At 69.6% G+C, this 230686-nt stretch carries 204 protein-coding genes, 4 pseudogenes and 1 riboswitch (1 of these 209 cut by a window edge); of the genes and pseudogenes, 115 read left to right on the top strand and 93 right to left on the bottom strand.

Annotation, left to right across the window (positions count from 1 at the left end):
• From OG214_RS06875 to OG214_RS06850, 6 genes are all read left to right on the top strand, one after another.
• A protein-coding gene (locus tag OG214_RS06875) for a non-ribosomal peptide synthase/polyketide synthase (protein ID WP_405984171.1) crosses the window boundary here: on the top strand, positions 1-10469 show its end. It extends 13489 nt beyond the left edge of the window; only the last 10469 of its 23958 coding nucleotides appear in the window; the start codon falls outside the window, past its left edge; it ends in the stop codon at positions 10467-10469.
• Between the two features lie 3 nt (positions 10470-10472).
• Positions 10473-10688 carry an MbtH family protein gene (locus OG214_RS06870; RefSeq protein WP_363083690.1) on the top strand — a complete coding sequence of 72 codons (216 nt, stop codon included), beginning with the start codon at positions 10473-10475 and terminating at the stop codon, positions 10686-10688.
• A gap of 9 nt (positions 10689-10697) precedes the next feature.
• Positions 10698-11945: a cytochrome P450 gene (locus OG214_RS06865; RefSeq protein WP_405984170.1), complete on the top strand. Its 1248-nt coding sequence runs from the start codon at positions 10698-10700 to the stop codon at positions 11943-11945.
• A gap of 30 nt (positions 11946-11975) precedes the next feature.
• The gene (locus tag OG214_RS06860) at positions 11976-12740 is read left to right on the top strand and encodes an SRPBCC domain-containing protein (RefSeq protein ID WP_405984169.1); all 765 of its coding nucleotides are present in this window, start codon (positions 11976-11978) and stop codon (positions 12738-12740) included.
• Positions 12740-12937: a hypothetical protein gene (locus OG214_RS06855; RefSeq protein WP_363083687.1), complete on the top strand. Its 198-nt coding sequence runs from the start codon at positions 12740-12742 to the stop codon at positions 12935-12937. The genes OG214_RS06860 and OG214_RS06855 overlap by 1 nt, the downstream gene beginning before the upstream one ends.
• A 566-nt stretch (positions 12938-13503) precedes the next feature.
• Positions 13504-13977 (top strand): carboxymuconolactone decarboxylase family protein, encoded by a 474-nt coding sequence (locus OG214_RS06850; protein WP_363083686.1) that lies wholly within the window; start codon positions 13504-13506, stop codon positions 13975-13977.
• A gap of 70 nt (positions 13978-14047) precedes the next feature.
• Here the strand turns inward: OG214_RS06850 and OG214_RS06845 are convergent, their stop codons facing one another.
• Positions 14048-14773, bottom strand: a complete 726-nt coding sequence (locus tag OG214_RS06845) for an alpha/beta fold hydrolase (RefSeq protein ID WP_405984168.1) — start codon at positions 14771-14773, stop codon at positions 14048-14050.
• 600 nt (positions 14774-15373) lie between these two features.
• Here OG214_RS06845 and OG214_RS06840 point away from each other — a divergent pair.
• From OG214_RS06840 to OG214_RS06825, 4 genes are all read left to right on the top strand, one after another.
• Positions 15374-16210: an alpha/beta fold hydrolase gene (locus OG214_RS06840; RefSeq protein WP_405984167.1), complete on the top strand. Its 837-nt coding sequence runs from the start codon at positions 15374-15376 to the stop codon at positions 16208-16210.
• A gap of 235 nt (positions 16211-16445) precedes the next feature.
• Positions 16446-17426: a helix-turn-helix domain-containing protein gene (locus OG214_RS06835; RefSeq protein ID WP_405984166.1), complete on the top strand. Its 981-nt coding sequence runs from the start codon at positions 16446-16448 to the stop codon at positions 17424-17426.
• Positions 17427-17731: 305 nt separating this feature from the next.
• Complete coding sequence (locus OG214_RS06830; protein ID WP_405984165.1) at positions 17732-18703, top strand: alpha/beta hydrolase; 972 nt, start codon at positions 17732-17734, stop codon at positions 18701-18703.
• Between the two features lie 39 nt (positions 18704-18742).
• The gene (locus OG214_RS06825) at positions 18743-19465 is read left to right on the top strand and encodes an alpha/beta fold hydrolase (RefSeq protein WP_383035197.1); all 723 of its coding nucleotides are present in this window, start codon (positions 18743-18745) and stop codon (positions 19463-19465) included.
• 50 nt (positions 19466-19515) lie between these two features.
• Here OG214_RS06825 and OG214_RS06820 read toward each other — a convergent pair whose 3' ends face one another.
• Positions 19516-19767, bottom strand: coding sequence for a hypothetical protein (locus OG214_RS06820; RefSeq protein ID WP_405984164.1), 252 nt, complete (start codon positions 19765-19767; stop codon positions 19516-19518).
• A 14-nt stretch (positions 19768-19781) separates the two neighbouring features.
• On the opposite strand from OG214_RS06820, the gene OG214_RS06815 reads away from it, so the two are divergent.
• From OG214_RS06815 to OG214_RS06790, 6 genes are all read left to right on the top strand, one after another.
• Positions 19782-20900, top strand: coding sequence for an LLM class flavin-dependent oxidoreductase (locus OG214_RS06815; RefSeq protein WP_405987444.1), 1119 nt, complete (start codon positions 19782-19784; stop codon positions 20898-20900).
• On the top strand, positions 20897-21493 hold the full coding sequence (locus OG214_RS06810; RefSeq protein ID WP_405984163.1) for an FMN reductase: 597 nt from the start codon (positions 20897-20899) through the stop codon (positions 21491-21493). Before OG214_RS06815 ends, OG214_RS06810 begins: the two co-directional genes overlap by 4 nt.
• A 192-nt stretch (positions 21494-21685) precedes the next feature.
• A complete protein-coding gene (locus tag OG214_RS06805) occupies positions 21686-22828 on the top strand; it encodes a hypothetical protein (protein ID WP_405984162.1) in 1143 nt (380 codons plus the stop codon).
• Positions 22819-23487 (top strand): hypothetical protein, encoded by a 669-nt coding sequence (locus tag OG214_RS06800; protein WP_405984161.1) that lies wholly within the window; start codon positions 22819-22821, stop codon positions 23485-23487. Before OG214_RS06805 ends, OG214_RS06800 begins: the two co-directional genes overlap by 10 nt.
• 2 nt (positions 23488-23489) lie before the next feature.
• Complete coding sequence (locus OG214_RS06795) at positions 23490-24164, top strand: RES family NAD+ phosphorylase (protein ID WP_405984160.1); 675 nt, start codon at positions 23490-23492, stop codon at positions 24162-24164.
• Position 24165: 1 nt separating this feature from the next.
• Positions 24166-27057, top strand: coding sequence for a CHAT domain-containing protein (locus OG214_RS06790; protein ID WP_405984159.1), 2892 nt, complete (start codon positions 24166-24168; stop codon positions 27055-27057).
• A gap of 68 nt (positions 27058-27125) precedes the next feature.
• Here the strand turns inward: OG214_RS06790 and OG214_RS06785 are convergent, their stop codons facing one another.
• Positions 27126-29021, bottom strand: coding sequence for a caspase domain-containing protein (locus tag OG214_RS06785; RefSeq protein ID WP_405984158.1), 1896 nt, complete (start codon positions 29019-29021; stop codon positions 27126-27128).
• Between the two features lie 154 nt (positions 29022-29175).
• Between OG214_RS06785 and OG214_RS06780 the strand changes: the two genes are divergently transcribed.
• Positions 29176-30189, top strand: coding sequence for a hypothetical protein (locus OG214_RS06780; protein WP_405984157.1), 1014 nt, complete (start codon positions 29176-29178; stop codon positions 30187-30189).
• 163 nt (positions 30190-30352) lie between these two features.
• Here the strand turns inward: OG214_RS06780 and OG214_RS06775 are convergent, their stop codons facing one another.
• Positions 30353-30898 (bottom strand): RICIN domain-containing protein, encoded by a 546-nt coding sequence (locus tag OG214_RS06775; protein WP_363083704.1) that lies wholly within the window; start codon positions 30896-30898, stop codon positions 30353-30355.
• A gap of 316 nt (positions 30899-31214) precedes the next feature.
• Here OG214_RS06775 and OG214_RS06770 point away from each other — a divergent pair, with 316 nt between their 5' ends.
• Positions 31215-31988: a response regulator transcription factor gene (locus tag OG214_RS06770; protein ID WP_405984156.1), complete on the top strand. Its 774-nt coding sequence runs from the start codon at positions 31215-31217 to the stop codon at positions 31986-31988.
• 75 nt (positions 31989-32063) lie between these two features.
• On the opposite strand, the gene OG214_RS06765 is transcribed toward OG214_RS06770, so the two are convergent.
• The 3 genes from OG214_RS06765 to OG214_RS06755 form a co-directional block, all read right to left on the bottom strand.
• Positions 32064-34979 carry an ABC transporter substrate-binding protein gene (locus OG214_RS06765; RefSeq protein ID WP_405984155.1) on the bottom strand — a complete coding sequence of 972 codons (2916 nt, stop codon included), beginning with the start codon at positions 34977-34979 and terminating at the stop codon, positions 32064-32066.
• Between the two features lie 444 nt (positions 34980-35423).
• Positions 35424-36872 (bottom strand): lamin tail domain-containing protein, encoded by a 1449-nt coding sequence (locus OG214_RS06760; protein WP_405984154.1) that lies wholly within the window; start codon positions 36870-36872, stop codon positions 35424-35426.
• A gap of 129 nt (positions 36873-37001) precedes the next feature.
• Positions 37002-38414, bottom strand: coding sequence for an MDR family MFS transporter (locus OG214_RS06755; RefSeq protein WP_405987443.1), 1413 nt, complete (start codon positions 38412-38414; stop codon positions 37002-37004).
• Positions 38415-38573: 159 nt separating this feature from the next.
• On the opposite strand from OG214_RS06755, the gene OG214_RS06750 reads away from it, so the two are divergent.
• Positions 38574-39143 (top strand): TetR/AcrR family transcriptional regulator, encoded by a 570-nt coding sequence (locus OG214_RS06750; protein WP_405984153.1) that lies wholly within the window; start codon positions 38574-38576, stop codon positions 39141-39143.
• Positions 39094-39486 (top strand): hypothetical protein, encoded by a 393-nt coding sequence (locus tag OG214_RS06745; RefSeq protein WP_405987717.1) that lies wholly within the window; start codon positions 39094-39096, stop codon positions 39484-39486. Before OG214_RS06750 ends, OG214_RS06745 begins: the two co-directional genes overlap by 50 nt.
• A 134-nt stretch (positions 39487-39620) precedes the next feature.
• Here the strand turns inward: OG214_RS06745 and OG214_RS06740 are convergent, their stop codons facing one another.
• Positions 39621-41192 (bottom strand): hypothetical protein, encoded by a 1572-nt coding sequence (locus OG214_RS06740; RefSeq protein ID WP_405984152.1) that lies wholly within the window; start codon positions 41190-41192, stop codon positions 39621-39623.
• A 658-nt stretch (positions 41193-41850) separates the two neighbouring features.
• Here OG214_RS06740 and OG214_RS06735 point away from each other — a divergent pair.
• The 5 genes from OG214_RS06735 to OG214_RS06715 all read left to right on the top strand — a co-directional run bounded on the left by OG214_RS06735 (position 41851) and on the right by OG214_RS06715 (position 47222).
• Positions 41851-42654, top strand: a complete 804-nt coding sequence (locus OG214_RS06735) for a HEAT repeat domain-containing protein (RefSeq protein ID WP_405984151.1) — start codon at positions 41851-41853, stop codon at positions 42652-42654.
• 501 nt (positions 42655-43155) lie between these two features.
• Positions 43156-44133 (top strand): tetratricopeptide repeat protein, encoded by a 978-nt coding sequence (locus OG214_RS06730; RefSeq protein ID WP_405984150.1) that lies wholly within the window; start codon positions 43156-43158, stop codon positions 44131-44133.
• 858 nt (positions 44134-44991) lie between these two features.
• A complete protein-coding gene (locus tag OG214_RS06725) occupies positions 44992-45201 on the top strand; it encodes a hypothetical protein (protein ID WP_405984149.1) in 210 nt (69 codons plus the stop codon).
• Complete coding sequence (locus OG214_RS06720; protein ID WP_405984148.1) at positions 45198-45926, top strand: restriction endonuclease; 729 nt, start codon at positions 45198-45200, stop codon at positions 45924-45926. The genes OG214_RS06725 and OG214_RS06720 overlap by 4 nt, the downstream gene beginning before the upstream one ends.
• A gap of 402 nt (positions 45927-46328) precedes the next feature.
• Positions 46329-47222, top strand: a complete 894-nt coding sequence (locus OG214_RS06715) for a LysR family transcriptional regulator (RefSeq protein ID WP_363083284.1) — start codon at positions 46329-46331, stop codon at positions 47220-47222.
• Positions 47223-47317: 95 nt separating this feature from the next.
• Here the strand turns inward: OG214_RS06715 and OG214_RS06710 are convergent, their stop codons facing one another.
• Entirely contained in the window at positions 47318-48193 is an 876-nt protein-coding gene (locus OG214_RS06710) for a ketopantoate reductase family protein (protein WP_405984147.1), read from the bottom strand.
• Between the two features lie 71 nt (positions 48194-48264).
• On the opposite strand from OG214_RS06710, the gene OG214_RS06705 reads away from it, so the two are divergent.
• The 5 genes from OG214_RS06705 (at position 48265) to OG214_RS06685 (ending at position 55375) form a co-directional block, all read left to right on the top strand.
• The gene (locus tag OG214_RS06705; RefSeq protein ID WP_405984146.1) at positions 48265-48894 is read left to right on the top strand and encodes a TetR/AcrR family transcriptional regulator; all 630 of its coding nucleotides are present in this window, start codon (positions 48265-48267) and stop codon (positions 48892-48894) included.
• A 385-nt stretch (positions 48895-49279) separates the two neighbouring features.
• Positions 49280-51556, top strand: coding sequence for an MMPL family transporter (locus OG214_RS06700; protein ID WP_405984145.1), 2277 nt, complete (start codon positions 49280-49282; stop codon positions 51554-51556).
• A 35-nt stretch (positions 51557-51591) separates the two neighbouring features.
• Positions 51592-52896: a sensor histidine kinase gene (locus tag OG214_RS06695; protein WP_405984144.1), complete on the top strand. Its 1305-nt coding sequence runs from the start codon at positions 51592-51594 to the stop codon at positions 52894-52896.
• A complete protein-coding gene (locus tag OG214_RS06690; RefSeq protein WP_405984143.1) occupies positions 52893-53555 on the top strand; it encodes a response regulator in 663 nt (220 codons plus the stop codon). The genes OG214_RS06695 and OG214_RS06690 overlap by 4 nt, the downstream gene beginning before the upstream one ends.
• Positions 53556-53740: 185 nt before the next feature.
• Positions 53741-55375, top strand: coding sequence for a bifunctional 3-(3-hydroxy-phenyl)propionate/3-hydroxycinnamic acid hydroxylase (locus OG214_RS06685; protein ID WP_405984142.1), 1635 nt, complete (start codon positions 53741-53743; stop codon positions 55373-55375).
• A 63-nt stretch (positions 55376-55438) separates the two neighbouring features.
• On the opposite strand, the pseudogene cofC reads toward OG214_RS06685, so the two are convergent.
• From cofC to OG214_RS06660, 5 genes and pseudogenes are all read right to left on the bottom strand, one after another.
• Positions 55439-55972 (bottom strand): annotated as a pseudogene (gene cofC / locus OG214_RS06680) (2-phospho-L-lactate guanylyltransferase); the annotation flags it as partial.
• 747 nt (positions 55973-56719) lie between these two features.
• Positions 56720-57820, bottom strand: coding sequence for a pyridoxamine 5'-phosphate oxidase family protein (locus OG214_RS06675; RefSeq protein ID WP_363086207.1), 1101 nt, complete (start codon positions 57818-57820; stop codon positions 56720-56722).
• A gap of 369 nt (positions 57821-58189) precedes the next feature.
• Positions 58190-58636, bottom strand: a complete 447-nt coding sequence (locus tag OG214_RS06670) for a MarR family transcriptional regulator (RefSeq protein WP_363086208.1) — start codon at positions 58634-58636, stop codon at positions 58190-58192.
• 47 nt (positions 58637-58683) lie between these two features.
• Positions 58684-59055, bottom strand: coding sequence for an antibiotic biosynthesis monooxygenase family protein (locus OG214_RS06665; RefSeq protein ID WP_363086209.1), 372 nt, complete (start codon positions 59053-59055; stop codon positions 58684-58686).
• Positions 59056-59332: 277 nt separating this feature from the next.
• On the bottom strand, positions 59333-60199 hold the full coding sequence (locus tag OG214_RS06660) for a fumarylacetoacetate hydrolase family protein (RefSeq protein WP_363083635.1): 867 nt from the start codon (positions 60197-60199) through the stop codon (positions 59333-59335).
• Positions 60200-60308: 109 nt separating this feature from the next.
• Between OG214_RS06660 and OG214_RS06655 the strand changes: the two genes are divergently transcribed.
• Positions 60309-60803 (top strand): VOC family protein, encoded by a 495-nt coding sequence (locus OG214_RS06655; RefSeq protein WP_405984141.1) that lies wholly within the window; start codon positions 60309-60311, stop codon positions 60801-60803.
• 99 nt (positions 60804-60902) lie between these two features.
• Positions 60903-61706, top strand: coding sequence for an IclR family transcriptional regulator (locus OG214_RS06650; RefSeq protein WP_405984140.1), 804 nt, complete (start codon positions 60903-60905; stop codon positions 61704-61706).
• A gap of 151 nt (positions 61707-61857) precedes the next feature.
• On the opposite strand, the gene OG214_RS06645 is transcribed toward OG214_RS06650, so the two are convergent.
• The 3 genes from OG214_RS06645 to OG214_RS06635 are packed head-to-tail and all read right to left on the bottom strand — an operon-like array spanning position 61858 to position 64902.
• Positions 61858-62778, bottom strand: a complete 921-nt coding sequence (locus OG214_RS06645; RefSeq protein ID WP_405984139.1) for a VOC family protein — start codon at positions 62776-62778, stop codon at positions 61858-61860.
• Between the two features lie 15 nt (positions 62779-62793).
• Positions 62794-63651, bottom strand: coding sequence for a fumarylacetoacetate hydrolase family protein (locus tag OG214_RS06640; RefSeq protein ID WP_405984138.1), 858 nt, complete (start codon positions 63649-63651; stop codon positions 62794-62796).
• A gap of 33 nt (positions 63652-63684) precedes the next feature.
• Entirely contained in the window at positions 63685-64902 is a 1218-nt protein-coding gene (locus OG214_RS06635) for an acyl-CoA dehydrogenase family protein (protein WP_405984137.1), read from the bottom strand.
• A gap of 213 nt (positions 64903-65115) precedes the next feature.
• Here OG214_RS06635 and OG214_RS06630 point away from each other — a divergent pair, with 213 nt between their 5' ends.
• The 8 genes from OG214_RS06630 to OG214_RS06595 all read left to right on the top strand — a co-directional run bounded on the left by OG214_RS06630 (position 65116) and on the right by OG214_RS06595 (position 72919).
• Complete coding sequence (locus tag OG214_RS06630) at positions 65116-65802, top strand: FadR/GntR family transcriptional regulator (RefSeq protein ID WP_382866828.1); 687 nt, start codon at positions 65116-65118, stop codon at positions 65800-65802.
• A gap of 358 nt (positions 65803-66160) precedes the next feature.
• Positions 66161-67141 carry a TAXI family TRAP transporter solute-binding subunit gene (locus OG214_RS06625; RefSeq protein ID WP_405984136.1) on the top strand — a complete coding sequence of 327 codons (981 nt, stop codon included), beginning with the start codon at positions 66161-66163 and terminating at the stop codon, positions 67139-67141.
• Positions 67138-67854: a class II aldolase/adducin family protein gene (locus OG214_RS06620; protein WP_405984135.1), complete on the top strand. Its 717-nt coding sequence runs from the start codon at positions 67138-67140 to the stop codon at positions 67852-67854. The genes OG214_RS06625 and OG214_RS06620 overlap by 4 nt, the downstream gene beginning before the upstream one ends.
• A gap of 12 nt (positions 67855-67866) precedes the next feature.
• The gene (locus tag OG214_RS06615; RefSeq protein ID WP_363083626.1) at positions 67867-68637 is read left to right on the top strand and encodes a dienelactone hydrolase family protein; all 771 of its coding nucleotides are present in this window, start codon (positions 67867-67869) and stop codon (positions 68635-68637) included.
• A gap of 8 nt (positions 68638-68645) precedes the next feature.
• The gene (locus tag OG214_RS06610) at positions 68646-69632 is read left to right on the top strand and encodes a hypothetical protein (protein WP_405984134.1); all 987 of its coding nucleotides are present in this window, start codon (positions 68646-68648) and stop codon (positions 69630-69632) included.
• A gap of 22 nt (positions 69633-69654) precedes the next feature.
• The gene (locus OG214_RS06605; RefSeq protein ID WP_363083624.1) at positions 69655-70755 is read left to right on the top strand and encodes an alcohol dehydrogenase catalytic domain-containing protein; all 1101 of its coding nucleotides are present in this window, start codon (positions 69655-69657) and stop codon (positions 70753-70755) included.
• Positions 70752-72404 carry an FAD-dependent monooxygenase gene (locus OG214_RS06600; protein WP_405984133.1) on the top strand — a complete coding sequence of 551 codons (1653 nt, stop codon included), beginning with the start codon at positions 70752-70754 and terminating at the stop codon, positions 72402-72404. The genes OG214_RS06605 and OG214_RS06600 overlap by 4 nt, the downstream gene beginning before the upstream one ends.
• Positions 72405-72475: 71 nt before the next feature.
• Positions 72476-72919 (top strand): TIGR03618 family F420-dependent PPOX class oxidoreductase, encoded by a 444-nt coding sequence (locus OG214_RS06595; RefSeq protein ID WP_405984132.1) that lies wholly within the window; start codon positions 72476-72478, stop codon positions 72917-72919.
• Between the two features lie 203 nt (positions 72920-73122).
• On the opposite strand, the gene npdG is transcribed toward OG214_RS06595, so the two are convergent.
• The 3 genes from npdG to OG214_RS06580 all read right to left on the bottom strand — a co-directional run bounded on the left by npdG (position 73123) and on the right by OG214_RS06580 (position 75960).
• On the bottom strand, positions 73123-73842 hold the full coding sequence (npdG, locus tag OG214_RS06590) for an NADPH-dependent F420 reductase (RefSeq protein WP_405984131.1): 720 nt from the start codon (positions 73840-73842) through the stop codon (positions 73123-73125).
• Positions 73843-73919: 77 nt separating this feature from the next.
• On the bottom strand, positions 73920-75368 hold the full coding sequence (locus OG214_RS06585; RefSeq protein WP_405984130.1) for an MFS transporter: 1449 nt from the start codon (positions 75366-75368) through the stop codon (positions 73920-73922).
• Positions 75369-75819: 451 nt separating this feature from the next.
• Entirely contained in the window at positions 75820-75960 is a 141-nt protein-coding gene (locus tag OG214_RS06580; RefSeq protein WP_405984129.1) for a hypothetical protein, read from the bottom strand.
• On the opposite strand from OG214_RS06580, the pseudogene OG214_RS06575 reads away from it, so the two are divergent.
• Positions 75946-76419: pseudogene (locus OG214_RS06575) on the top strand (hypothetical protein); the annotation flags it as partial. The gene OG214_RS06580 and the pseudogene OG214_RS06575 sit on opposite strands and share 15 nt — an antisense overlap.
• 222 nt (positions 76420-76641) lie before the next feature.
• Here the strand turns inward: OG214_RS06575 and OG214_RS06570 are convergent.
• Positions 76642-77958, bottom strand: a complete 1317-nt coding sequence (locus OG214_RS06570; RefSeq protein WP_405984128.1) for an ice-binding family protein — start codon at positions 77956-77958, stop codon at positions 76642-76644.
• Between the two features lie 326 nt (positions 77959-78284).
• Between OG214_RS06570 and OG214_RS06565 the strand changes: the two genes are divergently transcribed.
• Positions 78285-78965 (top strand): helix-turn-helix domain-containing protein, encoded by a 681-nt coding sequence (locus OG214_RS06565; protein WP_363081525.1) that lies wholly within the window; start codon positions 78285-78287, stop codon positions 78963-78965.
• A 124-nt stretch (positions 78966-79089) separates the two neighbouring features.
• Here OG214_RS06565 and OG214_RS06560 read toward each other — a convergent pair whose 3' ends face one another.
• Entirely contained in the window at positions 79090-79470 is a 381-nt protein-coding gene (locus tag OG214_RS06560) for a hypothetical protein (RefSeq protein ID WP_405984127.1), read from the bottom strand.
• 92 nt (positions 79471-79562) lie between these two features.
• Here OG214_RS06560 and OG214_RS06555 point away from each other — a divergent pair, with 92 nt between their 5' ends.
• The 4 genes from OG214_RS06555 to OG214_RS06540 all read left to right on the top strand — a co-directional run bounded on the left by OG214_RS06555 (position 79563) and on the right by OG214_RS06540 (position 83730).
• The gene (locus OG214_RS06555; RefSeq protein ID WP_405984126.1) at positions 79563-80360 is read left to right on the top strand and encodes an SDR family NAD(P)-dependent oxidoreductase; all 798 of its coding nucleotides are present in this window, start codon (positions 79563-79565) and stop codon (positions 80358-80360) included.
• Between the two features lie 167 nt (positions 80361-80527).
• Positions 80528-82045: an MFS transporter gene (locus OG214_RS06550; RefSeq protein ID WP_405984125.1), complete on the top strand. Its 1518-nt coding sequence runs from the start codon at positions 80528-80530 to the stop codon at positions 82043-82045.
• Positions 82046-82209: 164 nt separating this feature from the next.
• Positions 82210-82758 carry a YceI family protein gene (locus OG214_RS06545; RefSeq protein ID WP_405984124.1) on the top strand — a complete coding sequence of 183 codons (549 nt, stop codon included), beginning with the start codon at positions 82210-82212 and terminating at the stop codon, positions 82756-82758.
• 483 nt (positions 82759-83241) lie between these two features.
• Complete coding sequence (locus OG214_RS06540) at positions 83242-83730, top strand: hypothetical protein (protein ID WP_363081520.1); 489 nt, start codon at positions 83242-83244, stop codon at positions 83728-83730.
• A 57-nt stretch (positions 83731-83787) separates the two neighbouring features.
• Here OG214_RS06540 and OG214_RS06535 read toward each other — a convergent pair whose 3' ends face one another.
• The 3 genes from OG214_RS06535 to OG214_RS06525 form a co-directional block, all read right to left on the bottom strand.
• Positions 83788-84624, bottom strand: a complete 837-nt coding sequence (locus tag OG214_RS06535; protein ID WP_405984123.1) for a dienelactone hydrolase family protein — start codon at positions 84622-84624, stop codon at positions 83788-83790.
• Between the two features lie 42 nt (positions 84625-84666).
• Positions 84667-85437 carry a hypothetical protein gene (locus OG214_RS06530; protein ID WP_405984122.1) on the bottom strand — a complete coding sequence of 257 codons (771 nt, stop codon included), beginning with the start codon at positions 85435-85437 and terminating at the stop codon, positions 84667-84669.
• Positions 85438-85812: 375 nt separating this feature from the next.
• On the bottom strand, positions 85813-86895 hold the full coding sequence (locus OG214_RS06525; protein WP_405984121.1) for an Lrp/AsnC family transcriptional regulator: 1083 nt from the start codon (positions 86893-86895) through the stop codon (positions 85813-85815).
• A gap of 268 nt (positions 86896-87163) precedes the next feature.
• Between OG214_RS06525 and OG214_RS06520 the strand changes: the two genes are divergently transcribed.
• From OG214_RS06520 to OG214_RS06510, 3 genes are read left to right on the top strand one after another with little or no spacing between them, the layout of a single operon-like run.
• A complete protein-coding gene (locus OG214_RS06520) occupies positions 87164-87628 on the top strand; it encodes an amidohydrolase family protein (RefSeq protein WP_405984120.1) in 465 nt (154 codons plus the stop codon).
• Complete coding sequence (locus OG214_RS06515; protein WP_405984119.1) at positions 87598-88791, top strand: amidohydrolase family protein; 1194 nt, start codon at positions 87598-87600, stop codon at positions 88789-88791. The genes OG214_RS06520 and OG214_RS06515 overlap by 31 nt, the downstream gene beginning before the upstream one ends.
• Before the next feature lie 59 nt (positions 88792-88850).
• Complete coding sequence (locus tag OG214_RS06510; RefSeq protein WP_405984118.1) at positions 88851-89987, top strand: alanine racemase; 1137 nt, start codon at positions 88851-88853, stop codon at positions 89985-89987.
• Positions 89988-90023: 36 nt separating this feature from the next.
• Here OG214_RS06510 and OG214_RS06505 read toward each other — a convergent pair whose 3' ends face one another.
• Complete coding sequence (locus tag OG214_RS06505; RefSeq protein ID WP_405984117.1) at positions 90024-91190, bottom strand: NAD-dependent formate dehydrogenase; 1167 nt, start codon at positions 91188-91190, stop codon at positions 90024-90026.
• Between the two features lie 209 nt (positions 91191-91399).
• On the opposite strand from OG214_RS06505, the gene OG214_RS06500 reads away from it, so the two are divergent.
• Entirely contained in the window at positions 91400-92089 is a 690-nt protein-coding gene (locus tag OG214_RS06500; RefSeq protein WP_405984116.1) for a DUF421 domain-containing protein, read from the top strand.
• 73 nt (positions 92090-92162) lie between these two features.
• Here OG214_RS06500 and OG214_RS06495 read toward each other — a convergent pair whose 3' ends face one another.
• The 3 genes from OG214_RS06495 to OG214_RS06485 all read right to left on the bottom strand — a co-directional run bounded on the left by OG214_RS06495 (position 92163) and on the right by OG214_RS06485 (position 95419).
• A complete protein-coding gene (locus OG214_RS06495; protein WP_405984115.1) occupies positions 92163-93275 on the bottom strand; it encodes an SMP-30/gluconolactonase/LRE family protein in 1113 nt (370 codons plus the stop codon).
• A 271-nt stretch (positions 93276-93546) separates the two neighbouring features.
• Positions 93547-94323, bottom strand: a complete 777-nt coding sequence (locus OG214_RS06490; protein WP_405984114.1) for a helix-turn-helix domain-containing protein — start codon at positions 94321-94323, stop codon at positions 93547-93549.
• 163 nt (positions 94324-94486) lie between these two features.
• On the bottom strand, positions 94487-95419 hold the full coding sequence (locus OG214_RS06485; protein WP_405987442.1) for an oxidoreductase: 933 nt from the start codon (positions 95417-95419) through the stop codon (positions 94487-94489).
• Between the two features lie 78 nt (positions 95420-95497).
• Here OG214_RS06485 and OG214_RS06480 point away from each other — a divergent pair, with 78 nt between their 5' ends.
• The 3 genes from OG214_RS06480 (at position 95498) to OG214_RS06470 (ending at position 98882) form a co-directional block, all read left to right on the top strand.
• Positions 95498-96076 carry a TetR/AcrR family transcriptional regulator gene (locus OG214_RS06480; protein ID WP_405984113.1) on the top strand — a complete coding sequence of 193 codons (579 nt, stop codon included), beginning with the start codon at positions 95498-95500 and terminating at the stop codon, positions 96074-96076.
• 177 nt (positions 96077-96253) lie between these two features.
• On the top strand, positions 96254-97849 hold the full coding sequence (locus OG214_RS06475; RefSeq protein ID WP_405984112.1) for a phytoene desaturase family protein: 1596 nt from the start codon (positions 96254-96256) through the stop codon (positions 97847-97849).
• 79 nt (positions 97850-97928) lie between these two features.
• Complete coding sequence (locus tag OG214_RS06470; protein WP_405984111.1) at positions 97929-98882, top strand: cyclase family protein; 954 nt, start codon at positions 97929-97931, stop codon at positions 98880-98882.
• Positions 98883-99161: 279 nt separating this feature from the next.
• On the opposite strand, the gene OG214_RS06465 is transcribed toward OG214_RS06470, so the two are convergent.
• Positions 99162-100037, bottom strand: a complete 876-nt coding sequence (locus OG214_RS06465) for an IclR family transcriptional regulator (RefSeq protein WP_405984110.1) — start codon at positions 100035-100037, stop codon at positions 99162-99164.
• Between the two features lie 401 nt (positions 100038-100438).
• Between OG214_RS06465 and OG214_RS06460 the strand changes: the two genes are divergently transcribed.
• The 3 genes from OG214_RS06460 to OG214_RS06450 are packed head-to-tail and all read left to right on the top strand — an operon-like array spanning position 100439 to position 103069.
• Positions 100439-101632, top strand: a complete 1194-nt coding sequence (locus OG214_RS06460; RefSeq protein ID WP_405984109.1) for a cytochrome P450 — start codon at positions 100439-100441, stop codon at positions 101630-101632.
• Between the two features lie 40 nt (positions 101633-101672).
• Positions 101673-101870: a ferredoxin gene (locus OG214_RS06455; protein ID WP_363081502.1), complete on the top strand. Its 198-nt coding sequence runs from the start codon at positions 101673-101675 to the stop codon at positions 101868-101870.
• Positions 101867-103069 (top strand): NAD(P)/FAD-dependent oxidoreductase, encoded by a 1203-nt coding sequence (locus OG214_RS06450; protein WP_405984108.1) that lies wholly within the window; start codon positions 101867-101869, stop codon positions 103067-103069. The genes OG214_RS06455 and OG214_RS06450 overlap by 4 nt, the downstream gene beginning before the upstream one ends.
• Positions 103070-103199: 130 nt before the next feature.
• Here the strand turns inward: OG214_RS06450 and OG214_RS06445 are convergent, their stop codons facing one another.
• The gene (locus OG214_RS06445; protein WP_363085980.1) at positions 103200-103775 is read right to left on the bottom strand and encodes a MarR family transcriptional regulator; all 576 of its coding nucleotides are present in this window, start codon (positions 103773-103775) and stop codon (positions 103200-103202) included.
• An 81-nt stretch (positions 103776-103856) separates the two neighbouring features.
• Here OG214_RS06445 and OG214_RS06440 point away from each other — a divergent pair, with 81 nt between their 5' ends.
• On the top strand, positions 103857-104807 hold the full coding sequence (locus OG214_RS06440) for an SDR family NAD(P)-dependent oxidoreductase (RefSeq protein WP_405984107.1): 951 nt from the start codon (positions 103857-103859) through the stop codon (positions 104805-104807).
• 167 nt (positions 104808-104974) lie between these two features.
• Positions 104975-105382, top strand: a complete 408-nt coding sequence (locus OG214_RS06435) for a PPOX class F420-dependent oxidoreductase (protein WP_405984106.1) — start codon at positions 104975-104977, stop codon at positions 105380-105382.
• A 108-nt stretch (positions 105383-105490) separates the two neighbouring features.
• Here OG214_RS06435 and OG214_RS06430 read toward each other — a convergent pair whose 3' ends face one another.
• A complete protein-coding gene (locus OG214_RS06430) occupies positions 105491-106999 on the bottom strand; it encodes a DHA2 family efflux MFS transporter permease subunit (protein WP_363080228.1) in 1509 nt (502 codons plus the stop codon).
• Positions 107000-107134: 135 nt separating this feature from the next.
• Between OG214_RS06430 and OG214_RS06425 the strand changes: the two genes are divergently transcribed.
• From OG214_RS06425 to OG214_RS06410, 4 genes are all read left to right on the top strand, one after another.
• Positions 107135-107743 (top strand): TetR/AcrR family transcriptional regulator, encoded by a 609-nt coding sequence (locus OG214_RS06425; protein ID WP_363080227.1) that lies wholly within the window; start codon positions 107135-107137, stop codon positions 107741-107743.
• A 477-nt stretch (positions 107744-108220) separates the two neighbouring features.
• Positions 108221-109180 (top strand): alpha/beta hydrolase, encoded by a 960-nt coding sequence (locus OG214_RS06420; protein ID WP_405984105.1) that lies wholly within the window; start codon positions 108221-108223, stop codon positions 109178-109180.
• Positions 109181-109353: 173 nt separating this feature from the next.
• A complete protein-coding gene (locus tag OG214_RS06415; protein ID WP_405984104.1) occupies positions 109354-110361 on the top strand; it encodes a zinc-binding alcohol dehydrogenase family protein in 1008 nt (335 codons plus the stop codon).
• 365 nt (positions 110362-110726) lie between these two features.
• Positions 110727-111938, top strand: coding sequence for an L-dopachrome tautomerase-related protein (locus tag OG214_RS06410; RefSeq protein ID WP_405984103.1), 1212 nt, complete (start codon positions 110727-110729; stop codon positions 111936-111938).
• A 154-nt stretch (positions 111939-112092) separates the two neighbouring features.
• Here OG214_RS06410 and OG214_RS06405 read toward each other — a convergent pair whose 3' ends face one another.
• Positions 112093-112833 carry an SDR family oxidoreductase gene (locus OG214_RS06405; protein WP_405984102.1) on the bottom strand — a complete coding sequence of 247 codons (741 nt, stop codon included), beginning with the start codon at positions 112831-112833 and terminating at the stop codon, positions 112093-112095.
• 141 nt (positions 112834-112974) lie between these two features.
• Here OG214_RS06405 and OG214_RS06400 point away from each other — a divergent pair, with 141 nt between their 5' ends.
• The 12 genes from OG214_RS06400 to OG214_RS06345 all read left to right on the top strand — a co-directional run bounded on the left by OG214_RS06400 (position 112975) and on the right by OG214_RS06345 (position 125982).
• On the top strand, positions 112975-113808 hold the full coding sequence (locus OG214_RS06400; RefSeq protein WP_405984101.1) for a helix-turn-helix domain-containing protein: 834 nt from the start codon (positions 112975-112977) through the stop codon (positions 113806-113808).
• 234 nt (positions 113809-114042) lie between these two features.
• Positions 114043-115104, top strand: a complete 1062-nt coding sequence (locus tag OG214_RS06395; RefSeq protein WP_363080230.1) for a LacI family DNA-binding transcriptional regulator — start codon at positions 114043-114045, stop codon at positions 115102-115104.
• 14 nt (positions 115105-115118) lie between these two features.
• Positions 115119-116438 (top strand): ADP-ribosylglycohydrolase family protein, encoded by a 1320-nt coding sequence (locus tag OG214_RS06390; RefSeq protein WP_405984100.1) that lies wholly within the window; start codon positions 115119-115121, stop codon positions 116436-116438.
• Entirely contained in the window at positions 116435-117457 is a 1023-nt protein-coding gene (locus OG214_RS06385; protein ID WP_405984099.1) for a nucleoside hydrolase, read from the top strand. Before OG214_RS06390 ends, OG214_RS06385 begins: the two co-directional genes overlap by 4 nt.
• An 18-nt stretch (positions 117458-117475) precedes the next feature.
• Positions 117476-118840: an ABC transporter substrate-binding protein gene (locus OG214_RS06380; RefSeq protein WP_405984098.1), complete on the top strand. Its 1365-nt coding sequence runs from the start codon at positions 117476-117478 to the stop codon at positions 118838-118840.
• 63 nt (positions 118841-118903) lie between these two features.
• A complete protein-coding gene (locus OG214_RS06375) occupies positions 118904-119851 on the top strand; it encodes a carbohydrate ABC transporter permease (RefSeq protein WP_405984097.1) in 948 nt (315 codons plus the stop codon).
• A 2-nt stretch (positions 119852-119853) separates the two neighbouring features.
• Positions 119854-120732: a carbohydrate ABC transporter permease gene (locus OG214_RS06370; protein ID WP_405984096.1), complete on the top strand. Its 879-nt coding sequence runs from the start codon at positions 119854-119856 to the stop codon at positions 120730-120732.
• Positions 120729-121574, top strand: coding sequence for a ribokinase (locus tag OG214_RS06365; protein WP_363080216.1), 846 nt, complete (start codon positions 120729-120731; stop codon positions 121572-121574). The genes OG214_RS06370 and OG214_RS06365 overlap by 4 nt, the downstream gene beginning before the upstream one ends.
• Positions 121575-121760: 186 nt before the next feature.
• A complete protein-coding gene (locus tag OG214_RS06360) occupies positions 121761-122735 on the top strand; it encodes a zinc-binding alcohol dehydrogenase family protein (protein ID WP_405984095.1) in 975 nt (324 codons plus the stop codon).
• 136 nt (positions 122736-122871) lie between these two features.
• Positions 122872-123969, top strand: coding sequence for a cupin domain-containing protein (locus OG214_RS06355; RefSeq protein WP_405984094.1), 1098 nt, complete (start codon positions 122872-122874; stop codon positions 123967-123969).
• Positions 123970-124016: 47 nt separating this feature from the next.
• Positions 124017-124973 (top strand): hypothetical protein, encoded by a 957-nt coding sequence (locus tag OG214_RS06350; protein ID WP_405984093.1) that lies wholly within the window; start codon positions 124017-124019, stop codon positions 124971-124973.
• A 10-nt stretch (positions 124974-124983) separates the two neighbouring features.
• Positions 124984-125982, top strand: a complete 999-nt coding sequence (locus OG214_RS06345; RefSeq protein ID WP_405984092.1) for an alpha/beta fold hydrolase — start codon at positions 124984-124986, stop codon at positions 125980-125982.
• Between the two features lie 27 nt (positions 125983-126009).
• Here the strand turns inward: OG214_RS06345 and poxB are convergent, their stop codons facing one another.
• Positions 126010-127746, bottom strand: a complete 1737-nt coding sequence (gene poxB, locus OG214_RS06340) for a ubiquinone-dependent pyruvate dehydrogenase (RefSeq protein ID WP_405984091.1) — start codon at positions 127744-127746, stop codon at positions 126010-126012.
• Between the two features lie 659 nt (positions 127747-128405).
• On the opposite strand from poxB, the gene OG214_RS06335 reads away from it, so the two are divergent.
• On the top strand, positions 128406-128990 hold the full coding sequence (locus OG214_RS06335; protein ID WP_405984090.1) for a DoxX family protein: 585 nt from the start codon (positions 128406-128408) through the stop codon (positions 128988-128990).
• Positions 128991-129023: 33 nt separating this feature from the next.
• Here OG214_RS06335 and OG214_RS06330 read toward each other — a convergent pair whose 3' ends face one another.
• A complete protein-coding gene (locus OG214_RS06330; RefSeq protein WP_363080208.1) occupies positions 129024-129404 on the bottom strand; it encodes a YciI family protein in 381 nt (126 codons plus the stop codon).
• Positions 129405-129875: 471 nt separating this feature from the next.
• Between OG214_RS06330 and OG214_RS06325 the strand changes: the two genes are divergently transcribed.
• Complete coding sequence (locus tag OG214_RS06325) at positions 129876-130607, top strand: YoaK family protein (RefSeq protein WP_405984089.1); 732 nt, start codon at positions 129876-129878, stop codon at positions 130605-130607.
• A gap of 131 nt (positions 130608-130738) precedes the next feature.
• Here OG214_RS06325 and OG214_RS06320 read toward each other — a convergent pair whose 3' ends face one another.
• A complete protein-coding gene (locus tag OG214_RS06320) occupies positions 130739-131260 on the bottom strand; it encodes a hypothetical protein (RefSeq protein ID WP_405984088.1) in 522 nt (173 codons plus the stop codon).
• A gap of 350 nt (positions 131261-131610) precedes the next feature.
• Between OG214_RS06320 and OG214_RS06315 the strand changes: the two genes are divergently transcribed.
• Positions 131611-132435 (top strand): NPP1 family protein, encoded by an 825-nt coding sequence (locus OG214_RS06315; protein WP_363080204.1) that lies wholly within the window; start codon positions 131611-131613, stop codon positions 132433-132435.
• Positions 132436-132797: 362 nt separating this feature from the next.
• On the opposite strand, the gene OG214_RS06310 is transcribed toward OG214_RS06315, so the two are convergent.
• A complete protein-coding gene (locus OG214_RS06310; RefSeq protein WP_405984087.1) occupies positions 132798-133232 on the bottom strand; it encodes an ester cyclase in 435 nt (144 codons plus the stop codon).
• A gap of 27 nt (positions 133233-133259) precedes the next feature.
• Here OG214_RS06310 and OG214_RS06305 point away from each other — a divergent pair, with 27 nt between their 5' ends.
• The 3 genes from OG214_RS06305 (at position 133260) to OG214_RS06295 (ending at position 135592) form a co-directional block, all read left to right on the top strand.
• Positions 133260-133592 (top strand): helix-turn-helix domain-containing protein, encoded by a 333-nt coding sequence (locus tag OG214_RS06305; protein ID WP_363080202.1) that lies wholly within the window; start codon positions 133260-133262, stop codon positions 133590-133592.
• Positions 133593-133931: 339 nt separating this feature from the next.
• Positions 133932-134726: an SDR family oxidoreductase gene (locus tag OG214_RS06300; protein ID WP_405984086.1), complete on the top strand. Its 795-nt coding sequence runs from the start codon at positions 133932-133934 to the stop codon at positions 134724-134726.
• Positions 134723-135592, top strand: a complete 870-nt coding sequence (locus tag OG214_RS06295) for an NAD(P)H-binding protein (protein WP_405984085.1) — start codon at positions 134723-134725, stop codon at positions 135590-135592. Before OG214_RS06300 ends, OG214_RS06295 begins: the two co-directional genes overlap by 4 nt.
• A 135-nt stretch (positions 135593-135727) precedes the next feature.
• Here OG214_RS06295 and OG214_RS06290 read toward each other — a convergent pair whose 3' ends face one another.
• Positions 135728-136615 (bottom strand): helix-turn-helix domain-containing protein, encoded by an 888-nt coding sequence (locus tag OG214_RS06290; RefSeq protein ID WP_405984084.1) that lies wholly within the window; start codon positions 136613-136615, stop codon positions 135728-135730.
• Between the two features lie 322 nt (positions 136616-136937).
• Here OG214_RS06290 and OG214_RS06285 point away from each other — a divergent pair, with 322 nt between their 5' ends.
• The 3 genes from OG214_RS06285 to OG214_RS06275 all read left to right on the top strand — a co-directional run bounded on the left by OG214_RS06285 (position 136938) and on the right by OG214_RS06275 (position 139138).
• Positions 136938-137870 carry an oxidoreductase gene (locus OG214_RS06285; RefSeq protein WP_405984083.1) on the top strand — a complete coding sequence of 311 codons (933 nt, stop codon included), beginning with the start codon at positions 136938-136940 and terminating at the stop codon, positions 137868-137870.
• Positions 137863-138453, top strand: a complete 591-nt coding sequence (locus OG214_RS06280) for a TetR/AcrR family transcriptional regulator (protein ID WP_405984082.1) — start codon at positions 137863-137865, stop codon at positions 138451-138453. Before OG214_RS06285 ends, OG214_RS06280 begins: the two co-directional genes overlap by 8 nt.
• A 415-nt stretch (positions 138454-138868) precedes the next feature.
• Positions 138869-139138 (top strand): SRPBCC family protein, encoded by a 270-nt coding sequence (locus tag OG214_RS06275; RefSeq protein ID WP_405987441.1) that lies wholly within the window; start codon positions 138869-138871, stop codon positions 139136-139138.
• A gap of 150 nt (positions 139139-139288) precedes the next feature.
• Here the strand turns inward: OG214_RS06275 and OG214_RS06270 are convergent, their stop codons facing one another.
• On the bottom strand, positions 139289-140002 hold the full coding sequence (locus tag OG214_RS06270) for an SDR family oxidoreductase (protein ID WP_405984081.1): 714 nt from the start codon (positions 140000-140002) through the stop codon (positions 139289-139291).
• 120 nt (positions 140003-140122) lie between these two features.
• Between OG214_RS06270 and OG214_RS06265 the strand changes: the two genes are divergently transcribed.
• Positions 140123-140524: a MerR family transcriptional regulator gene (locus OG214_RS06265; RefSeq protein ID WP_405984080.1), complete on the top strand. Its 402-nt coding sequence runs from the start codon at positions 140123-140125 to the stop codon at positions 140522-140524.
• Between the two features lie 104 nt (positions 140525-140628).
• Here the strand turns inward: OG214_RS06265 and OG214_RS06260 are convergent, their stop codons facing one another.
• Positions 140629-141957 carry an aminotransferase gene (locus OG214_RS06260; RefSeq protein WP_405984079.1) on the bottom strand — a complete coding sequence of 443 codons (1329 nt, stop codon included), beginning with the start codon at positions 141955-141957 and terminating at the stop codon, positions 140629-140631.
• 366 nt (positions 141958-142323) lie between these two features.
• On the opposite strand from OG214_RS06260, the gene OG214_RS06255 reads away from it, so the two are divergent.
• The 3 genes from OG214_RS06255 (at position 142324) to OG214_RS06245 (ending at position 144865) form a co-directional block, all read left to right on the top strand.
• Positions 142324-142764, top strand: coding sequence for a MarR family winged helix-turn-helix transcriptional regulator (locus tag OG214_RS06255; protein ID WP_382857002.1), 441 nt, complete (start codon positions 142324-142326; stop codon positions 142762-142764).
• Positions 142765-142832: 68 nt separating this feature from the next.
• Entirely contained in the window at positions 142833-143696 is an 864-nt protein-coding gene (locus OG214_RS06250; protein ID WP_405984078.1) for an SDR family NAD(P)-dependent oxidoreductase, read from the top strand.
• 260 nt (positions 143697-143956) lie between these two features.
• Positions 143957-144865, top strand: a complete 909-nt coding sequence (locus tag OG214_RS06245) for an NmrA family NAD(P)-binding protein (RefSeq protein ID WP_405984077.1) — start codon at positions 143957-143959, stop codon at positions 144863-144865.
• A gap of 84 nt (positions 144866-144949) precedes the next feature.
• Here OG214_RS06245 and OG214_RS06240 read toward each other — a convergent pair whose 3' ends face one another.
• Positions 144950-146401, bottom strand: a complete 1452-nt coding sequence (locus tag OG214_RS06240; protein WP_405984076.1) for an amidase — start codon at positions 146399-146401, stop codon at positions 144950-144952.
• A 130-nt stretch (positions 146402-146531) separates the two neighbouring features.
• Between OG214_RS06240 and OG214_RS06235 the strand changes: the two genes are divergently transcribed.
• Positions 146532-147158, top strand: a complete 627-nt coding sequence (locus OG214_RS06235) for a TetR/AcrR family transcriptional regulator (protein WP_405984075.1) — start codon at positions 146532-146534, stop codon at positions 147156-147158.
• Positions 147159-147198: 40 nt separating this feature from the next.
• On the opposite strand, the gene OG214_RS06230 is transcribed toward OG214_RS06235, so the two are convergent.
• Positions 147199-147573, bottom strand: coding sequence for a hypothetical protein (locus tag OG214_RS06230; protein ID WP_363080186.1), 375 nt, complete (start codon positions 147571-147573; stop codon positions 147199-147201).
• Between the two features lie 415 nt (positions 147574-147988).
• A complete protein-coding gene (locus OG214_RS06225; protein ID WP_405984074.1) occupies positions 147989-148573 on the bottom strand; it encodes a hypothetical protein in 585 nt (194 codons plus the stop codon).
• A gap of 292 nt (positions 148574-148865) precedes the next feature.
• Between OG214_RS06225 and OG214_RS06220 the strand changes: the two genes are divergently transcribed.
• The 6 genes from OG214_RS06220 to OG214_RS06195 all read left to right on the top strand — a co-directional run bounded on the left by OG214_RS06220 (position 148866) and on the right by OG214_RS06195 (position 155364).
• Entirely contained in the window at positions 148866-149525 is a 660-nt protein-coding gene (locus OG214_RS06220; protein ID WP_405984073.1) for a hypothetical protein, read from the top strand.
• A 333-nt stretch (positions 149526-149858) separates the two neighbouring features.
• Entirely contained in the window at positions 149859-151685 is a 1827-nt protein-coding gene (locus OG214_RS06215; protein WP_405984072.1) for a BTAD domain-containing putative transcriptional regulator, read from the top strand.
• Between the two features lie 13 nt (positions 151686-151698).
• Positions 151699-152199 (top strand): S26 family signal peptidase, encoded by a 501-nt coding sequence (locus tag OG214_RS06210; protein WP_405984071.1) that lies wholly within the window; start codon positions 151699-151701, stop codon positions 152197-152199.
• Between the two features lie 92 nt (positions 152200-152291).
• Entirely contained in the window at positions 152292-152915 is a 624-nt protein-coding gene (locus OG214_RS06205; RefSeq protein ID WP_405984070.1) for a MauE/DoxX family redox-associated membrane protein, read from the top strand.
• A gap of 23 nt (positions 152916-152938) precedes the next feature.
• Positions 152939-153493 carry a TlpA family protein disulfide reductase gene (locus tag OG214_RS06200; RefSeq protein ID WP_405984069.1) on the top strand — a complete coding sequence of 185 codons (555 nt, stop codon included), beginning with the start codon at positions 152939-152941 and terminating at the stop codon, positions 153491-153493.
• A gap of 125 nt (positions 153494-153618) precedes the next feature.
• Entirely contained in the window at positions 153619-155364 is a 1746-nt protein-coding gene (locus OG214_RS06195) for an ABC transporter ATP-binding protein (RefSeq protein WP_405984068.1), read from the top strand.
• Between the two features lie 127 nt (positions 155365-155491).
• Here OG214_RS06195 and OG214_RS06190 read toward each other — a convergent pair whose 3' ends face one another.
• The 4 genes from OG214_RS06190 to OG214_RS06175 all read right to left on the bottom strand — a co-directional run bounded on the left by OG214_RS06190 (position 155492) and on the right by OG214_RS06175 (position 158171).
• The gene (locus OG214_RS06190; protein WP_363084982.1) at positions 155492-155704 is read right to left on the bottom strand and encodes a hypothetical protein; all 213 of its coding nucleotides are present in this window, start codon (positions 155702-155704) and stop codon (positions 155492-155494) included.
• A gap of 143 nt (positions 155705-155847) precedes the next feature.
• Positions 155848-156630: a type I methionyl aminopeptidase gene (gene map, locus OG214_RS06185; protein WP_405984067.1), complete on the bottom strand. Its 783-nt coding sequence runs from the start codon at positions 156628-156630 to the stop codon at positions 155848-155850.
• A gap of 108 nt (positions 156631-156738) precedes the next feature.
• Positions 156739-157860, bottom strand: a complete 1122-nt coding sequence (gene arsB, locus OG214_RS06180; protein WP_405984066.1) for an ACR3 family arsenite efflux transporter — start codon at positions 157858-157860, stop codon at positions 156739-156741.
• On the bottom strand, positions 157857-158171 hold the full coding sequence (locus OG214_RS06175; protein ID WP_405984065.1) for an ArsR/SmtB family transcription factor: 315 nt from the start codon (positions 158169-158171) through the stop codon (positions 157857-157859). Before OG214_RS06175 ends, arsB begins: the two co-directional genes overlap by 4 nt.
• A gap of 144 nt (positions 158172-158315) precedes the next feature.
• Here OG214_RS06175 and OG214_RS06170 point away from each other — a divergent pair, with 144 nt between their 5' ends.
• A complete protein-coding gene (locus tag OG214_RS06170; protein WP_363081771.1) occupies positions 158316-158735 on the top strand; it encodes an arsenate reductase ArsC in 420 nt (139 codons plus the stop codon).
• A 109-nt stretch (positions 158736-158844) separates the two neighbouring features.
• On the opposite strand, the gene OG214_RS06165 is transcribed toward OG214_RS06170, so the two are convergent.
• A complete protein-coding gene (locus tag OG214_RS06165; RefSeq protein ID WP_405984064.1) occupies positions 158845-159837 on the bottom strand; it encodes a cation diffusion facilitator family transporter in 993 nt (330 codons plus the stop codon).
• Between the two features lie 185 nt (positions 159838-160022).
• A complete protein-coding gene (locus OG214_RS06160) occupies positions 160023-160415 on the bottom strand; it encodes an ArsR/SmtB family transcription factor (protein ID WP_405987440.1) in 393 nt (130 codons plus the stop codon).
• Between the two features lie 94 nt (positions 160416-160509).
• Here OG214_RS06160 and OG214_RS06155 point away from each other — a divergent pair, with 94 nt between their 5' ends.
• The gene (locus OG214_RS06155; RefSeq protein ID WP_405984063.1) at positions 160510-162579 is read left to right on the top strand and encodes a heavy metal translocating P-type ATPase; all 2070 of its coding nucleotides are present in this window, start codon (positions 160510-160512) and stop codon (positions 162577-162579) included.
• 100 nt (positions 162580-162679) lie between these two features.
• On the opposite strand, the gene OG214_RS06150 is transcribed toward OG214_RS06155, so the two are convergent.
• Together OG214_RS06150 and OG214_RS06145 are read right to left on the bottom strand one after the other, a co-directional pair.
• The gene (locus OG214_RS06150; protein WP_405984062.1) at positions 162680-163954 is read right to left on the bottom strand and encodes an MFS transporter; all 1275 of its coding nucleotides are present in this window, start codon (positions 163952-163954) and stop codon (positions 162680-162682) included.
• On the bottom strand, positions 163951-165054 hold the full coding sequence (locus OG214_RS06145; protein WP_405984061.1) for a PLP-dependent cysteine synthase family protein: 1104 nt from the start codon (positions 165052-165054) through the stop codon (positions 163951-163953). Before OG214_RS06145 ends, OG214_RS06150 begins: the two co-directional genes overlap by 4 nt.
• Positions 165055-165868: 814 nt before the next feature.
• Here OG214_RS06145 and OG214_RS06140 point away from each other — a divergent pair.
• A complete protein-coding gene (locus OG214_RS06140; RefSeq protein ID WP_363081765.1) occupies positions 165869-166909 on the top strand; it encodes an NlpC/P60 family protein in 1041 nt (346 codons plus the stop codon).
• 72 nt (positions 166910-166981) lie between these two features.
• Here OG214_RS06140 and OG214_RS06135 read toward each other — a convergent pair whose 3' ends face one another.
• Positions 166982-167893 (bottom strand): M56 family metallopeptidase, encoded by a 912-nt coding sequence (locus OG214_RS06135; RefSeq protein ID WP_405984060.1) that lies wholly within the window; start codon positions 167891-167893, stop codon positions 166982-166984.
• On the bottom strand, positions 167890-168258 hold the full coding sequence (locus OG214_RS06130) for a BlaI/MecI/CopY family transcriptional regulator (RefSeq protein ID WP_405984059.1): 369 nt from the start codon (positions 168256-168258) through the stop codon (positions 167890-167892). The genes OG214_RS06135 and OG214_RS06130 overlap by 4 nt, the downstream gene beginning before the upstream one ends.
• Before the next feature lie 128 nt (positions 168259-168386).
• Positions 168387-168453: riboswitch (guanidine-III (ykkC-III) riboswitch) on the top strand.
• An 11-nt stretch (positions 168454-168464) separates the two neighbouring features.
• Between OG214_RS06130 and OG214_RS06125 the strand changes: the two genes are divergently transcribed.
• Positions 168465-168779: a multidrug efflux SMR transporter gene (locus tag OG214_RS06125; RefSeq protein WP_363081762.1), complete on the top strand. Its 315-nt coding sequence runs from the start codon at positions 168465-168467 to the stop codon at positions 168777-168779.
• A 71-nt stretch (positions 168780-168850) separates the two neighbouring features.
• On the opposite strand, the gene OG214_RS06120 is transcribed toward OG214_RS06125, so the two are convergent.
• Both OG214_RS06120 and OG214_RS06115 read right to left on the bottom strand, forming a co-directional pair.
• Complete coding sequence (locus OG214_RS06120) at positions 168851-169111, bottom strand: hypothetical protein (protein ID WP_363081761.1); 261 nt, start codon at positions 169109-169111, stop codon at positions 168851-168853.
• A 353-nt stretch (positions 169112-169464) separates the two neighbouring features.
• Positions 169465-170124: a TetR/AcrR family transcriptional regulator gene (locus OG214_RS06115; RefSeq protein ID WP_363081760.1), complete on the bottom strand. Its 660-nt coding sequence runs from the start codon at positions 170122-170124 to the stop codon at positions 169465-169467.
• Positions 170125-170233: 109 nt separating this feature from the next.
• On the opposite strand from OG214_RS06115, the gene OG214_RS06110 reads away from it, so the two are divergent.
• Genes OG214_RS06110 through OG214_RS06100 form a run of 3 tightly spaced genes read left to right on the top strand, consistent with a single transcriptional unit; the run spans position 170234 to position 172667 of the window.
• On the top strand, positions 170234-171277 hold the full coding sequence (locus tag OG214_RS06110) for a medium chain dehydrogenase/reductase family protein (protein WP_405984058.1): 1044 nt from the start codon (positions 170234-170236) through the stop codon (positions 171275-171277).
• A gap of 4 nt (positions 171278-171281) precedes the next feature.
• Positions 171282-171986 carry a TetR/AcrR family transcriptional regulator gene (locus OG214_RS06105; protein ID WP_405984057.1) on the top strand — a complete coding sequence of 235 codons (705 nt, stop codon included), beginning with the start codon at positions 171282-171284 and terminating at the stop codon, positions 171984-171986.
• A 57-nt stretch (positions 171987-172043) separates the two neighbouring features.
• Entirely contained in the window at positions 172044-172667 is a 624-nt protein-coding gene (locus OG214_RS06100; protein ID WP_405984056.1) for an ABC transporter permease, read from the top strand.
• A gap of 147 nt (positions 172668-172814) precedes the next feature.
• Here the strand turns inward: OG214_RS06100 and OG214_RS06095 are convergent, their stop codons facing one another.
• The 3 genes from OG214_RS06095 to OG214_RS06085 all read right to left on the bottom strand — a co-directional run bounded on the left by OG214_RS06095 (position 172815) and on the right by OG214_RS06085 (position 175627).
• Positions 172815-174095 (bottom strand): CehA/McbA family metallohydrolase, encoded by a 1281-nt coding sequence (locus tag OG214_RS06095; RefSeq protein WP_405984055.1) that lies wholly within the window; start codon positions 174093-174095, stop codon positions 172815-172817.
• Between the two features lie 499 nt (positions 174096-174594).
• Positions 174595-175131, bottom strand: a complete 537-nt coding sequence (locus tag OG214_RS06090) for a TetR/AcrR family transcriptional regulator (RefSeq protein ID WP_363081755.1) — start codon at positions 175129-175131, stop codon at positions 174595-174597.
• Positions 175132-175156: 25 nt separating this feature from the next.
• Positions 175157-175627, bottom strand: a complete 471-nt coding sequence (locus OG214_RS06085) for a nuclear transport factor 2 family protein (protein ID WP_405984054.1) — start codon at positions 175625-175627, stop codon at positions 175157-175159.
• A gap of 369 nt (positions 175628-175996) precedes the next feature.
• Between OG214_RS06085 and OG214_RS06080 the strand changes: the two genes are divergently transcribed.
• Positions 175997-176122, top strand: a complete 126-nt coding sequence (locus OG214_RS06080) for a hypothetical protein (RefSeq protein ID WP_363082504.1) — start codon at positions 175997-175999, stop codon at positions 176120-176122.
• A gap of 214 nt (positions 176123-176336) precedes the next feature.
• Here the strand turns inward: OG214_RS06080 and OG214_RS06075 are convergent, their stop codons facing one another.
• Positions 176337-177218, bottom strand: coding sequence for an aldo/keto reductase (locus tag OG214_RS06075; protein WP_405984053.1), 882 nt, complete (start codon positions 177216-177218; stop codon positions 176337-176339).
• Between the two features lie 181 nt (positions 177219-177399).
• Here OG214_RS06075 and OG214_RS06070 point away from each other — a divergent pair, with 181 nt between their 5' ends.
• Complete coding sequence (locus OG214_RS06070; RefSeq protein ID WP_363081750.1) at positions 177400-178311, top strand: helix-turn-helix transcriptional regulator; 912 nt, start codon at positions 177400-177402, stop codon at positions 178309-178311.
• A gap of 165 nt (positions 178312-178476) precedes the next feature.
• On the opposite strand, the gene OG214_RS06065 is transcribed toward OG214_RS06070, so the two are convergent.
• The 3 genes from OG214_RS06065 to OG214_RS06055 form a co-directional block, all read right to left on the bottom strand.
• A complete protein-coding gene (locus OG214_RS06065) occupies positions 178477-179541 on the bottom strand; it encodes an acyltransferase (RefSeq protein WP_363081749.1) in 1065 nt (354 codons plus the stop codon).
• 525 nt (positions 179542-180066) lie between these two features.
• Positions 180067-180672, bottom strand: coding sequence for a TetR family transcriptional regulator (locus tag OG214_RS06060; protein ID WP_405984052.1), 606 nt, complete (start codon positions 180670-180672; stop codon positions 180067-180069).
• A gap of 97 nt (positions 180673-180769) precedes the next feature.
• Positions 180770-181336 carry a TetR/AcrR family transcriptional regulator gene (locus OG214_RS06055; RefSeq protein ID WP_405984051.1) on the bottom strand — a complete coding sequence of 189 codons (567 nt, stop codon included), beginning with the start codon at positions 181334-181336 and terminating at the stop codon, positions 180770-180772.
• A 112-nt stretch (positions 181337-181448) separates the two neighbouring features.
• On the opposite strand from OG214_RS06055, the gene OG214_RS06050 reads away from it, so the two are divergent.
• A complete protein-coding gene (locus tag OG214_RS06050) occupies positions 181449-182372 on the top strand; it encodes an NmrA family NAD(P)-binding protein (protein WP_405984050.1) in 924 nt (307 codons plus the stop codon).
• Between the two features lie 258 nt (positions 182373-182630).
• Here the strand turns inward: OG214_RS06050 and OG214_RS06045 are convergent, their stop codons facing one another.
• The 6 genes from OG214_RS06045 to OG214_RS06020 all read right to left on the bottom strand — a co-directional run bounded on the left by OG214_RS06045 (position 182631) and on the right by OG214_RS06020 (position 190661).
• The gene (locus OG214_RS06045; protein ID WP_405984049.1) at positions 182631-184031 is read right to left on the bottom strand and encodes a nucleobase:cation symporter-2 family protein; all 1401 of its coding nucleotides are present in this window, start codon (positions 184029-184031) and stop codon (positions 182631-182633) included.
• 609 nt (positions 184032-184640) lie between these two features.
• The gene (locus tag OG214_RS06040; RefSeq protein ID WP_405984048.1) at positions 184641-185219 is read right to left on the bottom strand and encodes a VCBS repeat-containing protein; all 579 of its coding nucleotides are present in this window, start codon (positions 185217-185219) and stop codon (positions 184641-184643) included.
• Between the two features lie 378 nt (positions 185220-185597).
• The gene (locus OG214_RS06035; RefSeq protein ID WP_405984047.1) at positions 185598-186632 is read right to left on the bottom strand and encodes a DUF4331 family protein; all 1035 of its coding nucleotides are present in this window, start codon (positions 186630-186632) and stop codon (positions 185598-185600) included.
• A gap of 319 nt (positions 186633-186951) precedes the next feature.
• Entirely contained in the window at positions 186952-189042 is a 2091-nt protein-coding gene (locus OG214_RS06030; RefSeq protein WP_405984046.1) for a CASTOR/POLLUX-related putative ion channel, read from the bottom strand.
• Between the two features lie 271 nt (positions 189043-189313).
• The gene (locus OG214_RS06025; protein WP_405987439.1) at positions 189314-189790 is read right to left on the bottom strand and encodes an alpha/beta fold hydrolase; all 477 of its coding nucleotides are present in this window, start codon (positions 189788-189790) and stop codon (positions 189314-189316) included.
• Between the two features lie 262 nt (positions 189791-190052).
• The gene (locus OG214_RS06020; protein WP_405984045.1) at positions 190053-190661 is read right to left on the bottom strand and encodes a hypothetical protein; all 609 of its coding nucleotides are present in this window, start codon (positions 190659-190661) and stop codon (positions 190053-190055) included.
• A 604-nt stretch (positions 190662-191265) separates the two neighbouring features.
• On the opposite strand from OG214_RS06020, the gene OG214_RS06015 reads away from it, so the two are divergent.
• Entirely contained in the window at positions 191266-193128 is a 1863-nt protein-coding gene (locus OG214_RS06015; RefSeq protein ID WP_405984044.1) for an N-acetylmuramoyl-L-alanine amidase, read from the top strand.
• 145 nt (positions 193129-193273) lie between these two features.
• On the opposite strand, the gene OG214_RS06010 is transcribed toward OG214_RS06015, so the two are convergent.
• The 6 genes and pseudogenes from OG214_RS06010 to OG214_RS05985 form a co-directional block, all read right to left on the bottom strand.
• A complete protein-coding gene (locus OG214_RS06010) occupies positions 193274-194038 on the bottom strand; it encodes an RNA polymerase subunit sigma (protein ID WP_405984043.1) in 765 nt (254 codons plus the stop codon).
• Between the two features lie 241 nt (positions 194039-194279).
• Entirely contained in the window at positions 194280-195005 is a 726-nt protein-coding gene (locus tag OG214_RS06005; RefSeq protein WP_405984042.1) for a hypothetical protein, read from the bottom strand.
• Between the two features lie 169 nt (positions 195006-195174).
• Positions 195175-195354, bottom strand: coding sequence for a hypothetical protein (locus OG214_RS06000; RefSeq protein WP_405984041.1), 180 nt, complete (start codon positions 195352-195354; stop codon positions 195175-195177).
• A 208-nt stretch (positions 195355-195562) separates the two neighbouring features.
• Entirely contained in the window at positions 195563-196309 is a 747-nt protein-coding gene (locus OG214_RS05995; protein ID WP_405987438.1) for an SDR family oxidoreductase, read from the bottom strand.
• A gap of 101 nt (positions 196310-196410) precedes the next feature.
• A pseudogene (locus OG214_RS05990) lies at positions 196411-197384 on the bottom strand (FAD-dependent oxidoreductase); the annotation flags it as partial.
• A 220-nt stretch (positions 197385-197604) separates the two neighbouring features.
• Complete coding sequence (locus OG214_RS05985) at positions 197605-198501, bottom strand: RNA polymerase sigma-70 factor (RefSeq protein ID WP_405984040.1); 897 nt, start codon at positions 198499-198501, stop codon at positions 197605-197607.
• Between the two features lie 210 nt (positions 198502-198711).
• On the opposite strand from OG214_RS05985, the gene OG214_RS05980 reads away from it, so the two are divergent.
• Positions 198712-199296, top strand: coding sequence for a PP2C family protein-serine/threonine phosphatase (locus OG214_RS05980; protein WP_405984039.1), 585 nt, complete (start codon positions 198712-198714; stop codon positions 199294-199296).
• 218 nt (positions 199297-199514) lie between these two features.
• Positions 199515-200369 (top strand): alpha/beta fold hydrolase, encoded by an 855-nt coding sequence (locus OG214_RS05975; protein WP_405984038.1) that lies wholly within the window; start codon positions 199515-199517, stop codon positions 200367-200369.
• Between the two features lie 97 nt (positions 200370-200466).
• On the opposite strand, the gene OG214_RS05970 is transcribed toward OG214_RS05975, so the two are convergent.
• The 4 genes from OG214_RS05970 to OG214_RS05955 all read right to left on the bottom strand — a co-directional run bounded on the left by OG214_RS05970 (position 200467) and on the right by OG214_RS05955 (position 203593).
• On the bottom strand, positions 200467-200949 hold the full coding sequence (locus OG214_RS05970; RefSeq protein WP_405984037.1) for a cupin domain-containing protein: 483 nt from the start codon (positions 200947-200949) through the stop codon (positions 200467-200469).
• 119 nt (positions 200950-201068) lie between these two features.
• Positions 201069-201542, bottom strand: a complete 474-nt coding sequence (locus OG214_RS05965) for a carboxymuconolactone decarboxylase family protein (RefSeq protein WP_363085101.1) — start codon at positions 201540-201542, stop codon at positions 201069-201071.
• Positions 201543-201707: 165 nt separating this feature from the next.
• Positions 201708-202532, bottom strand: coding sequence for a helix-turn-helix transcriptional regulator (locus tag OG214_RS05960; RefSeq protein ID WP_405984036.1), 825 nt, complete (start codon positions 202530-202532; stop codon positions 201708-201710).
• A 128-nt stretch (positions 202533-202660) separates the two neighbouring features.
• Positions 202661-203593, bottom strand: coding sequence for an SDR family oxidoreductase (locus OG214_RS05955; RefSeq protein ID WP_405984035.1), 933 nt, complete (start codon positions 203591-203593; stop codon positions 202661-202663).
• Between the two features lie 375 nt (positions 203594-203968).
• On the opposite strand from OG214_RS05955, the pseudogene OG214_RS05950 reads away from it, so the two are divergent.
• Both OG214_RS05950 and OG214_RS05945 read left to right on the top strand, forming a co-directional pair.
• Positions 203969-204466 (top strand): annotated as a pseudogene (locus tag OG214_RS05950) (alpha/beta fold hydrolase); the annotation flags it as partial.
• Between the two features lie 85 nt (positions 204467-204551).
• On the top strand, positions 204552-204812 hold the full coding sequence (locus OG214_RS05945; RefSeq protein WP_405984034.1) for a hypothetical protein: 261 nt from the start codon (positions 204552-204554) through the stop codon (positions 204810-204812).
• A 43-nt stretch (positions 204813-204855) separates the two neighbouring features.
• On the opposite strand, the gene OG214_RS05940 is transcribed toward OG214_RS05945, so the two are convergent.
• The 8 genes from OG214_RS05940 to OG214_RS05905 all read right to left on the bottom strand — a co-directional run bounded on the left by OG214_RS05940 (position 204856) and on the right by OG214_RS05905 (position 213597).
• Complete coding sequence (locus OG214_RS05940) at positions 204856-206325, bottom strand: phytoene desaturase family protein (protein WP_405984033.1); 1470 nt, start codon at positions 206323-206325, stop codon at positions 204856-204858.
• Complete coding sequence (locus OG214_RS05935; RefSeq protein WP_405984032.1) at positions 206322-208112, bottom strand: ABC transporter ATP-binding protein; 1791 nt, start codon at positions 208110-208112, stop codon at positions 206322-206324. The genes OG214_RS05940 and OG214_RS05935 overlap by 4 nt, the downstream gene beginning before the upstream one ends.
• Entirely contained in the window at positions 208109-208864 is a 756-nt protein-coding gene (locus OG214_RS05930; RefSeq protein WP_405984031.1) for a class I SAM-dependent methyltransferase, read from the bottom strand. The genes OG214_RS05935 and OG214_RS05930 overlap by 4 nt, the downstream gene beginning before the upstream one ends.
• 118 nt (positions 208865-208982) lie before the next feature.
• Positions 208983-209873 (bottom strand): hypothetical protein, encoded by an 891-nt coding sequence (locus OG214_RS05925; protein WP_405984030.1) that lies wholly within the window; start codon positions 209871-209873, stop codon positions 208983-208985.
• A 223-nt stretch (positions 209874-210096) separates the two neighbouring features.
• Positions 210097-210306 (bottom strand): linaridin-like RiPP, encoded by a 210-nt coding sequence (locus OG214_RS05920; protein WP_405984029.1) that lies wholly within the window; start codon positions 210304-210306, stop codon positions 210097-210099.
• 215 nt (positions 210307-210521) lie between these two features.
• Positions 210522-211142 carry a hypothetical protein gene (locus OG214_RS05915; RefSeq protein ID WP_405984028.1) on the bottom strand — a complete coding sequence of 207 codons (621 nt, stop codon included), beginning with the start codon at positions 211140-211142 and terminating at the stop codon, positions 210522-210524.
• Positions 211139-212065 (bottom strand): alpha/beta hydrolase, encoded by a 927-nt coding sequence (locus OG214_RS05910; protein ID WP_405984027.1) that lies wholly within the window; start codon positions 212063-212065, stop codon positions 211139-211141. The genes OG214_RS05915 and OG214_RS05910 overlap by 4 nt, the downstream gene beginning before the upstream one ends.
• 197 nt (positions 212066-212262) lie before the next feature.
• Positions 212263-213597 carry an MFS transporter gene (locus tag OG214_RS05905; RefSeq protein ID WP_405984026.1) on the bottom strand — a complete coding sequence of 445 codons (1335 nt, stop codon included), beginning with the start codon at positions 213595-213597 and terminating at the stop codon, positions 212263-212265.
• 432 nt (positions 213598-214029) lie between these two features.
• On the opposite strand from OG214_RS05905, the gene OG214_RS05900 reads away from it, so the two are divergent.
• Positions 214030-215610, top strand: coding sequence for a S8 family peptidase (locus OG214_RS05900; RefSeq protein ID WP_405984025.1), 1581 nt, complete (start codon positions 214030-214032; stop codon positions 215608-215610).
• Positions 215611-215675: 65 nt separating this feature from the next.
• Here OG214_RS05900 and OG214_RS05895 read toward each other — a convergent pair whose 3' ends face one another.
• The 3 genes from OG214_RS05895 to OG214_RS05885 all read right to left on the bottom strand — a co-directional run bounded on the left by OG214_RS05895 (position 215676) and on the right by OG214_RS05885 (position 218128).
• Positions 215676-217049, bottom strand: a complete 1374-nt coding sequence (locus OG214_RS05895) for an MFS transporter (protein ID WP_405987437.1) — start codon at positions 217047-217049, stop codon at positions 215676-215678.
• A gap of 64 nt (positions 217050-217113) precedes the next feature.
• A complete protein-coding gene (locus OG214_RS05890) occupies positions 217114-217572 on the bottom strand; it encodes a MarR family winged helix-turn-helix transcriptional regulator (RefSeq protein ID WP_405984024.1) in 459 nt (152 codons plus the stop codon).
• Positions 217573-217663: 91 nt separating this feature from the next.
• Entirely contained in the window at positions 217664-218128 is a 465-nt protein-coding gene (locus OG214_RS05885) for a nuclear transport factor 2 family protein (RefSeq protein WP_405984023.1), read from the bottom strand.
• Between the two features lie 254 nt (positions 218129-218382).
• On the opposite strand from OG214_RS05885, the gene OG214_RS05880 reads away from it, so the two are divergent.
• Positions 218383-218946, top strand: a complete 564-nt coding sequence (locus tag OG214_RS05880) for a TetR/AcrR family transcriptional regulator (RefSeq protein ID WP_363084355.1) — start codon at positions 218383-218385, stop codon at positions 218944-218946.
• Between the two features lie 36 nt (positions 218947-218982).
• Here the strand turns inward: OG214_RS05880 and OG214_RS05875 are convergent, their stop codons facing one another.
• A complete protein-coding gene (locus OG214_RS05875) occupies positions 218983-219702 on the bottom strand; it encodes a MerR family transcriptional regulator (RefSeq protein WP_405984022.1) in 720 nt (239 codons plus the stop codon).
• Between the two features lie 102 nt (positions 219703-219804).
• On the opposite strand from OG214_RS05875, the gene OG214_RS05870 reads away from it, so the two are divergent.
• Positions 219805-220281 (top strand): DUF6194 family protein, encoded by a 477-nt coding sequence (locus tag OG214_RS05870; protein ID WP_363084357.1) that lies wholly within the window; start codon positions 219805-219807, stop codon positions 220279-220281.
• Between the two features lie 212 nt (positions 220282-220493).
• On the top strand, positions 220494-222299 hold the full coding sequence (locus OG214_RS05865; protein WP_405984021.1) for an MOSC domain-containing protein: 1806 nt from the start codon (positions 220494-220496) through the stop codon (positions 222297-222299).
• Between the two features lie 50 nt (positions 222300-222349).
• On the opposite strand, the gene OG214_RS05860 is transcribed toward OG214_RS05865, so the two are convergent.
• Positions 222350-223081 carry an SDR family oxidoreductase gene (locus OG214_RS05860; RefSeq protein WP_363084359.1) on the bottom strand — a complete coding sequence of 244 codons (732 nt, stop codon included), beginning with the start codon at positions 223079-223081 and terminating at the stop codon, positions 222350-222352.
• Positions 223082-223279: 198 nt separating this feature from the next.
• On the opposite strand from OG214_RS05860, the gene OG214_RS05855 reads away from it, so the two are divergent.
• Positions 223280-223924 carry a TetR/AcrR family transcriptional regulator gene (locus OG214_RS05855; protein ID WP_363084360.1) on the top strand — a complete coding sequence of 215 codons (645 nt, stop codon included), beginning with the start codon at positions 223280-223282 and terminating at the stop codon, positions 223922-223924.
• 96 nt (positions 223925-224020) lie between these two features.
• Here the strand turns inward: OG214_RS05855 and OG214_RS05850 are convergent, their stop codons facing one another.
• On the bottom strand, positions 224021-228721 hold the full coding sequence (locus OG214_RS05850) for an HAD-IC family P-type ATPase (protein ID WP_405984020.1): 4701 nt from the start codon (positions 228719-228721) through the stop codon (positions 224021-224023).
• Between the two features lie 160 nt (positions 228722-228881).
• Here OG214_RS05850 and OG214_RS05845 point away from each other — a divergent pair, with 160 nt between their 5' ends.
• Positions 228882-229331, top strand: a complete 450-nt coding sequence (locus OG214_RS05845; RefSeq protein WP_363082673.1) for a hypothetical protein — start codon at positions 228882-228884, stop codon at positions 229329-229331.
• Between the two features lie 223 nt (positions 229332-229554).
• On the opposite strand, the gene OG214_RS05840 is transcribed toward OG214_RS05845, so the two are convergent.
• Positions 229555-230571, bottom strand: a complete 1017-nt coding sequence (locus OG214_RS05840) for an iron-containing redox enzyme family protein (RefSeq protein WP_405987436.1) — start codon at positions 230569-230571, stop codon at positions 229555-229557.
• Between the last annotated feature and the right edge of the window lie 115 nt (positions 230572-230686).

Raw genomic sequence — 230686 nt, 5'->3', positions numbered from 1 at the left:
GTCCTATCGCGGGGCGTACGGATGAGGCGTTGGACGATCTGGTCGGGTTCTTCGTCAATACGCTGGTGCTGCGTACCGATACGAGTGGTGATCCGAGTTTTGTCGAGTTGCTGGGCCGGGTGCGGGAGACTGCGCTGTCGGCGTACGCGCACCAGGATGTGCCGTTCGAGCATCTTGTGGAGGCGCTGAACCCGTCCCGCTCGCTGTCCCACCACCCGCTGTTCCAGACCGGTCTGGTCGTGCAGAACGCGCCGGGCGGCGCCTTCGAACTGCCGGGACTCCAGGTCTCAGGGGTGGCCGTGCTCACCGGGACCGCGCGGCTCGACCTGACCTTCGGGTTCGCGGAGGAGTACGGTCCCGACGGCGAGCCGGCCGGACTCAGCGGTGCGGTCGAGTACAGCACCGACCTGTTCGACCGTGCGACGGTCGAAATCCTGGCCGCCAGGTGGACCAGGCTGCTGGCCGCGGTCGCCGCCGCACCCGACCGGCTGATCGGCGGGATCGATCTGCTGTCCGCCGAGGAGCGCGGCGAGTTGCTGCCCGCGGTCGAAGAGGGAGCGGCCGAGGAGAGCCTGCCTGAGATGTTCGTGGCGCGGGTGGCGGCGGCGCCGGATGCGATCGCGCTGGTCTGTGGTGAGGTCGAGCTGACGTACCGGCAACTCGATGCGCGGGCGAATCGGTTCGCGCGTGCGCTGATCGCCGGGGGTGTCGGTCCGGAGCAGGTGGTGGCGGTTTCCCTGCCGCGTTCTGTGGAGTCGGTGGTGGCGGTCCTGGGTGTGCTGAAGGCGGGGGCCGCGTATCTGCCGGTGGACCCGGCCTATCCGCGGTCGCGGATCGCGTTCATGCTGGATGATGCCCGTCCCGCCGTGGTGGTCGACGACGCCGCCATGGTGGTCGAGGGTGACTGGCCGGACACCGATCCGGAGGTCGCGCTCGATGTCCGGCACCCGGCCTATGTGATCTACACCTCGGGCTCGACCGGCCGCCCCAAGGGCGTCGTGGTGAGCCACTCCGGTGTGTCGGGCCTGGTGGCGGCGCAGGTCGACCGGCTCGCCGTGGCGCCGGGCAGTCGGGTGCTCCAGTTCGCCTCGCCCAGCTTCGACGCGTCCTTCTGGGACCTGTGCAGTGCGCTGCTCACCGGCGCTTCCCTCGTACTGGCCCCTGCCGAGGCTCCGCTGGAGGCCCTGACAGACCGCCGGTTCGCGGTCACCCATGTGACGCTGCCGCCCTCCGCCCTGGCCGCACTGGACGGCGCCGAACTCACGGCGACCACCCTGGTGGTGGCGGGTGAGGCGTGCCCGCCGGAGCTGGTGGAGCGCTGGGCGCCCGGCCGCCGGATGATCAACGCGTACGGTCCGACCGAGACCACGGTGTGCGCGACCATGAGCGACCCGCTGTCCCCGGGGTCCGGCGTGCCACCGATCGGCCGATCGGTCGCGGGCTTCCGGACGTACGTACTGGACGAGCGCCTGCGTGTCGTACCGCCGGGCGTGCCCGGAGAGCTGTACGTCGCCGGGCCCGGTCTGGCGCGCGGCTACCTGGACCGGCCGGGCCTGACTGCGGGACGGTTCACGGCCTGCCCGTTCGGGCCGGCGGGCACCCGGATGTACCGCACCGGCGACCTGGTGCGCCGGCTGGGCGACGGCCAGCTGGAATACGCCGGTCGCGCCGACGACCAGGTGAAGGTCCGCGGCTTCCGCGTCGAACTCGGCGAGGTCGAGACCGCACTGGCCGAACACCCCGCCGTCGCCCAGGCCGCCGTCGCGGCCCAGGGCGACCGGCTCGTCGGCTACGTGGTGGCCCGGCACGGCCTGGCCGCCCGTCCCGCGGAGCTGGCGGCGCACCTGCGCGAGCGGCTGCCGGACTACCTTGTGCCGGCCGTCTTCATGGTGCTGGACGCGTTGCCGCTGACGCCCAACGGCAAGCTGGACCGGGCGGCGCTGCCCGTGCCCGAAGCCGCTCCGGCGGGGAGCGGGCGGCTGCCGCGCACGCCGCAGGAGCAGATCCTCGCCGAGCTGTTCGCGGAGGTGCTCGGCGTGCAGCGGGTCTCGGTCGACGACGGCTTCTTCGAGTTGGGCGGGCATTCCCTGCTCGCCACCCGGCTGGTCGCCCGGGTGCGCTCGGTGCTCGGCGTGGAACTCGGGCTGCGCGCACTCTTCCAGGCGCCCACCGTGGCGGGCCTGGCCGAGGCGCTGGCCGAGGCCGGCCGTGCCCGCCCGGCGCTGACCCCGTACGAGCGGCCCGAGGCAGTGCCGCTCTCCTTCGCCCAGCGCCGGCTCTGGTTCCTGCACCGTATGGACGCCGCCGGCGCGACGTACCACATCCCGCTGGCGCTGCGGCTGACCGGAACACTCGACCGCCCCGCACTGGATCAAGCGCTGGCCGACGTGGTGGCCCGGCACGAGAGCCTGCGGACGGTGTTCCCGGAGATCGGCGGCGTACCCTGCCAGCGCGTGCTGGACCCGGCCGCGGTCCGCCTCCGGGACCGGCCGGCCCAGGTGACACAGGGCGAACTGCCCGAGCAGCTCGCCGAGTCCGCCCGGCAGCCCTTCGAGCTCGCGACGGAGCCGCCGCTGCGGGCGGAGCTGTTCGCTCTCGCGCCGGACGAACACGTGCTGCTGCTGGTCATGCACCACATCGCCGCTGACGGCTGGTCCACCGGGCCACTGGCCCGCGACCTGGCCGAGGCCTACGCGGCCCGTTGCGAGGGCCGGACGGACAGCCGGCCGGCCTTGCCCGTGCAGTACGCCGACTACACACTGTGGCAGCGCGAACTGCTCGGCGACGCCGCCGACCCGCAGAGCCGGTTCGCCGAGCAGCTCGGCTACTGGAAGCGGCAGCTGTCCGACCTGCCGGAGCTGCTCGCGCTGCCCGCCGACCGCCCCCGCCCGGCTGTCGCAGGCCGGCACGGGGACCACATCGACCTGGAACTCGACCCCGAACTGCATGCCACGCTGACGGAGTTGGCGCGGAGTACCGGGACGAGTCTGTTCATGGTGCTGCAGGCGGCGTTGGCGGCGTTGTACACGCGGTTGGGTGCGGGTACGGACATTGCGATCGGGAGTCCGATCGCGGGGCGTACGGATGAGGCGTTGGACGATCTGGTCGGGTTCTTCGTCAATACGCTGGTGCTGCGTACCGACACGAGTGGTGATCCGAGTTTTGTCGAGTTGCTGGGCCGGGTGCGGGAGACTGCGCTGTCGGCGTACGCGCACCAGGATGTGCCGTTCGAGCATCTCGTGGAGGCGCTGAACCCGTCCCGCTCACTCTCCCACCACCCGCTGTTCCAGACCATCCTCGCCGTACAGAACGCGCCGATGGGCCGGTTCTCGCTGCCCGGCCTGGACGTCGCCACCTACGCGGTCGCGACCCGGACCGCCAAGTTCGACCTCGGCGTGAGCATGGTCGAAAAGTTCGGTCCCGACGGGAGCCCGGCCGGAATCGCCGGCGCGGTCGAGTACGCCACCGACCTGTTCGACCGCTCGACGGTGGCCGCCCTGGTCCGGCGCTGGACGCTCCTGCTGGAGGCCGTCACCGCTGACCCCGAGCTGCCGATCGGAGAAATCGACCTCCTCGGCGCCGAGGAACGGCACCGGCTGCTGGAACGCGACAACGCCACCGCCCGGGACGTGGGCGCCGTCCCGCTGCCGCAGGCCTTCGTGGCGCGGGTGGCGGCGGCGCCGGATGCGATCGCGCTGGTCTGTGGTGAGGTCGAGCTGACGTACCGGCAACTCGATGCGCGGGCGAATCGGTTCGCGCGTGCGCTGATCGCCGGGGGTGTCGGTCCGGAGCAGGTGGTGGCGGTTTCCCTGCCGCGTTCTGTGGAATGGGTGGTGGCGGTCCTGGGTGTGCTGAAGGCGGGGGCCGCGTATCTGCCGGTGGACCCGGCCTATCCGCGGTCGCGGATCGCGTTCATGCTGGACGACGCCTGTCCCGCCGTGGTGGTCGATGACGCCGCCATGGTGGTCGAGGGTGACTGGCCGGACACCGATCCGGAGGTCTCGCTCGATGTCCGGCACCCGGCCTATGTGATCTACACCTCGGGCTCGACCGGCCGCCCCAAGGGCGTCGTGGTCGGCCACGGGGGTGTCGCGAGTCTGGTCGCAGGACAGATCGAGCGCTTCGCGATCGAACCCGGCAGCCGGGTGCTCCAGTTCGCCTCCCCCAGCTTCGACGCCTCGGTGTCGGAGATCTTCACCGCCCTGCTGGGCGGCGCCACCCTGATGCTGCCCCCCGCCGCCGATCCGGTCGCCGCTCTGACCGATCCGGGCCTCGGCGCCACCCACGTGACGGTGCCCCCGTCCGTCCTCGCCGCTGTGCCGGACGGCACGGTGACCGTGTCGACGCTGGTGGTGGCGGGTGAGGCGTGCCCGCCGGAGCTGGTGGAGCGCTGGGCGCCGGGCCGCCGGATGATCAACGCGTACGGTCCGACCGAGACCACGGTGTGCGCGACCATGAGCGACCCGCTGTCCCCGGGGTCCGGCCTGCCGCCCATCGGCCGGCCGATCGCCAACGCCCGTGTGTACGTGCTGGACGACCGTCTGCGACCGGTGCCGCCGGGCGTGACGGGGGAGCTGTACGTCGCGGGCGCGGGCCTGGCGCGCGGATACCTTCACCGGCCGGGCCTGACGGCGGGGAGGTTCGTCGCCTGCCCGTTCGGACCCGGTGAGCGTATGTACCGCACCGGCGACCTGGTGCGCCGGCTGGGCGACGGCCAGCTGGAATACGCCGGTCGCGCCGACGACCAGGTGAAGGTCCGCGGCTTCCGCGTCGAACTCGGCGAGGTCGAGACCGCACTGGCCGAACACCCCGCCGTCGCCCAGGCCGCCGTCGCGGCCCAGGACGACCGGCTCGTCGGCTACGTCGTCCCGCGCCAGGACACGGCCCGGGACAGCGCCCTGGAAGCGGACCACGTGGGCGAGTGGCAGGACGTCTACGACGCCCTGCCCATCGCCCCCGGCGAAGCGGCCTTCGGCCACAACTTCATCGGCTGGAAGAGCAGTTACGACGCCGGCCCGATCCCTGCCGAGCAGATGCGGGAATGGCGGGACGCGACGGTGACCCGCATCCTGGCCCTGAACCCGCGCCGGGTGCTGGAAGTCGGCGTCGGCACCGGTCTGCTGCTCTCGCAGATCGCGCCCCGCTGCGAGACCTACTGGGCGACCGACTTCTCCGCCACCGCGATCGACGCCCTGACCGCCCAGGTCGCGGGGGAGGAGCGGCTGGCCGGGCGCGTGGTGCTGGAGACCCGTCCGGCGCACGACACCGACGGGCTGCCGGCCGGGGAGTTCGACACCATCGTGATCAACTCGGTGGTGCAGTACTTCCCGTCCGCCGACTACCTCGCGGACGTGATCGGGAAGCTGATGAGGCTGCTCGCCCCCGGCGGCGCGCTCTTCGTCGGCGACGTCCGCAATCTGCGGCTGCTGCGCCCGCTGGCCACCGCTGTCGAGTTGCACCGGGCCGGCGACGGCGCCGACCGCGCGGCCGTGCGCCGCGCGGTGGAGCGGGCTCTCAGGGTGGAGAAAGAACTGCTGGTCGACCCGGACTTCTTCACCGTCCTGCGCCAGAACGGCACGGACATCGGCGCGATGGCCGTGGAGGTCAAGCGCGGCCGCCACCACAACGAACTGACCCGGTACCGCTACGACGTGACGCTGCACAAGCCACCCGTCACCCCGGAGACCCCCACCGGGTCCGTCGAGCTGGCGTGGGGGCGGCAGATCACCGGACCGGCCGAGCTGCGTGAGTTGCTCGCCCAGCCGCCCGCCGGGGTGCTGCGGATCACCGGGGTGCCGAACCGCCGTGTGGTGGGGGAAGCCGCCCTTGTCCGGGCGCTGCAGGACGAGGACGGACCGCTCGCGGAACTGCTGGAGCGGTTGCACGCCCCGGAGGGAAGCGACGTCCCCGACCCGGAGGACTTCCATGCCCTCGGCAGGGAGTTCGACCGCACGGTCGCCGTCACCTGGTCGGCCACCGCTGCCGACGCCGTGGACGTCGTCCTCGCCGGTCCGCGGGCGCTCCACGGTCCGTCGGCCGAGCCGAGCCGCCCGGCCGGGGCCTCAGGCCGGGCGCTGTCCTCGCTGACCAACCGGCCGGCCGGCAGCCGTGGCACCGGCGCCCTCCTCGGCGAACTCCGGGACTGGCTGCGCGAGCGGCTGCCGGACTACCTGGTTCCGTCGGCGTTCGTCGCGATGGACGCGCTGCCGCTGACGGCCAGCGGCAAGCGCGACCGCCGCGCACTGCCCGCCCCCGACCTCGGTCCGGCCGCTGCCGGACGGGCGCCTCGCACTCCGCAGGAGCAGGTCCTCGCGGAGCTGTTCGCCGAAGTGCTCGGGCTGGCACAGGTCGGGGTCGACGACAGTTTCTTCGACCTCGGCGGACACTCGCTGCTGGCGACCCGCCTGGCCTCCAGGGTCCGGGCGGCCCTCGGCGCGGAGCTGGAGGTCCGGACCCTGTTCGAGAGCCCGACGGTGGCCGGGCTGGCGGCCCACCTGGACGGTTCCGGAGCGGCGCGGCCCGCGCTGACCGCCCGGCCCCGCCCGGACCGCCTGGAACTGTCCTTCGCCCAGAGCCGCTTGTGGTTCCTGCACCGGATGGACGGACCGAGCGCCACCTACAACATGCCGCTCGCGCTGAGCCTGACCGGCAGCCTCGAACGGTCGTCCTTGCACGCCGCGCTCGCGGACGTGATCGCCCGGCACGAGAGCCTGCGGACGGTCTTCCGCGAGACCGACGGCGTCCCGTACCAGGTCGTGCTGAGCACCGCGCAGGCACACCCGGCGCTGCCGGTGGTCGAACTCGACGAGAGCCGGCTGGCCGAGCGCCTGGCGAACACGGCCCGGCGCGGCTTCGACCTGGCCGCGGAGCCGCCGATCCGGGCCGAGCTCTACGCGCTCGCCCCCGACCGGCACGTGCTGCTGGTCGTGGTGCACCACATCGCCGCCGACGGCTGGTCGATGGGGCCGCTCTCCGGCGACCTCGCGACGGCCTACGCGGCGCGCTGCCGGGGCGAGGAGCCGCAGTGGTCCCCGTTGCCGGTGCAGTACGCCGATTACACCCGCTGGCAACGCGACCTGCTCGGCGACGCCGCCGATCCCGCCAGTCTGTTCGCCCGTCAACTGGCCTACTGGAAGGACGAGCTGACGGGAATTCCGCAGCAGGTGCGGCTGCCCGCCGACCGGCCCCGGCCGCCGGTGGCCTCCCAGCAGGGCGACCGGGTCGTGGTCCGGCTGGACCCCGAACTGCACCAGGCACTGCGCGACCTGGCCACCGCGCGCGGGGCCAGCATGTTCATGGTGCTCCAGGCCGGTCTCGCCGCTCTCCTCAACCGGCTCGGTGCCGGTACGGACATCCCGATCGGCAGCCCGATCGCCGGCCGTACCGACCAGGCACTGGACGAGCTCGTCGGGTTCTTCGTCAACACCCTGGTGCTGCGCACCGACACCAGCGGCGACCCCGGCTTCAGCGAACTGCTCGGCCGGGTGCGGCAGAAGGCGCTCACGGCGTACGACCACCAGGACGTGCCCTTCGAGTACTTGGTCGAGGTGGCCAACCCGGTGCGGTCGCTGGCCCACCACCCGCTGTTCCAGGTCATGCTGGCCCTGCAGAACGCGCCGCTCGGCGAGTTCGCCCTGCCAGGACTGGAGACGGGCCATCTGGAGGCGCCGACCGGCACGTCCCGGGTCGATCTGACGTTCAGCCTGGCCGAGCGGTTCCGCCCGGACGGCGGCGCCGACGGTCTGGTCGGCGCGGTGGAGTACGCCACCGACCTGTTCGACGCGTCCACGGTGGAGCTGCTGTTCGAGCGCTGGGCCCGCCTGCTGCGCGCGGCGGTCGCCGACCCCGACCGGCCGATCAGCCGGATCGACCTCATGTCCGACGCCGAACGCCACAGGCTGCTGTACGGCTTCAACGACACGGCCGTGGAGCTGCCGTCGGCCTCGGTGCCGAAGCTGTTCGCCCGTCAGGTGCGGGCCGACCCGGACGCGGTCGCGGTCGTGGCGGGCGGCACCGAGCTGACCTACGCGGAGCTCGACCTGCGGGCCGACCGCCTGGCAAGGGCGCTGATCCACCAGGGCGTACGGGCGGAGACGCCGGTCGCGGTCCTGATGGACCGCTCGGCAGAGCTGGTCGTGGCCATCCTGGCGATCGTCAAGGCGGGTGGCGCCTACGTACCGCTGGACTCCCGCTTCCCGTCCTCCCGGATCGACCTGATCATGCGGGAGAGCGGGGCCGCCCTGGTGCTCACCCCGGAGGTGTTCGCCGCACTCACGCGGTCTGCGGCCGCCGACGCGTCCGGCGTCGACGTCTCCTGCGAACCGGGGCAGGTGGCGTACATCATGTACACCTCCGGCTCGACCGGCCGGCCGAAGGGCGTGGCCGTCACCCACCGGGACGTGGTGGGCCTGGCGCTGACCCCCGAATGGCGCGGCGGCGGACATGAGCGGGTGCTGATGCACTCCCCGACGGCCTTCGACCTCTCGACCTACGAGTTGTGGGTTCCGCTGCTCAACGGGGGCCGGATCGTGATCGCACCGCCCGAGCAGCTCGACCTCGACCTGCTGCAGCACACGATCGCCACGCACGGGGTGACCGGACTGTGGCTGACCGCCGGACTGTTCCGTCTGGTCGCCGAGGAGCGACCGGGCCTGCTCGCCGGGGTGCGGGAAATGTGGACCGGCGGCGACGTGGTCTCCCCGGCCGCTGCCGCCCGGGTGCTCGCGGCCTGTCCGGGCATCGAGGTGGTCAACGGCTACGGGCCCACCGAGGCAACCACCCTGGCCACCTGTCACCCGGTGCACAGCCTCCCCGAGAACGCCGCGACCGTGCCGATCGGCGGACCGATGGCGAACATGCGTGCCTACGTGCTTGATGACCGGCTGCGGCCGGTGCCGACCGGCATGGTCGGTGAGCTGTACCTCGCGGGAACGGGTGTGGCCCGCGGCTACTTCGGCCGGCCCGGCCTGACGGCGGAGCGCTTCACCGCCGACCCGTACGGGCCGGCCGGGAGCCGTATGTACCGCACCGGTGACCTTTCCTGGTGGCTCCCCGACGGCACGCTGGAGTTCGCCGGACGCGTCGATCACCAGGTCAAGCTGCGCGGTCTGCGGATCGAGCCCGGAGAGGTCGAGGCCGTCCTGGCCGGCTGCCCGGGTGTCGCCCAGGCTGCCGTGGTCGCCCGTGAGGACCGGCCGGGAGAAAAGCGGCTGGTCGCCTACCTGGTGCCCGCGCCCGAGGGCGCACCCGGGACGACCGAGCTGTCCGGCCGGCTGCGCCGAGAACTGCCCGACTACATGGTGCCGGCGGCGTTCGTCACCGTGGACACGCTGCCGCTGACCGCCAACGGCAAACTGGACCGAGCCGCCCTGCCCGCCCCCGACTACGGGGCGTCGGACACCGGGCGCGGCCCTCGGACGCCGCAGGAGCAACTGCTGTGCGGCCTGTTCGCCGAGGTCCTCGGCCGGGACCAGGTGAGCATCGACGACGGCTTCTTCGACCTGGGCGGGCACTCGCTGCTGGCCGCCCGGCTGGCCTCCCGGGTCCGCGAGATCCTCGGCCTGGAGCTGGGACTGCGCATGCTGTTCGAGGCGCCGACCGTGGCCGGACTCACCGAACGCCTGGCCATGAACGATCCGGACGACGCGTTGGATGTGCTGCTGCCACTGCGTTCTACCGGGGTGGACACACCACTGTTCTGCGTCCATCCCGGCGGCGGCATCAGCTGGTCCTACAGCGGGCTGCTGAACCACCTCGGTCCGCGGCACCCGGTCTACGCGATCCAGGCACGCGGCCTCGGCCGGCCCGAGCCGCTGCCGACGTCCTACGAGGAGATGGCGGCGGACTACGCCGACCACGTCCAGAAGATCCAGCCGGAGGGCCCGTACCTGCTGCTCGGCTGGTCTGCGGGCGGGCTGATCGCCCACGCGCTGGCCTGCGAACTGCAGGCGCGCGGCGAGCGGACCGCGCTGCTGGCGATCCTCGACGCCTATCCGGTGAAGGACGTGCGGTTCGAGGAGGAGCCGGTGCCCACCGTGCGGGACGTGCTCGTCGGGGTGCTCGACGTCGACCCGGACGAGCTGGGTGACCAGGAGATCACCTACGCCGAGGTCGCCGAGGTGCTGAACCGGCGGGGCAGCGCGCTGGCCGGCCTGAACGAGCGGCAGGTCGAGGTGATCGTCCAGATCATGATCAACAACGCGAAGCTGGCGGTCGACTTCGTCCCCGGCAGGTACGAGGGGGACCTGTTGCTGTTCAACTCCACGATCGACCGGGGCCACGACGACGCCGGTCCAGAGGTCTGGCGCCCGTACATCACGGGCCGGATCGAATCCCACGAGATCACCACCCGGCACGACCAGATGACCCAAGCGGGATCACTGGCCCAGATCGGACCGATCCTGGCCGCCAGGATCGCCGAGGCCTCCGGCGACGCCGGTGGCACCACCCTTTCCCACCAGGAGGACTGACCCATGACCAACCCCTTCGACGACGAGGACGGCACCTTCCTCGTCCTCGTCAACGACGAGAACCAGCACTCGCTCTGGCCGCAGTTCGCGGACGTCCCGGCCGGCTGGACCGTCGTCCACGGCCCGGACTCCCACGCCGCCTGCCTGGAACACGTCGAGCAGTCCTGGACCGACATGCGGCCCAAGAGCCTCGCCGACGCCATGAACGCCCAGCGGTAGCGCGCCGACGTGACCTCCACCGAAACGCTGGACGGGGCCCGCGACACCGCGGGCCCCGCCCGGCCCGACGGCCTCGCCGCGGCCCTGCTCACCCCCGGGGCCCGGCGGGACCCGTACCCGTTCTACGCCCGCATGCGACGCGAGGACCCGGTCCACCGCAGTCCCCAGGGCATCTGGTACCTCACCCGGTACGCCGATGTCGAGGCGGCGCTGGGCGACCTGCGGCTGTCCAACGACCGGGACCGGATGACCCGCGCCTACAGCGCGCTCGGCGGCGACCTCAAAGCCCTCAGCCGGCTCACCGAGCGACTCGGCCGGGTGATGACCAACACCGACCCGCCGGACCACGCCCGGCTGCGCAAACTGGCCAACAGAGCCTTCACCGCCCGGCGGGTGGAGGCCCTGCGCGACGGCGTCCAGCGGATCGTCGACCAGCTCATCGACGAGGCGGTCGCCGCCGGAACGGCCATGGACCTGATCGAGGCGGTCGCCTCTCCGCTGCCGATGTCCGTCGTCTGCGAGCTCTTCGGCATTCCGGACGAGGACCGACCGCAGGTCAAGAGCTGGTTCCGCCGCTTCGGCCGGCTCAGCGAGGACATCGACAGGTCCGTGGCGGCGATCGACCAGTACGAGGAGTACCTCTCCGGGCTCATCCGGCAGCGCAGGCGTGAACCGGGCGACGACCTGATCAGCGCCCTGGTCGCCACCCAGGCACAGGACGACCGGCTCACCGACTCCGAACTGCTGTCCACCTGCTTCGTCCTGATCACCGCCGGCGACGAGACCACCACCCACCTGATCGGCAACGGCATGCTGGCCCTGCTGCGCCACCCGGACCAACTGGCCCGGCTGCGCGCGGACCCGGGCCTGATCCGCGGCGCCGTCGAGGAACTGGCCCGCTACGACACGGTGACCCAGGCGATCGTCCGGGTCGTCGCGCAGGACCTGGAGATCGGCGGACGGACGCTGCGGGAGGGCGAGCTGGTGTACCTGTTCCTCGGCGCGACCAACCGCGATCCCGAACGCTTCGAGGACCCCGACCGGCTCGTCCTGTCCCGCCCCGGCAACCGGCACCTGAGCTTCGGTCACGGACCGCACTTCTGCCTCGGCGGCCCGCTGGCCAGGCTCCAGGCGGAGGTGGCCGTCGCCACGCTGGTGCGCAGGCTCCCCGAGCTGCGGCTGGCCGACGGGGCAGCGCTGGACTGGCGGGACAACCCGCTGCAGCGGCGGCTGACCGCCCTCCCGCTCGCCTACTGACACCTGAACGACGACGAAGGAGAACCGACCATGGCCCGAGAGTTCGAGGTCTGCCGGGAGCAGGACCTGCCCGTCCCACCCGACCAGGTCTGGGACGCGGTCGCCACCGGCCCCGGCAACCTCGGCTGGCTCTATCCGATGGAGATCGAACCGCGCGTCGGCGGAAAGGTCACCCGGGGAGACGCCACCGTCGTGGCGTGGGAGCCGCCGTACCGTCTCGCCGTCCGGGCGACTCAGGAGGGCGGGTTCTCCAACACGCTCAGCTACCGCGTCGAGCCGGCCGGCGGCGACACGAGCCACCTGCGGATGGGAATCCACTGGGTGCACACGGGGATCGTCGACGACGCCTGGAACTGGGACGGCAAGACGGACGTGGCCGAGAAGTACGTCGACTTCCACCAGCACGCCCTCGCCGAGTACCTCCGGCACTTCGCCGGCCGCCCTGCCGTCTACGTCAGGTCCCAGCACCCCGAACCCACCGCCGACCCGGCAGACTTCGCCGCCCTGCGCCGACGCCTCGGTCTCGCCGACGACGCGGCCGTCGGCGACCGGTTCACGCTCCTCGCCCCCGGCCCGGACCCTGACCCTGACCCCGTGGAGGTGGTCGTCGACTGGCTCAGCGCCGACTTCGTCGGCCTGCGAGGCCCGGACGCCCTGTACCGGTTCTTCAACGGCAGCACCTGGAACGTGCCGATCTGGCTCGGCCACCACCTCTTCGCCGAGGACGCCGACGAGGCGCGGGCCACCAAGGCGTGGACCGCCTGGCTCGACGACACCCATGCCCAGGAGCTCTGATGGAAACCTCCACGCAGACCCTGCTCTTCGCCGCCGAACTCGTCGAGGAGAACGGCACCTACGCCCTCGTCGTCCACGACGTGAGGCGGGATACCGTCCAGTCCACCCCGGTCCCCAAAGCCATGGTCGACAAGCTCCCGGCCTTCCTCTCGGCGCTCACCGCCAAGCTCCACCCGGTACCGCCGCGCCGCCGCTGACAACCCGTCCGGGAAGCCGGTCCGGGCGCGGGAGCGCCGGGGCCGGCCCGCCGGCGACAGGGGCAGCACGGCCGCACCGGACGACAGTCTCACCTCGACGGCTCGAGCCGTCGGCGTCAGCCCGAAGCAATACCGCAAGGCAGAGGCCGAGGGAGCCGCTGCTCCCGCTCGTCGGAGCGCTTGTTGCCGGCGGCGGTCGGCATGCCGAAGGCCGGAGACCGTCGCTGCGGCCAGGCCGGGCGCAGCCGTCACGCCCGGTAGAACTCAGCCGTCGTGGTGCCCGTACATCGCCAGGATCTGCTCGTCGGATTCCCCACGCCACACGGCCGCCGGGACACCGCGGCCATGAGCTGACGACGCGTCACGAAAGTCGGCATCGGGTCAGCACGAGGTCCCCGGCACCGCTGCGCGGTGTGCCGGGATCCGCTTCGACGTCACTCATCGCTCGCCCTTTCCCATCCGAGAATGATTTCATATTCAATGATCGTGCTTGACAGTAAGGTCCCTGCCTCCCGCACACGCGCGGCAGAGAGCGACGGCCGGGAGCGGCCCCGAAGGAGTCCACGTTGGGTGACACCGCAGCAGATCCCGCGAGCCGCCGGGTCTTCATCGACAAGCAGAGCCCCAAGGCGTACCACGCACTGGTCGAGACGGCCGACGCGGTCCGTGCGGTCGCCGCCGAGGCGGGGCTGGACCGTATCCTGGTGGAGCTGATCAACCTCCGGGTGTCACAGATCAACGGCTGCGCCTACTGCCTCAACGTGCACACCAGGGCCGCCCTGCGCGCCGGCGAGACCTCCCAGCGGCTGGGCGTGCTCGCCGCCTGGCGTGACACCGAACTCTTCACGGCACGGGAGCGCGCGGCGCTCGCCCTGGCGGAGGCGACCACCGAACCCGCGAACGCGCTCGCGCAGGAGAACGCCTACGAAACGGCTCGCCAGGTCCTCGACGACGACGAGATCTCCGCCACGATCTGGGTGGCGATCACCATCAACGCGTTCAACCGGGTTTCCGTCCTGAGCAAGCACCGCGTCCCCTGACGCCCGGTTCCCCGGGCGGGGGCCGCCCACCTCGGTCCGCTCACCGGGCAGCGCGCGGACCGGGGCCAGGTCAGTGGACGGTGGCCCGGACAGCTTCCTCGATCAGCTCGACGACGCGCTCGGGATGGGCGAGCATCACCAGGTGCGAGGAGTCGATCTCGACGCTGGTCATGCCGGCCCGCTGGTAGCCGTAACGCTCCACATCGGGGTTGATGGTGTGATCGGCCGCGGCGACCAGACCCCAGGAGGGCTTGGTCTTCCACGCGGCCGCCGGTGCCTTCTCGGCGAAGGCCTGCGCGGCGAGCGGACGCTGGGAGACGGCGAGGACGGCGGTGAGGCCGGGGTCGACGTCGGCGGCGAAGACGGACGGGAACTTGTCGATCCGGACGGACACGTCGGTACCGGGAGCGGTGGAGCCCTCGATCGGGAAGGGGGTGTAGACCAGCGCGGCGGCGAGGTCGGAGTCGGGGAAGCCGCCCTGCAGCTCGCCCAGGCTCTCGCCCTCCTCCAAGGCGTAGCCGGCCAGGTAGACCAGCGCTCTGACGTTGTCCTCCACGCCGGCGACGGTGATGACGGCGCCGCCGTAGGAGTGTCCGACCAGAATGACCGGTCCGGGTATCCCACGGACGACCGAGGCGATGTAGGCGGAGTCGCCGACCAGGCTGCGGTTGGGCACCGCCGGTGCCACCACGTCCAGGCCGCGGGCGATCAGCTCGGGGATGACAAGGGCGAAGCTGGACGCGTCGGCGAAGGCGCCGTGGACCAGGACGACGGTAGGACTCTCGGAACGGGACAAGGCACAACTCCCTGTTGATGTCGATGTTGAAGTGGTGGTGATCGGACGGTGCGCGGCCGGTGGCCGGGAAGGCCCGCTGCCCGTGTCGGGAGCGAGCGGCGCCAGGAGACAGGGCGGCTGCCTCGATCGAGCACGCTCCGCCGGGCCGGACCGGCGCGGGCGGTGTCCGAGCCGGGCGATCGGCCGCAGGCCTGAACAGCACAGCCGCAGGCCTGAACAGCACATTAGGGGCGGCCCGCGAAGGCGTCTTGCCTGCCGGCGCACCGCATGTGGTCCGTCAGCGCCTCCGAGGGGTGAGGGGGTGGACGTCCCCGAAGGCCATCGCGTAGCGGCGGGCCGGGACACGTCCCTCTCCGGTCCCTCTCCGGTCCCTCTCTGGTCCCTCTCCGGTCCCTCTCTGGCACTTCCAGACAAGAAGCAATGCGTTCGAAGACAACAGGCGGCGAGAGGTCCGCCCTAGCGTGATGACATCCCGTGCCGCGAACGCCCAGGGCGTCGGAAGCCAGTGGGCCGATGCCGTCCCCGCAACGAACGCCCTGCCTCATCGAGACGGAGCATCGTCTCGCGCGCGCCAGTCACTCCGGACGAAGGAACGAGACCTTGCCGTACATCACCGTGGGCCAGGAGAACACCACCAGCATCGACCTCTACTACGAGGACCACGGCACCGGGCAGCCGGTCGTGCTCATCCACGGCTTCCCGCTCGACGGCCACTCCTGGGAGCGGCAGAGCGCCGCGCTGCTCGACGCCGGCTACCGCGTGGTCACCTACGACCGCCGCGGCTTCGGACAGTCCAGCCGGCCGACGACCGGCTACGACTACGACACCTTCGCGGCCGATCTGAGCACCGTGATGGAGGCCCTCGACCTGAAGGACGCCGTCCTGGTCGGCTTCTCGATGGGCACCGGTGAGATCGCCCGGTACGTATCCGCGTACGGCTCCTCCCGGGTCTCCAAGGTCGCCTTCCTGGCCTCGCTGGAACCCTGCCTGCTCAAGACCGACGACAATCCGGACGGGGTCGCCCCGAAGGAGTTCTTCGACGGTGTGGTCGCGGCCGTCAAGGCGGACCGCTACGCGTACTACACCGCCTTCTACAAGGACTTCTACAACCTGGACGAGAACCTGGGCACCCGGATCAGCGAGGAAGCGGTCCGTAACAGCTGGAACGTCGCCGCGAGCGGCGGCTTCTTCGCCGCCGCCGCCGCGCCGTCGACCTGGTCCACCGACTTCCGGGCCGATATCCCGGCCATCGACGTCCCGGCCCTGATTCTGCACGGCACGCACGACCGGATCCTTCCCGTCGAGGGAACCGCGCGGCACTTCCACAAGACGCTCCCGTCCGCCGACTACGCGGAGATCGAGGGCGCCCCGCACGGACTGCTGTGGACCCACGCGGAGGAGGTCAACACCGCGCTCCTCGCTTTCCTGCGGAAGTGAGCCCCCGCCGCGGCTCCGCCCCGCTGCCAACCGGCTGTCCTGCTCACGAGCTGAATGCGTAATGCGGCCTTGGCGCTTGGCGGCCCACAGTCCCTCGCACTCGCGATCTTTCAGCGGAAAATTCTATGTGAGATTGTTCCTCCAATTCCTTCTGGACTGTTCGGTCTTGAAACTGTGTCATTATCAGTACCGGCTCCGGTAGCCGGTCGACCACGAAGTCCGTGGAGGGAGACCGATGTCCATTGTCCTGTCCACCGAGCCGCTGTCCGCCTCCGACCGGGCGGAACGCTGGCACGAAGCCGTCCTTCGCACCTTTGTGCCACTGGATGTGACTCTCCTCGAAAAGGAGCCGTCACCTGGAACGATTGTCAGCAATCAGCTCGGTCCGCTGAGGATCTCCAGCGTCCGGGCGGGGCCGCAGATGGCGACGCGCAACGGGCGTATGATTTCCAGGGATGATCAGGAATCGCTTATCCTCAGCCTTCAGCACGAGGGCACCGCGATAAAGGAGCAGGACGGGCGGGAATCGCTGATAAAGCCGGGTGAATTCTCCATCAGCGACTCGTCCCGCCCGTTGAGGAAGAAGCTCGAAGGCGAATTCAGCTTCACCTCGTTCCAGTTCCATCGCCGAGAGCTTCATGTGCGGGACGAAGATCTCCGGGCACTGACCGCGACGGCCTTCACCAGTGATGAGGGCAGCGCCGCACTGGTGGCGACCTATCTGGCCCGCATGGCGCGCGAGGCGGCGAGTTTCGATGACGCCGTCGGCCGTCGGGTCGCTGCCACCGCGCTCGGTCTGGTGGAGCTGCTCATCGAAGAGCGGTGCGGTCGCTTCGCTTCCGCGGCTCCGCAGACCGGCGCGGCCATGCTCGTACGCGTGAAGGACCACATCATGCGGAACCTCTCCGACCCCGACTTGTCACCGTCCCGAATCGCCAAGGCGCACTTCGTGTCGGTTCGCTACGTGCACAAGTTGTTCCAGATGGAGGGCGTTACGTTGGGCGGATGGATTCGGACGCAGCGGCTGGAGCGCTGCCGCCGGGAGCTTCTCCGTCCCATGGCCAGGGAGTTGGGGGTGGCGGCCATTGCCCGGGACTGGGGTTTCGCGAGTCCCAGCCATTTCAGCCGTGCCTTCCGCGCGGCCTACGGGATGACGCCTCGCGACTGGCAGGTCGAGGGCCTGTCCGGTGAACGGCGCACCGCTGAGAACGGTTGAATGTCGCTGTTCTTCTTCGGAGCCGAACGTAAATCCGTCAGCGCCTGTCACTCGGAACGGGTCGGCGGCGGCGACGGGCGGCCGACGGTAAGGGCGTCAGGGCTTGCGCGGGCGCACTGAATTCGTGCCGACAACGCACCGCACTTCACGTGCGCTGCGAGACCAGGGCCGGTGCGCTGGTGGGCAATTCCGCTCCGCCTGGTGGGTTTAGCCTGGTCAGCGGCCTCCGTGCAGTTCTACTGAGTCTGCTTCGGAGTCCGTTTGCCGGATGGACCGGCATTTACAGGAAACGCCAGGAGTCTGTTATGCAGGATGTTGTGGAGCCGGTGCGGCCGGTGCTGGAGCCGGCGGCGGCCTCGTTCGCGGAGGCGACCGCGAATCCGCCCTACCTGTTCGATCTGCCGCCGGCCGAGGGCCGCAAGGCGGTGGACGAGGTGCAGTCCGGTGAGATCGACAAGCCGGCCGTGGACGAGGAGTGGATCACCGTTCCGGGTGGTCCGACGGGCAGCGTACGGGCCCGTATCGTCAGGCCCGCCGGCGCCGCCGGCACTCTTCCGGTGATCCTCTACATCCACGGTGCCGGCTGGGTGTTCGGCAACGCCCACACCCACGACCGTCTGGTGCGCGAGCTGGCCGTCGGGGTCGGCGCGGCGGTGGTCTTCCCCGAGTACGACCTCTCCCCGGAGGCCCGCTACCCGGTCGCCATCGAGCAGAACTACACGGTCGCGCAGTGGGTCGTCCAGCAGGGCGCGACCAAGGACCTGGACGCCACGCGCATCGCTGTGGCCGGTGACTCGGTCGGCGGCAACATGAGCGCCGCGCTGACCCTGATGGCCAAGGAACGCGGCGACGTCCCGCTCGTACAGCAGGTGCTCTTCTACCCGGTCACCGACGCGGCCTTCGACACCGGGTCCTATCACCAGTTCGCCACCGGCTACTTCCTGCGCCGTGACGGCATGCAGTGGTTCTGGGACCAGTACACCACCGACGAGGCCGAACGCGCCCAGATCACCGCCTCCCCGCTGCGGGCCACCACCGAGCAGCTCACCGGGCTGCCGCCGGCCCTGGTCATCACCGGCGAGGCCGACGTCCTGCGGGACGAGGGCGAGGCGTACGCCAACAAGCTGCGCCAGGCCGGGGTCCCGGTCACCGCCGTGCGCTTCCAGGGCATCATCCACGACTTCGTCATGCTCAACGCCCTCCGCGAAACCCACGCCGCCCAGGCCGCCATCACCCTGGCCATATCCACCCTGCGCACCGCGCTGAACGCCGGCTGATCCAGAGCCCACAGCCACCAGCACCAAGGAGAAGTCAACATGGCCACCAAACCCACCCCGACGGTTGTTCTGGTGCACGGCGCCTTCGCCGACGCCGGCAGTTGGACAGGGGTCGTCGCGGAGCTCCAGAACCACGGCATCCCGGTGGTGGCGCCGGCCAACCCGCTGCGCGGCCTGGCCTCCGACGCCGCGTACATCGCCTCGGTGGCGTCCCAGATCGACGGTCCCGTCGTTCTGGTGGGCCACTCCTACGGCGGTGCGCTCATCACGGTGGCGGGCACCACGGAGAACGTCGTCGGACTCGTCTACGTCGCGGCCTACGCGCTCGAAGAGGGCGAGAGCCTCGGCGAGCTCCAGGGCCGCTTCCCCCTCTCGGCGCTCGTGAGCAACCTCAAGCAGGCGACCTACCCTGTCGAGGGTGCGGAGCCCGCGGTCGAGGTCACGATCGAGGCCGAGGCGTTCCCGGCCATCTTCGCCGCCGATGTCCCGGCCTCCGTCACCAAGGTCCTCGCGGTGACACAGCGCGCGCTGGCCGCCGGGGCGTTCGAGGAAACGGCCTCGGCGGCCGCATGGAGGACCAAGCCCTCCTGGGCCCTGGTCGCCGGGGCGGACCAGGCGATCAACCCCGAGGTGGAACGCTTCGGCGCGACGCGGGCCGGGGCGACGATCGTCGAGATCGAAGGCGCCTCACACGCGATCGCCGTCTCTCAGCCCAAGGCCGTGGCCGAGCTGATCCTCGACGCGGTACGCGCGACGAGTTGACGAGTCGACCCGGCCACGCGGACCGACCCCGGACGGTCCGCGTGGCCGGGTCAGACGTCCCCTCGCCATGGGCGCGGGGACGATGCCGACAGCCACAGCCACAGCCACAGCCACAGCCACAGCGACAGCGACAGCGACAGCGACAGCGGCAGCGGCAGCGGCAGCGGCAGCGGCAGCGGCAGCGGCGATCCCGGGCTCAGCGGCGTGCGGCGAATGTCTTCATGCCGCGGCCATGACGGATCAAGAACGACGGGGACCCGCCCCGACCAGCCTTCCGGAGGAAGTCCGAGTGACAGAGCCAAGCGCTTCAGCATCGATACAGTTCGGGATCTTCAGCGTCGGTGACGTCACCACGGACCCGACCACGGGACGGACGCCGACCGAGCGCGAGCGGATCAAGGCCATGGTCGCCATCGCGCTCAAGGCCGAGGAGGTCGGCCTTGACGTCTTCGCGACCGGCGAGCACCACAACCCGCCGTTCGTACCGTCCTCGCCGACGACGATGCTCGGCTACATAGCGGCCAGGACGGAGAAGCTGATCCTGTCCACGTCCACCACACTCATCACCACCAACGACCCGGTGAAGATCGCCGAGGACTACGCGATGCTCCAGCAGCTCGCGGACGGCCGGGTGGACCTGATGATGGGGCGCGGCAACACCGGCCCGGTCTACCCCTGGTTCGGGCAGGACATCCGGCAGGGCATCAACCTCGCCATCGAGAACTACGCGCTGCTGCACCGGCTGTGGCGCGAGGACGTGGTGAACTGGGAGGGGCGCTTCCGCGGTCCGCTACAGGCTTTCACCTCCACCCCGCGTCCGCTGGACGGCGTACCGCCGTTCGTCTGGCACGGCTCCATCCGCTCCCTGGAGATCGCCGAGCAGGCCGCTTACTACGGCGACGGCTTCTTCCACAACAACATCTTCTGGCCGGCCGATCACGCCAAGCGCATGGTCGGGCTGTACCGGGAGCGCTACGCCCACTACGGCCACGGCACGGCCGAGCAGGCCGTCGTAGGCCTGGGCGGACAGGCGTTCATGCGTAAGAACTCGCAGGACGCGGTACGCGAGTTCCGGCCCTACTTCGACAACGCGCCGGTCTACGGGCACGGACCGTCCCTGGAAGACTTCACCGATCAGACCCCGCTGACCGTCGGCTCGCCGCAGCAGGTGATCGAGAAGACGCTGTCCTTCCGCGAGTACGCCGGTGACTACCAGCGCCAGCTGTTCCTGATGGACCACGCGGGCCTGCCGCTGAAGACCGTGCTGGAACAGCTCGACCTGCTGGGCGAGGAGGTCGTGCCCGTACTGCGCGAGGAGTTCGCGAAGGGCCGCCCGGCGGACACGCCCGCTGCCCCGACGCACCAGTCGCCGCGCGCCGCGAAGGACGCCCGGGGGAGCGCGGAGGAGGTTTCCCAGGAGGTGACCGGCGTATGAGACTCGTCGTCGTCGCGGCGGGACTGAGTGTCCCGTCCTCCACGAGGCTGCTCGCCGACCGGCTGGCCGCCGCCGTGGAGCGGCGCACCCCCGTGGACATCCGGGTCGTCGAACTGCGCGGCCTCGCCGTGGAGATCGCGCACAACTTCACCAGCGGCTTCCCCGGGCGCGCGCTCGGCGAGGCTCTGGACGCGGTGACGGAGGCCGACGGGCTGGTCGTCGTCACACCTGTGTTCTCGGCGTCGTACAGCGGACTGTTCAAGTCGTTCTTCGATGTGCTCGCCAAGGACACGCTCGCCGGAAAGCCGGTCCTGATCGCCGCGACCGGCGGCAGCGCCCGGCACTCGCTGGTCCTGGATCACGCTCTGCGTCCGCTCTTCTCCTACCTGCGGGCCGTGATCGTCCCGACCGGTGTGTACGCGGCCTCCGAGGACTGGGGCGCCGAAGGGCTGCAGGAGCGCGTTGAGCGGGCGGCCGGAGAGCTGGCCTCGCTGATGGCGGGGACACCCACGGCCCCTGAGCCGGCCAAGAAGGACGACACCGAGATAGTGCCCTTCGCCCAGCAGCTCGCCGCCCTGCGCTCCACGAAGTGAGCGGACACGGGCCGGGGTGGTGTCCGCGAGGCGGCGGGTGACGAGGCGGGAGCCGGAACACGGGCGTACGGAAGGCGCCGTGACCTGAAGTCGACCCGGCGGCGACCCGCCGCGGACCCGGACAGGACCTAGTGTGGGGCGGTGGTTCCGCGTGACCTTGTGATCCCGCAGCCCGCGCACAATCATGGGCTCATGTCACCTCGCGCTGGACAGTTCGACGTCGCGTCGGTTCTGCGGGAGGTGAAGATGGTCCGCCTGGAGGGGCTGGTCCGTATCCGCGACCTCCAGCTTCCCCTGCTGAGGCTCGCGGCCGTTTCGGTCCCCGGCGCCGTCACGGACGCCTGGCCCGTAGAGGTGGAGAACCTGCTGCGTACGGCCGTTTCCCGGCTCGGCGGGGGCGATCTTCAGCAGGCGGCCGAACTCACCCTCGGGCTGGCCCCGGGCATGCGCGACCGGGCGGCGGCGGACCGGCGCAGACTCGCGGCCGGGGTCTACAGCCTCAGCGTGGAGCGGTTCCGCAAGAGCCAGGAGGAGATGGTCCTCGGGCAGATCGCCGAACAGCTGTGCTGGCTCGCGGGCACCGGGATACGGGGCACACCACCGGCGGGGATCGCGCTGCTGGCACCCCATCTCCAGCACCGGGTGCTGGATTTATCGCGGACCCGACAGCCGCTGCGGGTCACGCTGCATGTCCATCCCGTCGAGCTGCTGCGCGGTGTGGACGTCGTCGTCTCCCCGAGCAACACCCATCTCGGCCTGCCGGAGATGTACAAGGCGTCCGTGTCGGCGTCGCTCCGCCGGGCCGCGGCGGTGCGCGACACCGCGGGCGATGTGATCGCCGACCCCGTCAACGAGGACCTGATGCGCTGGCGCGAGGAACACGGTGTACTGCACCGCCCGGCCCAGGCCGGCACGGTCGCGCCGACCGGGCCCGGTGCGCTGGCCCAGCGCGGCATCCGCCGTATCTACCACGCGGCGGTGGCCGTCCCCCGGCCCGGAACGAACGACTACGACGTCACCCCGCAGTACGTGGCCGGGGCGGCCGCCCAGGTACTGGGGCTGATGACACGGGAACGCGACGCGTACGCACCGCCGCTGCGGTCCGTCTGCTTCCCGCTTCTCGGCGCGGGCCGTGGCGGCCTGCCCCCCGAGACCAGTGTCAGTGCCCTCTGGACGGCGATGGCAGCGAACACCGCACCGGACCACGAGCTGCATCTGATCGTACGAAGGCCGCTCGTGGCCGACCTCGTGGTGGACGTCCTCGGCGCGCGACCGCTTCCGCCGGAGGCGGCCGGCTCGCACCCCGGTGAGGAGAAAGGGCAGATGTGCGGGTGAACCCCTTCATGATGCTGGCCGCCTTCGCGGCCGACTGGCCCCGGATATCGGCGTTGCTCGACACCGGAGCGCGCCGGACGCTGACCGTACGGCTGGCCGGTCTGCGGACGGCCCCTGCCGGCAGCGCCGAGGAACGGTCGGCCGCCGACGCGGCGGTACGGGCCGTGCTGGACGCGCTGCCCGCCGACGACGCGGTCCGGCTGTGGCGCGAGGGCGACACAAAACGCTTCGCGGGCACGTCACCGGCCGCTCTCCACCAGGGGTACGCCGCCGCCGATCTCTGCCTGCTCGTCATCGACGGCAACCCGATGGTCGGCCCGTTCCTCGGGCCGCTGCGCGAACGGCTGCTGGCGGTGACGACGTTGAGCCCGGACGACATCGGTACGGCCATGGACCCCCGCCTGATCGTGCTGTCGCACCACAACGGCGAACGCCGGCTGCCCGCCTTTCAGTTCGAGGCCGGGGCCATGCCCTGGAGGGTGGTCCTGGAGGTCAACGAGGAGCTGGGCGCGGACACGGACCCGTGGGGCGCGGCCGACTGGTGGCTGGGCGCCAACGCCTGGACGGGGACCGCGCCGGCCGGCCTCCTCGGCCGGGACCGCGACCAGGAGTTACTGGGCGCGGCACGTGCCCTGGCCGTCCCGGACGGGGAGGAGTAGCCGTGCCCAAGTACCCGCCCCCCGATGTCCTGCCCGGCAAGCCGAACCGCGCGACGCTGCCCGCGGGCACCCCCGTCTTCCGGGTGCACACCACCCATCGTGAGGCGACAGGCTTCAACTCCCGGGCCGCGCACCCCTTCTACTACGGCGGCCGGTTCGACAGCACCACGTACGAGAAGTACGGCTTCCTCTACCTGGGCTTCAGCGTCGGCGCCGCCGTGTGCGAGGTGCTGCTGCGCTCGATGCCCTTCGACAGCGACGGCTCACCGCGGCTGCTGCCCCGAGTCGCCTTCGAGCGGCGCAGCCTGTCGTTCCTGCGGCTGACCACCGACATCGAGGTCGTGTCCCTGATGTCCGGTACGGACCTGGCGGCGGTGGCGCAGGACACCTGGCTGGTGCACACCGAGGGCGCGGACTATCCGCAGACCCGTGACTGGGGCCACTGGATCCGGCGGCGCACGGGACCCTGGGCCCAGGGATTCGTCTGGCCCTCCAAGCGCGAGCCCGCCGACCGGGTCGCGGTCCTGTTCCAGGACCGGTGCGGGACCGCGCCTCTGGAATCCGCCGGACCCGACCCCGTCGACTTCGGTACCCGGCGGGGCGAGGAGTGGCTCAACGGCGTGCTCGCCCCGTATCGCGCGCACACCGCGCCGCGGCAGCGAGGACGGATGCTCTGACATGGCGGACAAGCCGTACGACCTCAGCACCCTGGTGTACGAAATCCAGCAGGCGTCGAACGAGGGCGTGACCGACGGGCGCGACATGGGCCGCATGGCCGACGTGGTGCTCGGCCATCTCGGCTGCGCCACGGCGGCCGAGGCGTACGAGAGGCTCTACAACGACTGGCGCGCCCTGCCCCGGGGCACCCTGGTGTCCGGCATGCGGGCGGGGCACGTGCTCAGCGTCGTGACCATGCTGATATTCCACGATCCGCTCCCCGGCCGGTACCGGGCGGAGCTCCTCCGTGAGGCGCGGGACCACGGGCCGGCGGACCCGCGGTGGCAGGCGCGGATCATAACCCTGGGCAATCTGTCCGCGGCCCAGGGTTCCACGAGTGACCCCGCGGAGTTGGAGGCCGCCCTGGCGCAACTCGAAGAAGCGCGGGCCATGCTGCCGCCCGGCAGTCCGGAAGCGGACAACATCACTGCGATACATGCCGGCATCCGGGCCAACCTCGCCCAACTCGGTGGCGGGGAGGACGACTTCGATTCCGCCGTCGCCGATCTCGAACGGCTGCGCGACTCACCCGCCTTCGACGAGGCCGATCGGCTGCACATGGCCGCCCAGCTCACCGGCTTCCGTATGCATCAGGCCACCCGGCGCGAGGACGAACACGCGCTCGCCGGGAACATCCGCGAACTGGAATCCATCCTGGCCCGGTTGTCGCCCGATCACATGGACCGCATCGCGCTGGAGGGGAACCTCGAAACCGCCAGGGGTCACCTGCGGATGCTGCGGGAGCGGAGCACCGGACGGTCCGGGCCGGACGCCATTCCGATCCTGCCCCCTTTGCGTGAGGTGCGCCGGCAGATCTCGGTGCTGCCGCGCGACGCGCGGGCCGACCGGCTTCGGGAGATGGGGCTCGGCAGGACTACCCATTACCTGGCGGCCCGCGACCACCAGGGCGTCATCGAGTCGATGGAGCTGCTTGAGGAGGCCCTGGACCTGCTCGAACCCGACGACGACGGCTGGATCCGCTGCACGTCGATCCTGGGCACCGTCCATCACGCTCTCGCCTCGCTGGCGGAGGTGCCCCGTACGGACCGCTCCCACCACCTCGACCAGGGCATCTCCTGGCTGAAGCACAGCCTGCGACTGGCCGGCGGCCCGGAACACCCGCTCCGGGGGTCCATCGGCATGTCCCTGGCCTTCGCCTACCGTGCCCGCGGCGATGCCCAGGTGCTGGACAGACGGGTCGCACGCCTCAATCACGCCGAGTCCCGCCGCGTGGGCCTCGACACGGTGGCGGCCGGCGCCTGGAGCGTGCTGCTCCAGTCCGGTACGGCGCACGCGGCGGAGACCGGCCGCGGCGCGGGAGAGCAGGCGCTCGACGTGGCCCGCTGGTGCATCGCCGACGGCGCCTACGACGAGGCCGTCCGCGCTCTGGACGCCGGGCGCGGGCTCGTCCTGCACGCGGCCACCGTGGCGGCGACGGTGCCCGAGATGCTGACCGCCCTCGGGCAGTCCGCCCTCGCGGACGAGTGGCGTGCGGCGGGAGCCGTCGTACCGGAAGTGGGGCAGGCGACGGCGCTGACCGGCGGGGTCACATTCTCGGGACCGTCGAGCCGGCTGCGACGGCGTGTGCTTCAGGCACTCACCGCGTCCCCGCACCGGCAGCGGCTGCTGGACGTGCCCTCGCCCGGCGAGATCGGCGAGGCCCTGCGCGCCATGGGCCGTACCGCCCTGGTGTATCTGGTGCCCGGCGGCGACGGTGTCCCGGGAACGGCGCTCGTCGTCACCGCCGACGGCGCCGTCACACCGGTCCGGCTCACCGGACTGACCCTCGAAGCATCCCCGTTGGCGGAGTACCGGGCCACCGGCGCCCCGGGCCGTACGCCCGGCCGCGCCCAGGGCGGTACGCCTGGCCGTACCGCGGGCCGTACCGCGGGCCGTACCGCGGGGGGACCGCCCACGGCGAGCCCGCCTCCCCCGCAGCAGTCGCCGCCGGACGGCGGCCGGGCCGCGCTGGAGCGGCTCTGCGACTGGGCGGGATCCGCGGTGATGGGCCCTCTGCTCAAGGAACTGCCCCGCGGCTGGGGCCGGGCGCCCTCCGTCGTCCTGGTCCCGATGGCCGAACTGGGGGTGGTGCCCTGGCATGCCGCGCGGCTCCCCGGCCGGCGCGGCGCGCGGCGCCACGCCTGTCAGGAGGCCGAGATCTCCTATCTCCCCTCCGCCCGCCTGCTGTGCGAGGTCGCCGCCAGGACCGAGGTCGGCGCACGGCAGGCTCTGGTCGTCGGCAACCCGACCCGGGACCTGCACCACGCGGGTGAGGAGGCCGCGGCCATCCACCGTACGTTCTACCCGGACGGCACCCTGCTCGGCCCCGGCGACGCCACCCCCGCCGCCCTGACCGACCGGCTGCGGCGGCAGCGCGGCGGGGTTCTGCACCTGGCCTGCCACGGGGTGGTGGAGCGGGGCGGGCGGCGCAGCGCGTACCTCCTGCTGTCCGGGGGGCGGCTGGCCGCCGAAGAGCTGACCGAGGGGGTGGCCAGATACCGGCATCTGGAGCTGGTGGTGCTCGCGGCGTGCAGCACCAGTGTGTCCGGCCACGGCCATGACGAGGCGTACAGCCTGTCCACCGCGTTCCTGGTCGCGGGGGCCCGCTCCGTGCTGGGTTCCCTGTGGCCGGTGCCCGACGAGGCGACCTCCCTGCTGATGTACATGACCCATCACTACATGCGCCGCGAGGGGCAGCCGCCCGGCCGGGCCCTGCGCAGCGCCCAGTTGTGGATGCTGAACGGCGGACGGCAGGCGCCACCGGGGATGCCGGCGGACATGGTGGCACGCGTCCCGCTCATCGACGCCGACGATCTGGCGGGCTGGGCCGGGTTCACCCACCTGGGCTGGTGAACCCGCCCGCCGGATCGGGGCACCCCGCTGGGTCGGGGCACCCCGCCGGATCGGGGCGCCTCGACGGATCAGGGCACCTCGGTGCGTACCAGTACCGAGGCGGTGCCCCACCGGCCCACCTCGTGCGCCGGACCGCCCGCGAGGCGCCCGCCGCGCGGCGGTACGAACCGCAGCAGCCCGCCCCCGCCCGCCGGTACGATGCCACCGCGCGCGGCGCCGGATGTGCCCGGGGACCAGGCGGGCAGCCGGAACGGGGCGATGTTCAGCTCGTTCTCGGTGACGATCGCCTTCAGCCAGTCCCGGGCGAACGCGTCCCGCACCACGGGACGGCCCGGCGGCAGCCGCAGCCACACCGGCTCGCCCCGCCGCGCCATGCCCGCGTTTCCCCCCGCGACGAACTCACCCTCGTACAGCTCCGGGGACGACTCGTAGTTGTCCGCCAGATCGAGCAGAACACACCACAGAGGGTTCACCCAGTCGTTGTGGATCCGCACCCGTACCTGCGGCTCCCGGCCGTCACGGGTGTACGAGCAGACGGCCTCGCCGGTCACGGTGTACCGGAAGTCGCCGACCAGCGGCTCGACCGTCACACGCACCAGCGACGACAGCCATGGATCGGGATTGGCGAGGTCCCGTAGCTGGTGCCAGCGGGCGATGTGCGTAAGACAGTCCGCGACCCGGTCGGCGTCGGCGGACGACCGCAGCGGCAGCGGGTCCAGACGGTGCCCGCCGCCCCCGGACACCCGGGCCCGGCCGCCGCCCGCCTCGACCAGCAGTGCCGGCGCGTCCCCGGTCCACTCCCCGGTCCACTCCCCGGTCCTGTCCCCGGCCAGGGACAGCATGGGCGCGCTCGCGACGGCGGCCGAGACCGCGCGTACGGCGTCGGGCTGTCCCACGACCGTCACGACGGCCGGCGGGAATGCCAGCGCGGACGGCGTCACGCCGTGCACCGTCTCCCGCTCGTCCGCGCCGGGCCGCCAGTCCGCCGGCTCCACCAGAGAGGACTCCGCGCGGACCTCGCGCACCACGACCCTGCGGGCCCCGCCCGCCCGCCGGACGTCCTCCTGGCCGATGGTTCCAACGGCGCCGATGACGGTGAACTCGGCTCCGGGTGCCCGCAGTCCATGCGTGTAGCCGCAGTTGACCTCCCAGCCCGCCGTTGTGTGGCGCAGCAGGAACGGTGAGCCGGCCGCGGCGTCGCCGTACAGGAAGAGGCGGTCCTCGGGCCCGCGCAGTTCGGGGTGCTGGGCGTGGTGCGCGCTGCGGACGCGTTCCTCGACGAGGGAGTGCAGCGCGCCATACGTGGCCGCGGGGCCGAGCCGGTCCAGAGCCAGCAGCAGCGCGTGGCTGAAGTATCCGCGGCTGAGACCGTCGATCAGCGCCTCGTGGGCCTTCTCCTGCGGGCGGCACGCGGCGAGCAGGACATGCTCGCGCGGTACCGGGCCCGGTGCGCCGGCGGACCGTGACACGCCGGGATCCGCCGTACGCCACCAGGGCCGCCACGCGACTCCCCGCGCGGTGGCCTCGCGGGTGGCGCCGCCCGAGTGGCAGCAGTCGAGGACCGCGATCACATGGGTGCCGTCCTGTGCGATCTCGTCGAGAAGCGCGCCCAGTTCGGTGTCCTGAAGGAGTGGCTGCCCGCCCTCGTCGAGGCTGTCGTGGCACACCAGCGCCTGGCAGGTGCCGGTGGCCGAACGAGGGTCGTCGGTCGTCTCCTCGCTGCCGTGACCGCTGAACCACAGCAGGGCCGTGTCGCCGGGGCCGCTCCGCCCGAGGTGGTGTCTGATGCCCTCGGTCACCGCCGCCTTCGTGGCCCGCTCGTCGCGCAGCCGCAGGATCTCCGGCACGAATCCGGTCTGCCGCCGCAACCAGTGCTCCGCCGCCTCCACATCGTTCACACAGCCGTTCAGCGGGTGCCTCGGATAGTCGTCGATGCCCACCAGAAGGGCGTACACGGTCCGCATGCGGTGATACTGCCAGGTCGTCCGGGGCGCGGGCGGGGCGTTCCCGGGTCGGTTGCCGGGCGGGTGCCGTCGTCGGCATGCCGGAGCGCGCCCAAGGCAGTTGAATGTTCCGTCTGGAGAGTTGGAACCGTTCAGGACCAGGAAGGAAACCAGCGTGACTTTCGGGGGACAGAACCCGTACGGGCCGTGGCGGCCGGACGGGACACCGGCGCCAGGTGTGCCGCCACAGGGCGGGACGAATCCCTATGCGGGGCCGAATCTCTATGCCGGACCGCATCCTTATGCCGGGTCGCCGCCGTACCGGCCGTATGTCCGGCCCCGTTCGCTGTGGCGGGAACTGCGCGAGGACGAGTGGCCGCCGCTGCGCGAACTGCTGCGCCGCCTGCCCGTCCACGGCTGTATATGGGCCGTTCTCTTCTGCTTCTCGCCCGCGTTCCTGCTGCTGCTGGCCTACCCGGTGGCGCGCTCGGCCCGTCGGCAGGCACGCCGGAAATTCTCGCCGTACAGCCACCGCCGTATCCAGGACCCGGAAATGATGCGCGTGCAGAAGGTCAGGGCCTGGCTCGCGCTGGCGGCGTCCTTCCTGATCCTCGTGGTCTACGGCAGCGGGGAGGACTGGGCGGAGATCCAGGCGCAGTTCATGCTCCGGCTGACGATCACGCCCTGGCTGCTGCTCCTCAGCGCGCCCGTGGTGATCGCTGTCCTCTTCCGGCTGGCGCCTCCGGCCGCGCGGCCGGAGATGCGCGCCCGGCTGCGCCCCGCCTTGCGGTCGGTGCTCTGGTACTTCGGTGCCTTCACGGCCGTACCGCTGATGTGCGCGGGCGTGATACTCCTCGGCCGGACGTATCAGAACGCCACGTTCGCTCCGTTCATCGTGATCGCGCTGATGTATCCGGTGCTGTGGGTCGTGTTCTTCGTCGTCTTCGCCTCGCCGACAGTGGTCCGTTCCGTGTTCGGTGTCTCCGAGGTGCACGCGGCGCTTCCGGCGCTGCTCACCGGGGTTCTGGTGTGGGAACTCGCGGCCATCAACCTGACGGCGGGGATGCCGCCGGGCCCGCTGTTCATCCAGATCGGCGCGGTCCTCGGCGGACCGGCGTCGGTAACGGCGGTGGCATGGTGGGAGGTCGAGCGGTTGCGGAGGCGGTTCGGGGTGAGGCTGCGGGGCTAGAGGGTGTCTCGTTGACGGGCTGGTCAGTTGATCAAATATGTCCGCCCGCCAACATCCGGGATGCTCCCGCAGACAGGACCTACCTGCTGGGCCTCGCTCCTGCCGTTTATGGGGGAGCGGGGGTGGCCACGCGCCGGCGGGAGGGCGGATGAGTGCCGGGCACTTACACCCAGCGCCACACCTGGTTCGCGCGGTTCCATTCCGTGCCCGAGGTGATGCAGTTCCACACCTGCAGAGGCGACTGCTCACCCGGCTGGCCGGAGGGGGAGTTGACTTCCATGCAGCGTCCGCTCAAGCGGTTCCTGATGATCATGTAAGTAATGGGGAAGCACATGCACGGCTCTTGCGGCGGACGGATCTCCTGTGTGTACCACTCGTTCGAACTGCCGCCGCGGTCGCAGTACGGGTCCTGAATGATCGGCAGACCATTCGCGGGGTTGCCACCGGGGACGGCCAGGCACAGGCCGGAGTGACGTGCCTTGAGGCGGAAGAATCCATTTCCGCTGTCGAGCCGTTCGAACTCCTGCGACCAGCTCGTATTGTTGGGCCAGAGGAAGACCCCAGTGCCCGGGTTGGGGGAGGCCCACATGACGTCCGCGTGGAGCCCGGTCCACTGATTCACGATCTCCACGTACGGGGGATCCGCGGCAGCCGCGGCTTCCCGGGCAGTGGCTGACGGGATGGCCACGAGGCCCGCCAGTGTGATCATCGCCGCTACCAGCGTCGTTTGCCTCAGTCTTCTTTTCCGTAAGAAATGCAACCCATTCCCTTTCCCTGGCGTTCACGGAATCCAGTGCACGAACAATCGCTCTGTTACGCAGGGTCGGGGAGAATGGGGCGCTGGCAAACGCCGCGCCGTCACCCGTCCCCGAATGTCAGACATTTCTCGCCCCCGCGTCCATCGTGAAGGGGGCGGCTTGCGGGCGACAGGTGCCTGTTCCGCCACCTTGACCCCTCGGGTGACCTGTGCATGACACGTCCTGCGGCCTATCCTCGCTACGGGGAGCCGACAGGGGGGGACCGCTGTGAACGAGGCAAGTCTGTTACGGCACGCGTTACGCGCTGCCCACCGCATCGTCAACAACGAGCCCTATGTGGAGGACTTGGCGGAAGGGCTGCTCCGCGCCGTTGGCGCAGACTGTGTATGTATCGACATATGCCCTTCCTGGCGGACGCGGACGCCATCGGTGACGATGGCCGGAGAACCCAACGCCCTGTCCGCAGACGAGATCGACCAGTGGATGGCACTGTCCGCTGACGACCCGTACATCGGGAACCTTCTCGGCACCAGCGATCCACGCCCGTACCGCATAAGTGACTTCATGACCTTCAACCGTTTCCGGCGGACTCTCGTCTACCAGGAAGTGTTCGCACGGTACGGCATGCGCCACCTTCTGGTGATGGCACCACGTATCACCGACGAGAACCTGGTCCTCATCGGCTTGACGCGCAGGCTCCACGACTTCTCCGACCGTGAGACCCAAGCTCTCCACCCCATTCGCGACCTGATCGCCACAGCGCTGGACTACCAAGCCCAGATCACTGCGATCCAAGCCAAGATCGATGCCGGCCCGCCCGGCCCCCCACCGCACCGGCGCACCCTCACCGAACGCGAAACACAGGTGCTCGCACTTATCGCCACCGGCCACACCAACGACCAAGCCGCCCGAAAACTCGGTATCAGCCCACGAACGATCCGCAAACACCTCGAAGGCGTCTTCACCAAAGCCGACGTCCCCAGCCGCGCCGCCGCCGTCGCCTGGTGGCTCCGCCAACCAGAAAATCACGCCCGGCGATGACCTGGCACTCGCGGGTAGAGGCCCTGTTGTCGAAGTGTCGCGTGGTCGTGGTCGCCGGGTCCGGTTGGTCCACGCTCAATCCGGGGTGTCGGGCGTGGTGATGTCGCAGTCCTTCCGCGTGAGGGGACGGGGGTCGCCCGCCGGTCTGCCGCACAGCTTCGTGGACACGACAGCGCCGTCGTCGCCCTTGCGTACACGGACCAGCGCGATGCCGTGGCCCTCGCGGTCGCCGTACACGGGGGCATTGGTGAAGTCGATCGTGCCGGTGGCCATGTTCTTGAGCCTGACCGTTCTGAGGTTCACCCACGTGGTGGCGCGGTTCTGCGGTTCCCGGCTCGGGCCGCGGCTCGCGCCCTCGGTCACGGGCCGCTGCGGCTTCTGGCTGCGGCTGCGGCTCGCGGCCTCGTACAGAGCCTGAGTGGCGTCGTGCGAGAGCGCGGTCTGGCCGTTGCGGAGGAAGGGGCTCGTGTGCGACGCGTCCTTGCCGCCGAGGCCGGGAAGGAATTTCTTGGCGTTCGCATAGAAGAGCGTACCGGCGGCGGGTGTTTCGAGGTCGGACAGAGAGGCGTGGTAAAGCGTCACCTTCTGGGCCACGGGTTCACCCCGTTCGAAATCCGCCTTGGACAAGTCGTCGCCCGTGATGACGGCGATCCTCCGGTCGCCGCACCTCGAAGTCAGCTCCGACATCAGCGGGCCGACGTCCTCGGTCCTGCCCGCGAAGTAGATGACGGAAGGGGGCTCGCCCTGTTCGCAGAGCTTCTCGACCTGGTTCTCCAGTGACGCCGTGCCGACGCTCACCTGGTAACGCAGCTCCTTCGTGAGGAAACCCTCCCTCTTCAGCATCCGCCCGCCGTAGTACGCCTGCTCGTCGGTGTAAAGATCGTCGCTGCCGCGGGTGTTCCGGGCGAGGACGGCGGCATACTGCGGCTTTCCCGGAGTACGAAGCTGGCGGACGAGAATTCCCAACTGGTCGGCCTGCCAGTCGTCGGGTGCGGCAAGGCTGAACCAGTTGGGCATCTGGCGCGGCAGATAGGCGGCCGAGTTGGTACCCGACACCACGGGCAGGCCCGCCTCCACCAGCCGCTCCGCGGTGGCCAGGCTGGTCTCCAGGTCGCGCCCCAGCCCGATCACACCCACCACGGTGGGATCCTTCTCCGCGTACGTGGCGATCCGGTCGGCCATCGTCTTCTGCCGGCTCATGTCGATCCCGCCGTTGGCGGGCAGGACACGGAGTTTGACCTTGTTCCTTCTGTTGATCACCACCTGGGCCAGATAGACCCCGGCCAGTTCCTCGGACCCCTTCACCGGGGGGCGCCCGCCGTCCTCCGGGGAACTGCTCAGCGGTCCGGCGTACACCACGGTGACATAGGAGTCCTGGTGGCCCCGCTCGATCCTCGCGTTCTCGGCGTGGATCCGGTCCTCCAACTGCCCGAGAGTCCATGGCACGGCGTTGCCGGCGGTTCCGGCGTCGGCGGTTCCGGTGTCGCCGGTCTTCCCCTCGTCGGCGAACCGTACGCCGCCGGTGGCGATTCCGATGCACTCGTCCGTGCCGCCCACGCCCTCGACCAGCTGGGTGTCGTGGTTCGCGGTCAGTACTCCGGCGGAGCAGTAGTGGCTCCGAAGATCCCACCACGAGTAGCCGAGCGAGCCCACGATCAGCAGTCCGGCGAGGGAGAAGACGGGCAGCGACCAGACGAGACGGGCGAGGGCCGGGCGCGACGGAGCACGGGTGCACCAGCGTCGCTGCTCCTCCAGCCGCCGCAGGCCCTCGGTGGGCAGCGCGATCCGCAGTTCCCACGGCACCTCTCCCGACCGGCTGGGTGACTGGCCGGCCCGCAGCCCGTGCTCCCACTCCTGGTGGGCCCGCCGGATGCCGTCCCGCAGCCCGTCGGAGAGCTGGGCGGCCTGCTGGACCGGGTGGGCGGAATGGTGCTGGTCGAGCAGGCGCACCTGGTCCTTGGCCACGGAGGCCACCAGCAGGAGCGGGTCGAGTTCGCTGCGGACACTGCGTACGTCACTGACCGCCTTGATCAGCGCGAAACCGCCGCCCTGTTCATCGGCGCCGGGCAGGAAAAGCATCGGGGGCCGGGTGCGTTTGAGACCGCGCAGGTCCCAGCTGCGGCGGCGGTGGTTGTCCCGCAGATCTTCGAGGAGCGCCAGGACATGGAGCTGGAGCTGTGCCTGCCCGCCCTCGCGCACACTGTCCGCCACATCGTTGGCGCGAGCGGCGATGGCCCTCCAGGAACGGAACGGATGCAGCAGCCGCACTTCGGCGGGCTGCTGACCGGAGACAGGCAGGAGAAAGGTCGTGGTCAGGAACCAGCGGCTCTCGCGGCGCAGCCACAGGAAGATCGGGGCGCGCCCCGGCAGCCAGTAGTTGAGGGCCGTGAGCAGCGTCAGGATGCCGAGTACCGCGGCCAGTGCCACCCACAGATCAACACTGGCCAGCAGCACCGCGAGGCCGGCGACCACACTGGCCGGGAGCACATGGGCGGTGTCGAAGAGGGAGGGGCCGGCCCGCCAGCGGGACCCCGCTCCGGGCCGCCAGCGCTGCTTTGCGAGCTGGTCGAGCAGCCGCTGCTCCCGCTCGCGTTCCGCGTCGGGGGTGGTGGGCGAGGGCGGCGGACCGTCGCGGTCCAGTTCCCGTACGGCCTCCTCTATGGCGCGCACCAGCCGCAGCCGGGGGAAGGCGTAGCGCCGGTACAGCGCGCCCGGGGAGTCCCAGCGCCCCGGCTCCCCCAGTTTCCGTACGAGATGGGCGGCCCGTACGGGCTCGGCCGCCTCCCGCGGCGCCTTGGGCGGAACGGCGAGACGGCTGCCGTGTGCCTCCTGCCCGGCGCGTAATTCCTCGACGAGCTTGCCGACCCGTTCGTCCTGGGCGGACTCCTCGGCGTGCAGGACGATCACGGGCATCAAAGGATCGCTGGTGCGGAATTCGTGGATCAGTGTCTCGATATGGGCCTGGACGTCGATCCCCGCTTGGGAAGACATCCGCAGGTGTTCCTGCCCGCACTCCGCAGGGCCACGCCGGCTCCGCTTTATCAAGGCAACCCCCCTTCACCAATGGTGAGTTGCGAGAATAACCGTTACCGGAAGGGCTGGAGAGGTACCGAGCGGCGACGATGCACAACCGGTAGACAGGGAAAATGCGGCACACCGCGGAGGGTGGGACTCCGCCTTTCGGACGTGCTCTTCACGCACGATCGGGCGCGCTTCGGCAATCGGCGGGCGGGTTTCCGGGACGCGCGAGATCTTGTCGTAGACCACGAGACGTCGGTCGGCTTCGACGTCCAGATCGAGGTGAGACAGGTTGAGGTACGACAGGTCGATGCGCCGGCGCCGACGCGATCGGCGTCGGCATGCCGCTCCGGCGCCCGGGGCACCCGGGCACCGGGGCGGGACGGCGGTCGGCCGGCCCGCCCCGTCCCGCTGGTGTCAGGGAGTGCAGTTCAGGGTGCCGGCGCGCAGGGCGTGGCCGCCGTCATTGGCGTCGTCGGACCACACGACCGGCTTCTTGCCGTTGGCGCAGGTGGACTGCGGGGCGATGGCGAAGCCCTCGTTGTTGTAGTTGGACATCCCCGAGGGGCGGTCGTGCACGGCGACGGGCGTGAACCGGCCCTGGGCGTCGATCTCCAGGGTGGAGGTACGGCCCTGGCAGGTGTCGTCGCAGGCCGCCCACAGCAGGCCGGTCGCGGGCTCGAACTCCAGGTCCATCACACCGGGGAAGCCGCTGGAAATGGTGGCGACGCGGGTGTATCCGGTACCGGACAGGTCGAGGGCGTAGGCGTAGATGGTGCCGTTGGCCTCCAGGCCGACGAAGTACAGGCCGGTGCCGTGGCCCGGGTACGAGGCCGGGTCGTAGGCGGCGCCGGTGTGCTCGTCGCGGAAGCCGTGCGCGGTCAGAAGGGAGTCGGGGACCCAGGAGATGCCCTCGGGACCGGAGTTGGCGTCGACGGCGGGCAGGTCGGAGGTGAGGTTCCAGCTGCCGGTCGCGTTGAGCGACGAGGCGCTGGAGGTGACGTCGAAGCGCAGGATCTCCGGCACGCTCTTGTCGTCGTTGTCGTTGTCCCGTTCGGAGACGGCGAACATCCCGTCGGGGGTGACGACCACACCTTCCGTATCCGGTTCGCCGCTACCGCCCGTGTAGTGCAGGGACTTGCCCGACGACCAGCCGGAGGCCGAGTCGCGCTTCCACGTCGTGCCGCTGGGCACCAGCCGGTAGAGCTTGCTCGGACCGTTGTCCACCGCCCACAGCACACCGGGACTTTCGAAGGACAGACCGCTGAGGTTCTCCCCGAACAGGTTCGAGGCGTCCGCGACGGTCACCGCGGATCCCCCCGGCCAGGGCCCCTGGACCGGAGTGCCGCCTCCGCCACCGCCGGTGCCGCACGCGTTGGCCGCGCCCTCGGTCGCCGCGGTCGTCGTGGTGAACGCACCCGTGCCATCAGGGCAGCGCCCATACGTGGTGTCGGCGTGGTCGGTCCAGGAGTAGGAGTCCACCAGCGCGCCTGTCGCGTCGTACAGCCGCGCGGAGTCCTTGTCGCCCAGCCCGAACGACGACTCGACGTCCAGCGCGAGGAACGCGCCCGCGGCGAGCGATGTGTTCTTGGCTATCTTGTAGGAGTGGTCGTCGTCGTTGTCCTTCACGACCCACTTGGACACGTCGACCGCGGCCGGGCCGGTGTTCACCAACTCGACCCAGTCGCCCGAGCCGCCGCTGGACTCGACCTCATTGATCCGCACCGTGCTCTGCGCCGCTTGGGCCTGCGTGTGCGCGGATGCCGGGGAGCCGGCCAGGCCGAGGGCGAAGACGGACAGTGCGGCTGCGGTGAGTCGGGCTCTTCTGCGCCAGTGCGTACGCAAGATGGCCAGTCCTCTTTTCATGGGGGGAGGAGGAGGGCAAGCAAGGAGCGCACCAACGCTCCCGGCGAAGCTTCCGCCACACCGGCGACGGCCAGCTGAACTCCCCGCGAACAGCCGGGAGTCGGCGCGGACACACCGCACCGCCCTCGCTCAGACTTCGGTGGGCTCTTCGGTGGGCTTGTCGGCGGTCATGGCTTTCTGATCCTGCGGCTCCGGGCCGGGCCGGCCCGGCAGCAGGAGGGAGAGCGGAACAGCCGCGGCCGTGAACGCGGCCGCCCACCAGAAGGCGTCACCGAATCCCGAGGCCAGGGCGGCGGGCGTGTGGGCACCGGCGGAGGTGCGCTGCACGATCATGGTGAGGACCGCGGTGCCCGCGGAGCCACCGACCTGCTGGGCGACGCGGCTGATACCGGAGCCCTGCGGGATCTCCTCGGGCTTCAGCCCGACATACGCGGCGCCCATGATCGTGATCATGGCCGCGCCCAGTCCGATGCCGCGCATGAACAGCACACCCATCAGTGCGATGTCGCTCGTGGAGGCGGTGACGAAACCGAACGGCACGGTGGCCGCGAAGGTGAGGGTGAAGGCGGCGACGGCGACCGGACGGGGTCCGAAGCGGTCCATGTACCGGCCGGCGAGCGAGCGGGAGACGAGGGTGCCGACGCCCTGCGGGATGAGCAGCAGCGCGGCGCCGAGGGCGTCCTGGCCGCGCACCTGCTGCCAGTACAGCGGCAGCAGCAGCATGGTCCCGTAGAGGGCGGCGCCGGACAGGAACACCAGCGCCGACGACGAGGCGAGGGCGCGGTGACGGAACAGCCTTACGTCGATCAGGGCGTCCGGCCCGCGCCGCAGCGCCCAGCCGGCGTACCCGGCCAGGAGGGCGAGCCCGGCGGTCAGGGGCGGTCCCACGGTGAGGCCGGCCGGCCCGTCGGATCCGCCGAGCCGGGTCAGGCCGTAGATGACGGCGGCGACGCCGGGCAGGAGCAGCAGCATGCCGACGACGTCGAGGCGGGGGCGGGGACCAGGCTGCCCCTCGGGCAGGTCGCGGGCGGCGAGGTAGCCACCGACGGCGCAGAAGGGCACGTTGAACAGGAAGATCCAGCGCCAGTCGCCCAGGTGCAGGATGATGCCGCCGATCACCGGACCGATGACCGGGCCGAGGGCGGTGGGCACGGTGATCAAAGACATGACCCTGCCGATGTCGCGACCCTTGGCCGCCTGCATGATCAGCGTGGTCATCAGCACCATCATGATGCCGCCGCCGAAGCCCTGGACCACCCGGAAGGCGATCAGGCTGGGGGCGTTCCACGCCGCGGCGCACAGCAGCGACCCGGTGAGGAACACGCCCAGCGCCATGATCCACAGGCGCTTGCCGCCCAGGGCCGCCTGGAGCCATCCGACCGCCGGCATCACGGTGGCCAGGGCCAGCAGATACGCGGTGCTCACCCACTGGATGGTGGCGAGCGGGGCGTGCAGCTGCCCGGCGAGGTTGTCGATGGCGACGCTCATGATCGTGCTGTCGAAGATGACGGCGAGCGCGCCGATGACCAAGGTGAAGGTCATGCGCCGCAGGGCCGGGTCGAGACGGCCGGAGTCCGCGACGGCGGATGGCGGAGAACCGTTGGTGTTCACACACACCCCTTAAGATAGAGAGTTCTTTCTTATCTCCGGGAGAGTAGTGCGCTAAAATAAGATAGGCAAATCTATCTAAGGGGTTGCGGGATGGCCGAGCGGCGCCGCGGGGCGGCACTGGAGAAGGCGCTCCTCGACGCGGCCTGGGAAGAGCTGGCGGACAACGGCTACGCCAGATTCACCATGGACGCCGTCGTTCGGCGCGCGGGCACCAGCCCGCCCGTCCTCTACCGCCGCTGGTCCGACCGCGACGAACTCGTCCGGGCGGCCGTCGCCCACATCCTGCGGGAGTCCCGCCTCGGCGTCCCCGATACGGGAAGCCTCCGGGAGGACATCCTCACCCTCATGCGGGAGATCAACGCCACCCGCGTCCGGCTCGTCACCGTCATGAGCGTGCGACTGGCCGCCTACTACCAGGAGACCGGAACCAGCCCCGGTGACCTGATCGAACCCCCGGCGGCGGGACGCAGGAAAGCCGTAGACGTGCTCTTCGACCGCGCCGTCGAACGCGGCGAGATCACACCGGAACGCCTCACCGAACGCGTCAAGTCCCTCCCCTTCGACCTGCTGCGCCACGAATTCCTCACGACCTTCACGGCCGTGCCCGACCATGTCCTGGAAGAGATCGTCGACACGATCTTCCTTCCCCTGGTGCGCTGACCGCGGCGGCACCGTCAAGGTGCTGCGTGCCGCCAAGCTGACCGCCAACGCGGCCCCGGAGCCGGTGAAGAAGGGGAAAACCATCACGGTCACCGGCAGCCTGACCCGGGCGGACTGGGAGAGCCATAAGGACATCGGCTACGGCAGCCAGTCCGTTGTCCTCCAGTTCCGCAGGGCCGGGACCACCAACTACGTGAACGTCAAGGGCATCAAGTCCACCGGCACGGGCTCCCTGAAGACCACCGTCACCGCCGCCATCGACGGCTACTACCGCTTCACCTACGCGGGCTCGGCGACCGCCGGCGCGGTCAGCGCGACCGGCGACTCCATCGACGTCCGATAGGCATCGCACTCGCGGACACACACCACACACCACACGCGGCGCCGGACCGTCCCCAGGGGCGAACCGGCGCCGCTTTCGGCCGTCCAGCACCACCACTGCGCCCCCGGCGGGCCGCAGTGGTGGGGTGACGGCGGTCAGGCGCGGGCCTTGCGGCTGCGGGCGAAGGCGAAGGCCGCGCCGCCGAGCGCCAGGGCGGCGGCTCCGGTGCAGGCGATGGTCATCGCGCCGTTGCCGCCGGTCGAGGCGAGCGAGCCGGTGGCGGCCGGGGCGTTGCCGCCCGTGGTGCCGGAGGCCCCCGGGGTGGCGCTGGCCTGAGTGCCGGTCTGGGGGGAGGGCTGGTTGCCACCGCCGGTGCTGCCCGAGCCGCCGGTGGTGCTGGTGGCGGCGCCGCCCGGCACGGTCACGGTGAAGGTGCCGGTGTTGTTGGCCTTGTCGGTGTCGTACGGCAGCGCGCCTCCGTAGGCGAGCTGCGCCGTCACGGAACTGCTGGTGGTGGCGGGGGCGTCGGCGTCGACCTTCACGGTGAAGGTCAGCCGCTGCGTGTGGCCGCTGTCGAAGCGGGAGTCGAGGTCGCACATGTACTGCGGTGCGCCGAGCGCGGGCTCGCCGCTGCCGCCTTCGGTCCACGGGTCGCACGCGGCGGGCACCTGCGTCGTGGTGGTGCCCTCGGGGATGCCGACCAGCAGGCCGAGGTGGTCGTCGTACGTGGCGCGGTTGACCGAGGCGGGACCGAGGTTGCCGACCGTCGCGGTCAGCGTGGCCGTGGCGCCGGGCTTGGCGGTGGCGGTGTCACCGGTGACGGCGAGGTCAGCGGTGTTGGCCGCGTGGATGGCCCACTGGGAGTGCTGAGGGCCGCCGGCGGCCGGTGGCGCGCTGCCGTCGGGCACGAGCGACAGGTCGGCGGCGCTGGTGGTCCTGGGCGTCGCCGGCACGGTGGTGGAGGTGGCCGTCGGGGCGTAGTTGAGGATTTCGTGGAGCGCGGACTTCTTCACCTTGAGCTCCAGCGGAGTGGACAGCTTGTACTTCTTGCCGGGCTCGATCGGGGTGGTGAAGTGGCACGTCGCGATCGTCTGCTCCCAGCCGTCGGTGATTTTCCCGGTGTCGTAGTCGCAGTTCGGGAAGCGCTTCGCGAAGGAGAGGCCGGGGGAGATCGCGAACCGGTAGTCCGTGGTCGCGGCGGTCAGCGAGCCGGTGTTGGCCACGGTGATCGGCGTGGTCAGGGTGCTGCCGGGCTCGGCGTCGTCGATCTGCTCGATGGTGTTGACGACCAGGCCGACCGCGCCGACGGTGACCTTGACGGTGAAGGGGGCGAGCGTCTTGCCGGAAGCGGTACCGGTGATGACGGCCGTGCCGCTGGTGCCGAGCTCGGCCGTCGGCTTGGCCTTGATGTCGACTACGCCGCCGGTGCCGTACTCGTCGACGTCACCGCGGTCGAAGACGCACAGGCCGTTGACGCAGTAGTCGTCCGAGGTGCCGGCAAAGGAGCTGATGCCGGTGATGTCGACGGTGACGTGGACGTCTTGGAGGGTGCTGCCCTTCGAGTCCAGCCCCCAGCTGACCTGGCCCTCGCCGTCGTCCGGCACCGCGAGCCCGACCTCGGGGGCAGCGAACAGGTACGGTGCGGACCCGCCGTCCGCGTGTGCCGAGCCGGTGGTCAGAGCCCCTCCGAGCAGGGTGACCGCCGCCGCGGCCAGAGTGGCTGCCAATCGGCGCCAGGTACGTATCGACATCGTACGGTTACCCCCATGGTCCTCGGAGTACAGGTTCAGGACACCCAATGCGACCCCCGAGCGGCCCGGATGGTTGCCCCGAGCGCCCGTCGGCCTTGACGGAAAGCTGAGAACGGCGAAGTACCCTCCCTCCTCGGCACCCGCGGGAAGTGCGGTCGTCCCTGTTCTGGGTGCTCCCGTTGTGCTTCTCCATTTGCCCTGGTCGGCGTGCCTGCTTCGAGTCCGGTGAGCTGACGCTGCATCAGGGTGATGGTGCTTCGTGACCCGCCCGATCGAGGTGTGTTGAACCTGCCATGGAGCCGGAGCCGGAGCCGAGCCGGAGCCGGAGCCGGATATGGCCGTGCTGCGGGTGGAGCCGAACGTCCTCGGGCCGGTGGCCTCCGCCCCGACCGTCTCCCGTCTGACCGACACCCTCGCCAAGGCCGGGCCGGGGGCACTGTCCGTGATCCGCTCGGCCCGCGCCGAAGTACGGGGGCGCGTATGGCGGTTGGCGGGATCAGACAGCCCGGCACCGCGGCACGGACATGGAGCGCGGCCGCCGGCACCTCCGACTCCGCCTTCGCACAGCGACGTCGGCCACCCTCCGCCCGTGCGCGCAGCCGACCGTGGAATCGATCACCTAGCATTTCGGGGCATGGCGATGTTCGTGCACTTGACCTCGGCGGCGAACGCGCCGCGCATCCGGCGGTCCGGGATCCGGGCTGCCGGCCATGGGCAGGGCGGCGTGCGCGGGGTCTACTGTTTCCCGGTGCTGCCGTCGCACACCCTCACCCACCAATGGCTGCGCGAGCTGGCCCGTTTCGGCAGCCGAGGTGGGCTCGTGGCCGTTCACGTACGCCTGGACGACGCCCAGCACGTGCTGGTCGGACGCTATACCGACCGGGCGCGGGACGGTCAGGCCACCGTTTCCGCGTCAGAGGCGGTGCGGCGGATCTCGGCTCTGGAGGATCCGCGCGGGTGGGAAGTGTTCGTACCCCGGGCGATCCGGCCGCGTGAAGTGCACCGGGTCCGCGCCGCGCCGCAAGTGGCGGGCTGGCGGTACCTGCCGGACGCGCACGGGGTGCGCCCCTGCACCTGTTTCGGGTGCCGGGTGCGCGGCGGGTTCGGGGCGCGGCGCCTGCGTGAGCGGCTGCCGCATCCGCTCGACGGTCCACCGCCACCCGCCAGGGTGCTGCTCGCCCGTGTCGCAGCGGCCGGTGACCCCGGGGACCCGGTCGCGCTGAGGGAGGCACTGCACTGGTTCGGAATGCGTCGACGGGGCCCGCTCGCCCAGGTGGGCCGCCTCGCCGCCCACCCCGACCCCGGGGTGCGGGAGGAACTGGTGTGGGCGGTCGCCCGCTGGTCCACCCCGGGGGTCACCGAGCTGCTGGACGCCCTCGCCGGTGACCCGCACCCTGACGTCCGGGAGGCGGTGGAGGCGGCCCGCGCATCGCGGTGACCACCGACCCCTCACCGGGGCACGGCCATTGCGTGACCGACTGCCTTCGGCAGTTGGTATGAAGGTGCCCCATGTCAAGAAGACACGAGGACAGACCTGTTCCGGCTCGCCGGGGCGGCTGCGCCGTACCGCTCGGACCCGGGCGCGCCCGGTGGCCGTCTACTCACGTGCCGGGCGCGGTGCGATGCCGGCCCGGGGTGTGCGGCCGGGGCGTGTCGGGTGCCATGGCCGCCGGGACTGGGGGAGGCCGAGTGCATGCGGTGGTTCGGCAGACGGCGGGAACGTGACGGCAAGGGCACCGGCGGTACGGAGCGGTCCGGCGCCCCTGAGCCCGGCGCCCCTGAGCCCGGCGCCCCTGAGCCCGGCGCCCCTGAGCCCGGCGCCCCTGAGTCCGGCGTCCCTGAGTCCGGCGTCCCTGAGTCCGGCGTCCCTGAGTCCGGCGTCCCTGAGTCCGGCGTCCCTGAGTCCGGCGTCCCTGAGTCCGGCGTCCCTGAGTCCGGCGTGCGCGAGAGCGGGCGGACCGGCGGGGAAGAGACTCCGCCGCTGCCCGGCGAGTACGCGGACGACACGGACGGTCCGGCGTCGATGACCCCGCTCCAGATCGCGGCCTGCGCGCTCCGGGCCTTTGTCCAGGGCGACGAGGAGCGGGCGGTGTCCCTGTGCGAAACGGCCGTACTCGTCGGTGCGGACACGGAGCTGTTCGCCATGGCCGAGTACCGTCTCGGCATCGGCGTGGCGGACCATCAGGCCGTACGGCATCTCCTGGACGCGGCCGGCGTAGGCGGCATGGCCCCCGCCCACCCCTTCCCGCGCGCGCAGGCCCTGAACAACCTGCGCGCCAGGGACGCGCAGTGGACGGAGCTGTGCCACAGGGCCCGGTCCGGGGACGGTCCGTCATGTTCCGACCTGGGCGTCCTGCTGCGCGGCTGGGGTGACGAGACCGGCGCCGAGCACTGGTACCGCAAGGCGATCGACGCGGGCGACCCCACGGCCGGCGGTGCCAATAACCTCGGCAACCTGCCGCGCGACCAGGGCCGGCCCGACGACGCCGTTCCCTGGTGGACCCGCGCGGCGGAACAGGGCGCCGTCGCCTCCATGGTCAGCCTGGGCGCCCTCGCGTACGAGCGCGGGGACACCGCTCTGGCGGAACGCTGGTTCCGCGCGGCGATCACGGCCGGGGACCCGGACGGCGTGGCCGCCACCAACATGGGCGGCATCGCCCATGATCAGGGCCGCGCCGGGAAGGCCGCCCAGTGGTGGACCCAGGCCGTGGACAAGGGGCACGCACCGGCCCTGACCCAGCTCGCCGGCCTGGCAATGGAACGGGGGGACCTGGAATCCGCCGAACGGCTTCTGCGCCAGGCCCTTGAGCAGGGCGACCCCCACGCCCTCAACGCGCTGGCCATCCTCCTCGAACGCACCGGCCGCACCGAGGACGGCGGCCCGACGACGGGTCCACCGGCCCCCACCACCGATTGAGACCGACGACGGTCATTGAGACCAACAACGGCCTTGGGGTGTCAGCCACCTGACACACGGTGAGGACCACGGTGCCACCAGCCCCGGCCGGGCTGCCGGGCCTTCACCGGGCGGTGACGTACGGGGCGCACCGCCGTACGAGCCGGCCCCCGGACGAGCCGGCCCTCGTACGATCTCGGTACGCGAAGCGAGTGACGTCACCAGCACCGCCGCGATCTCCGGAACCGGAGACCCGAACCACCCCGCCGGCCTGGGGTCATCCATTGGGCACAGCACTACGTCAGTCCCAGCGGCTTTTCGACTACTCCAAGCTCGCCTTCCCCCGAACGCAGTTCGATCCTGAAGCGGTCTATGCGACATTGACGTCCGTCACCGCCGGAGAGGCCGACAGATTCCGCAATCTGCAGCACGGCGCCGCACGCTCCCATGCCTCCGGCGCCGGCTACCGCGGCCGCCAGCGACGGGGGACAGGCTCCCGCCATCGGCGCCTGAAGGACAGGCACGGTGACCCCGAAGCCATCACAGAAAGTCCGTACTCGTCGGCAGACGTCATCCATGGGGCAACCCTTAGACGGCTTCGCACACTTCCCGGGAGCCGGGTTCCCAGCGTATGGCGGGCGGGCCGACGGCGCGCGGGGCGACGGCGCGCGGGGCGGTCCTTCGGGACCGGCCAAGGGGTGACGGCCGATCCGGGCCGTCGTGGGCGAACTGCTCCCGGGGCCTGAAGGATCCCGCCAGGAGATCACTTTGCGTCAATCATCGGTAACTGAGACGTATGACTGAGGTGTTCGGGCTACACAGGGATGTCTGTCCTCGTGTCGGGCGGGGACGGCTGGTGCCGACTGGGGGTCCGGGCAAGTGCTGACGATCAACGTGGCCGTACTGCTCGCTGTCATCGTGGTCCTGCGGCTGCGCCGACGTACGGAGGCCAGGAGCAGGCGTGACGAGCGGATGACCGTGGTGATCGTGCTGGCCCTGGGTGTCCTGCTCGCCCCGACACCGGTCGGCGAGGGAATCACCGACATCATGGGGCAGGTCGCGGGCAGCGTCACGCAGGCCGGCCGATGAGTCCCTACACGCGCAGGCGCCGGACGGCGACGACCAAGCGCGCGCCAGCACGGCGGCGTACCCGCGGGCGCGGCAGGCGGCGGAGTGCGGGTGACCGGCTGATCGGTCTCCTCGTGACGGTGGTCCTGGCTGTTGTCCTGGTGGTGGCGGCCGTCGAGTGGCTGCTGGTCCACTGGTGGGTCCTGGTCGTCGTCGGCGTGCTCGCGTTGCTGGCCGGCGGCGGCCGGCTCTACCAGAAGCGGCAGAGCGCGCGGTGGGAGGCGGTGCGTGCGCAGGGACTGCGTTACGGGCTGTCCGAGCTGGACGGCCTGCACCATTCCCGGTTCGAGGACGCGGTGCGAGAGCTGATGAACCGTGACGGCTGCCGGAACGCGGTCCGTGTGGGGGGCGGCGGCGACCTCGGAGCCGACGTGAAAGCCACCGATCCCTACGGACGGCGCTGGGTGATCCAGTGCAAACATCGCCGCGACGGTCTGGCCGGCGCCGCGGTGGGCACGCCGGACCTCCAGGTCCTCAACGGCACCGCCCGCCAGGTCCACGGTGCCGACATCGCGGTGATCGTGACGAACGCCCGGGTGACCGCACCGGCCGTGGCTTTCGCCGAGCAGCAACGACTGCACGTGGTCGACCGCCACATCCTCGGGGTATGGGCCTCCGGCTCACGCCCCCTGTGGGAGCTGCTCCGGGCCGTCCCGCCGCCTCGCAGACCGACCGGCCCGTCCTGAAAGGGTGTCCTGAAAGGGTGAGTCCGCTCGGGAAAGGGTGAGTCCGCTCGCGCCGCTGCCGAATGGCGATCAGGCCGTGCTCCGTCTCTTCCGGAGTGCGTTCACCGCCGGCATCGCGGCGACCGTCGGGCGGTTGCCGAGAGGGGAGGGGACGGCCATGGTGGCTTTCGTCTCGATGGACGACGGGGCAGGGAGGGCGGCGGGCCCCGGGAACCGGCGGGGCGGCCGATGTCCAGGGGCCCGATCGCGCACGGCGGGCCACTCGCTCTCGCCTGTGCCCCGTCGAGCGGTGCGCCCCGTCGGGCGGCGTACCAAGCGTCCGCCTCGCCCTCTCATCATGTCCAACGATCACAAGTGCTGGATCCCATCGATCTGATCGATGGCTCTCCCTAGACTCAGGCCATGGAGATTCGTGAGCTGGAGTACTTTCTCGCCTGCTGCGAGACCGGGAGCTTCACCGCCGCGGCCCGGAAGGCGCACATCGTGCAGTCCGCGATGTCCAGCGCGATCGCCCGGCTGGAGCGGGACTTGGGCGTAGCGCTGTTCGACCGGTCGGTCACGCCCGTCGCCGTGACCGAGCACGGGGACGCCCTCCGTACCGCCGCCCAGCGTGTGCTGGACGCCGTGCGGAGCGCGCGGGACGAGGTCCACGCCGTCTCGGGCCGGGTGCGGGGGACGGTCGTGCTCGGCAGTACGTTCAGCACGGGACCGCTCGACCTCGCCATGGTGCTCACCGGCCTACGGACGCGCCATCCGGAGGTCGTCGTCCAGTTGCGCCAGTCGTCGGCCGGCTCCACCGGCAACCTGCGGGCGATCCTGGACGGTTCGCTGGACGTCGCGCTGACGGCCAGCGGCGAGCGGCCGCCCGACGGGATCGTGCTCAGACCCCTGATCGAGGAGCCGTTGGTGTTCGCCTGCCGTGCGGACCACCCACTGGCCGGGCGGGCCACGATCACACCGTCCGACCTGTCGGCCGAGCCGATCCTGCGTTTTCCGCCGGGCTGGGGAATGCGGCAGACCGTGGACCGGGTGCTCGGCCCGGCGCGGGTGGCGACCGAGGTCGCCGACTACGGGCTCATGGCCAAGCTCGTCGGCGCCGGTTTCGGCACGACCCTGATGCCCGCCTCGGCGGTGGGCACCGGCGACGGCCTGTGCGTGATTCCTCTCCAGGCGCCGGATCTGACGTGGCAGCTGTCCGCGGCCGTCAGCGCCCGCCGCCGCCCCGCGGCGGCCACTGAAGCTCTCCTCGACGCGCTTGCCGCCGCTGCGAACCACGCCGCCAACTCCCGTAAGTGAACGGCTGTTCCGCGATCCGTGGCCGACCGCGCCCGGCGTCGACTCCGCTGCCCGATTCCCGGGCCAGGCTGTGAGGAGTCCGGTCCGCCTATCGCCTACCGGACCTTCGCGTGGGCACGCATCTGTTCGGCCAGTCGGTCGAGTTCGGCCTTCTCCGCGGGTGAGGTGTTGTTGAGTGCGCTGTGTGCGGCCGTCGGGCTCCGCAGGAAGCGCCGCAGCAGGGCCACCAGCAGCCCTTCCGGCAGAGTCCGCAGCGCGGCGAATCCGCGAGGGACCGGTGGCGTCGGCATGGTGGCCAGGTTCTGCCGTATGAGGTGGAGCATGCCGCGGACCGCGTCCGGATCGTCGGCCAGCGCTGCCGGGCCGCCCGCCGCGTGCACCGCCTGCCCGAGTGGCACCTCGAACGCGGCGTGCGTCTTGAGCCAGGCATCCATCCGCGGCTCGGGCCTGGCGTTGATCCCGGTGGTGCGGAACGCCTCCACGATCCGTTCCAGTCGCGGGGTGGTGCGGCCGGCGGGTTCGCCGATCGGCATCACGACCCGGCGGGTCAGGAAGTTGGCCGCGCGGTAGCGGACCACGTCGCCGTCCATCGTGCCGGCGGCCGTGGGGAAGCCGAGCAGCACCCGCTCGTGGCCGATCACCGCGCCCAGCGGCTCCGCGCCGGCCGCCCAGTTGAGCAGGAACAGCACATCGCCTTCGGAACCGGCGAGTGACTCCAGCACCGCGTCCGTCTGATGGGTGCGGACGAGGACGGCGATCAGGTCGTAGCCGCCGGCCGGGTGCTCGACCACCGGTACCGGTACCAGCCTGACGACCGGGCTGTTCTCCTCGGCGAGCCGCACGCCGCCGTGCCGGCGCAGGGCGGCCAGCCGCTCGCCCCGGGCGAGGAGCGAGACATCGTGCCCGGCCTCGTGCAGGCGGGCGGAGAACAGGCTGCCGAGAACCCCGGCGCCGTACACGAGCAGTTTCATGGCAATCCTCTGACGTCTGTTCGGTTCAGTCATACGTTCGTTTGATTCGAACGTCTGTATAGTATGCACACATGGCGCCAACCGACACCCGCACCAAGATCCTCGACGCGGCCGAGCACCTCTTCGCCGAGCGCGGATACCGCGGCACCTCGGTCCGCGCGATCACCGACCTCGCCGGAGCGAACCTGGCCGCCGTCGGATACCACTTCGGCTCGAAGGCGGAACTCCTGGCCGCGGTCGTCCGCCGCGTGATCGGGCCCATCACCGCCGCCCAGCGCGTAGCGCTCGACAAACTGCTCGCCCGGACCCCGGACCCGCTGGTCACCGAACTGGTGGAAGCGTTCGCGGGGCCGCTGTTCGACGTGATGCCGGCCGGCGACGAGGGCGGCGCCCGGACGTCCCGGCTGATCGTGACGATCCTCAACGACCCGGCCGAGGAGGCGCGCAGCTGGACCGGTCCGGACGAGGACACGGTCCGCGAGCGCTACCTGGCGGCCTTCGCGCGCGCACTGCCCGGCCTTGCCCCGGAAGAGCTGTTGTTCCGGATGCGGGGGATCTTCGCCGTGACGGCCGCGGACCGCGTCGAGGTCTACAACCAGCCCTCCCCGGCCTGCCCGACCCCGGTGGCGGGCGAGGCGTCCCGGCGCTGGGTGATCACGTTCCTGACGGCGGCGATGAGCGCCCCGCCGACCGCGACCTGACGACTGGCCGCCGGCCGCGTCCCCCGCCGATGACGCGTCGGGCCTTCTGCCGTCCAGGCTGTGAAGGCGACCACTGGGCACTGTGAGGCGGCCACTGCGCACTGTGAAGGGGGCCACTGGGCAACTCGGTCCGGAGGGGCGGGACCGGCTCGCCCGCCTGTGGGACCGGCTCTCCCACCTGGGCTTCCCCTACCTGCGGACCACGCCTGCCGCGGCTTCCTACTGCCGCCGCAGTACACCGCGGAGCCTGTCGGCGGACGACGACGATGACCTGTCGGGAGACGAACAATCGGGGCATTGGCAGGGGCCGGTCGTAGTACCGGCGGGTCAGCCCCGAGGGGGCATCGCCCTGTCGTCTCGAAATACTGACAGGAGAGCTTCTTTCGTGGCTACCTTCCTCTACCGACTGGGTCACCTGGCGTTCCGGAAACGGCGGTGGGTCGCCTTGATGTGGGTGGCGATCCTCGCCGCCACCGCCTTCGCCGCGGTCAGGGCCCCCGCGGCGCCCGACGACGGGTTCGCGATGCCGGGCACGGAGTCGCAGAAGGCATTCGACCTGCTGGACCAGCGCTTCCCCTCGGGCAACTCCGAGGGTGCGGACGCCCGCCTCGTCTTCGTCGCGCCGGACGGCCAGAAGATCACCGCGACGCGGTACAAGGAAGCCATCGACGAGGCCGTCACCGCGGTGGCCGGCGGCGGGCAGGTCGCGACCGCCCTCGACCCGTTCGACGTCCACGCGGTGAGCAAGGACGACTCGACGGCGTATTCGAGCATTTCGTACGCCGAGAAGGCCGAGGATCTCACCGACGCCACGAAGAAGACACTCACCGACGCGGCCGACGACGCACGTGAGGCGGGTCTGACCGTCGAGATCGGTGGTTCCGCGCTGGGGGTCGCGCCCGAGTTCGGCGGGACCACCGAGATCATCGGCGTGGCCATCGCCGCGGTGGTGCTGGTCATCACCTTCGGGTCGCTCGTGGCGGCGGGTCTGCCGCTGCTCACGGCGCTGCTGAGCATCGGTGTCGGTGTGGCCGGGATTGTCGCCGTGGGTCTCTCCACGACGACCACCACCCTCGCCCTGATGCTGGGGCTGGCGGTGGGCATCGACTACGCCCTGTTCATCGTCTCGCGCTACAGCGCCGAACGGGCCGTGGGCCACAGTCCCGCGGAGGCGGCGGCCCGCGCCGCGGGAACGGCCGGCTCCGCCGTGGTGTTCGCGGGTCTCACCGTGGTCATCGCGCTCGCCGGACTGTCCGTGGTGGGCGTTCCCACGCTCACGAAGATGGGCCTGGCCGCGGCCGCGACGGTGGTCATCGCCGTCCTGATCGCGGTGACCTTGGTGCCCGCGGTCCTGGGCTTCGCGCCGAAGGCCGTCCTCTCCCGCAAGGTCCGCACAGCTCTACGGGGCGGCGACGGGCACGGCGCCGGAGCGTCGGGCCCGCGGCGACCCCGGGGTACGGAGCCGACTCCCACGACCAAGCCCAACGCGACCAAGCCCAATATGGGCACTCGCTGGGCCCGTTTCGTGGTGGGCCGGCCCCTGCCGGTACTTCTGCTGGGCATCGTGGGTCTGGGGATACTCGCGGTACCGACCCTCGACCTGCGGCTGGGCCTGCCCGGTGACGAGGCGCAGCCCACGTCGACCACCCAGCGCCGTGCCTATGACAACCTGGCGGAAGGCTTCGGGCCCGGCTTCAACGGTCCCCTGACCGTGGTCGTCGACGCGAAGGGCGCGCAGGACCCGAAGGCGGCGGTGGCGACGGTCGCCGAGAAGCTGGCCGCGACCGACGGTGTCGTCTCCGTGTCGCCCGCCATGTTCAACAAGTCCGGCGACACCGCGATCATCAGTGCCACACCCTCCACCGGTCCCAGCGAAGAGGGGACCAAGGATCTCGTTCACACCCTGCGTGAGGAGAGGGCCGGCCTCAAGGCCGACACCGGGGCGACCATGCTCGTCACCGGCACCACCGCGGTCAACATCGATGTGTCGCAGAAACTCACCGACGCGCTGGTGCCGTATCTGGCGGTGGTGGTGAGCCTGGCCTTCCTGCTCCTGATGATCGTCTTCCGGTCCGTCCTCGTACCGCTCAAGGCCGCCCTGGGCTTCCTGCTCTCCGTGGCCGCGTCCTTCGGAGTGATCGTCGCGATCTTCCAGTGGGGCTGGCTGGCCGGCCTCGTCGGTGTCGAACAGACCGGTCCCGTGATGAGCATGATGCCGATCTTCCTGATCGGCGTGGTCTTCGGACTCGCCATGGACTACGAGGTCTTCCTCGTCACCCGGATGCGTGAGGCGTACATTCACGGCGAGAGCACCGGGCAGGCGGTCGTCACCGGATTCCGGCACAGCGCACGCGTCGTCGTCGCGGCGGCCGTCATCATGATCGCCGTCTTCGCCGGATTCATCGGATCCGGCGAATCCCTGATCAAGATGATGGGTGTGGGGCTGTCCACCGCCGTCTTCTTCGACGCGTTCGTCGTTCGCATGACCATCGTTCCCGCCGTCCTGGCCCTGCTGGGCGACAAGGCGTGGTGGATGCCGCGCCGGCTGGCCAAGATCGTGCCCAACGTGGATGTGGAGGGTGAGGCGCTGGGCCAGGGACAGCCCGGCCAGGCCCTTCCGGGACACCTGGACGAGCAGGGCCGCGAAGCGGTCCACGTCTGAGGGTGAGAGTCCGTACGCGAGCGGGAGGGCCGCACGTGGCGACACGTGTGGCCCTCCTCCGTGACGGGAAGGGCCGCCTCTCCATCGCGGACGACGGCGGGACCGAGAAGGAAGAGTCCAGCATGACCACCGACCGGCACCATCCGGACAGACGGCACCATCCGGACAGACGCCTGCCGACCAGGGGCGACTGGCTTCTCGCCCCTGGTCTGTTCGGTGTCTCGATCGCCGGGCTCTCCATGACCGGCGATCTGGGTCCGTCCGGCCGTGCGCTCATGGCGGCCGCGTGCGGCGTACTGGTGTGGTGCCGGGCCCGCCCCCGGACGGTGGTGGTGCTGGTCACCCTGTGCACCATCGCCATGGGAGTCACGGGTTCCGAATTCAGCCCGCTGCTGATGGCCCCGGTACTCGCCGCCGTCTACCTGCTGCCCCAGCGGGTCGAGCGCCGCACGGCCCAGGTCTTCACGGTCACCGCTGTGGGCCTGCTGCTGATCACCTCGCTGGTGTCCGGGACGGGAGGGATCCTGGGGCACGAACGGCTCGGCTTCATCCCCTGGGTCCTGCTCGCCGGCGCCATCGGCGACGCGGTCCGCAACCGGCGCGACTATGTGAGCGCCGTGGAGGCCCGTGCGGAACTGGCCGAGCGCACCCGCGAAGAAGAGGCGCGCCAGCGTGTCGGCGAGGAACGTATGCGGATCGCCCGAGATCTGCACGATGTCATCGCCCACCACATGGCGCTCGCCCATGTGCAGGCCGGCGCCGCCGCGCATCTCCTGCCCACCGACCCCCGTCAGGCCCAGCAGTTGCTCGGCCATCTCACCGACACCACATCCTCCGTCCTGCACGAACTCAGGGCGACCCTCGGCCTGCTGCGCCGGACCGACCGCCCCGACGCCCCGCTCGAACCCGCTCCCGGCCTCGCCCAACTCCCCGATCTCATCGCGGCGTTCGAGGCGGCGGGCCTGGCCGTCACCGTCTCGCCCCAGGGGGTCGTACGGCCGCTGTCTCCCGGCGTCGATCTCACGGCATACCGTGTGGTCCAGGAAGCGCTGACCAATGTCGTCAAGCACGCGGAAACCGGCGAGGCCACCGTGCGGCTGGCCTACTCCCGCCGGGGTCTCACGATCACCGTGTCCGACAACGGGCAGTCCCGCGACCCGGGCACCCGGCCCGCGGGTTACGGCCTCATCGGGATGCGCGAACGGGTGCGGTCGGTCGGCGGTGAGCTCTTCACGGGCCGTCGCCCGCAGGGCGGATTCGAAGTGACCACAGAGCTCCCCCTCCAGAGCGACAACCCGAGCCGGCCCGGCGGACCCGATGAGAAGGACGTGCCCTCGTGACCATCCGGGTATTGCTCGCGGACGACCAGGCCCTGCTCCGGGGGACGTTCCAGCTGCTCATCGATTCCTGCGACGACATGGAAGTGGTCGCGGTCGCCGGCGACGGGGAGGAAGCCGTCGCCGCGGCACGCACCACGCGTCCGGACGTGATCGTCATGGACATCCGCATGCCCGGCGTCAACGGCCTCGCCGCGACCGCCGAGATCTGCCGGGACGAAAGTCTGCGCGACACCAAGGTCTTGATCCTGACGACCTTCGAGATCGACGAGTACGTCGCCCAGGCCCTGCGCGCGGGTGCCAGCGGGTTCCTCGGCAAGAACATCGGCTCCGGCGAGTTCCTGGACGCCATCCGTACGGTGGCAGCGGGGGACGCGTTGCTGTCGCCCGCCGCCACCCGGTCTCTGATCGGTGAATTCCTGACCCGCCCGGCGCGAGGCCGGATGTCGTCTGCCGCGGCCCTGGACACCCTCACCTCACGCGAACGGGAGATCGTGGCACACGTCGCCGCCGGACTGTCCAACGACGAGATCGCCGCGGACCTCTGTCTGAGCCCCCTGACGGTGAAGAGCCATGTCCAACGTGCCATAGCGAAACTGGACGCCCGGGACCGGGCCCGGCTGGTCGTCATCGCGTACCAGTCGGGGCTGGTCCGGCCGTGACCCCGGTTTCCTCGCTCGGATTCACCGTATTCATCATGATCTTTTGGCGCACACCTCTTGACGCTCCGGCCCATGCGAATGCAGCATCAGGCTAATCATCATGATGAAATATTGATGACCGGACAAGGGTGCCGCCGTCGACGATGGTCGCCGGATGACGGACCCACAGCGAGTCGAGGAGAGCCGTGAGTAGAAGTCCCTCGAAGGTGCACGACGTCGCGATCGTCGGCTTCGGTCCCGTCGGCCAGATGCTGGCCCTGCTGCTCGGCCGGGCCGGTCATGACGTCATCGCACTCGAACGCTGGCCGGGTTCCTACGACTTGCCCCGAGCGGTGCACTTCGACCACGAGATCGGCCGCGTTTTCCAGGCCGCGGGAGTGGGGGAGGAGGTGCGTGCGATCACCGACCCGGTGCCCGACAACTACGAGTGGCGCAACGCGGCCGGTGAGTCGCTGGTGCGCATCGACTGGTCCGGCGACGGTCCGTCCGGCTGGCCCACCGCCAGCTTCTTCTGCCAGCCCCAGCTGGAAGCCGTCCTCGCCGAGGCCGCCGGGAGACAGCCCACGGTCACCGTGCGCCGCGGCTGCGAGGTCACCGACCTGCGACTCGACGAGGAATCCGTCCGTCTCACCACCGGTGGGGACGACGGCGCGGGGGAGGTACGGGCCCGCTATGTGATCGGCGCCGACGGGGCCAACAGCTTCGTCCGCGACAGGATGGACACCTCCATCACCGACCTCGGCTTCTTCTACGACTGGCTGATCGTCGACACACTGCCGCACGAGCGGGCCGAGTGGTCACCGATGAACTGGCAGCTGTGCGACCCCGAGCGCCCCACCACGATCGTCTCCGGCGGTCCAGGCCGGCGCCGTTGGGAATTTCTGCGACTGCCGCACGAGAGCGTCGAGGAACTCGACACCCGGGAGACGACGTGGCGCCTGCTGGAGCCGTGGGGACGCACACCGGAGAACACCACGATCGAGCGGCACACCGTCTACACCTTCCAGGCCCGTTGGGTGGACCGCTGGCGCGACGGACGGCTCATCCTCGCCGGTGACGCCGCCCACCAGATGCCGCCGTTCGCGGGACAGGGCATGTGCTCGGGGATGCGGGACGCGATCAACCTGGCCTGGAAACTGGACCTGGTCCTGACGGAGCGGGCGGACCCGTCACTGCTGGACACCTACACCTCCGAGCGCAGCAACCACGTCCAGCACGCCATCGGCATGTCGATGGCCCTGGGGCAGGTCATCTGCGTACTCGATCACGACACCGCCGCGGCGCGTGACGCCCGCATGATCGCCGCCGGTGCCGACCCGCGGCACGCGCTCCCGGCCGCCCCGCCGCCCGTCCTCGGCGACGGTGTCCTCCAGTCGGCGCCCGACGGCACCCGCGCCCCGAACGTCGGCCACCTCACCCCGCAGTACGAGGTCACCCATCAGGGCCGCACCGCTCTGTCGGACGACCACACCGGCGGCGGCTTCACGGTCCTCACCGACGGACCCGCCCCGCTCGCCGCCCTGGACGCCGCCGACCGCGACTTCCTCTCGGACATCGGCGCGACCGTCGTCCCGCTGTATGCCGACAACGCCCCGCCCGAGGGCTACCTCGACGGACCCGACGGCTACCTTCCCCACATGCGCGAGCACGGTCATGCCGCCGCGGTCATCCGGCCGGACTTCTACCTGTTCGGTGCCGCCGTCGACGGGCCGGAACTGAAGGACCTGGTCGTCCAGTTGCGGCGGCAGTTGCGGCGGCCCACCCCGGTCGCCCACCGCACACCGGCAGCCGCACCACTCACAGCCGTCACCGAGGAGTAGGCGTCGTCCCGCGGACCGCGCCTCCCCCGCCGAGTGCTTCGGGATCAGGGGGCGCGTGTGCCGGCCCGTGCCGAGGGCGTGGGCGGCCCTGAGGTCGTCGAGGGTGTCCACGTCCAGCCGGACGCTGGGCGCCGCCGGATCGGTCAGCTCGTACGCGCCGCTCCGCCGGTGCCGCGCACGTGAGGCGTCCTCGAAGGACGGGGCGAGATCCTGCGCGCGCCCCGCGGTGAGCAGCGTCGTGCCCCGGCGCCCCTGATCGGCGAGGAAGGCCCGCGGATGCCGGGCGGCGGCGGCCAGCACTTCGCCCAGCTCCGCGCTGCGCAGTGCGGGCAGATCGGCGGTCAGCACCGCCACAGGGCCAGACACCCCCGCCGCGAGCACCTCGGCCGCGGCGGTACTGATCGCCGCGTTCAGTCCGGCGGAGAGCCGGTCCGGCACGGTTCCCGCCCCTGCCGCCCGCGCGTCGGCCGCCGCTTCCCGGTCGCTCGTCACCACGAGGACCGCGCCGACCCCGGGGGCGTCGAGGACGGCGTCGAGGGTGTCCCGGAAGAAGGCACGGGCAAGTGCCGCGCGGACGCCCGGATCCGGACACCGCAGACGGGACTTAGGGCCTCTCGTTTGGATCTTGCTGGGCTCGCGTGCCCTGGCACCGCGCCTCGCCGCGTTGTCGTCGGTCGCCTACGCTCCGCGTGGGCTCCCTCCTCCGCCTTGCGATCCACGGCACCACGCGTACACCAGCCGCTGCCGCGGCGGGCGCTCCCTGATCCAGCCAGACCCAAACGAAAGACCCTAGCCCGGTGGAAGGGCTTGACCGGCAGCAGCACGGTCCAGTCGGCCGGCACCGTCTCACTCCGGCCCGGCGACGGACTTCGCGATGGCCTCCAGGCCGCTCACCGACCGGTACGAGCCGTGCCGCGAGCCCGCGATGCGCGAGATGGTCTCCTCCACCAGCGTGCCGCCCATTTCCGGGAGTACGCGATGACACCGGGGCGGCCCGTGGCCGGCAGACCGGCGTCTCCGGTGCGGGATGCCGGGCCGGTGAGCGCGGTCAGGTCGGGACCGCGAGCCCGGAGCGGTACGGCGGCGTCTGTCACGTCGAGCGACACCCCGTTGGCCGCCCGCTTCAAGGCCCGGCGCAGGGCGGTGGCCGTCGGCCTGCCGGCCGCCGGGGTGTCGTCGTGACCGTTCATGCCGCTCCTTGACATGCCGGAGGTCGGGAGGTGGAGGCGCCGGGGACGGGGCCCGGTGGTGCTCTGTCACCGGCACCGCCTGCCCCGCCCGGCGGCCGGGCGAGGCAGGCGGGCGAGGTGACGGTCCGTCCGGGCGAGGCGGCGGGGCCGGGCGTCAGGGACGGCCGGGTCCACCGGGGCGGCCCGGTCCGCCGGGTCCACCAGGTCCGCCGGGTCCGCCCGGTCCGCCGCCCAGTTCGGGGCGGGCCTTCGCGTACTCGCCGATCGTCGACTGCATACGGCCGGACTTCGACACGACGCTGACCTCGGGCCACGGGGGCGCGGGCAGTTCGCTGTCCGGCGTGGTGATCGCCAGGTCCAGATGGTCCAGGTGGATGTGCAAGGAGGCCATCATCGGCAGTACGGCGTCGTCCTTGCCGAAGGGGCCGTAGGAGACCTTGAGCACGCCGTCTGTGAGGACGTAGGAGAGCGTGACGTCCGGCGACAGGGCCGGGTGCGTCGTCGTCCACCGGAAGGCCAGGGCGTGCGGGGGCTCGACCCGGGTCACCTTGCCCAGGGCGAACGCCTTGGCCTGCGGGTTGAGATGGGCGTAGACCGTGGCGCCCTCGCGCAGCTCGGGAAGGAACTCGACCGGGTGCTGCCACAGCACCAGCCGGGCCGGCTCGGCGAGCGCGGCCCAGACCGCCTCGGGCGAATGGGACACCGGGCGCTCGAACTCGATCCACCGCCCCGCCTCGTCCTCCCGGACGACGCCGTCCGGGGCGGTGCGCGGGACCTCGTCACCGGCCGGGGCGCCGCCGCCGGTGGCCGGCCGGCCACCCGGCCGCTGACGGGCGGCCGGACCGAGCTGACGCGGGTCGAAGCTGTGGTACGTGACCTTGGACGGCGTCACACGGATCTGGAGGACGGTGACGGCGGCCTGCTCCTGGTCGGTGGGCGCGGACGTGCCGCCCTCCCGCGCGTGCCCCTGGAGAAGCCGGGACTTCTGCTCCTGCTGGAGTTCGTGGATGGTCGCCGTCCCCCGTACCTCCACGTACCGCATGGGGGAGGCGGGGTCGATGATCAGGACGTTGACCCGGGGGTCCGCCCGGAGGTTGTTCAGCCGCTTCGCGGACGGAGCCGTGTTCGTCACCAACTGGTCACCCTCCAGCACGACTCCGGAGACCACGGAGTGCGGACTGCCGTCGGGGAGCAGGGTGGTGAAGGTGGCCGGAGTCTTCGTACTGAGGAGAGCCGCGGCTTCTGGAGGAAACATGATTACTCCCTGGGTGCGTGCCCGGCGCGTCGACTGGGGGAGCGCCTGGCAGTCCGTGTTCATGAGGCGTGGAATGTGGTCGGGGCCCGGGGATACGTGATGCCCGCGGGGCCCGGGGGATCCGCGGGGCCCGCGGGATCCTCGGGTCGTTCGGTGAGCCGGCCGGGGAAAGGGGAACAGGGCCGCTGATGACGGGGGAGTCCCGCTGCTTCGGCCGGCCGAGCCCCTTATTCGACCGAGCCTTTTGTGTGACCGGGTCCTTTATGCCGGACACCTTGTCCCGCGAAGTGGGAAAGGAAAGGTGTGCCGCGGTGACCGCGTGCCCGGGGGACGCGCGTGCCCGAGGGACGTCAGGGCCGCTGCGGGCCCTCAGGGAGCCTGGTGGGCGGCCTCGGCGAGATCGTGCAGGTCCGGCAGGGCGGCGGCGATCCGTTCGACGGCGGCGGGGCTGAGCGTGCTCAGGGCGGCCTCGACATTGCGGTAGATGCCGGCGTTGACCTCCCGGCCCTCCGCGAGCATGCGGGGGGTGGGCCGCAACTGGGCCTGACGCCGGTCGTCGGGATGGGGGGACCGCTCCAGCAGCCCGTCCTTCACCAGCTGGGTCACCAGGGTGCTCACATTGTTCGGCTGCATGCGGAGCATCCGCGCGGCCTCCCTGACACTGACCCCGGGCCTGTCGGTCACGAGCTGGAGAAGCTCCACCTGAGCCGGGGGGCGCACGTGTTCGCCGACCGGAGTCCGGGTCGCCTGCAGCAGCGTCCGGTGCAGGGTCCACACCAAGCGGGCGAGGTCGGTGGGGAGGTCCTGGTGCGGCATGACCGGACTGTACCTCCTGCCCCGCGAGAGACCACATGGGTGCCTGGTCAGGCTACGCAGATGCCGGGCATGGCCATCTTCTGGTAGAGGACCGGATAGGCGACCGAGCCCTCCGGCGGGAGGATCAGGGAGTCCGCGAAGTCCTTGCGGGCGAAGACCGCTTTGAGCGCGGTCCCCGACTCCCACACCGCGACGTTGGTGAGGACCCTGCTGTCGCCGACACCGCGGTAGAGCTGCGCCGAGATGAAGCCGGGCTGGGCCGTCATCACCTCGCACTCCTTGGCCCACGCCTCCAGACACGCCTCGATTCCCCCCTCGGGGGCGACGAAGGTGTTGATGACGGTGACGGGGCTGTCGTCCGACTGCTCGACCTGGGTGAAGAAGGGGCAGCTCTCGTCGATGTTCCTGAGTTCCATCATGGTGTGCTCTCCGTTCCGGGTGCTGGATGGGTACGCAGGGCGCGGGTACTGCGGAAAGGACCGGCCGGAGGTGCCCGGCGGGAGTTCTCCGGAGTGAGGCGTCCGCGCCGTCGCGCCCACCCGTCGCCCGGTGGCCGGGCGCGTTCCGCGCCCACCGCCACGAGGGGCCGCGCGGCCGTACGGGCCGCGAGCCGGCGGGCCGCTCGTGCGGGTCGCCTTCGACCACCTCGAATTTGACTCTACTACTAGAGGTTATGAAGCGCATCCCTGCCGCGGGTCAAGAGTTTCCCGGATGTCCGCCGAGGCTGTACGGCTCCTCCTGAACGCACTCGTTGCGTGTCTCGCCCAGCCCTTCGATGACCGTGCGGAGCACCTGTCCCTTCTGGAGGTAGACCTGGGGGCTGCGGCCGTCCCCCACACCGCCCGGCGTGCCGGTGCAGACCACGTCGCCCGGCAGGAGCGTGATGATCTCGCTGACGTACGCCACGATGTCCGCGATCCCGAAGAGCAGATCGGAGGTGCGGGATCGCTGCATCACGACGCCGTCGACCTCGCAGCTGATCTCCAGGTCGGGCTCCCGGCCCCCGAACTCGTCGGCCGTGACCAGCTCCGGGCCGATCGGAGTGGTCGCCTCGAACGTCTTGCCCGCGAGGAACTCGCGTGTGCGGCGCTGGTAGTCGCGGACCGTCACGTCGTTGACCACCGTGTAGCCCGCGATGTGCTCCAGGGCCCGCTCGCGCGGCACATGGCGGCCGGGCCGGCCGATCACGAAGCCCAGCTCCGCCTCCCAGTCGACGCGGTCGCTCACCCGCGGCAGCACGATCGCGTCGCGGGCGCCGATCAGGGAGCCGTCGTACTTCGCGAAGAGCGTCGGGTACTTGGGGGTGTCGCGCCCCATCTCCTCGATGTGGGAGGCGTAGTTCAGGCCCAGGCAGATGATCTTGTTCGGGTGGGGGACGAGGGGCGCGTAGTTGGCCTCCTCCACGGCCACCCGCCCCCACTGGCCGGTGGCTGCCGTCTGCCGGGGGTCGGCACCCAGGGAGAGCAGGGTGCCCACGTCGGGGTGGGGGAGCAGGGCGTACGAATCCCCGTCCAGGCGGGCCGCAAAGGTCTGTTCCCGTACACGCAGGGTGGCGAGTCGCACGGTGCACCTCATCTTTCGTCGTTGACCTACCGCAGGGGCGATCGTACGCTAGTAGCGATTTGCAGGATATATGTCCTGCAAAACGAGACATGAAGAGGTGGGGTGGATCGTGGCGATCACCGGGCTGGGTCACACGGGGCTCTGGGTGTACGACCTGGAGAAGATGCGCGACTTCTACGAGAGGGTGCTGGGGCTGACGGTCACCGACGCCGACGACGGGCTGGCGATCGTCTTCTTCAGCGCCCGGCCCGAGGAGGAGCACCACGAGTTCGTCCTCCAGCGCGGCCGGACCGCCGCGATCGGCGACAAGCAGCAGCACCAGATCTCCTGGCGGGTGGAATCGCTGGAGGATCTGCGCGCCTTCCACACGCGGTTCGCCGCGGAGGGCGTCGACGTCCAGCAGGAGGTGACCCACGGCAACGCCTTCGGCATCTACTTCTTCGACCCGGAAGGGAACCGCAACGAGGTCTATCTCCGCGTCGAGCGGGACGTCCGCCAGCCGTTCCGCAAGTCGATCGACTTCGGACTCCCGGCGGCGGAGATCCATGCCGAGGCCGACCGGCTGCTCGCCGACGGGGAGAACCCCTACCAGCCGGTGCGGTAGTCCGCGCCGACCGCTGCGCAGGCCGGCCGCTGCGCAGGCCGGCCGGCGCCGGCGGAACCGGCCAGGTTCCCGCCGGGCGCCCCCTGGTACGTTTCCTGTATGTCAGGAATCAAGCCGCGTGAGACAGGTAGCGGCCAGGGGTATCGCGGACGCAACTCCACGGCGGACCGGGCCCTGGACATCCTGCTCATGTTCACGGACGACCGGCTCGACCTCTCCGCCGCGGAGGTCGCCGCGCGTCTGGACGTCGCACGCTCCACCGCCTACCGGTACCTCCAGAGCCTCACCTCCAACGGATTTCTGGAGGAGAACGACGGCTCCGGCTTCCGGCTCGGCCCCCGTGTCCTCGATCTCGCCCGCCTGGCCCGCAAGAGCGTCGGACTCTCCGACCTGGCCCGGCCCGTCATGCGCGAACTGGTGGAGCGCACCGGTATGTCCGTCCTGCTCACCCGGCGCTCCGGCGCGGCCGTGGTCTGCCTGGAGCGGGAGGAGACGGGCTCGGCCCTGCGCCTGTCCTACGAGCGCGGCCAGGTGCTGTCGATCAACGCCGGCGCCTCCGCGCTCGCCCTGACCGCCTGGGCCCCGGAGGCGGAACTCGACGAACTGCTGGCCCTTCCGCTGCCGCGCTACACCGACGCGACCCACACCGACCCCGGCCGTCTGCGCGCCTATCTCGCGGAGATCCGCGAACAGGGGTACGTCGTCGGCCGCGGTGAGCTGGACCCCGACGTCCTGGGGGTCGGCGCGCCCGTCACGGGGGAGCAGGACCGGGTGGTGGCGGCGCTCAGCGTCGCCGCGCTCTCGCACCGCGTCCCCGACCGCGAGGTCCCGCGCTACGTCAAGGCCGTACGGGAGGCCGCGGCCGAATTGTCGGATCAGGTCCGCCGCATGGGCATCGGCTGACGACCGCCGCGCTCGGTACGACCGCCTTGCTCGGCGCAGGCGCCCCGCTCGATACGACCGCCTTGCTCGGCACAGACGCTTCGTTCGGCAACCCACCGCGCCCGCGCCCCCGTTCGGGGACGCGGGCACACCCGCCGCGGCGTCGCTGGATCTACCCGCTGTGGGAACCCGTCATCAGGCCCGCCAGGTCGTCCGGCCGGATGAACGAGGGCGGCGGGGGCGGACCCCAGCTGAACAGTCCCTTGGCGCCGTCGAACACCTCCGGCTTCCACAACTGGTCGTCGACCACGCAGTCCATGTCGGAGTAGTACTCGGAGAAGTTGCCGGCCGGGTCCTTCAGGTACCAGAAGAAGTTCGAGCCGGCGTGGTGGCGGCCCAGCCCCCACACATGCCGTTCGGGGTGGTCCTCCAGCATCGCCATCGCGCCCCGCCCGACGTCGTCCACGTCGTCCACCTGCCAGGACGTGTGGTGCAGGAAGGCCACGGGCGCGGAGAGCACCAGGACGTTGTGGTGGTCGGTCGAGCAGCGCAGGAAGGCGCCGAAATCGCCCATCAGGTCCGAGACCTTCAGACCGAGCCCGTCCCGGAAGAATCCGGTGGTCGCGGCGAAGTCGGTGGTGCCCAGGACAGCGTGCCCCAGCTTGCGCGGCCGGATGCGCCCGTCCCGCAGCAGACCGGGCGCGCGCACGTCGACACGCTCGGTGCGGCCGGGCCCGTTGTAGGGCGTGGCGGCGGTCTCCGGCTGGCTCACCCGTGGCTCGACCCGCAGAACGGCGCGCAGCCCGGTGGTCTTCTCGATCGCGGTCAGGGTGGAGCCGTCCCGGCGGGCGTGGACGCCGAGCCGGGTCAGCCGCGCGGCGGCCCGTTCGAGGTCGTCGGGGCTGTCCACGCCGATGGACAGTTCCACCAGGCGCCGGGTGGGCGCGTGGACGACATGGAGCTGGCGTCCGCCGTCGCGGGTGCTCAGCCAGCCTCCGTCCTCGGGGGTGAGGCCGAACTCGGTGTAGTAGGAGATCGTCCGGGCGGGATCGGGAACGCCCATGACGACGGAGGACAGACGGTGCAGGGACATGTGGGACTCCCGGGCTCAGAGACTCGGTCGGTCACGGAAGGTCTGGCGCAGTTCCCCGATGCCTTCGATCCAGCTGACCAGCGTGTCACCGGCGGAGATCCAGCGCTGCGGACTCCGGCCCAGGCCGACGCCGGCGGGGGTGCCGGTGAAGACGACGTCACCGGGGAGCAGCGGCAGGATCGCGGACAGCTGGGCGATCAGCGCGGGGACGGAGAAGATGAGATCGTCGGTGCGGCCCTTCTGGACCTCCTCGCCGTTCAGGGAACAGCCGAGCGCGAGATTGTCGGGATCTTCGATCGCGTCCGGGGTGACCAGGAACGGGCCGGTCGGGGAGAAGCCGGGGAAGGACTTGCCGAGGCCGAACTGCGCTGCGGGCCCGGACAGCTGGGTGATGCGCTCGGAGAGGTCCTGTCCGGCGGTGAGGCCGGCCACGTGCAGCCACGCGTCGTCCTCCGAGACGTGATGGGCCCGTTCGCCGATGACGGCCACCAGTTCCACCTCCCAGTCGGTGTGGCCGTCCGGCGGGAGGTCCACCTCGGTGACGGGACCGGTGATGCTGGAGACGTACTTGGGGAAGACCGGCGGTAGCGTGGTCGGGGCCTCGAAGCCGGACTCGGCCGCGTGGGCCCGGTAGTTGAGCCCGACGGCGAAGACCTGGCGGGGCCGCGGCGCGGGCGCGCCCAGCTCCTCGGGGGTGAAGGGACGCCCTCGCGGGAGGTCGGCGATGGTCTGCCAGCCGCGGAAGTTCCACCAGTCCTGGTAGATGTCCTGCGGATCGGGTCCGAACCGGCCGTCGCTGGCCTGTTCGACGTCTACGGCCAGACCGTCGTCGGTGACGAGGACGAGACGGCCGGAGAGATTGGCGGTGCGCACGTAATGCTCCTGTTCGCCAGGGGGCAGGGATCCTCAGACGAGGGGGGTGATCGTTTCGTCGACGCCGAGCAGGGCCTTGCCGTAGACCTCCAGGGCCACGGCCGGGGCGGCCATGGCGTGCCGGCCGGCGGTGTTGGCGTCCCGCCAGATCCGCTGGAGGGGGTTGGCCTCGGCGAAGGAGGCGGCGCCGTGCACGTTCAGCAGGATGTCGATCGCCTCCAGCACGTTCTGGATGGCCCAGCCGGTGTACGCGCGTACGCGGGCCCGCCGGGTGAAGTCCGGGTAGGTGCCGCGCCGTGCCGCCTCGTCGATGTCGGCGGCGGCCCGTCCGGCGAGGAGAGCGGCGGTGTCGATCCGCAGCGCCGCCTCGGCGATCCGCAACTGCACGGCGACCGAATCGGCCTGGGTCTCGTAGAAGGTGTACGAGATGGGCTTCTGGCCGGCCTTCTCGGTCACATACTTCAACGCGGCCCGGCCCAGGCCCAGTTGGGGACCGGCGAGTACCAGCGTCAGGATCGGCACGAACGCCGAGCGGGGGAGGACCTCGTCCTCGTGCTCCGTGGCGTAATGCCCCCCGATCGCGGCGGGCACCGAGATGACGCGGTACTCGGGGACGAAGAAGTCCTCCCCGGTCAGGCAGTTGGAGGCGGTGCCCTTCATCCCCGCCACGAACCAGGTGTCCTCCAGGGACAGGTCCGTACGCGGTACGAGGGCCAGCCCCTGGTCGACCACCGCGCCGTCGGCGTCGGTCACCGGGATGCCCAGGACGGCCCAGCCGGAGTGCGCGGAACCGGAGTTGTAGTACCAGCGGCCCGTCACCAGCCAGCCGCCCTCGACCCGGACGGTCGTGGAGGTGGGGGTGAGGACGCCGGTGACCCGGGCGTCCGGGTCGGCGCCGAACACGTCGTCCTGCGCCTTGGTGGGGAAGAGGCTGGTCAGCCAGTTGCACACATTGACGAGGGCGACCACCCAGGAGGCGGATCCGTCGCCCTCGGCGAGCGCGGCCGACACGTCCAGCATGGTCCGCGTGGACGACTGGTGGCCGCCGTAGCGCGTCGGGGTGGCGAGTTTGAACAGGCCCGCTTCGGCGATGGCGTCGATCACCTCGTCCGGCACCTGACGGTTCGCCTCGGCGGTGGCGGCGTGCTCGCGCAGCAGGGGTTGCAGGGCCACGGCACGGGCCACGAGTTCGTCGTGTGTCGAGCGGGACTCCTGCTCACCGAGGTCGACGGCCATCAGGACTCCATTCATCATCATGATTATAGTGATGCTGCCGGGTGATTTTGCCGGGCGTCAAGAGGTGCGACGCTGTCCGCCACAATGAACGGACGGTTGTGTGGACTGCGGGCGGGAGCGGTTGTGGCGGCGCGAGGCGGAGCGGACGGTCGGAGCGGACGGGCGCAGGGAGCGGGCGGATATCTCGATCCTCCGGCGCTGCGGCGGACGGAGTGGGGGCAGGCGCCCGTGAAGTCTCGGGCGGAGGGGGCCGCCGAGTTCGTGGCGCACCTCGCGGCGAGCGTCGAACGCGGCTCCCGGCTGGGTACCAAGGACGAACTGCGCGTGCGGTGCGGGGTGTCGGTGGGCACGTTCAACGAGGCGCTCCGGCTGCTGCTGGTGCGCGGGGTCGTCACGGTCCGGCCGGGGTCCGGCGGCGGCCTGTTCGCCGCCGAGCAGAACCCCATGGTCCGTCTCGGCAACTCGGTCCTGGCCCTGGACGCCTCCGAGGCGGACGTGACCGAGGCTCTACGTATCCGCGGCGCGCTGGAGCCGCTGCTGTGGCAGGACGCGCTCTGGCACGCCTCCCCGGCGGATGTCCGTGACCTGCGCGTCATCCTGAAGGAGATGCGCGAGGCCGCCGAGGCGGGCGACGCGGACACGTTCGTACGGGCCAACTGGAATCTGCACAGACGGGTCGCGGACGTCGCGCCCAACGCGCTCCTGCGGTCGCTGTACACGAACCTCCTCGATCTCGTGGCGAGTCATACGGTGGGCGTCCAGCCCGGTGCGGGCCTGTCGCTCGACGAGTACGTCCTGGACCGCTATCGGCAGCACGCGGCGATGGTGGACGCGCTCGACAAGCGGGACGAGGCCGCCCTGATGCGCCATGTCGCCGACCACGACTCGGTGGCCGGCGGGGTGATCAAGGGGTGACCGTTGGCTGGGTGACCGCTGGCTGGATCGGTGGCTGACCGGGGGGTGGTCGGGGGCTGAGGTGTCCGGTCGGCGTCGGCCGCCCGGTGAAGGACTTCGCGGTGCTCCGGTCGGGGCGCGGGTCGCGCCCGCCGTGGAAGGACCGCTCATGCGACCGCGGGCCGGGGCCCGGTCGCCCGTAGAGATTGTTCCGTCCGTCCTGTGGTGACTTCCGGTCGGTTGAGTCTACCATTATAGGTCTAGTTGTAGAGGTCTAGTAGTAGAGTCAAAATCGGAATCGACTCCCGACCTTCCTGCCGTTGGCCTCCCGTGGCGACCGATGAGCAGGACATGCCTCCTCATATTCAGGACAGAGGTAATGATGGATCCGACTCACCCCGGACAAGAACGCCCCGCCGAACCCCGTATCGGCCGTTCCCTCACACTGCATCTGCGCGGTGACTGGGGGACCGCGAACCTGCACCGGGTCTGCGGCTGGATCGCCCAGGAACTCGCCGACCGCTGCGGCCCGCACACCCGGATCGCCACCTGGAACAGCCGCGGCTTCAGCGACGCCGTCCACGCCGTCGGCCGCGGCGAGGTGCAGGTCGCGCTCACCACCCCGGCCGCTTTCGCCGTCGCCGCCCTCGACGGCCGGGGCGTCTTCACCGACGAGCACCACCCCGGTCTGCGTGCCCTCGGCGTGGTCCCCCAGCGCGACCGCCTGGTCGTCGCCGTCCACAAGGACCTGGAGATCACCAGCTTCGCCCAGCTGCGGGCCGGCAAGCCCGTCCTGCGGCTGGCCACGTCCGTCCACGACGGCGTCAACTACGTAGGACTCGCCGCGCACGAGGTCCTCACCCGCTCGGGCGTCGACGTGACCGGCTGGGGAGGCCGGCTGCTGGAGGACGAGCGGCCCTTCGAGTCCCTCGACCATGCCAGGGACGGCCGGGCCAACGCCATCGTCCACGAAGCGGTCATGCTGCCCGCCTGGCAGGACATCGGCCGCGCGTTCAACTTCCTGGCCGTCGAGGACGAGGTGCTGGACGGACTGCGGGCCGACTTCGGCTGGCCCGACGCGTACGTCGACGACGGCTGGTTCGCCGGCCAGGACGGCTTCCGCACCCTCGACTTCTCCGACTTCCTGGTCCTCACCCGGGACGATCTCCCCGAGGACGTCGCCTACGCCATCGCCTGGGTGCTGGGAGAGACCCGGCACCTCATCGAGGGGCAGTACCGCCATCTGCCGCCCGAGCGCAGCCCCATCACCTACCCGCTGGACCCCGTGACCATGGGCCGGTCACCCGTGCCCCTGCACCCCGGGGCGGCCCGCTACTACGACGCCCTGCCCCGGCCATGACACCCGATCAGGCCCAGCGGCTCGCCGTCGAGGCCTCCCACGCCCTCGCCGCCGCCGGACAGGGCGACATGGTCTGGGGCCATGCCGCCGTACGCGATCCGCAGGGACGAGGCATCTGGATCAAGGCCCCGGGCTGGGGTCTGGAAGAGGTGCGGGAGGACCGCCTCCAGCTCGTCTCCTGGGACGCCACGGTCCTGCACGGCACCGGCACCCCGCACAAGGAGTGCCACATCCATCTGGGACTCCTCGCGGCGTCACCCGACCTGGTCTGTACGGTGCACACCCACGCGTCGGCCGCCGTCGCGTTCGCCGCTCTCGGGACCCCGCTGCTCCCGCTGTCCCACGAGGGCGCCCTCTTCGGCGGCGAGGACGTACCCCGCTTCCGGGCCACCGGCGCCCTCGTCAGCACCCCTCGGCTGGGCAAGGCGCTCGCCGTCGACCTGGGCACCGCGCCCGCCGCGCTGCTTCCCAAGCACGGCCTGGTCGGCGCGGGCCGCACCGTCCCGTCCGCCGTGATGCACGCCGTCCTGCTGGAGCGCGCCTGTGCCACGCAGATCCGGGCCGCGGCGGCGGGCCCGATCCGTGTCCGCTCCGACCGGACCGAGGCCCGCGCCAAACGCGCCGAGTGCTGGCCCGACAGCCAGCTGGAGGCCGGCTGGCACTACCTCCTGCGCCGAGCCGCCGACACCCTTCCACCCGCCCGTCTCCCGTGAGGACCCCGCACCATGACCGACAGGAACAGCGCCACCCCGCGCAACGACGACTGGTTCACCGTGGCCACCGCCGACGGACCCATGCGCGTCTACGCGGCCCGCCCGGCGGCCCCGGCGGACCGGGCCGTGATCGTGCTCCAAGAGGCGTTCGGGGTCAACGAGCACATCCAGGACATCACTCGCCGCTACGCCGCGCGGGGCTTTCTGGCCGTGGCCCCCGACCTCTTCCACCGCAACGGTGTCGGCACGCTCGACTACCGGCAGCACGCCGAGGCCATGCCCCTGATCGGGGCGATCGGACCGGACGACATCGTCACCGACATCCGGGCCGTCCTCCATCACCTGGAGTCGGCGGAGGGCATCGCCGTCGGCCGGACCGCCGTCAACGGCTTCTGCTTCGGGGGCCGGGCCGCCTTCACCGCCGCCACCGGCATCACCGGACTCGGCGCCGTCGTCGTGTTCTACGGCCCCGGCATCGCATCCGGACCGCACGCGGTCGTGGACCGCGCCGACCGGATCGACGCCCCCGTCCTGCTGCACGTCGGCTCGGCGGACCCCACCATCCCCGCCGACCAGGTCACCGCAGTCGACCGGGCGCTCACCGCCGCGGGAGCCGACTTCGAGAGCCATGTCTACCCGGGCGCCGGCCACGCGTTCGCCTGCGACGCCCGGCCGCACATGTACGTCGAGGACAGCGCCCGTACCGCCTGGCAGTACACCCACGCCTTCCTCGACCGGCACCTGCCCGACGGCGTCCGGCCCTCCCGCTCCGACAACCGCTAGGACCTGTCATGCCGAACGTCACCGAAGTACTCACGACCGTGTTCGCCGAACAGGCGGACGTGCACGTCGAACGCGACGAACGACTGCTGCTCTCCCCTGCGCACCCCAACCCGTTCCCGGTGAAGTTGTGGCGCGACCACGAGCCGCTGAGCGTCGTGCACTTCCCGCAGGAGTACGAGGCCGTGCCGTTCGCCCCGCCGCGCGGCGTGTACGAGAGCGCCCAGGTCCGGGTCGAGTGGCAGACCATGGACAACCGCCAGCCCTTCTACCACCGCAACTGCGATGTCGACGAGATCTCGTACCAGATCGCGGGCGACCGCACACTCATGACCGAACTCGGCGCGGTGGAGCACCGGCCCGGTGAGTTCTCGCGCATCCCCCGGGGCGTCGCCCACGACAACTACGGCCGTCGCGAGAGCCATCTGCTGTTCTACTCGCCCGCCCCGGTCACCGAGGAGACGGGCCCCTCGCGCCGGTCCGAGGCCGCGCTGCCGCCCTTCCCCGGCTGGGAACCAGGCGACCGCAACGAAGCGATCACCCAGTGCATGGGCACCCCCGGCCACGACATCACCGTGGCGCCCGTCGACGAACGGCAGCTCCTCGACCATGTCCACCGGGACAAGCGGCGGCTGAGCGTGCTCGCGCTCCCGGACGCGCCCGGCACGACCTGGCTCTACCGCTCCGGCACCTTCCGGCTCGGCACCGTACGGCAGCTGCCCGACACCCCGCGGATCTACCGCCGCACCCTCGACGCGGACGAGATCCAGTACCAGATCAGCGGCCGGCGCACCCTCGTCAGCCAGCGCGGGACCGTCGAGCTGGGCCCCGGCGATTTCGTGCGCATCCCGCTCGGCGTCGCGCACACCAGTCTGTGCGCCGCCGGGGAGAGCCGCCATCTCGCCCTCCACTCCGACCGTGACCTGCCGCAGATCGCCCGGACCACCAGGACCGCCGCGTATCTGGCGCCCGGTGACCTGACAGACCTGCTCGCCTGACCCCCTCGACCAGGAGCCCCACATGACCGCCATGCTCGCCGCGCGCGCCCAGCAGGGTTCCGACGCGCTGCACCTGCGCAAGATAGCCGTCCCCCAGCCGGGCCCCTCGGACGTCCTGGTCCGGGTCGCCTCCGCCGGACTCGCCCCCGGCATGATGACCCTGCTGGCCCAGGGCGCCTTCGGACACCTGCCCACCACCCTGGGGCACGAGGCCGCGGGCACTATCGCCGCCGTCGGCGACGACGTCACCACGGTCGCCCCCGGCGCTCGTGTCCGGGTCCACCCCAACCTCAACTGCCGTGTGTGCGGCCACTGCCGGTCCGGCCGCGACATGATGTGCCCGCAGCAGGCCATGATCGGACACGCCGCCTTCGGCGACGTCCCCATGCCGCTCTACGACCGCTACCACGACGGCGGCCTCGCGGAGTATCTGCGCGTGCCGCACTGGCTGGTCGACCCGCTTCCCGACCACGTCTCCTTCGACGTCGGAGCGAAGGTCCACGACCTGGCCAACGCCGTCCGCGCGCTGAAATGCGCCGACCTGCCCCTGGGGGCCACCCTCGTGGTCACCGCGGCCACCGGCACCATGGGTACCGCCACCATCAGACTCGCCCGCCACTTCGGCGTCTCCCGCCTGATCCTCGTCGGCCGCAGCGCCGAACGCCTCGCGGCCGTGAGCCATCTCTCGGACGGCGTCGAGACGCACACCGTCTCGCTGGAGGAACTGCCGGGGAACTGGTCCGCCGACCGCGGACTGACCCGGGCGATCCGCGCTCTCGCCCCCCAAGGGGCCGACGCGGTCGTCGACTACATCCCGGACGGGCCGGCGACCGTGCAGGCACTGACCTCGCTCGCCACCGGCGGCACCCTCGTCCACATGGGCGCCAACAGGACCCTGCTGACGGTGCCGCTCGCCGCGGTCATGGTGAATTGCTGGCGCATTGTGGGGACCCGCTCCTGTACCCGTACCGACGCCGAAGAGGTCCTCGCCCTGCTCGGACGCGGCAGCCTGCGCGCCGAGGACCTCATCACCCACCGCTACCCGCTGGCACAGGCCCACGAGGCGGTCGCCGCGCTCCAGAGCCGTACCGATCCGATCTGGATGGCGGTGGTCAACCCGTGACGGCGGCCCGCCGCACACCTGCACCCGTCCCCGTCCCCGTCCCCGCACCCGTCCTCGTCGTCGGCGGCGGCCCGGTCGGCCTCACCGCCGCCAACCTCCTGGTGGCCCGGGGCGTGCCCGTGGTCCTGGTCGAACGCAACGCCGCCACCAGCGACGAGGCCAAGGCCATCAGCCTGGACGACGAGTCCCTGCGCGCCCTCCAGCCGGACGGCCTCGCCCAGCGGGTGCTCGACATCGTCGTCCCCGGCACGGGTACCCGCTACTACGACCGCCGCGGGCGCCCCCTCTTCCACGCCCGGGGACCGCGGCCGTACCGCCTCGGCCACCCGTTCAAGAACCAGTTCGCCCAGCCCGAGCTGGAGAAGATCCTCCTCGACGAGCTGACGTCGCATCCGCTGGCCGACGTCCGGTTCGCCACCGAACTGCGCACCGTGCGGGAGCGGGACGACGGCGGCGGAGTCACCGCCGGACTCGCGGCGACCGGCGGCGGCGAAGGCACCGAACTCCTCGACGCCTCCTGGCTCCTGGCGTGCGACGGCGCCCGGTCCTCCGTTCGCGAGCTGTGCGGTATCGGGATGACCGGGACCAGCCACCAGCAGGTCTGGCTGGTGGCGGACCTGACGGGGGACCGGCACGACGAGCGCTACGGCATGCACCGGGGCACTCCGGACCGGCCCACCGTGATCGTGCCCGGCCGGGGCGGACGCTGCCGCTACGAGTTCCTCCTGCACCCCGGCGAGGGGGAGAAGGGGACCACTCCCGGGTTCGAGACGCTGCGCCGGCTCGTCGCCCCCTACCGGACGCTCGACGAGGACCAGGTCGAGCGCTGCACCGCCTACACCTTCAACGCCGTCGTCGCCGACCGCTGGCGCCGGGGACATGTGCTGCTGCTGGGCGACGCCGCGCACATGATGCCGCCGTTCGCCGGGCAGGGCCTGAACTCGGGGATCCGGGACGCCGCGAACCTGGTGTGGAAGGTCGAGCAGGTCTGGCGCGGGACCGCCGCGGCGAGCCTCCTCGACACCTACGAGGCGGAGCGGCGGCCGCACGCCACGGCGGTGGTGCACTACTCCGAGCGGCTCGGCGAGGTCGTCATGACCACTTCGCGGGCCCGCGCCCTCGTACGGGACCTGACGGTCCGTGCGCTGCTGCGGGTGCCGGCCGGGCGGGACTATCTCACCGAGATGCGGTTCCGGCCCGTCGCCCGGCACCGGGCGGGGCTCGTCGTCGGGGACCATCCGCTGACCGGCACCCAGCTGCCGCAGCCCTTGGTCCTCGTCCCGCCGGGTCTGCGTCCGTGCCCCCTGGACGACGCGCTGGGCGAGTCGTACGCCCTGCTGGGCGTCGATGTGACGGAGGCGGCCTGGGCGCGCTTCGACACCGGCGACTGGCCCGACAGCGCGTTGGACATACGGCGCGTGGACGTCCTCCTCGGCGACCGGCTGCCGTCGGCCGGGGGCCGGCGGGCCGCCGTCGCGGACGCCGACCGCGGCCTGGAGGAGGCCCTCGGCGCCGCGCGCGACCGCTTCGTCCTGGTCAAGCCCGACCGCTATATCGCCGCGGTCATGGGTCCGGACGACATCCCCGCGGTCGCGGCGGTCCTCCGGCGAGGCCTGCGAACGGCCGGCGGTGAGGATCCGCCGGACTGATTCCGCGGATTCCGCGGGCACCCCGTTTTCTCGCGCACGCCGTGCGCGTCGCCATCCCGAGGAGATCCGCCATGTTCTCTGAAGAAGTTGTGGCCCTGCTCAGCAAGCGAGTCACCGGAGTCATCACCACGCTGCTCCCCGACGGCAGCCCGCACTCCGTCATCGCCGGTGTCGTCATCGAGGGCGACGAACTCGTCTCCCACACGGGCCCCGGCGCCCGCCGTCTGGACAACCTCCGCGCCGACCCGCGCATCAACATCATCGCGATCGACCCCGAGACCCCCATGCGGTATCTGGAGGTGCGCGGGACCGCGGTCATCGAGGAGACCAGGGGAGCCGAGCTCGTCCAGACGTTCAAGGACCATGCCGAGAAGTACGACCTGCCGGAGGAGGCGGGCAGGGTCGCCCCCGAGGCGACGGTCGTCAAGATCCGGGTCACGCCGAAGAAGATCGGCTACCACGACCTGGACCCCAGCCGTATGGGCCCCGAGCGGCTCCAGAACCGCCGCTCCTAGGCCTTTCCGGTCGATCTTCGAAGTCCAGGCGCTCCCATGCCATGTGGCCGAGCGCCACCGGTTCGCCGTCCGCCGCCTCGAAAGGCGACGGACGGCCAGGCCGTGTTTTAAGGCGGGCGGGGCAGTTGCCGGCCGGCCTGGCGCTTCCGCTTCCGCTTCCGATGGTGCGGGGCCCAGCCGGCGGGACCCGCGTCGGGCCGGTGTCAGACGTCGGTGACGCGGAGACCGGCGTGAGCCTTGTAGCGGTGGTTGACGGAGATCAGGTTGGCGACGAGGGACTCGACCTGGTGAGTGTTGCGCAGCCGTCCGGCGTGGACGCCCCGTATGCCCGGGATCCGTCCGGCCAGGGCCCGCACGGTCTCCACGTCGGCGCGGTCCTCGCCCAAGACCATGACGTCGGTGTCGATCCGGTCGATGGCGGGGTCCTGGAGCAGTACGGCGGAGAGGTGGTGGAAGGCGGCGGTGACACGGGAGCCGGGCAGCAGGGCGGCGGCCTGTTCGGCGGCGCTGCCCTCCTCCGGCTTCAGCGCGTAGGCGCCCTTCTTGTCGAAGCCGAGGGGATTGACGCAGTCGACGACGAGCTTGCCGGCCAGCTCCTCCCGCAGTGCCTCCAGGGTGGCGCGGTGGCCGTCCCAGGGCACGGCGACGATCACGACATCACTCCGGCGGGCGGTCCCGGAGTTGTCCGCGCCCTCGATCCCGAGGCCCAGCGACTTGGCGACGGCCTCGGCGCGATCGGCCGCACGTGAACCGATGATCACCTTCTGGCCGGCCTTCGCCAGGCGGTATGCCAGGCCCTTGCCCTGGGGGCCGGTCCCGCCGAGCACGCCGACGACCAGACCGGAGACGTCGGGCAGCTCCCACGGATCCTTCGCGGCGGCCTCGGAACGGGTGTCGTGAGCGGGGTGGTGCGTGGTGGACATGGACAACCTTGCGGTGAGGGGGGCGCGGGTGCGCCCCGAGCGGGGAGGAGGCGAGGGGGCTTACTTGGGAGGGGGGCTTAGTCGGCGAGTGCGTCGGCCGGACGCTCCACGCGGGGCATGAGCGCGGAGACGAGGACGCCGACGGCCGCCATGGCGGTGAGGAGGTAGTAGCCGTTGGTGAACGCCGCGTCCTGGTAGAAGGCGATCCCGTTCACGACGCTGGACTGGTTCGACATCACGACGAACACCAACTGGAGCCCCAGGATGGCGATGACGGCGCCGAGCATGCCGCTCAGTCCGTTGGCGGGGGCCTGGTCGTCGGGCCCGACCACCGACACGATCATGGCGTTCGAGGTGCCCTGGATGACACCGGTGCCGACGGCGAGCACGATGCCGGTGAGGATGATCTCGGTGGCGGTGCGGTGGTACAGCGCGCACAGGAGGAGCCCGGCGGTCATCGTCAGACTGCCCGCGAGCCACACCGTGCGCGGCGGTACGGTGCGCAGCACGTACCCGGTCAGCAGACCCGCCACGACCCACGCCAGCGCGGCCGGGATGCCGATCAGGGCCAGATGGGTGAGGCTCCAGCCGAGGCTGGCGGACACGTGCGGGATCGCGGGGAACAGCGCCAGGAACGTCAGGACCGTGGGCGCGATGTTGGAGGTGCCGACGATGAGCGCCGGCCCGGTCAGTACGGTGGACACCGACCGGCGGCCCAGGATCCGGACGTCGAAGATGGGCCGCGGCGCGCGCAGTTCGACCACCACGAAGAGGGCGAACAGCGCGCAGCCTCCGATCAGGCAGCTCAGTATGCTCGCGCTGGTCCAGCCCCAGTCCCCGCCCATGCCGACGCCGACGGCCACGACGGACGTACCCGCGCCCATGAGGATTCCGCCCAGCCAGTCCAGGCCCGCCAGACCGCCGCGGACCGGCGTCTCGGGGATCAGGGCGATGCACACGACGGAGAGCACGGTCACTCCGGCCATCGTCCACAGCACGCTGCGCCAGCCGTGGTGCTCCATCAGCAGGCCCGCCACGAGCGGGGACGCGAGGGAGGCGCCGCCCATGACGGCACCGATGACGGTGTAGACGTTCGCCACGCGCTCACGCGGGAAGAGGTCGCGCACGGAGGCGAAGACCAGCGCGGCGACCGGACCGTAGAAACCCGCCAGGGCACGGCCGGCGAGCATGACCGCGTAGTTCGGTGACAGCGCGACGACCACGTCACCGGCCAGGCCGATGCCGATCAGCACGAGCATGACCTTGCGCTTGCCGTAGATCTGGCCGAACCGCATGGCGAACGGCGTGATCGCCAGGGTCACGATGAACAGCGTCACGCTGAACCAGGCGATGTGTGTCGTACGGAAGTGCTGGGCCACGGCCGCCTGTGCGTTGCCGCTCATGGTGCCCACGATCGCGATGACCTGGGCGGGCCAGGTCACGGCGGCGAGGAGGTACAGATAGCGCCCGCGGGACATCGGCAGCGGTTTCCCGGCGACGGCTTCGGGCGAGGTGACTGCGGTCATGGTGCGGCTCCTGTTGTCTGCGGGAAGTCGGCGAGCCGTGACGTGCCGGGGTGGTGGGCGCGCGGGTCGGACGATCGCGTGCCGGGCGTGCTGGGCGTACGGGAAGGCCTGTCAGGCCCGCGTCGGCGGAACGACCCTTCGGAACGAGGCGGCTATTCATCATGATGATTACAGCGAGATTGCCTGCTGTCCTTGCAGCCGGTCAAGAGGCGTGCAGTCAATCAATATGATGTTTGCCTGACGGCGACCTCGAACGCCGGGCTCTCCCAGCCGGGGGCGGGTCCGCGTCGGCGGCGTCCCCGGCCCGGTGCTGTGGCCCAGGGCGGCTGTCGGAGAAGCCGGTGAGACCCCCGACGCCGGGCGCCTGGCCGCGTTCGAGGGTCTTATCCACCGACGCCGCGTGGGACTTCACACGCGGAATGTCACACGCGGGACGTCATATGTCGGCTTCCTACCGTGAACTGTCCAGGGGCCGCTGTTCGATGCCCGGGACGGCACCGAGGAGACGCCGCGTATAGGCGTGTTGAGGAGCGTCGAGTACGGCGGCGGTATCGCCCACCTCGACGATGTCCCCGCGATGGAGCACGAGCACGCGGTCCTCCCGGCCGCACCGGCGGTACCGAAGGGCTGTGCTCCACCGTGTCCGGCTCGCCGGTCAGCGCGTGCCGGATCTCGGGCAGCCGGACACAGGCCGAAGAACGGTCACCGTCGAGAGCCACCAGCGCGGGGCGCGAGCCGACGCACACCGGCGTACTCCAGCCGCACCGGTCGGCGAACCACGTCCCACGCGCCGTACGGCCAGTCTCATCGGGGGCTCTCACCCAGACATCTGGCTGCCGTCAAACGTCGCCGCCCGCCGACGCGACGGACGTCGGAGGCGCCGGGGGTTGGCGTCGACATCAAAGGGCACTTCGTGATGGTCGCGCTGACGACCACACCGATGGCGCAGCTCGAATTGTCCGCACTCGTCAAGATCGATGAATCGGTCATCACGGCGACCCTCGATTCCCTTGAGGTGAAAGGGCTGGTCGTCCGGGTACGAGATCTGCAAGACCGAAGGGTTCGCAGGCCGACACCTACCCCCCGCGGCCGTGAGATCTGCCTCCGTGCGAGCGAGGCGACGGAGAAGGCCGAGCGGGAGCTGCTTGAGCGCCTCGATCCGGGTCGCGCGATGTCTTCCTTGAGGTCCTCCGCAATTACGCGTTCGGCCTTTTTCTGGCGCGCGTGGCGGGCGTGGCGGGCGTGCGTCCCGGTTGCGTGGCGTGTGGCTCCTTCACCAAGGGCGAGTGATCGTGTTGGTGTCCAGGGTTACGGAGCCGTCGATGGCCAGGACCTGGCCGTTGACCGTCACACCGGCGTTCACGGTGATCGAAATCTGAGCCAGGACCCTTCCCGCGAAGTCGCTGTCAGTGCCCAGAGTGGCTGAACTACCGACCTGCCAGATGACGTTCCTGGCCGTGGCGCCGTTGACGAGGAGCACGTTGCTCGCGGTCGCCGTCGTCAGGGGCGATCCGATCTGGAAGACCCAGACGGCGTTGCGGTCGCCCTGGGCATCCAGTGTGAGTGTGCCGGTGAGCCCGATGGAAGAGGTGGCGTTGTAGACGCCGGGGAGCAGTGTGAGGCCGCCGAGGTCTCCGCTGATGCCGGCGTCAGGGATCCGGCCGACGGCGTCGTTGTACGTCGTGATCAGGTCGGCATGGCCCGCGGCGGCGACGGTGTCCGAGTTGTGGATACTCCCGTCGACTTGGCCGGGCGGGAATCCGGTGATGGACGCTCCCGGGCTCACTCCGAGATCTCCGGTGACGTTCGAGAGGCCGGTGTTGCTGACCGACGCTCCGCCCAGGACTGCGAAGAGTCCCAGATACGTATAGGCGTCCGTGGCGGTGGTGGTGCCACCGAGGGTGGTGACGGAGACATCGGCCGGGCCGAGCGCTCCGGCGGGCACCACGGCGTCGATCTCGGTGTCGGAGGCGACCCGGAAGGAGACGGCGGGTGTGCCGTCGAAGGTGACGCCGGTGGTGTAGGAGAACGCGGTCCCGGTGATGACGACGAGATCGCCGCCGTCCACCGATCCCGAGTCGAGGATGACGCCGGTGACGGAAGGCGAGTCGAGATAGGTATAGGTGACTCCGCCGGCGACTCCGCCCCTGGTGGTCACGGTGACCCCCACCGGACCCGAGGAGGCCGCCGCCGGGACGGTGACGGTGAGCCGGCCGTCCGAGTCGACGGTGAACACGGCGCTCTGCGTACCGAATCTGATCTCGCTCGTGGTGGAGAGGCCGAGACCGGTGAAGACCACCGTGTTGCCGCCTCCCAGAGGGCCCGCGGGAGGCGGGTCGATACGGAAGGAGGGCGGCGGCAGGTAGAAGAAGGTGCCCACGGTCCCCGTTCCGCCGGCGGTTGTGACGGAGACGGGAACGGCGCTGTGACCGGAAGGGGTGATGGTGTCAGTCGTGGTGTCGCTGATGACCGTGAAGCTCGTGGCCTGGCGGGTGCCGTAGCGCACCGCGGTGGTGCCCGTGAAGTGGCTCCCGGTGACGGTCACCGCATCGCCGCCACCGGTGGATCCCTGGTTCGGTGAGACCGGCATAGGGCGCTCCCTTGATGATCGCCGACGGACGGGGGGCGCGTCTCCAGGCAGCCCTTCCTTCGACGAAAGCGGTTCGACTACATTAAGTAGTCCACCGGTGGCACTCCGCGTCAATAGTCAAGGGGCTCATTCCGCCCGCGATGGAGTCGCGTTCGGTGCGAGCGTTCGGCGCATGGTCCTCGGGGCGCTGCGCCTTTGCCGCGAGTCATCTTGACGGTGGGGTCGGCTTGGCGTCGGTCGCAACGCGTACCTTGACCTCGGGGTCAAATTACGTTCGGTGGGTAGGTGCGACCATGGATGCCGACATATGACCAGGAGGACACCGGATGCGGGCCGACGCGCAACGCAATGCGGAGAAGCTGCGGAGAGCGGCTGCCGAGCTCTTCCAGGAGCGCGGTCTCCAGGCGCCCTTGAAGGAGATCGCCCGGCGGGCCGGGGTGAGCCACGGCACCCTGTACAACCTCTTCGGCACTCGTGAGGCACTGATCGACGACGTCGTCGCCGACCTCGCCGCGGAGCGGCTGGAGGAGGTGGCCCGCGAGGCCCTGGTCCGGGAGGACGCCTGGGACGGGTTCGCGTACTACATCGAGAGGATCTGCGAGCTGCAGGTCAGCGACCCGGCGATGCGCGACGTCATCACCGGGCGCTACCCGGACGCCGAGCGGCTGATGGCCGTGTGCGAGAGCGCCCGCGTCGACAGCGTGCGGATCATCGAGCGCGCCCAGCGGGCCGGCGGTCTGCGCCCGGACTTCACCAGCGGGGACATGGTGTTCGTCTTCGGCACCAACGCGCTGATCGCCCAGGCCGCGAAGGACACCGCCCCCGACGCCTGGCGCCGGGGCATCGCCTTCTTTCTCGACGGCCTGCGCAGCGAGGCCGCCCACCCACTGCCCACCGCCCCGCTGACCCCGCGGCAGCTCCACGAGGTGATGGCCAACGTCACCGGCACCCCTGCGCGGGGCCGGCGTGTGACGGCCGACGCGGCAGCCGGTGACGGGACGCCGTAGCCCGGCACCCGGCGTCCGCCCGGACTGGTGACCGGACCGCCCCCGTCGTAGACGCGGGCGAACTGGGCGTGGCTCGCCTCCTGCGGTGGGCGCCGGGTGCCGGTCCCGGTGTCGGCCGACGGTGTCAGCCGAGGCCGTCGGCGCCCACCTGGATCGCGGACTCGTCCAGAAGCGCCTCGCTGACGGGGCGCGGTGAGCCGTCGAGGTCAAGGACGGGTGTGGCCTCCTCGTGCCAGGACTCGATGACCGCGTTGCCCCAGAAGCCGCGGCGGCGGTCGTCGTGGACGTCCCAGGTCCAGGCATGGGTGGCCAGACCGTACCGGGTGGCGTTGGGCGGCTCGGGAGTGCGCCACCAGTCTGCTCGGGTGCGTCGTCGGCGACGTCGGCGACGTCGACGGCCGGCGGCGGTTGCCCCGGCCTCGTTGGCTCTCGCGAGGCTGACGACGCCAACTCCCTGAGCCCTGAGCCACGGGCGGATCCGGCTACCACTACGCCCACCCGTCAAACGCAACTTGACCCCAGGGTCAAGATATGTGTTACGGTCGACCGTAAGTCGACCCACGGGTCAAGATATCTCTCCGGTAAAGGTGACGCCATATGCCGAAAGTGATCGCCGTCTTCGGTGCCGGTAGCGGCCTGGGAGTGTCCCTGGCCCGCCGATTCGGCCGTGAGGGGTTCCGGGTCGCCCTGGTCGCCCGCCGCAAGGACCGGCTGGACGCCCTTGTCGAGCAGCTTGCCGGGGAAGGCATCGAAGCCGCGGCGTTCCCCGGCGACCTGTCCCTTCCCGCGGTGGCCCCGGTCCTCGTCGACGCCATCCGCGCGCACTTCGGGCGGATCGATGTCGTCGAGTACGGACCGATCGCCGGTGACATGACCTTCACCCCGGCCACCCGGGCGGACGCCGCCACACTGGAAGAGTTCTCACGGCTGCTGCTGCTCACGCCCGTGGAGGTCTTCCGTGCCGTGCTGCCGGAGATGACCGGGCGCGGCGACGGCGCGCTCCTGATGACCACCGGCTACACCGCCGTACAGCCGATGCCGTTCATGAGCGGTCCCGGCCCCCTCGCCGCCGCCGCGCGGAATTACGTCTACTCCCTCAGCGGTGAACTCAACGACACGGGCGTCTACGCCGGCACCCTCACCGTCGCCCACATCGTCACCGGGAGCGAAGCCGCCCAACGCGCCCGGACCGGTGATACCAAGGGCATTGGCGGCGAACTCCCCATCGGCGGCGAGCTCCCCACCGTCCACCCCGACGAACTCGCCCAGCACTACTGGGACATGTACACCAAACGCGACCGCGTCGAACAGGCCCACCCCGCGGAACTGACCCCGTCCAACAACACCACCACCACATGGTCCCCCACGACCAACACCAGTGACCGACACCACTGACTGACACCTCCACACCGCACAGCCCACCTGGACCGGCCCGGCGAACGCTCCACCCGGCAAGGGGTTTCACGGCCCGACGCGGTCGGCAGTGGGGCAAGACCTCCCCGGTGGTGAGAGCCGTCGGTTCTCACAGGGCTCCGGCCCGTCCCTGACTGGAGTACGTTTCAATGGCTCATACGGATACGGCGCCGGATGCGGGGTCGTTGCGGAAGAACGGTTCCCGGGCCGCCGGTGTGGCGGCCGGGCCGAGGCATCGCTGGTGGATTCTCGCCATGGTGGCCATGGCGCAGTTGATGGTCACGCTGGACGCGACGATCGTGAACATCGCTCTGCCGTCCGCCCAGGCGGATCTCGGTTTCTCGGACGGCAACCGGACCTGGATCGTCACCGCCTACTCGCTGGCTTTCGGGAGCCTGCTGCTGCTCGGCGGGCGGATCGCCGATCTCTTCGGCCGCAAGCCGGCCTTTCTGGTGGGGGTGGCCGGCTTCGCCGGTGCCTCCGCTCTGGCGGGTGCCGCGACCAGCTTCGAGATGCTGGTCGCCGGACGCGCGCTGCAGGGTGTGTTCGGCGCGCTGCTGGCACCCACCGCGCTGTCCCTGCTGACGACGACCTTCACCGACGCCAAGGAGCGGGCCAAGGCGTTCGGGATCTACGGCGCGGTCGCCGGCTCCGGGGCGGCCGTGGGCCTGCTGCTCGGCGGTGTACTCACCGAGTACCTGGACTGGCGCTGGACGCTGTACGTCAACCTCCTCCTCGCCGCGGTCCCGCTCATCGGCGGCTGGATACTCCTGAAGCGCACGGGCCGTGACCGCGGCGCCAAGCTCGACGTCCTGGGCACCCTCCTGGTGACCGGCGGCCTGTTCGGCATCGTCTACGGCTTCGCCAACGCCGAGCACGACGGCTGGAGCGCTGCCAACTCCTGGGGCTTTCTCACCGTCGGCACACTCCTGCTGGCCGTCTTTACCTGGTGGCAGACCAAGGCCGCGCACCCTCTGCTGCCTCTGCGCGTCCTGCTGGACCGCACCCGTGGCGCCTCGTTCATCTCGATGCTGATCACCAGCGCCGGCATGTTCGGTGTGTTCCTCTTTCTGACCTACTACCTCCAGCTGACCCTCGGCTTCTCCGCCGTGGAGACAGGCCTGGCCTTCCTGCCGATGGTCGGCTCGCTGATGATCGCCGCCACTCTGGCCACCAGCGTCCTGCTGCTCCGCGTCGGCCCCAAGATCGTGGTCACACTCGGCATGGGCCTGAGTGTCATCGGCCTGATCTGGCTGATCCGCCTCGACCTGAACAGCGCCTACGCCGGTGACGTCCTGCCCGGCCTGGTCCTTCTCGGCATCGGCATGGGCTTGGTCCTCGCGCCCGCGATGGCCCTCGCCACCAACGCGATCGCACCCCAGGACGCGGGCGTCGCCTCCGCCGCCGTCAACACCATGCAGCAGATCGGCGGTTCCATCGGCACCGCACTGCTCAACACCCTCGCCGCGGACGCCGCCGCCACCTATCTGACCGGCCGCGACCCCGCCGACCCGGTCGTCCAGGCGCAGGCCGCCCTGGAGTCCTATTCCACCGCCTACTGGTGGTCGGCCGCCTTCTTCGCGGCCGGTGTCCTGATCGCCCTGGTCGTCTACCGACGCGGCACTCCCAAGATGGGCGGCGACACCGCCCCCACCGTCCACATGTGAGCGGCATACGGACAGCCGCGCCCGCGCAGGGGACAGGGCCGGACCCGGCCCAGTACCCAGTACCCGCCCATCGCGGAACACCGCATCGCCGGAAGTCTCCGGAGCGCCCGCATGGATCGCGGCCCTCGCACGGCGTACGAACCAACCCAAGCAAAGGATCAGACATGACTCTCTCGGAACGACGGGACCAGGACCCACAGGCGCTGCTGCGTGATGTGGCGGCCCTGGCAGGGGAGTGGACCCTGGATTCCCCGCGATCCGCGGTCAAGCTCCGCACCTGGCACGCATGGGGCAGGAAACCGGTGGACGGTGTCTTCCGGACCGTGGCCGGACAGGGCACGGTCACCCCGGACGGGAAGATCAGCGGCACACTGTCCGTGGGGGCGGCCTCCATCGACACCGATCACGCGAAGCGTGACAAACATCTGCTCGGCCGCCACTTCCTGGCCGTCGAGCAGTACCCGGACATCGTCTTCGAACTCGACGCGATCACCCCCGACGCCGATCGCGTGAACGTCGCGGGAACCCTCACCGTGCGCGACCGGACCCTGCCGATCTCGTTCCCGGCGCAGGTCTCGGTGAGCGCCGGGGAGGTCACACTCGACGGCGTAGTGCTGATCGACCGAGGAGACTTCGGCATCACCCACAACATCCTCGGCATATCCGGGATGGAGAACACACTCACCCTCCACGCCGTCTTCACCAAGCGCTGATCACACGCCCGACGAAGCCGCCCGGCGACCCCACCCATCGGCCCCGTGGAAGTGATCTGGTCGACGACCAGTTGGGTCTCACCGGCGCTGCCAACCCCCGAGGACGTCCGGACCCGCCGCCTTGTGCCTCGGACCAACACTCCGGGGCCGGAGGGCCCGCGACAACAGGTCAACCCCTTTGGCACTGGGCACCTGGGGTCATCGTGGACCGTTTGAAGTCCTGTGCAGCCGCCGGGAGTTCGCCGGCTGGAGGAGCAGCTCGTACGCCGACGGCCCCCATCCCGATCATCGTCCGTTGACGGCGACGTCGACGGCAGCCGCACGGGCGGGAAACGGGTGGGCGGCACGCGGTTGTCGGAAGGACGAGCGCCGTTCGATTTGGCGGGGCCGCTGATCCAACGGTTCGGGCCGGCCGGGAAGCGATGTCAGACCCGGCTGGTAGAAGTGCTCCGTAGTGGAGTTCCCCGGCCGAGGAGTTGCCGTATGAGCGAGCTGTTCGTAAGCAAAACGCACATCGACGCGCTGCTGACAGCAGCTCTCAGGTGGAGCGAGTCGTATGAGTCCTGGCATCAACTGACCGTCCACGGGGAGACGTCCGCGCTCGGCGCTCCTGACAGCCGGACCACGATCGTGGTGAACGCGGAGAGCGCCGATGAACTGGGGCGGATCATCTGGGTGTATCACGTCGAGTACTGCGAATGGGAGGAGGACGCCCTAGAGGAGGCCCGTGCCTACGTTTTCGACCCACTGCCCGGGGAGCCCGACCCGGTGGTGATCCTGCGCGCCATCGCCTTCTACATGTACCAGACCCAGGCCGAGACACCCGAAGGTTGGTCGGACACCATTCCCTACGAGTTCATGATGAAGCTGCGGGACATGGCCATTTCCCAGCTTCCTGACATCAACAGGGTTCCCTGGGGGCTGGAAGACCGTGACATCTTCCTGAAGTGGGCGGCCCGCACGCCCAGCTGACATACGCGGCGAGGTTACGGAAGAGGATCGGGCGCTCGCGGTGCCGGCCGCACGGGGTCACACTCCGTGGCGACGGAGCCAGCCGAGCGCCCGCTGCCATCCGTCGGGTGCCGCGACGGGGCTGTAGTCGTCGCGGTAGTCGGCGTGGAAGCCATGGACGGCTCCGGGGTACACGGTGAACTCCACCTCGGGAGCGTCTGCCGGACGGGCCTCCAGCGCGGCCTTCATGCCGGTGACACCGGCGACAGGGATGACCGCGTCCTTCTCGGCGTAGAGGCCGAGGACCGGCGTCTTGAGCTCGGCGGCCAGGTCGATCGGATGCCTCGGGAACAGTTCCCTGCCGGGATACAGTCCGCTCGATGCGTCGTCGAGCACGCCGTACCAGGACACCGCGGCGTTCAGGCGGGCGTGCGCCGCGTGGAGCCAGGCCCACCGGCCGCCCCAGGAGAAGCCGTTGACACCGACGCGCGTACTGTCCCCGCCGTTGGCGACCGCCCACTTCACCGCCGCGTCGATGTCAGCCATCACCTGCTCGTCAGGGATGTGCTGGAGCAGTTCGGACACCAGACGGTCGACGTCGTCGACGAAAGCGGCGGCGTCTCCCTGACGAGCCATCAGGTCGGGAGTCACCGCGAGGTAGCCCTCGTGGGCGAAGCGCCGGGTGACGTCCTCGATGTAGGGGTGCATCCCGAAGGCCTCGGTCAGGACGATGACGACGGGCAGGTTCGTGCCGCCCGCCGGGCGGGCGGTGTACAGGATCACCTCGTCACCGGCCACGGTGATCGGGACGCGTGCTATGTCCAGGCCTTCACCGCCGGTGTGCACGACCGTCTTCTCCGCCGCGGGGCTCGCCGCCCGGACGACACGCTCCAGTGCCAGGTTCCGCGTTGACATGGTGCTCGTACTCCCTCTGCGCCTGCTGACGGACGGACGCCGTCAGAACTTTCCGTTGTCGTTCTGCCACTGGTCGCGCGGCGGGATGGGCTCGACGACTTCCCAGTGCTCGACCACCTTGTCCTCGCTGAGGCGGAACAGGTCGAACAGGGCGCTGTGGACGCCGCCGACGGTCCCCTCGCTCATCGTCAGCACGAAGTCGCCTTCACCCAGGACCCGGTGCAGTGTGTGATGCACGGTGGCGTCCTCGCCGTCGTTCGTGGTGAGCAGCCGCTCCAGCTCCTCGATGCCGTCGCCCCAGCGGTGGCTGTGCTGCACGAACTCCCCGCCTGCCAGGAACTCGGGAAGGGCCTCGACGGTCCGCGTGACGAGCACCTCGCGGACGAACCTCTCGGCGAGCTGCTTGTTGGACACCGTCTTGTGGAGGTCGGTCGGCTCGGTGGGCCCGTCGAACACGGTCCTGCCGCCGGATCCGGCCCCTTCGGGCACAGGCTCCAGGTTGTCCCAGTGCTCGACGATCCGCTCGTCCTCCCAGCGGTGGATCTCGAATCCGGCGACGTGGCCGTAGCCGTGAAGGTGGTACTCGATGTGGGCGAAGGAGATGTCGCCGTCCTCGAAGGCCCGGATCGGGTTGACCTTGCTGCTTCCCTCCGGCAGCTCGTCGAAGAACCGCAGGAGGGGACCGAGGCCGTCGCCGAGGTTGACGTTGTGCTGCACGTACCGGCGGGAGTCGATGTAGTGCAGCGGATGGCGCTTGCCGGTCTCGATGCTCTTGGAGATCGCGGTGGTCCTGTCCTTCTTGCTGATGGGCACTCTCGATCGCTCCGTTCCGCGTTGGTCGGTCTGTCGGTCTGTCCGTCTGTGTGACGCCCGCCTGCGGCCCAGGGCGACCGGACACGGCCTAGGCGCGTTCGCGACGTGAATCGATGTTCACGCCGGTACGGCGAAGACCACCTGAGATGGAGGAAAGAGACGCGATCAGGAGCGATGGTGAACGATCCGTCGTCCGGGGAACGCTGAGGGACGCATCGCGACACCTCACCCCGGCGGGACGTACCGCGACACCGCACCCCGGTGGGACGCGGCCGGATCGGCGGCCGGATCGGGGGCCGGGGCCAGGTCAGGTGTCAGGACCGGGGCCGGGTCAGGCGTCAGGACCCCGAGCCGAGTCCAGGACCCCGAGCCGAGTCAGGGCCGGGCCGGTCCCGGCCCGTCCGGCCCCTCGGCCTGGCCGGCCCAGGGATCGACCGGGACGACCCGCCGGGACCGGCCCTCGGAGTCGAGGAGATGCCCGTGCACCTTCTCCAGGTGCAGCACCAGCCGCCGGTCCGCGATCTCCACGCCACCGTGCGTGGAGAAGAGCTTTCCGACGAAGGAGTCCAGGTGCTCGGGAGAGCGCAGATTGACGATGAGTACGAGATTCGCCGCCGAGACGACCGGAGCGCAGAAGCGGACCTCCGCCCACCGGCCGAGGTCGCGCCCCACGGACTCCACGTCGGCGTCCGGAACCTTGAGCCACAGCAGGGCGGCGAGCGGAAACCCGGCGAGCGGGCGTGCCATGTCGGCGCGGAAGGCGATCTGGTCACGCCGGCGCATCCGGTCCATCCGGCGGCGGACTGCCTGCGGGGTGCTCCCGAGCTCTTCGGCGAGTTCCGGGTACGGACGCCGCGCGTCGGCGCCGAGCGCGAGGAAGAGCCGACGGTCCTGTGGGTCGACCGCGGTGTGAGGCAGTTGCCGGGGGGACTCCTCCCGTACCCGCGCGGCCGTCGTACGGTTCAGGACGCGCAGCCGCCATGCGGGGCCGCCGAAGATCTGCGAGTAGACGTGCGAGCGCACGCGCCTGACGTCCAGCTTCGCGATCGTCTCGAAGAGGAAGGTCCGCAGCGCCTGGACCGTGGGGGACACCGATATGACGTAGAGGTCGAAGTCACCGGTGGTGCGCCCCACCGTGAGGACCTCCGGGATCTCGCACAGCAGGCGGACGATCTCGTCCGTCCCGCCGTGGGGACACGCCAGCTCGACGAACGCGCCGCGCGCCCAGTCGGACCCCATCGTGGCGCAGGTCCACGCCGCTCCCGAGGCGGTCAGGGACTTCCAGTGCCGCGCGGCCGTCACCGGCGAGAGGCCGAGCGCCGAGCCGATGGCGGCCCAGCTGGCCCGGGGGTTGATCTGGACGGCGTCGACGAGTTCGAGGTCGGTTTCCGTCAGGACGTCCATGGCACTGCCCTCGCGGGTGTCGGGATCGGTCGCACCGCGGTCCTCTCGTGTCACATTCCTTCGCCATCGCCTGATACTCCCACCCGCTTGCCAGCATTCTGCGTGCGCCGCCAATGCCCGGTGCGTGCGCCGCCAACGTCCGTGCGTACGTCGCCAACGTCCGGTGCGTGGGCCGCCGACGTCCGTCCGTGCGTGCGCTGCCGCTGCCCGGTGCGTACATCGCCGATGTCCGGTGTGTACGTCGCCCGCGTCCGCTGCGTACGCGATGACCGGCGACGAGCGGCACCGCCGAGAACCCCTGCCCCCTCCGGAAAGGCCACCCGTGACCAGTCTCCTCATCAGAGGTTCCCGCCTGTTCGACGGCACGGGAGCCGCCGAACGTCGCGCGGACGTGCTGCTCGTGGAAGGGGCGATCGCCGCCGTCGCCGCCCCCGGAACCCTGTCCCGCGTGGCGGCGGACCGGGTCGTCGACGCCGACGGGCTGGCGCTGGCGCCGGGATTCATCGACGCGCATTCGCACGCGGACTCCGTCCCGTTCCTGCCCGGGATCGACGCCAGCAAGATCAGCCAGGGCGTCACCACCGAGGTCGTGGGGAACTGCGGCTTCTCCCTGGCACCCCACCCCGCCGACAGGTCCTCGGAGATCCAGGAGATGTGCGGCCGGCTCTTCCCGAGCCTGCCCTACGACTGGAGCACGACTGCGGAGCTGTACGAGCGTACCGACCATGCGGGCTATACCGTCACACCGTTCCGCTCGTGGGGCACCACACTCTCCGCGCTGCCGTGATGGGGATCGACGACCGGGCCCCGTACCCGGCGGAGACGGCGGAGATGAGCGCCCACCTCCGCGCCGCGATCTCCGCCGGCGCCTTCGGGCTCTCCTCGGGGCTGATCTACGCACCCGGCGTCTTCGCGACGGTGGACGAGCTGGCCGCGCTCGCGGCCGGGCTTCCGGTCGACGGCGTCTACGCGACCCATCTGCGCGGTGAGGGGCCGCGGCTGCTCGACGGCGTCGCGGAGGCGATCACCGTCGCCGAGCGCGTGGGCTGCCGCCTCCAGGTCTCCCACCTGAAGGCCGCCGGGAAGGACGCGTGGGGCAGCGTCGTGCCGGCGATGGAGCTGATGGATCTCGCGTGGAAGCGGGGCGTGGACGTCCACCACGACGTCTACCCGTACGAGGCCAACAGCACCATGCTGATGAGCTGCCTCCCGCCGTGGTTCCAGGACGGCGGTCACGAGGCGACGGTACGGCGCCTGCGCGACCCTTCCGCGCTGGCCCGAGCCGAAGATGAACTCGCACGCGATGACGGCACCTGGGAGAACTGGGTGGGCGGTTCCGGATGGCCGAACGTGATGATCGCGTCCACCGCGAACCACGAGTTCGAGGGCCTCACACTGGACCGGGTCGCGGAACTGCGCGGAACCACACCGTTCCAGGCCCTGGTCGATGTCCTCGTGTCGAACGGCCTCAGAGCGACGATGTCCGTGTTCGCCATGTGCGAGGAGGACGTCGAGGCCGTTCTGCGGCACCCCCGCGCGCTCGTGGGCTCCGACGGCCTGCCGCCGGGCCAGGGCGGCAAGCCGCACCCCAGGCTCTACGGGACGTTCACCCGGGTCCTCGCACGCCATGTCCGGGAGAAACAAACGCTCAGCCTTCCGGAGGCCATCGCGAAGATGACGTCCCGCACCGCGAAGGTCTTCGGTATCGAGGAGCGTGGTGTCGTCCGGCCGGGCGCGGCGGCCGACGTCGTCCTGTTCGACCCCGACCGTGTCCAGGACAAGGCCACCTTCCTCGAACCCACCCGGGTCTCGGAGGGCATCGAGATGGTGCTGGTGGGCGGGGTCGTCGGATGGGAACGGGGCGAGGCGACGGGAGTGCGCGGGGGGCGGCGGCTACGGCCCGGTGCGGAACCGGCCGGAACCGGAGGGAGAACCCCCACCGGGGGATGACGGAGTCCGAAACCGATTCGAGCGGAGCCCACCGCCCCACAGATGTCCCGGAGGTGCGCGTGACCCGGTGGAACTACCCCCAGCTGCGTCTGGACGTGACGGCGCTGGACGACAACATCGCCACCATGGCGGCCTGGTGTGCCCAGCGCGACGTGCGACTGGCCCCGCATGTGAAGACGACCATGTCGGCACCCATCATCGAACGTCAACTCGCGGCGGGAGCGGTCGCGTTGACGGTCGCGACCTACAGCCAGGCCGCGACGCTCGCCTCGTGGGGGCACCCGCGGATCCTGATCGCGAACGAGGTCGTGGAGGCGGCGGTGCTCAGGCGTATGAGTGCCGACCTCGACCGTGATCCGGACCTGGAGATCCGGTTCCTGGTGGACTCGCCCGCAGGTGTCCGCGCCGCCCACGACGCGTTCGGTCCGGGCCGGCGTCCTGCCGAGGTCCTGCTCGACGTCGGCGCGGCCGGCGGACGCACGGGGGTACGCGGCCGGCAGGACGCGCGGAGCCTGGCCGAGGCGGTCGCCGCGAGCCCGCACCTGAGGCTCGTGGGGGTGGCCGGATACGAGGGTGTCGTGCCCAACGAACGCACCGACGACGTCATCGCCCGGGTCGACGAGCACTGCGCCAGGACCAGGGATGTCTTCCTCGACGTCACGGACCTCTTCGCGACCGACGCCCCGGTCTTCACGATGGGCGGATCCGCCTTCCCCGACCGCGTGGTGCGGTACCTGCCGGACACGGCGGCGGTACCCGGTACCGTACGGCTGCTGCGCCCAGGCTGCTACGTCACCCACGATCACGGCACATACGCCCACGTCAACCCCGTTCCCGGCCTCACACCGGCGCTGTCCGTCCACGCCCTGGTCCTCTCCACACCCGAACCGGGGATCGCCGTGATCAACGCGGGGAAACGCGAACTCCCGCACGACGCCGGTCTCCCGATCGTCCTGGCGGTACGTGACGCGCACGGTACGCCGAGACCGGCCACGGCGAACGTCGCGCGGCTCTTCGACCACCACGCCGTCCTCCACCACCACGTGGACGGGCTCCGCGTCACCGATCGCGTCGAACTCGGCATCTCCCACCCCTGCTCCGCCTTCTCCCGCTGGAGCAGCTACCTGGCCGTCGCGGCGGACGGCGACCTCGACGTATGGACCACGGACTTCACCGGCGGCACTCCCCACCCGTAACGGTTCATGTCCTGAACCCGTAGCCCGCGAGGGCTGTCACTTCTTGTTGTTCTCGGTGCTGTAGGAGCGGGCTCCCGTGCCGACGAGCTTGCCGTCCTGGACGATGAGGTACTCGTCTCGGATCGGGCGGCCCTCCAGCCAGGACTCCAGGATCTCCCTGGTTCCGGCGGCGTATCGGGCCTGTGCCGGGAGCGACGAGCCCGACATGTGCGGTGTCATTCCGTGGTGGGGCATGGTGCGCCAGGGGTGGTCGGCCGGCGGGGGCTGGGGGAACCACACGTCGCCCGCGTATCCGGCGAGTTGACCGCTCTTGAGGGCGCGGACTATCGCGTCGCGGTCGACGATCTCCGCACGGGCCGGGTTGACGATGTAGGAGCCCCTCTTCATCGAGCCGATGAGCTCGTCGTCGAACAGTTCCTCGGTGGCGGGTACGAGCGGCGCGTGGATGGAGACGACATCGCACACCTGCACCATCGAGCGGATGTCCTGGTGATAGGTGAGGTCCAGTTCCTCCTCCAGTTCCGTACGGCGGTGGCGGGAGCTGTAGTGGAGTTTCACACCGAACGGCTTGAGGCGGCGCATGACGGCCCGGCCGATCCGTCCGGCCGCGAAGATTCCCACATTCATGGCTTCGAGGTCGTAGGAGCGTTCGACGCAGTCGGCGATGTTCCAGCCGCCCTTGAGTACCCACTGATAGGAGGGGAGGTAGTTGCGTACCAACGCGAGGATCTGCATCACCGTGTGCTCCGCGACGCTGATGCTGTTGCTGTAGGTGATCTCGGCGACGGTGACACCGTGTTCCATGGCCGCGTCGAGGTCGACATGGTCGGATCCGATGCCTGCCGTGATCGCCAGCTTGAGCCGGGGGGCCCTCGCCATGCGCTCAGCCGTCAGGTAAGCGGGCCAGAAGGGCTGGGAGATCACGACGTCCGCGTCGGGCAGTTCGCGGTCGAGGACCGAGTCGGGCTCTTCCTTGTCGCTGGTGACCACCAGGGTGTGGCCCTCTTTTTCGAGGAAGGGGCGCAGACCCAGCTCACCCGAGACGCTGCCCAGGAGATGACCCGGCACGAAGTCGATGTCGTGCGGTGTCGGGACTGTCTGCCCGCCCGGATATCTTTCGATTTCGGGGATCGAATTCCGGGCGTACGTCGGGGGATATCCGTCGACGGGGTCGTCGTACAGAACACATACGATCTTGGACATGCTGGTCTCCTTGATCGTTCAGTCTGCCACTGCCTTGTCACGTTGCGCAACGGAGCGCTGCCGAAGCTGAGCTTCCCAGGAAGAAATGCCGTGAGCCGCATGGCGTGTTGACCCTTCAACCACTTTGTGCCGGGTAACTGGCCTTTGGGTCCCATCTATCCATCTAAAGAGACGTGTGCCACGCACGCAAACGGGCGAGTGGGCTCGCCATGAGCGCGTGGCCGGAGCGGCATGGTGCACTGTGGTGCGGTGCATTCCTGTCCGAGCAATGGCCGCCCCGCACGCTGTGTGCGCAGCCGATCGAAGTGAGCAGAGAGGCGTCAGAAATGTGGAATGATATTTTTGAACTACACATCACGGTCGCCGAAAAAGTAACTCGGACACTGCTGGTGTATGTCCTCATTCTGATCCTTTTCCGCTTCGCGGGAAAGCGTGACCTTGCGAACCTCAACGCATTCGACTTCGTCGTCATCTTCCTTCTGTCGAATGTCGTCCAGAACGCGATCATTGGGGACGACCAAAGCGTGACAGGTGGCGTGATCGGTGCTACCACATTGGTCGCGGCCAACGCTGCCATCAACCGCTGGCTGGCGGTCGACGAGCGGGCCGCTCACATCATCGAAGGGACACCGACCACGGTTATCGAGGAGGGGAAGCCCGTGCAGAAGGCGATCAAACGTCTCGGATTGCGTTCTGATGAACTGGGCGACGCCGTACGCAAACAGACCGGCAGTGAGATCAGCGGTGTCGCCCACTCCCGCCTGGAGCCCGACGGACGACTTGTCGTCGTGCTTCGGAGGGAGGAGAGGAACGCGACTCGGAGCGACATCGACGAATTGAAACGCCGGCTCATCACCATCGAAGAGCTTCTGCGTCCCCGCACCGAACAAGCCGATTGAAGAGGGTCGTATGGCGTTTTGATCGCACTCGTTCCTACCGTCGGGTGAGCGGCGATGCCGTCGTCGGCGGAAATCAGCTGTTTCCGCTGCCTCGGGTCAGACGTACGGGGCGCGCGCCGACGTGGACACGGATGATCTGGTACGGGGGTACGCGGTCGTCGACGTCGTCGTTGAACAGCGGTGTTCTGGGCAGTTGGTTCACGCTGACGTAGAGGTAGCCGTCCGAGGCCAGGGCCAGCGTGTCCGGCCACAGCAGAGCGGGGCCGTGCAGAAGCGTCGACCAGCCACCGTCCGGGGCGCGCTTGAGGACGGCACTGTGTTCGTAGGCTGTCGCGTAGACGTTGCCGGCGGTGTCCGACTCCAGCCCGTCGGAGGCGCCCTTGTCACCCAGGTCCACGACGGCCGCTGCTACTTGCTCGTCGCCGAGTGACCGGTCGATCAGGGCGCTGGTCGGCACGCTGTAGAGACGCCGGCCGGAAAGCGGGCAGTAGTACAGAAGGGAGCCGTCCGCACTGATCGCGATGCCGTCGGCGCCGACTGTGTAATTCTCACGCACCGTACCTTGAACGATCGCGCGGAACCCGTCCGTCGCCTTGGCGGACGCGTTCCCCCGCAGCCGACTCCAACTCCGCTCCGATCCGAGGTCGACCACGATGAGTGCGCCCTCGGGCTGGGAATCGGTGACGTACGCGTATCCACCCGATCCACGGGAGAAATCGAAACGCACATCATTGAGGTAGGTCGTCGAGTTCAGTGCCTCGGCGTCGAGGCGCACGATGCGAACGACCTGATCGTCAGCCGGATCGACCTCGACGAGTTTCGGCCCGTTCTCGACCCACGGTGCGAAGGATTGGCTCCCCGTGTCAAGCAGCCAGACATGTCCCGCAGGATCGGTGATCACGCTCTGCACGGAGACAAGGCTGTCAGCACTGCTCGCCGGTGCCCATTTATTGATCTCGGTACTCGGATAGGCCACAGCCTGGCCCTTCACCACTTCGGCGACGGTGTACGGGACGTCATCGCCCCATCGCGGGAACGATACGAAGATTCGTCCCTCATCGGTCACGGTGACACCCGTCGGCATCAGGTCGGTGAACTCCGCGACTACCTCGTAGTCCGGTGCGACCCAACTCCCCAGAGGAGGGGCTTCGTGTGCCGGGGCGGGAGCGGTTGATCGGGTGGACATGGATCTCTCCTTCCATGGGATTCACCGGGCGATGCCAGGACATGCCCACGGACATAGCGTTGAATTGCCCGCCAAGTTCGCGAGTCCGTTAGTCCGTGAGCCGGTAAGCCATCGGTACGCCGAAGGACTCGGTGAAAAGCATTCCTGACGGCCGACTCGGAGCCCCAAGCTCTTACGTGTCGGCAACAGCGTCCAGGCGAACAAGAATACGCGGCCACGGGCGAAGTCGCAGGTTCGCAGGCTCTGATGCGATCTGCGTGGCGGCCTGGGTTTACCGCTGTGGCCCTGTCGCTCGTCCGTCCCTCGGATCCCGGTCCTTCTGCGCGCGTCCGCGTGGCCGGGGCCCGGCCGACAGCCCCGTCGTGATCAGGCCCGCCGTGCGGCGGGTCGCCGCGACCACATGGTCCGAGACGCCGTCGCCGCCCGGCACCATCACCCACACCGCACCGGTGTCGCGCGGTGAGAGCCGCAGTGGGGCGGCGACACAGCTGACACACGGATCCGCCTCACCCGCGTCCAGCACGGGGCGCATGTCCCCCAGATGGGCTGCTTCCTGGGCACGGATAAGGGCCAGCCGTCCAGTCCTGAGCCCGGTGGCGGTCGGCAGGTCGTCGCGCACCGCCATCCCGGGGGCCGGCTCGACGGCCAGTGGCCGTACGCCCGGCAGGACCTCGACGATCAGCCCGCCGCGCGGCACTTCGACGCTGAGCGCGACCAGCCCACCGGTCACCTTCGCGAGTTCCATGAGCGGCCGCCGGGCCACCGCACGCAGCCGGGGCTCGCCCGGGGCGGCTGAACCGAGCTGGACGAGGGTGGCACCGATGCGCCACCAGGCACCGTTGCGTTCGACCGCGCCGACGTCCGCCAGCTGGCCGAGGAGCCGGGCCACGGTCGTGCGTGGCAGGCCGCAGGCTCGCTGAAGGTCGCTGGTGCGGGCGACTCCGAGCTCGCGCAACGCGGTGAGCAGGTCGAAGGCACTGCCTATGACGGCGCGCGCCGACCCGCTACCGGGCGTGTCTGCCGACGCGTTCGGGAACACTCCGTGCATAGACGAAGCCTCTCATGCGGCCGGTGCGCAGGGGGTGTGACCTTGTTCCGCTTTGACGGACGGCAGGCACCGTCGCAGTGGTGCGACCAGCACCGTCGCAGTGGTGCGACGGCGGGGACGGTGCTGGTGTGAGCCGCGTATCGGCAGCGGTCGAGGCGCACTGTCACACCGGAAACTTCACCTGGGTGAGTTCCTCGGAGAGTTCCCACAGGCGGGCCTGCATCTCCGTGTCATGGGATTCTTTGCTCGACCGCACGGCCTTCGGGTGTCCCTTGCTTTCCAGGAAGCCGCCCGGACCGTAGTACTGGCCCCCCACGGCGTCAGGGTCGGTGGCCGCGCGAAGGGTGGGCCACGCGCCCTGTTCGGAGGACTGGAACAGGAGCGGCCGGATGACCACGGCGAACGCCGCGCGCACAGCAGGGCTGAAACTGCCAACCGTTCTGCGGGCTCCTTCCGTGTCCGAGCCGCCGGGGTGTGCGGCGAGCGCCACGGGTCCGCTCCGGCCGGAGAGGCGCCGCTGCAGTTCGTACGTGAACATGATGTTCGCCAACTTCGACTGCGCGTACGCACCCGTCGTGCTGTATTGCCGAGCTGTCCAGTGAACGTCCTCCGCCACCATGCCGTCGGTCCTGCGCTCATCAGCGCTGCTGACCGTGACGACACGCGAACCCGCTACGTCGAGCATCTGCTCGATCAGCAGGCCTGTGAGGGCGAAGTGTCCCAGGTGGTTGGTGCCGAAATGCAGCTCGAATCCATCGACCGTGGTCTGATGCGGGACGCGCATGACCCCGGCGTTGTTGATGAGCAGGTCGAGGCGTGGATGCGCGGCTCGCAACTCCTCCGCTGCCGCCCTCACGGAAGCCAGCGACGACAGGTCCAGTCGCTGCACCTCCACCCGCGCCTGAGGCGCTTCGCCGGTGATCCTCGCGCGTGCGCGGTTGCCCTTCTCCGGGTCGCGCACCGCCAGTACGACAGTCGCCCCGCGAACAGCCAGCGCTCGGGCCGCTTCGAAACCTATCCCCGAGCCGGCGCCTGTGATGACAGCGGTTCTGCCGCGCTGGTCAGGTATGCGGGCCGCGGTCCAACGCTGACTCATATATCCTCCACTAGAATCGGAATGTGCGTTCCGTTTGGCACCGTACCGGAACGGACGCTCCGCATACAAGGAGGGGATTTGAACCACGCCGTCAAGCCGCTGAGAGCGGACGCCGCTCGCAACCGGGCCCGACTGATCGAGGTCGCCACCCGGACATTCGCCCAGGAGGGCGGTCAAGTGCCGATCCAGGAGATCGCGCGGCGAGCGGGCGTCGGAGCAGGGACGCTTTACCGGCACTTCCCCACGAAGGAGGCGCTTTTCGAGGCGATCATCGCCGACCGGTTGCAGCAGGTCATCGACCGCATACAGAGCCGGGCTGCCGCGGACCCTGCCGAGGGGCTGTTCATCTTCCTCGCCCACATGACCCAGCAGGGCGCCTTGGACCTGGGACTGCAGGAGGCGCTCTCCGGCAGCGGCTTCGATCTCGAGACCGCCCTGCCCGAAGTGGAACGGACCTTCACGGCCACCATCGCCGAGCTTCTCGCCGCAGCCCAGGAAGCCGGAACCGTACGCGGCGACCTGGAGGTGGTCGACGTGAAGACCCTCATCGTCGGCCTTCAGGCGATGTGCCGTTTCCGTGGCGCCAGCGAGGTGGCGGAGCGCATCGCTCCCGCCATACGCAGATGCCTGTCACCCGCGGACACGCCTCTCGCATGAACCCTCGGGTGGCGATGGGCGGCCACCGGCGACAGCCGCCCATCGCCGGTACCGACAGCCGCCCACCGTCACCCACCGCCCCGCGTTCGTCACCCACCGCCCCGCGTTCGCCGCGGGTGACCACTGAGCGGTCACCGACCAGCCGCCCGGTCCCCGCCCCGCCTAACGTGCGCCGCTATGAACGATTTCTGCACGACAGCCGACGTCGTACTCGTCGGGGCGGGACACAACGCACTGGTGGCCGCTGCCTATCTGCTCCGGGCCGGCCGGAGCGTGTGCCTGATCGACCGCATGGAACAGCCCGGCGGTTGGGTGCGGACGGACGAACTGGGCGCGCCCGGCTACCTGCACGACCGGTGGTCCGCCCTGCACCCGGCTCTCGTCGGCGGCCCGGTCTGGGCGGAGCTGGGCCCGGATCTGCGCCGGCACGGTCTGGACTATGTGGTGGCGCCGCTGGCCACCGGGTCCTCGCTCCCGGACGGCCGGACGGCGATCGCGCCCGTCGCCCCGGAGGCGCTCGCCGCGGAGCTCGACCGGCTCGGGGAGTCCTCCGGCTGGGGTGCTCTCTTCTCCGGCGTCGGGCCGTACCTCCCCACCCTGTTCGGCCTGCTCGGTGACGGCTTGGACGGTCCCGTCGCGCAAGCCGCGTTCGCGGAGCTGAGCAGTGGAAGCCGGGAGAGCGCGATACCGTTCGAGCGCCTCCTCACAGGCGACGCGCTGGAGCTGGTGAACGAGCACTTCCGGACCGAGGAAATGCGTTCTCTGGTGGCGCCGTGGCCGTTGCACCTTGGCGCGGGCCCCGAGGCGCCCGGCAGCGCTCTGTGGGCGGCTGTGGCCCTGGCCACCCTCACGGTCGGCAATCCCACGCCGGTGGGCGGGTCCGGCCGGCTCGCCGAGGCACTGGCCGACCTGGTCACCGAGCGTGGTGGCGACATCCACGTCGGGGTGGACGTGGACGAGATCCTTGTACGGGACGGCCGCGCCGTCGGCGTGCGGACCACCGACGGGGCGACGGTCAGGGCGAGTGAGGCGGTCGTCGTTTCGACGCCCCCGGACCTCCTGTACGGCCGACTGCTGCGGAACGCACCCGGCATCCCGGCAGGAATACGCGGCCAGGCCGGGGCCTACCGATACCGGCGCGGCTGCTTTCAGATCAACCTCGCCCTGTCCGCCCGGCCCCGGTTCACCGACAGCCGGCTCGACCAGGGCGGTGCCATCAACCTCGGACGCGGTGTGAACGCGCTTGTGACGTCCGTCCGGCAGGCGGAGGCCGGCGTGCTGCCGGAGCATCCGTCCGTCTCCTGGCACGAGCCGACCGCCGTCGATCCTTCTCGCGCCCCCGCGGGGCACGCCGTGGTGCGGCTCCAGGTGCTCGACGTACCGCACAGTCCGTCCGGGGACGCCGCGGGAACGTCCTACGGGGCCGGCGGATGGGACGTGGCGACGGCGGAGGCTTTCGCGGACCGGGTCGTCGCCGAGGCCGAGTCGCACGCGCCGGGCTTCGCCGACCTCGTGGTGGAACGCCACATCACAACACCCGCCGACCTCGCACTGCACAACCCCAACGCCGGGCCCGGTGATCACGCGCAGGGAGACAACTCACTGGCCCAGGCGTTCACACGGCGCCCCATGGCGGCTCACCGCGGTGGCTACCGCACCGCTGTCCCCGGCTTGTGGCAGATCGGCGCCGCGACCTGGCCGGGCCCCGGTGTCAGCGGTGGCTCCGGCCGGAACATCGCCCACGTCCTCACACGTGACAACTTCGCGTCGTGACCCGGGCCGCTCACACCTTCGGGTGCGCCGCGGGGTACGGGCCGGCGATCAGACCACAGCGGAACTCAGGGAAGTGCACATGACCGCAAACGCCGACACGGGCAACGGTATGACGCTGGGCGAGACCACGATTGCCCGCGCCGTGGCTCAGATGCAGCGGGGCGGAAGGCTTCGTCCCGTCTACGAACTGTCGCACGTCTACTCCGACAGGATGCCGCTGTCCCCGTTCGCGGAGCCGATCGGCATCACGTACAAACCGACCGAGTACCTCGCCTCCCATGCCGGGAACGGCGAAGTGCTGACGGGCCAACTGGGCAGCCAGGGAACCAAGATGGATGCCTTGGGTCATTTCGGATATATGGCTGCGGACGGGCGGACTCTCTATTACGGAGGACTTGAGCAGGCCGAGGTGAAACCCACCGACGACTCCCCACTGCTGCGTCTCGGAATCGACGAGGTGCCTCCCGTCATCACCAGCGGAGTACTGCTGGACGCCACCCTTCTGAAGGGCGGCAGTCTGTCCGCCGGGGAACAGCTCACCGAGCGGGACATCCGGGCGATGCTGGAGAACCAACGGCTCAGGGACCTCGCACCGGGCGATGCCCTGCTCATCCGCACCGGCTGGGAGGACAAGTGGTCGGACGGCAATCCCGATCCGGCGGACACCGCTTACTACCGGGCGGGGCCCGGTCTCTCCCGTGACGCCGCGCTGTTCATCGCCTCCAAGGAAGTGGCCTGTGTGGGAATGGACGTTCCGTTCCTGGACGCCGTGAGTGAGGGATATCTGCAGGGCGCCGCCGAGGCGCCGGCTGACGCGCCTGCCGATCTGCCCTTCGTCGTTCATCACCAGAACCTGACGCAGGCCGGCATCTACCAGATCCACAACCTGCGGCTCGCCGAACTCGCGGCAGACCGGGTGTATCTCTCGGCGACGATTATTCTGCCGCTTCGGATCAAGGGGGCCGCCCACTCGGCAGTCCGCCCGGTGGCCATCGGCGGGCCCTACGACGCCGCAATCGGCGACCCGGCCTGAGCGACGGCGCCGGCCGTGAGGCCGAGGTCGCCGTCGACCGACCTCGACAGGACGAGCCGTCGCCGCCGGCGACGGCTCGTCCGCCGCAGTGCCGGTCAGGGCGAACAGCGGTCGAAGGACTGAACGGGCCCCGGAACCTGTCGGGGTATGTGGGCCCGGTGGGTCGGCACCCGTCGGAGTGTGTGGGCCGTCGGAGCATGTGGGCCGGTCGGTCGGCCGCGATGCCGAGCGCGGGCCGCGATGCCGGACCCGTCCGCGGTGATCACGCGAACAGCCTGGTCAGCCGCTTGCGCCGTCCATCCGTCGGAATGGACGGCCAGGACCGTCCTCCGCGGGACGTCGGCCGAGATGAGATCGCAGCCGCTGCATCTCCTCGACCAGAGTGGCGCCGGCCGTCTCTACTTCCTTCGGGCCGAACCGGGACTGCGGAGCCGTGATGCTGCAGACCGCCAGTCCCTGCTGCAACCAGGGGATCGGCGCGGCGATCGACACGGCACCCGCGACGGTTTCCGCCACGCTGACGGTGTAGCCGCGCCTTCGGCTCGTCTCCAGCTCGGTCAGCAGCGCATCGACCCCTCTGAGCGGGTCGGGGACCTCCGGGTCGGCGACGAGCTCGCGGATCGCCGAGTCGTGCAGTGTGATGAGCAGGGCCTTGCCGGCCGCACCCCGTGTAAGGGGATAGTCCTCGCCGACACCGGCCTCGATGCGGTCCGGATGCGGGCTGACCATCTCATGGGTGCAGGTGCGCTGATTTCCCAGACGCCAGAAGACGCCGACCGTCTCCCCGGTCAGCGCACGCAGCCGGATCAGGGTCGACTGGGTCTGTGCCACGACACCGTCGCGCTGCAGCATGACACCGGACAGCCTGAGGATTTCCGGCCCAGGGCTGTAGGTCCGGGTGGACTTGTCGAATACCAGGAAATGCTCTGCCTCAAGGGCGCGCAGCAGACGATACGCCGTCGGTAATGAGTAGCCGAACTTCTCAGCGACTTCCCGTCCACTCAGATTGGGCTGGCGGGCCGAGAACGCGTGCAGGATCGACAGGGCGCGGAAAACGCTTCGAGTTCCTGTGACAGCAGGCTCAACCGTGTCCTTCAGGGCTTCAGCCGATCTGCTCGTGCTTGTCGGAAATCGACGTGACGGCACCGTATCCACAGGGTTCTTCCCTCCTGTCAGGTCAGCGGCGGGGAAGTGTCGCCCTGCAGGTCCGGGCGATCCGGGCTTTCCTGCTTCCCATCATACAGTTCGAGACCCGAAGCGTATGGGGCACGTACTGTGGGCAAACGGGACACCTGCCCAGGTTCGGGTCGCCGGACGAGCACGTCGTTCGCCGCGGCCCTGGAGGCGCCGACGAGCTGCGGCCGCATGGGGTTTGTGTGTCACATGGTGATTTCCGGGTCTCGGATCCGATTACGCGGTGATCGAGTTTCGGAACGCGAGTCATGTATTGGTGCTGTTTGCATTTCTCTCGCGAAGGTGAATATTCTCGTGTTACTTTTTCGAAGTATCCCTTCATGCGGACTTACATTTCTTGCTTTTAGGAGGCCCTTGTGGATATGTCTGCCGCGAGTATTCCTGTACTGACTCTGGCACGCGACAAGAATTCCCCGCTCGACCCGCCGCCCCGCTACCGCGAACTGCGGCACGAGGCACCCATCTCCCGTGTGCGCCTCGACGACGAAGCGCCGCCCACGTGGCTGGTGACCCGGTGGGAAGACGCGCGGACGGTGCTGGGCAGCACCGCGGCCAGTTCCGACACGACCCGGCCGGGATACCCTTCGCGGACGCCCCTGGCCATGCCGCGGGGTTTCTTCAACTTCCATGACGACCCGGTCCATGCCGTCTTCCGCGGTGTGCTGACCCGGGAGTTCATGGTCAAGCGCATCGACGCGCTGCGCGCTCCGACGTCCAAGATCTTCGACCAGCTCATGAGCGGGATGATCGAGCAGGGTCCTCCGGTGGACTTCGTCGGGACAATCGCGCTGCCGTTGCCCTCCTTGGTCATCTGCGAACTGCTCGGTGTCCCGTACGAGGACCATTCCTTCTTCCAGGAGCACTCGAAGGTCCTCATCGACACCGCGGTTTCGGGCGAAGCGAAGACCACGGCGCAGGTGGCACTGGCCGACTACCTTGAGGGGCTTGTCGAGCAACGGCGCCGCGAGCCGAGAGAGGACTTGATCAGCAGGCTGGGCGCACAGGTCGACGCGGGAACCTTCTCGGTACGGGATGCGGCCGATGCGGGTGCGTTCCTGCTCTTCGCGGGCCACGAGACCACGGCCAATATGATCGGCCTGGGAGTGCTGGCGCTGCTGGATCACCCCGGCCAACTGCCCCGTCTTCACGCGGGCGGTGCCGAACTGGCGAACGCGGTCGAGGAGTTGCTCCGTTACCTGACGATCGCGCAGTCGGGACTCAGCCGGGTGGCGACCGAGGACATCGCTGTCGGCGATGTCACGGTCAAGGCCGGTGAGGGTGTGATCATCATGCTCAATTCGGCCAACCGCGACGAGGCCGTATTCTCCGCGTCCGACCGTCTCGACCTGTCCCGGAGCAACGCACGGCAGCACCTCGCTTTCGGCTACGGCATCCACCAGTGCCTCGGGCAGCCGCTGGCCCGTATGGAGCTTCAGATCGTGCTGCCGGAGATCTTCCGGCGACTGCCCGATCTGCGCGTCGACCCCGACCAGGAGGTCACGTTCAAGAGCACCGCGGCTGCCTACGGCCCCAGCTTCATGCCCGTTCTCTGGTGACCTCCCAGAACAGCACCGAGTGAGGAAGGAAAGAGAACCCATGAATGTCGAAGCGGACGTACCCCGGTGCGTGGCCTCCGGCCAGTGTGTTCTGATCGCTCCGGATGTCTTCGACCAGCGGGACGAGGACGGCATGGTCGTCCTGCTCGACGAGTCGCCTCCGCCGGCTCGGCACGCGGCAGTCCGGGAAGCGGCGCTGGTGTGCCCGGCTGCGGCCATCAAGGTGACAGAACTGTGAAGCGTGTCGTCGTGGTCGGTGCCTCGGCCGGTGGGCTGGCCACCGCCGAGGCGCTGCGCGGGCTCGGGTACGGGGGCGGGATCACGCTGATCGGCAGCGAGTCCTGCCTTCCGTACGACCGGCCGCCCCTGTCGAAGCAGATCCTCGCGGGGGAGCTGGAGCCGAACCAGATCCTGCTGCGCCGCCCGGAGGACCTCGACGCCCTGGACCTGGATCTGAGGCTCGGGGAGACGGCCGAGGCCGCTGACACCATCGCGCGGAAGGTCGTCGTCGGCGGCGGCCTGATCGAGTACGACGCCCTGGTGGTGGCCACGGGGGCGCGTCCGCGGCGGCTGCCGGGCAGTGAGGGTGTGCGGGGAGTGCACCACCTCAGAACGCTCGAGGACGCGCTCGCCCTCAAGGCGCACCTCGCGCCGGGTCGTCGTCTGATCGTTGTCGGGGCCGGATTCATCGGTGCCGAAGCCGCTTCCACCGCTCGCGGCCTGGGCGTGGAGGTCACCATGATCGAGCCCGGACCCGTCCCCCTGGCCGGGGCTCTCGGCCCCCTCGTCGGGAGAATGCTCGCCGACGTGCACCGCGATCACGGTGTGGCCCTCCGGACCGGTACAGCGGTGGACAGCGTTCTGAGCGGCGGTGGGCGGGCGACCGGCGTCCGGCTGGCCGACGGCACCGAGGTGAACGGGGACGCGGTGGTGGTCGGTATCGGCGCGCGCCCCAACACGGAATGGCTGAGAGGCAGCGGGCTGCCCCTCTCCGACGGTCTCGTCTGTGACGAGTACTGCCGGGCCGCGCCGTCGGTCTACGGCGTGGGAGACGTGGCACGTTGGCACAATGCGCTGTTCGGCGGCTTGATGCGGGTGGAACACCGCACGAACGCGGCGGAAGCGGGTCTTGCCGTCGCCCGTAATCTTCTCCGGCCTGCCGAGCCGCGCCCCTTCACGCCGGTCCCGTACTTCTGGTCCGACCAGTACGACCTGAAGATCCAGGCATACGGACATCTGCGGGGCCACGAAGAGGTGGCCATTGTCGACGGCGGTCTCGATCGGCGCCGATTCATCGCGGCCTACCGCAAGGAAGACCGGCTGGTCGGCGTTGTGGCGGTCAACTCCCGTCCCAAGGAGCTGCGCACGTGGCGCGCTGCGATTGCCGACCGGCGGCCATGGAGCACTCTCGCAGGTGATGCCTTGGCCCCGGTGTAGGTGAGCACCGCAGGCGAGCACTGCAGAGGTGACAGGTGGCTGGACGCCGCGGGATGTCTGGCCTCGTGCGGCTGCCGGTCCGCGCGGCGCCCGGCGGAGGGGGCCTGTGTTCGACGCCGCCGACCGGGCGCTATCCGTCGTTCGTCGCGCTCGCCCGGGTACGCGGTCGCCTCCGGGCCGGTGTGCTCGCCACGGCTTCGCCTGTGCCACGGCGCGGAACGCCCGCCGTACCGGCCCCTTCACCATCCGTACGGTCCGAGCCGCCGTCCGAGCCGCCGTCCGGTGCGCGGTCGGGATCGATGAGGGTCCGGGCGAGCAGATGCAGCACGTCGTCCTGCTCCACACGGGTCAGGCGGATCAGGGGGCACGATTCCTCCAGAGCCGTCAGTGCCTTGTCCCGTGCGGCGCGGCCGGTCCCGGTGAGGGCGAGCACGCGAAAACGCCGGTTGGCGGGGTCCTCGGTCCGGGTGATGTATCCCAGCTTCACCAGCCGGTCGGAGATGAAGGTGAGGCTGGACGCATTGCATCTCAGGCGCTGCGCCATCACCTTCATCGTGGGCGCCGGCTCTTCGGGGTCCATCGCCCACAGCGCGTAGGCCGTCGACATCGTCAGGCCGAGGGCGGAGAGCTCCGGTTCCGCCCGGTGGGTCGTGGCCATGACGATCTCGTAGACCGCTTCCAGCGCTGACTTCGGCGAAGGCCTCACGTCTTCATGGTATGTGACTCGCATCATACGACCAATGTACGGTGCGCCATTCGAAAACTTCGACTCTCGAAAGGTGATGCGGTGACCTCGAACCCACTGACGCCCCCGAACCCACTGACGCTCTCGAAACTGCGTGGCCGGACGTATGCGGTGACCGGTGGCAACGCCGGTATCGGCTACTTCATCTCCGAACAGCTCGCGGCGGCCGGCGCACACGTCGTCGTCCTCGGCAGGAACCCGGAACGGCTCGCGGCCGCTCTCGACTCGATCAAAACCCGACAGGACTCGGCCCGCGTGACATCGGTGCCGCTGGACCTGGCCGATCTCGACTCCGTGGCCGCGGCCGCCGAGACACTGCGCGGCTTGGACCGGCTGGACGGACTCATCGCGAACGCCGGGATCAGCGACCCCGGGCGGGAGCGCCGCACCACGCAGCAAGGCTTCGAACTGGCCGTGGGCACCAACCACCTCGGCCACTTCGCGCTGACGGCCCTCGTCATGCCGCGCCTCGCGGCCACCCCGGGGAGCCGGGTCGTCGCCATCGGCAGCATCATGGCCAAGACGACCAAGTTCGACCCCGACGACCTGCAAAGTGAGCGGTCCTACCGTCCCCAGCACGCCTATACCCAGTCCAAGCACGCCGTGCTGCTCACCGCCTTCGAACTCGATCGCCGGCTGCGAGCGGCGGGTGTGGACGTCGAGTCCCTCGCGGCTCACCCGGGCCTGAGCGTGGACGCGTTCAGCCCCGCTCGCGACGGCATTGTCCGGTCCTCGGCTTTCGGCCGCGCTCTGGGACGACTGCCGCTGCCCGTGCAGGGCAAGGACCGCGGCGCGTGGTCCGCCGTACACGCCGCGACCGATCCCGGCGCCCGGGGAGGCCAGTACTACGGTCCACGGCGCGGCAGTTCCGGGCGACCGGCCCTGACCCGCCCGCCGCGGATCGGCCTGGACGCCGCGGTGGCGTCGCGTCTGTGGAGCCGGTCCGAGGAGCTGACCGGCATCACCTTCGACCCGGGGGCCGGCCGGGCGTGAGCTTTCCGCGGGGTGTTCGGACCCGCAATGCCCGCTTGTGCCCCACCGTGACGGCGGGCGGGGCGCTGCCGGGTGCGCTCTCACGGATCGACTGGCGTCGCCACAGTCCCTTGGTGAATACTGTTCACCAAAGGTGAATTCAGTTCACCACGACTAGTGGAGTCCCTATGTCACTCGACACAACCCCCGACTTCGAAGCCGCTCTGAAACGCATCGGCAGAGGCTTGTACGTCAGCCTGACCACGTTCCGCAAGGACGGCCGCGCCGTCGTCACGCCGGTCGGGTGCGTGATCGAAGGCAACACACTGTACGTGCTGACGCCACCCGGCACCGGAAAGGTCAAACGCATCCGCAACAGTGGGCGCGTGGTGATCGCGCCCTGCAACGGGCGGGGGACCGTGCCGGCCGGCGCTCCCGAAGTCGAGGGTGTGGCGCGTCTCCTGGACGAGCGGGAGATCGCTCGGGTTCAGCACTACATGGCCGAACGAACCTTCCTGTACCGCCTGGTGCGTATCGCCGACCGTGTGCTGAGGCGTAAGCGCCCGCTCGTCGCCATCGCGGTGACGGAGTCCTGAGCGACGGGCCGCCCTCGCGGGCGTGCCCGTGCTGCTCCACCGGCGTGCGTACCCGCTGGACGTAGTCGGTGCGGCCGTCGACCAGCACTGAGGCGTACGTCCCCGGGGTCACATGTGGACGACCGTGGCGCCCTCGGGAGCGGAGTCGGGGCGACCGCGCCGGAACAGGAGGGCGGCGATGACGGCGCCCACCGCGAAGAGTCCCGCGGACCACCAGTAGGCGGCGGAGTAGCTCTCCAACTGGGCCTGGGCCAGATGCGCGGGCGTGCGGCCGTGGTCGGCGAGGTAAGCGCCGGCGGCGCTGGCGGCCAGGGTGTTGAGCAGTGCGGTGCCGACGGCTCCGCCAACCTGCTGCATGGTGTTGACGGCGGCACTGGCGGCACCGGCGTCGTGCGTGGTGACCCCGGTGATTCCCAGGCTCATGGCAGGCGGCATGACCAGGCCGAGACCGGCGCCGAGGATGAGGAGCGGGGGCAGGATGTGGGCGGCGTAGCCGCTGTCCAGATCCAGGCCGGTCAGCATCGACAAGCCGACCGCGGCCATCAGCATGCCGACGGGAACGACGGTCTTCGGTCCGAAGCGCGGGATGAGGACGCTGATGGACATCTGCGCCACGACCATGAGGATGCCGATCATCGGCAGGAACGCGATGCCGGTCCTGACCGGTGTGAAGCCCAGCAGCGACTGCATGTAGTACGTCAGGAAAAGGAAGACGCCGAACATTCCGGCACTGGAGAGGGCGACCATCAGGAAGGCCGCGCCACGGGTGCGGTCGGCGAGGATGCGCAGAGGCAGCAGGGGATGGCGCGCGCGAGTCTGCCACCAGGCGAAGGCTGCCAGGACCAGACCGGCCGCGGTGAGGAAGCCCCACGTCTGCGGCGAGGACCAGCCGTATCGCTCGGCACGGGAGAAGCCGAACACCAGGCCGAACAGGCCGGTCGAGGCGAGCAGTGTGCCGGGCAGGTCGAGCTTGGGTCGCTGCGCGGGTGCGCCGCTTCGCATCAGAAGCATGCCGCCGGCGAAGGCGAGAGCCGCGAAGGCGAGGTTGACGTAGAGGGTCCAGCGCCAGTTCAGATGCTCGGTGAGGAGGCCGCCCAGGAGCAGGCCCAGTCCGCCGCCGGCACCGCCGATGGCACCGAAGACACCGAAGGCCCGCGCGCGTTCCCTGGCCTCGGTGAAGGTGTCGTTGAGCAGGGCGAGGGCGGCCGGTGCCAGAAGGGCGCCGAAGAGGCCTTGCAGTGCGCGGCCGGTGACCAGGACCTCGAAGTTCTGGGCGGCACCGGCCAGGGCCGACGCCCCCGCGAAGCCGACGGTCCCCGCCAGAAAGACGATCTTGCGCCCGAACAGATCGGCGAGCCGGCCGCCCAGCAGCAGGAGACTGCCGAACACCAGGGCGTACGCGGTGACGATCCACTGCCGGTTGCCGTCGCTGAATCCCAAGTCGGACTGGGCGGATGGCAGCGCTATGTTCACGATGGTCGCATCGAGGACGACCATGAGTTGGGCGAGCGCGATGACGATCAGCACCCACCAGCGTCGTGCGTGTGCTGTGGATGCCTGTGGGGAGGGCCCGGTGTCCGTGTGAGGGGGGCCCGGTTCGGCGGTTGTGGTTTCCATCACGGTCGAGTACTCCAGCAAGTGGGAGGGGAAAAATGGAGGGGAAAGGTGTGACGGGACAGAGGCGGCAGGTGTCTCAGGGCTTATGGTGAATGACATTCACCAGGCACGGTGAAGAGTGTTAACCTCGTCCTCATGGATGTCAAACGACGTCGGCCGGGGCAGCATCACGGCGACCTTCGCAACGCACTGGAGCAGGCCGCCCTGGAACTCGTGGCGGAGCGGGGACCGCACGGGTTCACCCTGGCGGAGGCCTGTCGCCGGGCGGGGGTGAGTGTGTCGGCCCCTTACAAGCACTTCGCGGACCGTGACGCACTGCTGGCCGCACTGGCGGCGCGCTCCTACCGGGAGCAGCACGCGCGGTTCAGCGAGGCGATCGCCTCCGTCGAGGACGCCGAGGGGCAGTTGGCGGCTTTCGCCGTCGCCTACGTACGCTTCGCCGCCGATGAGCAGGCACTCTTCGACATCGCTTTCGGGGCGGGACTGGGCAAGGAGGAGCATCCGGACCTGGCGGAGGCGGGAAGCGCCCTGCGTGATCTGCTGATGCCCGTGGCGCGCCGGATCGTTCCCGACGATGCCGTCGCCTTCGACCTCATCGTGTCGGTGTCCGCGTCCGCCCACGGTCTGGCGGTCTATCTGCAGCAGGGCCTGCTCAGTACGGAGAGCGAACCGCTGGTCGCGGCCGAACGGCGAGCCGGGTACATGGTGCACGCGATCATCGCCCAGGCGCGCGCCGACCGATGAGTGCCTGCGGCGCTTACGGGTCCGATCTCGTCCAGCGGGCCCATCTGGCCCTTCTGGCTCAGTAGGCACAGCGGGTGGTGGGGCTGTTCGACGCCCTGCTCGCCGCCTCCTTTTGCCCGGAAGTGTGCTCACCGTTCCACCCGTGTGCTGATCGCCACGGCATGGCTTCGTGTTCCCGCACCATGACCGCCTCCTCGGCCAACCCCACCGCGCGCGAGATCCGAGTCCGAGGCGACCGGAACCGCACGGCATCTGCGCGGCATTGCGCGGGAAGTGCGTGGGAAGTGCGCGAAATTCGAGCCCCCGAGCTTCCCCTCAGATTCCACTGGGCGAGAGGCTTTCCCGGACATGGTGAATGGTGTTAACCTCGCGAGTGTGTAGCTGATCCACGGCGGTGTGACCAACGGCCTCTTGCCGTTTGCGGGTGCCGTCCGGACGGAAGGTCCACCTTCCGACGCAGAACAGCAAGGAGCGACGATGGAATCCTCGAAGAAGGCTCAGGCGGTAACGGAACCGGGGATACGGTCCGACCGTTTCCGTACGGAACGGGTGAGTTTTGAGTCACACAATGCGACGCTGGTGGGGAATCTCTATCTTCCATCGGCGGCCGGAGTGTCCGAGCTGCTCCCGGCAGTGATCGTCACCGGTGCGTGGGGCACGGTCAAGGAGCAAATGCCCGTCGGCTACGCACGAGAAATGGCGGCCCGCGGTTTTATCGCCCTCGCATTCGATTTCCGCGGTTGGGGTGAGAGTGGCGGACGGCCCAGGTCGATGGAGGACCCTTTCGCGAAGGCGGCTGACATCGTGGCCGCCGCCGAGTATCTGAGGGCGCGTTCCGATGTCGAGGCGAGCGCGATCGGCGGGCTCGGCATCTGCGCCAGCAGCGCCTACCTGGCCACAGCCGCGACACAGAGCGACCTCATCAAGTCGCTCGCCCTTGTCGCGCCTGCCGTCCCGAGCCGAGCCACCGTCGCCGCGCACCTCGGCGGGGATCAGGGTCTCGCCGTACTTCGGGACGCGGCCCGCGAGGCCCTGGAGGAATACGACAGGACCGGTGAGGAGCGCCTTGTCGCCGCGGTCGATCAGACCGCGGAAGACACTGCGGCAGGCGCCGACTATTACACCAATCCTGACCGGGGAATGGTCCCGGAGTGGGAAAACACTTTCAACCCGGCGTCCTGGGACAAGTGGCTGAAGTACGACGCGCAGGCCGCCGCGGCTTTCCTCAAGCAGCCGCTCCTTACCGTGCACAGCGATGCGGCGGCAAGTCCGGAGAGTGTCCGGGAGTTCGCCGCGCAGGTTCCGCACGAGGTCGACCAGTTGTGGATCGAGGAGGTTTCCCAGTTCGACTTCTATGATCAGCCCGGCCCGATGAATACCGCTTGCGATGCCGCGGCACACCATTTCGTGCGCACTATGGGCGCGAAGGTCGCGTAGGAGCACCGACGTACTCACCTGCGTCCTGCCGGCCCACAGGAGCGACGGTCGGCGTACTTCTCTTTCACTGTCCCCTGTTCGGAAGGCGCGTCAGGCGGGCTGAAGCCCGGCACCGACGGCAACGTGTACGTCAAGGAATGCCGACCGGACAGCCGCGTACAGAGGAGCACACCATGACGACGACCACGATGCGGGCGATCGCCTCCTACAGAGGACTGCCGGTGGACAACCCGGAGAGCCTCCAGGACGTCGAGGTTCCCAGGCCGACGCTACGGCCCCGCGACATCCTGGTCCGGGTCCAGGCGGTGTCGGTGAACCCGGCGGACGTCAAGAGCCGCATCGCACTCGAACCGAGCGCCGACCCGCGGATCCTGGGGTTCGACGCGGCAGGCGTGGTGGAGGCCGTCGGCCCGGAGGTGACCACACTGTCGGTCGGGGACGAGGTCTGGTACGCGGGTGACGCCACCCGCGCGGGGGCCAACGCGGACCTGCACGCCGTGGACGAGCGGATCACCGCCCGTAAGCCCGCTTCTCTGAGCTTCGCCGAGGCGGCTGCCATGCCGCTGACCACGATCACCGCGTGGGAAACACTCTTCGAGCGTTTCGGGCTGACCGCCGGCTCCACCGGGACCCTGCTGGCGCTGGGCGGGGCCGGCGGCGTCGGGTCGATCATGATCCAGCTCGCCAAGGAACTCACCGCGCTCCGTGTGCTGGCGTCCGCCACCCGGCCGGAGTCACAGAAGTGGGTGAGGCAGCTCGGCGCCGACGGGATCGTCGACCACCACCGTCTCGCGGAGTCCGCCGGCGAGGTGGCCCCCGAAGGGCTCGACTACCTCTTCAGCCCGCACTCACACGGGAACATCGAGGCGTTCGCGCGGATCGTACGGCCCTTCGGCCACATCACCGCCATCGACGAGCCCGCGGGACTCGACCTGCTCCCGCTCAAGCCCAAGAGCATCGCCTGGCACTGGGAGCTGATGTTCACCCGGACCATGTACCGGACCGACGACATGAGCGAGCAGGGAAAGCTCCTAGAGACCGTCGCCGGACTGGTCGACGGCAAGCGGATCCGTACGACCCTCACCACGACCGTCGACGACTTCTCCGCCACCGGCATGCGCGAGGCCCACCGACTGGTCGAATCCGGCCGCACCACCGGCAAGGTCGTCGTCGCCCGCTGAACCGGCTCGGACGCCGGTCCTGGCCGGCGGTGGATTCCGGTCCGCAGCCCCCAGCCGGCGGTCACCCGGGGCTGTCGACCGGTGGCTGAGCGTTTGCCGTCGGGAAGGCGGTGGCTTATCGTCGGAGCCAATCGGCGGTGGCACGAAGGCCGGAGAAGCGCGGCTGACGTCCGGCTTCCCGACACACCGGCCAGTGGCAGACCGCCGTTCACACCGGATGACGGCAGGGCCGCAGGTGTCACTCCCATCCGTAAGGGGCGCTCACCCGAGGACCGCTCGGAGAAGCCCACCGAAGAGCGCACGGCCGACGCGTTTCCGGTAGCGGAACAAGCATCCTGATCGCCTTCTCACCGAAGGGCGGAGACATGCTTCTACGACGTCGCACCCTTGTCGCACGCCGTGCCCTCGTCTCGGCGGCGGCCCCCGTGGCTCTGACACTGCTGCTGTCCGGCTGCACCCTCGACGCGACCGACGCGCCCCGGGCCGTCCCCAAGGCGTTCGGTGGCGGCGCGGCCGGTGAGCGGCTGGAGCCCGTCGCCTCGTTCTACGGCGCCATGCCGACCGGGGTGACCGTCTCCCGTACCGGCAGGATCTTCGTGAACTTTCCGCACTGGGGGGACAAGGTCCCCTACTCGGTCGCCGAGATCCGCGACGGGAAGCCTGTCGCCTACCCGGACCAGGCGATCAACGTCGCCGACACCGGCGACCCCGCCCGGCATTTCCTCGGCGTCCAGAGCGTCGTGGTCGACGCCTCCGACCGGCTGTGGGTCCTGGACACGGGACGTATCGAATGGGCGGACGCCCCCGTCGGGGGCCCGAAGCTGGTCGCGGTGGATCTGCGGACGAACAAGGTGGTCCGCACCATCGTCTTCCCCGCCGGGGTGGCGGGGCCCCGCAGCTTCATCAACGACGTGCGCTTCGACCTCACCCGGGGGAAGGCCGGCACCGCGTACCTCACGGACGCGTCTACGGACGGTCCGAACGCTCTCGTCGTCGTGGACCTCGCCACCGGTGAATCCCGGCGCCGGCTGAACAACGACCCCTCCACCCGCCCCGTTCCCGACTTCGTGCCCACGGTCGAGGGACAACCCCTGCTCAACCGGCCGGCGAACGGGCCCACCAGCCCCATCAACGTCGGGGCCGACGGCATCGCGCTGAGCCCCGACGGAAAGTGGCTGTACTACTGCCCGCTCTCCAGCCGCACCCTGTACGCCGTGAGCACGGATGCGCTGACCGACTTCCGCCGGACCGACGCGCAGGTCGCGTCGACCATCCGCAATCTCGGCACGAAGGGCATGTCCGACGGTCTGGAGACGGACAGCGCGGGGCGTGTCTACGGGGGTGACATCGAGCGAAACGCGCTCGTCCGCCGCGAAACCGACGGGCAGTACCGCGTCCTCGTCCGCGACGACCGGCTGATCTGGCCGGACACCCTGTCGGTCGCCTACGACCACTACCTGTACGTGATGGCCAACCAGCTCAACCGTCAGGCGGTCTACCACGAAGGCGTCGATCTCCGGCGCAAGCCGTACACGCTCTTCCGCATTCCGATCGACAGCGGTCCCGCCCGACGCTGAACCGGCCGCGCCCCTTCGATGGAGGGGGTTGCCGTAGGCCTGGGGCCGAAGCCGGAATCCGGCAGGCCCCAGGCCGGGTCCGAGAGGGACTACCGTCGCGGCCGGCTTCCTGTGACGCGAACCGTGTGGCTCACCCTTGGACAAACCGTATGGCTCACCCTTGGACAGTGGGGCGGACGACGAGTTCGTTCACGTCGACGTCGGAGGGCTGGGTGATGGCGTAGTGGACTGCCTCGCCGATCGCGGCGGCGGGAATCGCGATGCTCATCTGGCCCGTGACCGCGTCCTTGGTGTCCTGGTCGCCGATGGTGTCGATCAGCTCGCTTCGGGTCAGGCCGGGGCTGATCACGGTGACCCGCAGCTCCCTGCTCTCCTGGCGCAGGCCCTCCGACAGCGCGCGGACCGCGTGCTTGGTGGCGCTGTAGACGGCGGCGGTCGGGTCGACCCGCAGTCCTGACACGGAGGCGATGTTCACGATGTGTCCGGCGCCTTGGGCACTCATGATCGGCAGGACGGCGGCGATGCCGTGCAGGACTCCGCGCAGATTGACGTCGATCATGCGGTCCCACTCGTCCGTGCGCAGCGCGTCCAGCCGTGACAGGGGCATCACTCCGGCGTTGTTGACCAGGACGTCGACGCGGCCGTAGCGGTCGTGGGCGGCCGCGACGAAGGAGCGCACGCTGAGCGGATCGGTCACGTCCAGGGTGTGCGGCAGAGCGCTGCCGCCATCGGCTTCGATCTCCTTGGCGAGGGCGGCCAGGCGCTCGGCGCGTCGGGCGCCGAGAACGACGAGGTGCCCGGCGGCGGCCAGCCGTCTGGCGGTGGCTTCGCCGATGCCGCTGCTGGCCCCGGTGATCAGCACCACCTTGGAGGCGGCGGTGGTGGGGAGAGTCATGCGTAGCCCTTCGGGATACGGGGTCGGCCGCGTGGTGTGTGCCAACCTGGGTTTTCAGGGTGTGCCCGATCCGGCCGCGGCGGCAGGACGGGCCTTCCTGGGTGCGGCACTCCCAGGAAGCGGCGGCGTACGATTCGGGACATGAGCGGCAACGAACTGGGTGACTTCCTACAGGTGCGTCGCTCGCGTGTCAGCCCGGCCGACGTGGGGTTTCCCGCTTCCGCGGGACGCCGTGTCAGCGGACTGCGGCGCGAGGAGGTCGCCGTTCTGGCCGGGGTCAGCGCCGACTACTACGCCCGCCTGGAACAGGGCCGCGAACGCCATCCCTCCGGCCAGGTCGTCGACGCCCTCGCGCGGGCGCTGCGCCTGGACTCCGATGCCTGCTGGCACGCCTACCGCCTGGCCGGGCTCGTGCCGAGGCCCGATCACCCTGCCCCGGACGAGGAGAAGGTCGCCGGGAGTCTGCTGCGGCTGATGGACGCCTTTCCCACCGCGGTCGCCTATGTTCTCAACCGACGCATGGACGTGCTGGCCTCGAACGCCCTTGCCGACGCGCTGCTCTTGCCCTTGACGGATCCGCGTGCGATGGTGCGTTCGCTGTTCCGCGACCCCGCGGCCCGGGAACTGTTCGCCGACTGGCCCGCCGTGGCCCGCGACGCCGTCTCCGCCCTGCGGCTGGCCTCAGGACACGAGCGACACGAGCGACACGACGCCGGAACGACCGCCCTCATCGCTGAACTTCTGCGCGACAGCGAGGAGTTCGCGACACTGTGGGGATCCCACGACGTGGGGCGCCTCGGCAGCAAGACCAAGACGTTCCACCACCCGGTGGCAGGCCGCTTCACCCTCACCTACCAGACCTTCGAGGTGCAGGACGCCCCCACCCAGTCCCTCTTCGTCGGCACGGCCGAGCCCGGCAGTCGCGACGCCGAGGCCCTGGCGAGCCTGCGCCCGATCGCCCGACACGGCTCGTAAGCCCCCTGCGCGTCCCTACGGCCCCTGCGCGTCCGTACCCGGAACGCTGGCACGGGAGCCGCGGCTGCTTCGGCCCGCCGCGCACACACCGGGCGCCGTGCTCGGCGCTCGCTCCCTCGCGGAGGGTAATCATCGTGGCTGTCGAATTCCAGACAGCGAACCTCTTGACTTCATGGCTTGATTTGGCTGACTGTTGCTCTCGAACGCAAACCGGTTTGTAAGCGAGGAGCGCAGATGGAGGAGATGGGTGATGCGCCTACGGCGACGTCCAGGCAAACCGGTTTGGATGTCGGTGGGTCGAAAGGGCCCGCGACCATTTCAGATGTTGCCGCGCGGGCCGGAGTGAGCAAGACGACCGTCTCGCATGTGCTGTCAGGACGGCGGCCCGTTTCCGAGGCTACGCGCCGCAAGGTGATGCGTGTGGTCGAGGAGATGGGGTTCCAGCAGAACTTCTTCGCACTCGGCCTGTCCGGTCGCCGTAGCCAGACCGTCGCACTGGTCGTCCAGGACCTGACCAACCCGTTCTATCCCGCTCTCGCACGTGGACTTCAGCAAGCGGTCGGCAAGCGCGAGTACGTCGTCCTGCTGGCGGACGTCGGAGCCGGCACACCACCGATCGAGGCTTTCCTCAATGAGGCCGTCCAGCGCCGTGTGGACGGGGTGGTCGTGGCCGCCGTCGACGTACCGGACCGAATGCTGGAGCCTCTGCTCGCCTCGGGGGCCCGTGTGGTGACCGTCGGCTCACCCCGCCACGGGACATCGACCGATGTGGTGTCCTCCGACGACGAGAGGATCGCCGCCGACGCGGTCGCCCACCTGTACGGTCAAGGCCATCGAACGATGGGCATCATCTCCGGACCCATCCGCGTCGCTCCCGGTTCGGCACGCCTCGACGGCTACCGGCAGGCTCTGCGCGATCACGGTCTGCGGCCCCTGCGGGCGGCCGAAGCGGTGGGGGACTGGACGAGGGAGTCCGGGGCCAAGGCGATGAACTTGCTGATGGACCTGGAGCGGCGGCCCACGGCGGTGTTCTGCGCCAACGACCTCATGGCGATCGGCGCCCTCGATTCGGCCCGTTCGCTCGGTCTGTCCGTTCCCTCGGATGTCGCCGTCCTGGGTGTGGACGACATCGACGCGGCCAGCCTTGTCAGTCCTTCCCTGACCACGGTGCGGGTCCCGGCCCAGGAGATCGGGCGGGTGGCGGGAGAGCTGCTGCTCGCCCGCATAGACGATCCCTCCGGAACGCCGCGCCGCGTCCTGGTCCAGCACCATCTCGTTCACCGTGAATCTGCCTGAGGAGCTCACAGCTCGTGCACGACGTACTTGACCCACGTGATCTCGTCCCCGACGAAGCCGAACAGCTTCTGTCATCGGGCTACGCCGCCGGAGAACTGCTGGACGCGGCTCGTCGGGCCGCCGCGGTCGACGACCTCGCGGAACTGGCCTCCATAGCGGAGGCACTGGCCGCTCTGCGGCGCTCCACCAGCTGGGACTACGACGAACCGTCCGACGCGGAGGAGATATGGGCGGCCCTCGCCCCGCCGTCACCCGCCCGGCCTGTCCTCGCGGAACAGCTTCCGCGCCGACTCGCGGGTGCCTGGCTGGGACGGTGTGTGGCCAACACGATGGGCAAGCCCGTCGAGGGACTGACGCGGGACGAGGTCGCCGTCTACCTCCGGGCCGTCGGCCAATGGCCACAGACCGGATTCATCCCTCTGCTGGACGAACTGCCCGCCGGGGTCAGCCACCTGCATGAATCGGCCCCGTACGCGGCGGCCGGCCGCTTCGACGCCATCCCGCGGGACGACGACCTGGACTGGACGATCCTCGGCCTGCACCTGCTGGAGACGTACGGGCGCGGCCTGACGACAGAGGACATAGCCCACGAGTGGCTCGACCGCATACCCTTCACCCAGACGTTCACGGCCGAGCGGGCCGCGTACCGCAACCTCGTCCGGGGCCTGCGGCCGCCGCACACGGCCACCCATGACAACCCGTACCGCGAGTGGATCGGCGCGCTGATCCGGACCGATGTCTACGGCTACGTTCAGCCGGGCAAGCCACGTACCGCGGCGAGGATGGCGCTGACCGACGCGGTTCTGTCGCACACCGCCAACGGGATCTACGGTGCGATGTGGTCGGCCGCACTGGTCGCCGAGGCGCTCGTGTCCACCGAGCCGATCGACGCCCTGCGGGGCGCGCTCTCCGTCGTCCCACCGCGCTCGCGGCTCTACAGAAGCCAGGCCGAACTGCTGCGCATGGCCGAGCGAGGGGCCGGCGGAGAAACGGCGCAGCACTGGATCGACAGCGAACTGGGCGGCTACAACTGGGTACACACCGTCAACAACGCCGCCATCATCGCCGCCGCCCTCCTCTGGGGCGAGGGGGACTTCGTCCGCAGTGTCGGCCTCGCCGTCGGCGCCGGCCGTGACACCGACTCGACGGCGGCCACGGTCGGCAGTGTCTTCGGCGCCTTGCACGGTCCGGACGCCATACCCGGCCGACTGGTGGAACCGACCGGGGGAGTGGTCCGCAGCGCGGTACGCGGCTTCGACCGGATCACCGTCACCGAACTCGCCGCACGGACGGAAGCCGTGCGTATCGCCCTCGAACAGGATGTGCCCGCATGACCGCCGCACGCAGAATCGTGATCGACACCGACCCCGGTCTGGGCGAACCCGGATCCGACATCGACGACGGCCTGGCCATCGCGCTGGCCCTGCGCTCGCCCGAACTGACCGTCGAGGCACTGACCGTCGTCAACGGCAACGTCGACGTCGACACGGGAGTCGACGTCGCCAGGCGTCTCACCCGGCGACTGGGGCACCCGGACCTCCCCGTCCTGCGCGGTGCCGACCGGCCACTGCTGCGCGACATGGCTCCCCTGCGCGCACTGTTCGACGATGTCGTCGGTGACCGTCCCGCCGTCCCCACTGCGGCGGACGACCGGCTCGGACCGACCAGCGACCTCACAGCCGCCGCGTATCTCGTGGAACTGGCAGCCGCGAATCCGGGCGAGATCACGGTGGTCGCCATCGGCCCCATGACCAACCTCGCGCTGGCGCTGCGTCTCGACCCGGGATTCGCGCGGAACGTGGCGGAAATCGTCATGATGGCGGGATCCGCCACCGGGTACGCCCAGAACATCACAGTCGTCGGCGACTTCAACGCCTACGTCGATCCCGAAGCGCTCGCGATGGTCCTCGCCAGTGGCGCGCGGCTGCGCATGGTGGGCATCGACCAGACCTCCCGAGTGCGGCTCACCCGCGACGACGCCGCTGCTCTGTCCCGCGGTGACTCCTTCGGCCGCTGGGCCGGGGAGTGCGCGCTGGCCTGGATCGATTTCCTGGCCAGGGCCTTCCCGCTGCGCGAGGAACACCGGGACGCGTGCTTCCTGCACGACCCCCTCGTGGTGGCGGCCGTCCTCGACCCGTCCCTGTGTACGTGGGCCGAGGCCCATGTCGCCACCGACACCACCAGCGAACTGGCCCGGGGCCTGGTCGTGGCCGACCGCGGACTCGCCCTCGCCCCACCACCCGGTCCCCCCAACGCCTCGGTCGCCGTCGACACCGACGTGCCTGGCTTCGGCCATCTCTTCCTCGATCGCCTGACCGGTACTCCCGCCGGCGATCGACCGCAATCCCCATGACCGTCAGAGAGGACCGTCATGAAGCTTCCCACCCTTCCCCGCCCCGCACGGGCCGGAACACGACTCGTCGTCGGCGCGATCGCCGCGGCCCTGCTGGTCACCGGCTGCGGATCCGGGTCCGACGCGTCCGGCGGCGCACAGCAGCAGCCCGAGGGTCTCACCACCGCCGACGGCCTCAAGGACCCGGACACGCCGGTCACCATCACCTACGCCGGTGCCGCGTACTCGGCCGATGACATCAAGCCCGTACTCGCGGCCTTCCACAAGGAACACCCGAACATCACCGTCGACTACCAGGCGGTTCCGTTCGACCAGTTCAACAGCGTGCTCAGCACACGTCTGAGCCGCCGGGACTCGACCCTCGACCTCTTCGATGTCGACATGCCCCGTACCGACGCCTACCAGGCACGGGGCTGGCTCACCGATCTGTCCAAGGCGTTCCCGGACATGGCGGGCAAGGTCGACAAGACGTCACTCGACGCCGCGACCAGCGACGGAAAGCTCGTCGCGATGCCCTTCCAGACGTCGAGCCAGCTTCTCTACTACAACAAGGCGCTGCTCAAGAAGGCCGGTGTTCCCTTCCCCTCCGCGAAGCCCGCCGACCGTCTGACCTGGGAAACGGTCACCGACGAAGCCAAGAAGACCCAACAAGCGGGTGCCAAGTGGGGCCTGCTGTTCGATCAGGTCAACCGTTACTACCAGTTGCAGCCCCTCGCCGAGAGCCTCGGCGGCGGCTCGGGCGCCGGTGGTACCGGAAACCTCACGCCCACACTGGAGAACGCGGGCTGGGAAAGGGCGATGACCTGGTACGGCTCCCTGTACAAGGACAAGATCTCCCCTCGCGGGGTACCGGTGGCACAGACTCCCGACCTCTTCGCCTCCGGCCAGGTGGCCTTCTTCCCGGGCGGTCCGTGGTGGGCGACCCAGTTCACCGCCGACGCCAAGCTGGACTTCGGCGTCACCGCCTACCCGTACTTCGAGGGCGGCAAGGCCGTCACCCCCACCGGCGGGTGGTCCCTCGGACTGAATCCCGCGAGCAAGCACGCGGTCGCCTCCGAGATCTTCATGAAGTACATGGCACTCGACAACGGTGGATTCGCCCAGCACATGTCCAGCCTCGCCGTGCCGCCCTCCAGCACAGCCGGCACAGCGACCTTCTACGACCAGAAGGTGTTCAAGGACCCCCGCATGGACGGCGCCGTCGAACTGACCAAGTACGAATTGGCCAACACAGCCACACTGCGGGCCAGGACCGCCGGCTACGTCGAGTTCGAGGACACACTGTCCAAGACCTTCGACGACATCAGTAACGGCGCCTCCCCGGCCAGTGCGCTGTCCTCCGCCACCAGCACGATCAACCAGGCGTGGGCCAAGTACCGCTAGCCCACGCGAACCGACCGGCCGGGGTGAGCCGACAGACCCCGGCCGGCGGGAGGGACACCCGCAATGACACTCACAACGCACCCTCCGGAAGCCGGAGAGACAGCTCCGCCGCCACAGCGCAAGAGCAGCCTTCACCGGCGCAGGCTCGTGGGCAACCTCAGCGCGGCGGCCATCTTCCTGACGCCCGCTCTCGCGCTCATCATCGTGCTGCGGCTCGTCCCGGTCATCCAGGCCGTCAACGACGCCACCCACACGAGCCTCCCCGGCAGCACTCTGCCGCCACGCTTCGTGGGCCTGGACACCTTCACGGCGCTCTTCTCCTCCGACGCCTTCTGGTCCTCCGTCCGGCAAACCCTGATCTTCAACGTCATCGTCAACCCACTGCAGATCGCGGTGGCGCTCGCCCTCGCGGTGCTGCTCACCCAGAACCTGCCGGCCACCGGCGTCTGGCGCACACTGATCTTTCTGCCCGCCGCGGTCCCGATGACCGGTTCTGCGGTGGTATGGGGGATCGCGCTGCGCCCGGACGGCCCCGTCAACGCGGCGCTCGCCGGGGTCGGCATCCACCAACAGCCCTTCCTCACCGGGCAGGGACAGGTCGTCGCGAGCCTTATCCTCATCGCCAGCTGGATCGGCGTCGGTTACTGGATGATCTTCCTCATCGCGGGTCTCAACGACATCCCGGCCGTGTACTACGAAGCCGCCGCGATCGACGGAGCGGGGCCGCTGCGCCGCTTCTGGTCGGTGACGCTTCCCCTGCTCCGCCGGCCGCTGCTGTTCGTCCTGGTCGCCGACACCGTCTCGAACTTCGTCCTGTTCGCGCCCATGCAGATCCTCACCGACGGGGGGCCGCAGGGAAAGTCGAACTTCCTCATGTACGACATCTTCCACAACAGCTTCGAGCTCGCCGATCCGCACACCGCCGCGGCGGAACTCCTTGTGCTGCTCGCCCTGATGATCGTCATCGTCGCGGTCCAGTTCCGGCTGCTGCGCAGCGCCGAGGAGAGCTGATCATGACCCGCACCTCACTCCCGGACCCCGGCCCGTCCACAGCCTCGGCACCCAGCCGCACCGGCCGTGTCGTGCTGGCCGCCATCGCCGTCGTCGTAGGCATCGCCTTCCTTCTGCCCGTGCTCTGGCTCATCGCCAGCACGTTCCGCAGCGCCACCGAAACCTTCGCCAGCAGTTCCTCCTTGAACTGGCACATGCTGTGGCCCGAGCACTGGACCCTCGGGAACATCCACTCAGCGATCGACAACGGCTTTCTGCGCAACCTCTCCAACAGTGTGATCGTCGCCGCCCTGACCGTTGTCCTCGGCATCGTGATTTCCGCGATGGCGGCCTTCGCACTGGCGGTGGTCGACTTCCCCGGCCGTAAGTTCGTCTTCGGTATGGTCGTGCTGAGCTTCCTCGTGCCCTTCGAGGCCATCGCCATCCCCTTGGCACACACGTTCAGCGACTGGGACCTCACCAACAGCCTTCCCGCCCTGGTGCTGCCTGGACTCGGAAACGGACTGGCGATCTTCACACTCCGTCAGTTCTTCCTGGGCATCCCGTCGGAACTGGCCGAAGCCGCACGTGTGGACGGTGCCGGGTGGCCCCGTATCTTCCTCAGGATCTACCTTCCGCTGACCCGCCCGGCGCTCATCGGTACCGGTCTGATCCTCTTTCTCTTTCAGTGGCAGGCCTATCTGTGGCCCATCCTTGTCACCACCAGTGACGGCAAGGACCTCGCACCCGTCGCCATCGCCAAGACCTTCAACGCGTTCAGCAGCGACTACGGCCGCGTCTTCGCCGAGACAGCCGTGCTGGCAGTCATTCCCGCCGTGATCCTGCTCGGTCTGCAGCGCTACTTCGTCGCATCAGTCGCCACCACCGGGAGTAAGAATTGACCCGCGTAGCCGTGGTCGGATCCGCGAATCTCGACCTCGTCGCCCATACCCCTCGTCGTCCTGCCCCGGGCGAGACCGTCCTGGGCACCGCCTATCTCCAGCACCCGGGCGGAAAGGGCCTCAATCAGGCGGCCGCGGCGGCAACCGTCACCACGACGGCGTTCGTCGGCCGTCGCGGATCCGACGACGCCGGCCGGGCGCTGGAGGCCGAGCTGATACGGCGAGGGGTCGACGTCTCCCAGTTCCTTGCCCTCGAAGGACCCAGCGGTCACGCCCTCATCACGGTGACGCCCGACGGTGAGAACAGCATCACCGTGCTCCCCGAGGCGAACCGCCTGTTGCTGCCCGCCGACGCCACGCGCGCACTCGACGTCCTCGCACCCCAACTCGTGCTCACCCAGCTGGAGATCCCGCAGGCGACCACCGAGGCCGCGGCACGGTGGTCGGTCACTCATGGCGCACGGCTGATGCTCAACGCCAGCCCCAGCGCCGCCCTGCCCGAACATGTCCTCGCCGCCGCGGATCCCCTCATCGTCAACCTCACCGAAGCACACCACCTGACCTTCGCCGAGACACCGGAGGAATCCGCGAACCTCCTTGCGGAGCGGTGTGTTTCCGTCATCATCACACTCGGTTCCGACGGCTCTCTCGTCGTGGAGCAAGGGCGGACCACGCACCTTCCCGCGTCAAGACTGACACCGGTCGACACCACGGGAGCCGGTGATGTGTTCGCCGGTGTCACGGCGGCTCACCTCGCCCATGGGACCAGCCTCGTCGAAGCAGCACAACAGGCGACCCTCGCGGCAGCCCGGACCATCCGGACACCGCGGTCCAGCCGATAGGGGCACCCCCACCCATCGGCGTCCGCGCCCTGCTCCACGCCGGAAGACTTGGACAGGTCTTTCACGGTCTGTGACAGTGAAGAGAGAAGCCGGATCGAGCCCGGAGCGGCAGAAGGGAAGGAACGGTAACGGTAACGAGAACCTTGGTGGACACCCACCCTCAAGCTCGGAAAAGGCGGCCCCGTCATGCGTGCCTTGCGATTCGACCGCTTCGGCGATCCCCATGTCCTGCACCTGGACAACCTGCCCGACCCCGTGGCGCGGCACGGTAACGCTGTCATAGCCGTCAAGGCCGCCTCGGTGAATCCCTCGGATCTGAAGAACGTCGCCGGCCACATGGAGGAAACGACCCTTCCCCGTATCCCCGGCCGCGACTTTTCCGGGGTTGTCGTGGATGGACCGCATGACTGGATCGGCGCGGAGGTCTGGGGTACCGGCGGAGACATCGGCCTCTCACGCGACGGTTCGCACGCGGAGCTGCTTGCCACTCCCGCAGCGGCGCTGGCGCGCAAGCCTGAGCGGCTGAGCTTCGAGGAGGCCTCGACCGTAGGAGTCAACTTCGTCGTCGGCTGGCTCGGCGCGGTCGAAGTCGCACAGCTGACCATGGGCGAGAACATCGCCGTGTTCGGCGTTTCGGGCGGTGTGGGCGGCGCTGTCGCCCAGATCGCACGGGCCCTTGGCGCCCACGTGATCGGCGTGGACCGGACACAGCCTGCCGACGGCACCCCGGCCGCTTCGATCATCGAGGAGTTCATCGCGTTCGACGGCGGCCCGCAGGACATCGGGTCCCAAGTCAGACGGGTCACCGCCGGCAAGGGGGCGGACGTGGTCTACGACGCGGTCGGTGGCGTCACGACACAGGCAGCCCTGGCCTCGCTCACTCATGGCGGCCGGCTCGTGGTGATAAGCGCGGTCGGCACACGGACAGCAGAGATCGACCTTGTCGACCTCTACCACAACGACACCCGGATTCTGGGCTGCAACAGTCTCAGCCTTGACGTCACAGAATCCGGCGCACGACTCGATTCGCTCACGCCGTACTTCGAGTCCGGACAATTCCGTCCCCTCCCCATCAAGGACCGGTACAGCCTGGATAACGGCATGGCCGCCTATTTCGCGGTCGAGAAGGGGATTCGAGGCCGAGTGGTGATCTGTCCCTGAATCGCCGCAGGAGGCTCTCCGTGACGGCACCCTCACCGAATCAACCCAGACCACGACTGCCGTCCGCCGTTGATTCGCACGGTTTGACAAAGGACTGTGGCAGGCGAGACTTGAGTTTGTGGTGCGTTTGTGGGGAATGGCCCACTCGGTCGGACACTCACGACAGAGGGAGCCCAGACCTCGGATGGAAGGCTGCGCAATGGCCATCGCCAGAACACCTCAGAATCCGAACAGCAGCATCCAGCAAGATGAGCCACTGCTCCGGCGCGGCAAGCTGGTGAGGCCGGGCGAGGGCATCTCGATCTGGTGGATGGGTGACGACCGGATCACCTTTGGCGCCGTCAGCGAGGACACCGGGGGCGAATACGCGTTCTGGGTCGACTATCCACCGGCCGGCACCGGTCCCCCCAGACACGTCCACTCACGTGAGGAGGAGGGCTTCTTCCTGCTCCGGGGGAAACTCGAGTTGAAGGCGGGGGGACTGCACACCACGGTTGGCGACGGCGCGTTCTTCGCGGCGCCGCGCGGTGTCCCTCATGAATGGCGCAATGTCGGAGACGACCGCGCGGAGCTCCTCACATTTACCACGCCAGGCGGTAACGAGGGCTTCTTCCTGGAGATGGGTGCGCCGGGCGGCGAGCCTCCGAGCGAACATGGAACGCTGCCGATCCAGGAGATCAACGCACGGAGCCCGCGCTACGGTGTCACCTACTTGGAAAGCGGCTCCGATCCGTCCGCGGGACTTCTTCAGAGCGGTGCGGGACGAGGGCCTACCCTGCAGCTCGCGGATGAAGGCGAGCGCTGGTACGCCGCCGGAGCGACATACAACATCAAGGCGGCGGGTCTCGCGACCGCGGCCGGCTACACAGCCGTCGAGATCACGCTCGAACCGGGCGGCGGCATGCCGGCTCACCGTCATGCCCGCTATGAGGAAGCCTTCTACGTCATGGAAGGAACCGCCACCGCACTGGTTGACGGAGACGCGTACGAAGCCTCCGCCGGAACACTGTTGCTCGTGCCCTGGGGAATACACCACCGAGTGCGGAACCACACCGATCACATCGTCAGACTGTTCAACCTGACGGTGCCCGGCGGGATCGAGGAGTACTACCGCTGCGCGTGCCGTCCGCTCCCCGGTCCGGGCGGCGACCCGGACGGAGACCTGAACCGGCTGATGGTGGTCGGGAGGAAGTTCGGCATCGACGTCGACCCCGACGAGGGGCCGCCGGCCTAGAGGCTTCTGGTTCTGCGCAAATCTCTCCATGCAATCGGAAGGATGAAGTGATGGCGACGGACGCTAACTTTGTGACAGGCAGCAGTGGCCTTATCGCGGTCGACAAGGTTGGGAATCGTGTCCTGTTCCTTGACCCGGTGACGTACGAAACGGAGTTGACGCTCGAAGGCTTCGCGCCGAGGGTGCACGAGCTTCTCATCTCGCCCGATCACCGCTTCGCGTATGTCCCCATCTACGGTGACGGTATACACGGGGGTAATGCCCATCCCGGCCACCTGATCGCACGGTTCGACCTGGAGGAACGGCGGCATGCCGGCGACTTCAGCATAGATCCGTATCTGGCCCCGCACGGCCTGCGCTGGGGCGCGGACGGCAAGCTGTACTGCGTGTGCGAGAACAGCGGCGTGATGCTCGAGTTGGACCCCGAGAACGGCTCGATCGAGAATGTGACCGAAGTGGGCTCCAACAAGGCGCACCGTATCGAGGTGCTGCCGGACGACAGCAAGCTCTACACCGAGAACGAGGAGGACACCTTCGCCTCGGTCGTAGATCTCGCCAAGAGGCGTGTGGTCAAGAAGATTCCCACACCGAACGGCCTCACGGGAATCGGCATGTCACCCGACGGGGAGACGGTTGTCCTCGTCGATGCGCAGCAGCCCCAGATCTTCGTTGTCGACACGGCCTCGGACGAGATCCGTTCGACGATCGGACTCGACGGGCATGAAAAGGCCGCCCAGATCGCGTGCTACAGCCCCGACGGCAGGTACCTCGTGGTCACGAACTTCGAGACGCCGGTGGCTACGGTCTTCTCCGAAGGTCTCAAGTCACAGTCTCTTCTGCATCTCGGTCAGGGCCCCATGGATATGGCCTTCCACGAGGACGGGGAAACGGTGCTCATCGCGAATCACAACGAGGGCTCACTGGCCGTGTGCAATCTCGAACGCGGTGAGGTCCTGCGTACCGTGCAGGCAGGCGTCGGCGTCGAGACCCTCTCGTTCTTCTAGAGGTTCTGCCATGACTGACTGGAAAAGAGAAGCCGAGTCGGGCTCGCACACGATCAACGGCTTCCGATTCGATGACGGACACCGGCTCGATGTGACCATGGCGTATCACACACTCGGGTCCTTGACCGCGGATGCCGACAACGCTGTGATGCTTCTGCACGGCACGACCGGTTCCGGCCAACAGTTCCTGCAACCGTCGATCGGCGACTTTCTGTTCCGAAGCCACCAGCCCCTCGATATGGGCAGGTTCTTCGTGATAATGCCGGACGCCATCGGCCACGGGAGCTCAAGCCGGCCCAGCGGCGGACTGGGACCGGACTTCCCGCGCTATGGCTATGGCGACATCGTCGAGGGGCAATACCGTTTGCTGGTGGAGGGGCTGGGCGTCGAGCGACTGCGGCTGCTGCTCGGTACCTCGATGGGTGGGATGCAGACATGGATGTGGGGTGAGCGGTATCCCGCCATGGCGCAGGCACTGATGACGGTCGCCAGCCTTCCCGAGCGCATCACCGGACGGAACCTGCTGTGGCGAAGGATGCTCATCCATCTTATCGAGTCCGATCCCGGATACTCCGATGGCCATTACGACGAGCAGCCCGCCGGCCTCGGTCACGCGATGGCCCTGTTCCAGCTCATGACCGGAAGTTCGCGACAGATAGCGTCGGATCTGCGCTCCATCGATGCCGCCGACGCACAGATCGGTCGAACTGAGGCGCAGGCGTTGGACGGCGAAGACGCCAACGACGTCATCTGGGAGTTCGATGCGTCCCGCGACTACGACCCGGCGCCTGAACTTCATGCCATACAAGCACCACTCCTGGCAGTCAACTTCGAGGACGACGAGCTCAATCCCGTTGAACTCGGAGGTCTCGAACAGGCCATGACCAGCGTCAGTCATGGACAGGGTGTGACGCTTCCGGCCGGCCCGAAATCGCGAGGGCACCAGACGCTCCATGTCGCCGAGGTCTGGTGCGACTATCTCGCCGAGCTGCTCGCGAAGACGGGCTGATACCGGGGGCGTACGGATTCCTCAGGCCTATTCGACGCTGAGTTGGCGCAAGTTGGTCTTGGCGAGTTCGAGGATCTCGTCTCCTCGGCCGGAGAGAACGGTCCGGGTGGCGAACAGGGTGAAGCCCTTGAGTTGTTCGAGGGTGATTTTCGGCGGCAGCGACAGCTCGTGTCGTTCGGTGCGTGCATCGATCAGCGCCGGTCCGTCGTGGGTGAAGGCCGCGCGCAGGACCTCCTCCAGTTCGTCGGCGCGATCGACGCGCGCCGCGAACAGGCCGGCGGCACGGGCCTGGGCGCTGAAGTCAGGGTTCTGCAGATCTGTGCCGTAGGTGGTGATGCCCGCCGCTGTCATCTCCAGCTCGACGAAGGACAGCGCCGAGTTGTCGAAGACGACGATCTTCACCGGGAGATCCAGCTGGCGCAGTGTGATCAGCTCGCCGAGCAGCATGGCCAGCCCGCCGTCACCGGACAGGGCTACCACCTGGCGGCCCGGGTGACTGGCCTGGACGCCGATCGCGTGCGGCAACGCGTTGGCCATCGAGCCGTGGTTGAAAGAGCCGATGAGCCGCCGCTCGCCGTTCATACGCAGGTAGCGGGCCGCCCACACCGTCGGAGTCCCCACGTCGGCGGTGAAGACCGCGTCTCGCGCCGCCAGCCGGTTGATCGCGGCGGCGACATACTGCGGATGCATGGGGGAGTCGGTCGGCTTTGCCTCGGCCAGCTGGTCCAGGTGGGCCCGCACCCGCCGGTAGTGACCGGTCACCTTCTCCGCGAAGCCGTCGTCCGTCCGACGCTCCAGCAGAGGCAGCAGCGCCTGTGCGGTGTCTTTGACGGTCCCCACCAGAGGGACGTCCACCGGTGTGCGGCGGCCGATCTGCTCACCGCGTACGTCGACCTGCACGACGGGGACGTTCTCCGGGTAGAACGACCGGTAGGGGAAGTCGGTGCCGAGCATCAGCAGCGCGTCGCAGTGCTCCATCGCCCGGTAGCCGGAGCTGTAGCCGATCAACCCGGTCAGGCCGACGTCGTAGGGGTTGTCGTACTCGAGGAAGTCCTTGCCGCGCAGTGAATGGACCATCGGTGCCTTCAGCGCCTCGGCCAGGGCGACCGCCTCGTCGTGGGCGCCCGCGCAGCCCGCCCCGCCCAGGATGGTCACTCTTTCGGCGGTGTTGAGGATGTGAGCCGCCTGCGCGAGCGAACGGTCGTCCGGGCGAATGAGTGAGGCCGACTTGAACACCGGGCGCGGTCTCGGCGAGGAGGCAGCACGGTCGAGGAACAGCTCGCCGGGGATGACCACCACCCCGACGCCATCGCGCTCCAGGGCAGTGCGCATGGCCATTTCCATCAGCCGTGGCACTTGCTCGGGGACGCTCGCCATCTCGCAGTACACACTGCACTCGCGGAACAGCTCCTGCGGGTGTGTCTCCTGGAAGTAGCCCCCACCGATCTCCACGCGCGGGATATGCGCGGCGATGACGAGCACCGGTACCCGGCTGCGCTGTGCGTCGAACATGCCGTTGATGAGGTGCAGGTTTCCAGGGCCGCAGCTGCTGGCCGCGACTGCGAGCTTGCCGGTGACGCCCGCCTCGGCGGCGGCCGCGAACGCGGCGGCCTCCTCGTGCCTCACGTGCTTCCAGGCGATGTCGCCGTCGCGGCGCAGGGCGTCGGTGAACCCGTTGAGGGAGTCTCCCGGCAAGCCGTAGATCCGCCGCACACCTGAGGCCTTGAGCGTAGAGACCATGGCATCCGCGACTGTAAAGGCCATCAGTTCCCCTTGGAGTGGAGGTTCCCGGAGGGCGAGGAGAGTGTCAACGCCACCGTCGGCTTTGCCCGAACGAGGTTGCCGACTTTGCCCGTTACGTGACAGTGAAAAGCCTACGAAGGTCCCTCTCCGCCGCCACTCGGCGTATGGCGTTCGCCGAGCCGCCCGTTGTGGCACGTTGCCCCCTGCCTCCCCCTCCTTAGCCACGGCTGCCGTCGTCGGGCGCCGTCCGCGAGCCGCAGCTCCTGAGCAGTCGCCGCGCACCCGCCCGAGCTCGGGCGACTGCGGCCCAGTCGCCCGATCGGACGCGCCCTTCCGGATCGCCCGGTGCGTCCGAGACCGTCGTGCGCGACGGCGAGGTGGCGCGGACCAGGTGGGGATTGCACAGCTTGCGCACCGGACTGGAGGGAGTTGTACTGAAGGCGTCAAGTCAGACCACTCGGGCGGGCCTGTCCGACGCCCGCGACCTTCCGCTTCTCCTGCGAATGTCGGCTCTGACCACCGAAGACAGGGCAGCTCGAAGACGGGGCAGCTCGAAGACGGGGCAGCTCGAAGAGCAGGGCAGCTCACGGACGGGAACACACGGATCCGGTTGGCATCGGCATGGGCAGCGGGACACATCGAGGTGCCGGTCATGCTGCGGCGCGAGAGAAGAAGTGACCATGCGGTATCGGTATCCACGTCTCACCAGCAGACAACGTTCCCTGCGCGCGGCAGGTGACACTGTCGGCCGGGGCGCCGGCTGTACCAGCGCCGGCCTGTTCACTCTCCGCGTTGTCATCGGAGGACTGGTCGCCGCCCACGGCTTGCAGAAGACGACACACTGGCTGGGCGGAGAGGGTCTGGCAGCTGGTGCTGAGGAGTTCCGGCGCGACGGGTTCCGCGGCGGCCGACTCACCGCGGTGGCGGCCGGTGGCAGTCAGGCGGGCGGGGGCCTGCTGCTCGCGGCCGGTCTTCTGACACCGCTCGCGGTGGCGGCCGTGGCCGGCGTCATGACCGTCGCGGTCACAGTGAAGATCCCGCACGGGCTGTGGGTACAGAATGACGGATACGAGTATCCGCTGGTCCTGGTCCTGTCCATGGCCGCCATCGGGCTCACCGGGCCGGGCGCCTGGTCACTCGACGAACTGGCCGGCATCAACTGGCCCGCGTCCGCCGGGATCGTCGGCTGTGCGGCCGGCGTACTCGGGGGCCTGGCCACGCGGCGTGTGCTGTGGCGGGCGAGCCCACCGCATGAGATGCCATAGGTGACCCACAGTTCTCGGCCAGGACACAATCAATCAACGCAAGCGGAAAGAGGAGCTGGAGGCGTCGAGCGCGATCGGGATGTGTCCCTCGCGCAGCTCCCAAGGAAACGGGCCGTCGAAGGAGCGCAGTCCTCGCTGACACAGCGGTTCATCTGTGAGTAGTTCGCGGGCCTCGTCGAGACTATTGGTGTTGAGGATGGTGAGTCCGTCGCCGACCTGCACACCTGGTTCGACGAACGGACCTGATGCCCAGAGGAGCCCGCGCCTTTCCAGTTCGACCATATATCGGAGGTGGTCCGCGACGTAGGGCGTGATGTCGGCGTCTTGGGCGGTCTTGCGGTTGATCGCCACGAACAGCCGCTTCCTGGTCATGGGAGCGAGGAGTTGCTCTACGGTCTCGTCCACCGTGGACATATGGATGCTCCTTCTGGTCAGCGGCTCATGGTCACTTCAAGATCGAAGTTCGGGGCGCGGGGCGGGGTGAAGGGCAGCGTGTCGGAGCGACAGGGCTCCGGTAGGACAAGGGCTCTCATCACACCAACTCACCTTTGCCGGAGCACCGTTGCCGGTCGAGTCTGCCATGCGCGATGCCTTTCTATCCGATTTCGGGGGATTGGTGTCGGTGTTGGTGTCCGCGTTCGACGTGGGTCGGATCACTCGTGAAGTACTGGAGCATGCCTTTTTATGGCTTGATCAGGTGATCGGAAATGTCCGCGCCGGCCACTGATCGGCCGATCACGTCCTTGGGCTGCCCCCGGCCGCTGTGGGTCTCCCGCACGGCCCCTCGTGATCGGCCCGGCCAGCGGGCTGCTCACCCGAGTGGTGCTGCACCACCGAGTGACACTGCACTGCACCGCTCATCCGCTTCCGGCAGAAGGACTCCCCATGCGCAAGCTGCTGACTGACGCGGTCCGCACGCTCGTCCCGCCCAGGGGAGATCGGCACGGGCCGCTGCCGCCCCTCATGCTGACGCTGACCGCGGTGACCGGTCTCGTCGACGCGGTGAGCTATCTGGCGCTGGGGCACGTCTTCGTCGCGAATATGACCGGCAACGTGGTCTTCCTCGCGTTCGCCCTGGCGGGATCCAAGGGCCACTCCGTGGTCGCCTCCGTCGTCGCGATGGCCGCGTTCCTCGTCGGCGCGCTGGCGGGAGGACGGATCGTTACCCGGTTCGCCGCACACCGCGGGCGGCTGCTGACCATGGCCACGGCACTGCAGGCCGTGCTCTTCGCCGTGGCTGTCGTCATGACCGCGGTCACTCACGGCAGAGTGACCACCGTGGTTCAGTACACCACGATCGTGCTCCTCGCCCTCGCCATGGGACTGCAGAACGCGGTCACCCGGCGCCTCGGCGTTCCCGACCTGACCACGACCGTCCTCACCTTCACCTTGACGGGACTGGCCGCGGACTCCACCCCTGCCGGCGGGTCAGCGCCCCGGCCCGGCCGGCGGATCCTGTCCGTCCTGGCCATGTTCCTCGGAGCCCTTGCCAGTGCCGAACTCGTGCTCCACGCCGAACTCACCCTCGCCCTGTGCCTCGGGCTGGTGCTGCTCGTGGTGGCCTCGGTGACCACCCATCGGCTCTCGGCCTCCAACGCCGCCTGGACCAAGCCATAGTCGTGAACGCGGCGTCGGCCTCTCATCCGAATCGCGGATGAGAGGCCGACACCGACGTCCAGCCTTCCGCGACGCCGCCCCCCCAACAAGGACTTGTCCGGTTGTTCATTGGGACGGTCGGACGGGTGCGATCACGCGCCGAAGCCGTCGTCCGGGGCATCGGCTTCCGGCGGTGCGCACTCGTGGGTGCTGATCCAGTGGCCGGCGCTGTCGAGGAGCGGCTCGGAGCCGGCCTCGGCCCGGAAGGTGAACGTGACCCCCGTCGAATCGACCTGTAGGGCTAGGTCCTGTCCGGGTGGTTGGCGGAGCGTCAAGGAAGTGAAGGGGCAATTGATCGCGCTGAGCTCGGCCATGACCCGCGTGTGAGTGAGGGGCCCCGCGAACGTGGCGAGTCTCCCTGTCCCCGGGACGGGAAGCTCGATGGCGTCTCGCCAGGTCTGCACGCTGATCAGCGTGACGCGGCGGCAGCGACACACGCAGAACTCGGCGTCTCCGTAGGAGAACAGATGGGGCCAGCGCCGCCGCTTGCTCACCCGGCCGATGTCCCACGGCGGCCCGAGCGCCGCCGCGATGTCGTTGATGGTCGCGCCGCAGTGGAGCGGACCGATGGCCGCTGTGGAGCCGAACTCGGCCAGGGTTCGAATCGCGGTCACGCAGTGGAGCGTGGCACCTGACCTGATTGGGCGTCCACCGAGTTGATCCGTCTCGCCCCGCCTTCCAACGCCACGAGACGACGCCGCGGGCAAGGGCAAGGGCATGCCCGCGGGCGCGGGGATCAGGCCTGCCCTATGGCGTAACGCAGTTGGTTACGCACGGCCGTACCTGGACGGCATGAGGATTGGGGCTGCCGCGGGAGGGATCGATCTTGTTCAGGAGCGGTTCACCGGAGTGGTCTTCAGAAGAACCTGTCATGGACACTCCCGTAGGGGATGCTCTCGGTAGCCATCACTCGGCCGCGTCGGCACCGCGCCGGCCGCTCGCTGAGTCATCCGAGAGGACGGACATGGACAAAATGTCAACGCCCGCAGCAGGTACGGCGGCTCTGGCGTATTTCAAGCGGAAGCGGTCTTGGCTCGGGGCGCTGGTCGGCGCCACGGTCCTGAGTGTGGTGTTGCCGACGTCAGTGGCTCACGCGGACAATCTGCCGAACCTGCCCCAGAACGCCGGGGGTTACGAGGCGTCGTTCTCGCCCGCGTACGACTACGACGGCGACGGCTGCTACCCCGTTGCCGCCATCGCGCCCGACGGAGCGCTCAATCCCGGTCTGAACACCTCGGGCGCGGTCAACGGCAGCTGCCGTGATCAGTCCGACCTGGACCGGACCCAGACCTACGCCCGCTCGAAGTGCAACAACGGATGGTGCGCGGTCGTATACGCCAGCTACTTCGAGAAGGACCAGGCCCTTCCCGGCAGTGGACTCGGTGGTCACCGCCACGACTTCGAGCACGTGATCTCATGGATCAACCAGGCGTCCAACCAGGTGGAGTTCGTCACGACCACCCAGCATTCCAGCCAGGTGACCTATCCGCGTTCGCAGGTGCGCTTCGACGGTTCCCACCCCAAGGTCGTCTACCACAAGGACGGTCTGGGCACCCACTTCTTCCGGCTCGCCAACAGCAACGACGAGCCGCCGGAGAACCACTACCACAACTGGCGCCAGCCCTCCATCGTGGACTGGAACGGGTGGCCCAGCACCGCTCTGCGGGACCGCCTGATGAACGCGGACTTCGGGTCGGCCACGATCAAGACCACGGACAAGGACGACCGCTTCCGGAACCTCCTGAATGCCTCCAAGCCGTCTGGCATCCCCTTCGACCCCTGGGCCTGACAGCAGGACCGTGGAACCGCGGCGGCCGCGGAGACAGTGCGGCCCGGTGACTGTCCTCCGTGATTGCCCGAGACAGCAAGGTCGGCCTTCTGTCCGGGCAGCCGTGATGCCGTCGCGGTCCTGACCACCGCCAGCTTGACTCAGTACCCCTGTCGGACCTGCGACGCCCCGGATACTGGGGAGCAGGCGGTGGTCGGGGGAGCCAGGAGCACCTTCACCGGAACGTCCGTGCGCAGCGGGCGCTCCCGCATTACCGCGCCCTCGGACCCACCGGACCGGACCCACCGGACCGACCCACCGGACCAGTCCCTGCGTCCCGCCCCACGGCCCCGCCGTCCACATCCTGCCGCGGGCGGACACTTTCAGGCGCCGGTTTCGGCGTTCAGTTGCTGGAGAACGCCGTAGTAGTCCTCCAGGTGCCAGCTTCGGACGATGCGACCGCCCTCAACCTGGTGGTAGTCGGACGCCCAGATCTCGATCTGGCGTCCGGTGGCCGGAACGCCCAGCAACTCACCCTTGTGAGTGCCGCGCGTGACGGATCGCACCGCGACCCGGTCACCGGCGACGACGACGTCCTCGATGGTGAAAGTCAGGTCCCCGAGGACGCTGCGCAGGTACGCGACGGTCGCTTTCCACCCGTCGTGGCCAGGGCCGGCGTGCAGGGCCGGATCGGCTTCCCAATCCGTCCCCAGCACCGTGTCCACGAGGTCCGTGTCGCCGGTGCTCAACGGCTCGTAGAAGCGGCGGACGAGTGCCTCGGCATCGGTCGTGCCGCACGGTGTAGGTGCGAGAATCAAACCTAGGGGTCTGTTAACGTAGGAGGGGTGAGTCTGAAAAGCAAATCCATCGAGATCGGCGGGGGGCGCGGCTGCCCGATCGCCGCCGCGCTGGATGTTGTGGGTGACCGGTGGTCCCTGCTCGTGCTCCGCGATCTGTCTCGCGGCGTCCATCGCTTCAACGACATCCGGGCCAACACCGGTGCGCCCCGGGACAGGCTCGCGATCCGACTGCGCGAGCTGGAGGAGGCGGGGGTGATCACCCGCCGCCGCTACTGCGAGCACCCGCCGCGCGACGAGTACGTCCTCACCGATGCCGGGAGGGCCCTCGCGCCGGTGCTTCGCGAGCTGCAGACCTGGGGCGAGAATTACGCCCTTTGAGGCCGAGTGGCGTCGGCCGACGCCAGGCGATGTCCAACGCTACGTCCGCCGGTAACGGCTCGCCCACGGCCTCGGGCGCATCGATGACGCAACCGCGCCCGGACCGGCTCCCGCACTAGTCGGTTCGGTTTCCGATCCCACGTCAAGCTCACGTGTTACCGTGCCTTGGGCAGTAAGTTTGGAAGTCAAACCTGACTCGCGGCGCAAATGCCTGTGCGCAGCGGCCTTCACGAGCGGTCTGGCCGGCGGAGTCGCCCGCGCCGGGCTCGCCTCTACGGGCCGTCCGGACGGGTTCGCCGAGACCCCCGAGATATGTGAACCGAAACGACTGGAGAAGCCATGGCATCCGTACTGATCACCGGGGCGTCGAAGGGCATTGGCCGCGCGTCGGCGGCGGAGTTCGCGCGCCGGGGTCACCGAGTGGTGGCCACGGCACGCGATCCCCGGTCACTCGCAGGCCTCGATGTCGACCAGCGGCTGCCCCTCGACGTCACCGACGCCGAGAGCATCGCCGCGGCGGTCCGGAACGCCGGCGAGATCGACATCCTGGTCTCGAACGCGGGAGTGATCTTCTTCGCCGCGTTCGAGGCCACGCCTCCTGACAAGTTCGCGGAGTTGTTCGACGTGAACACGCTGGGCTCGCTTCGGGTGGCCCAGGCCGTCCTCCCCGGTATGCGGGCGCGCGGGCACGGCCGTCTGCTGTTCATGTCCAGTGTTGTCGGGCGCATCGTTCTGCCCCCGGGCGCCGCCTATCAGTCGACCAAGTGGGCACTTGAGGCGCTGGTCGAGGCACTCGCCATCGAGGTCGCCCCGTTCGGGCTCGAAGCCGCCCTGCTGGAGCCGGGAACGGTCAGCTCGGGAGCGCTGAACGACGTGACCAGCTACGCGCTTCCGGACGACCCGTACCACGCGATCGCCATGCCGGACACCAACAGCGCTGCCGCCATGGCGGAGATGATCACGCCGGAGGAGGCCGCCGCCGAGGTCGCGGATGCCGCCGAGTCGCCGCGGCTCCCCCTGCGCGTACCCATCGGAGACGCCGCTCGCGCGGTTCTCGCGGCGCGACGTGAGGCGCCCGACACCGTTCCCTTTGTGCCGGGCAGGCCGGCCGAGACCGCGGGAGCGGACGCGTGAACGGGCTCATCATGGTCACCGGCGCCAGTGGTGCGCTCGGACGCCAGGTCGTGGAGTTCCTGCTGAAGCGGGTTCCCGCCGCCCGTGTCGCGGCTCTGGCCCGCCGACCCGAGGAACTCACCGATTTCACCGAGCGCGGGGTCTCCGTGCGGCGCGGCGACTACGAGGACCCGGACGGCCTCGAACCGGCCTTGGACGGCGTGGAGAAGCTTCTTCTGATCTCCGCGAGGTCGTTCACCGACGCCAAGACGGCACACCGGAACGTGATCCACGCCGCAGAGGCGGCAGGGGTGCGCCACCTCCACTACACAGCCATCCAGCGCCGTGCCGGGTCGACCTTTGTGATCCCCCAGGCCACCGAGTGGGACGAGTACACCGAGAACGAGCTGGCGGCTTCCAGGCTCGACGTCACCGTGCTGCGCAACTCGCAGTACCTGGAGTCGTTCGACATGCTGGTCGGCGAGCTCGCTCCGGACCGCTTCATCCGGGTACCCGCCGGCCACACCCCGGCCGCTCTGGCGACACGGAGCGACATAGCCGAAGCGACCGCTGCCGTCCTCGCCACCGACGGCCACGCGGAACGCGACTACACGCTCGCGGGCTCCCACGCTTTCACCCTCGACGAAGTCGCCGCGATTCTCGGCGAGGTCACCGGTGTGCCCGTGACCTACCAGGACACTCCGGTCGAGGAATACATCGCCGCGCGCGTGCGAGCGGGGATGCCGGAACCCTGGGCACGGTTCACCGGCGCGTGGTTCCAGGCCATCGCCGCCGGCGAGTTCACTCCCACCGACGACATCGAGCGCCTGATCGGCCGACCCACGACGTCACTCCGAGCGTTCCTCACACAGCAGCGGTCCCGCTAGGGCATTTCGTTCGTCATCGCGCTGTTGGCCCAGGTCGACGCGGACGAGGACCTGAACTGGGGCGGTTTCGGTGCGCTCCACGATTGTACGCACGCACCAGAGTGCGGCCCAGGCCGAAGACACGCGTCGGATTGCCTACATGCCGATCGTCTTGCGGTAGGCCGAGGGGCGGATACCGACATCGCGCAGGAACGCCGACGACAAGGCGCTGGCTCCGGCGAAGCCGCACCGCTGGGCGATCTGCTCGATGGTGAGGCCGGTCTCCGACAGCAGTCGTTGGGCCGACTCGATGCGAAACCGGGTGAGGAACCGATGTGGTGTCTCGCCGGTGGCGTTCCGGAAGACGCGTACGAAGTGGTAGACGCTCAAGTGCACTTCAGCTGCGATGTCGGCGAGGGTGAGCGGCTCGGCCAGGCGGTCCTGCATGATGGCAATGCCTTTGCGGACAGCGGCGTTCTCATTCCCCGGCACGCGTGGTACCCCGCCCCGGGACAACAGGTGCACCGCGAGGAACGCCGCAGCTGACTCGGCATACAAGTCACCCGCCTTCCGACTGGCGGGGAGTGACCGGACGAGGTGTTCGACAACCGGGTCACCCGTGCCCAGTCCGGCGGACAGCGCCTCGAAGTCCGGGTTGTGCTGGCCCAGTTGATCGGCAGTCTGCTTGATGACGGCCTGCGGGATATGCACCTGGATGGTGGACAGGACCGATGTCGCTGCGTAGCTGCGCACGGTTGGCCGACCCGGCACCATGAGTTCCAGCCGTCCGGCCCTCCAACGGCGCTTGGCCGATGACCCTCCAGAGTTGACCCGCATCACGGTCTCTCCGGCAGTGCACAGCACGAGATGCAGGTCGGAAGTGCCGGGTAGCACCAGGTGTTCGACCTGGCGTGCGTGCACGAAACACTGCACGAGCAGTGATCGCCACTCGGCGTCGTGCCAACTGCAGTAGCCGCGACGCACGTACTGTGTCATGTCAATATCGCCGTACGGCGCCAAATCGAAGTCGGGCGAATCGAACACAGTGCGATTTTATCGCGTCTGCGGGATCAAGAACCGGTCGGGAATGAGCTGCGGTACGCCGGCCGGCCGAGCGACTGCGCACGAGCACGTCGACGCCGCACCACAGGGGAGGCCGTGTGCGGGTCGGTCTCCCGTGGTCAGGAATGTTGTCACCGTGTTGTTCGCGCAGGTGTGATTGTCGAAGGGGTACGTGCCGCGCCGCCTTGGCCGACCGTCACCATCCTGGCCCCGTCGCGTTCGCGGTCGTCCAGCACTAGACAGACTTGACGACATGTGTAAAGTTCGTCGCGATCATGAGTAGTGCGAGAGGAGTGTCATCAGGGTGTCGAAATGGAACTTGAGCAGCGTTCCCGATCAGGCGGGACGGACCGTCGTCATCACGGGCGCCAATGCGGGAATCGGCTTCGCGGCGGCGGCGATGTTCGCGGGCAAGGGGGCACATGTCGTGCTCGCCTGCCGGGATCCGCGCAAGGCCGCCGACGCCGTCGGCAAGATCCGCGCCATGCGGCCGTCGGGCTCGGTGGAGTCCGGGCCGCTCGATCTCGCGGATCTCGATTCGGTAGCGGCGTTCGCCGGCCACTTCCGGGAGGGCCATGACCGTCTCGACGTGCTGGTCAACAACGCTGGAGTCATGTGGTCTCCGCCGTCACGCACCGTACAGGGCTTCGACCTGCAATTCGGCACCAACCACCTCGGGCACTTCGCCCTCACCGGTCATCTGCTGCCCCTGCTGCTGCACACGCCGGGGGCACGTGTGACGACGATGACCAGCCTGGCCCAGAACTTCGGCCGTATCGACTTCGACGATCTGAACTGGCGGCGGCGCCCGTACTCCCGCGGTGCGGCCTACAACCAGAGCAAGCTGGCCAACATGATGTTCGTGCTGGAACTCCAGCGTCGGCTCACGGCGTCCGGCAGCGCCCTGGCCGTGACCGCGGCCCACCCGGGCTGGACCTCCTCGGAACTCACACGCCACTCACATCCCGCGATCAGACGGGTCAGCCCCCTGGTCGGCATGAAACCGGAAGTCGGGGCACTCGGACTGATGCGTGCCGCCACTGATCCGACCGCCCCGGGCGGCAGTTACTGGGGGCCGCGCTTCTTCTTCGAGACCAAAGGGCACCCGTCCGCGGCCCGGATCAGCCGCCGCGCCGAGGATACGGCCGTCGCCGCCCGGCTCTGGGAGGAGAGCGCGGTGCTCACCGGTGTCAGCTACCCGCTTCCGGGGCGGACGGAGCGGGCGACCGATGCCTGATACCGGCGAACCGGCCGCGGTATCGGCGCGGCAGGAGAGCATTGTCACCGCGGCAACCGGGGTCTTGCTGCGTTTCGGCCTGCGCAAGACAACGATGGACGATGTCGCCAGGGAAGCGGGTATCTCCCGGCAGGGGCTCTACCTGCACTTCAAGTCCAAGGACGCCGTGTTCCGGCGCGTGGTGGAACACATGTTGTCCGGCATGCGGAATTCGGTCAAGCACGCACTGGAGCGGGAAGACCTCCCCGTCGCGGGCCGCTTGGTGGAGGCCTGCGAGGCGTTCCACGGCCTGACGGTCGGCAAAGTCGAGCTGAGTCACTTCGGTGAACTCCTGGAGGCGGCGACCTCGTTCGCCGGGCCGCGCATGCGAGAGATGGAGAGGGACTTCGTCGCGGACATCGCCCGGCTGCTGGACCGGACCGGACATGCCGCTCCCTGGGCAGAAGCGGGCATCTCCGCAACAGACCTCGCTGAACACCTCTTCGCTGCCTCGGCAGGGGCAAAGTACGAATCAGTCACACTGGAGACGTATCGGACACGAGTGCATGTCGCCGCACGCATCGTCATGAGAGGAACCGACTGACGCGTGTTCGACCGCCCTCGCCGTGGACCACGCCGACGCCGCATCAACAGACCGCAATCCCGCGCATGTCTTTTGCCAATCTCACGCATTCCTGTCCGCATTTCCTGCGGATAGCGTCAGGTGCGATCGTGCGGAAAACGGATCGACAGGCCTTGCGGAAAGCGAACCCTTGCGTCGGTCCGCGCATCGGCACGTCATGGATCATCCATATGCGAGCGGTCAGGCTTTACGGAGTGATGTCAATGAAGGGTGCTTACGACGTGACGGCGATCTCGAAGGTGCCGTCGTCGAAGGTGTGGGAGCTGTTGTTGGACGCTCACAGCTGGCCCCGGTGGGGGACCGTTGATGAACTCGTCCTGGAAAGGTCGGGAAACATCTCGCTGGATCGGCGCGACACGGTCGGTGCGGTAAGGATATTCCGCACAGGACGTGTCGTCACCAGCGAGCAATCACCGAACTGCGCCCCCAGCAACTGTTCGCCTACGAGGACGCCGGCAATCCGTTCATGAGGAACTACTCCGCGCGCATACTGCTCGACGACAGGAGCGGAGGCGGCACCGAAATCCGCTGGTGTGGAGAGTACGAGGTGGCGTTCGGTACGCACTTCATTCTTCGCCCCCAACTGACGCGGACCATGCGGCGCATGGTTACGGGCCTGGCCGAAGCTGCGGAACGTTCCCTGTGACCCAGACGTGATCATCCCGCACGGGGCCTGGCGTCAGCCGCACGCTACGACGGCTTCGGCGGCGATCTTCCTCGCGGCCCTGCTCAGGCTTCTGGGCAGGGCCGGGAAGGGCAGGGCCAGGAGGAGCCGTACAGGGCAGGGAGGGAAGGGTCAGGTGCCGGACGTAGAGCTGTAGAACTGCGCAGGGTCGCCCGAGAGGGCGGCCTTGACGAAGCGGCTGGGGTCGTCGACCAGCACCTCGATGACCCCGGCCCGCACGCCGTCGAGACTGGCTCGTGCGACGTCGGCCGGGTCGATCTTGGGGGCGTCGCGTCCCGCCGTCATGTCGGTGTCCGCGGCGGCCAGGTGCACGCCTTGGACAAGGGTCTGCTGACCGGAAAGCTCAAGGCGCACGCTGTTGGTCATGTTCCACTCTGCGGCCTTGGCCACGGAATACGAACCTGTCCCTTCGGTGGCGACCCACGACAGCACGGAGAGGATGTTCACGACCGCTCCTCCGCCGTTGGCGGCGAGGATGGGAGCGAAGGCGCGGATGACCCGGAGCGTGCCGAAGAGGTGGGTTTCCAGGTCCTGCCGGATCGTGTCCAGATCGTCGGTCACGAGGTTGGCCCCAGTCGCGATGCCGGCGTTGTTGATCAGCAACGTGACGTCCTGTGCTGCCGCGGCGGCGTTCACGATCGATTTCTCGTCCAGCAGGTCCAGGTACAGCGGCGTGACCCGCGAGTCGGACGTGTCGATCAGCTCCGGGCGTCGAGCCGTGGCGTAGACCTTCCTGGCTCCCTGGGCCAGCAGCTGATCGACGAAGCGCCGACCGATCCCGCGATTGGCTCCTGTCACAAGCGCGGTGGAACCGGCAATGTCCATGTTCTTTCCTTTCGATGGGCGGTGGGAGATTCGCGTCCGCCCCGTGCCGCCTACGCTAAAACCTGACGTCGACGTGAAGGGCAAGTCGTGACAGCCGAGAGCACGAGCAGGAGGAGCCAGATGCGTATCGGCGAACTGGCCGATAGGGCCGGAGTCAGCACGCGTGCGCTGCGCTACTACGAGGAGCAGGGCCTTCTGTGTCCACGACGCACGGCCAGCGGTCAGCGCGTCTACCCGGAGTCGGCCGTGGACCGCGTGGCGCTCATCCAGCAGCTCTACACGGCCGGACTTGGCAGCCGTCTGATGGCAACCCTTCTGCCGGCCATCGACGCCCGCTACGTCGGTCCCCAGTTGCTCGACCGCGTGCACGACGAGCGCGTCCGTATCAGAGCGAAGGTCGCTGAATTGCAGGAAGCGGGCCGCCGACTCGATGTCCTGATCGATCTCGCCACACACCCGGACACGGAGGCGTGCCCGTCGTCGCTCGACCAGGCGCTCACTGGAGACTCCGCCTCAGCCTGAAGCCGATGAAACAACATCGAATCCGAGCACCGGACGGCATGCTGTCCCGAACCGCGTCAGAACGCACCCCGATTCCCTTCAGGACCTCATGGGACCTTGGGACCTCACCTGTGGATGCTGTCGAGTACGTCCTGGTACGCGGCACCGAAACAGTCGACCATTGTTTTGATCTCGGCGTCGGAACTGATCAGGGGAGGCGCGAAGGCGATGGTGTCGCCTATCGCCCGTACGAGCAGACCGTGTTCTGCGGACCTGGCCATCAGGGCCGCGCCCAGTCGGCCTTCCGCCAGACCGCCGGAGGCCGAGTCGAAGGTGACGGCGGCGAGGAACCCGTGTCCGCGGACGTCACGAACCAACTCCGCGCCGCGAAAGGCGTCAAGACCATCCGCGAGCATCGGTGCCATGGTCCGCACATAGCCCGGGATATCCCGCTCCATGAGAATGGCGAGGCTCTCGCGGGCGACGGCCGCGGCCACGGGGTGTCCCGAGTAGGTGAAGCCATGGCCGAATCCGCCGACGCCGCCGGAGCCGTTGACGAGTACGTCGACCACTCGCTCTCCCAGCATGACCGCGGAGATCGGTATGTAGGCGGAGGACAGTCCCTTGGCGAGAGTGACCATATCGGGACTGAGGTCGAATTCCGTCGTCGCGAACATGGAACCGGTACGGCCGAATCCCGTGATGACCTCATCGGCGATGAACAGGATATCGTGACGGGCCAGGACTTCTTGTACGCGCTGATAGTAGCCGTGCGGCGGGAAGATGACTCCTCCGGCGCCGAGTACGGGCTCCCCGATGAACGCGGCGATGGTGTCGGCACCTTCGTCGCTGATGAGATCCTCAAGTTGTGCGACAAGCCAGTCGACGAACTGATCAGACGTCAGGCCCTGCGCGGGCGGGGAATAGGGGTCAGGGCAGGGGATCTTCGGAAAATTCGGCAGTGGCATGCCGAATCCCTCGTGTATGTGGCTTATACCGGTGGCCGAGCCGGCCGCGACGGTGGTGCCGTGATAGCCGTTCTCATGAGAGATGATCTTCGTCCGCTCGGGGCGGCCCAGACTCCGGTGGTAGTACCAGGCGATTTTGAACGCGCTGTCGTTCGCTTCGGCCCCCGAGTTGGCGAAGAACGTACGCCCCATCGGTATCGGGGAAATCCGGGCGAGGTCATCGGCGAGTGCCAGTGAGACATCGGTGGTGCGGTGGTCGTAGGACGCGTAGAACGGCAGCCTGGCCAACTGGTCCGCGGCGGCCTTGATGAGCCGGGGCTCGCTGTAGCCGAGATTCGCGCACAGCATGCTGGACACGGCGTCGAGATAGGAACGCCCTTGGCTGTCCCAGACCTTCACGCCTTCGCCGCGCACGATCACATGCGGTTCTGTCTCCAGGTCAGGGGGTGTATGAGGTTCGAGCATCGTTGCCGCGCGTGGAGGCATGGGAACTCCTTGGGACAGGACTGGTACTTCCGTGATGTGTTCCGCTTCCGCGGTGCGTCCCGTGACGGCGAGCGCGGTGCAGTGGGGCGGCAGTGAGTCGTATGAGCGCCGTCCGCGCGGCGGGAGCGGTCAGGAATCCGGCTGCGCGGTCGCACGTTGGGCGACCGGGCCGTCATTCTCTGTCGATTCCCGGAGATTTACCTTCGGGGCATTTGTCCGTTTAGTGTACTCGGTTGAATGCTGCGCAGTGGGCGGGGAGCTGAATCACCCGAGCCTGAGCCCGGGTCCGGGCCCGAGTTGGGAGCTGGAGCTCCCGCCTGCTCGTGCGGGGTTGACTCATCTTGATGCATATACAACACTGTGGGCGTGAGTACTTCTTCCATAGACGAGATCGTTGGTGACTGTCTGGCGGTGCGCGTCCGGCTGATCGGCCGGGCTCTCACGAGCCTCTACGACGGCGCCCTCGGCGGTCATGGTGTGACCATCGCCCAGGTCAACCTGTTGGCCGCGCTGGGCAAGGTCGGCCTGTGCACGCCGTCGAAGCTCGGTGACGTGCTGCAACTGGAGAGATCCACGGTCAGCCGGAATCTGAATCTGCTGGTGAATCGCGGCTGGATAGAGGTCTTGTCGTCCGATGCGAAAGGGATACGGGAGGTTGCGCTCACTCGTGCCGGCCAGGCCAAGATCGAGTCCGTGATGCCCGAGTGGCGGGAGGCTCAGCGGCAGGCCGCGCGGCTTCTCGGGGTGACGGGCGTGAGCGCGGTCCAGGATATCGCGAGCGGTATGGGGTACGCCCCGGGCGCCTAGAAAGTCAGGGTTGGCTCTGACGTATCTCAACAGGCGAATGTTGCATATACATCAAGAAAGGGAAGGGTATGAAAGATTTCTTCGCGAACAAGGTGGTGCTGGTCACGGGTGCTTCACGAGGGATTGGCAGAGCCGTCGCGCTCGCATTCGCTGGAGAAGGGGCGCAGCTGGTTATCGCGGCCCGCTCGGCCGACCGACTTGCCCAGGTGGAGAAAGAAGTCCGCGATCTGGGTTCGGAAGTGCTGTCGGTGCCGACCGATGTGACCTCCCGTGATGCTGTGACAGCCCTGGTGGACGCTGCGATGAACCGGTTCGGAAGAATCGACGTGCTGGTGAACAACGCTGGGATCGGAAAGGTGGGCGGTATTGAATCCGCTGCGTTCGAGGACGATGTTCATCAAACACTGCAGGCGAGTCTTTTCGGGATGATCAATGTGACGCAACGTGTCCTCCCGATACTTCGGCAACAGAGGTCGGGAACGATCGTCAACATGTCGTCCGTTATGGGGCGCAAAGCGTTTTCTCGATTCGGTTCATACGCGATCGTGATGCATGCGGTCTCTGCGTTCTCGGACAGTCTTCGCCAGGAGCTGGCCGACAGCGGTATCCGGGTCTCGGTGATCCACCCGGCACTCACCGCCACCGATCTGTTGAGGGAGGCTGAGGAAGCCGAGATGCCTCCCCCGTTCCGACACATGACTCCGCTGTCATCAGAAGATGTCGCGCGGGCTGTGACGGAAGCGGTCCGGAGAGGGAAGCGACGTGTCGTGCTGCCGCGAACGGCGAATATGCTGCTGCTCGGCGAGGCTTTGTCACCTGGCATCGGCGACTTGATCGCCACCGCTCTGACGCAGCGGCCCGTCGCCAGATTGCTCGGGATGAGCCGCGGGAAGACTTATCACGAAACGATCTTGAGTAACCCAAGCCGATAAAGCGACCTTGGTGAAATCCATGGAGTGGTCGAGACTCGGCTGAGCCCGGAGTGCCTGTCAGGGGAGAAGCGAGCCGAAGGCGCCTCACACGTTGGCATACAGCTTCGAATCTGAGCGTGGAGAGGCATCTGCGTCGCTTGACTCGGCGTGAATTTCGAGCCCTTGGCATCACCGCCCCGCTGGACGCCGAGGAATTCGGCACCACCGGCGACCGAAAGGCCAGAGTCCGGTGACCTACGAAAAACTGAGAGGTGTGGGAGATGGTCCACGATGACAGGCTGTTCCTGATCACGGGCGCGACCGGCAAGACCGGGAGCGGCACGATCGAACTGCTGCTGGAGCGCGGTCACCGCGTCCGGGCGATGGTCCACCGGGAGGACGAACGCTCCCGCGCGCTGGCCGAGGCCGGCGCCGAGGTCGTCGTGGCCGACTTCCTTGACCTGGATGCCGTGACCGCGGCCGTGCAGGGCGTGGCCGGTGCCTATTTCTGCTACCCGATCCTGCCGGGCCTGGTGGAATCGACCGTCATCTTCGCCCAGGCGGCGACCGAGGCGGGTGTCCGGTCCGTGGTCAACATGTCGCAGATCTCCGCCCGCCGCGAAGCCGGCAGCAACGCCGCCCGGCAGCACTGGCTGGGCGAGCGACTGCTGGACCGGACAAGCCTGGTGACCACCCACCTGCGGCCGACGTTCTTCGCCGAGTGGCTGAAGGTGTGGTGGGAGATGCGGGACGGCGAAGGATTCCTGCGGCTCCCGTTCGGCGAAGGACGGCATGCCCCGATCGCGTCGGCCGACCAGTCCCGCGTGATCGCCGCGGTGCTCGCCGACCCCGAACCGCACGACCGCGCGGTCTACACCTTGCACGGCCCGGTCGAGCAGAACCACTACGACATCGCCGATGCCATGGCCGGCGCGCTCGGCCACCCGGTGCACTACGAGCCGATCACCGTTGAGGAGTTCGCCTCGGCCATGCTCAAGCGCGGGCTGCCCGAACATCTCGTCCAGCACCTCGGCAACGTCGCCGTCGACTACCAGAACGGCGTCTTCGCCGGTACCAACGACACCGTCAAGAACATCGGCGGACACGCCCCGCTCTCGGTCGAGCAGTTCGTTGCCCATGACCGGTCATACTTCGACACCAGCGGCCCCTATTACGTCCCCGCCCCCTGACGCGGCCGTTCTCATACGCGGCCTCCACAAGATCGCGGCATCGCGAACGTGGCGGAATGCACTGCTCGTTAGGTCTGAAGTCCTTCAGTGGCCCGTGTGGTTCCCTGCCCACACCGTGGGGGTCCGGCCCGACCACGGGCTTGCCTGTTCGAGTTGTCCGGCGAGGCGGAAGAGGCGGCCTTCGAGCCCGTATCCGGCGGCGAACTGCATTCCGATCGGGAGCCCCGTCTCCGCGTCGGCCGTCACGGGCACGGACATGGCGGGCGTGCCCGCCACATTGAACGCCGCGGTGAACGGCGAAAGATCGAAGAGGCGGCGAAGCCAGCCAAGGCCGTCCAGTGTCTCCGCACCCTCCGCATGGGTGCCCAAGGGCAGCGGAAGCTCCGGCAAGGTCGGGGTGAGCAGCATGTCGTGAGCGTCGAAGTACCGTGCCAGGCTTCGGGCGACCCGGTTGCGCATCGCGAGAGCGGTGACGAACTGGGCGCCACTGACGCGCTGTCCGTAGTGGTAGCCGGCAAGGGTGGGCGGTTCGAGGGTCGAGGAGTCGACGGGCCGGCCGAAGGCGGCGGCCAGCTCGTCGACCGAGGCCGTGAGATTCGCCGTCCACTGACGGGCGCCGGCCAGGACGAACTCCTCCCAGTCGACCCCGAGGCCGACCTCTGCCTCCTCCACCTGGTGGCCGAGGGATTCGAGCAGCCGCACGGTGCGGGAGAGGGCGTCGGCCACCGGTGCGGTGGTGCGGTGTCCGCCCCACGCCTGGGTGAGGACACCGATCCGCAGCGAGCCCGGGTGGCGGGTGACCTCCTCCGCGTACGGCCGGGACGGCTCCTGGGCGAAGTAGGGGTCACCCGGTTCCGGGCCTCGCATCTGGTCGAGCAGCGCCGCACTGTCGCGTACCGAGCGGCTGACGCTGCCCTGCACGGCCAGGCCGTTGAAGACCTCGTCGAAGTCGGGGCCCGCGGAGACCCGGCCACGGGTGGGCTTCAACCCGAAGAGGCCGTTGCAGGCGGCGGGGACGCGGATCGAACCGGCGGCGTCGGTGGCGTGCGCGATCGGGACCACGCCGGCGGCGACGGCCGCCCCCGCGCCCCCGCTGGATCCGCCCGCGCCGCGCGCCAGGTCCCACGGGTTGCGGGTCGCGCCGTACAGCACTGGTTCCGTCGTGTTGCTGTAGGCCATCTCCGGTGTCGCGGTACGCCCGAACGTCACAAGGCCGGCGCGACGGAAGCGCAGCATCAGGGAGGAGTCGGCGCCGGCGACGTTGCCGGCCGCGAGACGGCTGCCCAGCTCCATTCGCCGCCCGGCCATGGAGACTCCGATGTCCTTGATCAGGAACGGGACGCCGGCCAGCGGTGTGCTGCCGGGGACGGGCACGTCGTCGGCCGGCCATGTCTCCACGACGGCGTTGATGCGCGGATTGACCGCCCGCGCGGCCTCGCGTGCGGCTGCTTCCAGTTCGGCGGGGGTCACCTCGCCCTTGGCCACCAGCTCCGCGAGCCCGACCGCGTCGAAGCTCACGTACTCGGCAATCCTCACTGTCACTCCCAGCGGAAAGAGCGGTACCGAAGAGTACCGTGTGATACCCATCGGTATCGCATGGAACGGACTGGTACCGTAACAAGGGTTGAGTGGCCCCACAACGGGACCCTGACGTCACGGAGCAGTTATGGCAGCAAGCGCCGGCAGGCCGAGCAGGGTGGCGAAACTGCCGCCTCGTGAGCGCATCCTCGACGCCGCGGAAGAGCTCTTCCAGAGCGAGGGGATCCGGCGGGTGGGCGTCCAGACGATCGCCGAGCGGGCCGAGACCACCAAAATGGCGATCTACCGGCACTTCGAAACCAAGGACGCGCTGGTCGCGGAGTGGCTGCGGATCGTCGCCGCCGACTACCAGGCGGCCTTCGACCGGGTCGAGGCCGAACACCCCGGCCGTCCCAGGGACCAGATCCTTGGCCTCGCCCGCTTCATCGCCGAGGGATTGCCGGCGATCTCACACCGGGGCTGCCCGTTCATCAACTCCATCGCCGAGCTGCCCGACCGCTCCCATCCCGCACGGCAAGTGATCGAGAAGCACAAGGCCCACCAGACCCGCAGACTGGTGGGCATGTGTACCGAGGCCGGGCTGTCCGACCCCGAGCAGGTTGCGGCCGCGATCACCTTCGTACTGGAAGGCGCGCAGGTCAGCACACACAACGGAAGCATCGATCAAGCGGGGGACCGTCTGATGAGAACCGTCGAGGGGATCCTGGCCCAGCACCGCTCCCCCCTCGGTCCCTCCCGGGCGGCCACCGACTGACCGCCCCGCACATGGGCCGCTGTGACGGGTCGGTCTTCCGTCAGAGGCGGACCCAGGGGCTGCAGACGGTGTCGGCGCCGGCCCGTCCGGTGCAGACCTGGTAGCTGAGGGCGGGTGCGCTGCGGGCCATGTTCTGTTCGCCGCAGCCGGTTGTGACACCGTTGGCATCGCTGACGGTACGTGTGGAAGTGCCGCCCGTGGAGTTGCGGTACCTGTAGTGGGTGCGCACGCCCCAGTTGTCGGCGTTCGTGTCGCAGGCGTAGACGCGCAGGCCATCGCCGTCGGCTCCGCCGTAGCCGCGGGCCTGGCCCTCGGCCTGAATGGTGTACTCGCTCGCCGAGGCGGCGGTGGCGGTGAGCAGGAGGGTGCTGGCCACCGTGGCGGCGGTCAGCAGGGCCCGGGTCGTGTGTCGCATACTCATCTCCCCTGTGAGTGCGGAAATCCCCTGTGGGCGGGTCTTGCCGGGGCGTCCCGACATGGACGCCGGGGGTACGGGTGAGCGAAGGGATTCCGGAGAATGTGTCCGCTCGATCGCCCCCTGGACCGGCAGGCCCATCTGGGACATGGCCCTGGCAGAGCCCCAATTAAGCCTGTATAGAGGATTTATCACCCCGGAGAGTTACCGATGGGATATGAGTCCCATGCCGGGCGGGAGCCGCTCCGAAGCCGTCTGGAACCGCACCCCCCACCACCATTCACCTGTAGCTGAACGGCAACTTCACCGGCACCGGGTTCATGGGCGGCGTACCGGGGTCGCGGACGGGCTCGTGCGGGTGGGTTTGTACGGGTGGGTTTGTACGGGTGGGTTCGCGGGCGGGGCGGGGGCTCCGTCACCCGTCGATGCCAGGGCAGGTCCCTTCGCGCCACTCGGCCGAGTACAGCCTGGTCCCGCGCGGGAACGGTTCGCCGTCCTCGTCACCGGTTCCTTCCGGGCGGACCGGCTCCGTGCCGGAGGAGCTGTCCAGGTGGATACAGAAGCGCGACCCCGTGCCCTGCGCCGACACCTCGTACTCCATGTCGTTCGCCTTCGCCGTCACGGTGAGCCAGGCCGACGCGCCCCGGCCATCCGAGGCGCGGGCCAGGGCGTCGTCGATCGGGTTCTCGTCGTAGAGGCCGTAGGTGGCGCCGTCCACGTTCTCGACCGCCTCCCTCACCGCTTCCCTCAGCTCCGACTCCGACCAGGCCGCGGTCAGGTAGAGGTTGAGGCCGACAAAGCCGCAGAACGCGAAGAACAGACTCAAAACGAACCAGCGTCCCCGGTGCTGCTCCGCGAACAGGCCCCCCAGCAGGAAGCCGGCCGCCACCATGAACGCCACGATGACGACGGCGAGCGCGCCCCCGGCGTTGCCCTCCCCCTCGGCCAGGACCAGCACATCGGTCGCCGCCGTCGTCACGCGGTCTCCGGTGCGGAACATGACCCCCCTCTCACCCGCCATCCGGCCCGGTGAGGACCGACGGTCCACGACAGCATGCCGCCAGCCTACGTCGAGTCAACAAGACTGCCAACGAGGCGAGTTGGGCCCGAGGCGCGGACACTCCGACCCGGAAAGGCGCCCACGCTGGGAGCCCCGCCCCGCCTGGCCCCGCCTGCCCTGCCCCGCCCGCCCCCGGCCCTGAGGCGAGGATTCGGCGGTCGTCGCGGCCATGGCGTCCGAGGGCGTGGGCGATGTTGGCATGGCCGGTCCAGGCCGTTTAGCATCGCCGGTCATGGACATCTCGCTTGTCCGTTCGCGATGGCGGGCCGTACTCGCCGTGTTCGTCGTGCTTCCGTGGGGGCTGGGCCTGCCGTTGGCGGCCCTCACATTCGGGTTGGACGCCGTCGCGGGGCAGCCCGATGTGCTGGGCACCGCGATGGCCGTGGCAGCCGGTGCGGCGTCCTTCGCGACCGTTCCGGCTCAGGTGCAGACCGTTCGGGCTCTGCTGTCCGGACCCCGGCTGACTCTGGAGACCGACGCCCTGGTCATCCACGACCCCGTGTTCCTCCGCGAAGACGCCCGGATCGCGCGCGAGCGAATCGCGGAAGCCGATCGGCTGGACTGGAAGGACGCCGAGGCCAGCTTCCGCGTCGGCTACGACACGACCGAGCTGACTCCGTTCCGCGAACCGCTGAACGTGGAGGTACGGCTGCGCGGCGACCACGGCTTCGCCTCGGCCCGAAGGCTTCACCATGGCACCTGGATCTGGCGCTTCGCCCGCAGATGGGACCGGTCCCCGCGGTTTCCGGTGCCGGGCGACCGCTACCGAAGGATCCGGATCCGTGCCAGACACCCGGTGGACGCCCTGACCGCCCTCACCGAATGGGCCACCAGCTCAGCCGCTCCTGACGCCGCGCGCCCTCCTCACGGAACGTCAGACGAGCCCCACTAGCACGCCACCGTCTCTTCGAACGACGTGCCGGCCGGACCGTACCCGTGACGCGTTTCAGGAGATGTCACGCTCGCTGCGTCCCCACCGCCACTTCAGCCTCAGCTCTGGCCTGAGACCACTTCTGCCAGGCGGTTCAAGGTCTTCTCAAGGATCGTCCAATGCCCGCCGATCACACTCGCCCCAGTTTTCAACCAGCTCCCGTTCCCACCATCTCCCGGCATCTCCAGGACCGAGGAGCGAAACGATGCCGCGCCGGCGAACGGATCGCTCGGGACGCAACGAAAGGTGACTATGAGTTCAACAGGTGCGGCAAGTCTTCACAGCTTTCAGATCTTGGGGCCCATACGGGTCCGTCTCCATGACGAGGCCGTCTCCATCGGAAGCCCCAAGCAGCGGACACTGCTCCTGGCACTGCTCCTCAACCTCAACCGTCCGGTGTCTCTGGACTGGCTCACCGGCGCGTTGTGGGAAAGCGAGGCGCCCATCTCGGCCGTGGCGAATCTACGCAGCTACGCGAATACCCTTCGACGCGTTCTGTCCGTTCTGGACGATGTCGAAATCGTCGGCAAGGGCCGCTCCTACCAACTTCTGGCCGCCCCGCAGCGGCTCGACCTCACAAGCTTCGAGCAAACGGCACAGAGCGGGCGGGCCGCACTGGCGCGCGGCGACCTCACGGCGGCCATGACACAACTACGGGAGGCGATCGACCTCTGGCGGGGCCCCGTCGGGCAGGGCATCGACTGCGAAAAGCCGATGGCGGCCCGACTTGCCGCCCTGCGTGAGCAATACATGACCGTACTGGAGGACCACGCCGAGGCCGGTATCGCTCTCGGCGCCTGCGCCGAAGCGGCTTTCGGGCTGCGGGTCCTGCTCGGGGACGAGCCCCTGCGGGAGCGCTCCTGGGGCCTGCTCATGCGGGCGGTGTACGGCTCCGGAGACACGGCCGGCGCGCTCTCGGTCTACGCCCAGGCCCGCACCCAACTGGTGCGGGATCTGGGTATCGAGCCCAGCGAGGAACTACGGCACGTACACCAGGCCATATTGAATCGTGCCCCGCTCCCGTTACCCCGGCACAGAGAGCTCTCGTCACCCCGGCACAGGGAAGGGGGCACTCCCAGCCCGACAGCTCCGGCCGGATCCTCCCGTTCGCTCGTCGCATCGCGGCGCGGCCACACGGTGCCACGGCAACTGCCCCGTCCCATGCTCTTCACCGGACGGGAGCGAGAGACAGCGGATGTGGTGGCGGCCCTGAACCGTGACGAGGGCTTCGCGCGGATGACGGCGATCAGCGGCCCACCCGGAGTCGGCAAGTCGGCACTGGCACTCCAGGCCGCCTACGCGGTCGCCGATCGCTTCCCCGACGGACAGCTCTACACGGACCTCGGAGACGTGGAATCGCCGGAGACCCCGATGAGAACGAGGCGCCTGCTCACCGGCTTTCTCACGGCGCTCGGGGAACCAGCCCCCGCACCGACCGTGAGCACGGGCGAGACCGCGGCGCATTTCCGTTCCGTCACGGCCGGCCGCTGCCTGCTCATGGTCCTGGACAATGCCCTCGACGCCGCACAGGTGCGTCCTCTGCTTCCCACCGGGCAGCACTGCGCGGTGCTGGTCACCGGCCGGCGCAGTCTCGCCCTCGACCACGCACAGCACCTGACGCTGGATCCTCTCACCACGCAAGAGGCGCTGGCGCTGCTCGCCGAACTCATCGGTGCCCGTCATATGGCCGCCTCGCCCGAGGCGGCCGAGGAGATCGTCAAGCACTGCGCCCGTCTGCCCGGCGCCATACGAGGCGTTGGTGAACTCCTGTCAGGCCGGCCGGAGTGGGGATTGGACCACCTCGCGGAGCAGCTACGCGCCGGGACCGGCCGTATCGACGATCACTCCTCCGCCGGGCACGGACTGAGCAGTTGGCTGCGCGCGATGTACGAGTCGGTCGATCGCACCGACCCGCAGGCCGCACAGCTCATGCGGGCCCTGGCCCGTCACCGTGATTCCGAGATCACCCCAGCGATCGCCGCCGAGTTGGTGGAGACGTCCCCGGCAGCGGCGGAGCTGCTGCTGGACCGGCTGAGCGACCACCGCTTCCTCAACAGCCTGGGACCCGGCCGCTATCGCCTGCCCCATGTCTTCCACACACTGTCCGCCACCCTCGGCTGAAAGGGAGGCCGAGATGCCGAGCCTCATCGTCGTCGCTGCCGCTGTCGCCTGCGCCATCCTGCTCACCATCGCCGGCCTCTGGTGGCTGCGCCGTCAGTACGCGGTGGTCACCGTCGCGGGGACGAGCATGGAACCGACGTTCCGCTCCGGCGAACGCGTCGTCGTACGCCGTATCGCCACGCACCGCCTCACGCGAATGTCGGTAGTCGTCGTACGTGACTCGGTGCACCTTCAGGGGCGGATACCGGAGGCCGTGCGCCCGAGGCAGGACCGCCAGTCGACGACCGCGGGGTGGGCAGGCCCCTGCCTCATCAAACGGGTGGCCGCCGTCCCCGGCGACCCGGTGCCCCGGGACACCGTGCCCGCCCTGCGTGACGCGCCTGAATCAGCTGTGCCCCCGGGCCGGGTGGTTCTGCTGGGTGACAACCCGGACCAGAGCTACGACTCCCGCGTCCACGGTTACTTCTCGACCACGGAATTGCTTGGACGCGTCGTCAAACGATTCGATGGCTGACAGGCAGTCTGTATGTTGCCTGTATCAAGTTTATACAGGCCATGTCTAGCATATAGGGCAGGCTATTGTTGCGGCGACGGGGAGATTTAATCATGCGGAATCTTGCGACCGGATGCGAGTTTCTGCTGGGGGTGGTCTTTCTGGCTGCCGCACTCAGCAAGTCGCGAAATCGGTACTCGTTTCTTGAATTCGTGGGATCGATAAAAGACCTGAATATCGTTCCCCGGTCCCGTGCTCGCGCCATGGCGATGACGGCACTCGGCATCGAATTCATGGTGCCCGTACTGCTCGCCTTCTCCTTTCTCCCGGTGGGACCGCTTCGAGAGGAAGCGCCGGTACTTCGGGCCGGCGCACTGGCCCTGAGTCTCGGTCTGCTGCTCGCCTTCAGCTCCGTCATCGCGCACGCTCTCAAAAACGGTACCCAGACGCCCTGCAAGTGCTTCGGAGGCCGCGGTGCGGTGCTGGGCGTGCGCCACATCGTCCGCAATCTGCTGCTCTCCACGATCGCCGTCGTGGGAATGCTTGGCAATCTGCTGGCCGGGGAGAGCGGCGAGGCCGTTTTCGGGAAACTGCTGGCGGCCGTCACCGGAGTCGTCCTCGCGAGCTTCTTCGTTCTCTTCGACGACATCGTAGAACTCTTCATTCCCACTCGATCAACTGGCTCGCCCAAGGGCCCGCGCCTGCCCGTGCCGCAGATCCGGGACCCACGAGGCTGACATAGTTGGGAAAAGGATCAACCATGCCGTATCTCATCGTTCTGGCTGCCCTGCTTGGACTGCTGTGTATTCTCAATCTGGTCTTCACCTACGGCGTCATCATCAGACTGCGCGAGCATTCCCAGTTGCTGGCAGAGGGCCATGGACAAGACGTATCGGATCCGACCGGAAATCGCCCACGCCCCATGGGAGACGAACCGTCGGAGTTCAGCGCCATGACGCTCGACGGGGAAACGGTCTCACGCGACTCCCTCACCGGCCCGGCCGTCATAGCCTTTCTGTCGCCGGGATGTGTTCCCTGTGAGAAGGCGACGCCGGAGTTCCTCAGCTACGCAGGCACAGTGCCCGAGGGCCGAGACCGCGTCACCGTGGTCATCTCGGGCTTCCCGCCGGAAGCCACCAAATACGCCGCACAGTTCACCGGCGTCGGACGGGTCATCGTGGAGGAACCCGACGGGCCGGTACAGTCCGCTTTCGCCGTCAATGGATTCCCTGCCTTCGCCGGGCTCGACGTCGACGGTGCCATTACCGTGTCATCCCGCAGGGTCGCTGATCTTCCCACGGCGGTATCGAGGTGAGACGGCTCTCCCGGCGGCCCGAACACGACACGGGCGGCCGAGTCCGGCTGAGGGACGCGGTGGCCGCGCTTGTCTTCGCCTGCCGTGCCGCTCCCTTTGCCGTCGCCTTCCTTTTCCTGGCAGGCATGTTCCTCGGCACTCTGCCGGTGCTGTCCGCCTGGCTGACCAAACTTCTTCTCGACGGCATCACGGCGCGGCCCGCCGGTGAGCTGAACCACTTCCTCGCGCTGGCCGCCGCGCTGGCGGCCGGCGGAGTGGCCACCGTGCTCCTTCCCCATGGCGCCGTGTTCGCCGGCAACCTGCTGACACGCAGTGTGCAAATCGCCATCAGGGAACGTCTGTTCACCAAACTGGGCACCATGCACGGGCTGGCGCAACTGGAGGATCCGCCCTTCTACGACCGGCTCATGCTCGCTCAGCAGTCCGGGAGCGAGAGTCCGGGCCGGTTTCTCACCGGCCTGCTCGGCATTTTGCAGGCAGGTATCACCCTGGGCGGGTTTCTGATCACGCTCGGCCTGCTCAGCCCGGTGATGGCGGGTGTGGTGATCGCGGCGGTGATCCCCGCGCTCCTCGCCGAGAGGGCTCTCAACAAGCGCCGGGCCCGGCTACGGCGGCGGCTGGGGCCCGCCGAGCGCAGAGAGATGTTCTACACGGATCTCCTCCGCGATCTGAAAACCGCGATGGAAGTCCGCCTGTTCGGCATCTCGGATTTCCTCCGCGACAGGATGCTGGGTGAACTGCGCACCATCAACTCCGCCAGGGACCGGCTCGATCGGCGCGTGCTGCGCACACAGGGCGGATTGTCGCTGCTGTCCGCGGCCGTGGCCGGCGGCGGACTGGTCTGGGCGGCCCACGCGGCGCTGTCCGGACAATTCTCCGTCGGTGATGTCGCGATGTTCATCGCCTCGGTGGCCGGTACGCAGGGATCCCTCGCCAACCTCGTCAGAAGCCTGTCCACGATCCATGACTCGCTGCTGATGTTCCACCATTACCAGGAAGTGATGCGTACCCCGTCCGCCCTTCCCGTGCCGGAAGAACCGCGTACGGTGCCACCGTTGCGACACGGTATCGAGTTCCAGGACGTCTGGTTCCGCTACTCCGACGACCAGCCGTGGATTCTTCGGGGCGTCGACCTGTTCCTCCCGAACGGACAGGCCACAGCCCTGGTCGGCCACAACGGCGCGGGAAAGTCCACGCTCATCAAGCTGCTCTGCCGACTCTACGATCCCACTCGCGGAGCCATTCTCTGGGACGGCATCGACCTGCGCGCATTCGATCCGGCGGAGCTACGGGAACGGATGAGCGCGGTATTCCAGGACTACACCCGTTACGACCTCACCGTGAAGGAGAACATCGGACTCGGTGATCTCTCCGCCCTTGAGGACGAACCACGCCTCACGGCAGCCGCCCGGCGCGGAGGCGTCCACGAGGTCGTCACCCGGCTCCCGCACGCCTATGACACCCTTCTCAGCAGGATGTTCCAGGACTCCAACAGCGACGACCCGTCCTCAGGAGTGCTGCTGTCCGGAGGACAGTGGCAACGTCTGGCCCTGGCCCGCGCCCTTCTCCGCGGCGAACGGGATCTGCTCATACTCGACGAACCGAGTTCAGGGCTCGACGCCGAAGCCGAATACGAGATTCACCAGCATCTCAGGGATTACCGCGCAGGGCGTACCAGCCTCCTCATATCCCATCGCATGGGCTCCGTCCGGGACGCCGTCCGGATCGCCGTACTCAGTGAGGGCAGGATCGTGGAGCAGGGAAACCATATGGAACTCATCGCCCTCGGCGGAATATACGCCCGACTCTTCCGTATACAATCGCACGGGTACCGTGAGAAGCAATCCACGGAGCCAGAGCTGACCAATTGAAAACCGCGGAAAGACAGCGGAAAGGCGACGGAAAGGCGGCGGAAGGCAGCGGAGAGGAAAAAGGACGGGGTCAGCCCCGGCTTCCTGGACGGAGGCCGGGGCTGACCTGTCACTCGTCGCTCTCGGATCAGGCGGCGCAGGTTCCGCAGCCGGCGTACCAGGTGTACTCGTACACGCCGTTGCAGATCCGGTCGTACGCCAGACGGTCCTGCCAGAACGAGCAGCTGGAATCGCAGTGAGAGTACTGGTCGTAACACGCGGCCGGGGCGGCGGCTGCCGTGACCGAGGGGGCCACCATACCCACCATCCGTGTACCCATCGTCTCAATGATCTTGAGCATGAGAATTCCTCCCGTCATCGCTTCTGCAAGCGAAGGAAATTGACATTTGTAAAGCTAGCCGCAGAGGAGACGAGAAAAATACAATCTAAATACAGCGGTTCCGTCCCATGATCCGGATCCGGAGAAACACGGGGGCTCCGACCTCACGGCCGCGCTTGCTTCGGCAGGGTGAGGATTTCGGCTCCGTCGTCGGTGATGGCGATCGTGTGCTCGCTGTGTGCCGTCCGGCAGCCTGTCGCACTTCGGAGCGTCCACCCGTCGGTATCGGTGACGAGTAGGGCGGTGTCCGCCATGACCCACGGCTCCAGTGCCAGCAGCAGCCCGGGGCGCAGTTTGTATCCACGGCCAGGCCGTCCGGTGTTCGCGACGTGGGGGTCCTGGTGCATCGTTGATCCGATGCCATGACCTCCGAACTCGGTGTTGATCGGGTACCCCGCCTCGCTGAGGACCGTGCCGATGGCATGGGAGATGTCACCGATGCGGGCCCCGGGCCCGGCGGCGGCGATCCCCGCGGCCAGCGCGCGTTCGGTCGCACTGATCATCGCGACGCTCTCCGGGGGTTTCGTGTCGCCCACGATGAAGCTGATGGCGGCGTCCGCGGCGACTCCGCCTCTGGAGACGGCGAGGTCGAGTGTCAGCAGATCGCCGTCGGCGAGCTTGTAGTCGTACGGCCGTCCGTGGAGCACGGCGTCGTTGACGGCCGTGCAGATGTAGTGGCCGAACGGGCCGCGGCCGAAGGATGGCTCGTAGTCGACATAACAGGACAGCGCTCCCGCCTCGACGATCATGGCCTTGGTCCACCGGTCGATGTCCAGAAGGTTCGTGCCGATCGTGCTACGGCTCTTCAGCGTCTCCAGGATGTCGGCGACCAGGGCGCCTGTGTCTTTCGCACGGGCCAGTAGGGTGGGATTCAGGATCTCGATCATGGCGCCCTTCTTATGCAACCAATAACTATACCGGCCAAACTATACCGGTATAAGAATCGGGGTCATGGTCGAGATCGGCCGGCCCGAACGTGGCCTTGAGCCGGGTCGTCAGTGCTCACTCGCGGGCGTGGTGAGGGCCGTAGTGGCGAACTTCTTGCGCCATGCCAGTGATACGTGCACCAGCCCGATCAGCACCGGCACCTCGATGAGCGGGCCGACCACGCCGGAGAGCGCCTGGCCGCTGGTGACGCCGAAGGTGGCGATGGCGACCGCGATGGCCAGTTCGAAGTTGTTGCCCGCCGCGGTGAACGCCAGCGTGGCGGTCCGGTCGTAGGCCAGTCCGAGGGCCTTGCCGAGCAGAAACGTGCCGAAGAACATCACCGCGAAGTACACCAGCAGCGGCAGTGCGATCCGGGCGACGTCGAGCGGCCGCGAGGTGATCGTCTTTCCCTGGAGGGCGAACAGGATGACGATGGTGAAGAGCAGTCCGTACAGTGCCCAGGGGCCGATCTTCGGCAGGAGCTTCGCCTCGTAGCTCTCCCGGCCCATGGACTTCTCGCCGAAGCGGCGGGTGAGGAAGCCGGCCAGCAGTGGTACGCCGAGGAAGATGAGCACGTTCAGGGCGATTTTCCTCATGGAGATGTCGAGGCTCTCGCCGTCGCCGAGGCCGAGCCGGTTAGGCAGCAGGTCGAGGTAGAGCCAGGCGAGCAGGCCGAACGCGGCAACCTGGAATACGGAGTTGAGTGCGACGAGGACGGCGGCGGCCTCGCGGTCGCCGCAGGCCAGATCGTTCCAGATGATGACCATGGCGATGCAGCGGGCGAGACCGACGATGATCAGGCCGGTGCGGTACTCGGGCAGGTCCGGCAGGAGGATCCAGGCGAGCGCGAACATCACGGCCGGGCCGACAGCCCAGTTGATGACCAGCGAGGAGATCATCAGTTTCCGGTCGCCGGTGACGGCGTCGAGCTTGTCGTAGCGGACTTTGGCCAGGACCGGATACATCATGATGAGCAGGCCGACGGCGATGGGCAGGGAGATGCCGCCGATCTCGGCTTTCGCCAGGGTGTCGTCGAGCCCGGGGATCAGTCGGCCGAGGCCCAGGCCGAGTCCCATGGCGATCAGGATCCAGACGGCGAGGAAGCGGTCGAGGGTGGAGAGTTTCGCGACGACCGGGTCCGCGCTCGGCGGGGTGGGTGTGCTGGTGGTTGCCTGTCCGCTGCTGGTCACGGACAGGCCCTCTTCGTGTCGGCCGCTCGGGTGGCACGGGCGGCCGTGGCCAGAGCGGTGAAGGAACCCGCCACGGATTCGATGACGTCCGGTCGCAGCTTGTAGTAGGTGAAGCGCCCGCACGGCTCTGTCTCGACCACCCCGGCTTCGCGCAGGACGCGCAGGTGGTTGGAGAGGTTGGTCTGCTTGGCGCCGGTCTCCTCGACCAAGTGCGTGGTGCACAGGGTCTCGTGGGCGAGCAGGGTCACGATCTGGAGCCTGAGCGGATCGGCAAGCACTCGGATCAGCTCAGTGTCGACTGACGTCATCATGGGCTGATACTGTCACATCAGTGGCGGGTGACGCCATCGGGTGCTGATGTCATACCTCCCTGGCCTTCGTCACAAGACGCGCGAGACAAGCTCGCGAAACACGTGAGACGCGTGAGACACGCGAGAACAAGAGAGACCCGTCTGATGTCCGACAAGCCTTCTGTGCTGTTCGTCTGTGTCCACAACGCCGGCCGCTCCCAGATGGCCGCCGCCTGGCTGACCCACCTGGCCGGCGACCGTGTCGAGGTCCGCTCGGCGGGATCCGACCCGGGCGACGCCGTGAACCCGGCCGTGGTCGAGGCCATGGCGGAAGCCGGCATCGATATCTCCGCCGAGACCCCGAAGATCCTCACCGTGGACGCGGTCAAGGAGTCCGACGTCTGCGTCACCATGGGGTGCGGGGACGCCTGCCCGGTCTTCCCGGGCAAGCGTTACCTCGACTGGACCCTGGACGACCCGGCCGGACAGGGCGTCGAGGCCGTACGCCCCATCCGCGACGAGATCAGGAAGCGCGTCGAGGGACTGATCGCCCAGATCGCGCCGGAGCCGGAGACCGCGGCCTGAGCGGGATCCGGAACGTCGTCGTCATCGGCTCGGGCCCCGTCGGCTGCACCGCCGCCTTTTCGACGCCCGCGCCACCCTTTTCGACGCCCGCGCCGCCGTCCGGCCCCTGTCAGTGCGGGTGTGGTTCGTCGCGGTGGACCGGACCGTGCGGATCCTCGCAGTGCGCGTCGGACCCCGCGTTGGCGTGGGCGAGAGGACGGATCTCCTCAGGTGCGTGGTCGATCTGGAGGGTGGTGTGACTGATCTTGTGCTCTTGGCTCACGAGCTGCTCCAAGTCGCGGCGCACCGCGTGGCAGTCGCTGTCGGGGGACACCAGGACATGGGCGGACAGGGCCGGTTGTCCGGAGGTGATGGTCCATACGTGGAGGTCGTGGACTTCGACGACGGACGGACGCGCGACGAGCTGGTCGCCTATGGCGTCGGGGTCGAGGTCCACGGGGGCGGCTTCGAGGAAGATCCGGCCGGATTCGCGGACCAGTCCGTACCCCGCCTTGATCATCAGTGCGACGACGACGAGGGTGGCGATGCCGTCCGCGCGGGCGAAGCCCGTGGTCACCACGATCAGACCGGCGATCGCGGTGCCGATGAAGGCGAACAGGTCGTTGAGGATGTGCTGGTAGGCGCCTTCGACGTTCAGTGAGATGCGGTTCGCCTTGGATATGCACCACGCCGCGAGGATGTTCACCGCGATGCCGGCCAGGGCCGTCACCAGCACCAGACCTCCCTCGATCCGGGGCGGGTCGATCAGGCGGTGGACGGCTTCGTAGGCGAGCCAGGCGGCGAGCAGCAGCAGGGTGAGCCCGTTGGCTTGGGCGGAGAGGATCTCGGCGCGCTTGAGACCGTACGTGAATCCGCCGCGCGCGGGACGGCCCGAGAGCCGCATCGCGATGAGCGCCAGCACGATCGAGACGGCGTCGGTGAGCATGTGCGCGGCGTCCGAGATCAGCGCGAGGGATCCCGCGATGACGCCGATGACGACCTCGATCGCCATGAACGACGTGATGAGGATGAGCGCGATCGACAGCCACCGGCCGTCGGCGTCCGCGGCGACGCCGTGGGAGTGGCCGCCCGGTCCATGGTCGTGCTCCTGATGCCCGCTCATGTTCGTGAACCTCCCCGTTCCCGTATGCGACCCGGGCAGTGAAGCGCACTTGGAGAGAATCGGCAAAGGCTGCACCGGTGACCGTTGTCAACACCAATAACACCGCTCTGACCTGCGGTTATTGAATCGCGGGCCGCCGTCGAACCGAGCCCTCCCCACGCTTGTGGCTCGGTCCCTCCCCACGCCTATGGCTCGGTGCGGGAGAGCGGCCGAGTGACCTCGGCGGGTGCGTCGCGCAGGCCGAGTCTCAGGTGCTCGACGTGGAAGAGGGCCTGTTCCAGGAGTTCGGCGACATGGTGGTCGTAGAGGGTGTAGACGATGGAGCGGCCCCGGCGTTCTCCGGTGACGAGTCCGAGGTTGCGCAGCAGGCGCAGCTGGTGGGAGCAGGCGGAGGCCTCCATGCCGACGGCCTCGGCGAGGTCGCCGACCGAGCAGGGGCCTTCCTGGAGGCGGGCGAGGATGTACAGCCGCGAGGGGGTGGCCAACGCCTGGAGGGTGGCGGCGACGTCGGTGGCCCCCGCCGCGTCCAGGCGTTCGCGTGGGGTGGCGTGATTCTTTTCGTCGGCTCCGTGACCCATGGAGTCCATGCTATCGATCATACTTGAATACCTGTTCAGATGTTCCTGTACGGTGGATGTGTTCCCGTCCTGCGCCGCGAAGGGTTGCTTCGTCATGCCTTCTGTCCTGCTCCCGCGCCCTGAACGGGCGGCCCCGGCCGCCCCGCGTACGGCGCCCAAGCGGCGTACCCGGGTGTTCGCCCTGGCCGAGGCGCGCTGGGCCGCCACGGCGCTGGCGCTGTTCCTGATCGCGCTGCCGCTCCAGCTGACGGGCGCCCCCGCCTGGGCCTGGGGCCCGCTGTACGCGGCGGCCTATGTCACCGGCGGCTGGGAGCCGGCCCGGACGGGGCTCACGGCGCTGCGGGAGAAGACCCTGGATGTGGACCTGCTGATGATCGTGGCCGCGATCGGCGCGGCCTCGATCGGGCAGGTGATGGACGGCGCGCTGCTGATCGTCATCTTCGCCACCTCCGGCGCCCTGGAAGCCCTGGCCACCGCCCGCACCCAGGACGCGGTGCGCGGGCTGCTCGACCTCGCCCCGGCCACCGCCACCCGGCTGGGTGATGACGGGAGCGAGCCGACGGTCGCCACCGAGGACCTGGTGGTGGGGGACACCATCCTGGTTCGCCCCGGCGAACGGATCGGCGCGGACGGCCGGGTGCTGGAGGGGATCAGCGAGGTGGACCAGGCCACCATCACCGGCGAGCCCCTGCCGGTCGCGAAGGAGACCGGGGACGAGGTCTTCGCCGGAACTCTCAACGGCACCGGTGCCCTGCGGGTCAAGGTCGAGCGTGACGCCTCGGACTCGGTGATCGCCCGGATCGTCGCCATGGTCGAGGAAGCTTCCGGGACCAAGGCGCCCACCCAGCTGTTCATCGAGAAGGTCGAACAGCGGTACAGCCTGGGCATGGTCTTCGCGACCCTGGCCGTCTTCCTGATCCCCCTCGCGTTCGGCGCGGACCTCACCGGCTCGCTGCTGCGGGCGATGACCTTCATGATCGTGGCCTCGCCGTGTGCCGTGGTGCTGGCCACCATGCCGCCGCTGCTGTCGGCGATCGCCAACGCCGGACGCCACGGCGTCCTGGTGAAGTCCGCCGTCGTCATGGAGCGTCTCGGGCAGGTCGACGCGGTCGCACTCGACAAGACCGGCACCCTGACCGAGGGCACCCCTCGTGTCACCGACATCCGTCTCCTGGACGGCTCCGGCCTGGACGGCGACTCCGGCCTGGACGACGGCTCGGGCCTGGATGGCTTCGGCCTGGCCGAGAACGCCCTGCTGGCGCTGGCGGCCGCCGTCGAGCACCCCAGTGAACACCCCCTGGCCCGCGCGGTCGTCGACGCGGCCCGCACCCGCGGTCTGGCCATCGCCGGCATGCGGGACTTCACCTCCACCCCCGGCGTCGGTGTCACCGCCACCGTCGACGGACACACGGTCGCGGTCGGGGCCCCCGCCCGCCTCCTCGACGACAACGACGACACCCTCTCGGCCCGCGCCGCCGAGGTCGCGGCGGATCTGGAGGACGGAGGCCGCACCGCCGTCGTGGTCCTGCGCGACGGCGTCCCGGTCGGGGTGCTGGGCATCGCCGACCGGCTGCGCCCCGACGCCGCCGCCACGGTCGCTTCCCTGACCGAGCTGACCAGCGGCACGCCGATGCTGATCACGGGCGACAACCCCCGCGCCGCCGCCCGCCTGGCGGCCGAGGCGGGCATCACCGGAGACGACGTCCACGCCGGCCTTCTGCCGCGGGACAAGGTCGAGGCGGTACGCCGTCTGGCGGCCCGCGGGCGCAAGGTGCTGGTCATCGGTGACGGTGTCAACGACGCCCCCGCGCTGGCCGCCGCCCACACCGGCATCGCCATGGGCCGGGCCGGCTCCGACCTCGCTCTGGAAACCGCCGACGCCGTCGTCGTCCGCGACGAACTCGCCACCGTCCCCAAGGTCATCGCCCTCTCGCGAGCGGCCCGCCGCCTGGTGGTGCAGAACCTGGTGATCGCCGGTGTGTTCATCTCCGGCCTGGTCATCTGGGACCTGGTGGGCCATCTGCCGCTGCCCCTCGGTGTGCTGGGCCACGAGGGATCGACCGTCATCGTCGGCCTCAACGGCCTCCGTCTGCTGCGCGACGCCGCCTGGAACCGCGCCGCCCAGGACACGCGAACGCCCCTCGTGAGCGGGCGGCCTCGTTGAGCAGGCGGAACGTACGACGGAGGCGGAGGCGCCCGAGGTGCTGGTACGCGGCCGGATGTCGCGCACCGGCACCCTCTGCGCCGCGTCCGTACCCACTACGTCACGCCGCTACCGTGGCGGGAGTTGTCATGCCGAGGTGCCCGCCGCGGGCCAGGGCGGCGACCGCGGTCGCGCACCCCGCCCCGACCAGGGCGAGGACCAGCCACGGCAGTGCGGCGAAACCGGTGTGGCGGCCGATGTCGAGGACCGCGCCGGTGACCAGATTCCCCACCGTGATCCCGATGCCGCAGACGGTGTTGTAGAGGCCGTAGTGGGTGGCGACCCACCGCCCGCCGGACAGGGCGACGATCGTGTCCATCTCGAACGGATACAGCACCGCGGTCGCCGCCGCGAGCAGACCGGCACATGCCACCAGCGGCACCATGACCAGCACGGCTCCCCAACCACCCGGTACCGGAACGGTACTTGCGGTGAAGGCAGGGGGCAGGAAGGCCACCGCCATGAGTGTGAGCCCGGCGACCAGACAGCGATGAGGCGTCCACGTACGCCGGCACCAAGCGGTGATACGCATCTGTCCGCCGAGTGCGACCAGTCCGGAGACGACGAACAGCGCGCTGGTCGCGGCGATGCCGTACGCGCCGTCACCCACCAGACGTCTCGTCTCCAGCGGTAGCGCGAGATACATCTGGAACGACAGGACGTACGAGCCGGTCATGGCGGCGGCGAACAGCCAGAAAGGCCGGTTGCGCAGCACCGTGCCCGCCTGCTGCCGCCATGTCGCCTCTTCCCCGCCCGCGGTCCTTTCCCGCGCGGGCAGCCCCCGCGCCTGAAGCAGGGTCAGCACCGCGAAGAGCGCCGATGCCACCGCGCAGGTGACCGGGAACGACACGGCGGTCAGCGCCAGTCCGATCAGCGGACCGAGCAGGACTCCGGCCTGGTAGAAGACATTGAAGAGCGCGAACGCCTCGACCCGGCGCTCACCCGCCTCGGCGGCGAGGTAGGCGCGGACGGCGGGATTGAACAGGGCGCCGGCCAGACCGGTGGCCGCCGAAGCGGCCAGCAGACCCGGCAGGGCGTCCGCGACGGCGAGCCCGCCGAAACCGACCGTACGCAGCGCACACCCCGCGATGATCAGCCGTCGGTATCCGAGCCGGTCGGCGAGCATTCCACCGATGAGGAACATGCCCTGCTGGGAGAGGTTCCGCATTCCCAGGACGAGACCGACCGCCCAGGTGCCCAAGGCCAGCGAGCCCGACAGATGGGCGGCCAGATAGGGCATCAGCATGTAGAAGCCGAGGTTGATGGTGAGCTGATTCACCATCAGCAGGCGCACGGTGGTGTCGAACGAACGAGCCTTCCGCCAGGTCGAGTTCACCGCTGAACCGCTTCCACGGCCGTGCGGGCGGAAAGCGGATCGGTGACCGTGGTGCAGCGCGTCCACCGGAACACCTCTGCCTCGTCGGGCCGGGAGATGAGTTGCGGGCCGGCGGGTTCTTCCGCGAGGAGGAGACCGTTGGCCCGGCAGTAGTCGTCGTTGAAGACGGTGTCGAAGTAGCGGTGCGGTCCGTCGGGGAAGACAGCGGCGATACGGGTCCCTTCCGGCTGCGTACGGGCCAGCCACCCGGCGACCAGGGCGACCGCGCCCACGCTCCAGCCACCGGTGGCGAACTGCCGCGCGGCCAGGCGCCGCGCCGACCAGACGGCCTCGGCGGGCGCGACCCAGTGGACTTCGCCGAAGGCGTTGTAGTCGACGTTGCGCGGATGGATGGACGAGCCCAGCCCGCGCATCAGCCGGGTCCGGGCGGGCTGGCCGAAGATCGTCGATCCGACCGTGTCGACTCCGACCAGCCTCGGAGCGGGCATCCGCGTGCGCAGGCCACGGGCGATGCCGGCGGAGTGGCCGCCGGTGCCGACCGCGCACACCAGTACGTCGACGCGCTGCAACTGGTCGGCGAGTTCGCCGGCGAGTCCGGCGTACGCGGCCACGTTGTCGGGATTGTGGTACTGATCCGGGCACCACGCGCCGGGGCGCGCGGCCAGGAGTTCGGCGACCCTTTGACGGCGCGCTTCCTGCCAACCGCCCTCGGGATGAGGCCGGTCGACGATGTACAAGGTGGCTCCGTGGGCGGTGAGCATCCGCTCCACGATCGGTTCCATGCCCGGGTCGGTGACCAGATGCACCGGATGCCCGTACAGGACTCCGGCCAGGGCGAGGCCGAGGCCGAGAGTGCCGGAGGTCGATTCCACGATCGGGGCGCCGGAGCGCAGCTCTCCGCGCTCGCGGGCCCGGACGACCATGTACAGGGCGGCGCGGTCCTTGATACCGCCGGGGTTGAAGCCTTCGAGCTTCGCCCAGAACCCTCTGGGCGCGGTGGCGAACGGTTCGTCCACCCACAGCACAGGTGTGTTGCCGACAGCGCCCAGGACGCTGCGAGGTGAGGTGAACGGCCTTACGGGCAGGGGAAGTTCAGTCATCGTGCGGTCGGTGTCCTTCGTACGACCCAGGGCACACCGCGGTGACGCACCTGACGGCGACGCACCGCGTCACCCCAGGAGAGGAGCGATCGGGGCCGTCAGGCCGCTCGGCGGCCGGCGGTACACCGCCGTACACCGGAGCAGCCGGGCCTGATCACGTCCTGGACACACATCCCCGGCTGAGCACCTCACGCCCTCCCGCCGCGGGAGGCCCGCGCCTCGGCGTGCCGATGTGCGGGGACGGTTCGGTCACCGCCGGGCGGTCGCCCACCGCCGCGGGAGGTCCCTGAAGGGGCTGGCGTTGATCCACCTGGGCGGCAAGGTGGTGCTCCACTCCCGGAGCGCAGGAAGGATCCGGGTCGGCATACCCCGACGAGAGCTCCGAGGCCGAGACAGCCGAGCGGTCGGGACGGGAGTCGAGCAGCCGATGGTGCCCACCGCTGTCGCAGACACTGATCAGCAAGGCAGCCAGAGACGCCAGCAGCAGGGCGACCACCCAGCCGCCGTGCTCACGGAAACACCCCGTATGAATTCGCACAGTGACAGAGAAACTACCGTGCGTTGAAGGTGATGTGGGCAGCGGAGGACGCCGAACGGGTGAGGGAGGCCGCCCCGGCCCCGCCTTCCTCCGATCGTGCACCTTGGTACTAAACAACTAAGCGCTGTAGTATTCGCGGCGAACCTTCGCGCGATCGATCACTCTTCCGGGGTGGCGGCCGGCGGAGGCGACGCCGTATCCGTACCGTCCGAACGGGGCCGAAGCAGCGGAAGCGCTGTCCCGGCAGGCGGCCGAGGAAAGAAGGAGACCGCCTCAGTGGCGTCCCACCGTCGTCCCAAGCAGTCCAGTCAGGCGTATACGGCCATGGTTACGGCGACGGCCGCGGCGGCCGTCGCCGTGTCGACGCAGTCGGCTTCGGCCGATCCGCTGCCGGACCCGAACAAGAAGGGTGTCCAGGCTCAGGTCGACCGCCTGTACGAGCAGGCCACGCAGGCTGTGGAGAAGTACAACGGGGCGAAGGAGAAGGCCGGCGTCCTGCGGAAGGAGGTGGACGCTCTCCAGGACACCGCGGCCCGTAAGCAGAGCGGCCTCAACGACCTGCGAACCCGGCTCGGCTCGATAGCCGCCGCCCAGTACCGGAGTGGTGGACTCGACGCGTCGGTCCAGTTGCTGCTCACCTCGGATCCGGACGGCTACCTCGACAAGGCGTCATTCCTCGATCAGTTGAGCGCCCAGCAGGTCGACGCGCTCGAGCAGTACCAGTCGCAGCAGCGTGACCTTCAGCAGCAGCGCGGCCAGGCGTTGGAGAAGCTCAAGGATCTCCAGGACACCCGCAAGGAACTCGGGGACAAGAAGAAGGAGATCCAGGGCAAGCTCGCGGAGGCGCAGCGGCTTCTCAACACCATGACGGCGGAGGAACGGGCCGCACGGTCCGCCGAGGACGAGCGCGCGAACCGGTCCAGCGAGCGGGTCGAGCTGGGAAACGAGGGCAGCGCCTCCCAGCGGGCCGCCGCGGCTTTCGAGGCGGCGAAGAGCCGGGTCGGCATGCCGTACGTGTGGGGCGCGTCGGGCCCGAACTCCTTCGACTGCAGCGGGCTCACCTCCTGGGCGTTCAATCAGGCGGGGGTGTCCATCCCGCGTACCTCGCAGGACCAGGCCAACGCCGGTACGCGGATCAATTCGCTGAGCGCGCTCAAGCCCGGCGATCTGATCATCATGCGCACCGACTTGAGCCATGTGGGTTTCTACGCGGGGAACGGACAGATTCTCCACTCGCCGAAGCCCGGTGCCCAGGTGCGTTACGAGTCGATCGAGCGGAGCGGCATGCCGTTCATGTGGGGCGTACGAATCGGCTGACTGCCGGGCTCCCTCCGGCAACTCGTCACCACCCCCGGACGGCCGCGGACCGCGCGGGCTGCTGTTCCGAGGTCAGCCGAGAACGGGCGGGCAGGCCAGCAGAACCGGCAGGATGGGGACCACCGCCGTGACGGTGGCAGCAGTTCCTGTGACGACGGGGTGGGGTCCCCGGCGAGGGGCGAGGATCCGCTTGAGCCGGATCACGACGTTCTCGCCGCCCACCGCGAGTGTTCCCTTCGGCGCGCGCGCAGCCGCCATCTCGTACATCGCGGTGGCGAGCACCTCGTGCGAGTGGCTGCGCAAAGCCCGGTCGTCCGCGGCCATCTCCATCAGAAGCGCGGTCTGTTCCTTGGCGAGTCGAGCGAGCGGCAGCCACGGGAAGAGGGAGTGGAACGCCTCCACGGCCGCCAGGGCCAGATGATGACGGCCCGTGATATGAGCTCGCTCGTGCTCCAGCACCGCGTCGAGCTGTTCGGGCGAGAGATCACGCACGGCCGCGTCGCTGACCACGACGCGGGGGCGGCGCCCCGGCAGACAGTAGGCGGCCGGCAGGTCGTAAGGCAGTACGGTGGCACGCAACCGGGCCGAGTGACGGCCCACCAGGTCCAGGGTGTCCCTGTGCCGTTCGCGCAGTCGCCGGGCGCGCACCAGGTGGAACACGAAGCTCGCGGCCAATGCCAGGGCCATGGCGCTCGGCAGGGCGATCGCGAGCCGGTCCGCGGTACCGGGATCAGGCCGGCCAGGACCCAGGTGCAGTCCGCAGGAGTGCAGGATGCCGACGAGTCCCGCGTGAAGATGCTCGGTCGGCACGGCGAGGCTGGAGGCGGTGAGCGTCGCCGCGACCGAGAACGAGAGCGACAGCGCCTGCCACACCGCCGCACCCAGCGCGGGGGCCCGGTAGGTCCAGGTGCCGCGCAGCAACAACCTCGGCACGACCAGGCCGACAACCACCGAGTACCCGATCAGGGCGGAGGCCGCGTTCACGGCTTGTCCTGCCGTCCCACGCTCCGCAGCGCCTCACGGAGGGCGCCGATCTCCTCCTCGCTCAACTTCTCGACGAAGTGCACCAGCGCGGCCGGGCGGTCCTGACTGGCTTCCAGACCGTCCTCCATCAGCGCGGCGGCGTACGCCTCCCGGCTGCGCACCGGCGCGTACAGCCAGGCCCGGCCCCGCATGCTGCGGACCAGCCAGCCCTTGGTGAACAGGACGTTGGTGACGGTCATCACCGTGGTGTACGCCACGGGCCGGGTCTCGTTGATGTCGTCGACGACCTCGCGCACGGTGGCCGGCCGGTCCCATGTCCACAGGCGGTCCATGATCTCCGCTTCGAGGTGCCCCAGCCGCCGCATGGCCCGTCTTCCTTCCGCCACCAAGTACGCAGACCCATGGTAGAGGTGGGTGATCGTTCACGGTTCCCCGAGGGACACCGGACCTATTGGGCGACATTGCCGCCTTGCGTCGGGTGTGAGATGTTGACCCGGAGCCCGGTCACGTGGCTTCCGGACGAGGGGTGCCGTACCCGGTGTGCGACAAGACGGCCCGTCGGAGGGCTGTCATGTCGTGGCTGATTCTTGCCGTTTCGGGTGTTCTGGAAGCTGTGTGGGCGACCGCCCTGGGCAAATCCGAAGGCTTCAGTCGCGTTGTCCCGTCGCTGCTCTTCGTCACCGCCCTGGCCGCGAGCATGGCCGGACTGGCCTATGCGATGCGTGATCTGCCAGTCGGTACCGCGTACGCGGTATGGGTGGGCATCGGCGCGGTGCTCACCATCCTGTACGCGGCCTTCACCGGACAGGAATCGCTGACCGCGCTCAAGGCCTTGTTCCTGACACTGATCGTCGCAAGCGTGATCGGGCTCAAGCTCGCCCGCTGAGTGCCCTTGCGACGACTCCGCCCGTACGGTGGCCGAACGGAGTCAGGGCGGGCGGACTCTCGGTAGCGGTCTCAGGTGTGGTCGTTCCCCGCCTTCTCCAGGTCGCGGGTCAGCGTCCGTACATTGGCCAACCACTCGGGACATTCCTCACGGGTCACATTGACGCAGTTGTAGGGGCTCTCCCGTGCTGACACCTCGAACTTCTCGGTCCAGGCCTCCGACAGCTTCGCGTGAGCGGCCGTGGCCGACGGCTCAGGCTTCGGCTCGGGTTCGCCCGCGCAGCCCGTCAGCACGAGCAGAACCACGGCGAACGCCCCTGGTAAACGCTTCATCGCCTACCCCCCCTTGGATGAGGGCACCACGCTACTGGCGCAAGGATGATCGCCACGGCGAGACGCCGAGCCCGCACCGTCGGCACCGCCGTGCGCGGCGTTGCGGGCGCGGCGTTGTGGGCGCGGCGGGGCGCGTTGCGGTGTGGTGCGGCACTCGGCGGCAAGTTGGCAGGTTGGCGGGTCGGCCTACGGCCGACGGCCAATGGCCGGACAGCAGTACGCCGGTCGCACCGACATGAGTGGCCGTCCGGCCGGGCTTCCGCATCGGTGGTGATCGCCTGTGTGGCGCCAGTCGTGCGCCGGTCCGGGGACCGGTCGCCCGCGGGTGTCGCCCGCGGGCGCTGTGGCGTTGGCTAGGGGCCTTCGTTCAGGTGGGCGAGTGCGGTGATCATGCGGTCGGCGATGTCTTCCGGCCAGGGGAAGGCGCGGGTGACGGCGCGCTGGTGGGCGAGTCCGTGCAGGCCCAGCCAGAGCGCGACCGCGTCGCCGTACAGATCGGTGCTGGTGGCCTGTCCCGCGGTGACGCAGTCGCCCAGCACGTCGATGATGACCTGCATGGTTTCCGCGCCCAGCGTGGTCAGATCCCCCTCGGTCACGGAACTCTCGCCCAGGACCGGCATCCAGAGGCCGCCGAACATCGTGCGGTAGCGCTCGGGATGACTGCGGGCGAAATCGAGATAGGCGTGGCAGGCGGCGTACAGCCGCTGCCGAGGGTCGTCGCCGGCCTTTTCCACGGACGCGCGCAGACTGGTCTCCAGCTCGGCGAACTCCAGCTGTACGACGGCCAGCATGATGGCCGGCTGGTCGGGGAAGTGCGGATAGATCGAGGGGGCGGCGATCCCGACCCGGCGGGCGACCGATCGCAGCGTGATGGCGCGCTCGTCGCCGGCCTCGTCGAGCAGTTCCACCGCGGCGGCGACGATGTCCTCGCGCAGGCGGCTGCCCTCGCCGCGGCGGTTGCGCGCGCGGGCCCGTTTCGGTGCGGCGGAATCCGCCGGTCTGGTGTCTTCCACCCTGTGACCTTACACCGTGAAGTTTATGGCCGTGCCCGCTTGCCGCTCTCGGGTTACACCTGTAGCTTTACATCTGTAAGCAAACGGGTGAAGCCTTGAGGAGTACGTTATGACCAGCGCCGTTACCACCCGCGCCACCGAGATCGTTCTGCCCGGTGCGGTCGAGCCGGGCGGTCTGGAGGTCCGGACCCGCGATCTTCCGGCTCCGGCCGCGGGCCAGGTCGTCCTGCGGATGGACGCGACCGGTGTCTCGTTCGCCGAGCAGCAGATGCGCCGCGGCAAGTACTACGACCAGCCGCCGTTCCCCTTCGTGCCCGGTTACGACGTGGTGGGTACGGTCAGCGCCACCGGGCCCGGCGTGGACGCCTCGCTGACCGGACGCCGGTTCGCCGCGGTCACCAAGACCGGCGGGTGGGCCAGCCATCTGCTGATTGACGCCGCGGACCTGGTGCCCGTACCGGACGGCGTGGACGCGTCCGCCGCGGAGACCGTCGTCGTCAACGGGATCACCGCCTGGCAGATGCTGCACCGGATCGCCGAGGTCCACTCCGGCGGGACCATCGTGGTGCTGGGCGCCAACGGTGGTGTCGGCTCCACGCTCGTACAACTGGCCCGGCACGCCGGGATCACGGTGATCGGCACCGCGTCGCCGCGCCACCACGCGTACGTGCGTGAGCTGGGCGCGATCCCGGTCGACTACCGCGACCCGGGCATGTACGACCGGATCCGGGAGGCCGCGCCGGACGGCGTGGACGCGGTGTTCGACCACGTCGGCGGCGCCGGACTGGTGCGGTCGTGGGAGCTGCTGCGCCGGGGCGGAACGCTGGTCTCGTACGGATCCGCGGCGACGAAGGACGAAGAGGGCAACTCGCGGCTGCCGGTGCTGAAACTGCTCGCGCAGATCCTGGCGTGGAACTCCCTGCCCAACGGCAAGAGCGCGCACTTCTACAACTTCTGGGCAGGTCTGCGCCGCCGGGACGCCTTCCGGCGGCGGCTGAGCGAGGACCTCACCCAGGTGCTGCGGCTGCTGGCCGCCGGCGTCCTCACCCCGCAGATCGCCGCGGAGATCCCGCTGGCCGACGCCGCCTCGGCGCTGGCGCTCGCCGAGTCCCGCACGGTCGCCGGCAAGGTCATCCTCGTACCCGGAGTGTGACGCCATGGGCATCACCGCCGGTTCGTGGCCGACCGGCCGTGCCGTCCGCTCGCGGAACCGCAGAGGGGAGGGCGCCCGCCTGCGTGCCGACATTCTGGCCGCCGCGACCGACCTGCTCGACCGTGGCGACGAACGGGCCGTGACCCTGCGTGCCGTGGCCCGGAAGGCCGGGATCGCCGCCCCTTCGATCTACCCGCACTTCCCCGACCGGCCGGCCATCATGCTCGCCGTCGTCCGTGAGGCCTTCGGCGAGTTGTCAGGCCGGCTCAGGACCGCGGTGGATGCGGCCGGCGACGACCCGCAGCGACGGCTTTACGCCGCCTGCCACGCCTATCTCGACTTCGCCGCCATCCACCCCGAGCGCTACCGCGTCATGTTCGGTGGAGTGTGGAATCCCGTCGTCACCAACGATGGCGCGACGGCCATCGCCATCGCTGACGCCCCGGCCTTCCCCGGAGCGGGGGTCCTGCGGATCCTCGCGGACATCCTCGCCGACTGCGTCGCCGCCGGCTGCTCGACCAGCACCGACCCCTTCGCCGACGCGGTCGCGCTCTGGCTCGGTCTGCACGGATTCGCTCACCAGCGCGCCGTCACCCACACCTTTCCCTGGCCCGCCGACCTCGTGTGGCGCTTTGTGTCCCCGCTGTCGCGTATGGCCCCGATCCGGCCCAGGACTTTCCCGAACTCCATGGTCACGCAAGTTAGTTGACGTTCGTAAGTTTATGAGCGTGATCCGCGTACATGCCCAGAACCCGGAGGTTCCATCATGTCCACAGCCACCCCCCTCGCGTCGGTCACCACCAGCGGCGCGGTCACGACACGTCTCCCCGGCGAAGTCGACAGCTTCGCGACCTACATCAGCTTCGGACTCGCCTACGTGCTGGGACACGGCGCCGCCGCGGTCTCCCAGGGCGCCGCCCCCTTGCTCGACCTGCCAGGCTGGCTGCCCACGACGCTCCTCGGAATCGGGCTCGTGGCCGGCACCGTCCAGGCCACCCTCGCCGCCGTACGCGCCCAGCGCGGCGCCACCAAGCCCGACGTCCTCTCCGGCCAACTGCTCGGCGTCTCCTGGATCACCGCCTTCGCCGCCCTGTTCATCGCCGTCACCGGCCTGGTGTCCACCCTCGACATGCCCGACCTGCAGTCCACACTCCTGCCCACCGGCTCCGGCCTCATCGTCGGCCTGCTCTATCTCGCCGAGGGCGCCGTACGTCGCAATCTGCTGCACTACAGCCTCGGCACCTGGCTCGCCCTGACCTCCACCGCGGCACTCTTCCTCGGCACCCCGGGCCTCTACTGGGTCCTCACCATCGCCGGCGGCGGCGCCTACGCCCTCGCCGCGATCCTCGAACGCCGCCGCCTCACCCGTACGGGCCACGTCCGGACCTGAGAGCGCGAACGGGGCGGCCTGGCAGGGGCGTTGGGCCCCCGGCCAGGCCGCGGGTACGGTGGCGGTGGCGAGTTCCGGAGCCGGGTTCCGAGCCGCGATCCAGTGCTGAGTTCCGGTGCCGGGTTACGGTGCCGGGTTACGGTGCTGTCAGGGCTCCAGCCACCAGGGGCTGGAGTAGGCGACGCCCAAGTCGTTGCAGGGATGGCCCGCCGGACCCGGCTGTCCGTTCGGCTGTGAGGGGTCGGAGACCCGCAGCACGACCCACGGACCGGCCTCGACGTCGAGCGGGACGGTGAACTCGACCAGGCTGCCGGACGTGGTCTCGATGACGTCCGCCACGTTCGGCGCGCTCGCGCCGGGGCGCAGCACCTGGACGTGGAGGGGCTTGCCGGCCCACTCGGCCCCGCGGTCGAGGTCCACGGCGAACCGGACGTCGCCGGAGGCGAGCGCCAGGACGCCGCCCATCCGGACCCCGTTCGCGGTGGCGTCGAGACGCAGGCCCGAGTACCGGGTCGCGAAGAAGCGGCGGGCACGCAGGGCTTCGAGCACACCGGCGCGGGTGTTCTCGGTGACCCAGAGCCCGGCGCGGCCCACGCCCTCGACCTGGCCCCACTCGGTGCCGTGGTGGTCGCTCACGCCGGTGACACCGGTACGCCAGCCGGCGTTGAGGCAGGCGTTGAGGTGCGAGGACTGGCGGTCCGACCAGCCGTCGAAGAGATAGTCGTCGCCGCGGTTGAACATCTCGACGCTGACCATCTTGTCGCGCGCGGCGGCCACGTAGGCGAAGTTGTTGAAGCGTCCGAGCTCACGGCCCGGGTGGTTGAAGCCCGCGACGCCGTCCCGGCTGCCGAGCCAGTCGTAGAGCGAGTTCATCGAACTGGCCCCGCCCAGGTCGACGAACTGGTCCGTGAACCACACGTTGGCATGGCCCATGAGCGGGTTGGACCACTCGAAACCGCGGATCGCGGTGTACGCGCCCGGGTCGTCCGCGGCGTCCGCGAGCTGGCGGGTACGGTCCCACTCGCTCTGGGTCAGACCGTTGATGGCGAAGAGGGTCGTGTGGTCGGTGAGCGCCGCCACGTCGAGACCGGCGTCGCGCATGGAGGCGAACGCGAGCGCGGGGTCGCCGTCGCCGTCCGACATCAGGGTGTGGTTGTGCAGATCGGCGTGAACGAGTTGGGTGCCCTGGGTGACCAGGGATTCGCGGGAGGCTCCGGCCCGGGGCGTTGGCGCGGTGCCCGACGCGGTGCGGGTGGCCGCCCCGTACGCGGTGCCGGGTACGGCGGCCGCGATCAGCAGACCGCCCGCACCGGCGAGGAGGGAGCGACGGCTCGGTCCGTGTCCGTGTCCGTGTCCGTCTCCATGGGGGTGCGCGTGGGGGTGCGGGTGGGAGTGCGCGTGCGCTGTGTCAGCGTGGTGTCCACTCATGGTGACCAGTGCAGCGAATTGTCAGGAGCATGACTGGAATACCCGGTGCCCGAGAGGTGAACGTTACGCGCCCGCGGGGGTCCGGCCCGCGGCCAGGCCGGGCCGTTGTGCGGCCCTCCGGACCATCGGCTTCGCTGTCAGCTGTCAGCTGTCAGCTGTCAGCTGTCAGCTTTCCGCCTCCGGCCTTCGCCGGCGGCCGCTTACGACATCGTGCTGAAGGCATCGACTCCGGTGAGTCCGGCTGACAGCTTCCAGAGCCGTGCGGCCCGCTCCGGATCAGTGGCCCAGGAATTGGAGTCCACTTGAAGGCAGCCCCTGTCGCGCACGGGACCAGAAGGTCTCGCGCACGGAACCAGAAGGAACGGAACACGCACCCGTGTCGCGTCGGGCCGCCCCCCTGCGCCTGCCGCCCCGGCATGATCCTGGACGACGAAGCCGTGGGTGTACGTCGCCGGTGCCGAAGGCACCGCGTGGATCAGCCAGTGGATCAGCCAGTGGATCAGCTGGCGGTGAGGACGTGCGCCCACGGTTCATCGATCTCGGCCAGACCCAGCACGGCGACCACGTTGTCGAGCATTCCGGCGCCGAACCAGCGCCGTACGGCGTCGTCATCGCCCAGCAGCCGCCGAACGGTGTCAACCTGCTTGGCGTAGCACCGACGCACGGCCTGCCCTACGAGCGGCTCGCCGGCGGCACAGTTCGCGTGCATGAGGAAACGCAGGATGTTCCGGTCCGCGATGAGCGCGGCGTAGGCGCCGCGCGCCGCGTCCAACGCGGGCCCGGTCCCATCCGACTCCTGCGCGTGCGCGACCAGGGTTTCGGTCATCACGACGGACACATGGTCGACCGTCGCCGCGAACAGTGCTTCCTTGTTCGGGTACAGGCGATAGAGGTACGGCTGAGAGATGCCGACCCAATCGGCGATCTCGTGCGTCGTCGTACCGTAGAAACCTTTTTGCGCGAAGCAGTCGATCGCGGCGGCCACGATGGCCCGACGTCGTTCGTCACTCTTCGTGCTGGTGCCGGCGGCGGGCATGGGCGTCAGTTAAACACGGCTCCCCTCAGCCTCCAAAAGTCACGCCGCGGGCAGGTTCGGACGGCACCTCGTGGGGCGTGAGCGCCTCAATCGCCACCAGCGGATTCCAGTAGTCCAGGTAGTGGGTGATGAGCGCGTCGTCATCGGTCCGGATGACGGAAATGCACGTCTGCTCATACGGCTTTCCGGTCGGCCGCGCGGTGCCCGTCGACCGGAATTCGGCGATCACGAGACTCGGATCGACCGTCTCGTGGAACACCAGGTCGACGAATTCCACGTCAAAGGTCTCGGGAAAGTTACTCATGTGCGCGAGCAGTGCGTCTCGCCCCGTTACCCGACGGGGCACGCCGGCCGGCGCGAACGGGAACTCCAGCACCGCGTCCGGGGCGAACAGTGTCACCCACTCGTCGGTGCGTCCCGCGGCGGTAAGGCGCAGGTGCTCGGTCACGGCGTGCTGGGCAGCGGCGCGGCGGTTGGCGTCGTCCTCGGCTGTCATCTCTACTCCTACGTTAGTGGTCGCTCGATAACGTACCACGGTGACAGCGGCCTGCCCGCGTCGTAGCCGCGTCGCTCATCGCCTTGAACGCGTCGTCGGGCCTGCGCAGCAGGTTCGGGGCAGGCGAGGCTGCCCCGAGCAGGGGGCAGTCGGGGCTGCCCCCTGCTCGTTGGGGATCAGAAAGGTACTTACACGCGAAGACTGAGCCGGAACAGGTCTGCCGTCCTGACACCGGGGCACACGCATACCGACTGCCGGACGAGCCGGTCATGCCACGGCCCGCTCCGGTGCGGCAAGGACGCAAAGGGCGCAAAAAACACACGCGACGACCGCGGTTCCGTCTCGGGCGACCGCGCCGAAGGAGACATCATGATGACCCCGCTCACCACGACCGTAGCCGCCGACGCCACCGCCGCCCCCGCATGGTTACACGTGCTGGTCATGGCAGCGGCAGTGCTGATCCTCGTCTACAGCCTCACCCGGCACAGCAATTGACCCGTACCCGGAACCGCGCGAAGTCCACACCGTGCCCCGCCTCGGAACGCGCGGGCGAGTCCTGCCGGTCCCTCAGTCCTCCACCCACATCGAACGTGTGAAGTCGTCCTTGTCCTCCAGGAGGCCCGTCTCGCGTTCCGGAGTGCGGATGATCCGCCAGCGGTTATTGTTGCGGCTTCGCGGGCGGCACCGGAGCGAGGTGTGAGGCGGCGGCTCAGCTGAAGTCGCCGGGTCCCACCGCGTCAGGGTCGGGTCCGCCGCGCGCCCCGGTGTCGATCGCGTCGATCGCCGCGACCTCGTCGGCCGTGAGGGAGAAGCCGAAGACGTCGAAGTTCTCCGCGATGCGGTGCGGGCGGACGGACTTCGGGATCGCGGACAGGCCGTGCTCCAGATGCCAGCGCAGGACGACCTGGGCCGCCGTCCTGCCGTACCGGGCGGCGATCTCGGTGACGGTGGGGTGATCGAGCGGGTTCCTGGCCGCGTTGCGCCCGTCCTCCCAGTACATGTTCACCCCGCCCAGCGGGGACCACGCCTGGGTGACGACGCCGAGTTCGGCGTGGGCCTCGCGCAGCGCGCGCTGTGCGAAGTACGGGTGGAGTTCGACCTGGTTGACCGCCGGGACCACGCCGGTGCGGTCGATGAGACGGCGCAGGTGCTCGGGCTTGTGGTTGCTTACGCCGATGGCGCGCACACGGCCGTCGGCGAGGAGCTTCTCAGCTGCCCGGTACGAGGCCACCGTCTCGTCGAACGAGGCGGGAACCGGCCAGTGCAGCAGGTAGAGGTCCAGGTGGTCCAGGCCGAGGTTGGCCAGACTGGTGTCGAAGGCGCGCAGGGTGGTGTCGTAGCCGTAGTCGGTCAGCCACAGTTTGGTGGTGACGAAGACCTCGTCGCGGTCGATGCCGGAGCGGGTGATGCCCTCACCGACCTCCTTCTCGTTGAAGTACGCGGCGGCGGTGTCGATCAGGCGGTAGCCCTCGCGCAGCGCGGTCGCGACCGCGCCGGCGGTCTCCTGGGGGGTGCTCTGGTAGACGCCGAGGCCCAGGGCGGGCATCTGGACGCCGTTGTTCAATGTGATCGTCGGGCTCTTGCCGGTCATGGCGGTCCTTGCTCGGGAGACGGTCGGCCGGCCGGGGCGCGTACGTCCTCGCACCGGCCGGGCCCCGGGGGAACCGGGGCACGCACCATGCAACGGGAGACGGCCGTGGCGGGGGAGTCTCCGCTGTGAGGGGTACTGACAGGGGCCCCAACCCATCGCGCGCCTTGTCTACCCTGTCCTCATGGACAACCGGGACGCAGTCAGCGCATTCCTCCGCTCCCGACGCGACAAGATCAGCCCCGAGCAGGCGGGTCTGCCGACGTACGGTCAGCGGCGCGTGCCCGGACTGCGCAGGGGCGAGGTCGCGGCGCTCGCCGGGGTGAGCGTCGAGTACTACACGCGTCTGGAGCGCGGCAACCTCAGCGGTGTCTCCGACAGTGTGCTGGACGCCCTCGCCCAGGCCCTGCGGCTCGGCGACACCGAGCGCATGTACCTGTACGACCTCGCCCGCGCCGCGGGACCCGCGCCCGGGACGCGGGCACGGCGGCGGGAGGTCCGGCCGACGGCGCGGACGGCGGTGCGGCCGAGCGTGGCGCGGATCGTCGAGGGGATGCCGGAGCTGCCGGCGTACGTGATGAACAACCGCCTCGACACACTGGCCGCCAACCCGCTGGGCCGGGCCCTGTACTCGGAGATGTACGCCGACCCGACCTGCGGAGGGAACGTCGCCCGGTTCGCGTTCCTCAACGCCGCGGCCAGGCGGTTCTACGCCGACTGGGAACGCATGGCCCGCTTCGCCGTGGGCGCGCTGCGCGTCGAGGCGGGGAAGAACCCGTACGACCGGGAGCTGTCGAACCTGATCGGTGAACTGTCCACCCGCAGCGACGCCTTCCGCGTGATGTGGGGGTCCCACGACGTGCATGTCTTCCGCGACAGCACGAAACGCCTCCGCCATCCGCTCGTCGGCGACCTGGAACTCGATCAGGAGACCATGAGCCTGCCGGACGAAAGCGGCCTGAGCGTGGTCGTCTACAGCGCGCCCCCCGGAACCGCCGCCGCGGACGGTCTGAAGCTGCTCTCCAGCTGGTCCGCCCCGACCGGACAGGAACGGGACGCGGAATCCACGAGCGAACCGTCGGCCCGGCAGCCCTGACGGGCGGCACCGCCCCGGAGAACCGCTTCACCCCGCCTGCGGCTCCGCTCCGGCGTTTCGGCCGCCGCGGGGGTTGCGGCGCGCGGCGGCTGTCGCAGGGCCTTTTGCGCGCGGCGGCGGCTGTCACCCGGATTCCTTCGTCCGGGCGTCCTGGGTTTCCTGTTGTCAGGCGGTCGCCGCTGGTGGGCCTTTGCGGCGGGTGAGCGGCTTCTCGATGAGGTAGTGGGAAGCCGTCGCCGCCGCGAACGTGGCGGCGAGGGCTGCCGGTACATGCCAGGTATCCAGTCCCAGGTCGGCCATCAGGCGGCCGAGGGGGTAGTGCCACAGATAGAGGCCGTAGCTGAGGTTGCGCCCGGTCCAGGCGAGCGGGGCCACGGACAGGACACGGGAGAGCAGGCTGAACGGCTGGAGTTCCAGCGCCGCGACCACCGTGGCGGAGAGGACGGCCGCCAGCAGGAATCCCACGGTGTACCACGGCACTGTCCAGGGACCGGTGCCGGTCATCGGCACCTGCCAGACGATCAGGGCCAGCATCCCCATCGCCGGCCAGGCCAGCCGGCCCGCCCACCGGCACAGCGCGGCCAGCCGCGGGTCCTCCATGTCGAGCCGGGCCACCACCAGCGCGAGCAGTGCGCCGACCAGCAACTGGTCGGCACGGGTGTCGGTGCCGTTGTAGACGCGGTGCGCCGCGGTCGGACTCCACAGGACACAGCGCCAGAGCACCGGCAGCAGACAGAGCACCACGGCCCACAGCAGCACGGTGCGGGGCCTGAATCGGCGCAGGAGGAGCAGCAGCAACGGCGGCCAGAGCAGGTAGAACTGTTCTTCCACGCCCAGCGACCAGGTGTGCCCGAGGAGAGCGGTCTCGTCCGTGTAGAGGCCGGGCTGGGCGGCCCGGACGATATTGACCAGGAACGTGGCGGACAGAGCTATGGACGCCCAGGCGCCGTCGAAGCCCCGGAGCCGGGTGGTGGCCGCGAGGACGGCGCACACCGCGCAGACCACCAGAAGGGCGGGGACGAGCCGCTTCCAGCGCCGCCAGTAGAACGAACGCATGCCGACGGCGCCGCTGCGGGCGAACTCGGCGAGCAGCAGCCGGGTGATGACGAATCCGCTGATGGTGAAGAAGATGTCCACGCCCAGGGCGCCGCCCGGCAGCGGGCCCAGTTCGAAGTGGTAGGCCAGGACCAGTACGACGGCGAGTGTCCGCAGTCCGTCGACGCCCCGCACCCGGCGGCCCCTCGACAGCGCGGAGGGGAATCCGTGCCCGCCCCGGGCGCGCCGTCCGTCCGGCCGTGGTGGAGCGAGAGTCAGGGTGCCGCCCGGTCGGGCACCGGAACCGGCGTGGCCGGGTGGCTCGGCGGCCTGTCCGTCCGATCTGTCCGAGCCAGGGTCTGAGGTTGTCGGAGTACTGTCCACCTCGAACGCGTGCCCAGGAAGCACTCGGGGATGCGATCGTTCATTCAATTCTCAGGATTAATGAACCATTTGGTGGCATTTCGGGTAAATGCGCGGTGGGTGGAGCGGTCCCGGCGCACAGGTGAATGGCGGGCCGGCCGCGCGATGCCGGATGCGCTGTCGAGGCTCGATCGCTGCTGGATCCGAGGCGTCCGTCCGCTTCAACGCCCGTGGGCGGTCGGCGAATTGGGTACTGCGGATCCCAGGAGGGCGCGGCCTGGTGCTGTGCCGGGCGTCGCGTGGCCGTGAACCTTTCCGGTCACAGCACTTCCGGTCACAGCATTACTGGTCACGGCATCAGGGGATGGGCAGCCCGGCCGCGGTCTGTGCGAGGGCGTCCGCGAGCAGGCGTCCCACCGGCACCGGCGGATCGGTGCGGAGGTGGTGCGCCATGGCGGCATTTGTCGCTGCCATGACCGCGGACGCGACGAGGTGCGGGTACAGGTCCTGTTTGAGATCGGTGCCGGTGCGGTCGGCGACGGCCGCGGCGATCTCGGCCTCGGCGATGGCCCCGGCCCGCAGCAGCTCGCTTCGCAGCGCTGGTTCGGCGACCATCACGCGCACGCCCGCCATCCACTGCGCCGCGTCGGGAACAGGGTGCGCGGCAGCCGCGGTGTCCGGCTCGAACTGTGACAGAACCGAGTGGGTGATCGCGTCCCACAGCGGCTCCGCCGGGCGCTCGCGCAACGCCCGCGCGATACGCAGGCACCGGTCGAGGTGGCGGGAGACGATCGCCTCTCCCTTGCTGGAGAAGTAGTTGTTGAACGTGCGCGGCGAGACACCGGCGGCCTCGGCGATGTCCTCCACCTTGACGTTGTCGAGCCCGCGCTCGACGACCAGCCGGAGCGCCGCCCAACTGAGCGCCGTCCGCGTCGCGGCCTTCTTCCGCTCTCGCAGCCCCATGGAGCGAGGGTAACAAAACTTGCGTGACGCGAAAATATGCGGGTCACGCAAATTTCTGCCCGCTTCCTGGAGGCGGCGATGGCGTCGTGTGTCGGCTTCAGCTCCGCGGGCTCAGCCCCGCCACGGCCAGCCCGAGCAGCCGGTCCGCCGCTGCGGCGGGGTCCGGGTGGTGCTCCGTCGCGAGGACGATCCCCACGGCCAGCGTGATCAGGTCGGAGACGGTGACACCTTCCGCCACCGCGCCGTCCTGCGCGGCGCCGCGCACCAGAGGGTCCCCCGCCTCTTCCATCATCGCCGAGCAGCTGTTCGCGTGCACCGAGTCGGGCCCGGTTCCCTCGTAGACCAGCGCGGCTGCCAGCCCCCGGGCGGCGACGCAGTAGGTCACGACGTCACTCAGCCATTCCAGCAGCGCGCTTCGGCTGTCGCCCTTGCCGGACAGATCGCGGGCGCGGACGCACAGGGCCTCGATCCGTTTGTGGGAGACCGCCTCCAGCAGTGCGCGGCGGGTGGGGAAGTGCCGGCGCACGGTCGCCGAGCCGACCCCCGCGACGCGGGCGATCTGTTCCAGGGAGGCGCCGGCGCCGTGCGCGGCGACCTCCTCCTCGGCCACGGCGAGGATCCGTGCGTAGTTCCGCCGGGCGTCGGCGCGCTGGCGGTCGGCCATGGCTTCATCTCCAGGTTGCTAAGTGGCGGGCCCCGCCGTATCTTACCGCAGTGTAAGTGGCGGACCCCGCCGTTTAGTGTCGAGCCTGAGTGTCACGTATCCGAGGAGAACCATGTCCACAGACTCCGCTCCCGTCCTGGTCACCGGAGCCACCGGCAAGCAGGGCGGAGCCACCGCCCGCTCCCTGCTCCTGGCGGGCGTTCCCGTCCGCGCCCTGGTGCGCGACCCGGCCACCGACCGGGCCAAGGCCGTCGAGGCACTCGGCGCCGAACTGGTCACCGGCGATCTCCACGACCGCGACTCCGTGATCAGGGCCGCCGAGGGCGCCCGCGCGGTGTTCTCCGTACAGATGCCCGCCATGACCGGGGACGGCTTCGACTTCGAAGGGGAGGTGGCCCAGGGCGTCAACCTCATCGAGGGCGCGAGGGCCGCCGGAGTGCCGCAGTTCGTGCACACCTCCGTTTCCGGCGCCGGCCAGCACACCGAGGCGCCCGGCTGGGCCGAAGGCCGCTGGGCTTCGATGGAACCCACCCTGGGCGCCAAGAGCGCGATCCAGGACCGGGTCCGGGCGGCCGGCTTCCCGCACTGGACGCTCATCAAGCCGGGCTTCTTCATGGAGAACTTCCTCCCGTCCATGGCGTTCCTCTTCCCGCGTGGCATCGAGGGCGGCCTGGTGAGCGTCCTGCACCCCGGGACCCGGCTGTCCCTGGTCGCGGTGGACGACATCGGCACGGCCGCCGCCGCGGCCATCACCGCGCCGGAGCGGTTCGACGGGGTCGAGCTGGAGCTGGCGAGCGACTACCTGTCCATGACGGAGATCGCCGAGGTCCTCTCCCAGGCTCTGGGCATACGGCTGTCCGCGCCGGACATGACCGTGGACGAGGCCACCGCCGCCGGAATGCCGGGGATGGGCGCCTCGCACGAGTGGATGAACGTGGCCGGCCAGCCGGGCCGCCCGGAGTACGCGCGGGACCTCGGCATCCCGCTCACCAGCTTCCAGACATGGGCGCGCAAGCACATGCGAGCCTCGGCCTGACACAGCTCCTGGCGAGCCCCCGTCCTCCGGTCGGTCGGTGCCGGGTCCCGGTGACCCGACCCGGCGATGGGGCACCTACGCTGCACAGGGAACAGGCACCTACTCCCATCAGGAACGGGAGAGCGACGGACCGGCTCGGGAGTAGGCGTGGGGGCGCTCGCCCGCACGGGAAACACGACCGGGGCGGGAGCACTCACGCTCCCGCCCCAGTGTTCCCGCCCGGCACTCCCGCCCGGCCCCAGGGGCTGTGGACGGATGTCAGGGCGTGTTCGTGTTCGCCGTCGGTACGAGACTGTTCCCGTCCGTGACGGCGGTGGTCTTGCTGCGGCCGGGAGTGTGGTTGAACAGGAGATTCAGCAGGAACGCGGCGACGGTGGCGCTGGTGATGGCGCTGCCGCCGATGATCTGCACCCAGGCCGGGAAGGCGTGATAGATCGTCGGGGCCACGACGGGCAGCATGCCGACGCCGATGGAGACGGCCACGATCAGCAGGTTGTCGGTGCCCTCGAACTCCACCTTGCGCAGGGTATTGATGCCTACGGCCGTGACGGTGGCGAACATGACCAGACCGGCCGCGCCGATGACCGGGCCGGGCAGCGAGGCGACGATCTCGCCGAGCTTGGGTACGAGCCCGAGCAGGACGAGGAAGCCTCCCGCGACGGCGGCGACGTACCGGCTTCGGACCTTGGTCATACCGACCAGTCCGACGTTCTGTGCGAAGACGGTGTCCAGGAAGCCGTTCATGATCCCGCCGAAGATCCCGGACACACCGTCGGCGGCGAGGCCGCGGGCCAGGTCCCGGCGGGAGAGCGGGCGGCCGGTCATCTCGCCGACGGCGAGCATGTCGGCCGTGGACTCGGTGAAGGTCACCAGCATGACCACGCACATGGAGATGACGGCGGCGATGGGGAACTGCGGGGCGCCGAAGTGGAACGGCGAGGCGACGCCGAGCCAGTCGGTGTGACCGACCGAGGAGAAGTCCGTCAGGCCCATGGGGACAGCGACCAGTGTGCCGCCGACCAGGCCCAGGAGCACGCCGAGTTGGGACAGGAATCCGCTGGTGAAGCGGGTGACGAGGACGATGAGCAGCACGATGCCGCCGGCCAGGGCGAGATGGGAGGGTGTCGCGTAGTCCGTGGCGGTGGGGTCGAGCCCGACGATGAGCCCGGCGGCCACACCGATCAGTGAGAGCCCGATGACGGTGATGACCGTGCCGCTGACCAGCGGCGGGAAGAACCGCACCGCGCGGGCGAAGGGCACGGCCACCAGCAGTCCGAAGACACCGGCGGCGAGCATGGATCCGTAGACCGCCCGCATGCCGTACTCGCCCGCGATGAGGATCATCGGGGTCACGGCCGTGAAGGTGGCGCCCGCGACGACCGGCAGCCGTACGCCGAGCAGCTTGCCGACGCCGAGCGCCTGAAGCAGCGTCACCAGACCGGCCACCAGCAGATCGGCGTTGACCAGCAGACCGATGGTGGACGTGTCCAGCTTGGCGGCGGATCCGAAGACCAGGGGAACGGTGACACAGCCTGTGTACATGACCAGCACATGCTGGAGGCCGAGCAGTCCCAGCCGCGCGGGCGGCAGGACCTGATCGACCGGGTGCGGGGCGGGTATGGCGGATTCGGACGCGGGCGGAGCAGGGGCCTGGGACACGGGGCCTCCGGAACGGAGCGGGGAATGGGAAAAGGGAGGAGCGGCGGTTGGGCGCGGGGGAAACGCGGGGACGGCCGGGCGTGGTGCTCCGGGAGCCGTCCTACGGCCGCGCTCGACCCGACGGTGATACGGCTCCTCGCGGAGTGCGTACGAGGAACACGCGGCCCCGGCCGCCCCGGCGGCGTCGGCAGGGCGCGGAAGCAGTCAGGAAGCCGAACGAGGGCGGGAAGGCGAAGAGCACTACGTCGCGCGCTCAGGCGCGGAGCCCCCACGGACACGTAGGACACCGTGCGCGACACGGCCACGCGTCCACGCCGACTGATGAGCACGGGACCGGAGATCGGCGAGACGCCCGCGTACGAGACTCATCGCGCACCTCTCAAGGGTCCTGATTCCTACGTTCTTGGCAGTGACAGTGACAGTGACGGACCGTCATAACGCCGCCGTTCCACGGCCGTTAACAGCGCATTTCCCGCTGCCGCGACCGTGAACGCCCGTGGGGAGCCCGGACTGATCCAAGGGATGGCTTACCGGCAGCCGGCAGCACCGGGCAGTACGAGCGGCACCGGCATCACGAGCGGCACCGGCAGCACCGGCAGTTCCGCGCTCCTACTCTTTCCCGCACTGCGGGTAGAACGTGTTCAGACCGGATCGGGGCATGTTGGTGGGGGTGTCGTCATCGGTCCGGTCCGCGACAACCGTATAGCCGACGCGTGTGTCATCCGTGGCGTCGGCGAGTCCGCTGGTGCCGTTGCCGAGGCGGGCTTCGGTCTGGTAGACCCCGTCACCGGCGTAGGTGAAGGCCGCGAGGTCCGGGTAGGGATCGTGATCGTAGTCGGCGACAGCGAGCCCCCGTATTTCGCCCAGGTCGAGAGCGCGGGTGCGCTGGCCCTGGCCGGTGGCGGAGAAGGGCCCCAGTCTCAGCTCGGCCACGCTCGGGTCGATCGGGTCATCCCCATGCCATTTCCCCGTCGCCACGATGACCAGGTCGCTCCATCCGTCACCGTTGTAGTCGGCCACGGCGGCGAGAACGTCCTCTTCTCCGCCGTCGGAGCCGCCGACCAGCTTTCGCGGCCCGACAGGCTTCTCGTAGCCTGCCTCTTTGCCGAACTCGATGGTCAGCTCGGCGCCGATGCGGGAGGGGTCGAGGACGCGGTCGGCGTGGGTGTCACCGTCGATGTCCGCCATGAGAGCCCCTGACGAGTTCACACATGTCGTGACCGAGGGTTTGCCCGTGGGCCGTGGGGGTGCCTCCCCGGCGGACGCATCGCACGCTCCGAGCAGGACCGCGGCGGTCGTCAACATGGCGGCCCGTATCAGGGGCCGTGCTTGTCCGTTCGGGTGGCTTGGGGTCCGCATGACGGTGAGAAGTGCCTTTCAGACGGCTGGAGATGACCGGATACGCTCCGAGCGTAGGCGGCGCGAGCGCCCCGCGCGCACCCCTGCGTCCTCCCACGTACACCCCCTCGGCCTCCCACGTACACCGTGGCGTTCTCCCGCGTACACCGTGGCGTCCCGGAACGCCACGGTGTGTCACGGTGTGCTCCAGCGTCCGATGTCCAGCGGTCAGGAGGCGGACGGGACGTACGGGAAGGTCCTGGACGGTTTGGCCGTCACCGATTCCTTGGTGATTCCGAGGGTGATCGGGGTGTTGGCGGCGAAGGAGAACATCACATCCGGGGCGTTGTCGGTCAGTGTGCGGCCGTTCCAGCCGGCGAAGCCGAAGCAGGCCGAGGTGCCGACCGTGTAGGGCAGGATGTTCGGCAGGATCGCCTCGACGACTGTCTGTCCGTAGGTGTGAGGTTCCTCGGAGGTGCCGTACGCGCGCACCACGGACGCCACGGACTCGATGAGCGACTTGCTGTAGATCTGCAGGTCCTCGGAGGGCGGGTTGCCGTTGAGGTGGTTGCCGAGGTCTTCGTTGAACTGGGTGAACAGCGGGTGGATCATCGGCAGGCCGGCGCGGTTGACCGGCCGCCAGCCGCCCGCGTCGGTGGCCAGGGAGTCCAATGCCCACACACCGATCCGGTGGTCCCGTCCGGCTACGGGCACCAGTTCCTCGTCGGCGACCTCCAGGACCACCGAGTAGACGGTGTGCCCGGCGAAGAGGTTCTGCGCCTGTGCGGGGTTCCAGCCGGACAGGTCGACCGTGGTCCCGTCCTGGAAGGCGTGGCCGACGGCGGCCAGTACGTCGGGTTCGATCCAGAAGGGGTCACCGGCCTTGCCCGCCCAGACACGCCCGCCGCGCGGCAGCTCGACGGTCTCGCCGGTGCGGCCACGGGCGATCACGGTTCCCTCGGCCGCCGGGTCGCGGGCCTCGGGACCGGTCAGCCGGCGCAGTTCGTAGTTCTGCTCGCCGGCCTGGTCCCGCTCGGCGAAGGTGAAGCGGTAGGTGAGGTCCTCGATCGCGTCGCCGTTGGCGTCGATCTTGATCTCGTACCGGCCCTCGGGGTGGAATCCACGCGGGATGTCCTCACCGCCGAGCGAGTGGCTGTGGTCGGTGATGAAGACCGTGCCCTGCTCTCCGCGGAACACGAAGAGGTCGGTGATGTCCAGGCGGGGGTCTTGGCGGGCGATGGGGGAATCGAGATGGTGGGACATGGTCGGGCCCTCTTCCTTCGACTGCGGCGAGGATCGAAGGAGCCCACGTCTCGGACGGGCCGGACCGGAAGTCGCGGCGGTCGCCGGACACGAGACGTCGGCTACGGATCCCAGCCGGGGAGTGAACGCCTTTTGCGCCACTAGACATATTTTCACCCATTTTCACCGATTGTTCGTTCTCGATGCGCGGCCTGGGGGCCGGGATGTCGTCGTCCTGGGGTCCGGTACACCCGGGATGAACTGCGAAGACGGGCAGGGCGGCGGTGGGCGTGAGCGTGAGCGTGGGCATGTGCGTGTGCGTGTGCGTGGGCATGGGCGTTCACGCCCTGGTGTCCGCCCGTCCCGGTCGGTGTTCTTCCGCGTCCTGACCGGCGGCGCCGGCCGGGCCGGTCGGCTCGGTCGCCAGGACGACCACCTGGTCCTCGGCGCTCCATTCGCGTCGCTCGCCCTTGTGGGGGTTGAGCCGGACCCCGTGGTCCGGGGCCAGTGTCCGCCGGTCGTGACGGCGGTAGCCGATGGCGCATTCGCCGCGGTCACGCGCGGCGGCCACGACGGTGGCGAAGGTGGCCTCGCTGCCCGGACGGACGTAAGTACCGGCCTGCCGCAGGCAGATCGTGCTGCCGTCGGCGGAGAACAGCTCGTCGAACACGGCCGCCAGATGCCGGTTCTGTGCGATCTGCGCCATGAGCAATCCGGTCAGCTTTCCGCTGACGATGACGTCGGAGCCGGGGTTGACGGGCGCCAGGGGCCGGTTGTGGTCGTCGGTGAGCTCGGTGACCACGCGTACCTCCCGTCCGGTGCGCTCCTCCAGCAGCCGCAGGGCCAGCAGGGTGACCAGCGTCCAGTCGTCGGGGCGGTCCGGCCCGGCGCCCGGATCAGGGCCGAGGACGACCAGGCCGTCGTACGCGGCGAGGTCGAGCCCGAGCAGGGTCTCGGGCCGTGACAGGGCGGCGGACCGGAAGCGCACGGCCAGCCGCGCGGCCGGCTCCGTCCCCGCCTCCGTCCCCACGTCAGTGCCCACCTCCGTCCCCACGTCAGTGCCCGTCCGCGTCTCCGTCCCCACCACAGTCCCTGTCCCTGTCCCTGCCTCCGTCTCCGTCCGCGTCCCCGTCTCCGGTTCCCGTGGTCCGGGGACGGCTCTGTCCGTGAGCACGTCCAGGACGGAACCCGGCCGGGCCGTCTGCCGTAACTGGCTGACGACAAGAGGTGCCCGGCGATTCCAGCCGAGCAGCAGCAGACGCTCGGCGGCCTCCGGTGGTGGCTGGACGGTGGCGATCACCGACGGGTCGACGAGGTGACGGCAGTCCTCCAGCTGCGCCGTGTCGTCGTCACGGGTGAGGACGATCAGACGGCTCCCTGGTACGACGACGGTGTCGGCGGGCGGGTTCAGCAGCGTATTTCCCTGGGGGGTGAGCAGCCCGACCACACAGGAGCCGGCATGGCCCAGCAGCGTCGCGCCGAAGGGACCACCGTGGAACGCGGTCGCGTCGGCGAAGTGGAACTCGTCGCCGGCGAAATCGAGCAGATCGCGCAGGACGAGGGAGAGGCCGGGGCGGCCGACACACTGCGCGATCAGCCGGGCCGTGACCGTGTCGGTCTCCAGAACCGTGCCGTGCGGCCCGGCGGCCAGCCGGGCCGGTGCACGATAACGGTCGTCCCGCACCGCGGCCAGCACGGGCGGCCCGCCCGTCCCCTCCCCGAGGACCGCTCGCAGCGCCAGCAGGATCCGCAGTACCTCCGCGTCGGCCGTCGGTTCCCCGGACGGCAGCACCAGCACGGTGCTCGCCGTCTGCGGGCTGACCAGCGCGAGTACGCCGGGGTCGCTCGCGGGACCGCTGCGGCAGATCACCCGGGTGCGGCCGACCGGACCGCCCCGAGCGGCCAGCGCCTGCTCCATCTCGGTCTTGTCGCGGTCGGCGAGCAGGACGACGGCCCTCGGCCGGTTCGGGGCCTGGGCGGCGACCAGCTCACTCACCACCGTGGTCACCTGGTCCGACCAGCCGAGCACGACGACATGGCCCTGCTCCAGGACGGTCGACCGCCCCCGGCTCAATTCCGCCATGCGCTCGGCCAGACCTGTGGTGATCACCCCGACAAGGGTCGACACGCACAGCAGGGCGACCAGTCCGAGCAGGGCCGACAGCACCATGCGCAGCGGTGTGCCGGTCAGCGCGCCCAGCCGGAGCGTCTCGGCGCTGACCCGCCACGCCGCCGTCAGCCGACCCGACAGCGACCGCGGCGAGCCGGGGTCCGTCCACACCAGCAGCGCACTCACCGGTACGACGACGGCCAGACAGGTGATCACCAGCCAGCCCATCAGAGTGCCGGTACTACGGGCCAGCGTACGGTCGAACCGGTAACGCGCCCGGTCCCGCAACGAGACCGGCCGCCGCCCCTTCGGTCGTCCCACTCCCACTCCCACCCCACTCCGCCCCGCTCCCACCCCGCCCCTTGCCCTGGGACACGCACCCTGCGATGAGGCGGGTACGACACCGGGCGGCCGGCCACCGCACAATGCTGCCTCCGGCGCCGGGACACGCCGTATTCGAGAGCCGATTCATCCTTTCGGGCAGACGCCGCGACCGGCCGCCTGACACGGGGCGTGCCGCCTGACACGTTGTGTGCCGCCCGAGGCGGGGCGTGCCGGGTGTCCCAGGCGCGGCATGTCACGCTGCGTCAACTCACTCGGTACCCCCGTGTACCGAGGCGAGATCCCCGTGTACCGAGGCGAGGAACGTGATCACCGCCGTGGCGAAGCCGTCCGGATTCTCGACGTGTCCCAGATGGCCGGTTCCGGCCAGGATCAGGAGCTGCGCTCCGGGTATGTCGTCGTGGATCATCCGTGCCCAGCGCGGCCCGCAGATGAAGTCCGCCTCCCCGGCCAGGACCAGCGTGGGCGCGCCGATGCCGGCCAGCTCGCCCCGGACGTCGAAAGGCGGGCCTTCGCCCTGTGACGGTGCGGCATACATACGCAGCATCCGGCGTGCGGGACCGAAATCGTCCTCGCGTCCCCAGTAGTCGAAGAAGTACGCCGGAGAGATGGAGCGCAGCACCACGGTCGCGCCGTCGTCGTCGAGCTGGTCGAGCCGTGCGGTGAGTCCGGCGACATAGGGGTGACTCCCGCTCTTCGGCGGTGAGCTGACGAGGCGTTGGTACAGGGGAGACGTTCACGCTTCCAGATGGTGCGCCAACGACAGAGATCGCTCAAGACATTGTGAAACTCGTCATAACACTGTCTTCATCACGGTGACAACGTGGTTGGCGCACAGCACAGCTTTGATGGGCTGACCACAGTGTTCCGGACGCCCTGGGACCAGAGCCCGCAGGGGGTGCGGTTCCCGGGCGCCACGCGATCCCCGATGGGTGGCGCCCGGCCCCCGCCTGCCTTCCCGCGCCGACCAGGGCCGACCAGGGGAAGGTCTACGAACGCTTGGCGCGGTAGAGGCCTCGGCCGATTCGCTGGATACGGGACGCACCGACAAGACGGTCGAGTGTGCTGCGGACCCCGTTGATGCTTCCGCTGTCGGAGTCACGGCCGAGAGCCGCCGCGACATCACGCGCCCGCACGTCGGCATCGCCGACTTCGGCGAAGTACTCCATGATCTGCTCGGTGAGCTGGCCGTACTTCTTCTCCCCGTCCGAGTCGGTTCCGGCGGTGGTGGGACGCTCGGTGTCCTTGCCGGTCTCCTGCTTCTGAGCTCGTGGCGCGGACTTCGTCGTGACGTCCGCGGGCTCGGAGGAGCCACTGTCCGTACGCGGTTCGACAGGCGTCGCGACCCGGTCCCGGTCCCGTTCCCGGTCCCGTTCCCGGGCCGCGGCACCGGCCGCGCCCATCGAGGCCGCGGCGGCCGGGTCGAGCATCAGGGTCTCAAGGGCGCCGAGGGCCCGCTGCACAGAGCTGAGATGCGCCACGACCGCGGCCAGTTCCCTTTCCAGTGCCTGCTTCTGGACCTGGAGGCGAGCGAGGTCCTCCTGAAGGCTCTCGGCGGTGATCTCAATGTTATGTGCCGCTCGGGTTACAGAGACCATGTGTTCCTCTCATCCTCAACCCTTCGTGCCGCGCTCCGGCTCACCTGCGGTGCCGCTCGGCCCGGACGCGGGAACGGGTACCCCTCCGACATCATATGCAGCGGTCCATCCGGGACGTGGACGCGTCGGACGGGCCCCACGGGTTCGGCGCGATGATGAAAACACTTGCTGTCAGCGATCTGACAGCCTCCTGCGCGCTGCCCGTCTTTTCCCAGGGGGGCGGCGGATATTCATCTGAACGGGCGTCGGCCGGAAGTCCGAGCGTCTTCCGAACACGACGGCGCCGTAATTCGCTCGCTATGACACAGCCTGGTTTCCATGTGAATGTTGTGTGAGTAAGGCAGGCACCGCAGAGCCTCTTCGCGCAGCCCAGCGACGCGAGTTGAGCCGCACGGCCGGCCGGGACAGTGTGATGTATGACCCTTGGCAGGCGACGCTTCACATCATGTACAGTCCAATGCTGGCATCCAACAGAAGGGCTCTGGCGCCTTATAGTTCCCGTTGATGCCATGGCGTGTTTCATAACTGCTCAGAGCTCATCACCATCATGCGAAAGCAAGGTATCGCAGTGCACAAGCGCAAGCCGCGACAGCGGCTGCCACTTATGATCACGGCAGGTGTGCTGGCGGCAGCGAGCGTGACGGCCGTTCCGCCGCTCGCCCAGGCGTCCGCGCCGGATGAGCGAACCGCCGTCCGCCAGCAGGCGTTCGAGCGGGCCGCGGCCGAGTACGACGTTCCCCTGCCGGTCCTTCTCGGTGTGGCCTACCACGAGTCGGCCTGGGAGGCGCATTCCGGTGAACACAGCACCAGCGGCGGCTACGGTCCGATGCATCTGACGGACATGACGCCCGAGATGATGGCCGGTGGCGACGCGGGAGCGGCCGGCCGCGGAGATCTGAGGGAGATGGTCGCCGATCCCTCCCTGCACACCCTGCGGACGGCGGCGAAGCTGACCGGACTGCCCGCCGGGGAGCTGCGCGACAACGATGTCGCCAACATCCGCGGCGGCGCTGCCCTGCTGGCCTCCTACGCGAAGGCGACCACCGGACATACGCCCGCGGATCCGGGCCAGTGGTATGCCGCGGTGGCCCGTTACAGCGGTTCCGCGCAGGAGCGCGGGGCGAAGGCGTTCGCCGACCGCGTCTTCACGACGGTCAAGGAGGGCGCCGGCGGGATAACCGAGGACGGGCAGCAGGTCCGGCTGAACGCCGTCGCGGACGTCCGCCCGGCCACGGGCCAGCTGGCCGGGCTTCGTCTGAGGACGACGGCCGCCGCCGCGGAGACCGAGTGCCCGCCGACACTCGACTGCACCTTCATTCCCGCTGCCTCCGCCAACGGTCAGGTGGCCAACCGGCCCGCCGACGGCATCCGGATCGACTCCATCGTCATCCATGACACGGAGTCGTCCTACGAGTCGGCCATCAGCACCTTCCAGACACCCGGCGGTGGTTCGGCACACTATGTGATCCGCTCGTCCGACGGCGCCGTGACCCAGATGGTGCCCACCAAGGACCTGTCCTTCCAGGCGGGCAACTACTCGACCAACATGCACTCGATCGGTATCGAGCACGAGGGCTACGCCGCTTCCGGGGGCACCTGGTACACCCAGATCCAGTACGAGACCAGTGCGGAACTCGTCGCGTACCTGGCCGACCGCTTCGACATCCCGCTGGATCGACAGCACATCGTCGGGCACGACAACGTCCCTGGACCGAATTCGTCCCTTGTCTCCGGCATGCACTGGGACCCGGGCCCGTCCTGGGACTGGGAGCGCTACATGCGTCTCCTCCGTGCTCCGGGCAGTGGCGTTCACGGCGTCGCCCGGATCGGGTCGGCGGTCACCATCACCCCCGGGTTCGCCGGGAACCAGCAGACGGTGCGGATCTGCCCCTCCGACGACCCGACAGGTGCCACCCCCGAATGCACCGAACGGCGCCAGGCCTCGAACTTCGTCCATCTGCGCACGGCACCCAGCAGCACCGCCCCGCTCTTCGGTGACCAGGCCATCCACACGGACGGTGTCGGCACCGACCGGGTCAACGACTGGGGCAGCACCGCGCAGGCGGGGCAGCAGTTCGTCGTCGCGGGCCGCCAGGGCGACTGGACGGCCATTTGGTACAGCGGCACCAAGGTGTGGTTCCACAACCCGTACGGACGCAACACGACGCCCGCCCACGGCGTGACTGTGGTCAGGACCGCCGGAGCCTCGCCCGCGGCGGTGTACGGCAGCAGCTACCCGGACAGCGGCGAATACCCGGCCGGGCTCTCGCCCTCCACCCAGGCTCCGCTGAGCTTCTACACCGTCCCCGCAGGCCAGGCGTACGTCGCGACCAGCGAGCCCGCGGTCACCGACGACTACTTCCCCTCCAGCGGTACGGTCGTGACCGGCGGCAAGAAGATGTACACCATTCAGTACAACCACCGCCTCGGACTGGTCTACGAGTCCGACGTCGTGACGGCTCAGTGACCGTCCGGCCGCCGGATCCGCGAGGCGCGGTCCGGGTCGGTCGTTGACAGGCAGGAACGCGGCCCCGGTGTCACATCATGTGACACCGGGGCCGCGTCGTCCGCTCGCTGTGGCGCGCGCATGGCCCGCGATCTCCCAGAAGTGGTCAGGACCAGCCGTCACCCCGCTGTGCGGGGCCCTGGCGCGAGCTGGGGACGCCGGGGGAGGGGTGTCGGTTCCAGAGACGTAGTTTGTCGGGGTTGAGTACGGCCCGGACTCGTGTGATGTGGTGGTCGGCGATGTCGAGGCTGATGACGGCGGCGACCTGGTGGTCATAGCGGGCGACGAGCCCGGTGCGGCCGTTGACTGACTGGGCGGTCAGTGTGGTGCGCGGGCGGCGGACCAGGAGTGTCAGCAGGCTGTGTGCGACCTGTCGGCCGCCGTGTACGGGTCTGACCAGTGCCCGGACCTTCCCGCCGCCGTCGAAGAACGCCGTGGCGTCGGGGCAGAGCAGCGACGCCAGCAGTCCGGTGTCCTGTGTCAGACAGGCCTGCCGGACCTCCCGGGCGACGGCGCCGTACTGTTCCGGTGATGTGTGACGTGAGCGCCGCGCCCACAGACAGTGACACGCCGGGTCGGTGAGTTCGGCGCTCCCCGCTCCCGCTCCCGCCGCCGTACTCGGCTCGTCCGCAGTCCGGGCGGGCGGGGTGAGCCGGCCCAGCGAGATACCACCAGCGGTCCTCACAAGCCATGACCGGGGCAGCCCGATCCGCCGCCGTACCGGCCCGGACAGCCCGTACCACCGGCGGTAGGTCTCATCGACAACACCTTCCGCCTCGCCCGCACCGCCCAGCATCCAGTGCGCGACGTCCAGCAGGAACCGGCGCTCGTCGACCAGCTCCGCGATCGGCAGCGCCTCACCGGCCTCCATACCTCGTCCTCCCTCTCACACGGCACCGCACAACACAGCCGCACGCAACAACCGCGTCGCGACCCGCGAGCCGTGTGCCCGGGGAGTCGGGTGCGGTGGTCGATGGCTGGTTCCGCGCGCACGGCACACCTCTTTCATTTCTCGACTCAACTTGCTAGACCGGGCAGGCACAGATCTTGTGACATTGCTTCACGCATGATCATGAGTTGAGGAGCCCGCGCAGGGCGATTCACCGGCGGGCCTAGCACAGAACAGGGCCGTTGGCGGACGTGTATTCGTCCGCGATGCCGAAGACGCTGGCACAGCTCGGGCACTCCGCCTCGCCGAAGAGATGGGCGATTCCGTCGGCGAGCCCGTCCTCCCCGTCGCGGACAGCCGTTTCGTGCATCCACCGGCCGACGCCCGAGTACCCTCCGGCGGACGCCGGTCGCAGGTCGCGTCGGTCCACATCCCCCAGGTTCCAGTCCCGGATCGCGGAGTAACGTCCGTAACCGCCGATGGCGATCGTCACCTCCACGGCACAATGCGGACAGGCCAGATGGTAGAAGTCGTCCGTGAAGTCGCCCAGGACGGCCGCCCAGTGGTACTGCTCCTCGACGGCGAGCAGCGCGCGGAAGGTGGCGAGGTAGTCGGCCGGGCGCGACCGCAGGTGCCCGTCCAGCAGTTCACGGAACTCCGCGACGGCGTCGGCACAGTCCGCCAGCAGATCGTCGCAGCCGTGGTGACCTGCCGCGCGTTCCAGGATCCGGCCGGCCAGATGACGTGCCTCGGCGCTGTCGGAGGCCAGGCGCACCAGACGGGGCAGGGCGGCGAAGCCGGCGGGCGACACCAGGTCGTGTTCGAGGACCAGCCGGTATCCCAGCTCCTTCCACGCTTCGGTGTCGTCCTCGCGCTCCACCCGTTCCAGGAGCTGGGGTACGCGATCAGTCTCGAAGCAACAGTCGTGCGTCTGGGTCCAGTTCACCACCCAGGCATTGAACCGCCTCGGAGGCGGCAGGGGCGACTTCGACGTGGTCGCACTCGACCCGGACCCCCCAGGGCCACCCGTTCCGGGTCGCCGTGGGCACGCGGACGGCCATGCACATCGTGTGAGTCGTGTCGAGGGCCTCATCCCCGCGTACCGACCCCCGCGCTGCTTACGGCCGCTGAACGGGGGGAAGCCGGTGCAGCGCGTCCGAGACGGCTCTCATCCGCTCGTCGATGTCGACGAGCTGCCGGCGAAGCTCGTCGACACGGGTCTCCAGGTCGGTGGCTTCTGCGGCCAGCGACACGGCCGCGGCCGCGATGTCGATTCGGTTCTCAGTGGTTCGGGTCATCGTGTGTCCTTCTGCGGTGGGAACCGTCCGGCAGGCATCCCCGGTCCGGTCACCCTCCGGTTGGTCAGGCGGCTTCCGCCTGGTGCGGCTGTGCGGCTGAGATGCCGAGACGCGGCTTCACCGATTCCGGCACACCGCGGCCGTACGGCCGTACGACCGCAGCGCGGGGGTGGCCCCCGCCCGCGGGCAGGGGCCACCCCGGCAGGATCTACCGCCGCTGTGCGAGCCAGTCGACGAACCGGGTCCCGGCGATGTGCGCGTCCGGACCCGGCAGGAGCGTGGTCTCCTTCAACTCGGTACCGAAGTACGGGGCGTGCGCATCCGTGACCACCGTGCGGGGGTCGTTCTCGGCGGCGAGTCCCTCGCGGACGAGCTGGTCGAGCTGGAACTCGTCGGGGCCCGCGACCTCCACCACGCCGTTGACCGGGGCACCGACGGCCGTGCGGCCGACGGCCGCGGCCACGTCGTCGGAGCCGATGGGCCGGATCTTCACGGGGGCCAGACGCACGGTGTCGCCCTCGGTGGCCGCGGCGGCGATCGCCTTGACGAACTCGAAGAACTGGGTGGCGTGGACGATGGAGTAGGGGATGCCGGACGTTTTGATCAGCTCTTCCTGGGCCTGCTTGGCGCGGAAGTACCCGCTCCCCTGGAGGCGCTCGGTGCCGACCACGGACAGCGCCACATGATGCGTCACCCCGGCCTCGTCCTCCGCCTTCAGGAGGTTGGCCGTCGACGTGCGGAAGAACTCCATGACGGCCTCGTCCTCGAACGAGGGGGAGTTGGACACGTCGATCACGACCGACGCGCCCTTCAGGACCTCGGCCAGACCCTCGCCCGTCAGAGTGTTGACGCCGGTGTTGGGCGCGGCCGCGCCCGCCTCGTGCCCGTGCTCGCCGAGCCTGCCGACCACCTTCGAGCCGATGAGCCCGGTTCCACCGATCACTACGACCTTCATCATGGATTCCTCTCGGAGTCTTCATGGCGCGGCGCGCGTCCTGCGACGACCGCTCACCGGCACCGAACACGTTCTGTCCGTACTGGAAGAGACAAGCCAGCGGCTCTACTTGTGACAGGGGATTCGCGGGAACGTACGCCTCGGAAGACCAGCAGCTCCATGAGACTGTTCCCGCCGAGGCGATTGGCGCCGTGCAGCCCGCTCGACGCCTCACCGATCGCGTACAGGCCACGCACATCGGTGCTGTGGTCCTCGGGGCGCACCCACACCCCGCCCATGGAGTAGTGCGCGGTGGGCGCGATCTCGATCGGTTCGCGGGTGATGTCCAGCATTTGCAGGTCCAGCTGACCAGCGTGCCGGCCGCGTTCTCCGGCTCGATGATCCCGGAAGGGTGGAACTGGACCAGCTCGGGGTCGCGCAGCCGGGCTCCCGCCTCCACGGCCAGCCGGAAGGAGTCGCCCGTGTTCTCGTCTCGCCGTGAGGACGTGCGCCGCCAGATACGGGTATGGCCACCCGCGGCGAGAATGACGGCGTCGGCGTGGATCAGACAGCGCGTTCCGTCCGTGAGGTCGAAGCCGTAAGCACCGAAGACGGTGCCGTCGTGCACCAGAAGCCGGGTGATGTAGACACCGTCGAGTACGGGGACGGCGAGCTGCTCCGCGCGTCTGATGAGTGTGCGCTGGATCTCCAGCCCGGTGTAGTCGCCGGCGAAGGCGGTCCGCCGGAACTTGTGCGCGCCGAAGAAGCGCTGGGAGATCCGGCCGTCCTCCTCCCTGGCGAAGGCCATGCCGTAGCGCTCCAGGTCGTCGATGCCTCGGGCGGCGCCCTGGGTGACGATCTGAGCGGTGCGGGGGTCGGCGAGCAGATAGCTCTCCTTGAGCGTGTCGGCCGCGTGCTGCTGCCAGCTGTCCTCGGGATCCATGGTGGCCAGGGCCGCGTTGATTCCTCCGGCGGCGAGTGCCGTATGGGCGTCCTCCTTGGGACGCTTGCCGACCGCGAGTACGTCGACACCGGCCTCGGCCAGCTCGATCGCCGCTCGCAGCCCAGCACCTCCGGTGCCGATCACCAGCACCATGGTGGAAAGACGTTGTTCGGTGATAGCCACGGTCTGCTCCGATCGCCTGGGTTGTCACCCAGTACGACCGGACCGGCCCGGAATCTGTGACACTCTTCCGTGCCGTGTGCCGTGTGCCGTGTGCCGTGTGCCGGTGAATGTGGTGGACGGCACCCACTCTGACCGTGCGGGGGCGGCCCGATTCCGGGCGGTCGGTCGGGGAGCCGGTGGAAAGACCGCCTCAGTTGTCCAACGAAGCCACGTAGGGGGCCAGTTTGGCCGGGTTCATCACCCACATGACGCGTTCGATGCCGTGTGCCGACACATCGACGGACAGCAGAGCCACCGCGTTCCCATCGGCCGAGACAAGGGCGGCCGGCCTGCCGTTGGCCTCGACCCAGCGAACCTCTTTCCGAGGCCAGAAACGTGGGGCGAAGGCGGCAAGGTACTTGGAGACGTGCGGACGTCCGACGACCGGGATCTTGGACGCCCCGCGCACCCCTCCACCGTCGGAGTAGCTGACCACGTCCGCGGTGAGAACGTTTTCGAGCTCCGACAGACTGCCGGTCTGGGCAGCGGCGACGAACACCTCCATCAGCCGCCGGTGGGCGGTAGAGCTGACCGGCTCCTTGCGTTCCGCCGACAGATGCTTCCGGGCGCGGCTCACCAACTGGCGCGTATTGGCTTCGCTCGTCTCCAGGATGTCCGCGATCTGCTTGTACGGGTAGTCGAAGGCCTCTCTCAGCACGTAAGCGGCCCGTTCCACCGGGTTCAGCTTCTCCAGGAGGAAGAGAACCGCCAGGTCCAGTGCCTCTGCCCGCTCCGCACCCAGCTGCGGGTCCACGCTCGTGTCGACCGGCTCCGGAAGCCAGGGCCCGATGTAGGACTCACGCCGCATCCTGGCGGACTGGGCGAGGTTGATCGCGAGACGGGCGGTGACGGTGGCCAGGAACGCCGCCGGCTCGTGGATCTCGGCGCGATTGGTGTCCTGCCACCGCAGCCACGCCTCCTGGACGATGTCCTCGGCTTCCACAGCACTGCCGAGTACGCGGTACGCGATGCCGAACAGCCGGGGACGCGCTGCGAGGAACTCCCTCGTTGCCTGGTCGAGGGAGTTTTTGCCATCCCCGGCGTCCATAGATGTCCTCCTGGTCCGGATGACCATGCTACAAGCCGTCACAACGGGACGCGCGCCGCCATGGGAACGCCGGCACAGATCCAGTCGTGTCACAGAGCCGGTGCCTCTTCTGTCTGTTGTTACGAACCGGAGGCGTAATACATGAATTGAAGGTGGGGTACCGCGCCGATGTCTTATGCGGATGCAACTTTTACCAATGACACGACACCGATGACTGAAGCTTGGCATCCGGGGGCGGGAGTCCAGGACCATGTGGACCCGAAGAGTGCTGACGCGTTCGGATTCACCCCTGAGTCCCCGGAGGCCTCACAGCGGGATTACTGGGAGACGCGCGTCCTGGAGAGGATTCTGGCCGACGAGCGGGCGGACGACGACACGTACACCACGGTCGTGTCGCTGGTGTTCCCTCCGGGAGGCCTGTCCGTCAGAGCGGTGAGCGCGGGGCATCCAGGTCTCCTGCTGCGAAGGTCCGGGGAAATCCGCTGGGTCGAGCCACAGGCCGGAATCGCGCTGGGCCTGTTTCCGGGATGCGAGGACTGGACGGCGACGGATATCCCGCTTTCCCCGCACGACGGTGTGGTCCTCTTCACCGATGGACTGTTCGAAGGAAGGACCGCCCCCTCCGCACGACTCGGCGAGGAAGGCCTGTTGCGGTTGGCGACACAGCACTCGCACCTGCCCGGACAGGAGTTCATCGACGCCCTGGTCCATGGCGCCGCGTCCAGGTCGGCACGCTTCGGGGGCCTGGCGGACGACATAGCCGTTCTCCATCTGGGCTGGAACGCGGAGAGCTGACCGTACTCCCGGCACGGTCGGTATCCGGCGACATCTGTCGGCGACACCTGTCACAGAGGCGGGGTACCCGGTCTTCACTTCGAGGCAGTCGTACGGGCCGCCTGGAACGCACGGGCGCTGTTACCGCCGAGCGAGATGCCGGTACATCGATCTCACGATCCGGCGTTGAGCTGAGCCCTCGATCTTGCTCCGAAGATCGTTCTGTTGGAGGCTGAGGTATGCAGAATCTGCCGACATTCGTCTTTGTCCATGGAGCCTTCGCGAATTCGTTCTCGTTCGCGCCACTGCAGGCCGAGCTCGCCCTGCTCGGGCACCGCTCGGTCGCGGTCGACCTTCCTGGGCACGGGTTCGAGGCGACATTCCCCGCGGCCTACCAGGCTCCCCAGGATCTGCACGCGCTCGCCGTGGAACCGGGGAGCATCAAGGGAGTCACACTCGCCGACAACGTCGCCCGCGTGATCGAAGTCCTCGAACGGGCCAAGCGGAACGGGCCCGCCATCCTCGTCGCCCACAGCAGGGGAGGCATCACGATCACCGCCGTCGCCAACGCCCGGCCCGAGCTGATCGACCGGATCGCTTACGTCTCCGCCTGGTGCCCCGTCGATCTGGACGTGAGCGACTACTACAGCCAGCCGGAGATGGCGGACGTCGACGCGGGAGCCTTCGCCGCCACGCTCGTCGGGAACCCGGCCGAACTCGGTCTGCTCCGGACCAACTTCCGTATCGCCGACCCGGCGGCGCTCGCCGCGTTCAAGCGGGCGTTCGCCGCCGACCTCACCGATGACGAGTTCCGGACCTTCCTGAACACCTTCCAGCCCGATGAGAACCTCGACGCCGGTACGTCCGCCGACCGGGCACAGGCCACGACCTGGGGCCGGATTCCCAAGACCTATGTGCGTCTGGCCGACGATGCCAGCATTCCGCTCGCCGCGCAGGACCGCATGATCCGCGAAGCCGACGCGCTCACGCCCGACAACCCCTTCGACGTCGGGACACTGGAGGGGAGTCATCTGGGCTGGCTCGTCCACCCGAAGCCCGCCGCCGAGCTGCTCGCGCACCTCGCGGCGCGCTGACACTCCACCAGGCGGTTGAGCGGGACGGGAGGAGCCCGTCCCGCTCAACCGTGCGCCTCGCGCACCCCGCTCACAACCCCCGGGGAGATATAGCCGGTTACTCCACGAAGTACGAGTCGTGCTTGTCGAGGAACGCGGCACGCTCGTCGTCCGTGGCGTGAGCCAGCTGCGAAAGCCCCTCGAAATACTCTTCACGCGGTGCTCCGGGGGTGAAGAGCAGAAGCATTTCGGCCGGCGCGTCGGAGTCGTTGCGGAAGGCATGGAGCCCGCCCTGCGGCACATGCAGGAAGTCACCCTGCCGCGCGTCTATCCACTGTGCGCCGTCGAAGAGACGAACGGTGCCGTTGAGGATGAAGAAGGACTCCGAGATGGTTTTGTGGAAATGAGTCTTGGGGCCGCCCGCCTTCGCGCTCATCTCGACCCGGTAGAGTCCGAATTCGCCTCGCGTGGTGGTTGTGGTCGCCAGGTAGTGAATGGCGTCCCCGCCTGCTGTGCCGGTATCCGGCGGAGTGTCCGCCGGCCTGAACTTCGCGTTGATCTCGCCGTCATCACCCGTGTACACCTGCTTGGGGTACGACATGCGAACCATCCCTTCCGTACGCTGAATCGGTTGACGCCGGTGGTCCGTCCCCCCGCCGTGGCCTGGGGCTGGGCGGCGTGGAGACGGACTGTACGTGTTCCGGCCGGGACAGGTGCCGGTCAGCCGAACTGGCCGGGCTGGTAGTCCCCGGCGGGCTGCTGGTTGATGACGTTGACGCGGTTGTAGGCGTTGATGACGGCGATGAGGGAGATCAGGGCGACCAGCTGCTCCTCGTCGAAGTGCTTGGCGGCGTTCGCCCAGGCCTCGTCGGTGACACCGCCGGCCGCGTCGGCGATGCGGGTGCCCTGCTCCGCCAGCTCCAGGGCGGCGCGCTCGGCGTCGGTGAACACCTTGGCCTCCCGCCAGACCGCGACCAGATGGAGGCGCTGCGGGGTCTCTCCCGCCAGGGCGGCGTCCTTGGTGTGCATGTCGGTGCAGAAGCCGCAGCCGTTGATCTGGCTTGCGCGGATCTTCACCAGTTCCTGTGTCGCGGCCGGCAGTGTCGAGTCCGAAACCGCTTTGCCGGCCGAGTTGATGTGCTTCAGCACCTTCGCGGCGAGTGGGTTGCCGAAGTAGTCGAGACGCGAATCCATGGTGATCTCCTAGCCATGTTGCGGATACGTACTACTGACCGGAACAGCCCGGCGAAGTGTGACAAGAGCCCGGTGTGACCTGCGTCCCATCTGTTGTGTCAGCGGCGGCCCGTCGGTGGTGGCCCGGAGGCAGGGCAGGGCCAGGTCCTGTCCGCCGGACAGGGCCTAACCGCCGAGGACGGACAGGAGCTGGAGGCTCGCATGGCTCTCGGTGCCCGGTACCGCGGTGAACACCAGAAGCCGCTGCGACTGGTCGGGGTCGACGAGCGTCTGGCAGTGCAGCTCCAGGGTCCCCAGCTCCGGGTGCTCGAAGCGTTTGGGCGCGCAGTACGCTCCGAGGACCGGGTGTTCACGCCAGAGCGCGGCGAATTCAGGGCTGGCCGTCCGCAGTGCGCCGACCAGGTCGGCGGTGCGCGAGTCGGCGCCGTCCCGCGCGTACGCGCCGTAGAGATCCGCCACCAGCAGCCGGCTCTGTACGGCGTGGTCGCTCTCGGGATGGAGCAGCCGGGAGGAGGGATCGGTGAACCACCGGTAGTGCAGACTGCGGGCCCGTCCGGTGAACGCGGTCTCGTCACCCAGCAGCGCGACCGCCATGCGCGTCTGCTTCAGTGTCTCGCCCAGGTGGTTGACCACCTGCGCGGGAGTGTCCCCGAGCCGGTCGAGAACGCGCATCATCCCCGGGTTGATGTGATCGCCGCGCCGCACCCGTTGGGGAACGGCGTGACCGGCGAGCTGAAACAGATGATCCCGTTCCTCCAGGGACAGATGCAGACCGCGGGCGATCGCGGCGAGCATCTGTTCCGAGGGATTCGGCCCCCGCGGTTGTTCGATCCTGCTGTAGTAGTCGACCGACATGTCGCACAGCGCGGCGACTTCCTCGCGACGCAGCCCGCCGGTACGCCGGCGCCGCCCGCGTGGCAGTCCGACATCCTCCGGCTGAAGGGCCTCACGCCGTGCTCTGAGGAAGGCCGCCAACTCCGCTCTGTCCACTGTTCCTTGTCCTGTTCGCTCAAAGAGGATCTTCCTGACGACACCGGCCACCGGCACCGCACCGTCACCGGCACCGCACCGTCACCGGCACCACACCGTCACCGCATCGGCACCGGTCACCGGCTGCCTCAGGCGGCCGTGAACGCGACTCCCGTCAGACGCTCGGAGATCCGCCAGAGCCGGGCCGCGTCCGTCTCGCTCCGGGCCGACTTGTAGATCGCCAGCTCGGTGGGGCCGCCGGTGAACTGCCCGAGACCGTCAGGACCGTAGAGGAGCCCGCCCTTCGCCTGCGGGCTCGTGGCCGCGTACAGGGGCGGAAGCAGTCCCGCGTCGACCGAGTGCACGAAGACGCCCCAGCCGGCCAGTCGCTTCATGATCGCTTCATGGGGAGCGGGCCGGGCGCGGCCGAGGTTGGGCCCGGACGCGTAGAGGTTGGTCAATGTCGTGCCGGGGTGGGCGGCGTTGCTGACGATGCCCCATCCGCTCGCCGTGCTGAGGCGCTCCAACTCAAGGGCGAACAAAAGATTGGCCAGCTTCGAAAGGTTGTAGGCCCTCACCGGTGAGTAACGTTTCTCGCTCTGCAGGTCGTCCCAGTCGATCCGGCCGGCGCGTGCGGCGCTGCTGGTCATGGTGGTCACCCGGGCCCGGCCTGCCCGCAGCAACGGCAGCAGACGCCCGGTGAGTGCCACATGGCCGAGATAGTTGGTTCCGAACTGCAGCTCGTACCCGTCCGCTGTCGTGTGCCGGGTGGCCGGTGCCATCACTCCCGCGTTGTTGATCAGAAGGTCGATCGGTCTCCCTTCTGTCAGCAGTGTGTCAGCGAGGTGCTCGACCGATGCCAGTGAGGCCAGGTCGAGGACGCGGGTGGAGACCTTCGCCCCGGGGCCGGCCGCCCGGATCCGCTCAAGAGCGGCGGCGCCTTTGGCCGCGTTGCGCACCGGCAGAACCAGTTCGGCGCCCGCGCGGGCGAGCCGTGCGGCCAGTCCGAGGCCGACTCCGTCGCTCGCCCCGGTCACCACGGCGAGCTTTCCGTGCAGTTCGGGCACGGTCACTTCTTTCATCGCATGCTCCCTGCGTATGGGTTTGTCATTGCCGGATCACAAGCGTCCGCGCAGGGGACGCTCCGATCCATGCGGTGCTCATCCATGGATGGACAGGGCATGGCAACATCCGCATGCTCCATTCCGTCGGCAGCGGCAGCGGCTCCGGCGCCGACACGGTTATGGCCCCGTGTGACAAGGTGTTGCTTCACACGGTATGTTCGCTGTGCGCACCTCGATACATCGTTGCACATCGGCTGCGGCACTCACTGGCGTCGGACCGGACGCCGAACACCGCGACGCCGATGTGTCGCCGGACCACACCCCCGTCTCCCTGGATACGCGCAGCCGCAGCACCAGGAGCCAGCCCTTTCGTCTACCGTGAAGGACCCGACCGTGCCAGCAATCCTGATCCACGGCGTCCCTGACACCCATCGTGTATGGAACGGCGTTCGCCGGCACCTGACCCGCACCGATGTGGAGGCCTGGGATCTGCCCGGCTTCGGTGCGGCGCTGCCTCCCGGCTTCGGCTCCACCAAGGAGGAGTACGTCGACTGGCTCATCGAACGGCTGGAGCGGGTCGGCGAGCCCGTGGACCTGGCCGGCCACGACTGGGGCTGCATCCTCACCGCCCGCGTCGCCTCCCTGCGGCCCGACCTGGTCCGTACCTGGGCGGGCGGTAACGGTCCCGTCAGTGCTCGGTACGTCTGGCATCCCCTGGCCAAGATCTGGCAGGACCAGGTCGAGGGCGACCGGTACATGAACGAGCTGGAGCCGGCGTCCTTCGCCCATGACCTGGTGACCGGCTTCGATGTCCCCGCCGGGCCGGCCGAGGAGATGGCCGGCCATGTGGACGGACCGATGAAGGACAGCATCCTCAAGCTCTACCGTTCCTGACGTCTACGCGGCCGGCGACACCGCGCTCGCCCCCGCGGAAGACGGGCACTCCACGGTGCAGAGCTGCCAGCATGCCCTGCCGATGGGCAAGTTCGCCGGTCACAACGTGGCGGCCGACCTGCTGGGCAACGCCCTGCTGCCCTTCACCCCCGACCCCTACACCACCTGCCTGGATCTCGGTTCCGCCGGTGCCGTTTTCACCGAGGGCTGGGACCGCAGGATCGCGCTGACCGGGCCGGAGGCGAAGACCCTCAAGCGGAACATCAACGCGCTCTGGATCTACCCGCCGACCGACGACCCGGAGCGGATCCTCGCCCAGGCGGGCCGCTTCTCCAACGGCTGACACCGGCCGCGACCCGGAGATCCCAGCCGGCCGCGCACCACCGTTATGACGGACATGATGGACGGGGCCCGTCCTCGGGCCCCAGGCGCGGGGCGGCCGTCATGCCGAACTCCCCGCGCAGCGCGGCACGGGCGGCGAAGTACCCGCACATACCGTGCACACTCGGGCCGGGGGGTGTCGACGCGGAGCACAGATACACACCGGGCAGGGGCGTACGGTACGGATTCCAGGCGGGTACCGGTCGGAACAGGGACTGTGTGAGTGTGATGGCTCCCGCACCGATGTCGCCGCCGGGATAGTTCGGGTTGTACGTCTCGTACGCGGCCGCCGGGACGCCGCGCGCCGCGATGACCGTGTCGGCGAAGCCGGGCGCGTACCGCTCGATGCGCCGGGTGATCAGCGGCACCGGGTCCCGCGTATCGCCGTTCGGTACGTGTGCGTAGGCCCACACCGGGCGGCGGCCGCCCACGGCGCGGCCGGGGTCGGTCACGGCGGGATCGACCAGGAGCACGAACGGCTCCTCGCAGGTCCGGCCCCGGACCGCCGCGTTCTCCGCCGTGAGTGTTTCCGCGCGGGTTCCTCCCAGATGTACGGTCCCGGCCCGTCCCACCTCCGGGTCGGCCCACGGGATGGGCTCACCGACCAGGAAGTCGGCCTTGGCCGCGCCCGGACCGTAGCGGAAGCGCTCCAACGCCCGGCGGTAGCGCGGCGGCAGCCGGTCGCCGGCCAGCGCGAGCAGCCCGCGCGGTGTGGTGTCCAGCATGATCACCCGGGCGTCGAGCTCCGCGAGACGGGTGACGCGGTGGCCGGTGTGCAACACACCGCCGTGCGCCCGCAGATCGTCGGCCAGGGCCTCGGCGATACGCACACTGCCACCCTGGGGCAGTGGCCAGCCGGTCGCGTGCGCCAGATGCCCGAGCAGCAGTGTGATCGCGCCGGCGGGCAGGCTGGGCAGCCGCCCCATCGCGTGCGCCGCGACTCCGGTGAGCAGTGCCCGTGCACCCTCGGTGCGCAGCCCGTTGGTCCGCAGGACATGTCCGAGCACGCGCGGGCCGAGCAGCGGCGGGACGGTGAAGTCGCGCGGCAGGGACCGCTGGCCGGACAGCAGGAAGTCGGTGACGCCCGTACTGTGCCGCACCAGCGGCGCCATCAACCGCCGCCAGCGGTGCCCGTCCGGGCCGAGCCGGTCACAGGTCTCGGTGAGGCTGTGGTGGGCGAACGCGGCGCCGCCGTCCAGGGGGTGCGCGTAGGCGATCGGCGGTCGCAGCAGCGCGACGCCACGGGCGGCGAGGTCGAACTCCCGGAAGAAGGCCGAGGCGGCCGCCATGGGGTGCACGGCCGCGCAGACGTCGTGCCGGATCTCGGAGTCGAACAGCGTCTCACCGCGCAGGCCGCCGCCGACGGTGGCGGCCTGTTCGTGGACGTGCACGGTCAGCCCGGCACGCGCCATGGTGACGGCGGCGGCCAGACCGTTCGGGCCGCTGCCGACGACCGCGACATCGGGGCGCGTCATACCGGCGCCTCCTCGGCGGCGAACTGCTGGCCGGCAAGCCGCCGGTACACCTCGTCGGACTCGATGAGTTCCCGGTGGGTGCCGACCGTTCGCACGCGTCCCTCCTCCAGCACGATGATGCGGTCGGCCCGCACGATGGTGGACAGCCGGTGTGCGATGGCCAGTACGGCGCACTCGCGAGCGGCTTCCGTCATCGCGTCGCGCAGCGCGGCCTCGGTGTCACTGTCGAGATGCGCGGTGACCTCGTCCAGCAGGATCACCTCCGGCCGCTGGAGCAGCGTGCGGGCGATGGCGAGCCGCTGCCGCTGGCCGCCGGAGAGACCGGCGCCGCGCTCGCCGAGCTCCGTGTCGAGCCCGTCGGGCAGTTCCGCGACGAAGCCCTCCAGACTGGCGAGCCGCAACGCGCGGGCGATGTCGGTCTCGCCGGCCCCGGGGTTCGCGTACGTCAGATTCTCGCGGATCGTGCCGCGCAGCAGCGGTGTGTCCTGCTCGACATAGCCGACCAGCGACCGCAGTTCGGCGAGCCCGAGGGCGGCGGTGTCATGGCCCGCGACCCGGATCGTGCCGGAGTCCGGCCGGTAGAAGCGTTCGATGAGCTGGAACGTCGTCGTCTTGCCGGCGCCGGAGGCACCGACGATCGCGGTCAGTCCGCGGCGCGGCAGGGTGAAGGAGACATCCCGGAGCACCGGGGCGTTGGCGTGATAGGAGAAGCTGACGTTCTCGAAGCGGACCGCAGGGGCCGCGGGGGCCGCGGGGGCCGGTTCCGCGGCGGGCTCGCGTTCCCGCCGCTGCCGGGGGAGTTCCGCGCCCTCTTTCCCCCCGGGCTCCTCCCCCTCCCCCTCCCCCTCGTCCTCCTCCTGCGGGATCGTTCCCAGCTCCGTCACGCGCTGGACCGCGGCGCGGCCCTGCTGGATCTGGCCGATCGACAGGAAGAGCAGCACCAGCGGAGTCACCAGGTAGAAGAGGTACATCACGAACGCCGTGAGGTCGGCGGCCGGCAGCGACCCCGTGGCGACCCGGGCCATACCCCAGGAGATGACGACGGCGAGCGAGAGCTGTGTGCCGACGTTCATCGCCGGAGTGAGCAGCGAACCGAGCCCGGCGACCCGGATCCCGCTGCGCCGCGCCCGGTCGGCCAGCCGTGCCAGTTCCTGGGTCTCCCGCTCCTCGGCGCGTGACGCCTTGACCGTGGTGAGGGCGCCGAGCACCCGCTGGAGACCCGAACCGAACGCGCCGACGCGCTCCCGGTTCCGCAGCGCCGCGATACGCACCTGACGGGCCAGCAGCAGCGCGCCGCCGCTGGCCAGACCGAGACAGCCGACCGTGGTGAGCAGCAAGGGCCAGTCGAGCCTCGCCATCAGCACGATGCCGCCGGCCACCATGAGGACGGAGCTGACCATCTGCGCCATCGCCTGGGCGATGACCAGACCGGCGATGGAGGTGTCGGACACGGTGCGCGCGAAGACATCACCGTGCTCCAGACGCGAGAAGTGCGAGATCTGGCTGCGGAGCAGCCGGCCGCCGAGGACACGCCGGGCGTCGTGGACGATGTTCTCGCCGGCCCGGCCGATCGCGTAGGCGTGTCCGGCGCTCAGCGCCGCGTCCGCGAGGAAGAACACCACGATGAACGTGATGGGCCAGGCGACCGGCTCGTCCAGGGCCACGGCTTCGATCAGCCGGCCCAGCATCCACGGCTGGGCGAGCTTGGCCGCCGCGCCGGCCAGGCCCATGCTCAAGCCGGAGATCAGCAGGACCCGGTGGCGGCGGACCGTCTCCCGGAGGTTCATGCCGGCTTGACGTAGGACGCGACGAACAGACCGGTCGCGGGAACGTAGTCGGTCCGCTGCCAGTCACTGTAGTGACCCTCGGGCCGCAGTCCGGAGTCCCGGGCGTAGACATCGACCTCGTCGGGCGTGAGCAGACGCGCGGTCTCGGTGCCGACGCGGTGCGTGCCGTCCGCCTCGAACAAGATGGTCGACACCTGCCAGATCCGGTTCTCCCCCAGGAGCGTGGCGTGCATCTGGATACCGGTGTCCGGCTCCGGGTAGGGCACGAACATCGTGGTACGCGCCAGACCCTGGTGCAGGGCCACGATGCCGGGACGGTTGTGCGTCTCGACCAGCAGTCTGCCGCCGGGCCGCAGATGTTCGGCCGCGCGGGCGATGGTCTCCCGCTGCCCCTCGGGGTCGAGGATCAGCGAGAGCGTGGAGCAGACGCAGTAGACGAGACCGTACCGCCGGTCGCCGCGGTAGGTCCGGATGTCGCCGAGTTCGGCGGTCACCTCGCCCTCGTCGGCCTTCTTCTCAAGAGCGGCCAGCATCTCCCGCGAGGAGTCCACACCGGTGACCGCGCCGACACGGTGCGACAGGGGCAGCGCGATCCGGCCGGTCCCGACGCCGAACTCCAGCGTGCCCCAGGCCGGGTCCGGGTGGAACCCGGCGACGGCGTCGACGGTGGCCCGTGTGACGGCGCCGTTCTGGAAGATACGGTCGTACCAGCCGCCGAACTGCCTGCCGTAGCCGATATCCGCGATCGACATGGGTTCTCCGTTTCTGTGGAAGGGACACTCCCGCGGTGGGAGTTCCCGGTCTCAGGCGGTCCGCGATCCGCGCCGCGGGACGCTTCGCCGTACGTCGGCGAGGCTCATACGGCCAGGCTCATACGGCCGGGGTCGCGGCGGGCCGGGGCGTGGCGGGCCGGGGTGTGGCGGCCAGCTCGCGCCGGCGCTGTGACAGCACGTAGTGGATCGCCGGATGAGTGGCGCCGAACGCGAGAACGAAGCGGTTGAGCCCCATGAACTCGCCGATGCCGAGGTGGAACGCCAGCATCGTGGCGAGGTAGGCGCGGGCGGCGGGTCTGGGGAGCACATAGATGAGGGGGAAGCCGCACTCGATGGCGATCGTGCCCCAGGAGAGTGCCTTGGAGATCACCGGGTAGCGGGTGATGAGTCCGTGCGCGCGCGGGTCCCCGTAGCTCTTCGTCCGCATCACCCCGGCGACGGCGTCCCCCTGCAGCCAGACCGGGGAGACGGCCTTCACCACCCCGGAGGCGACATAGGAGAGCGAGGTCTCCAGCGCCAGCGTCCGCATCGCGAGGTCGTCGTCCTGCTCCCGGTCGCGGACCAGTCCGGTGGAAGCCATCGTGATGTTGATGACCTGCTGCAACTGGTCGGCGCCGTCCCGGCCGAACGGGATGAAGGCGGACTGCGCGCTCTGCAGGACGGCCAGGGTCACCCCGCCCGCGATCCGCAGCGGCCGGTTCCCGGGCCACAGGAACGTGGCCGCCGACACGGCGGCCTGCGTGCCGTAGACCGCGTACGGGAACGCCCTGGACGCCAACGCGCGGTTCACCCTGGGGTATCGCTTCCCGAGCCACGGATGGACGGCCTCGACCTGGCTTCCCAGCAGGTCGCCCCGCGCGAACCGCTTGTGCTGGCTGAGTGTCTCCAGCGCCGCGACGAACGTGCCCGCGGAGGCTATGCGGCGTACCGCGGTGGGCGGGTGCCGCGGGGCGAGGGACGAGGCCACCCTGGTCAGGCGACGGAACACGGAGTCTCCTTCTGGTGGGAGTGAGGGCCGGGGACAGGACGGCGCCTGTCCCCGGCCGCGACGGCGCCGGGCGGTCCGGCGACGCGCTGCGGTCCTGCCGTACGCCGAACACCCCGCTGCCCTCGGTCAGCACCGCGTCGCGGGGGTGACACCGCGGGAGGCCGGGTCAGCCGCGCGGTCCCGCCCACGGGGGTTCGGCGTCACTCGGCTCGGCCGCCGGACGTCAGTAGTTGTTGCGGTCCACGTAGTTGGCGATGTTCGCCGCCAGCATCCCCGTCGCGAGAGCGAAGAGCTCAGTGGCGAGGACGGTGGTCGGGGTGGCCATCACGGGGTCGGCGGGGGTGTCCAGACGGGCTGCGGCGTCGGTCTCCGAGAGCATCCCCGGGGTGATGTCGGTCAGGGATTCGTTGGCGAACTGGGCGATGAGAGACATCTGTTCCCTTTCTTCGTGATCCTTGTGGCGGATCTCTGGGCGGTGTTTCCGGCAGAGCAGTGACTGAGCAGCCTCTGAGCTGCGACTGAGCAGTGACTGCTCCCCAGCGGGGCGTGACGCCCGTTTCGGCTGGGGGTCCCGCTCTCACGCGTGGGCACGGCGGTGTGAGGACAGCGTGAGGGCGGCGTGAGAGCGAGACTCCCGGCCGATGCGGTCTACCGTGTAGTCGCGGTCGCGGTCGCGGTCGCGGTCGCGGTCGCGGTCGCTGTTGCTGTCGCTGCCGAGGCCGTCGGCAGCGGGGAGCGCAGCGGGATGTGCTCGGAGGCGAACAGGGGCTCCACCGCGTGCTGTTGCCCGCGCTCGGGGTGCGCCCGCAACAGCATGAACTGGGTGTGGTCGGCGCCCGGCTCGTGCGGGATCCTGCTGGTCAGATAGTGCTGAAGGATCCAGTAGCCGGGGCTGGAGACGATACGGCCCAGGTCCGCGGACGACTCGTTGGCCGCCTTGACGATGACCTGGAGCGCGTCGAAGAGGACCTTGGGGGCGCGGTTGCCCGCGTTCCAGGCCAGGGCGTACCAGGGCCGGTCCGGGGTCACCTCGATCTCCCTCCAGGGAGCCGCCGTTCCGCCGGTGATGTCCCGGTAGAGCAGATGCGAGTCCGACACACCGGGATTGGGGCCGAAGAACCTCCAGTTGGGCGCCCGGAGGAGGCGCAGAGGACCCCTCGCGAGCAGATGGTCGAACCTGCTGTCGGGGAGCTGGCCGGCGGCGGTGCTGACCAGCCACGCCGCGAGCCCGGTGGACACCGCCGCGTACACGGCACGCTGCCCGTTCACGCCGCGCTCCCGGGGACGATCAGCTCGGCGAGGGCCTTCGCGTAGGTCTCCTCCGCGACGACCCCCATGTGGTCGGCGTCCCCACGCACGTGGTGCCAGGAGAGATCCGACAGCTCCAGCATCCGTTCCTGCGACCTGCGGTGCCTCACGGCACTGCGTGTGCCTTTCAGCGCCGTCACCACGTGCAGGGGGACACCCAGCTTCTCGACGGGCGGGTAGACGCGCGCCGCCATGTACTCGCCGTACGCGGTGGCCCACACACGCGGCATGGCGTGGAAAGCGGTGAGGCTCTCCTTGATCTCCTCGGCGTAGAGCTCGCGAACCGGTGTCATCGGACGCAGGATGTTGAGCCCGGTGGCGGCCCACAGGCATTCCATCAGCAGCCGCTGCCGCGTCCACCGGTCGGGAAGCCGGCCGAGGTTGGCCCGCAGATCGGAGATGATCGTGGGATCCACCATCACCACGTGGGACAACGCCGTGTCCCTCCGCGACGCGGCGTACGCGGCGGCCAGATAACCGCCGATCGAGTGTCCCGCCAGCACCAGCGGCAGGCCGTCGAGGTAGCGCTCGCGCAGCTCGTCGACGATCCGGAACTGCTCCTCCAGGGTGGCCCCGGGCAGCGGGCTGCTGAGCCCGTGCCCCGGCCGGTTGTAGCCCACGCAGGCCGCGTTCCCGGGCAGATGCTCGCGTACCCAGGCCCACTGTTCGTGCGGAAGGCCGAGGCCGTTGAAGAAGATCACACCGAATTCGGCGCCCGGCGGACGCCGGTGGTCGACCTCGACCACACGGCCGTCGGCGCGAGGCATCGTGGAGAACGCCGCCATCCGCCGGCGCGAACCGAGAAACCGCGTCCGCGCACCGGCCGCCCAGCTGCCGACGCACAGCGCCGCCACACCGATGGCGAACTTCCGTTCGATCGACATCGTTCTCACTGTCGGCACGCCCATCTTCTCTCCTCGTGCGAGCTGCGTACGGTGCCTGGGTCGACCACGATGGGCGGCTCACCTTCGGTGATCCTTGGGAGGACCTTGAATTGCCTGGTCAGGGCGGACCGGACAGGGCAGCGGCACCGCACTCCCGTGAGACGAAGGAACGCGAACCGGCGCGGAAGGCCACGTTGCTAGACCAGTTCGCGTTCCTTCGTCTCCGGGAGCGCCCGCACGCACAGCAGCGAGACCACGGCCATCGTGCAGACGTACCAGCCCACCGACGCCGAGCCGAAGCCGGACTGGAGGCGCGGTACGACCAGGGGGGAGACCGCGCCGCCCAGGACGCCGCCCAGGTTGTACGCGAGTGACGCGCCCGAGTAGCGGACGCGGGCGGGGAACAGTTCCGGCAGATACGCGCCCATCGGGCCGGAGATCACGCCCACACAGAACAGCGCGCCGCCCATGGCCACCGCCATCACCACCGGGCGCCCGGTGTCGAGCAGCGGGAACAGCAGCAGGGCCCAGACCGCGGCCAGTCCGCAGCCCGTCAGCACCAGTTTCCGCCGGCCGTCCGTGTCGGAGCGGGTGGCGGAGAGCCAGATGGCGGTCGCGAGGAAGAGGCAGGCGACCAGGGACAGCGCCAGCATCGTATTGCGCGGCACGCCCAGGGACGCCGTGGTGTACGACAGGCCGTAGGTCATCGACGCGTAGAAGAGCGTGTAGACGATGGCCATGGCGCCCGCGCCGAGCAGCAGTTCGCGCGGATGGCGCCGGACGAGCTCCGCCAAGGGCGCCCTGCTCGCCGTCCGTTCGGCCACGGACCGTGCGAAGACCGGGGTCTCGCTGATCTTCAGCCGTACGACCAGCCCGACGGCGACCAGCAGGAAGGACAGCAGGAACGGGACGCGCCATCCCCAGCTCGCGAAGGCCGCCTCGTCGAGCGACGCGGACATCAGCCAGAAGACGCCGGTGGCGGCGGAGAAGCCGACGGGCGGGCCGAGTTGGGGGAACGCCGCGTACAGCCCGCGCCGTCCGCGGGGCGCGTGTTCCACGGCGAGGAGCACCGCGCCGCCCCACTCGCCGCCGATCCCGATTCCCTGGAGGAAGCGGAGCAGGACGAGCAGTACAGGTGCCCAGCTCCCCAGGGTGGCGTAGCCGGGGAGCAGTCCCACCAGCGCCGTGGACAGACCCATGAGCAGCAGTGAGGCGACCAGGACGGATTTACGGCCGACGCGGTCGCCGAAATGGCCGAAGACGATTGAGCCGATCGGGCGAGCCAGAAAGGCGACCGCGTACGTGGAGAACGACGCGAGCGTGGCGTTGAGGGGGGAGAGGTTGGGGAAGAAGACGTCGTCGAGGACCAGCGCCGCCGCCATGCCGTAGATGAAGAAGTCGTAGAGCTCGATGGTGTTGCCGATGAAGCTCGCCACGGCCACCCGGAGCGGACTCTCCCGGGTTTGCGGACCGGCGGCGGCGGGCCCTGTGGGTGTGGGGGACGGTGTGGGGGACAGAGTGTCGTCGATCACACAGGCACTGTCACGGTCGGTGACCGGGGTGGTCAACGGCACACATCGGGCACTCTCCGAAATCGCCGCGCTACCGACTGTTATCAGCCGCGTGGTCGCCGGTAAGCGGCATTTGGTGACGTTGCGCCGGGGTTGACGGCGTGATTCGTCTGTGGCGGCTGTGTTACGTCTCCCGCGACCTCTTGTGCAATTCCTGCGGAACCACCAATCTTTCGGCTGGCGCACCGAGTTGGCACCCCACCCCTGGACCTGTCGGATCGGCCCTGTTCCCTCGATTGACATGTCCATGCCTAAATCGGACATCACGGAGCACGCGAAGCACGGTGAGCGGTCCCAAGCGTCCGCCGCCTCCCCGCGCCTCGAAAGGCACCAGCACCAGGCACCAGGCCCCACCCCACCATCAGCGCACCACCTCTTGAGGAGGACCCTCACATGGCAGCAACGCGTCACGCCCGGCGAAGACTCGGTCTTGCCGGAATCGGTACGGCGGCCGCCGCGGCCCTCGTGCTCGGCGCCGTCTCCGCGCTCCCCGCGAGCGCGGCCCCCCAGCAGCAGGAGGGCCGGATCCAGTACGCCGGCGCCGCCGGCTCGATCGCCAACAGCTACATCGTCACCTTCCACGACTCCGCCGCCAAGGCGGGCTCGGCCTCCGGCAAGGCGCTGGCCGAGGAGTACGGCGCGACGATCGAGAAGACCTACACCAAGGCCCTCAACGGCTACGCGGTGAACCTCTCCGAGGCGCAGGCGAAGAAGTTCGCCGCCGATCCGTCCGTCGCCTCCGTCGTCCAGAACCGGACCTTCCACGCCGACGCGACCCAGACCAACCCGCCGTCCTGGGGCCTGGACCGCATCGACCAGAAGAACCTCCCGCTCGACAGCAGGTACACCTACCCCGACTCGGCGGGCCAGGGCGTCACGGCGTACATCATCGACACCGGCGTCCGGATCACGCACAGCGACTTCGGCGGTCGCGCCTCCAACGGTTACGACGCCGTCGACAACGACAACGTCGCCCAGGACGGCAACGGCCACGGCACACATGTCGCGGGTACCGTCGCCGGCACCTCGTACGGTGTCGCCAAGAAGGCGAAGATCGTCGCCGTACGCGTCCTCGACAACAGCGGCTCGGGCACCACGGCGGGCGTCGTCGCGGGTATCGACTGGGTGGCGCGGAACGCCGTCAAGCCGGCCGTCGCCAACATGTCGCTCGGCGGTGGCGCGGACAGCACGCTCGACACGGCGGTCCGCAACGCCATCGCGGCCGGTGTGACCTTCGCGGTCGCCGCCGGCAACGACGGCCTGAACGCCTCCAGTTACTCGCCCGCCCGGGTCACCGAGGCCATCACGGTCGGCTCCACGACCTCCACCGACGCCCGCTCCAGCTTCTCGAACACCGGCACGGTGCTGGACATCTTCGCGCCGGGTTCGTCGATCACGTCGTCGTGGAACACCAGTGACACCGCCACCAACACCATTTCGGGTACGTCGATGGCGACCCCGCATGTGGCGGGCGCCGCGGCGCTGTACCTGGCCGCCAACCCGACGGCCACACCGGCCCAGGTCTCCTCGGGCCTGATCTCCCTGGCCAGCACCGGCGTTGTCACCAACCCCGGCAGCGGTTCGCCGAACCGTCTGCTCAACGTGCCCGGCGGTACGGTCACCCCGCCCGGAGCGAGGTTCGAGAACACCGCCAACTACACGATCAGCGACAACTCCACCGTGGAGTCGCCGGTCACCGTGAGCGGTGTCGCGGGCAACGCCCCGGCCTCGCTGAGCGTGCCCGTGACCATCGCGCACACCTACATCGGTGACCTCCAGGTCCAGCTGATCGCCCCCGACGGTTCCGCCTACACGCTCAAGGCGTTCGGCACCGGCGGCAGCGCGGACAACATCAACACCACCTACTCGGTGAACGCCTCCTCGGAGGCGGCCAACGGCACATGGAAGCTGCGGGTGACCGACAACGCGTCCGCCGACACCGGGTACATCGACTCCTGGGCGCTCCAGTTCTAGACCCGCTGTTCTGAACGCGGTTCCGCGGACGAGGGGCGCCGGCCAGGTGGCCGGCGCCCCTGCGCTTACGAAGTGCCGGCCGAGGCGTCCCCGTCCGTCGCGCGGTCGTGAGTGCGGTCGGGAGTGCGGCCGAGAGCGCGGTCGAAGACGGTCAGGAGGAGGTGGAGCACACCGGCGCCGAGCATGATCCAGGCGAGGTGGTGCAGGCCGCCGGTGTCCGCGCGCTGTCCGAAGGAGGCGGCCGCCGTGGAGGAGGCGACCATCGAGCCGATGTAGGCGAAGGTGCGCAGCAGACCGGCCGAGGAGGCGGTGCGCTCGGGATCGGCCTGGAAGTAGACGGAGTTCTGCAGGGCCAGGTTGTTCAGCCCCTGCGGGACGCCGAAGATCAGGGCGACGAGAACCAGCGTCCACACGGGGCTGCCCCCGGTGAGCGTCAGCATCACCACACAGGCGACGACCTGACCGAGCGCGCCGACGAGCAGCTTGCCGCGTACGCCCTCGCGCCGCCCGGAGACGACCGAGACACCGATGGCCACCAGGAACATGGGGATCTGCACCAGCCCGGCGTGGAAGGGCGAGAGCCCGAAGCCCTCCTCCGTCCACTGGGTGAACCCGTAGAGGAAGGAGTAGGCGACGACGTAGGCGACCAGCGCGCGCCCGTAGGTGATCAGCAGCGGGGTGTTGCCGCCCAGCACCCGCAGGTCGATGAACGGGGTGGGGGCCCGTAGCTCCCGCACCGCGAACGCGGCGCTCGCGGCGGCGGCGGTCACCAGCAGGTACCAGTCCCGCGGATGCGGGTTCATCAGGAACAGCAGCAGCGAGACGAGCATCGCGGCGAACAGCGCCATGCCGGGCAGGTCGAGCCGGGCGGCGAGACGCCCACGCCGCGGGGACACCTCCGCACCGGCCACCTTGGGCAGCCGGAACAGCCCCAGCAGCACGGCCACGACGGCCAGCGGCACATTCAGCGCGAAGGTGGCGCGCCAGCCGCCCAGCCCGATCAGCAGACCGCCCAGCAGAGGGCCGATCACGGCGATGGTCTGATTGGCGACGGCCAGAGCGGTCAGCACCCCGCCGGGACTGTCCTGCCCGGTGCGCCTGGCCTCGCTGCGCAGCAGCGCCATCGCGGCGGGATACCCGGCGCAGGTGCCGAACCCGAGCAGGACCCGCGAGGCGATCAGCACCCCCAGATCCGGCGCCAGGGTGCCGACGACACCGGCGACCCCGACAAGGCTCGTGCTGACGAGGAAGAGCCTGCGCGGCCCGAAGATGTCGATGAGCCGCCCCATGACAGGCTGCCCGAGAGCAGTGGCCAGATAGAGGGCCGAGACCAGCCACGCGGTCTGCGAGGGCGGCGCACCCAACGCGTCGCCGATGGGTATGAGCGTGACGGCGATGATCGTCGAGTTGATCGGGTTCAGGACCGAGCCCAGCATCATCGGCGGCAGCAGCCGCCGGTCGAAGCCCGCCGTCGCCGTCCCCCCTCGCCCCTCTGCCCTCCGGTCAGTCACGGGTGAGGCGCTCCAGTACCGCCATGGCGGCGATGACGGCCCGCCGTTCCTCTTCCGTGCACTTCTCCTGCAACTCACCGGCGAGCCATTCCTGCCGGGCCTGCCGCCCCTCCTCCACCCGCCGGTGCCCCTCGGCGGTCAGCGCGATCAGCAGACGGCGCCCGTCATCGGGGTCGGGCCGCCGTTCCACCAGCCCCAAGGCCGTCAGCGACGCGACCGTCGCCGTCATCGACTGGTGGCGCACTCCCTCGGCCGAGGCGAGCTCACTGGCCGTGACGCCCTGCTCGCCGGACAGACGGGTCAGTACGGACGCCTGCCCAAGGGTGATGTCCTCGGCTCCGGCGGCGTTCAGGATGCGGCGCCGCAGACGGCTGATGACCGTACGGACCTCTCGCGAAGCCTGGACCGCCGAGGGCGACAGGCGCGGGCTCTCATTCACGCGGGCTCTCATTCACGCGGGCTCTCATTCACGCGCATCACACTAGAACCCGCAGCTTAAGTTGTACAGTTTCATCTGTACAACTGGACTGCTCGACGGCCCGTCACGGCGTGGAGGGCCGGGTCTCGGTCCAGTCGACCATCAGCTTCCGTTCGGCGAAGAGCCACTGGCCGTCGGCCTTGGTGAAGGTGTCGAGGTAGCGGATGGAGGCGATCATCAGGGTCCGCCGCCCCTCCACTTCCCAGATGTGATGCGCCAGGCAGTAGGTCTCGCCGGTGGCGCTGTCGCCGTCGACGGTCACTGTGGACTGGCCGTTGAAGTGAGTCGTGGTCTCGTAGGTGTTCAGATTGTCGAAGACCGGCGCGAGCGCGTCGCGGCCGTGCAGTTCCTGCGTCGGTTCGGGGGAGCGGCTGTCCATGTGGACGGCGAAGCGTGTGTCCTTCGTGAAAAGCGCCATCTGGCCCTCGGCGTCCCGGCTGTCCGCGCGGTGCGCGTACGCGTCCACGAGTTCGCGCAGGGCGAGACGGTCCGCTGCCTCTTGTCCGGATATGGCGGTGTGGATGCCCATGACGTCTCCTCGGGGAGCGAAAGGCGGCGGCCCGCGGGTAAGTGATCCGCCGCAACTATTTGACAGGTGTCCAAGACTGTACGCGTACCGCAGCGTCCGCATGGTCCGGCCCCCCGGCGCGCCCGGCCCCCCGCCCGGCCCCCACGCCGTGCTCGGTGCCCCCGCCGCCCTCCGGGCCGGACACCGCACACGGTGGCCCGTGCTCCCGACATGGCACGATGACCCCCGCTGACCGCAGGAGGAGAGACGCGCGCATGGTGGACCCACGGATTACCCGGACGGAGCGCGCCACGGAGGAAGCCGTGATCACGCTCGCGTCCACCCGGCCCATTTCCCGGATCAGCGTCTCGGAGCTGGCCGAAGCGGCGGGCGTCAGCCGCGCCACGTTCTACAACCGCTACGCGACGCCGCTGGATGTCCTCACCCGTGTGCTCCGCGCGGATCTGCGGGCCAGACGCGCCGAGGACGAGGAACGACGGTCAGCCGGCACGGTGCCCCCCGATGTCAATCTGCGTCTGGCCACCGGGGACGTCGTCGACCACGTCGAGCGCTATCGCGAGATCTACCGCCACGCGCGGCACGATTCCGCGGACCACGGCATCTACGACGCGTTGACCGAGCACTTCACCGACTACAGCCTCGCCTTCATGCGCACCTCGGGCCACGCTCCGCCCGAGGGGGTCGACCACCGGATCGTGGCGCGGTTCCTCGCGCACGGTTTCGCCGGTGCGCTCAAGGCCTGGCTGTCGGACGACGGCGTCAGCCGCGACGAACTGGTCGAAGCCGTGAGCGCCACCGCCCCGGTCTGGTGGACATAGGTCCAGTTCGCCCGTGTGTTCCGGGCACCCGGGGACTCACGCCTGTGAGCCGTCCGCCGCCTCCCGAGGGACAGCTCCCGTCGGTGGGAGCAGGGTGCTGAGCGCGGCGGCGCCGTCGAGGAGGGCTCTTGACCGGGCGTTGATGCTCGCGTTCCGGGCGGCCAGTGTGGTCGTTACCTCGTCCCCGTCCCACCGGTGGGTGCTTCGCAGCTCCGGCAGCAAGGCTTGGAGCGGGGCGACGCGGTAGCCGGCCATGCGCAGCTGATGGACGATCCGAGCGTCCCGGACATCGTCGGGGAAGTACCGTCGCGGTCCTCGCGGGGAGGCCCGACGGGGTACGACGAGGCCCTCCGCGTCCCAGTGCCGCAACGTCGAGGGGCGCACACCGAGCGCGGCGGCGAGTTCCGAGATGCTCATGGCGTCCGACGGGCGTACATCGTCCATCGGTTCGCCGGAGATCGCCGCCGCGGCCTCTTCGGCCAGTTTGAGTGCCCGCCGCTCCCTGTCGAGCCGGGCGTGTGCCGCGTCGAGAAGCGCGAGCAGGTCCGAACCGGGCTGTGCGTGCGCCGCGTGCATGATCCGCCTGGCCTCGGCCGGCCCCGCGCCGTCCGCGAGAGCCCGGTAGGCCAGCGCGGAGCGCAGATGCGCCGCGTCGTAGATCCGGTATCCCGCGGGGGAGCGCGTTGCCGGCGGCAGCACGCCGTCGCGTTCGAGATTGCGTACCTGCTGGACGGAGTACCCGGCATGCCGCGCCACATCGATCGTCCGCAGGATGGGCGACTTGCGACTTCTCAGCTGTCCACCTCGGCATCTCGGGACCGAAGTCTCCACGAGCACATGAATGAAACGCTACAACACATGAGCATTGACGAGATCACCGAGTTCCTCAACGGCCTTGACGGGGTTCTGACTCTCAGGCCGGTACCGGGCGACGGTTCACCTGAGATCGGTTGGGGAGACACGTTCTTCTACCACGCACCCGATGGTGAGGTCCCGAAGGCGGCCCAGCCCTTCGCGACGATCGTGACGAAGGACTACCCGGGCGACGAGGAGTCACGTCTGAACCGTCCCGGTACCTTCCGTCTGAACCTGTTCGCCGGGAAGGAAGCCTTCACCAGTTGGACGGGCCGGCAACCGCGCGACGCGACCGCGAGTGAGGCCGACCCGAGCGTGTCCGACTCCGTGATGGCGCATCCCGTCTACGGCACTCTGGGCTGGCTGGCCGTGGTGAACCCGGGGACGCGAACGGAGTCGGCCGTCCGGGAGCTGCTTCGTACCGCCCATGACCTGGCCCGCTCGCGCTACCTGCGGCGGGCCGGATCAGGATCGCTCTGATCCGGCGCGGTGTCTTTGGCGTTGAGCGCAGACGGCTCTCGTCCATGTCCGGCCGGGGAATGTACCAGCGCGGCGCGAACCCCGATGTTCGCGGACGTTCATGATCGGGAACGCCGGAGGCAGGGCGGAGGGCTACCCTCGAATTCCAGGTGGACCGCTCCGAGCACGATGAGCGGCTGGTTTCCGGCCCCCGTCCACTCAGGAGACGCGCGATGGCGACGCTACTTTCGGTGAATGTCGGTATGCCCAAGGACGTTTCCTGGCAGGGCAGGACCGTCCACACGGGGGCATGGAAGCAGCCCGTCCAAGGCCCCCGGATGGTGCGGCGGCTGAACATCGACGGCGACGGACAGGGTGATCTGGAAGGACACGGCGGAGAGAACCGGGCCGTGCTCGTGTACCAACTGGAGTCCTACCGGTACTGGCGTGAGCACCTCGAACGTGACGACTTGCGGTTCGGCCACTTCGGCGAGAATTTCACCGTCGACGGGCTCCCCGACGACGAGGTGTGCATCGGTGACCGCTACCGGATGGGCGAGGCCGAGTTCGAGGTCACCCAGCCGCGTGTCACCTGCTACCGGGTCGGGATGCGGCTGGGCCTGCCCGCCATGGCCTCCCTGCTCGTCGCCCACCACCGCCCCGGCTTCTATCTGCGTGTCATCACCGAAGGCCGGGTGCGGGCCGGTGACGAGATCATCCGTACCCGGACCGGTCCCGGGGCGCTCAGCGTCGCCGACATCGACGCCCTGCTCTACCTTCCCGGCCGCGACCCGGCGAAGCTGCGCACCGCACTGTCCATCCCGGCCCTGAGCCCCGGCTGGCGGCAGTCCTTCCACGAACTCGTGGAAGCCGGCGACCACCCCGCGGCCCCGGCACAGTCTGACGAGGAGACCGCCAGATGGCCCGGGTTCAAACCGCTGAGCGTCGCCCGTATCGTCCCCGAGACCCCCACCGTTTCCTCGTTCTATCTCGAACCCACCGACCGGCGGCCACTGCCCGCGGCCCAACCGGGCCAGTACCTGGCGATCCGCGTCACCGGCGGCCCTTCGCCCGCTCCGGTGCGCAGCTACTCACTGTCCTCCGCGCCAGGAACGGACAGCTACCGCATCAGCGTCAAGCGTGAGGCCCACGGCCTGGTGAGCACCTACCTCCACACCGAAGTGCGCCCGGGGACGCTGCTGGACGTCGCGAGCCCCCGAGGGGACTTCGTGCTCGTGGAGGGGAAGAACCCCGTTGTGCTGCTCTCCGCCGGCATCGGTGTCACCCCTGTGCTCGCCATGCTCCACCGACTGGCCTCCCACCGTGGCCCGCAGCCGGTGTGGTGGATCCACACCGCGCGCGACCGCGAACAGCACGCCTTCGCCGTCGAAGCCCGCGGTCTCCTGGCCCAACTGCCCGGCGCGCACCAGCACATCTTCTACACCGCGCCTCCCGACCGGGCCGAGGCCGACCGGGCCGAGGCCGACCGAGCCGGGACCGACCGGGCTGAGGCCGACCGGGCCGGGGCCGAGCCACAAACACGTGTCACATACGGGCACTTGGTCCCCGAGTCCCTGGCGGCCCTGGGGATTCCGGCCGACGCCGACGTCTATCTGTGCGGGCCGGAATCCTTTATGACCGACCTCGGCAAGGCCCTGCGGGAGTCCGGTCTCCCTGCTGACGGCATCCACACCGAACTGTTCGGAGCCAGGGCCCCCATCACCCCCGGCATCGCGGCCACGGCGGCCACACGTCCGCACCAGCCCCCTGGTCCGCCCGGCTCCGGGCCTCTCGTCACCTTCACCCGCAGCGGCATCTCCGTGCCCTGGTCACCGGACTACAACTCCCTGCTCGAACTCGCCGAGGCATGCGACATCCCCACCCGGTGGTCGTGCCGTACCGGTGTCTGCCATACCTGTGTCACCCCCCTCGTCTCCGGCGACATCGACTACACCGCCCCGCCGCTCGAACCGCCCGAGCCCGGCGACGTCCTGATCTGCTGTGCCACGCCCGCCACCGAGGTCCTCGTCGACCTCTGAGTAAGTGGTCGACCGCTGAACACGACACGGCGGTGTGTTGTGCGTGGGGGTCAGATGGCGGTGGCGCCGCCGTCCACGGCGAGGGTGGAGCCGGTGACATAGCTGGAGCGGGGGGAGGCGAGGAAGAGGATGGCCTCGGCGATCTCGGTGGGTTCGGCGGTACGGCGCAGGGGGAGGCCCTTGCCGAGTTCCGCGACGCCGTCGCCCCATTCGGCCAGGACGCCTTCGGTGATGGTCGGACCGGGGGCGACACTGTTGACGCGGACGCCGCTGGGGCTGAACTCGGCCGCCCAGGTGCGGGTGAAGGAGGCGAGCGCGGCCTTGGTGGCGCTGTAGCCGGACGCTCCGGGCACACCCATGGAGGCGGCCATGGTGGTGACGTTGACGATGCTGCCGGCGCCCTTGGCGAGCATCGCGGGCGCCACGGCGGCGGTGAGGAAGAACGTACCGCGCACATTGGTGTCGAACATCTGCTGGAACGCGGCGATGCTCTGGTCCACGGTCGTGGCGACCGGGAACGCCGCGGCGTTGTTGACCAGGATGTCGACCGGTCCCGCCTGTTCGGCCAGCGCGCCGACCGATTCCAGATCGGCCAGATCGGCGGCGACGAAGCGTACCGAGCCCGGACCGTCCCCGATGTCGGCGACGGCTGCGGCGCCGCGTTCGGCGTTGCGGCCGGAGATGATGACCGTGGCGCCCTCGCGGACGAACAGCCGGGCGGCTTCGAGGCCGATTCCGGCCGTACCGCCGGTGATGAGCGCTACCTGATCCGTCAGTTCCATCGTGTTGCTTCCCTCGGATAGTGGAATTGGAGTGTCCGCTCCAATATGAGGATGCTGTCATGCCATTTCTGGAGCGTCAACTCCAATACTGACGGTTGTGGCGCCTGTCGGCCACCGGTGTCACGGACTGTCACGGCGGCGATGCGTGTGACGGCTGAATTCTTGTAATGAATGCTCCAAAACGCATACCATGCCGGCATGCGAACCGAGGAGGCCGAGGCCGGTACCGCCGCACCGCGTCTGACACGCAAGGGCCGGGCGACGCGGGACCGTATCGCGGCCGCCGCGGCGGCCCTGATGTTCGAGCACGGGGTGGCCGGTACGACCATCGAGGACGTGCAGGAGGCCGCGGAGGTCAGCCCTTCGCAGATCTACCACTACTTCAAGGACAAGCAGTCGCTGGTCCGCGCGGTCATCGCGCACCAGACCGGCATGGTGCTCGGCGCCTTCGGCTCGGCCGAGCCCCGCTACAGCCGCCTTGACAGCATGGAAGCGCTCCGCGCGTGGCGGGACTTCGGTGTCACCCTGCAGAAGGCGCGCGACTGCGCCGGCGGTTGTCCGATAGGTTCGCTCGGCAGCGAGCTGGCGGAGGCCGATTCATCGGCCCGTGAGGATGTGGCAGCCGGATTCGCCCTGTGGGAGAAGTCCCTTCGCGACGGACTGCACGCGATGCGCGACCGCGGTGAGCTGCGCCCCGAGGCTGATCCCGACCGGCTCGGTCTGGCGCTGCTCACCACCTTGCAGGGCGGACTGCTGCTGACCCAGATCCGGCGTGACACCCTCGCACTGGAGGCCGGACTCGACACCGTGCTCGACTACATCGAGTCGTTGAGGACTTCCTGAACGCCCCGGTCGGGCGGCCGGCGCGTGCGGCCGGTCCGTGCGACCGGTGCGTGCGGCCGGTGTGTACGGGCGAGCGGGTCGGGCCGGTGCCGGGTGTCAGGCCGGTGCCGGGCTCATGGTTGCCTCGGGGATGGCGGGCGTCGGGTCCTTCGGGCCGGTGGATGAACCTCCCGTGTCGTCGTGGGTACCGGTGCGGGCGGTCGGCCCGTCGGCCTCGGGCTTGTCGTACGGCCGCCGCCTGAGGGCGATCAGCTCTCCCTGGTGCTCGGCGTCCCGCAGCGCGGCCAGCACGGGTTCGAGCGGCCCGGTCCGGAACGTGTCCAGGGCCGTCCGGGCGTGGCGGGCCACCGGGGGGAGGAAGACGGAGGCCGCCGTGCCCGCCGTCGCTGCGGTGAGCGCGATCGTCCAGCCGACCGGACCGAGCGGCGTGCTGCCGAAGAAGTGGCTGACCCCCGGGGTCTGGATGACAGCGGCCAGCCCCGCCATGGACCCGGCGACGGCGGCCAGGACAGCGGGGCTGCGCCAGCCGATCAGAAGGGTCTGGCCGAGCTGGGTCGCGACAAGGGCGGCCAGCGCGACCGTCCGGGCGCGGGCGGGTCGCCCCGTGGCACGGGCCGCGATCCACGCGGCCGTCGCTCCGAGCGCGGTGGCCATCGCCCGTACGGTGATCTCGTCGGTCAGGGCGGTGCCGAGCGACGATTCGGGACCCTCGCGGAGGAGACGCTCCTTGGTGTCCTCCCCGGGCGGACGCAGAGCGACGGCGATGGCGGGCGCGAGGTCCGTGAAGAGGTTGACCAACAGGAGCTGACGAGCCGTCAGAGGCGAGGCCCCGCCGACGGTGGCGCCGAGGACGGTGAAACCGATCTCGCCGAGATTGCCGCCGAGGAGGATGGCCAGCGCCTGCCGTACGGACGCCCACATCGCGCGGCCCTCGACCAGCGCGGCCAGGATGGTCTCCAGCCGGTCGTCCGTGACGACCAGGTCCGCCGCGGCACGGGCGGCCGGGGTGGCGCGGGCGCCGAGGGCGATACCGACATCGGCGAGCCGGATGGCGGGTGCGTCGTTGGCGCCGTCGCCGGTCATCGCGACCGTACGCCCGAGCCGCTGGAACGCCTTGACGACCCGCACCTTGTGGGTGGGGGTGCCCCGGGCGACGACGCCCACCTGCGGCAGCAGTGCGTCCAGCGCCTCGTCGTCCAGGGCGTCCAGGTCCGCGCCGGTGACGACCCGCCGGCCGTCGACGACATCGAGTTCACGGGCGATCGACTCGGCGGTCTGCGGATGGTCCCCGGTGATCATCACGATGTGCACGCCCGCTTCGGCGAGCTGCCGCACCGAACGCGCCGCACCGCCACGGACCTTGTCGCTGAGGAGGAGGAAGCCGAGGAAGCCGAGGCCGCTCACGGAGTCGTCGGTGAGCGGGTCACTGCCCTCGTCGCACGACTCCGCGACCGCCAGTACCCGGTGGCCCTCGGCGGCCAGCTTCTCGCTGCGGGTGAGGAGCGCGTCCTTCGCCTCGCGGTCCATGTCGCACAGCTCGATCACCCGCTCCGGGGCGCCCTTGACCGACAGCAGCCGGCGCCCGCCGCTCCGGGCCTGGGTGGCGTGGAAGCCACGGCTGGGCTCGAACGGCAGGCCCGCGGTGCGTTGCCAGCCGGGTGCCCCGTCGGTACGGGTGAGACCGGCCAGTTCGGCACCGGACACCACGGCGCGATCGGTGAAGTGCTCCAGTTTGCGGTTGTCGCGCGGGCGCGGGGTGGCTCGTAACGCGGCTGCCAGTACGGCCTGTTGACGGGCGTCGAGACGGTCCGGCGGCCGACCCGCGTCCTCGACGTCCTCGCCGTCGTCACCCCGCGCGACCACCAGGGCGAGTTCGATACGTCCGTGGGTGAGGGTGCCGGTCTTGTCGAAGCACAGCACGTCGGCGCGGCCCGCGGCCTCGATGGTGCGCGGATCACGCACCAGCACGCCCAGCGTGGAGAGCCGTCGGGCGGCGGCGAGTTGAGCGGCGGAGACCAGGAACGGCAGCCCTTCGGGCACACTCGCCACGGCGAGGCCGACACCCGCGCCCACGGTCTCGCGGGCGGGCCGGCCACGCAGCAGCCCCGCGGCCATCACCGCCCCCGCCGAGCCGAGCGCCAGGGGCAGGGTGGTCCTGGTGATCCGCGCGAGCCGGTGTTCGACACCCACCGCGGGCCGGGCGCCCCGGCCCGCGGTGGCGCCGCGCCCGGCTTCGGTGGCCCCGCCGGTCGCCACGACGACGGCACGGGCGCGTCCGGCGGCCACGGTGGTGCCCTCGTAGAGCATGGACGTACGGTCCGCCACATCGGCGGCGAGCACCGGATCGACCGCCTTGCCGACCGGCAGCGACTCGCCCGTCAGCGCCGACTCGTCGGCCTCCAGCCCATGACTGTCCAGCAGCCGGCAGTCGGCGGGCACGACATCACCGGATCCGAGGACGACGATGTCCCCCACGACCAGTTCCTCGGCGGCCACCTCGTGCTCCTCGCCGTCCCGCACCGCTCGGGCCCGTACCGCGGACCGCTGGTGCAGTCGGCGCACCGCCCTGTCGGTGACATGGCGCTGGGTGCCGCCGATGAGGCCGGACAGTCCGGTGACGGCGAGGACGATGACCGCGTCGAGAACGCCGCCGACCGCCGCGGAGAGGGCGGCGCCGCCCACCAGAACGGGGGTGAGCGGGTTGGCCAGTTCGGTCATGACGGCACGGGGGAGCGAGGAGGTCCTCGGCACCTGCTCGCCGGACCGCTCGGCACGGTCGAGCGCCTGACGCCCGGTCAGACCGTTCTCGTGGCTCGCCGTTCTGGCCAGTACGGTCTCCGGCGGCATCGAGTGCCAGGGCTGCCGGGACGCCCCGTGGTCCGGTGGACGGCGCAGGAGCTCGACCGCGGACCACACGCCGTAGGCCATGCCGAGCGCCGCGGACCAGTTGACGGCCGCCAGACTGAGCGTCCCGGGCTGTCCGGCCTGCCCGGCCAGTGTCATCGTGCTGCCGAGGCCCGAGGCGCCCTTGGCCAGCCACACCCCACGGCGGGCGACCCGGCGGGCGACACCGCACGCCTCGACCACGACCACGGCTTCGCCGGGGTCCGCGGCGTAGAGGTGGGCACCCCAGGCCGGCCGTCCCTCGGCCCCGGCGATCCCGATGCCGACGTCCGCGGCGTCCAGGGTCTCGCGGTCCCGGGACACCACGAGGACTCCGGTGCCGTCGGCCTGCTGCTCGCGTACGGACGCGGCCAGTCTTCCGCCGCCGGGTACGGTGGCGTCGGCCCCGGGAACGACCGTCGGCGTGCCGCCGCTCGTCGCCAGCACCCGCAGTCCGGCCCGCCGCGCGGCGCCCACCAGTCTCTCGGCGGCTTCATGGACCTCCGGGACGACGCTGACCACCGCCATCAGCCGGTCGCCCCGTGCCAGACCCAGCACATACGCGGCGCCCTCACGCTCCAGACGCTCCCGTGCCCGGACGCCGGTCCGGCCGCGCAGGGCGAGCCGGTCCAGCGGGCCGAGGGACCACTCCGTGTCCTTCGCGCCCTCGGTCTCGGTCCCGTCCTCGGTCTCCGTCCCGCCCTCGTCGGTCTCGCCCTCGCCGTCGTCGTCGCTCCCGCCTCCGCTCCGGCTGAGGCGTTCGGGGTGGCGAGGCTGGAAGAGCCGGTGGGCCGTGGCGGCGAGATCCCCGGCGGACGCCCCGTCGAGCGGGATGAGATCGGCGAGGACATGGGCGCCGGTGGTCAGGGCGGCGCTGTCGAGGACGACGGTGCGGACACGGTCGAGCCGGCGCAGGGCCTCCGGGTCATGGACCACGGTGCCCCTGTGGGCGAGGGCGCGGCCGAGAGCGCAGGCGAAGCCCTCCCGGGCCAGCCCGGGGGCCTTGGGGATGGCCGCGAGCGAGGCACTGGCCGCGCTGCTCGTACGCCGGGTCACCGCCAGCGCCCCGGCGAAGGTCAGGCCCGCGATGACGGCGGCGGTGTCGGCGTACCGCTCGACGGGGCCCGGCCGCAGCGGAACGGGACGCGGCACGGGGCTCCGGAGCTCCGCCCGCGCCAGCTGGGGAGTACCGGTGAGGTCCGGCTCCGCGCCGGTCCAGGCGGCGCGTTGGGCTTTGAGTTCCGCCGTACTCAGCGCATGCCGTACGCCGTCGACCGCGAGGCCGAGGAATCCGCCCGCGCTCCCCTGGGCGGCCGCGTTCAACGTGGCGAGTACCACCGCGGTGTTCCGGTCTCCCACCACCTGCCCGACCACACGGCGCAGACGCGGTTGCGTCTCCACGATGGTGACCAGCGAGGCCAGTTCCAGCGGCAGCGGAGAGCTGCGCGTCAGGCGGCCGACGACCGCCAGCGGCAGTGCCACGGCCTGGGTCGCCATGGCCCAGACGGCGCGGCCGGCCGGTTCGGCGGAGGCCGGGTGGAGCGGCATCGGTCCATGGGCCGTGTCGTATGCCTCTTCGACGGCCTCGACGACTTCGAGCAGCCCGCTTACGGTCGCCTCGTCGTCCGTCGGACCTTCCAGCGCGACGACCACACTCTGCAGGACGGCGTTCACCGCGGCCCATCGCACACCGGGCATCTCGGTGAGGAGTCGCTCCAGGTCCTCGGCGACCTTGGGGCCCGTCGAGCCCCGCAGTCCGCGCACCGCCAGATGGGCGCGCCCGCCGTCGAACATCCGTACGCGGGCGTGTGCGCAGGAGGACACACGGGAGACCAGGGGTTCCACCAGTGAGTCCAGCAGCCCCATGGCGGGTCGCGCGACCGCTCCGAGTTTGCCGAGTCCGGGGATTCCCACAGCTCACCGTCCATCTTCAGCTGATCGGCCCGGACGCCCGAGGCGGGGCGGTCGGCACAGAAAAACGCCTTGCCGCCGACCGTCGGCAGACGGCCCGCGCGGCAGGCAGGAGGGTCAAAAAGTAGTATAAAAGGGACAAAAAATCAAGGAGGCGATCCACATGGCAGACGCCACCAGGACACGGCACACAGACGGACACCGGAGCGACGGAGCGGAGCGGACGTCCGGGAACGGGCACGACGGAGGCCTGCGGATGCACACCCTCCACGCGGATCTGCCCATCCCGTACCTCACGGCGGGTGACATCACCGCCAACGCCCGCGCCGCGGGCGCGAAGCTGTCGCCGCCGATGCCTCCGCCCAAACGGCTCGCGTTCTACGGCGGTCTGGGCGCCCTCGCGATTCTCGGGGCGGTCGACTGGCCGGTCGCGGTGGCCATAGGGGCCGCGGCCGCGGTCGCCCGCGGCGGCCGTCGCGGCGAGGGTGACGGTAAGGGGCACACCGGGAACGGCGCCGAGGAGCCCCGGAAGGGCGCCGCGACGTCGACGGCGGCCCGGCGGAGCGAAGGCGGCGCGAGAGGAGCGGCCAAGAAGGGGACCGCGAAGGCGTGACGGCGTGGCGCGTATGCGTCTGTGTATGCCTTCGCGGCGTGTATGCCCGAGCGCTCTGGGGTACCCGCGCGTCGGACCCGCCCGTCCGCACTGCCAGGCCGTAACGGTGGGGCCGTAGCGTTCGCGGTACGAGTACGAGTAGGGAGCCCGCGGTCCGGTGATGTCGGGTCCGCGGGCTTCGGTGACGACGCCCGCGGGCTCCGCGTGGATGTGCGGGACCGCGTCAGGGGCCGCCGTCCGCCAGGTGTTCTCCCCGGGCGTCGAGCGGCACGCGCAGCGAGGTCTCTCCGGTGTGCCAGGCCGACAGGAGATGGCGCGCGAGCTGTTCCTCCAGCAGTGTGGTGGCCGCGATTCCGAAGACGACGTCCGGTGCGAGGTGCGGTTCGTCGGTCAGCAGACCCCCGATGACATCGCGGCGGACGACCTGTTCGTGGACGGCGTCGGCCTCGACGTGCTCGTCGTAGAACCGCTGGGCGGCCGGTCCCGCGCCCGTGCGGCGCATGGCCTGGGCCAGCCGCCGGGAGGCGGGGGACGAGGTGATCTCCACGGTGGCGAAGTGGCCGACCAGGGCGCCCCGCAGACTCCGGTGCAGTCCGAGCAGGGACATCAGGTTCACCGTGGCGAGGGCCGCGGCGGGTCCGGCGTCGAGGTAGCGGCCGTACGTGGTGTCCAGGCCGAGGTCCGCCATCAGGTCGGCGAAGAGCCGGGCATGGACGTTCTCGGCGCGGCCGGCCCCGAACTCGTCGTACTCGACGGCCACCATCGCCGCCTTCGCCCGTCCGCGCAGCCGGGGGATGACCCACGCGTGCGGATCGGCCTCCTTGAGGTGGTAGAGGGAGCGCAGGGCCGCGTACTCCCTCAGGTGCCACAGCTCCCCTTTCCGCTGGAGGAAGTGGCTCACACCGCGGTCGTCGTGGCCGGGGGGCTCGACCAGCAGTGCGGCGAGGGCGTCGTCCACGCCCCGGCCGTCGGGGACGTCCGCGCGCAGGGCGGTGAGGAAGCGCCGCTCCGCCGCCCCGCGCAGCCGCAGCAGGGACGGGTCCCACTCGTCATCGTCGTCCACCCCCGCGAAGCCGCGGTAGTGGAGTTCGTAGAGCACATACAGCGCGAGTTGCAGATCCTCGCCGTACGGGTCCGGGCCGGGGCCCGAGGCCTCCGGGGAGAGGGCGGGCAGCGCCGCGCGGTCGCCCTTGAGAGCCCCGATCACCCCGGCCGACAGAGGACCCCGGGGCCGGGGCAGGGTCGGCGCGGACCGGTCGTTCCCGGGCGCGGACCGTCCGCTTCCCGGCGCGGGCCGTCCACTTCCGGGCGCGGACCATCCGCTTCCCGGCGCGGACCGTCCGTTGCCGGAGGAC

It is taken from the genome of Streptomyces sp. NBC_00872, from assembly GCF_045161915.1.
Taxonomy (GTDB): domain Bacteria; phylum Actinomycetota; class Actinomycetes; order Streptomycetales; family Streptomycetaceae; genus Streptomyces.
This window is presented reverse-complemented; position numbering and strand designations above follow the sequence as displayed.

Bases quoted from the DNA above. Each gene is read 5' to 3' on its own strand.
- OG214_RS06015 (WP_405984044.1), top strand. From the start codon at position 191,266: ATGATCACGGCAGGTGTGCTGGCGGCAGCGAGCGTGACGGCCGTTCCG.
- OG214_RS06095 (WP_405984055.1), bottom strand. From the start codon at position 174,095: ATGAGTGGACACCACGCTGACACAGCGCACGCGCACTCCCACCCGCAC.
- OG214_RS06355 (WP_405984094.1), top strand. From the start codon at position 122,872: ATGGCCCACTCGGTCGGACACTCACGACAGAGGGAGCCCAGACCTCGG.
- OG214_RS06220 (WP_405984073.1), top strand. From the start codon at position 148,866: ATGGACATCTCGCTTGTCCGTTCGCGATGGCGGGCCGTACTCGCCGTG.
- OG214_RS06460 (WP_405984109.1), top strand. From the start codon at position 100,439: ATGTCTGCCGCGAGTATTCCTGTACTGACTCTGGCACGCGACAAGAAT.
- OG214_RS06475 (WP_405984112.1), top strand. From the start codon at position 96,254: ATGAACGATTTCTGCACGACAGCCGACGTCGTACTCGTCGGGGCGGGA.
- OG214_RS06380 (WP_405984098.1), top strand. From the start codon at position 117,476: ATGAAGCTTCCCACCCTTCCCCGCCCCGCACGGGCCGGAACACGACTC.
- OG214_RS06755 (WP_405987443.1), bottom strand. From the start codon at position 38,414: ATGACCTTCACCTTGGTCATCGGCGCGCTCGCCGTCATCTTCGACAGC.
- OG214_RS06280 (WP_405984082.1), top strand. From the start codon at position 137,863: ATGCCTGATACCGGCGAACCGGCCGCGGTATCGGCGCGGCAGGAGAGC.
- OG214_RS05975 (WP_405984038.1), top strand. From the start codon at position 199,515: ATGCAGAATCTGCCGACATTCGTCTTTGTCCATGGAGCCTTCGCGAAT.
- OG214_RS06455 (WP_363081502.1), top strand. From the start codon at position 101,673: ATGAATGTCGAAGCGGACGTACCCCGGTGCGTGGCCTCCGGCCAGTGT.
- OG214_RS06105 (WP_405984057.1), top strand. From the start codon at position 171,282: ATGGGCATCACCGCCGGTTCGTGGCCGACCGGCCGTGCCGTCCGCTCG.
- OG214_RS06570 (WP_405984128.1), bottom strand. From the start codon at position 77,958: ATGCCGGTCTCACCGAACCAGGGATCCACCGGTGGCGGCGATGCGGTG.
- OG214_RS05970 (WP_405984037.1), bottom strand. From the start codon at position 200,949: ATGTCGTACCCCAAGCAGGTGTACACGGGTGATGACGGCGAGATCAAC.
- OG214_RS06050 (WP_405984050.1), top strand. From the start codon at position 181,449: ATGTCCACAGACTCCGCTCCCGTCCTGGTCACCGGAGCCACCGGCAAG.
- OG214_RS06100 (WP_405984056.1), top strand. From the start codon at position 172,044: ATGTCCACAGCCACCCCCCTCGCGTCGGTCACCACCAGCGGCGCGGTC.
- OG214_RS05955 (WP_405984035.1), bottom strand. From the start codon at position 203,593: ATGAAAGAAGTGACCGTGCCCGAACTGCACGGAAAGCTCGCCGTGGTG.
- OG214_RS06650 (WP_405984140.1), top strand. From the start codon at position 60,903: ATGTCAGGAATCAAGCCGCGTGAGACAGGTAGCGGCCAGGGGTATCGC.
- OG214_RS06170 (WP_363081771.1), top strand. From the start codon at position 158,316: ATGTCCGACAAGCCTTCTGTGCTGTTCGTCTGTGTCCACAACGCCGGC.
- OG214_RS06375 (WP_405984097.1), top strand. From the start codon at position 118,904: ATGACACTCACAACGCACCCTCCGGAAGCCGGAGAGACAGCTCCGCCG.
- OG214_RS06165 (WP_405984064.1), bottom strand. From the start codon at position 159,837: ATGAGCGGGCATCAGGAGCACGACCATGGACCGGGCGGCCACTCCCAC.
- OG214_RS05985 (WP_405984040.1), bottom strand. From the start codon at position 198,501: ATGGACGCCGGGGATGGCAAAAACTCCCTCGACCAGGCAACGAGGGAG.
- OG214_RS06210 (WP_405984071.1), top strand. From the start codon at position 151,699: ATGCCGAGCCTCATCGTCGTCGCTGCCGCTGTCGCCTGCGCCATCCTG.
- OG214_RS06010 (WP_405984043.1), bottom strand. From the start codon at position 194,038: ATGGAGGCCGGTGAGGCGCTGCCGATCGCGGAGCTGGTCGACGAGCGC.
- OG214_RS06080 (WP_363082504.1), top strand. From the start codon at position 175,997: ATGATGACCCCGCTCACCACGACCGTAGCCGCCGACGCCACCGCCGCC.
- OG214_RS06505 (WP_405984117.1), bottom strand. From the start codon at position 91,190: ATGTCCAAGATCGTATGTGTTCTGTACGACGACCCCGTCGACGGATAT.
- OG214_RS06205 (WP_405984070.1), top strand. From the start codon at position 152,292: ATGCGGAATCTTGCGACCGGATGCGAGTTTCTGCTGGGGGTGGTCTTT.
- OG214_RS06190 (WP_363084982.1), bottom strand. From the start codon at position 155,704: ATGCTCAAGATCATTGAGACGATGGGTACACGGATGGTGGGTATGGTG.
- OG214_RS06060 (WP_405984052.1), bottom strand. From the start codon at position 180,672: ATGGGGCTGCGAGAGCGGAAGAAGGCCGCGACGCGGACGGCGCTCAGT.
- OG214_RS06420 (WP_405984105.1), top strand. From the start codon at position 108,221: ATGGAATCCTCGAAGAAGGCTCAGGCGGTAACGGAACCGGGGATACGG.
- OG214_RS06075 (WP_405984053.1), bottom strand. From the start codon at position 177,218: ATGACCGGCAAGAGCCCGACGATCACATTGAACAACGGCGTCCAGATG.
- OG214_RS05865 (WP_405984021.1), top strand. From the start codon at position 220,494: ATGGCGACGCTACTTTCGGTGAATGTCGGTATGCCCAAGGACGTTTCC.
- OG214_RS06670 (WP_363086208.1), bottom strand. From the start codon at position 58,636: ATGCCGCACCAGGACCTCCCCACCGACCTCGCCCGCTTGGTGTGGACC.
- OG214_RS06645 (WP_405984139.1), bottom strand. From the start codon at position 62,778: ATGTCCCTGCACCGTCTGTCCTCCGTCGTCATGGGCGTTCCCGATCCC.
- OG214_RS06155 (WP_405984063.1), top strand. From the start codon at position 160,510: ATGCCTTCTGTCCTGCTCCCGCGCCCTGAACGGGCGGCCCCGGCCGCC.
- OG214_RS06040 (WP_405984048.1), bottom strand. From the start codon at position 185,219: ATGGCGGACATCGACGGTGACACCCACGCCGACCGCGTCCTCGACCCC.
- OG214_RS06035 (WP_405984047.1), bottom strand. From the start codon at position 186,632: ATGTCCCACCATCTCGATTCCCCCATCGCCCGCCAAGACCCCCGCCTG.
- OG214_RS06860 (WP_405984169.1), top strand. From the start codon at position 11,976: ATGGCCCGAGAGTTCGAGGTCTGCCGGGAGCAGGACCTGCCCGTCCCA.
- OG214_RS06435 (WP_405984106.1), top strand. From the start codon at position 104,975: ATGTCACTCGACACAACCCCCGACTTCGAAGCCGCTCTGAAACGCATC.
- OG214_RS06330 (WP_363080208.1), bottom strand. From the start codon at position 129,404: ATGTCCACGGTGGACGAGACCGTAGAGCAACTCCTCGCTCCCATGACC.
- OG214_RS06300 (WP_405984086.1), top strand. From the start codon at position 133,932: ATGGCATCCGTACTGATCACCGGGGCGTCGAAGGGCATTGGCCGCGCG.
- OG214_RS06485 (WP_405987442.1), bottom strand. From the start codon at position 95,419: ATGAGTCAGCGTTGGACCGCGGCCCGCATACCTGACCAGCGCGGCAGA.
- OG214_RS06395 (WP_363080230.1), top strand. From the start codon at position 114,043: ATGGAGGAGATGGGTGATGCGCCTACGGCGACGTCCAGGCAAACCGGT.
- OG214_RS06775 (WP_363083704.1), bottom strand. From the start codon at position 30,898: ATGATCACACTGGCGGGCCTCGTGGCCATCCCGTCAGCCACTGCCCGG.
- OG214_RS06495 (WP_405984115.1), bottom strand. From the start codon at position 93,275: ATGTCCACCCGATCAACCGCTCCCGCCCCGGCACACGAAGCCCCTCCT.
- OG214_RS06000 (WP_405984041.1), bottom strand. From the start codon at position 195,354: ATGACCCGAACCACTGAGAACCGAATCGACATCGCGGCCGCGGCCGTG.
- OG214_RS06235 (WP_405984075.1), top strand. From the start codon at position 146,532: ATGGCAGCAAGCGCCGGCAGGCCGAGCAGGGTGGCGAAACTGCCGCCT.
- OG214_RS06830 (WP_405984165.1), top strand. From the start codon at position 17,732: ATGCAGGATGTTGTGGAGCCGGTGCGGCCGGTGCTGGAGCCGGCGGCG.
- OG214_RS05845 (WP_363082673.1), top strand. From the start codon at position 228,882: ATGGCAGACGCCACCAGGACACGGCACACAGACGGACACCGGAGCGAC.
- OG214_RS06870 (WP_363083690.1), top strand. From the start codon at position 10,473: ATGACCAACCCCTTCGACGACGAGGACGGCACCTTCCTCGTCCTCGTC.
- OG214_RS05995 (WP_405987438.1), bottom strand. From the start codon at position 196,309: ATGAAGGTCGTAGTGATCGGTGGAACCGGGCTCATCGGCTCGAAGGTG.
- map (WP_405984067.1), bottom strand. From the start codon at position 156,630: ATGATCGAGATCCTGAATCCCACCCTACTGGCCCGTGCGAAAGACACA.
- OG214_RS06260 (WP_405984079.1), bottom strand. From the start codon at position 141,957: ATGCCTCCACGCGCGGCAACGATGCTCGAACCTCATACACCCCCTGAC.
- OG214_RS06020 (WP_405984045.1), bottom strand. From the start codon at position 190,661: ATGGTCTCTGTAACCCGAGCGGCACATAACATTGAGATCACCGCCGAG.
- OG214_RS06605 (WP_363083624.1), top strand. From the start codon at position 69,655: ATGACCGCCATGCTCGCCGCGCGCGCCCAGCAGGGTTCCGACGCGCTG.
- OG214_RS06710 (WP_405984147.1), bottom strand. From the start codon at position 48,193: ATGAAACTGCTCGTGTACGGCGCCGGGGTTCTCGGCAGCCTGTTCTCC.
- OG214_RS06315 (WP_363080204.1), top strand. From the start codon at position 131,611: ATGGACAAAATGTCAACGCCCGCAGCAGGTACGGCGGCTCTGGCGTAT.
- OG214_RS06225 (WP_405984074.1), bottom strand. From the start codon at position 148,573: ATGTTCCGCACCGGAGACCGCGTGACGACGGCGGCGACCGATGTGCTG.
- OG214_RS06720 (WP_405984148.1), top strand. From the start codon at position 45,198: ATGAGTCCCTACACGCGCAGGCGCCGGACGGCGACGACCAAGCGCGCG.
- OG214_RS06855 (WP_363083687.1), top strand. From the start codon at position 12,740: ATGGAAACCTCCACGCAGACCCTGCTCTTCGCCGCCGAACTCGTCGAG.
- OG214_RS05880 (WP_363084355.1), top strand. From the start codon at position 218,383: ATGGTGGACCCACGGATTACCCGGACGGAGCGCGCCACGGAGGAAGCC.
- OG214_RS06540 (WP_363081520.1), top strand. From the start codon at position 83,242: ATGAGCGAGCTGTTCGTAAGCAAAACGCACATCGACGCGCTGCTGACA.
- OG214_RS06200 (WP_405984069.1), top strand. From the start codon at position 152,939: ATGCCGTATCTCATCGTTCTGGCTGCCCTGCTTGGACTGCTGTGTATT.
- OG214_RS05920 (WP_405984029.1), bottom strand. From the start codon at position 210,306: ATGTCTCTCATCGCCCAGTTCGCCAACGAATCCCTGACCGACATCACC.
- OG214_RS06470 (WP_405984111.1), top strand. From the start codon at position 97,929: ATGACCGCAAACGCCGACACGGGCAACGGTATGACGCTGGGCGAGACC.
- OG214_RS06635 (WP_405984137.1), bottom strand. From the start codon at position 64,902: ATGAATGGAGTCCTGATGGCCGTCGACCTCGGTGAGCAGGAGTCCCGC.
- OG214_RS05945 (WP_405984034.1), top strand. From the start codon at position 204,552: ATGGGCAAGTTCGCCGGTCACAACGTGGCGGCCGACCTGCTGGGCAAC.
- OG214_RS06585 (WP_405984130.1), bottom strand. From the start codon at position 75,368: ATGACCGCAGTCACCTCGCCCGAAGCCGTCGCCGGGAAACCGCTGCCG.
- OG214_RS06360 (WP_405984095.1), top strand. From the start codon at position 121,761: ATGCGTGCCTTGCGATTCGACCGCTTCGGCGATCCCCATGTCCTGCAC.
- OG214_RS06145 (WP_405984061.1), bottom strand. From the start codon at position 165,054: ATGACTGAACTTCCCCTGCCCGTAAGGCCGTTCACCTCACCTCGCAGC.
- OG214_RS05860 (WP_363084359.1), bottom strand. From the start codon at position 223,081: ATGGAACTGACGGATCAGGTAGCGCTCATCACCGGCGGTACGGCCGGA.
- OG214_RS06565 (WP_363081525.1), top strand. From the start codon at position 78,285: ATGCGGGCCGACGCGCAACGCAATGCGGAGAAGCTGCGGAGAGCGGCT.
- OG214_RS06400 (WP_405984101.1), top strand. From the start codon at position 112,975: ATGAGCGGCAACGAACTGGGTGACTTCCTACAGGTGCGTCGCTCGCGT.
- OG214_RS06195 (WP_405984068.1), top strand. From the start codon at position 153,619: ATGTTCCTCGGCACTCTGCCGGTGCTGTCCGCCTGGCTGACCAAACTT.
- OG214_RS06345 (WP_405984092.1), top strand. From the start codon at position 124,984: ATGACTGACTGGAAAAGAGAAGCCGAGTCGGGCTCGCACACGATCAAC.
- OG214_RS06430 (WP_363080228.1), bottom strand. From the start codon at position 106,999: ATGGAAACCACAACCGCCGAACCGGGCCCCCCTCACACGGACACCGGG.
- OG214_RS06835 (WP_405984166.1), top strand. From the start codon at position 16,446: ATGTCCATTGTCCTGTCCACCGAGCCGCTGTCCGCCTCCGACCGGGCG.
- OG214_RS06250 (WP_405984078.1), top strand. From the start codon at position 142,833: ATGAAAGATTTCTTCGCGAACAAGGTGGTGCTGGTCACGGGTGCTTCA.
- OG214_RS06410 (WP_405984103.1), top strand. From the start codon at position 110,727: ATGCTTCTACGACGTCGCACCCTTGTCGCACGCCGTGCCCTCGTCTCG.
- OG214_RS06405 (WP_405984102.1), bottom strand. From the start codon at position 112,833: ATGACTCTCCCCACCACCGCCGCCTCCAAGGTGGTGCTGATCACCGGG.
- OG214_RS06785 (WP_405984158.1), bottom strand. From the start codon at position 29,021: ATGCGGACCGTGTACGCCCTTCTGGTGGGCATCGACGACTATCCGAGG.
- OG214_RS06610 (WP_405984134.1), top strand. From the start codon at position 68,646: ATGCCGAACGTCACCGAAGTACTCACGACCGTGTTCGCCGAACAGGCG.
- OG214_RS05910 (WP_405984027.1), bottom strand. From the start codon at position 212,065: ATGTCGATCGAACGGAAGTTCGCCATCGGTGTGGCGGCGCTGTGCGTC.
- OG214_RS06090 (WP_363081755.1), bottom strand. From the start codon at position 175,131: ATGCCCGCCGCCGGCACCAGCACGAAGAGTGACGAACGACGTCGGGCC.
- OG214_RS06130 (WP_405984059.1), bottom strand. From the start codon at position 168,258: ATGCGGCGGCTGGGGCACCTCGAAGCGGAGATCATGGACCGCCTGTGG.
- OG214_RS06760 (WP_405984154.1), bottom strand. From the start codon at position 36,872: ATGAAAAGAGGACTGGCCATCTTGCGTACGCACTGGCGCAGAAGAGCC.
- npdG (WP_405984131.1), bottom strand. From the start codon at position 73,842: ATGTCCACCACGCACCACCCCGCTCACGACACCCGTTCCGAGGCCGCC.
- OG214_RS06620 (WP_405984135.1), top strand. From the start codon at position 67,138: ATGACACCCGATCAGGCCCAGCGGCTCGCCGTCGAGGCCTCCCACGCC.
- OG214_RS06745 (WP_405987717.1), top strand. From the start codon at position 39,094: ATGTCCTGGAAGAGATCGTCGACACGATCTTCCTTCCCCTGGTGCGCT.
- OG214_RS06385 (WP_405984099.1), top strand. From the start codon at position 116,435: ATGACCGCCGCACGCAGAATCGTGATCGACACCGACCCCGGTCTGGGC.
- OG214_RS06595 (WP_405984132.1), top strand. From the start codon at position 72,476: ATGTTCTCTGAAGAAGTTGTGGCCCTGCTCAGCAAGCGAGTCACCGGA.
- OG214_RS06805 (WP_405984162.1), top strand. From the start codon at position 21,686: ATGTCACCTCGCGCTGGACAGTTCGACGTCGCGTCGGTTCTGCGGGAG.
- OG214_RS06325 (WP_405984089.1), top strand. From the start codon at position 129,876: ATGCGCAAGCTGCTGACTGACGCGGTCCGCACGCTCGTCCCGCCCAGG.
- OG214_RS05980 (WP_405984039.1), top strand. From the start codon at position 198,712: ATGACTGAAGCTTGGCATCCGGGGGCGGGAGTCCAGGACCATGTGGAC.
- OG214_RS06765 (WP_405984155.1), bottom strand. From the start codon at position 34,979: ATGTCTTCCCAAGCGGGGATCGACGTCCAGGCCCATATCGAGACACTG.
- OG214_RS06490 (WP_405984114.1), bottom strand. From the start codon at position 94,323: ATGCACGGAGTGTTCCCGAACGCGTCGGCAGACACGCCCGGTAGCGGG.
- OG214_RS05895 (WP_405987437.1), bottom strand. From the start codon at position 217,049: ATGATGCTGGGCTCGGTCCTGAACCCGATCAACTCGACGATCATCGCC.
- OG214_RS06070 (WP_363081750.1), top strand. From the start codon at position 177,400: ATGGACAACCGGGACGCAGTCAGCGCATTCCTCCGCTCCCGACGCGAC.
- OG214_RS06335 (WP_405984090.1), top strand. From the start codon at position 128,406: ATGCGGTATCGGTATCCACGTCTCACCAGCAGACAACGTTCCCTGCGC.
- OG214_RS05930 (WP_405984031.1), bottom strand. From the start codon at position 208,864: ATGTCGATCGCGGATATCGGCTACGGCAGGCAGTTCGGCGGCTGGTAC.
- OG214_RS06625 (WP_405984136.1), top strand. From the start codon at position 66,161: ATGATGGATCCGACTCACCCCGGACAAGAACGCCCCGCCGAACCCCGT.
- OG214_RS06750 (WP_405984153.1), top strand. From the start codon at position 38,574: ATGGCCGAGCGGCGCCGCGGGGCGGCACTGGAGAAGGCGCTCCTCGAC.
- OG214_RS05855 (WP_363084360.1), top strand. From the start codon at position 223,280: ATGCGAACCGAGGAGGCCGAGGCCGGTACCGCCGCACCGCGTCTGACA.
- OG214_RS05965 (WP_363085101.1), bottom strand. From the start codon at position 201,542: ATGGATTCGCGTCTCGACTACTTCGGCAACCCACTCGCCGCGAAGGTG.
- OG214_RS06615 (WP_363083626.1), top strand. From the start codon at position 67,867: ATGACCGACAGGAACAGCGCCACCCCGCGCAACGACGACTGGTTCACC.
- OG214_RS06825 (WP_383035197.1), top strand. From the start codon at position 18,743: ATGGCCACCAAACCCACCCCGACGGTTGTTCTGGTGCACGGCGCCTTC.
- poxB (WP_405984091.1), bottom strand. From the start codon at position 127,746: ATGGCCTTTACAGTCGCGGATGCCATGGTCTCTACGCTCAAGGCCTCA.
- OG214_RS06230 (WP_363080186.1), bottom strand. From the start codon at position 147,573: ATGCGACACACGACCCGGGCCCTGCTGACCGCCGCCACGGTGGCCAGC.
- OG214_RS06675 (WP_363086207.1), bottom strand. From the start codon at position 57,820: ATGTTTCCTCCAGAAGCCGCGGCTCTCCTCAGTACGAAGACTCCGGCC.
- OG214_RS06735 (WP_405984151.1), top strand. From the start codon at position 41,851: ATGGCGATGTTCGTGCACTTGACCTCGGCGGCGAACGCGCCGCGCATC.
- OG214_RS06370 (WP_405984096.1), top strand. From the start codon at position 119,854: ATGACCCGCACCTCACTCCCGGACCCCGGCCCGTCCACAGCCTCGGCA.
- OG214_RS06265 (WP_405984080.1), top strand. From the start codon at position 140,123: ATGCGTATCGGCGAACTGGCCGATAGGGCCGGAGTCAGCACGCGTGCG.
- OG214_RS06270 (WP_405984081.1), bottom strand. From the start codon at position 140,002: ATGGACATTGCCGGTTCCACCGCGCTTGTGACAGGAGCCAATCGCGGG.
- OG214_RS06555 (WP_405984126.1), top strand. From the start codon at position 79,563: ATGCCGAAAGTGATCGCCGTCTTCGGTGCCGGTAGCGGCCTGGGAGTG.
- OG214_RS06055 (WP_405984051.1), bottom strand. From the start codon at position 181,336: ATGGCCGACCGCCAGCGCGCCGACGCCCGGCGGAACTACGCACGGATC.
- OG214_RS05940 (WP_405984033.1), bottom strand. From the start codon at position 206,325: ATGACGCGCCCCGATGTCGCGGTCGTCGGCAGCGGCCCGAACGGTCTG.
- OG214_RS06110 (WP_405984058.1), top strand. From the start codon at position 170,234: ATGACCAGCGCCGTTACCACCCGCGCCACCGAGATCGTTCTGCCCGGT.
- OG214_RS06500 (WP_405984116.1), top strand. From the start codon at position 91,400: ATGAGCGCGTGGCCGGAGCGGCATGGTGCACTGTGGTGCGGTGCATTC.
- OG214_RS05900 (WP_405984025.1), top strand. From the start codon at position 214,030: ATGGCAGCAACGCGTCACGCCCGGCGAAGACTCGGTCTTGCCGGAATC.
- OG214_RS05870 (WP_363084357.1), top strand. From the start codon at position 219,805: ATGAGCATTGACGAGATCACCGAGTTCCTCAACGGCCTTGACGGGGTT.
- OG214_RS06665 (WP_363086209.1), bottom strand. From the start codon at position 59,055: ATGATGGAACTCAGGAACATCGACGAGAGCTGCCCCTTCTTCACCCAG.
- OG214_RS06425 (WP_363080227.1), top strand. From the start codon at position 107,135: ATGGATGTCAAACGACGTCGGCCGGGGCAGCATCACGGCGACCTTCGC.
- OG214_RS06705 (WP_405984146.1), top strand. From the start codon at position 48,265: ATGGCGCCAACCGACACCCGCACCAAGATCCTCGACGCGGCCGAGCAC.
- OG214_RS05890 (WP_405984024.1), bottom strand. From the start codon at position 217,572: ATGAGAGCCCGCGTGAATGAGAGCCCGCGCCTGTCGCCCTCGGCGGTC.
- OG214_RS06810 (WP_405984163.1), top strand. From the start codon at position 20,897: ATGAGACTCGTCGTCGTCGCGGCGGGACTGAGTGTCCCGTCCTCCACG.
- OG214_RS06120 (WP_363081761.1), bottom strand. From the start codon at position 169,111: ATGAAGCGTTTACCAGGGGCGTTCGCCGTGGTTCTGCTCGTGCTGACG.
- OG214_RS06545 (WP_405984124.1), top strand. From the start codon at position 82,210: ATGACTCTCTCGGAACGACGGGACCAGGACCCACAGGCGCTGCTGCGT.
- OG214_RS06715 (WP_363083284.1), top strand. From the start codon at position 46,329: ATGGAGATTCGTGAGCTGGAGTACTTTCTCGCCTGCTGCGAGACCGGG.
- OG214_RS06125 (WP_363081762.1), top strand. From the start codon at position 168,465: ATGTCGTGGCTGATTCTTGCCGTTTCGGGTGTTCTGGAAGCTGTGTGG.
- OG214_RS06415 (WP_405984104.1), top strand. From the start codon at position 109,354: ATGACGACGACCACGATGCGGGCGATCGCCTCCTACAGAGGACTGCCG.
- OG214_RS06175 (WP_405984065.1), bottom strand. From the start codon at position 158,171: ATGATGACGTCAGTCGACACTGAGCTGATCCGAGTGCTTGCCGATCCG.
- OG214_RS06245 (WP_405984077.1), top strand. From the start codon at position 143,957: ATGGTCCACGATGACAGGCTGTTCCTGATCACGGGCGCGACCGGCAAG.
- OG214_RS06085 (WP_405984054.1), bottom strand. From the start codon at position 175,627: ATGACAGCCGAGGACGACGCCAACCGCCGCGCCGCTGCCCAGCACGCC.
- OG214_RS06535 (WP_405984123.1), bottom strand. From the start codon at position 84,624: ATGTCAACGCGGAACCTGGCACTGGAGCGTGTCGTCCGGGCGGCGAGC.
- OG214_RS06550 (WP_405984125.1), top strand. From the start codon at position 80,528: ATGGCTCATACGGATACGGCGCCGGATGCGGGGTCGTTGCGGAAGAAC.
- OG214_RS05935 (WP_405984032.1), bottom strand. From the start codon at position 208,112: ATGAACCTCCGGGAGACGGTCCGCCGCCACCGGGTCCTGCTGATCTCC.
- OG214_RS05885 (WP_405984023.1), bottom strand. From the start codon at position 218,128: ATGGGCATCCACACCGCCATATCCGGACAAGAGGCAGCGGACCGTCTC.
- OG214_RS06160 (WP_405987440.1), bottom strand. From the start codon at position 160,415: ATGGGTCACGGAGCCGACGAAAAGAATCACGCCACCCCACGCGAACGC.
- OG214_RS06790 (WP_405984159.1), top strand. From the start codon at position 24,166: ATGGCGGACAAGCCGTACGACCTCAGCACCCTGGTGTACGAAATCCAG.